General features: G+C 63.9%; 166 protein-coding genes and 1 tRNA gene. 90 read left to right on the plus strand and 77 right to left on the minus strand.

Annotated features, from left to right (window positions below):
- Positions 1-279: 279 nt before the first annotated feature.
- Positions 280-361 (minus strand) — tRNA-Leu (locus KF708_10690).
- A 125-nt stretch (positions 362-486) separates the two neighbouring features.
- On the opposite strand from KF708_10690, the gene KF708_10695 reads away from it, so the two are divergent.
- The 7 genes from KF708_10695 to KF708_10725 all read left to right on the plus strand — a co-directional run bounded on the left by KF708_10695 (position 487) and on the right by KF708_10725 (position 9,709).
- Positions 487-1,440, plus strand: a complete 954-nt coding sequence (locus tag KF708_10695; protein ID MBX3413145.1) for a GGDEF domain-containing protein — start codon at positions 487-489, stop codon at positions 1,438-1,440.
- A gap of 217 nt (positions 1,441-1,657) precedes the next feature.
- Entirely contained in the window at positions 1,658-2,977 is a 1,320-nt protein-coding gene (locus KF708_10700) for a citrate synthase (protein MBX3413146.1), read from the plus strand.
- A gap of 279 nt (positions 2,978-3,256) precedes the next feature.
- Positions 3,257-4,780 carry a hypothetical protein gene (locus KF708_10705; protein MBX3413147.1) on the plus strand — a complete coding sequence of 508 codons (1,524 nt, stop codon included), beginning with the start codon at positions 3,257-3,259 and terminating at the stop codon, positions 4,778-4,780.
- 36 nt (positions 4,781-4,816) lie between these two features.
- Complete coding sequence (locus tag KF708_10710) at positions 4,817-5,380, plus strand: hypothetical protein (protein ID MBX3413148.1); 564 nt, start codon at positions 4,817-4,819, stop codon at positions 5,378-5,380.
- Positions 5,377-6,090, plus strand: coding sequence for a (5-formylfuran-3-yl)methyl phosphate synthase (locus KF708_10715; GenBank protein ID MBX3413149.1), 714 nt, complete (start codon positions 5,377-5,379; stop codon positions 6,088-6,090). Before KF708_10710 ends, KF708_10715 begins: the two co-directional genes overlap by 4 nt.
- 155 nt (positions 6,091-6,245) lie before the next feature.
- On the plus strand, positions 6,246-7,877 hold the full coding sequence (locus tag KF708_10720) for a hypothetical protein (GenBank protein ID MBX3413150.1): 1,632 nt from the start codon (positions 6,246-6,248) through the stop codon (positions 7,875-7,877).
- 38 nt (positions 7,878-7,915) lie between these two features.
- Complete coding sequence (locus KF708_10725) at positions 7,916-9,709, plus strand: hypothetical protein (GenBank protein ID MBX3413151.1); 1,794 nt, start codon at positions 7,916-7,918, stop codon at positions 9,707-9,709.
- A 168-nt stretch (positions 9,710-9,877) separates the two neighbouring features.
- Here KF708_10725 and KF708_10730 read toward each other — a convergent pair whose 3' ends face one another.
- The 3 genes from KF708_10730 to KF708_10740 all read right to left on the minus strand — a co-directional run bounded on the left by KF708_10730 (position 9,878) and on the right by KF708_10740 (position 12,558).
- The gene (locus KF708_10730) at positions 9,878-10,348 is read right to left on the minus strand and encodes a hypothetical protein (GenBank protein MBX3413152.1); all 471 of its coding nucleotides are present in this window, start codon (positions 10,346-10,348) and stop codon (positions 9,878-9,880) included.
- Positions 10,349-10,510: 162 nt separating this feature from the next.
- The gene (locus KF708_10735; protein MBX3413153.1) at positions 10,511-11,773 is read right to left on the minus strand and encodes an aminotransferase class I/II-fold pyridoxal phosphate-dependent enzyme; all 1,263 of its coding nucleotides are present in this window, start codon (positions 11,771-11,773) and stop codon (positions 10,511-10,513) included.
- A gap of 41 nt (positions 11,774-11,814) precedes the next feature.
- Complete coding sequence (locus KF708_10740) at positions 11,815-12,558, minus strand: hypothetical protein (protein MBX3413154.1); 744 nt, start codon at positions 12,556-12,558, stop codon at positions 11,815-11,817.
- A 191-nt stretch (positions 12,559-12,749) separates the two neighbouring features.
- Between KF708_10740 and KF708_10745 the strand changes: the two genes are divergently transcribed.
- The 6 genes from KF708_10745 to KF708_10770 all read left to right on the plus strand — a co-directional run bounded on the left by KF708_10745 (position 12,750) and on the right by KF708_10770 (position 16,439).
- Positions 12,750-13,280 (plus strand): methylated-DNA--[protein]-cysteine S-methyltransferase, encoded by a 531-nt coding sequence (locus KF708_10745; GenBank protein ID MBX3413155.1) that lies wholly within the window; start codon positions 12,750-12,752, stop codon positions 13,278-13,280.
- Positions 13,281-13,500: 220 nt separating this feature from the next.
- Positions 13,501-13,701: a hypothetical protein gene (locus tag KF708_10750; GenBank protein MBX3413156.1), complete on the plus strand. Its 201-nt coding sequence runs from the start codon at positions 13,501-13,503 to the stop codon at positions 13,699-13,701.
- A gap of 207 nt (positions 13,702-13,908) precedes the next feature.
- Entirely contained in the window at positions 13,909-14,232 is a 324-nt protein-coding gene (locus KF708_10755; GenBank protein ID MBX3413157.1) for a hypothetical protein, read from the plus strand.
- 12 nt (positions 14,233-14,244) lie between these two features.
- The gene (locus KF708_10760) at positions 14,245-14,589 is read left to right on the plus strand and encodes a hypothetical protein (GenBank protein MBX3413158.1); all 345 of its coding nucleotides are present in this window, start codon (positions 14,245-14,247) and stop codon (positions 14,587-14,589) included.
- A complete protein-coding gene (locus KF708_10765; GenBank protein ID MBX3413159.1) occupies positions 14,556-15,044 on the plus strand; it encodes a phage holin family protein in 489 nt (162 codons plus the stop codon). The genes KF708_10760 and KF708_10765 overlap by 34 nt, the downstream gene beginning before the upstream one ends.
- 24 nt (positions 15,045-15,068) lie before the next feature.
- The gene (locus KF708_10770; GenBank protein ID MBX3413160.1) at positions 15,069-16,439 is read left to right on the plus strand and encodes an NAD(P)/FAD-dependent oxidoreductase; all 1,371 of its coding nucleotides are present in this window, start codon (positions 15,069-15,071) and stop codon (positions 16,437-16,439) included.
- Positions 16,440-16,445: 6 nt separating this feature from the next.
- Here KF708_10770 and KF708_10775 read toward each other — a convergent pair whose 3' ends face one another.
- Both KF708_10775 and KF708_10780 read right to left on the minus strand, forming a co-directional pair.
- Complete coding sequence (locus tag KF708_10775) at positions 16,446-17,624, minus strand: lactonase family protein (GenBank protein ID MBX3413161.1); 1,179 nt, start codon at positions 17,622-17,624, stop codon at positions 16,446-16,448.
- A 76-nt stretch (positions 17,625-17,700) separates the two neighbouring features.
- Positions 17,701-19,080, minus strand: coding sequence for a DUF1501 domain-containing protein (locus tag KF708_10780; protein MBX3413162.1), 1,380 nt, complete (start codon positions 19,078-19,080; stop codon positions 17,701-17,703).
- Between the two features lie 299 nt (positions 19,081-19,379).
- On the opposite strand from KF708_10780, the gene KF708_10785 reads away from it, so the two are divergent.
- From KF708_10785 to KF708_10795, 3 genes are all read left to right on the plus strand, one after another.
- Positions 19,380-20,129, plus strand: a complete 750-nt coding sequence (locus tag KF708_10785; GenBank protein MBX3413163.1) for a glycosyltransferase family 2 protein — start codon at positions 19,380-19,382, stop codon at positions 20,127-20,129.
- 62 nt (positions 20,130-20,191) lie between these two features.
- Positions 20,192-21,811: a hypothetical protein gene (locus KF708_10790; protein ID MBX3413164.1), complete on the plus strand. Its 1,620-nt coding sequence runs from the start codon at positions 20,192-20,194 to the stop codon at positions 21,809-21,811.
- A 50-nt stretch (positions 21,812-21,861) separates the two neighbouring features.
- Positions 21,862-23,307: a GNAT family N-acetyltransferase gene (locus KF708_10795; protein MBX3413165.1), complete on the plus strand. Its 1,446-nt coding sequence runs from the start codon at positions 21,862-21,864 to the stop codon at positions 23,305-23,307.
- Positions 23,308-23,438: 131 nt separating this feature from the next.
- Here the strand turns inward: KF708_10795 and KF708_10800 are convergent, their stop codons facing one another.
- Complete coding sequence (locus KF708_10800) at positions 23,439-23,927, minus strand: hypothetical protein (GenBank protein MBX3413166.1); 489 nt, start codon at positions 23,925-23,927, stop codon at positions 23,439-23,441.
- Between the two features lie 510 nt (positions 23,928-24,437).
- On the opposite strand from KF708_10800, the gene KF708_10805 reads away from it, so the two are divergent.
- The 3 genes from KF708_10805 (at position 24,438) to KF708_10815 (ending at position 30,865) form a co-directional block, all read left to right on the plus strand.
- The gene (locus KF708_10805; GenBank protein ID MBX3413167.1) at positions 24,438-25,829 is read left to right on the plus strand and encodes a cytochrome c; all 1,392 of its coding nucleotides are present in this window, start codon (positions 24,438-24,440) and stop codon (positions 25,827-25,829) included.
- Positions 25,830-26,276: 447 nt separating this feature from the next.
- Positions 26,277-26,675: a BlaI/MecI/CopY family transcriptional regulator gene (locus KF708_10810; GenBank protein ID MBX3413168.1), complete on the plus strand. Its 399-nt coding sequence runs from the start codon at positions 26,277-26,279 to the stop codon at positions 26,673-26,675.
- An 11-nt stretch (positions 26,676-26,686) separates the two neighbouring features.
- On the plus strand, positions 26,687-30,865 hold the full coding sequence (locus tag KF708_10815; GenBank protein ID MBX3413169.1) for a carboxypeptidase regulatory-like domain-containing protein: 4,179 nt from the start codon (positions 26,687-26,689) through the stop codon (positions 30,863-30,865).
- Positions 30,866-30,898: 33 nt separating this feature from the next.
- On the opposite strand, the gene KF708_10820 is transcribed toward KF708_10815, so the two are convergent.
- Entirely contained in the window at positions 30,899-31,882 is a 984-nt protein-coding gene (locus KF708_10820) for a DUF1186 domain-containing protein (protein MBX3413170.1), read from the minus strand.
- 265 nt (positions 31,883-32,147) lie between these two features.
- On the opposite strand from KF708_10820, the gene KF708_10825 reads away from it, so the two are divergent.
- The gene (locus tag KF708_10825) at positions 32,148-33,131 is read left to right on the plus strand and encodes an SGNH/GDSL hydrolase family protein (protein MBX3413171.1); all 984 of its coding nucleotides are present in this window, start codon (positions 32,148-32,150) and stop codon (positions 33,129-33,131) included.
- Positions 33,132-33,219: 88 nt separating this feature from the next.
- Positions 33,220-34,398 (plus strand): VCBS repeat-containing protein, encoded by a 1,179-nt coding sequence (locus KF708_10830; GenBank protein ID MBX3413172.1) that lies wholly within the window; start codon positions 33,220-33,222, stop codon positions 34,396-34,398.
- A gap of 96 nt (positions 34,399-34,494) precedes the next feature.
- Here KF708_10830 and KF708_10835 read toward each other — a convergent pair whose 3' ends face one another.
- The 3 genes from KF708_10835 to galT form a co-directional block, all read right to left on the minus strand.
- Positions 34,495-34,662: a hypothetical protein gene (locus KF708_10835; protein MBX3413173.1), complete on the minus strand. Its 168-nt coding sequence runs from the start codon at positions 34,660-34,662 to the stop codon at positions 34,495-34,497.
- A gap of 88 nt (positions 34,663-34,750) precedes the next feature.
- Positions 34,751-36,928, minus strand: coding sequence for a DUF1926 domain-containing protein (locus KF708_10840; protein MBX3413174.1), 2,178 nt, complete (start codon positions 36,926-36,928; stop codon positions 34,751-34,753).
- A gap of 99 nt (positions 36,929-37,027) precedes the next feature.
- Positions 37,028-38,065, minus strand: a complete 1,038-nt coding sequence (gene galT / locus KF708_10845; GenBank protein MBX3413175.1) for a galactose-1-phosphate uridylyltransferase — start codon at positions 38,063-38,065, stop codon at positions 37,028-37,030.
- A 294-nt stretch (positions 38,066-38,359) separates the two neighbouring features.
- Between galT and KF708_10850 the strand changes: the two genes are divergently transcribed.
- The 4 genes from KF708_10850 (at position 38,360) to nagB (ending at position 42,806) form a co-directional block, all read left to right on the plus strand.
- Positions 38,360-38,578 (plus strand): hypothetical protein, encoded by a 219-nt coding sequence (locus KF708_10850; protein ID MBX3413176.1) that lies wholly within the window; start codon positions 38,360-38,362, stop codon positions 38,576-38,578.
- Between the two features lie 127 nt (positions 38,579-38,705).
- A complete protein-coding gene (locus tag KF708_10855; GenBank protein ID MBX3413177.1) occupies positions 38,706-40,004 on the plus strand; it encodes a 6-phosphofructokinase in 1,299 nt (432 codons plus the stop codon).
- Positions 40,001-40,264 carry a hypothetical protein gene (locus tag KF708_10860; GenBank protein MBX3413178.1) on the plus strand — a complete coding sequence of 88 codons (264 nt, stop codon included), beginning with the start codon at positions 40,001-40,003 and terminating at the stop codon, positions 40,262-40,264. Before KF708_10855 ends, KF708_10860 begins: the two co-directional genes overlap by 4 nt.
- A 640-nt stretch (positions 40,265-40,904) precedes the next feature.
- A complete protein-coding gene (nagB, locus tag KF708_10865; protein MBX3413179.1) occupies positions 40,905-42,806 on the plus strand; it encodes a glucosamine-6-phosphate deaminase in 1,902 nt (633 codons plus the stop codon).
- Between the two features lie 87 nt (positions 42,807-42,893).
- Here nagB and KF708_10870 read toward each other — a convergent pair whose 3' ends face one another.
- Both KF708_10870 and KF708_10875 read right to left on the minus strand, forming a co-directional pair.
- Complete coding sequence (locus KF708_10870; protein MBX3413180.1) at positions 42,894-45,845, minus strand: LPS-assembly protein LptD; 2,952 nt, start codon at positions 45,843-45,845, stop codon at positions 42,894-42,896.
- 297 nt (positions 45,846-46,142) lie between these two features.
- Positions 46,143-47,411 carry a phospholipid carrier-dependent glycosyltransferase gene (locus tag KF708_10875; protein MBX3413181.1) on the minus strand — a complete coding sequence of 423 codons (1,269 nt, stop codon included), beginning with the start codon at positions 47,409-47,411 and terminating at the stop codon, positions 46,143-46,145.
- 140 nt (positions 47,412-47,551) lie between these two features.
- Here KF708_10875 and KF708_10880 point away from each other — a divergent pair, with 140 nt between their 5' ends.
- Positions 47,552-49,897 carry an MMPL family transporter gene (locus KF708_10880; GenBank protein ID MBX3413182.1) on the plus strand — a complete coding sequence of 782 codons (2,346 nt, stop codon included), beginning with the start codon at positions 47,552-47,554 and terminating at the stop codon, positions 49,895-49,897.
- 122 nt (positions 49,898-50,019) lie between these two features.
- Here the strand turns inward: KF708_10880 and infA are convergent, their stop codons facing one another.
- From infA to KF708_10895, 3 genes are all read right to left on the minus strand, one after another.
- Entirely contained in the window at positions 50,020-50,241 is a 222-nt protein-coding gene (infA, locus tag KF708_10885) for a translation initiation factor IF-1 (protein MBX3413183.1), read from the minus strand.
- Positions 50,242-50,410: 169 nt separating this feature from the next.
- Complete coding sequence (locus tag KF708_10890; GenBank protein MBX3413184.1) at positions 50,411-51,583, minus strand: aminotransferase class I/II-fold pyridoxal phosphate-dependent enzyme; 1,173 nt, start codon at positions 51,581-51,583, stop codon at positions 50,411-50,413.
- Positions 51,584-51,608: 25 nt separating this feature from the next.
- A complete protein-coding gene (locus KF708_10895; GenBank protein ID MBX3413185.1) occupies positions 51,609-53,006 on the minus strand; it encodes a Fic family protein in 1,398 nt (465 codons plus the stop codon).
- 474 nt (positions 53,007-53,480) lie between these two features.
- On the opposite strand from KF708_10895, the gene KF708_10900 reads away from it, so the two are divergent.
- The 3 genes from KF708_10900 to KF708_10910 are packed head-to-tail and all read left to right on the plus strand — an operon-like array spanning position 53,481 to position 56,925.
- Positions 53,481-54,206: a hypothetical protein gene (locus tag KF708_10900; protein ID MBX3413186.1), complete on the plus strand. Its 726-nt coding sequence runs from the start codon at positions 53,481-53,483 to the stop codon at positions 54,204-54,206.
- Positions 54,194-55,663, plus strand: a complete 1,470-nt coding sequence (locus tag KF708_10905) for a RimK family protein (GenBank protein MBX3413187.1) — start codon at positions 54,194-54,196, stop codon at positions 55,661-55,663. Before KF708_10900 ends, KF708_10905 begins: the two co-directional genes overlap by 13 nt.
- Positions 55,660-56,925, plus strand: coding sequence for a glutamate--cysteine ligase (locus KF708_10910; GenBank protein ID MBX3413188.1), 1,266 nt, complete (start codon positions 55,660-55,662; stop codon positions 56,923-56,925). The genes KF708_10905 and KF708_10910 overlap by 4 nt, the downstream gene beginning before the upstream one ends.
- A gap of 70 nt (positions 56,926-56,995) precedes the next feature.
- On the opposite strand, the gene KF708_10915 is transcribed toward KF708_10910, so the two are convergent.
- Positions 56,996-57,625 carry a DUF1080 domain-containing protein gene (locus KF708_10915; protein ID MBX3413189.1) on the minus strand — a complete coding sequence of 210 codons (630 nt, stop codon included), beginning with the start codon at positions 57,623-57,625 and terminating at the stop codon, positions 56,996-56,998.
- A gap of 373 nt (positions 57,626-57,998) precedes the next feature.
- Here KF708_10915 and ilvD point away from each other — a divergent pair, with 373 nt between their 5' ends.
- Complete coding sequence (ilvD, locus tag KF708_10920) at positions 57,999-59,831, plus strand: dihydroxy-acid dehydratase (GenBank protein ID MBX3413190.1); 1,833 nt, start codon at positions 57,999-58,001, stop codon at positions 59,829-59,831.
- A gap of 68 nt (positions 59,832-59,899) precedes the next feature.
- On the opposite strand, the gene KF708_10925 is transcribed toward ilvD, so the two are convergent.
- The 5 genes from KF708_10925 to argB all read right to left on the minus strand — a co-directional run bounded on the left by KF708_10925 (position 59,900) and on the right by argB (position 65,662).
- Positions 59,900-61,186, minus strand: a complete 1,287-nt coding sequence (locus tag KF708_10925; GenBank protein ID MBX3413191.1) for a glucose-1-phosphate adenylyltransferase — start codon at positions 61,184-61,186, stop codon at positions 59,900-59,902.
- Positions 61,187-61,400: 214 nt separating this feature from the next.
- Positions 61,401-62,132: a ribonuclease PH gene (gene rph / locus KF708_10930; protein MBX3413192.1), complete on the minus strand. Its 732-nt coding sequence runs from the start codon at positions 62,130-62,132 to the stop codon at positions 61,401-61,403.
- Positions 62,133-62,466: 334 nt separating this feature from the next.
- Positions 62,467-63,384 carry an ornithine carbamoyltransferase gene (gene argF / locus KF708_10935; protein MBX3413193.1) on the minus strand — a complete coding sequence of 306 codons (918 nt, stop codon included), beginning with the start codon at positions 63,382-63,384 and terminating at the stop codon, positions 62,467-62,469.
- Between the two features lie 32 nt (positions 63,385-63,416).
- Complete coding sequence (locus KF708_10940; protein ID MBX3413194.1) at positions 63,417-64,619, minus strand: aspartate aminotransferase family protein; 1,203 nt, start codon at positions 64,617-64,619, stop codon at positions 63,417-63,419.
- Positions 64,620-64,783: 164 nt separating this feature from the next.
- Positions 64,784-65,662 carry an acetylglutamate kinase gene (gene argB / locus KF708_10945; GenBank protein ID MBX3413195.1) on the minus strand — a complete coding sequence of 293 codons (879 nt, stop codon included), beginning with the start codon at positions 65,660-65,662 and terminating at the stop codon, positions 64,784-64,786.
- A 456-nt stretch (positions 65,663-66,118) separates the two neighbouring features.
- On the opposite strand from argB, the gene KF708_10950 reads away from it, so the two are divergent.
- From KF708_10950 to KF708_10970, 5 genes are all read left to right on the plus strand, one after another.
- Positions 66,119-66,607, plus strand: a complete 489-nt coding sequence (locus tag KF708_10950; GenBank protein MBX3413196.1) for a beta-hydroxyacyl-ACP dehydratase — start codon at positions 66,119-66,121, stop codon at positions 66,605-66,607.
- A 60-nt stretch (positions 66,608-66,667) separates the two neighbouring features.
- Positions 66,668-67,426, plus strand: a complete 759-nt coding sequence (gene fabG, locus KF708_10955; GenBank protein MBX3413197.1) for a 3-oxoacyl-[acyl-carrier-protein] reductase — start codon at positions 66,668-66,670, stop codon at positions 67,424-67,426.
- 152 nt (positions 67,427-67,578) lie between these two features.
- Positions 67,579-67,971, plus strand: a complete 393-nt coding sequence (locus tag KF708_10960) for an acyl carrier protein (protein MBX3413198.1) — start codon at positions 67,579-67,581, stop codon at positions 67,969-67,971.
- Between the two features lie 72 nt (positions 67,972-68,043).
- The gene (locus KF708_10965; GenBank protein ID MBX3413199.1) at positions 68,044-68,574 is read left to right on the plus strand and encodes a beta-hydroxyacyl-ACP dehydratase; all 531 of its coding nucleotides are present in this window, start codon (positions 68,044-68,046) and stop codon (positions 68,572-68,574) included.
- Between the two features lie 206 nt (positions 68,575-68,780).
- Positions 68,781-70,067, plus strand: coding sequence for a beta-ketoacyl-[acyl-carrier-protein] synthase family protein (locus KF708_10970; protein MBX3413200.1), 1,287 nt, complete (start codon positions 68,781-68,783; stop codon positions 70,065-70,067).
- Positions 70,068-70,159: 92 nt separating this feature from the next.
- Here KF708_10970 and KF708_10975 read toward each other — a convergent pair whose 3' ends face one another.
- The 3 genes from KF708_10975 to KF708_10985 all read right to left on the minus strand — a co-directional run bounded on the left by KF708_10975 (position 70,160) and on the right by KF708_10985 (position 75,027).
- Entirely contained in the window at positions 70,160-73,279 is a 3,120-nt protein-coding gene (locus KF708_10975) for a hypothetical protein (GenBank protein ID MBX3413201.1), read from the minus strand.
- A gap of 18 nt (positions 73,280-73,297) precedes the next feature.
- Positions 73,298-74,728 carry a tRNA (N6-isopentenyl adenosine(37)-C2)-methylthiotransferase MiaB gene (gene miaB / locus KF708_10980; GenBank protein ID MBX3413202.1) on the minus strand — a complete coding sequence of 477 codons (1,431 nt, stop codon included), beginning with the start codon at positions 74,726-74,728 and terminating at the stop codon, positions 73,298-73,300.
- Positions 74,729-74,835: 107 nt separating this feature from the next.
- On the minus strand, positions 74,836-75,027 hold the full coding sequence (locus tag KF708_10985; GenBank protein MBX3413203.1) for a hypothetical protein: 192 nt from the start codon (positions 75,025-75,027) through the stop codon (positions 74,836-74,838).
- Positions 75,028-75,515: 488 nt separating this feature from the next.
- On the opposite strand from KF708_10985, the gene KF708_10990 reads away from it, so the two are divergent.
- The 5 genes from KF708_10990 (at position 75,516) to KF708_11010 (ending at position 79,992) form a co-directional block, all read left to right on the plus strand.
- A complete protein-coding gene (locus KF708_10990) occupies positions 75,516-75,962 on the plus strand; it encodes an Hsp20/alpha crystallin family protein (GenBank protein MBX3413204.1) in 447 nt (148 codons plus the stop codon).
- A gap of 61 nt (positions 75,963-76,023) precedes the next feature.
- Positions 76,024-76,422, plus strand: a complete 399-nt coding sequence (locus tag KF708_10995) for an Hsp20/alpha crystallin family protein (GenBank protein MBX3413205.1) — start codon at positions 76,024-76,026, stop codon at positions 76,420-76,422.
- 51 nt (positions 76,423-76,473) lie between these two features.
- Positions 76,474-76,974, plus strand: coding sequence for an Hsp20/alpha crystallin family protein (locus KF708_11000; protein MBX3413206.1), 501 nt, complete (start codon positions 76,474-76,476; stop codon positions 76,972-76,974).
- 392 nt (positions 76,975-77,366) lie between these two features.
- A complete protein-coding gene (locus KF708_11005) occupies positions 77,367-78,875 on the plus strand; it encodes a circularly permuted type 2 ATP-grasp protein (protein MBX3413207.1) in 1,509 nt (502 codons plus the stop codon).
- 157 nt (positions 78,876-79,032) lie between these two features.
- Entirely contained in the window at positions 79,033-79,992 is a 960-nt protein-coding gene (locus tag KF708_11010; protein MBX3413208.1) for an alpha-E domain-containing protein, read from the plus strand.
- Positions 79,993-80,006: 14 nt separating this feature from the next.
- Here KF708_11010 and KF708_11015 read toward each other — a convergent pair whose 3' ends face one another.
- From KF708_11015 to KF708_11030, 4 genes are all read right to left on the minus strand, one after another.
- Entirely contained in the window at positions 80,007-81,530 is a 1,524-nt protein-coding gene (locus tag KF708_11015; protein ID MBX3413209.1) for a hypothetical protein, read from the minus strand.
- Between the two features lie 4 nt (positions 81,531-81,534).
- Positions 81,535-82,182 carry a hypothetical protein gene (locus KF708_11020; protein ID MBX3413210.1) on the minus strand — a complete coding sequence of 216 codons (648 nt, stop codon included), beginning with the start codon at positions 82,180-82,182 and terminating at the stop codon, positions 81,535-81,537.
- 61 nt (positions 82,183-82,243) lie between these two features.
- Positions 82,244-82,936 carry a zinc metallopeptidase gene (locus KF708_11025; protein MBX3413211.1) on the minus strand — a complete coding sequence of 231 codons (693 nt, stop codon included), beginning with the start codon at positions 82,934-82,936 and terminating at the stop codon, positions 82,244-82,246.
- 228 nt (positions 82,937-83,164) lie between these two features.
- Positions 83,165-84,025 (minus strand): HAMP domain-containing histidine kinase, encoded by an 861-nt coding sequence (locus KF708_11030; GenBank protein MBX3413212.1) that lies wholly within the window; start codon positions 84,023-84,025, stop codon positions 83,165-83,167.
- Between the two features lie 434 nt (positions 84,026-84,459).
- On the opposite strand from KF708_11030, the gene KF708_11035 reads away from it, so the two are divergent.
- Entirely contained in the window at positions 84,460-85,638 is a 1,179-nt protein-coding gene (locus tag KF708_11035; GenBank protein MBX3413213.1) for an ADP-ribosylation factor-directed GTPase activating protein isoform b, read from the plus strand.
- 333 nt (positions 85,639-85,971) lie between these two features.
- A complete protein-coding gene (locus KF708_11040) occupies positions 85,972-87,330 on the plus strand; it encodes a hypothetical protein (protein ID MBX3413214.1) in 1,359 nt (452 codons plus the stop codon).
- On the opposite strand, the gene KF708_11045 is transcribed toward KF708_11040, so the two are convergent.
- The gene (locus KF708_11045) at positions 87,327-88,007 is read right to left on the minus strand and encodes a hypothetical protein (protein MBX3413215.1); all 681 of its coding nucleotides are present in this window, start codon (positions 88,005-88,007) and stop codon (positions 87,327-87,329) included. The genes KF708_11040 and KF708_11045 overlap by 4 nt on opposite strands.
- 237 nt (positions 88,008-88,244) lie before the next feature.
- On the opposite strand from KF708_11045, the gene KF708_11050 reads away from it, so the two are divergent.
- The 4 genes from KF708_11050 (at position 88,245) to KF708_11065 (ending at position 92,504) form a co-directional block, all read left to right on the plus strand.
- Positions 88,245-89,297 (plus strand): phosphotransferase, encoded by a 1,053-nt coding sequence (locus KF708_11050; GenBank protein MBX3413216.1) that lies wholly within the window; start codon positions 88,245-88,247, stop codon positions 89,295-89,297.
- Positions 89,294-90,319 carry a nucleoside hydrolase gene (locus KF708_11055; protein MBX3413217.1) on the plus strand — a complete coding sequence of 342 codons (1,026 nt, stop codon included), beginning with the start codon at positions 89,294-89,296 and terminating at the stop codon, positions 90,317-90,319. Before KF708_11050 ends, KF708_11055 begins: the two co-directional genes overlap by 4 nt.
- A gap of 21 nt (positions 90,320-90,340) precedes the next feature.
- Positions 90,341-91,705, plus strand: a complete 1,365-nt coding sequence (locus tag KF708_11060) for a TIGR04283 family arsenosugar biosynthesis glycosyltransferase (GenBank protein MBX3413218.1) — start codon at positions 90,341-90,343, stop codon at positions 91,703-91,705.
- A gap of 343 nt (positions 91,706-92,048) precedes the next feature.
- Positions 92,049-92,504, plus strand: coding sequence for a response regulator (locus KF708_11065; GenBank protein MBX3413219.1), 456 nt, complete (start codon positions 92,049-92,051; stop codon positions 92,502-92,504).
- A gap of 16 nt (positions 92,505-92,520) precedes the next feature.
- Here the strand turns inward: KF708_11065 and KF708_11070 are convergent, their stop codons facing one another.
- Together KF708_11070 and KF708_11075 are read right to left on the minus strand one after the other, a co-directional pair.
- Complete coding sequence (locus KF708_11070; protein ID MBX3413220.1) at positions 92,521-93,390, minus strand: endonuclease/exonuclease/phosphatase family protein; 870 nt, start codon at positions 93,388-93,390, stop codon at positions 92,521-92,523.
- Positions 93,391-93,392: 2 nt separating this feature from the next.
- Positions 93,393-94,391 (minus strand): sugar phosphate isomerase/epimerase, encoded by a 999-nt coding sequence (locus KF708_11075; protein ID MBX3413221.1) that lies wholly within the window; start codon positions 94,389-94,391, stop codon positions 93,393-93,395.
- A 262-nt stretch (positions 94,392-94,653) separates the two neighbouring features.
- Between KF708_11075 and KF708_11080 the strand changes: the two genes are divergently transcribed.
- The 3 genes from KF708_11080 to KF708_11090 all read left to right on the plus strand — a co-directional run bounded on the left by KF708_11080 (position 94,654) and on the right by KF708_11090 (position 96,841).
- Positions 94,654-95,679 (plus strand): hypothetical protein, encoded by a 1,026-nt coding sequence (locus KF708_11080; GenBank protein MBX3413222.1) that lies wholly within the window; start codon positions 94,654-94,656, stop codon positions 95,677-95,679.
- Positions 95,680-95,756: 77 nt separating this feature from the next.
- A complete protein-coding gene (locus KF708_11085; protein ID MBX3413223.1) occupies positions 95,757-96,236 on the plus strand; it encodes a hypothetical protein in 480 nt (159 codons plus the stop codon).
- A complete protein-coding gene (locus tag KF708_11090) occupies positions 96,236-96,841 on the plus strand; it encodes a hypothetical protein (protein ID MBX3413224.1) in 606 nt (201 codons plus the stop codon). Before KF708_11085 ends, KF708_11090 begins: the two co-directional genes overlap by 1 nt.
- A 168-nt stretch (positions 96,842-97,009) precedes the next feature.
- On the opposite strand, the gene KF708_11095 is transcribed toward KF708_11090, so the two are convergent.
- The 5 genes from KF708_11095 to KF708_11115 form a co-directional block, all read right to left on the minus strand.
- Complete coding sequence (locus KF708_11095; protein ID MBX3413225.1) at positions 97,010-97,672, minus strand: hypothetical protein; 663 nt, start codon at positions 97,670-97,672, stop codon at positions 97,010-97,012.
- Between the two features lie 274 nt (positions 97,673-97,946).
- Complete coding sequence (locus tag KF708_11100) at positions 97,947-101,741, minus strand: protein kinase (protein MBX3413226.1); 3,795 nt, start codon at positions 101,739-101,741, stop codon at positions 97,947-97,949.
- 276 nt (positions 101,742-102,017) lie between these two features.
- Positions 102,018-102,278: a hypothetical protein gene (locus KF708_11105; GenBank protein ID MBX3413227.1), complete on the minus strand. Its 261-nt coding sequence runs from the start codon at positions 102,276-102,278 to the stop codon at positions 102,018-102,020.
- A gap of 154 nt (positions 102,279-102,432) precedes the next feature.
- On the minus strand, positions 102,433-103,836 hold the full coding sequence (locus KF708_11110; protein ID MBX3413228.1) for a PEP-CTERM sorting domain-containing protein: 1,404 nt from the start codon (positions 103,834-103,836) through the stop codon (positions 102,433-102,435).
- Between the two features lie 245 nt (positions 103,837-104,081).
- Positions 104,082-105,389 carry a beta-lactamase family protein gene (locus KF708_11115; GenBank protein ID MBX3413229.1) on the minus strand — a complete coding sequence of 436 codons (1,308 nt, stop codon included), beginning with the start codon at positions 105,387-105,389 and terminating at the stop codon, positions 104,082-104,084.
- 436 nt (positions 105,390-105,825) lie between these two features.
- On the opposite strand from KF708_11115, the gene KF708_11120 reads away from it, so the two are divergent.
- The gene (locus KF708_11120; GenBank protein MBX3413230.1) at positions 105,826-106,890 is read left to right on the plus strand and encodes a terpene cyclase/mutase family protein; all 1,065 of its coding nucleotides are present in this window, start codon (positions 105,826-105,828) and stop codon (positions 106,888-106,890) included.
- A 120-nt stretch (positions 106,891-107,010) separates the two neighbouring features.
- On the opposite strand, the gene KF708_11125 is transcribed toward KF708_11120, so the two are convergent.
- Positions 107,011-107,679 (minus strand): nitroreductase family protein, encoded by a 669-nt coding sequence (locus KF708_11125; protein ID MBX3413231.1) that lies wholly within the window; start codon positions 107,677-107,679, stop codon positions 107,011-107,013.
- 211 nt (positions 107,680-107,890) lie between these two features.
- On the opposite strand from KF708_11125, the gene KF708_11130 reads away from it, so the two are divergent.
- Together KF708_11130 and KF708_11135 are read left to right on the plus strand one after the other, a co-directional pair.
- On the plus strand, positions 107,891-110,833 hold the full coding sequence (locus KF708_11130) for a c-type cytochrome (GenBank protein MBX3413232.1): 2,943 nt from the start codon (positions 107,891-107,893) through the stop codon (positions 110,831-110,833).
- An 84-nt stretch (positions 110,834-110,917) separates the two neighbouring features.
- Entirely contained in the window at positions 110,918-112,288 is a 1,371-nt protein-coding gene (locus tag KF708_11135; GenBank protein ID MBX3413233.1) for an MATE family efflux transporter, read from the plus strand.
- Between the two features lie 74 nt (positions 112,289-112,362).
- On the opposite strand, the gene KF708_11140 is transcribed toward KF708_11135, so the two are convergent.
- A complete protein-coding gene (locus KF708_11140) occupies positions 112,363-113,241 on the minus strand; it encodes an EamA family transporter (GenBank protein ID MBX3413234.1) in 879 nt (292 codons plus the stop codon).
- A gap of 260 nt (positions 113,242-113,501) precedes the next feature.
- On the opposite strand from KF708_11140, the gene KF708_11145 reads away from it, so the two are divergent.
- From KF708_11145 to KF708_11160, 4 genes are all read left to right on the plus strand, one after another.
- The gene (locus KF708_11145; GenBank protein ID MBX3413235.1) at positions 113,502-115,121 is read left to right on the plus strand and encodes an NAD(P)/FAD-dependent oxidoreductase; all 1,620 of its coding nucleotides are present in this window, start codon (positions 113,502-113,504) and stop codon (positions 115,119-115,121) included.
- A gap of 49 nt (positions 115,122-115,170) precedes the next feature.
- On the plus strand, positions 115,171-115,494 hold the full coding sequence (locus KF708_11150) for a hypothetical protein (GenBank protein ID MBX3413236.1): 324 nt from the start codon (positions 115,171-115,173) through the stop codon (positions 115,492-115,494).
- On the plus strand, positions 115,466-115,786 hold the full coding sequence (locus KF708_11155; protein MBX3413237.1) for a hypothetical protein: 321 nt from the start codon (positions 115,466-115,468) through the stop codon (positions 115,784-115,786). Before KF708_11150 ends, KF708_11155 begins: the two co-directional genes overlap by 29 nt.
- A gap of 210 nt (positions 115,787-115,996) precedes the next feature.
- Positions 115,997-117,829 carry an acyl-CoA dehydrogenase family protein gene (locus KF708_11160; GenBank protein ID MBX3413238.1) on the plus strand — a complete coding sequence of 611 codons (1,833 nt, stop codon included), beginning with the start codon at positions 115,997-115,999 and terminating at the stop codon, positions 117,827-117,829.
- A 294-nt stretch (positions 117,830-118,123) separates the two neighbouring features.
- On the opposite strand, the gene arfB is transcribed toward KF708_11160, so the two are convergent.
- Positions 118,124-118,549 (minus strand): aminoacyl-tRNA hydrolase, encoded by a 426-nt coding sequence (arfB, locus tag KF708_11165; GenBank protein ID MBX3413239.1) that lies wholly within the window; start codon positions 118,547-118,549, stop codon positions 118,124-118,126.
- A 130-nt stretch (positions 118,550-118,679) separates the two neighbouring features.
- Between arfB and KF708_11170 the strand changes: the two genes are divergently transcribed.
- Complete coding sequence (locus KF708_11170; GenBank protein ID MBX3413240.1) at positions 118,680-120,125, plus strand: PQQ-like beta-propeller repeat protein; 1,446 nt, start codon at positions 118,680-118,682, stop codon at positions 120,123-120,125.
- 1 nt (position 120,126) lies between these two features.
- On the opposite strand, the gene KF708_11175 is transcribed toward KF708_11170, so the two are convergent.
- Positions 120,127-120,942, minus strand: coding sequence for a sugar phosphate isomerase/epimerase (locus KF708_11175; protein MBX3413241.1), 816 nt, complete (start codon positions 120,940-120,942; stop codon positions 120,127-120,129).
- 327 nt (positions 120,943-121,269) lie between these two features.
- Between KF708_11175 and KF708_11180 the strand changes: the two genes are divergently transcribed.
- On the plus strand, positions 121,270-122,448 hold the full coding sequence (locus KF708_11180) for an LptF/LptG family permease (GenBank protein ID MBX3413242.1): 1,179 nt from the start codon (positions 121,270-121,272) through the stop codon (positions 122,446-122,448).
- 62 nt (positions 122,449-122,510) lie between these two features.
- Complete coding sequence (locus KF708_11185; GenBank protein MBX3413243.1) at positions 122,511-122,759, plus strand: hypothetical protein; 249 nt, start codon at positions 122,511-122,513, stop codon at positions 122,757-122,759.
- A gap of 17 nt (positions 122,760-122,776) precedes the next feature.
- Here KF708_11185 and KF708_11190 read toward each other — a convergent pair whose 3' ends face one another.
- Complete coding sequence (locus tag KF708_11190) at positions 122,777-123,433, minus strand: hypothetical protein (protein MBX3413244.1); 657 nt, start codon at positions 123,431-123,433, stop codon at positions 122,777-122,779.
- Positions 123,434-123,446: 13 nt separating this feature from the next.
- Complete coding sequence (gene uvrA / locus KF708_11195) at positions 123,447-130,535, minus strand: excinuclease ABC subunit UvrA (GenBank protein MBX3413245.1); 7,089 nt, start codon at positions 130,533-130,535, stop codon at positions 123,447-123,449.
- Between the two features lie 198 nt (positions 130,536-130,733).
- Between uvrA and KF708_11200 the strand changes: the two genes are divergently transcribed.
- The 6 genes from KF708_11200 to KF708_11225 all read left to right on the plus strand — a co-directional run bounded on the left by KF708_11200 (position 130,734) and on the right by KF708_11225 (position 137,170).
- Entirely contained in the window at positions 130,734-132,584 is a 1,851-nt protein-coding gene (locus tag KF708_11200; GenBank protein ID MBX3413246.1) for a GTPase domain-containing protein, read from the plus strand.
- Between the two features lie 10 nt (positions 132,585-132,594).
- A complete protein-coding gene (locus KF708_11205) occupies positions 132,595-133,086 on the plus strand; it encodes a hypothetical protein (GenBank protein MBX3413247.1) in 492 nt (163 codons plus the stop codon).
- 95 nt (positions 133,087-133,181) lie between these two features.
- Positions 133,182-133,532: a helix-turn-helix domain-containing protein gene (locus tag KF708_11210; protein MBX3413248.1), complete on the plus strand. Its 351-nt coding sequence runs from the start codon at positions 133,182-133,184 to the stop codon at positions 133,530-133,532.
- A gap of 114 nt (positions 133,533-133,646) precedes the next feature.
- Positions 133,647-135,593, plus strand: a complete 1,947-nt coding sequence (gene asnB, locus KF708_11215) for an asparagine synthase (glutamine-hydrolyzing) (GenBank protein MBX3413249.1) — start codon at positions 133,647-133,649, stop codon at positions 135,591-135,593.
- 128 nt (positions 135,594-135,721) lie between these two features.
- A complete protein-coding gene (locus KF708_11220; GenBank protein MBX3413250.1) occupies positions 135,722-136,798 on the plus strand; it encodes an isochorismatase family protein in 1,077 nt (358 codons plus the stop codon).
- Between the two features lie 93 nt (positions 136,799-136,891).
- Positions 136,892-137,170, plus strand: coding sequence for a hypothetical protein (locus KF708_11225; GenBank protein ID MBX3413251.1), 279 nt, complete (start codon positions 136,892-136,894; stop codon positions 137,168-137,170).
- A gap of 68 nt (positions 137,171-137,238) precedes the next feature.
- Here the strand turns inward: KF708_11225 and pckA are convergent, their stop codons facing one another.
- The 7 genes from pckA to KF708_11260 all read right to left on the minus strand — a co-directional run bounded on the left by pckA (position 137,239) and on the right by KF708_11260 (position 145,818).
- Entirely contained in the window at positions 137,239-138,840 is a 1,602-nt protein-coding gene (gene pckA, locus KF708_11230; protein MBX3413252.1) for a phosphoenolpyruvate carboxykinase (ATP), read from the minus strand.
- A gap of 210 nt (positions 138,841-139,050) precedes the next feature.
- Complete coding sequence (locus tag KF708_11235) at positions 139,051-139,869, minus strand: enoyl-CoA hydratase/isomerase family protein (GenBank protein ID MBX3413253.1); 819 nt, start codon at positions 139,867-139,869, stop codon at positions 139,051-139,053.
- Between the two features lie 66 nt (positions 139,870-139,935).
- Positions 139,936-140,262, minus strand: a complete 327-nt coding sequence (locus KF708_11240; protein ID MBX3413254.1) for a hypothetical protein — start codon at positions 140,260-140,262, stop codon at positions 139,936-139,938.
- Positions 140,263-140,320: 58 nt separating this feature from the next.
- Entirely contained in the window at positions 140,321-140,848 is a 528-nt protein-coding gene (locus KF708_11245; protein ID MBX3413255.1) for a hypothetical protein, read from the minus strand.
- Between the two features lie 30 nt (positions 140,849-140,878).
- Entirely contained in the window at positions 140,879-141,370 is a 492-nt protein-coding gene (locus tag KF708_11250) for a molybdopterin-dependent oxidoreductase (protein MBX3413256.1), read from the minus strand.
- Between the two features lie 239 nt (positions 141,371-141,609).
- Positions 141,610-144,642, minus strand: a complete 3,033-nt coding sequence (locus KF708_11255; GenBank protein MBX3413257.1) for a vitamin B12-dependent ribonucleotide reductase — start codon at positions 144,640-144,642, stop codon at positions 141,610-141,612.
- 513 nt (positions 144,643-145,155) lie between these two features.
- Positions 145,156-145,818, minus strand: coding sequence for an intradiol ring-cleavage dioxygenase (locus KF708_11260; GenBank protein ID MBX3413258.1), 663 nt, complete (start codon positions 145,816-145,818; stop codon positions 145,156-145,158).
- A 593-nt stretch (positions 145,819-146,411) separates the two neighbouring features.
- Here KF708_11260 and KF708_11265 point away from each other — a divergent pair.
- The 10 genes from KF708_11265 to KF708_11310 all read left to right on the plus strand — a co-directional run bounded on the left by KF708_11265 (position 146,412) and on the right by KF708_11310 (position 161,859).
- Positions 146,412-147,905 (plus strand): UDP-N-acetylmuramoyl-L-alanyl-D-glutamate--2,6-diaminopimelate ligase, encoded by a 1,494-nt coding sequence (locus KF708_11265; GenBank protein ID MBX3413259.1) that lies wholly within the window; start codon positions 146,412-146,414, stop codon positions 147,903-147,905.
- Between the two features lie 45 nt (positions 147,906-147,950).
- Positions 147,951-149,360, plus strand: a complete 1,410-nt coding sequence (locus KF708_11270; protein ID MBX3413260.1) for a UDP-N-acetylmuramoyl-tripeptide--D-alanyl-D-alanine ligase — start codon at positions 147,951-147,953, stop codon at positions 149,358-149,360.
- A 356-nt stretch (positions 149,361-149,716) separates the two neighbouring features.
- Positions 149,717-150,892, plus strand: coding sequence for a phospho-N-acetylmuramoyl-pentapeptide-transferase (gene mraY, locus KF708_11275; protein MBX3413261.1), 1,176 nt, complete (start codon positions 149,717-149,719; stop codon positions 150,890-150,892).
- A gap of 122 nt (positions 150,893-151,014) precedes the next feature.
- Positions 151,015-152,151 carry a UDP-N-acetylglucosamine--N-acetylmuramyl-(pentapeptide) pyrophosphoryl-undecaprenol N-acetylglucosamine transferase gene (locus KF708_11280; protein ID MBX3413262.1) on the plus strand — a complete coding sequence of 379 codons (1,137 nt, stop codon included), beginning with the start codon at positions 151,015-151,017 and terminating at the stop codon, positions 152,149-152,151.
- A 261-nt stretch (positions 152,152-152,412) separates the two neighbouring features.
- Positions 152,413-153,186 (plus strand): SDR family oxidoreductase, encoded by a 774-nt coding sequence (locus KF708_11285; protein MBX3413263.1) that lies wholly within the window; start codon positions 152,413-152,415, stop codon positions 153,184-153,186.
- 28 nt (positions 153,187-153,214) lie between these two features.
- Positions 153,215-154,627: an amidase gene (locus KF708_11290; GenBank protein ID MBX3413264.1), complete on the plus strand. Its 1,413-nt coding sequence runs from the start codon at positions 153,215-153,217 to the stop codon at positions 154,625-154,627.
- Positions 154,628-154,885: 258 nt separating this feature from the next.
- Positions 154,886-156,175, plus strand: coding sequence for an efflux RND transporter periplasmic adaptor subunit (locus KF708_11295; protein ID MBX3413265.1), 1,290 nt, complete (start codon positions 154,886-154,888; stop codon positions 156,173-156,175).
- Between the two features lie 74 nt (positions 156,176-156,249).
- Complete coding sequence (locus tag KF708_11300) at positions 156,250-159,735, plus strand: efflux RND transporter permease subunit (GenBank protein MBX3413266.1); 3,486 nt, start codon at positions 156,250-156,252, stop codon at positions 159,733-159,735.
- 208 nt (positions 159,736-159,943) lie between these two features.
- Positions 159,944-160,453, plus strand: coding sequence for a hypothetical protein (locus tag KF708_11305; GenBank protein ID MBX3413267.1), 510 nt, complete (start codon positions 159,944-159,946; stop codon positions 160,451-160,453).
- Positions 160,454-160,545: 92 nt separating this feature from the next.
- On the plus strand, positions 160,546-161,859 hold the full coding sequence (locus KF708_11310) for a hypothetical protein (protein ID MBX3413268.1): 1,314 nt from the start codon (positions 160,546-160,548) through the stop codon (positions 161,857-161,859).
- Positions 161,860-162,001: 142 nt separating this feature from the next.
- Here the strand turns inward: KF708_11310 and KF708_11315 are convergent, their stop codons facing one another.
- From KF708_11315 to gap, 5 genes are all read right to left on the minus strand, one after another.
- Positions 162,002-162,319 carry a hypothetical protein gene (locus tag KF708_11315; GenBank protein ID MBX3413269.1) on the minus strand — a complete coding sequence of 106 codons (318 nt, stop codon included), beginning with the start codon at positions 162,317-162,319 and terminating at the stop codon, positions 162,002-162,004.
- Positions 162,320-162,493: 174 nt separating this feature from the next.
- Positions 162,494-163,366 (minus strand): hypothetical protein, encoded by an 873-nt coding sequence (locus tag KF708_11320; protein ID MBX3413270.1) that lies wholly within the window; start codon positions 163,364-163,366, stop codon positions 162,494-162,496.
- A 436-nt stretch (positions 163,367-163,802) separates the two neighbouring features.
- Entirely contained in the window at positions 163,803-165,233 is a 1,431-nt protein-coding gene (locus KF708_11325) for a hypothetical protein (protein ID MBX3413271.1), read from the minus strand.
- Positions 165,234-165,753: 520 nt separating this feature from the next.
- A complete protein-coding gene (locus tag KF708_11330) occupies positions 165,754-165,942 on the minus strand; it encodes a hypothetical protein (protein ID MBX3413272.1) in 189 nt (62 codons plus the stop codon).
- Positions 165,943-166,237: 295 nt separating this feature from the next.
- Positions 166,238-167,257: a type I glyceraldehyde-3-phosphate dehydrogenase gene (gap, locus tag KF708_11335; GenBank protein MBX3413273.1), complete on the minus strand. Its 1,020-nt coding sequence runs from the start codon at positions 167,255-167,257 to the stop codon at positions 166,238-166,240.
- Positions 167,258-167,436: 179 nt separating this feature from the next.
- Here gap and KF708_11340 point away from each other — a divergent pair, with 179 nt between their 5' ends.
- Positions 167,437-168,216, plus strand: coding sequence for a class I SAM-dependent methyltransferase (locus tag KF708_11340; protein MBX3413274.1), 780 nt, complete (start codon positions 167,437-167,439; stop codon positions 168,214-168,216).
- A gap of 34 nt (positions 168,217-168,250) precedes the next feature.
- On the opposite strand, the gene KF708_11345 is transcribed toward KF708_11340, so the two are convergent.
- The 4 genes from KF708_11345 to hisI form a co-directional block, all read right to left on the minus strand.
- Positions 168,251-169,144 (minus strand): alpha/beta hydrolase, encoded by an 894-nt coding sequence (locus tag KF708_11345; protein ID MBX3413275.1) that lies wholly within the window; start codon positions 169,142-169,144, stop codon positions 168,251-168,253.
- 141 nt (positions 169,145-169,285) lie between these two features.
- Complete coding sequence (locus KF708_11350; GenBank protein MBX3413276.1) at positions 169,286-169,885, minus strand: hypothetical protein; 600 nt, start codon at positions 169,883-169,885, stop codon at positions 169,286-169,288.
- A gap of 265 nt (positions 169,886-170,150) precedes the next feature.
- The gene (locus KF708_11355; protein MBX3413277.1) at positions 170,151-171,026 is read right to left on the minus strand and encodes an ATP phosphoribosyltransferase; all 876 of its coding nucleotides are present in this window, start codon (positions 171,024-171,026) and stop codon (positions 170,151-170,153) included.
- A 93-nt stretch (positions 171,027-171,119) separates the two neighbouring features.
- The gene (gene hisI / locus KF708_11360) at positions 171,120-171,512 is read right to left on the minus strand and encodes a phosphoribosyl-AMP cyclohydrolase (GenBank protein MBX3413278.1); all 393 of its coding nucleotides are present in this window, start codon (positions 171,510-171,512) and stop codon (positions 171,120-171,122) included.
- Between the two features lie 522 nt (positions 171,513-172,034).
- Between hisI and KF708_11365 the strand changes: the two genes are divergently transcribed.
- The 4 genes from KF708_11365 to KF708_11380 all read left to right on the plus strand — a co-directional run bounded on the left by KF708_11365 (position 172,035) and on the right by KF708_11380 (position 175,646).
- Positions 172,035-172,730, plus strand: coding sequence for a glycosyltransferase family 2 protein (locus KF708_11365; GenBank protein ID MBX3413279.1), 696 nt, complete (start codon positions 172,035-172,037; stop codon positions 172,728-172,730).
- 406 nt (positions 172,731-173,136) lie between these two features.
- Complete coding sequence (locus KF708_11370; GenBank protein MBX3413280.1) at positions 173,137-173,388, plus strand: hypothetical protein; 252 nt, start codon at positions 173,137-173,139, stop codon at positions 173,386-173,388.
- A gap of 392 nt (positions 173,389-173,780) precedes the next feature.
- The gene (locus KF708_11375) at positions 173,781-174,305 is read left to right on the plus strand and encodes a helix-turn-helix transcriptional regulator (protein MBX3413281.1); all 525 of its coding nucleotides are present in this window, start codon (positions 173,781-173,783) and stop codon (positions 174,303-174,305) included.
- Positions 174,306-174,671: 366 nt separating this feature from the next.
- Complete coding sequence (locus tag KF708_11380) at positions 174,672-175,646, plus strand: hypothetical protein (protein MBX3413282.1); 975 nt, start codon at positions 174,672-174,674, stop codon at positions 175,644-175,646.
- Between the two features lie 42 nt (positions 175,647-175,688).
- Here the strand turns inward: KF708_11380 and KF708_11385 are convergent, their stop codons facing one another.
- The 6 genes from KF708_11385 to rpmI form a co-directional block, all read right to left on the minus strand.
- Positions 175,689-176,558: an SMI1/KNR4 family protein gene (locus KF708_11385; GenBank protein ID MBX3413283.1), complete on the minus strand. Its 870-nt coding sequence runs from the start codon at positions 176,556-176,558 to the stop codon at positions 175,689-175,691.
- Between the two features lie 15 nt (positions 176,559-176,573).
- Positions 176,574-178,238, minus strand: coding sequence for a hypothetical protein (locus KF708_11390; protein MBX3413284.1), 1,665 nt, complete (start codon positions 178,236-178,238; stop codon positions 176,574-176,576).
- Positions 178,239-178,389: 151 nt separating this feature from the next.
- A complete protein-coding gene (gene pheT / locus KF708_11395; GenBank protein ID MBX3413285.1) occupies positions 178,390-180,459 on the minus strand; it encodes a phenylalanine--tRNA ligase subunit beta in 2,070 nt (689 codons plus the stop codon).
- Positions 180,460-180,586: 127 nt separating this feature from the next.
- Positions 180,587-181,678: a phenylalanine--tRNA ligase subunit alpha gene (gene pheS, locus KF708_11400; GenBank protein MBX3413286.1), complete on the minus strand. Its 1,092-nt coding sequence runs from the start codon at positions 181,676-181,678 to the stop codon at positions 180,587-180,589.
- 237 nt (positions 181,679-181,915) lie between these two features.
- Complete coding sequence (rplT, locus tag KF708_11405; GenBank protein MBX3413287.1) at positions 181,916-182,275, minus strand: 50S ribosomal protein L20; 360 nt, start codon at positions 182,273-182,275, stop codon at positions 181,916-181,918.
- Between the two features lie 219 nt (positions 182,276-182,494).
- Positions 182,495-182,698, minus strand: a complete 204-nt coding sequence (gene rpmI, locus KF708_11410; GenBank protein MBX3413288.1) for a 50S ribosomal protein L35 — start codon at positions 182,696-182,698, stop codon at positions 182,495-182,497.
- Between the two features lie 277 nt (positions 182,699-182,975).
- Here rpmI and KF708_11415 point away from each other — a divergent pair, with 277 nt between their 5' ends.
- Together KF708_11415 and KF708_11420 are read left to right on the plus strand one after the other, a co-directional pair.
- Positions 182,976-183,224 (plus strand): hypothetical protein, encoded by a 249-nt coding sequence (locus KF708_11415; protein ID MBX3413289.1) that lies wholly within the window; start codon positions 182,976-182,978, stop codon positions 183,222-183,224.
- Complete coding sequence (locus tag KF708_11420) at positions 183,221-183,553, plus strand: type II toxin-antitoxin system PemK/MazF family toxin (protein ID MBX3413290.1); 333 nt, start codon at positions 183,221-183,223, stop codon at positions 183,551-183,553. The genes KF708_11415 and KF708_11420 overlap by 4 nt, the downstream gene beginning before the upstream one ends.
- Before the next feature lie 265 nt (positions 183,554-183,818).
- On the opposite strand, the gene KF708_11425 is transcribed toward KF708_11420, so the two are convergent.
- Positions 183,819-184,937, minus strand: coding sequence for a citrate synthase (locus KF708_11425; GenBank protein MBX3413291.1), 1,119 nt, complete (start codon positions 184,935-184,937; stop codon positions 183,819-183,821).
- Positions 184,934-185,812 (minus strand): methylisocitrate lyase, encoded by an 879-nt coding sequence (gene prpB / locus KF708_11430; GenBank protein MBX3413292.1) that lies wholly within the window; start codon positions 185,810-185,812, stop codon positions 184,934-184,936. Before prpB ends, KF708_11425 begins: the two co-directional genes overlap by 4 nt.
- Before the next feature lie 483 nt (positions 185,813-186,295).
- On the opposite strand from prpB, the gene KF708_11435 reads away from it, so the two are divergent.
- Genes KF708_11435 through KF708_11450 form a run of 4 tightly spaced genes read left to right on the plus strand, consistent with a single transcriptional unit; the run spans position 186,296 to position 193,411 of the window.
- Positions 186,296-187,594, plus strand: a complete 1,299-nt coding sequence (locus tag KF708_11435) for an efflux RND transporter periplasmic adaptor subunit (protein MBX3413293.1) — start codon at positions 186,296-186,298, stop codon at positions 187,592-187,594.
- The gene (locus KF708_11440) at positions 187,591-190,692 is read left to right on the plus strand and encodes an efflux RND transporter permease subunit (GenBank protein MBX3413294.1); all 3,102 of its coding nucleotides are present in this window, start codon (positions 187,591-187,593) and stop codon (positions 190,690-190,692) included. The genes KF708_11435 and KF708_11440 overlap by 4 nt, the downstream gene beginning before the upstream one ends.
- A gap of 46 nt (positions 190,693-190,738) precedes the next feature.
- Positions 190,739-191,746: a glutaminase A gene (gene glsA / locus KF708_11445; GenBank protein MBX3413295.1), complete on the plus strand. Its 1,008-nt coding sequence runs from the start codon at positions 190,739-190,741 to the stop codon at positions 191,744-191,746.
- Between the two features lie 57 nt (positions 191,747-191,803).
- On the plus strand, positions 191,804-193,411 hold the full coding sequence (locus tag KF708_11450; GenBank protein MBX3413296.1) for an MFS transporter: 1,608 nt from the start codon (positions 191,804-191,806) through the stop codon (positions 193,409-193,411).
- A gap of 2 nt (positions 193,412-193,413) precedes the next feature.
- Here the strand turns inward: KF708_11450 and KF708_11455 are convergent, their stop codons facing one another.
- The 8 genes from KF708_11455 to KF708_11490 all read right to left on the minus strand — a co-directional run bounded on the left by KF708_11455 (position 193,414) and on the right by KF708_11490 (position 205,228).
- Positions 193,414-194,619 carry a M20/M25/M40 family metallo-hydrolase gene (locus KF708_11455; protein MBX3413297.1) on the minus strand — a complete coding sequence of 402 codons (1,206 nt, stop codon included), beginning with the start codon at positions 194,617-194,619 and terminating at the stop codon, positions 193,414-193,416.
- Between the two features lie 74 nt (positions 194,620-194,693).
- Entirely contained in the window at positions 194,694-196,262 is a 1,569-nt protein-coding gene (locus KF708_11460; protein MBX3413298.1) for an AbgT family transporter, read from the minus strand.
- 46 nt (positions 196,263-196,308) lie between these two features.
- The gene (locus KF708_11465; GenBank protein MBX3413299.1) at positions 196,309-198,123 is read right to left on the minus strand and encodes an SLC13 family permease; all 1,815 of its coding nucleotides are present in this window, start codon (positions 198,121-198,123) and stop codon (positions 196,309-196,311) included.
- Positions 198,124-198,322: 199 nt separating this feature from the next.
- Positions 198,323-199,864 carry a porin gene (locus tag KF708_11470; protein MBX3413300.1) on the minus strand — a complete coding sequence of 514 codons (1,542 nt, stop codon included), beginning with the start codon at positions 199,862-199,864 and terminating at the stop codon, positions 198,323-198,325.
- A gap of 380 nt (positions 199,865-200,244) precedes the next feature.
- Positions 200,245-201,510, minus strand: a complete 1,266-nt coding sequence (locus tag KF708_11475) for a glycosyltransferase (GenBank protein ID MBX3413301.1) — start codon at positions 201,508-201,510, stop codon at positions 200,245-200,247.
- 20 nt (positions 201,511-201,530) lie between these two features.
- Positions 201,531-203,171 (minus strand): lipopolysaccharide biosynthesis protein, encoded by a 1,641-nt coding sequence (locus tag KF708_11480; protein ID MBX3413302.1) that lies wholly within the window; start codon positions 203,169-203,171, stop codon positions 201,531-201,533.
- The gene (locus tag KF708_11485; GenBank protein MBX3413303.1) at positions 203,168-204,040 is read right to left on the minus strand and encodes a polysaccharide deacetylase family protein; all 873 of its coding nucleotides are present in this window, start codon (positions 204,038-204,040) and stop codon (positions 203,168-203,170) included. Before KF708_11485 ends, KF708_11480 begins: the two co-directional genes overlap by 4 nt.
- 3 nt (positions 204,041-204,043) lie before the next feature.
- On the minus strand, positions 204,044-205,228 hold the full coding sequence (locus tag KF708_11490; GenBank protein MBX3413304.1) for a GNAT family N-acetyltransferase: 1,185 nt from the start codon (positions 205,226-205,228) through the stop codon (positions 204,044-204,046).
- A 481-nt stretch (positions 205,229-205,709) separates the two neighbouring features.
- Here KF708_11490 and KF708_11495 point away from each other — a divergent pair, with 481 nt between their 5' ends.
- From KF708_11495 to KF708_11505, 3 genes are all read left to right on the plus strand, one after another.
- On the plus strand, positions 205,710-207,236 hold the full coding sequence (locus tag KF708_11495) for a hypothetical protein (GenBank protein MBX3413305.1): 1,527 nt from the start codon (positions 205,710-205,712) through the stop codon (positions 207,234-207,236).
- 64 nt (positions 207,237-207,300) lie between these two features.
- Complete coding sequence (locus KF708_11500) at positions 207,301-208,674, plus strand: O-antigen ligase family protein (protein ID MBX3413306.1); 1,374 nt, start codon at positions 207,301-207,303, stop codon at positions 208,672-208,674.
- A 251-nt stretch (positions 208,675-208,925) separates the two neighbouring features.
- Positions 208,926-209,708: a sugar transferase gene (locus tag KF708_11505; GenBank protein ID MBX3413307.1), complete on the plus strand. Its 783-nt coding sequence runs from the start codon at positions 208,926-208,928 to the stop codon at positions 209,706-209,708.
- A gap of 98 nt (positions 209,709-209,806) precedes the next feature.
- Here KF708_11505 and KF708_11510 read toward each other — a convergent pair whose 3' ends face one another.
- Positions 209,807-211,207, minus strand: coding sequence for a DUF1501 domain-containing protein (locus KF708_11510; protein ID MBX3413308.1), 1,401 nt, complete (start codon positions 211,205-211,207; stop codon positions 209,807-209,809).
- 79 nt (positions 211,208-211,286) lie between these two features.
- Positions 211,287-214,232, minus strand: coding sequence for a PSD1 domain-containing protein (locus KF708_11515; protein MBX3413309.1), 2,946 nt, complete (start codon positions 214,230-214,232; stop codon positions 211,287-211,289).
- A gap of 168 nt (positions 214,233-214,400) precedes the next feature.
- Between KF708_11515 and KF708_11520 the strand changes: the two genes are divergently transcribed.
- Positions 214,401-214,754, plus strand: a complete 354-nt coding sequence (locus KF708_11520) for an addiction module protein (protein ID MBX3413310.1) — start codon at positions 214,401-214,403, stop codon at positions 214,752-214,754.
- Positions 214,755-215,081: the final 327 nt, after the last annotated feature.

The raw sequence follows: 215,081 nt of genomic DNA on the forward strand, positions 1-215,081 counted from the left end.
GAGAATCAGCCATTTCAAGCGGTCGCCAAACTCGGCGTGCCGCAAAACGAACACCGGCCGTGCCGGATCTCTCTGCTCGCTGTTGGGCGACATGATCGTGCTCCCAGGCTGGACCACCTTTGCTTGTCCAACTTTGTGAAAGAGCAACATCAATGCCATGGCAATACAATCCGCAGGGGATGGCCACAATCCGCCAGGCATTGGATGCCCGAATCGCGCGAGGAAATCGCGCGTCTGCTCAAAGAAGAAGAATCGACGAATTGCGTCGATCAGGAAAAATGCGAGAGCCGGGAGTCGAACCCGGACGCCTTGCGGCACTGGATCCTAAGTCCAGCGCGTCTGCCAATTCCGCCACTCTCGCAAGAAACGCACTCGAACGTGCGTCTCGGTAGTTTGGAACGCCCTGCTGGGGGCGTCAAGCCGAACCTCCACGCGCCCGCCACCTGCGGCTGAGCGGCCTCGCGCTCTCCGGTATAATCGTCTCCCATGACCGTCGCCTCGCAGCCTGCCATCCTGCTTCTCTCGGCCGATCGTCGCGAAGTGCGGCGGTGGACCGCCGCGCTCGAGACCGTCGCGGCGCAGCTCTGGCTCTCGGCCGACGACGTGCCCACAGGCGAAGCGCTCGTCGCTCGACCCCTCGTCGTCGTCACCGAGGGCCCCGACGAAGCTCTGCGCCACCCAAGACTCCAACCGCTCGACACGCTCGAGCACGGGCTGGTTCGATTGGGGCGGGGGGATTCGAGCGAAGTGATCTTCGCGCTGGGGCAATTCGCCGAGCCCACCACGCCCGTGGCAGCGGCGATTGAAGTCGATCTGCCGGTCGACGTCTCGGCGCGCGAATTGGCGCTCGTCTGCCGCCTGCTCGGCGAGATCGTCTGGCTGCGTCGCGCCGTGCGCGCCGGCGGACACGAACGAGAGCAACTGCGCGAGCAGGCCCACACCGACGAACTGACCGGGCTGCCCAATCGCCGCGCGTGGGACGATGCGCTGGCTCGTCTGACGGACGACGAGCTGCGGTCGTGCGTCGTGGCGATCTTCGATCTCGATCACTTCAAGCAGGTCAACGACCGCGCCGGGCATCTCGTCGGAGACACCGTGCTGCGTGCCGCGGCCGGGGCGCTCGCCGGCAGTATTCGCCGACATGATTCTGTAGCACGTTTGGGTGGGGACGAGTTCGGGCTGATTCTGACCGAACTCGCGCCCGCTTCGGTCGAAGGCGTGCTCGCGCGGCTGCGCGCCGAGATCGCCCGCTCGACGAGCGAAATCATTACGCCTTCCGTAACCGTCAGCGTCGGCTACGCCGTGGTGGCGCCGTCAGAAGCGGAAAAAGCGCGTGCTGGTGCGGTGTGGGCGTGCTTCGCCGCGGCCGACCGTGCGTTGCGTCAGGCGAAGCTCGCGGGGCGCGATCGCGCCATCGCCGCGCCGGCGGCGGAACCGTAGGCCCGCTGCGGTGTTGGTGTCCCGGCAGCGAGAAGCATCGCGAGACCGCGAATTCGCTGGCCACCGCGTGTGACCAATCGCCATTAGAATCTTGAATACAAGCACTTCTGCCGTCCGAGGGCCCGTTGGTGAATTGTCGAGGCACGATTTCACCGTTACACTGCTAACAGCCGGCGGCACTGTCCGCGCGCGTGTCGCCCTCGGAAGTGGAGACCTCATGAGTCCATCTGTCGCCAAACGCGAAAACTCTGCCACGGAAGTCGCGCGACTTCAACTCGGCGATCGTGACTTCGAACTACCGGTCGTGGTCGGCACCGAGCAGGAACGCGCGATCGATATCTCGAGCCTGCGCGCTGCGACGGGCCACGTCACGCTCGACGAAGGCTACGTCAACACCGGCGCCACGCTCAGCTCGATCACCTATCTCGACGGCGAGAAGGGAATCTTGCGCTACCGCGGGTATCCGATCGAGGTGCTCGCCGAGCGCTGCGACTTCATCGAGGTGGCCTACCTGCTCATGTACGGCGAGTTGCCCAACGTGCAGCAGCTCGAGAAGTTCCGCGCGTCGTTGCGGCGGCACACGATGCTGCACGAGGACATGCGGTCGTTCTACAACGGCTTTCCGCGCGACGCGCACCCGATGGCCATCCTCAGCTCGGTGGTCGGCGCGCTGTCGACGTTCTATCAGGACTATCTGAACCCACGCGATCCGCGGCAGGTCGAGGTCTCGATCTTCCGCCTGCTGGCCAAGCTGCCGACCATCGCGGCCTACAGCTACAAGAAGTCGATCGGCCAGCCCTTCGTCTATCCGCAGAACGATCTGAACTACTGCCAGAACTTCCTGCAGATGATGTTCGCCGTACCGAGCGAGCCCTACGAGCTCGACGCCGATTTCGTCGACGCCTTGAACCTGCTGCTGATCGTGCATGCCGACCACGAGCAGAACTGCAGCACCTCGACGGTGCGCATGGTGGGATCGAGCGACGCGAATCTCTTCGCCTCGATCTCGGCCGGCATCTGCGCGCTGTGGGGGCCGCTGCACGGCGGCGCCAACCAGGCCTGCGTCGAGATGCTCGAAAAGATCCTGGCCGATGGCGGCAACGTGCGCAAGTACGTCAACCTGGCCAAAGAAAAGAACAGCGGCTTCCGCCTGATGGGCTTCGGCCACCGCGTCTACAAGAATTTCGATCCGCGGGCCAAGATCATCAAGCAGACCTGCGATCGCCTGCTGACCAAGCGGAAGATCAAGGACCCCATCTTCGACATCGCGCAAGAGTTGGAAGAAGTGGCCCTGTCGGATCCCTACTTCATCGAGAAGAAGCTCTACCCGAACGTCGATTTCTACTCGGGCGTGATCTACCGCGCGATCGGTATTCCGATACAGATGTTCACGGTGCTGTTTGCGATGGGGCGTCTGCCGGGTTGGATCGCCCACTGGCTCGAAATGCATGCCTCGCCCGGCAAGAAGATCTGCCGGCCACGGCAGATTTACACGGGCGAGACCGAACGCTCGTTCATTCCTTTGGAGCAACGCTAGCGACGAGAAGAGCTGGGGAGCACGCTCCCGCGAACCGCGCCTTGCGAGGGAACAGCGTCGGCGCGTCCTGCCTCATCCGCGGTCCGGCTGAGGTCTCTGATTTCGGGTTGCAGTCATCGTCTTGCGGCGGGCAGCCTGAAATCGGATACCTGGGCATACACTCGGGCCTATCTCCAGCGTTGCCTCGCGCCCTGGGCCGAAGCGCCGTTTCGCGATTCCATACCGCTGCCAGGGTCGCACACGCCCCGGATGCGTTTACCCCAGAGGGAAGTTCCTCCGATGTCGAAAAACGTCGTCATCTTCTGGCCGGGCGATTACCGCGCCGAGCCCAATCAACTGGCCGTGCCGCAGGTTCGCGAAACCACCGAGCAGTTGAGCCGCGCGCTGAAGAAGCTGGGCCGCAAGCCACGTGTGATTCGCTCGTTCCTCCGCAAGCCGCACGAATCGATCGAGCATCTCGGCCCGGTCGACGACCCGATGATCGGCGTCTTCTGCCACTGGACCTACGGCCCCCACACCTGCGACGGCGTGGTCGGCAAGGACAATCCGTTGCTCTTGGCCTCGAATTTCTCGGGCATGTGGCCGGGACTGGTCGCGCTGCTCAATACCAGCGCCTGCCTGACGAGCCTCGACCGGCAGCACTCGCGCATCTGGACCGACGCCGGCGACTGGACCAAGGATCGGCGGTTCATGGAGCAACTCGACGAATGGTGCGCGTCGGGGCAGATCCGCCATCCGGCCGACGAGCTGCACTACTCGGCGCCCGTCTCCGAAGGGGCCGCCGCCACGGCCGAAGAGGTCCACCGCGAGATCAAGCAGCGCCGCATCATGGCGCTGATGCTGGGCGATACGTCGATGGGCATGATCAATGGCTACTTCGGCTCGCGACTGCTGGCGCCGATCGGCTTCACCGAGCATAAGGTCGACCAGGCCTGGCTGATTAGCCGCGGCAAGTTCATTACGGATCGCCGCATCGACGACACCTTCAATTTCGTGGTCGAACATGGCGTGAAGTTCCACTGGCACGAAGAAGGGGCCGAAGACTTCACCCCCGAGGCGACCCGCGAACAGTTGCGCATGTACTTGACCGTGCTCGACCTGGTCGACGAGTTCAAGGCAGACTGCTTGGGCTGGCAGTATCAGTTGGGCCTGCTGCCGCTGTTGCCTCCCTCCGACTTCTGCGAAGGCTTGCTCAACAGCGTTTGCCGCCCCGAGTCGAACGGCGACGTGATCATCACCTCGACCGAGGCCGACCAGGGCAGTCTCGTGCCGATGGAGATGATGAAGCGCCTGTTGAAGAAGAAGGGGCTGCACCAGGGCGTGATGTTCCACGACGTGCGCTGGGGCGCGCGGCACAAGGGACGCTTCCTGTGGGTGCTGTTGAACAGCGGTTCCTGCGGGGCGTATGCCTTCAATCACGATCCCTCGACGCTCGAAGGCGTACACAGCTATCGCCAGCCGAAGGGCTACTTCCCCGTGCCCGGCGGCACCTTCGCCGGCGAGAGCCTGCCCGGCGACATGACCTGGGCCCGCGCCTATCTGAACCGTGGCGAGTTGTGGATGGACATCGGCCGGGGCGAAGTCGTCAAGCTCCCCCCCAAGGTGCGCGACGAATGGTGGAACGGCACGACGCGGCAGTGGCCCTTCATGGCGGCCGACCTGGGCTGCTCGATGGAGACCGTCATGGCCCACTACCAGAGCAATCACGTGGCCGTGGCCTACGGCGATATCTTCGGCGAGATGGTGGCCCTGTCGCAGTCGCTGGGCTTCAAGGTCCGCATCCTCTCGTCGGCCAAGAAGTAACCGACCGCTCGATGATCGCTGTTTAGGGATGGCCCCATGTCGGCCGCACGTACCGAAATCTGGTTGCGCAACAACCGCCGAGCGCTCGCGCTCGGCATGCTGGGACCGCTACTTATCGCGAGCATCGGCGTAGCCCTCGTCCCCCTGTCCTCGGGCGATGGCTTCCTCGGTCGCGGTTCGTTCTACCTGGGCATTCTGCTCGTGGTGTTCGGCACGATCTCGACGTCGCTGTTGCTCGTGGAAATATCTCGTCCCCGTCTGGCCTACCGCGATGGTCACCTGCTCGTGCGTCTGCGGAATGGCCCGCCGGTGCGCGTGCCGATCGAGATCGTCGAATGTTTCCTGCTCGGGCAGGGGCCCAGCATGCTCACGGGGCACTACGATCCGCGCGACACCTCGACCATCGTCGTGCGGCTCGACGAGCGGGCCGAAGATTGGGCACAAGTCGAGGTGAAGCCGGCGCTCGGTAGCTGGTGCGGCGGGCACATCACGATCCGCGGTACCTGGTGCGAGCCGCTCAACGTCGACTTCGTCCGTCGTCTCAACGCCCGACTCGCCGAAGTGCAACGCGCCGCCCAACAAATGCGGGTGGCCGGATGACCAGACTGCTCGTCAGCGTTCGCGATGCGCACGAGGCGCTGGCAGCGCTCGACGGTAATGCCGATCTCATCGACGTGAAAGAGCCGCATCGCGGGGCGCTGGGCGCCGCCGATGCCGACACGATCCAATCGGTCGTGCGCGCGATCGACGGGCGCGTGCCTACCAGTGCCGCGCTCGGCGAGCTGACCGAGTTGGCCAGCGATGAGCTCGGCAGCCAGCGTCCAAGCGCGCTATTCCACACCGCGACGGACTTCGCCAAGGTCGGGCTCGCGGGCTGCGAACGCCATGGCGACTGGCCCCAGCGCTGGCGAGCCTCGCTAGCACAACTTCCACCGGAGACACAGCGTGTCGCTGTCGTCTATGCCGACTGGCAGTCATGCGGCGCCCCAGAGCCCTTCACGGTCTTGCGACACGCCGTAGAGTTGGAATGCCGCGCGATCCTCGTCGATACGTTCGATAAATCTCGCGGCGGGCTGGTCGATCTGTGGACGCCCACGGAGTTGGCTCGCTACCTGGCGGCAATCCGCGCCGAACGGATGCTGGCAGTCATCGGCGGATCGCTCACGGCGAGCACGATCCCCTCGGTCGCGGCGCTCCGTCCCGACTACATCGCCCTCCGCGGAGCCGCCTGCCGCGGCGACCGCACGGGCACGATCGACGCCACGCTCGTCCGCCAACTGGCCAATCTGGTAACCACCTGCACGGCGTGAGTCCTCCGAATCGTCCCAGCCGATTGACTTGCCCCTCCGGCATGCGGGACAATTGAACTGCCCGCAGTTCCCGGCCGTGCGGCAACTCCTTCTTCCCCACGGCTCTTTCCCCTGAGAACAGGCATCCTCCGGAACGAGAAAGTTCGAGGCGTTCGATGACCGCTCTGCTGACCACCCTCTGCATCGTGATGGCGACCCCATCGGCCACTCCGCCGGACACCGTCGTCGTCTGCCCGCCGGTCTTTCGCCAGACCCTCGCGCCCTGGGTCAAGTATCGCGAGCAGCAGGGGCACAAGCTGCGCATCGTCTCGAGCGAAGGCACGGCCGAAGACGTTCGCGATCGCATTCGCAAGGTCGCCAAAGAAGGAAATCTAAAGAACATACTCATCGTCGGCGACGCCGATCCCGCGATGGAGACCGATCCCCAGGTGCGTGCCCGCAGCGTGCCGATCCACTTTGCCGAGGCGAAGGTGAATATCCACTGGGGCAAAGAGAAAGACATCCCGACCGACAACTGGTACGCCGATCTCGACGACGACCATCTGCCCGACGTCGCCATCGGCCGTCTGCCGGTCGATTCGCCCGAGGAGTTGAAGCTCGTGCTGGGCAAGATCTTCGCCCACGAGCAGGACGCCGATCAGGGCGGCTGGCGCCGGCGCGTGAACTTCGTGGCGGGCATGGGGGGCTTCAGCCCGCTGGCCGACTCGGTGCTCGAGTCCTCGGCCAAGCAGATGATCACCGAAGGCATTCCCGCCGGCTACGATGTCTCGATGACGTACGGCAGTTGGCGCAGCGCCTACTGCCCCGATCCGCGCCTGTTCCACGACGCGGCATTCGCGCGATTCAACGAAGGCTCGCTCTTCTGGGTCTATATCGGGCACGGTCAGCGGCACGAGCTCGACCGCGTGAAGGTGCCCGGCAACCAGTTTCACATCTTCGCGAACGAAGACGTCCCCAAGCTCAACTGCGAGCACGGTCCGCCGATTGCCATCTTCCTGGCGTGCTATACCTGTGCCCTGGATCACCCGCGCGATTCGCTGGGCGAGGAACTGCTGCGCCGGCAGGGAGGGCCCGTCGCCGTGATGGGGGGGACGCGCGTCACGATGCCTTACGCGATGAGCGTCATGGCGACGGAACTTCTGTCCGAGTGTTTCGGCAAGCGGTGCGAAACGCTGGGCGAAATCATTCTCCATGCCAAGCGCGCGATGGTCGAGTCGCCCCGTAGCGATCCGCAAAGCCGCGCCATCGACCAGATGGCCCGCACGCTCAACAGCAAATCGACCGATCTCAAGGCCGAACGGGCCGAGAACGTGCTCGTCTTCAACCTGCTGGGCGATCCGCTGCTGCGGCTGCAATATCCGCAGGACGCCACCGTCTCGACGCTGAGCGCGGCGGACGCCGGCTCGGTCATCGAGGTGACGGGCACCAGCCCCATCGACGGCCCCTGCGAAGTGGATCTCTGCGTGCGGCGCGACCGCCTGCGAATGCGGCCCCCCGTGCGTGCCCGCTATCAGGAAGCGGATTCAGCCCTGGCGGCCTATCAACCAATCTACGAGCGGGCCAACGATCGCCGCTGGGTCACCGTGACCACCGAAGTACGCGACGGCAAGTATACCGCCAGGCTCGCAGTCCCCCGCGAGGCCCACGGCGCCTGCTGCGTGCGGGCATTCGTTTCCGGGAAAGAAGGGGTGGCGTTGGGAGCCCAGGAAATCGAGATCCGCCGTGCCGCGGCGCCCGAACCTGATCCGGCCACCGGCGCCGCGACGACGGGCGGCAGCGCGAGCTGAACGTTCCGCACCGAACGACCACGGATGCGAGATCGGTCATGAACCAACCTGCGCCGCCCACCGCCGCCGGCACGCCCGGCGGAACAACGCCCCCGCGCAAGCGCCCCATCCTGCGCATCGTTTTGGCACTGGTGTCAGCCGCCGTGCTCATGGTGCTGGCAGCGCCCTACTTGTTCAATCTGAGCCCCGTGCGGAGTGCCGTGTTGAGCGCGGCCACGTTCGGGCTGCACGGCGACATCTCGATCGGTCGCACGTCGTTGGGCTGGTTTTCGCCCGTGGCGATTTACGATCTCTCGATCACGCCCGACGACGGCGGCGAGCCTCTCGCGCAAGTGCCGGTCATCGAGGGAGACCGCCCACTCTGGAAGCTGATCGTCGATCGAAGCGAGCTGGGACAATTTCGCATCGAGCGGCCGAAACTCCGCATCGAAGCGACCGACCGCGGCAGCAACTTTACCGAGGTCTTCGGCGAGCCGCCGAAGAGCGAGCCTGCCGAGGAAGCGCTTCCCGCGACACCGCCCAATCTCGGCGTGATCCTGGCCATTCACGATGCCACCGTCGTCGTGCGCGCGAAACGCGCCGAACGCGATCTGGAGATTCCTCGCATCAATGTCACGGCGGGGCTGGCTCGTTCGGCCGAGCCGGGGCGTGCGGCCGAATTCGTCATGTCGCGCGGCAAGCCGATCGATCGACTAGCGATCACCCCCGAGCTGTGCAACGACCTGCTCAAATTCATCGCGCCCGTGCTCGCGAACGCCACCCTGGCCAGCGGCGAGTTCTCGATCGAGGTCGAAGACGTGCGCATTCCGCTCGACGATCCCCAGGCCGGTCAGCTCGCCGGCCGGTTCTCGATCCATGCGGTGCGCGTGGGCCCGGGCCCCTTGGTCGAGGAATTGGCCAGCTCGCTCGGAGTACCCCCCGAGATGAATCTGGCCAACGAGTCGGTGGTCGAGTTCGAGATGATCGACGGCCGCGTCTATCACCAGGGCCTCCAGTTCGGCTTCACCCGCTTGAACGTGCGTACGCACGGTTCCGTCGGCATCGTCGATCAATCGCTCGACGTCGTGGCCGAGGTGCCGCTCGCCGGGCTGGCCAAGGAAGATGCCCCGCTTCGCGAGGCGCTCAGCCAACACACGCTGGTGATTCCGATCAAAGGCACGCTCGAAAAGCCCGAGGTCGACGCCTCGTCCCTCACGCAGAACAGCCTCGACATCGGTCTGGCCACGTTGCAAGAGTTGCTCGGCAACGAGAACATCTCCCTCGATGCGCTCCTGGAACGTTTGCGCAATCGGGGCGCCGTGGACGGCGCTGCCGATGGAACGCGCATCTTTGGACCGGGTGGCATCCTCTCGCGTGGTCGCACGGCGCCACCTCCGCCACCAGCCGATCCGAATGCGCCAACCACGCCCGATCCCGCCGATGACGCAGCGCCGGCCGATGAGGCCACGGCAACCGAGGAAAGCAGCGGCGGAATTCTGGGGGGGCTGCTACGTCGCCGTCGGGGCACACCGACCCCCGCCACTCCACCGCCGGCGTCCCCGCAAGATCCGTCGAACCTGTCGAGCCCGCCCCCGACAGGTACGGCGCCGCCATCAACATCGGCCATACCTGGCGGTCCGGCGGCCGCCACGCAACGGCCTGCCCGGCGGCTGTTGCGACGCGCCCTCGACGTGGCAGGCGAAGCCGCGCTGGACGCCGCGCAACAGGCGCTCGAGAATCCTCAACTGGCTCCGACGCCTGCGAACGCTGCGCCCAGTGGCGGCGCGGCGGCGGACGAAACATCAGACGAACCGGCAGAGGAGTTGCCTCCTCCACCGGCTCCCTCTCCCTAAGCAACAACCTCTCGCGGCCATTCCCATGTGCCGTGCTGCTGATGCATGCGGGCAACGAAACGGTTGCCGAACATTTGCTTGCGCGCCGAGAGGGCACGAGCGAACGTATGCGAAGAAGCGGTGCGGAGGATCGCCACACCTTGCCCACGACGAAATGAATCACGGGGCCTATTTTTCGGCCCCGGCCACCGTGACGACTTCCTCGACGTCGCACTGCTGGGCTTCGAGCTGCTCGACCCGAGCCACGACCGCATTGAACTCTTCGGCCATCTCGTGCCAGAAGTCGTTGTCGCGGAAGTGGACCGGCAGCACTTTTTCGCCCCGCGACAGCCGTCGCATCTCGTTTCGCAACCGGAACAGGGGTCCCGCGAACCGATTCGTCTGCCGGGCCATGTCGTACAGGAGGATCGGCAGCATGAACGCCGAGCCCAGGATCATGGGGGACATCTCGTCGAGGATGTCGGCGATGTGGTTGTTGAACGGATGGGCCACTCCATGCACCAGGATCCGCCACGAGACCAGTGAAGCCACGATCGTGAGCATGGCGTAGCACCAGTAGAGCGCGACACGCCACAGCAACGCTCCCTGGACCTTGCGATCGACGAACAACTGCGAGCGCTGGAAACTCTTTCTGCTCATCGTCTGAATCCCCCGCCAAGCCTTGCCCGGATGGCGATGCGCGCCTGGCGGCGCGCGTTCGCCGGTCATTTCAGCCGCATGTAAATGCTAGCTCGAAATGATTCCGGGGGCGGGCGTTTCGACCGCCGAGACAGGAGATTCTGCCCGTGCCGATCGTGCGGCTCACACCGCGTAGGGCTGCTTCAGCCGATACGCCGGGTGCTTTTCGAGATAGGCCGCCACGCGGTCGGTGCGCGAGAAGGCCAGGGGGAGGAAATCAACCGCCTGCTGCAAGCGCTCGTTCGGCTCGGCACAACTGAAACGCAGGAAGCCCCCCCCCGCCTCGCCGAAGCACTCGCCCCCCAGGCAAGCCACGCCCAACTGGTCGTCCGCTCCCTCGAGCAGGTACATTGCCAGTCCGTGCGAGGTGATGCCCAAGCGGTTCGCGATCGGCGCCACGCGCGGGAAGACATAGAACGTGCCCCCCGGATCGAGGCACTTGATCCCCTCGATCGAGTTCAGGCCGCGCACCAGGATCTCGACCTTCTCGCGGAAGAGCTGCATCGTGCGATCGCGTTCTTCGTGGTCGTGCTCGAGCGCCGCCACGCCCGCCAGTTGCACCAGCGGCGGCACGCACGACAGCGACGAGTTGATGAGCTTCGCCAGCATGTCGGCCAGCGGAGCGGCCGTCACGGCGAACCCCAAACGCCAACCGCTCATGCTATACGACTTGCTGAACGTGTATGCCGCCACGCACTGTTCGAGCATGCCAGGCTGCGAGAGGATCGTGTGATGCCGGCCCCGCCAGACCATGCGATCGTACGGCTCGTCGCTCAACACGACCACGTCGCGTCCGCGCACCAGGTCGGCGATGTCGCGCAGATCCTCTTCGGTGGCGATGCCGCCGGTCGGATTATGAGGACTATTGAGGAAGATCGCCTTGGGCCGCGCGTCTTCTTTTAAAAAGCGCTCGACGGCCGCCGGCTCGGGACGGAAGTCGTTCTCTTGCCGCAGCGGCGCGAGCACGGCACGCGCGCCGCGCCGCGCGATGTTCGGCAGGTAGGTCGGAAAGTAGGGGCTGAAGACGAGCACGCCATCGCCCGGATCGAGGAACGCCTCGCAGAACAACAGCTCGAAGACCTTCGCGCCTGGTCCCACGACGACGTTGGCGGCCTGGGTCGCCAGCCCGTAGTGCGAGTTCACGTATTCCGCGGCCGCCGCGCGCAGCTCGGGCAGCCCCGCCGAGGGGCAATAGTGCGTCTGTCCCGACTCGATCGCGGCGAGCCCCGCGCGCAGGGCCGAGGCGGTCGAAGGAAACGGGCTATCGCCGATTTCCAGCTCGATCACTTCCTTGCCTGCCGCCCGCAATTGCTTGGCGGCGGCCAGAACATTGAAGGCGGTTTCGACGGTAACGGTACGCGCGAATTCGCTGAAAGAAACAGACATGGTGTTCTCGACCTGCGTTGCTGGTGGCAAGAGCCAACAGGCTACCGCATGGCGATGGCGCGTGCCAGCGGCTGCAGCACGTGCTCGATGACGTGATTGTCCACCATCTCGCGGCAGACCTGCGTCAACTGGTCGAGGGTCTTGTTGAAGGTCGAGTTCGTGCCGAGGCTGCCATACTGGCGAGCGGTCACGTAGACGCTCAACTGCTCCTCGGGAAACTCGCCCGTGCGAATCTGATAGGCGTTCGTCCGCGACTCGATGCTGATCCGGCACTGAATGCGGCACTCGTCGTCGAGCGCCAACGTCAGCGACGGCTCGTAGTTGACAACGCAGACGCCGGGCATGTCGAGAATCCGCTCGAGCGCCGGGCTCACTCCCAGCGCCTCGGCCACCAGTTGGTTGTGGTTGCCGCGGAAGGTGAAATCGAAGCCGAACAGGATATCGAGCGCCTCGCAATCGAGCGGCGTAACCGACAGACAGTAGGGGGCCAGCTCGAGCACGTGGTGATGCTGTTCGAGGGCCGCTTCGACCGTCTCGGGATTCACTTGGCCCGAGCAGATGCGCCGGTTCTCGATCGTGGCCCAGCGATACTGTCCGCGATCCTTATCCTCTTCGAGAACGAAGTCTCCCTTGTCGCGGGCGTAGAAGTTCCGCATCGTGGGATACTTCTTCTGAATCTGCTCGAAGAAGTGCAGCACGGTCTCGCGATTCTGCGGCAACTCCATCTCGGTTCCGAGATTGAGGTTGATGTAGAAGTCGTCGCAGTGCGAGGCGTAACAATTCATCCGCGGCATTCCCGGGTCAAAGCAACGTGGGGGCACCGTAACGCCAGCGCCCCTCTGCTTGCTCCATTCAGGGTGCAGTATAGAATGCCCCGGACGCGACTGTCAAAGCCGCGAAAACTGCGACAACCACGGCAATTTCTCCCCCACGTTCTCTTCCGCGGCCGCGCATTTTTTTCGTGCCGAGGACCGCCATGCCACGCGACCCTGTCACGCTCGAAGTCAGTGTCTTCAAGACCGAACTTGGTTGGATCGCCATGGCCGGTCACGGGCGCACGCTCGCGCGGCTCACGTTTGGTCATGCCTCGCCGCAAGCCGCCCTCGCGGCGCTCGAGACAGCGGATGACGTGCGGATCAAGTCGCGCGACTGGAACCCGGCGCTCGTCAAGCAACTCACGCGCTTCGCCGCCGGGCAGAAGGTCGATTTCGCGCGCGTGACGCTCGATCTCGACGATGAGACCCCCTTCGTGCGCAAGGTGATCGAACGTTGCCGCGCGATCCCTTACGGCGAGCGCCTGACCTATGGCGAGTTGGCCGCCGCCATCGGGGCGCCGCGAGCGGCCCGCGCCGTGGGCAACGCCATGCGTTCGAATCGCACGCCCCTGGTGGTCCCCTGCCATCGCGTGGTGGCGGCGGGGGCCAGGCTCGGGGGGTACTCCGGGGCCGCCGGAGTCCGCACGAAACTACGTCTTCTCGAGGCGGAAAGCCGCACGGCGCCGGCGTAACCGGGCCTCACGTCTCGGCTTCGGACCGGGGCCGCCAGCTCCCCCTTTCGGCCTAGAATTGATCGGAGAATTCCGATCTAATAATAAGAGCAGCGATGAGGGCGTTCGGGATTCGGACGCCCGGTTGTTCGACCCGCCAGCGGCGTTCGGAACGATGCCGCTCGATTGCCCACCTGTACTTCGCCCGGTCAAACGCTTGTCTACCACGTCAGAACGATCGATGAGCGATCATGCGCCCACGGCGTCCCGCGCCGATTGGAAGATCGAAAGCCGCGCCGATGGCTCGGTAATCGTGCGCGTGCCTTCCTGCGATCGACATGGCGTCCCTTTGCCCGAGGCCGTCTTCGCCTTCCAGCCTGGCAATCCCCAGTATCAATACTGGCGCGATCAGGCGGACCGCCGCCATCCTGGCGTCGGTTAAGCTCCTCAGGCGAGTGCGCTCGATCGCGTGCGATCTGCACGGCGCTTTTTTCTCTCTCGCTCGAATTCGCGGCGCGGGGGTACCGATCGTGCCGAGTTTACCGCCGCGCGGTCGACGGGCACGCGCGTTGCTTTTTCGCCACGCGTGCGAGCCGCATAACGTACCCTAGTAGTGGTTTCCGCAAAGTCGCCCCAGCGAGGTGGGTCCATGACCGACGAATCTCCCTCTCCCGAACAAGCGGCGCGCCCCGAGGCCGACCTGTTCGAGAACCTTGGCCGCAAGCTCGACGAGATGCCCGCCGTGCAAGCGGCCGAGCAGGCGCTGCGTCGCGCGACGATCGAATTGCATCGCGCGCAAGAGCGCTATGAGCAGGCGCGGGCCCAGGCCGCTGAAGAGTTCAGCAAACCGCGCGAGAAGACACCAGGCGAGATCGTCGAGACGACGCTCGAGTGCGTCCGCAAGTATCCGGGAGCGGGCGTTCTGATCGCCGCCTTCGTGGGCTTCTTTCTCGGCAGCTTGTTTCGTCGATAAGGAAGGGGCACGATGCTGCTGGGTAGGGCGCACGAACCGTTGGCACTCGAGGCGCGGCGGCGCGAGCTTCGCGCCCGGATCGCGCGCCATCGACTGCGCATCGAGCGCGACGCGCAAGCGGTGCGTCGCGAAGCGGCCGAGCTGCGCTCGTGGCGCACCTACGTGCGGCGATATCCCGGCGCGTCGTTGCTGGGGGCCATGACGGCGGGTTTTTTCTTTTCGGCTGGAGTGCCGCGGCCTGCCCTGAGTGGTTGGTTCGTGCGCTTCGCCGCCGGGCGAATCGTGAATTACCTGAGCCACGGCGGAGCCGATGAACTTCGTGAATGGCTGAGCGGACTGTGGTCCGACCGATCATGAGCCAACCGAGCGACAGCCTGTTCTCTGGAGTGGCGGCCCAAGCCGACCGCCTGCGCCACGATTTCAGCGAGATGCTCGCCGCGCGTCTCGAGCTCGCCCGGCTCGAAGCCACCGCTGCGGCTCGACAAACGGCGCGCTGCGCCGTGGCCCTCGCCGTGGCGACACTGTTGCTGGTCAGTATCCTGCCGATCGCCGTGGCGACGCTGGCCCTGGCCGGCGCCAACTATTTCGCACAATCTCCCATCGCCTGGCTGGCCGGTAGCGTGCCGATACTGGGGGCCCTGGCGGCCTTCATCGCCTGGCTGTCCTTGCGGCACTACCGCCGACATTTCACCGGAATGCGCGATACGCTGGCCGAGCTGCGTGAAGATCTTGTATGGTTGCAGGAATGGAGCGGTCAGGCGGATCGAGCGGATGCGGCAGCGCCGGACGCAGACGCTGGCCCCTCCGCATAGCCGAAAGCGCCGAGGAATCTGCCCGTGACGCACCCGCCCCCTCACGGCCCGCGCGTGATCATTGTCGGGGGGGGCTTCGGTGGCATCTCGGCCGCCAAAGCTCTCGCGCGCGCTCCGGTCGACGTGCTCTTGGTCGACCGGCGCAATCATCATCTCTTTCAGCCGCTACTGTACCAGGTGGCGACCGCGGCCCTCTCGCCGGCGAACATCGCCTCGCCGATCCGCCACGTGCTGAACAAGGTGCGCAACTGTCGCGTCGTGTTGGCCGAAGTTATCGGAGTCGACCTTGCCCGCCAGCGGTTGCTCGTCGAAGGAGCCGCCGCCGAGTACGACTGGCTGATCCTGGCTGCCGGCGCCACGCATTCCTATTTCGGTCGCGACGAATGGGAAGCCGTGGCTCCTGGTCTGAAGACTCTCGAAGATGCCACCGAGATCCGGCGGCGCATCCTGCTCGCCTTTGAAACGGCCGAATACGAGGGGAACGCGGCCGTACGCGAGGCGCTGCTCACCTTCGTCGTCATCGGCGGAGGACCCACGGGGGTCGAACTGGCCGGCGCGATCAAGGAGATCGCTACCCGCACGATCGCCGAAGACTTCCGCAACATCGATACGAAAACGACGCGTGTGATCCTGCTCGAGGGGGGCGACCGCCTGCTGCCGCAGTTTCCTCCCGATCTGAGCAAGCGTGCCCGGCGCGACCTCGAGTCGCTCGGCGTCGAGGTGCGCTTGAAGAGCCTGGCGACCGACGTCACGCGCGAGGGAGTGCGCACGGCCAGCGAGTTCATCGCCGCGCGCACGATCTTCTGGGGCGCGGGCGTGGCGGCCAGTCCGATGGGGCGCACGCTCGGCGTGCCGTTGGATCGCGCGGGGCGCGTTCTCGTCGAGCCCGACCTGACCGTGCCCGGTTATCCGAACGTCTTCGTCATCGGCGACATGGCGGCGGCGAAATCGGCCGACAACGACAAGCCGGTGCCGGGCGTGGCCCAGGGGGCCTTGCAGATGGGGCGCTATGCCGCCGAGATCATCGCCGCCGAGGTGGCCCATCCCGGCGGCAAGTCGCCCCGCAAGCCGTTCGTTTATTCCGATCACGGCTCGATGGCCACGATCGGCCGCGCCAAGGCGGTCGTGCAGATGGGGCGCTGGCACATCGGCGGACTGTTCGCCTGGCTGATGTGGGGAGCGATCCACATCGCCTTCTTGATCGGCTTTCGCAATCGGCTGGCGGTGCTGGCGAGCTGGTTGTGGAACTGGATCATCTTCGCGCGCGACGCGCGGCTCATCACCGGCGACGCGCGGATCTATCTCGACGAGCCACGCCCCGGCGAACTCCTGCTGGCCGAAGAGGCGCAGGCCGACGCGCAAAACGAAGCCAGCCCCCCCTCGTCGTCGCCGTAGCGCGCCTTACGGCAACTCGACGAAGCGGACGCAGACGGGCGCCGTTACCTCGATCTCCGCACCCGTCGGCGTGAGTTGGCCCGTCTCGGCATCGACGCGGTAAACCACGACGTTGTCGCTGTCTTGATTGGCGGCCAAGAGGAACTTACCCGACGGATCGAGATTGAAGTTGCGCGGAATCTTCCCTCCACTCGAGGCATGCCCCCGGGGCGAAAGCCGACCGCTCGAGGCATCGACCTCGAAGATCGCCAGGCTGTTGTGGCCGCGGTTCGAGACGTACACAAAGCGGCCATTCGGATGCACGCGAATCTCGGCCGTGCTGTTGCCTTCGGCACTCGCGCCGGCCGGCAGGGTGGTGACCGTGTTCAGTTCCTGCAGGGTGCCGCTGGCGGCATCGTAGCTGTAGGCCGTGACGCTCGAGCCCATCTCATTGTTGGCGAAGGCGAATTTGCCACTGGGATGAAACGCGAAGTGCCGCGGCCCGCCCCCTGGCGGCGTGGCGACGGACGGGGGATCGTTCGGCGCGAGCAGGCCCTGTTCGGCGTCGAGGCGATAGACAAGCAGCTTATCGAGCCCCAGATCGGCCGCCACCGCGAAGCGATTATTCGCATCGAGATTGATCGAGTGAGCGTGAGGCCCCTGCTGCCGCGCGGGATCGACGCTCGAACCTTGATGCTGAATAAACGAGCTCGCCTCGCGCAGGCTGCCATCGTCGTTGATCGGCAGACAGGCGACGCTGCCGCCGCCGTAGTTCGCCACGAGGACATTCTTGCCGGAGGCGTCGACCACCAGGTGGCAGGGCCCCGCGCCCCCGGAAGAATGCTGGTTGATCCGCTCGAGCAGGCCCGTCTTGGGATCGATCGAGAAGGCGCTGACGCCGCCGGTCTTCTTGCCGTCGAAGTTGTCGATCTCGCCCACAGCATAGAGGAACTTCTTCGAGGGATGAATGGCCAGGAACGAAGGATTGACCGCCTCGCCGGCGAGTTGCGGCGGGCTGAGCTTGCCGGACGCCAGATCGAGCTCGCTCGTGTAGATACCTTTGCCCTCGCCGCGATTGTAGGCGCCGAAGTAGACGCGCAACTTTCCGGCAGGCTCGTCCTCGGCCGTCACCCGGTTCGCCAGCAAAGATCCCAACATCAGCGAGACCACACACATCCCCCACAGCCGCGCAGCGTGATATTTCATGGAACGATTTCCTGAAGCAGTCGGTCGAAAAGCCAAACGTGCCCGACATCATAGCTGCTGTCGCAGCGCGATGCACTCAACCGAACAGCGACGCCAGGGGTTGCCCCTCGGCGACGTGGAAGGGACGATTCGACAGATCGTGAACCAGGGTGCGCGGGTCGAAGCCGAAGCGCCAGAACAGCGTGGCGGCGAGATCCCCCGGCGTCACCGGGTCGAGATCCGGATACGCGCCGATCTTGTCGCTCGTGCCGTAGGTCTGGCCACCCCGCACGCCGCCGCCAGCCAGGAGGGCCGTGAAGCAGTCGGGCCAGTGGTCGCGGCCACCACTGGTGTTGATCTTGGGCGTGCGGCCGAACTCCCCCAAAGCCAGCACGAGGGTCGAATCCAACAATCCGCGCTGCGAGAGATCTTCGAGCAGCGCCGAGAGTCCTTCGTCCGCGGGGGGCAGCAGGTGCTCGCGATGCCGTTCGAAGTTCTTGGCGTGACTGTCCCAGTTCACGTCCTGGCCGTTGCGCACCTTGTCGTACACGGTGACGAAGGGGACGCCCGACTCCACGAGTCGTCGTGCCAACAGCAGGCTCTGCCCCAGGACGTGGCGACCATATCGGTCGCGCGTCTGTTCGCTCTCCTGCGACAGATCGAACCCCTGGCGCACGCGTGGCGATTCGAGCAGCGCCAGGGCGCGCTCGTAGTAGGTCGAAAGCGACGCGGTCTCTCGTCCCGCGCGGTGCGCGTCCAGTTGGCGATCGACCACGTCGAGTAGCGACTTGCGATCGGCCAGGCGCGCGGCGTTCATGCTGGCCGGCAGCGACAACTCGCTCACGCGGAAGTTCGCCGCGGTGGGATCCGCCTCGATATGAAACGGGTTGTACTTGGGTCCCAGGAACCCGGCGATCTGACCTGGCAGCTTCACCACGTTGTACATCACGTGCGGCAGCGCCACATGATGCAAGTCGCGCGGCGTGGCGCGGTCGAGATAGTGCCAGACCGAACCGTAGCAGGGAAAGGCCTGTGCGTCGTCGGCCAACAGCTCTTGATCGCCCCCGGCGGGCGTGCGGCCGCAAAGCGCTTCGACCGCGGCGGCGTTGTGGTTGCGCATCGGGTGGTGCAGCGAACGGACGAGCGCCACCTTGTCCATCACGCCTGCCATCCGCGGCAGGTGCTCGCAGACCGAGATGCCCGGCACGACCGTGTCGATCGAGCGAAACTCTCCGCGCACCTCGGCAGGAGCGTCGGGCTTCATGTCCCAGGTATCGAGATGGCTCGGCCCGCCGTAGAAGAAGACGACGATGCAGGCCTTGATCGGCGGCCGACCGGTCGCGAGCGCTAGCGAAGGGTTCGACTCGGCAGCACGGAGCCATGCGGGCAGATTCAACCCCCAGAGACCCAACCCGCCAATCTGCATCAGCCGCCGGCGCGAAAAGGCGTGCTGGCTAGGCAGGGGCGAAGGTCTCATGACAGGGTCTCCTTAGCCTCGGATCATAGCGCTCCGTCGAGAGTGGGTCAATCAAACGGGCCACTGCTTCTACTTCTACCCGTCTCGGGAAAGTGTCCTGCGAAACCCTCGCGGACAGGCTGGGCGGAAGTCCCCCGCTGATGTGGATTCGTGCCCTCTGCGCAAGGCCTTCCGGCGTGGCGGCGCGGGCTTCCCCGTTCGTTGACTTGACCCTGGCCCCACCTAGAATGAACTCGCTTCGCCAGTCACACCTTGGGCCGCTTCTCCGGCCCGTAACATCCTCGGGAGGGAACGACACTATGGAGCCCCGTTTCCTCACCGCCTTGCCGGTCTACAACGAGGCGAACCACGTCTCGGGCGTGCTGGCCGAGGTGCGGCAATACAGCCCGCACGTGCTGGTGGTCGACGACGGCTCGAGCGACGGAACTTCCGAGATTCTCGACCGGGAGCCGGGCATCCACCTCGTGCGGCATGCCGAGAACCAGGGCTACGGCGCCGCGCTCATCAGCGCCTTCCGCTACGCCATCGAGGAAGGCTACGACACGCTCGTCACCATCGACTGCGACGGCCAGCACGAACCGAAGCGGATTCCCCGCTTTGTCGAGGCCGCCCGCACGGCCGAGATCGTCTCGGGCAGCCGCTACCTCAAGCATTACTCGGGCGATAGCGAACCGCCGGCCGAGCGCCGGCGCATCAATGGCCTCATCACGGCCGAGTTGAATCGCCGCCTGGGGCTCGAGCTCACCGATGGCTTTTGCGGATTCAAGGCCTACCGCGTCGAGGCATTGAAGAAGTTCGAGCTGTCCGAAGTGGGCTACGCCATGCCGCTCGAGGTGTGGGTCCAAGCCGCGCATCTCGGTCTGCGAATCGTGGAGCTGCCGGTGCCGCTGATCTATCTCGACGAGGCCCGCTCCTTCGGCGGCGCGCTCGACGATGGCTCGACCCGCATGCAGTATTACCATCTCGTGCTCGATCGCAGCCTGGCGCGCGTCCAGACACCCGACGGCGGACTCTGGCAAGGTACCCTGCGTGGGGAAATGGCTGGATGAACGCCGCGGGCATCTCCCTCACACGTCGGCGTCTGCGAGCACCTTTGCACGATGGCGCCAAGGTGATTGAACCCTCTCTCGAGACGGCTGGCGATCTGCTCGCTGCCAACATCGCGGCTTCCGCCACGCGCACGTACGATCTGCACGGCCGCACGCTCGGCGAGGTGTCGGCACAGGCGAGGCAGGAACTGCTCGTCGCCGCTCATCGCTATACGTCGGCCTATCGCGATGCCCCCGCCATGACGGATCCCAGCCGCATGGTGCTCGCCGGTCACCAACCGACGCTCTTCCATCCGGGCGTCTGGCTCAAGAACTTCGCCCTGGGCCGCCTCGGCGCGGAGTATCACGCCGCGGCGGTCAACTTGCTCGTCGATAGCGATACGCTACGACACGCGACTCTGCGCGTTCCGGGGGGCACGCCCACGGCGCCGTTTGCGAGCGAGATCGCCTACGATCGGCCGACAGCGGAGATTCCCTACGAAGAGCGCGCCATCGGCGATCGCGCGCTGTTGAGTAGCTTTCCGCGACGCGTGGCAGAACAGTTCGAGTCGCTCGTGGCCGATCCCTTTCTGCACGAGTTCTGGCCACGCGTGCTGGCCGCCTCGAAGGCCGAGCCATTACTGGGCGCGTGCCTTGCCCGAGCGCGGCACGCGTATGAGGGAGAGTTGGGTCTGAACACGCTCGAGCTGCCCCAGAGCGAGGTCTGTGGCTTCGAGTCGTTTCACTGGTTCACGGCACATTTGCTCGCCGAGCTACCACGGTTTCAAGAGGTCTACAACACCGCACTGTGGGAATACCGGCGTGTGAACCGCATTCGCAGCACAAGCCACCCGGTTCCCGAACTGGAGAGGTTGGGAGACCTGATCGAAGCGCCGTTCTGGATCTGGGAACACGACGCCCCGCGCCGCAAACGGCTGTTCGTCAGTCTCCGGCAAGATGGTCTTCTGCTGACCGATCGCGGTGAGATCTGGGTCCACCTGCCGCTCGGGCCCGATGGCGACCTTTCGCGTGCGGTCGAGCGTCTGGCCGGCCTCGCCCAGCAGGGGATCAAGCTGCGCGGCCGAGCCCTGCTCACCACGCTCTTTGCCCGCTTGTTCCTGAGCGACCTGTTCCTGCACGGGATCGGCGGCGCAAAGTACGACGAGCTGACCGACCTGATCGTGCAAAGATTTTTCGGTTTTGAACCGCCCCGATTCATGATCGTGTCGGGCACGCTCAAGCTACCGATCCCGCGGCCGCACGTCACCGAAAATGACCTCCGCCGCGTCGATCACGAGCTGCGCGACCTCACGTATCATCCGGAACAGTACCTGGTTGCGCACGAATCAGCGGGCGTTTCCGGCGCCGCGCAGGAAGGGCCCGTCTGTACGAAATGTGCGACGGGGACGCATGTTGCGCTCACGCCGGAGTTGGCGAGCCTGACCCGCGAAAAGCACGCCTGGCTGGCGATCGAACCCACGCTCGACAACGCGCGGCAGCGCTGCCGCGAGATCCGCCGCCTCAACGAAACGATGCAGCCGTGGGTCGACGAGAGGCGTCGCGAGCTGCTCGCCCAGCGCGAACAGTTGGTCGAGGCGCTGCGGATCGAATCGATCCTGGGGTCGCGCGAATTCGCGTTTTGTCTTTACCCTGCCAAGACTTTGTGGAATTTTCTGCTGGAATTCGGCGGAGGGAGACCCTAATCTATTGGGCATGACGGATCATCCATGCCACCTCGAAGGGATTCGAACCGATGAGCGCCACGGTACCATCGCCGTCCGCGTTGCGCGCGGCGCGTGTCGTAACTAAGGCCCCTCTCCGCCGCAGTCGTCAGCCCAAGGCTGTTGCTGGCACGAAGCCAGACACCTTCTCGCGTCAGCCTCTCGAAGAAGTCACGCTGCACGACCCCTTCACGGTACCCGCCGTCGATAGCGACGAGCCGTACTACGTGGTGGCCAATGCCGGCGATCACGCGGCGGTACACCAGTTCTTGCAGAACGTGTTTCAAAGCCCGCCGGCCGACGCGTTCCTGGCCACGCTCGACGATCCCTTCTACGAACCGAGCGACCGTGTGCTCGTGCGGCGCGGCCATCGCGTATTGTCGCACATCCACACGACGAAGCGTTCGCTCCACTTCGGCGACCTGCGCTTCCCGATCGCCGGCGTGTGGGGGCTGGGCACGCTACCCGAGTTCCGCGGTCGCGCCTACGCCACGAACCTGCTCCGCTTTGCCGAACGGCACATGATCGAGGACGGCTCGCTCCTGGGCATGCTGCGCACGCGCGATCCCCATTTCTTCCGCCCCTGGGGTTGGGCCGTCTGTGGGCGCCACGTCCGCTCGAAGGCGGGCACCCGGCCCCTCATGGTCGAGCTGACCGTCGCCGCCGAGCGTTTTGCCGACCAGGAGCCTCTCACGATTCGCCCCTGGCGACAGGTCGAGCTGCCCGGCCTGATGCGCCTCTACCGCGACCACACGGCCAACGCCTTCGGCTGCGTGGAGCGCACCGAGAATTACTGGCGCTGGCTCATCAGTCGCAAGCATTTCGATCACCTCTATGTGGCGATCGAAGGCCCCGACAATTTCGAGCTCGATCCGACGAACGCCTCGATCGTCGGATACTGCGTCGTGCGCGACGACGAGATTCTCGAACTGGTCGCGTCGCCGCAACATCCGCGGGCGGCGTTCGATCTGCTCGCCCGCGCCTGTGGCGAAGCGATCGAGCGCGATCAGCACACCATCGAGCTGCACGCCCCGCACGACGACCGCATGCACGAGTTGTTCCGCGCGGCCAGCGGCGCCTGCCTGCACCACGAGGTACACCAGGGCGAAGTCTTCATGGTCAAGCTGCTCGACCCGCTCGAAGTGCTGCGGCGGCTCTGCCCGGTGCTGCACGCGCGGGCCGATCGCGCCAAGCTCCCCCGTCCCGCCGAGCTGAGCCTCGCGGTCGAAGACGCCCGCTACCGCCTCGTGCTCACGCGGCGCAGCGTCAAGGTTTCGTGTCAGCCACGGCTCACACGCAGCCATTTGAGTTGCAATGGCGCCGAGTTCACCCGGCTCCTGCTCGGTCACCTCGACGTCCACGAATCGGTCGCCGCGGGCAGGCTCGAGGCCTCGACCCGCGTCGCCCTCGATACGGCGCGCGTCCTCTTCCCGCGGGTTCCGTTCTGGCGGCCGCCGCTCGACGATCTATACGTCTAGCGCGCGGCCATCCCCCGGCGGCAGCCCGTCTCGCTGCGTGCGCGTGGCAGCCCTGCGAGCGTGGCGACTGACCTGGCCTCTGCCTGACGGCGCAGAGACCCGGCGGCGCTTGCGCCCCCTTGGCACGGGGATTACTTCTGCACCGTCTCGCTCGACTGCTTCGCCGCGATGCGTGCGCCGATTTCGCGGCTCAGCTCCGGCGACATCACGGAAGCCAGCGTCTGCGTGCCGGCACTGCGCGAAACGCTAGCCGAGCTGATCTTGCGCGAGGCCTGGTCTTTTTCCGTGTTGTCGAAGAAGGCACTCCCCGCCGAGAACGACAACGCGCGGCCGTTGGAGTCGTACTCGCCGTAGCCACCGATGCCGTTGAAGTTGCCCGCCGCGTAGGCCAGGCCGTTGCGGCCCAGGTTGTCGCGGCCTTCGACGATGCCGACGACGCTGAAGCTCTGATCCAACGAGCTGACCGACGACGACAGGTCGGACATCTCGCCCACGAGCGAATCGCGCATCGTGGTCATGCCGCCGATAATGCCCACCACGAGCAGGCTGCCCACCAACACCAACTCAGTCGAAAGGATGTAGCCGTCTTCTTCGATCCAGAGGCGACGGATGATCTGCATGACGAATCTCCTTCGAGCGCGTGCGGTCGATATCGATGAGAAGTGCGGGGGATTATTCCCGGGTGGCGCACACGCCGCGGCCGCCAATCGACGTGGCCCAGACAGTCGGCGCGCACTATCGAGCGGCGCCTCTACACGCTGTTTCGGTCGCACGAGCGGCGCGGCTTGGAGAATGCGTACGGCGGCGTTAAAGGTCGCGGCGCTTACGCAGCTTGTGCGAGGCGTAACAAGGCCCTGGGCCCGTCGGGAGGACTTGCTAGCACTGCCTGCCGCAGGCAGGAGACGCTCTGCCACGCCGAGAAGGGGAAGCCACGGTCGAACGGTCGCGAATCGACCAGATTTTGCTTGCGAACTGCCCAACAAATCGCATAGACTCGGACGAAGACAAGTTAGGCAACTAAGTATTAGCCACTGGGGCAATCGATTTTGGCGGAGTTCCGCCTGGGCCGCGCCGGCCTGATGCAGACCACCATTCAAGGACTAGCTGATTCACGAGGAAGGGCTGCTCTCATGTCCACCACACGCTGGTGCCTTCGCGCAAGCGCTTGTATCGCCGTACTCGGGTTTTCGATCGCCGACGTTCAAGCCAACGAGATCCCCAGCCGTGTTGAACGGCCCGCCGGGATGCACCAGGGCTACTGGAACCTGATCTACAACGACTTCGTGCCGGGCCAGCTCGATCAGGAGGTGTGGGACAATCTCTGGCGCTCGTGGGAGCCCGAGCTCAAGGCGCAGGCCGAGAAGGCCTCGGCCGAAGAGCGCCGCCAGATGGCCTTCTCGCGCTATGGCCTGACCGAAGCCCCCGGCCGCGAAGGGGGCGCACCACTGCAATACGCCGTCGACGAACAGGGCAACTGGAGCGTCAACTGCTTCATGTGCCACGGCGGCAAAGTGAACGGCGAGGTCATGCCAGGTCTGCCCAACTCGCACGTCGCCATGGAGACGCTGTTCCAGGAGATCGTGAAGACCAAGCAAATCATCGGTCGCAAAGTTCACGCAGGTGAAGCGGCGGGCTCGCTCTTCGTCCCGCTGGGCAAGTCGAACGGCACGACGAACGCCATCATCTTCGGGGTTGTGCTGGCGGCCTATCGCGATCCGGACCTGACGGTCCACGTCGATCGCCCGCTGCCGAAGCTCATCCACAACGACCACGACGCCCCGCCGTGGTGGGTCATGAAGTACAAGACGCACCTCTACTCCGACGGCTTCGCCGGCAAGGGTCACCGCGCCTTGATGCAGTTCATGATGACGCCGTCGAACGGACCGGAGAAGTTCGCCGAGTGCGAGGACGAGTTCGTCGACATCTACGACTGGATCGAGAAGCTCGAAGCGCCGAAGTACCCCTTCCCGATCGATCACGATCTGGCCAAGAAGGGAGAGGCCCTGTTCAATCAGACCTGTGCCGATTGCCACGGCACGTACGGCGAGAACGCCGAATTCCCGAACAAGATTGTTCCCATCGACGTGGTGGGAACCGATCGTGCGCGTCTCGACTCCCTCACTCCCCAGATGCGAGCCGGTTACGAGATCAGTTGGTTCTCGAACTTCGGCGAAAAGCATTCTGTACACGATCCGGGGGGTTATCTCGCCCAGCCGCTCAATGGTATCTGGGCCAGTGCCCCCTACCTGCACAATGGCTCGGTGCCGACGCTGTGGCACCTGTTCCATCCCAGCGAGCGTCCCGTCGTCTGGAAGCGCACCGAGAACGGCTACGACCAGGAAAAGGTCGGCCTCGAGGTCGCCGTTTACGACGAACTCCCCAAGAACGTGAAGGGGGCCAAGGAGAAGCGTACCTACTTCGATACGCGACTCTTCGCCAAGGATCCCCAGGGACACGAATTCCCCGACCAGTTGAGCGAGGAAGAAAAGGTCGCCGTCATGGAATACCTGAAGACGCTGTAACGCGTCTATTCGCTCTCGCGTCGCTGGTTTGATCGCTGATCGCCGTCCGGCGCGCACGTTGTCAGTCGAAAACGCCACCGCGACCCGCTCTTCTGTCAGGCCGCAGACAGGGAGCGGGTCCATTTTTTGCGCGAGCAGGTGGGGAAAACTCGCTGCAGACGCCGCTGCTTTAGGTAAAGCCTGAATCAAGGCGGTGGCACCGGCGGCCAGCCTGTGAAGAGTAAGGCCAAGCCCGAAACCTGGCGCCGGATTCATCCATCCTTGTTGGTGGCCATGCCGCTGGCATCTGGTGGCTAATCTGGTAATCCGCGCAGGCTGGCAACCTCTGCCACTCGAGCCTCTGGGAATCTTCCCACAATTTCCATTGACGACACTTGTCGTCTCGCTATACTCCACAATGACGACACGTGTCGTCTATTATGCCGTCCTCGCGCAGGAGTCGATTCCGTGTCCCCTCAGCCTGACAATGCCCTGACTGCCGTGCAGTTCGAGATCATGCAGATCGTCTGGGACGCTCCCGGCGGCGCCACGGTCGCCGAGATCTGGGAGGCCATCTCCCGCAGCCGCGAGGTGACGCGCACCACGGTGCTCAACCTGGTGGGGCGGCTCGACAAGCGGGGCTGGCTCAGCCGGCGCAAGCGCGAGGGGGTCTACCGCTATTTCGCCGCCGTCGATCGCCAGACCGCCACCGGTCGCGTGGCCGAGAAATTCGTCGACGAGTTCTTCGGCGGTTCGGCCACCGAGCTCGTGATGAGCCTGCTGGGATCGAAACGCATCACCGCCGCGCAGGTCGAAGAACTGCGCAAGCTGCTCAAGAGCGCCGGTTCACAACCACCCAAAGCCTAGAAGAGGTCACGATGTTCGCGCCACACGTGTTCTCGCCGTTCGGACTTCCGCTGTTGGTGTACCTGGTCAACGTCGGCGCGGCCTCGCTCGCCATCGGCGCCATCACACTGGCCGCTCTACGGGTCGTTCGTAGCACGACACCGCCGCTACGGCATGCGCTCGGCCTGGTGGGATTGTTCGTCATGCTGGCGGCTCCCCTGCTCGTGGCCCTGATCGAGCGGAGTGGCCTCTCGCTCATCGTGATCGCTCCTTCGGTCAAGGCTCCGAACGCTGGCACCAGCTCGGCAGACGCCCGAGGCACATTGCCGGGCGTGCCTCGCAGCACGGCACCTTCAACGAACAATGCTTCGCATGAAGGGTCGTCGACTCGCAGGTCTGAAAAGGCTTTCTCGCCCCCCATGCCCATCGATCCTTCGCCCGCGGCGCCGCAGGCAACGCGCGAGGCCCCCGAGGACGCGGCGGCGTTCGCCTGGCCCCCGTTCTCCGCGGCGTCCGCGATGCGTTGGACGGCGCTAGTGCTGGCCTTGATCTGGATCCTGGGCAGTTTGCGACAAGCGTTCGGTTTGTGGCGGGGAGTGCGGCATGTTCGACTGCTGCTCCGAAATGCACGCCTCGTCGAAGACGAACGAATCCTCGACGCCGCCCGTGCGGCAGCGGCCGCCGTGGGGCTCGGCCGCTGTCCACGACTGCTCGCCTCAGCGCAGGTCGAAGTACCGATTTCTTTGGGAGTCTGGCGCCCTTGTGTCGTGTTGTGCGATCCACCGAGCGAAGCCTGGTCGGCCGAAACCTGGCGCGCGCTACTCGTCCACGAGATGGCCCATCTTGCGCGGCGCGATCTGTTCGTCGGCTGGCTCCAGCGCTGGACCGTGGTCCTCTACTGGTGGAACCCTCTCCTGCGCCGCGTCTCGGCCCAGATCTCCTTTCTGCGCGAGCAGATCTGCGACGACCTGGTCGCACGACATGCCGGCGCGGCCGACCGCTATGCCGAGTTGATCGTCGAGCTGGCGGCGCGCATCGCCGATCGACGCTCGCTCGCCCCGGCGCTCGGCGCAAGCGAAGGGTCGCCTCACGAACTTGCCCTCCGTCTGCGACGCATCCTCAACCCGGGCAGGGCGCTCGTCACCGAGCTCGATGCACGCGGCCGACTCGTGGCCGCCACGCTTGGTATCGTGCTGGCGATGAGCATCTCGGGCACGAGCGTTCACCTGGCCGCGGCCCAAGCCGCCGACGAAGACCAAGAAAAGTCGTCCCGCATCGCCACGACTCCACCGGCCGAAGCGTCCTCGGCCGCGGCCGTCCTTGCCGACACCGAGAAGAATCCCCTGTTGCAGAAACGCATGCGCGTGCTCGACCAGGCGGGCCAGCCCCTTGCCGGTGCCGCCGTCAAGCCGTGGGCCATGCGGTGCTCGCAAGGACACGGGCCGTGGATGAAGAACGGATTCGGCGACAGCGATCCGCCGGTGCTCGCGACCGACGAACAAGGTTTCGCCACGATCTCCTTCCCCAAATACGCCCTCGCTGCCGATCTGGTGCCGGCACAGGAACTGACGTGCGAAGTGTCGCACCCCGATTTCGCGGCCAACCAGTACGTCAACGTGCCGGTCGAGGGAGCTACGGCGAATCAACCCTTCACGATCCGCTTGAACCCGGGCGCCGTCATCACGGCCGTGGCGGTCGAGGGTGATCGCCGTCTGCCGATGGAACTGGTGCGGGCGCAATGGAGCGGCCAAGGCCAGCAAACGGCGAAGCTCGACGCCGAAGGCCGGCTCGTCCTGCCGCGAGTTCCGGCCGGCACGACGTTGCTACGACTCGCCTATTTCCCAGCCGATGGCAGCGTGTGGTTCAGTCCGGTCGAAAGAATCACGGTGCAGGATGGCGAACACCGCGACCTGAGCCTGACGATGGAGCCGGCGCTCCGCGTCGCCGGACGACTCGACGAGAGCGTGCCGCGGCCGGTGAAAAACGGCCGCATCGTATCGCAGATCATTCTACGCGATGACGATAACTTCGGAGATCGACTGATCTGGCGCGGATGCGCCACCGTTGAAGCCGATGGCAGCTTTGTGCTCGAGCGGATGCCACGCGGCGACGTGCAGGTGATCGCCATCTGTGATGGCTTCATGGCCCGCTCGGGCGATGCTCCTGAATTCGCCGCCGAGCACGAGAAGCAGCACCCGGGTCAGAATCGGCCCCAGGTGTTTTTGCTGGGGGATCAGCCTGAGCCCATCACGATCGCCATGACGCCAACCGCGGAGTGTCGCGTGCATGTCGTCGATGATTCGGGCGAGTCGGTCGAGAATGCCAAGGTCGCTTTCTGGCCCAACGTCTTCTGGTGGGGAGGCGGAAGCCAGATCTACTGCGAGCCCTTCGTCGACTCGCGCCAGATGCTCGAAGATCCGGACCGCATCAAAAACTTCCTCGCGCCGAAAGATGGCTTGTACCAGGCGCAGACCGACGCCGAGGGCAACGCGGTCGTGCGCAATCTTCCTCCGACAGAAAGCCTATTCGCCGTCACGCACGACGAACTGGAAATGCCCGTCAGCCCGGAAGGGAATCGCTACTCCCGCGTCGAGTTGGAGGCCGGCCGCATCAATGAAGCGGATGTGTCGTTGCAGCCGAAAGGGACCGATATACTCGGAGACAGCGTGGAACTGCGCGCTGCGACTCCCACGACACGAATCGCCAAACCACGGCCCAAGCGCATCGTGCCTACCGCTGCCGCTGCCGATGAGATCGCCGGCGTGGTAATCGACGAGCAGGGGCAACCGCTGGCCGGCGTGACGGTCGATGCCTTCACCTGGTTTCCTGGCCACGAAACCACGACCGACGCCGAGGGGCGCTTCCGCATCGCGGAGATCACCTCCGACACAGACGTCGAGATCGAGTTCACGAAAGAGGGCTATTCCCCCTCGCTCTTCATCAATCGCAAGCCGGGCATGGACGACTGGACGATCGTGCTGACGCAAGGCACGTGGGTCGAGGGGCAAGTACAAGACCAGCAGGGCGCGCCGGTGCCGGGCGCCCTCGTGCGCGCCGTACGCGGTCCCTTTGAAAGCGAAGGCAGCATCATCGACGAAGTCTGGACTGAAACCACGGCCGACCAGGCGGGGCGCTATCGCCTGCATCTGGAACCGTATGAGTACGCCGTGCAGTGCCGCATGCCGAACGCCGGCACATTACGGACGGACAAGTTCAACCTCAAGGCAAAAGAAAAGAAGCAGCTCGATCTCGCCTTGGAAGAGGGAACTACTTTCGTGGCGACGGTTCGCGACAGCGTGACCGGCCGACCGGTCGAGGGGATCACGCTCTGGTACTGGCTGCAACCGGGCATCGAAGGAACGTCCGATGCCGAGGGCAAGCTGACGATCGACCACCTGCCGCGTGGCGAGTTCGAATTCATGGTCACCTCGGTCGATTCCGACCGCTTCAAATCGGAAGTCGCCGGCAAGTACGTCCGCTGGTGGAGCGACCAGGCCGCCCATGAATGGGAACGCCCGGAGAAGGTGGACGCCGAGACGTTTCAGCGCAACTTCGATCACCTCACGTTCGACATGCAGGGAGAGCGCGTCGAGGTCGAGATCCTGGTCGAGCCTGGCGTCACGATCAAGGGTCGCATCGTCGATCCCGACGGGAAACCTGTCGTGGGCGCCACCGTCGGCACCGCCAAGACGGGAAGCGGCAACTCGTTGACCGGCGATACTCGCTTCAGCCGCCGCACCGACGAACAGGGCAATTTCCTGCTCACGTTGCCGGCCAGCAAGCAACATGAATACAACCTCGTGGCGCACGATGGCGACTACCAGGAGTGGCGTCACTGGGCGAACGGCTCGGGGCCGAACCTGGGTACGACGCCGGGGCAGGCGATCGAAGGCGTGGAGTTGCAACTTCAACGCCCGGGCAGCGTGCGAGGGCGCGTGGTCGATTCCTTCGGTGAACCCGCCAGCGGCGTCGAAGTTCGCGCCGCGGCGATCGATAAGCGCGACCATCGCTATTATCTACCCACGACGAAGACCGACCAGCAGGGAAGCTACGAGCTGCGCTTCATCGCGCCAGGCGAACAGTGGATTCAGGTCGAGCCGTTTTATCTGGACGCCAGCGAGGCGCCGCAAACGCGCACGCGCAAGGTCATGGTCGCTTCCGATCGCACGGTAGATGGCATCGACTTCACGCTGGATGCGGCGAGCAAGTAAGTCGCTCGACACCGCACTCGTGCCAGCGCGTCTTCAGCGCCCGCCGCAGCACTTCTTGAACTTCTTGCCGCTGCCGCAAGGGCAGCGATCGTTGCGGCCGACGCGCGGCGTATCGTGGACGATGGTGCCGGAATGGGGAAGAGCCAGGTCCAGGTCATCTTCGTCTTCGAGATCGGGATCGAAGTTGACCTCGAAGGGCTTCCGCTCGGCGGCGCTTTCCCGGTCTTGCTCCCCTTTCTCGGAAAAACAATACCAGCGGCGAAGATGCTCGATCACGTCATCGATGCCGCTCGGCCAGCATCGTTCGAGAGATTCTTGGTAATGCGCGTCTCCCTTGGCTATTTCGCGCTCGATGTCGGCCAGACGGCCGATCATAAACGGGTCGACGATTTTCAGACGATACGCCTCTCGGATCTCGTCCATGGCCTCCTGGGCGGCGAAGTTGTCGAGCGCGAAGACAAGCGCGTCGCCGACATCCTCATCGCGGTGCTGGATGGCCTCGCGCAAGTGAAATCGCAGGCGCTCGATCGCATCGTCGCGCGTCATGCGACCGTCGCGGACAAATCGCAAGAATGTATCGATGGCGGCACTGCGTACAAATTCGTTTAGCTCGCGGTTTGCCATCAGGCCTTCGAGCAACTCCGGCCCATCGCCCACCAGTGTCACCAACATGGCGGGCAGATCCTGGGTGATCGCGTCGCCGTAAAGATCGAAAGGCAGCTCGCCCGGCAACGAGATCGACTCGATCAAGACCGGGAATGCCTCTTGAGCGCGAAACTCCGTCAGCAGATAGGCGGCGAAGAAGTGCAGATTCCGGTCGGGCACGCGGCCGGCAGCCGACTCGACCGTCGCCGTGCGAATGGCCTCGATCAACCGAGGCGTGATCTCCTGGCGGTAACGCCGCGCCTCGCGCAGTGCCTCTTCCGGAAAAACGCCGAAGGCGACGTCGAGGTCGTGTACGATTCGATCGAGCGTGGCTTGCAAATCCTGCTCGGGATTCACTTCCGTGTTCATCATGTTGCTCCGCGGAAATCGTGGCACACCTATCGGATCGGTAGCCATCTCAAAAAAGAGCCTACTCTGATGATCCGGCATCCCCGCACAAATTGCAATCTCCATCGGCGATGGTGGGGAATCGCGTCAAGCGTGACCCTGCCAGCACCGCAGGATATGCTGACGCAAGGCTCGTCGTTGTCAGGCGTAGGAGATAGGCGATGTACACGACACATTCCCTGCCTGCCTTCGCGACGACGAGTTATCCTCTCGTCCCGTAAAGCCAATCATGCAGATCCTCGGACGACATCGGCGGCTGGCGGTTGTCCTCGCCTTGGGTAGTCTCTTGGTGCTGGCCGCGCTGAGCTATATCGAGTTGGTGCTGCGCCGGCCGATTGGCGAGGGCCCGGCCGGACCGAGGATCGAGGCGCACAGCTTCGCCACGCCGTGGACAGCGCGGCACGTACACGTGGTGGGGCTAGGCGACAGCATCACGGCGGGCATGGGGGCCAGGCATCCCGGACGCAGCTTTTTTCAACGGCTGCTGCAAACTCCGCCCGACGACTTCGCCGAGATGCAGGCTATTGACCTGACATCGGTGCTCCCCAACCTCACCGCAGGGAATCTGGCCGTCTCGGGGAGTACCTCGCTGCAACACGCCGACCACATTGCGCAACGCTTGAACCCACCGACGGCCGATGCGTTCGGCCTCGTGGTGTTTACCACGGGTGGCAACGACTTGATCCACAGCTATGGCCAGCGCCCCCCTCAGGAGGGCGCCATGTATGGCGCTTCGCTCGAGCAAGCCGAGCCATGGATTGCCAACTTCGCAGACCGTCTCGATCAAATGATCGACGCGATTGAAGCACGCTTCCCCGCCGGGTGCGAGATCTTTCTCGCCGACATCTACGATCCCACCGACGGCGTCGGTGACGCACCCAGCGTCTACCTGCCCGACTGGCCCGATGGGCTGGCGATTCATGCCGCCTACAATCGCGCCATCGAAGGCGTAGCAGCGCAACGCCCGAATGTCTTTGTGGTTCCTCTTCGCCAGATCTTTCTGGGACACGGCGCCCATTGTCGACAATTCTGGCGCGAGCACTTCGACGCGAGCGATCCGCATTACTGGTACTTCAAAAACATAGAAGATCCGAACGATCGGGGGCACGATGCCGTGCGCCGCGTCTTCCTTCGGACGATCGTCGAAAACTCCTCACTCGTGCCACGCCCCCCCAACCAGCAGAGCTCGGCACCCGTTCCCGAGCCTCGTTGATTACCATCTGCCCTGATACGTGACCGACCTACCCGGTCACGCTATGCTGACGCCGGTTTCGCTTCATGACCACGGGCGGAGTTTCGATATGCGTCTGTTTGGCGGTGTCACGTCGTATTCGTTGGTTTGTGCATTGGTTCTCGCCCAGGCCAATGTCGGCCCGGCTGCCGAGACGTTCCCCACCTTCACATCACACGTGATCGATCCCGAGATCGGCAAGGTCTGCTACGCCGTCACGCTGGCCGATGTCGATGGCGACGGGCAGGATGATATCGTGGCCGTGGGGGACGTGCGCGTGCGGTGGTATCGGGCGCCCGACTGGCGGCCGCGCACGATCATCGAAGGCCAGACGCCGAAGGATAACGTCTGCCTCGCGCCGGCCGATATCGACGGCGACGGCCAGGTCGACTTCGCGCTCGGCGCCGGCTGGACCACGATCGGCTCGCTACATTGGCTCCGCCGCGGGGCGTCGCTCGACGAGCCCTGGGAGGTGCGCTCGATCGGCGAGGAACGCTGGCTGCATCGGACCCGCTTCGCCGACGTGCTCGGCAAGGGGAAGCCGCAACTGGTCATCTCGCCCCTGAACGCCACGCAAGGCTCGGGCGTGCGTCTGACGGCGTTCGAGATTCTGGCCGATCCGACCAGAGATCGCTGGCCGGCGACCGTCATGGACAGCGACCTGAACGCGATGCACAACCATTGGCACACCGACTTCGACAGCGACGGCACGATCGACACCCTCACCGCCAGCCGCGAAGGCATCCACCTCATCCGCCGTTCGGGCGATGGCTGGTCGCGCACGAAGCTCGGCACGGGCGCCGTGGCCGCCGACCCGGCCAAAAGCGGCGCGGGCGAGATAAAAACAGGCCGCTTCAAGGATGGCAGCACCTTCATCACCGCGGTCGAACCGATGCACGGCGACACGCTTTCCGTCTACACCGCCCCGGCGGCGAACGGCGAGCTGTGGACGCGCCACGTGATCGACCGCGGCTTCGTGCGCGGGCACGCGCTCTGGACGGCCGACCTCGACGGCGACGGCGGGGATGAGATCATCTTCGGCCACAGCGACACGCCCAACGTGCCGGGCGTGCAGGTCTACCGTGCCACTGACAAGAGCGGCGCGAACTGGCAACAACATGTCATCGACGCCGGCGGCATGGCCACCGAGGATCTTATCGTGGGAGACGTCACCGGAGACGGCCGCCCCGACATCATCGCCGGCGGCCGAGCGACACGGAATGTGAAGCTGTATGTCAACGGCGAGTAGGTGGCGCCAGAGACGCTTGCGCGTAGGTCACGTACCCCGTGCGTGACACCACTATCTGCCGGTTGCGGAAGTGTGACGCATGGCGACGTCATCGCGTCAGACGGTGATCGTCCAGAAAACCAGGCACACGTCGCGCGTCAGCGCCGTGCTGAGGTTCCCCTCGGCACGCTTCGATTGCACGAGTGATCGCACCGTGAAATAGAAGAACACCGGCAGGGAACGCCAACTTCGGATCCGCAGCCGCGTGACCGAGACAAAGTACATCGGTGCGACCCTCGCTCGCGGCACAGGCTGGCAGCCTGTGCCACTTTACGCTTGGGGCTGGATGACCTTTCGGCGACCGCCGCCCAGACTACGACGCGGCGGCGACCTCGGGTGCCTGTCGGCGGCTCTCGGCTCGGGCGGTATCGAGCGAGAGGTTCATCGTCACCGACCAGCGGCCTTCGCCATCCGGCGTGACGATCCAGTGGGGCACGACCACCACCGACTGGTGGACCAGCTCGAAGCCCCCTTCCGACTGGCTGACGGTTTCGATCGGGTAGGTCCAGATGCCGCTCGAGCGCGACAGGGTGAGGCCCACGCCGATGCCGAGCCATTCGTCGGCCAGGCCGATGCCGGTGCGGTCGGCCAGATCGAGCTGACGGCCGAGCTGACCCAGGCGGTTGCCGTCCCGATCGTAGAAGTAGCGATCGTCGGCGCCCGAGGGGAGGCCCGAGAAGTTGAACTCGACGCCGAAGTGGAGCCGAGCGTCCTGTGGCAGGCCGGTGATCTCGTACTCGATCTCGAGCGTGGGGCTGCCCGCCTCAAGCGTGAGGCTCTTGGTGATCGACAGCGGGATGCCCCAGGCGTTGCCCTGGCGCGACATCTGCAACTGCACGCGCGAGGCGCTGCGGCGGACGCGGGCTTCGTAGACGCCGCCGAGGAAGTCGCCTCGTTCGAGCGCGTCGCCGGCCGTGATCGAGCCGAGCGTCACGTCGTTGTCGTAGAAGTGGTCGAGCAGGCTCTTGCGCTGGTAGGTGTCGTACTGCAGGCGCTGGTCGAGCCCCTCTTGCTTGCAGACGACGCGGTCGTGAATGCTGGCGGCCGAGCCGTTGCTCTCGGCATGTTGCGCGGCGCTCAGCACCTTGCGATGATAGGCCTCGGGACGGCGGGTCATCGTGGCCAGCAGGTTGTGCGCGATCGAGCGGACGTCGAGCTCGTACATCTGTCCGCCGCGGCTGGGAGCGACCAGCGCGAGCAACTTATCGCTCGAAAGCTGCACTTCCTGGCGGGCGTCGAGATTGAAGTCCCCCGTGGTGGCTTCGACCCAGGCACCCTGGCGACCGGTGGCCTGGTGCAACAGGTTCTCGGCCGCGATCAGGTGCGAGTAGACGGCGTTGCGCAGGTGGGGCAGATAGATGCCGCCGAACGCGCCGTGCCAGTAGCTGCAGTTGCACTGGCCGCGGTAGAGCTCGGTACGGGCCTGCGTGATGAGATCTCCCCGCGCGCCGTTCTCCTCGGCCGCGGCCAGACGCCGACTGACCGAGAGCATGCGGGTATACATCTCGTCCGCTTCGGTGTAGCGAATCTTGTAGTTGCGCCACAGGCCGCCGCGCACGAAGTTCTTGAGCACCGGCCAGCGGGGGTCCTCCTCCATCTCGTGACGCACGTGCTCGTACTCGACGAGTTGATCGGGGGGGAGCACCCATTCGGTCATCTCGCGATAGCTGGCGTCGGGCACATAGACCTTGCCCAACGGCGCGACGCGATCGACCGCTTCGGAGGGGGTGGTGACGCGGATCCAATCCTGGTTCGCGACCAGCGCGTCGAAGAACTGCCGCAGCCAGCCGTTGTCGTAGACGTGGCGGCGCGTCTCGGGCCAGGTGCCGAACTTCTCGCCATCGTCGCCAAAAAGGACAACCGCATCGGGATGCGCCTCGGCGATGCTGGCCAGGTAGTCGATCGTCTCGTGCGGCGGCGCAAAGGGGATCGTGTAGCGCAGGCGCTCGCTGCCCGGGAAAACCTTCAACAGACGACCGTCATCTTCCGTCAGGTAGTAGCCATGCAGTTGGTCGTCGAGCAGGCCGGCGTTGCGGAAGTGAAAGTCGTCGAGAATCGTATACTCGATGCCGGCATCGGCCAGATCGCGCGCGAGCGAAGGTTCCCAAACCCGTTCGGGAATCCACATGCCGCGGACGCGGGCGCCCAGGCGGTTTTCGAGCCACGACGTGTATTGTTCGATCTGCCCGATCCGATCGCGCGAGGGGAGCATGGTGAGGATCGGCTCGAAGAACGCGCCGCCGATGATCTCGACGCGACCTTGCGCGACGAGCGCCGCGAGGCGATCCATGTACTCGGGCTTTCGCGCGTCGAGCCACTCCATCAGCGAGCCGCTCGTGTGCAGCGCGATCTTCAACGACGGGTAGTTCTCGAAGACGTCGAGAAAGCGGCGATAGCTGTCGTCGTACGCCTGCTCGAAGACGCCGTCGAAGTTGCCGATGGGTTGGTGATTGTGCAGCGCGAGGACGAGGCGGATGGGGTGGGGCATGATCCGTGTGTCGAAAGCCGCGGGCGTGAATCGGGAGGGTGACTGCCGACGGGGAGTCGGCGACGAGGTGCAATAGTTATCGGCCGATAGAGTCGACGCAGTTTACCGAGTTTTCGCAGATGAAAGAGCTCGCCTCGCCTGCAAGCTGCCCCTCGTGTCACGCAACCGCGCGGCGGCGACCTCGGGGGCCAACGGGTTGACGTAACAACCGCTACCCCATTCAAAGCCCGCCGTTTTCGTTACACGCGGAATAATCTCTATATGCCAGTGATAGTGCTCCGCGCAGGAAGTGTCAAAGGGCGCGGTATGAAGCACGAGGTTGTAGGCCACCGGCTCGAGCACGGCTTCTAGCGCGGCCAGCGTGTCGTGCAGGGCCACTGCCAGACGCGCGAGCTCATCATCGCTTAGCCGATCGAAATCTCCGGCATGACGGCGCGGAAGGACCCAGGTTTCCCAGGGGAGCCGACTGGCGAAGGCCGCAATGGCGGTGAAACCGTCATGATCGGCCACGATCCGCGCCCCAGCGGCCAGCTCGCGCTCGGCGAGGTCGCAGAAAATGCAGCGGCCCTGTGCTCGATGAAAGAGCGCCGCGGCGGCAAGCTCCTCGGCCACGAGCGTCGGCACGATCGGCGTCACCATCACCTGGCTGTGGGCGTGCTCGATCGAGGCACCCCCCGCCGCCCCGACATTCTTGAAGATCGTCGCGTGGCGGAAACGGGCCTGGCGGCGATGATAGTGCAACCGCTCGCGATAGACGCCCAGCACCTCGGTCAGCTCGACGAGCGAGAGCTCGCCGACGCGCGAGACATGGCGAGGGGTCTCGATGATGACTTCATGGGCGCCGCTAGCGGGCACTCGTACGTAAAATTCCCCTTCAGCAGAGACCCTCGAGGAAAGTTCGCCCTGGCCCTCGAGGGCCGGATAGCGGTTCGGCACTACGCGCACCCGCCAGGGGGCATCGGGCGATTCGCGCAGGGCGAATAGCTCGCCGGGGGTCTCGTGCTCGTGGCCGGCGCAGAAGGGGCAGGACGTGCCGGCGCTGCGGACGGCGTTCTCGTGAAAGTCGTGCGGGCGGGCGGCACGGTCACCGACGATGATGACCCATCGCTCAACAATCGGGTCTTTACGCAGTTCCGGCATGTTGGGAGGGCCGTGGTTATAAGGGGTCAGTGGCCAGGGGGTAGAGGCCCAGTGGTTCGTGGCTAGAAGTCAGAGGTCCGTGGTTATAGGTCTCTAACAACCCCTGCCCACTGACCCCTGACCACTAGCCACTGTTTTGCCCCCTGGGGCCGCTTGAGCCTGTCTGCCGCGCCAGAGTATAGTCACCAGACGCGGATTGGCGGACGCGAACCCAGCTCGGCACCCCGGGCTCGGCTGTCGGCCGGTCTGCTTGATTGGACAGAAAGACTTACCGAAGACGGGAGAGCGTGCGACATGGACACGCCAGGACCTGGTGAGACTGTGGTCACGACCGCTGAAGTCGATAGCGCCTATCCGGTGTTGTCGAAGCATTTCACGGGCGAGGAACGCCAGGAGATGAAGGTCGAGGACTCCCTCACGTGGAAGCACGTTGTCACCTTGCTGGTGGCGGTGGTTTCGATGGGCGTGCTGCTGATGATCTTCACCGTCTTGTGGGTAAGCTTGATCGCATAACGGCTACCCCGCTCCGCGCTGCCCTGGCGCCTTGGCGCCCTGAGAGGGAATCCTGGCGGCTGCGACAGCACCGCGCGCCTCGGTCGTTTTGGCTGCGCGCGGACCTCTAGAACCACATCGGCAGAAGATGAGCAGCACAGCTAGTTCGCCTCCCCCCGCTTCGAGCAACATCCGCCGCGTCGCGATTCTCTTTGCGGGGGGACCTGCCCCGGCGGCCAACGCGGTCATTTCCACGGCCGCTGCCTCGTGCCTGCGCAACGGCATCAGTGTCGTGGGCGTCTTGCACGGCTACTCGCACCTGGTCGAGTATTCGGCCGAACACCCGTTGGAAGAAGGTCGCGATTACATCACGCTCGACTCGAAGGTGCTCAAGCGCACCCGCAACACGCAAGGCGTGCTGTTGGGCACGGCGCGGACGAATCCCGGCCGCGGCGTCTCGCAGCCGATGCACCTGGCCGATTCCTCGCGCAACGCGCCGCTCCGCACGGTACACGAAGCGCTCTGCTCGCTGGGGGTCGATGCGTTGATCTCGATCGGCGGCGACGACACGCTCAAGACCGCCAACAAGTTCAAGCTCTTCCAGCAGCACATGCCCGCGGGAAGCAAGCGGATTCCGGTCGTGCATATTCCGAAGACGATCGACAACGACTACCTGGGCATCGACTTCACGTTCGGGTACTTCACGGCGGTCGAGACGCTGGCCGCCGAGATTCGCAACCTGCTGGCCGATGCCGAGGCGACGCGCGGCTACTTCCTGGTCGAGACCATGGGACGCAGCGCCGGCTGGTTGGCCTACGGCGCCGCGATCGCCGGCGAGGCGAGCCTGGTGATCAGCGTCGAGGATATCACGGGCAAGTACCTGGAGCAGATTCCCACGCCCGACGGCGAGACGCGCCCGGCCATGAACATGGACGAGGTCGTGCGGCACATCGTCTCGATGATGCGCGTCCGCGAAGAGCGCGAGCGCAAGGAGTTCGGCGTGATCGTGCTGGCCGAAGGTTTGGCCGAGTACCTGCCCGACAAGTATCTCGCAGGGGTCAATCGGGACGATCACGGACACATCTCGATCGCCAAGGTACGCTTGGGCTCGATCTTCTCGAAGCTCGTGGCCGAGGAGTTCGAGAAACAGATGGGGCACAAGCGCCGCGTGACGGGCGTGCAACTCGGCTACGAGACGCGCTGCGCCAAGCCGCACGCCTTCGACGTGATGCTCGGCAGCCAGCTTGGCGTGGGGGCGTACCGGGCGCTCGTCGAGCGGCAACTGGACGGCGTGATGGTCTCGGTCTCGGGACAGCTCGAGTTGCAGTACGTGCCGTTCGAGCGGCTGGTCGATCCGGAGACGCTGGTAACGGTGGTGCGCTACGTACAGCCCGGCTCCGACTTCCACCGGTTGGCAAGGTTCCTCGAGACGAACATCAACGAGTGACAGTGCCTGCAATGCATAACTCGCGGCGATCCTCCTACAACAACCCATACCAATCGCCGAATGAGTCGAGCGATCCCACCCCGCGCGTGCCGGGCAAGCTCCTCTCGCTCGAACGCATGCTGGTGCTCGCGACCTTCGCCAGTCTGTTGATACTCAACGTCGCTTTCGATGATCGAACCACCGCCGCCGTGCTGACGGGCGTCGTGCTGTTCGGAAGCGTGGTGGCGATGACGATCGTCGTCTTGTTCCGACGAGGATAGTTATCGCCAAAAGTGCGATTGCCATGTCATCGGAGCCAGAGAATCCTTACGAAGCGCCCACGACAAGGGAGGACGCACCGCGGAAACCATGGTTGTCCGAGCATGCGGCGATGTGGTTCGCTGGTACGGTAGGCTTGGTCGTCGCGGCGTGGGCGGTTTTCTTCTGCGCTTCGATACTCTCCGCCATGTTCGGCATGAAAGGGTGGCGCAATTGAGCGAGAATCCCTACGAAGCACCGGAAAGCCCATCTAAGCTCTCTGTCCGGCCGCGATTTTGGATCGCCCCGTTATTCGGTTGGCTGGGCCTGGTGGGTTGTGTCTCACTGGCGTTGTGCTCGTTTTATCCTTCATTTTCTTTGCCTGGGCCACGGCGACACCCGGGTCAGAAACGGAACGGACGCATTATCGGCTTTACGCGAACGTGTGGCTGGCGATATTTCTTTTCTCCCTCCTTGCATTCGCAGTAGTTGCGATTTGGATGGTCTGGCGGCGAAATAAAACTCGCACGCGGGTCAGTTGACGCACCTGCAGCCCGATAGCTTTTTCCCCCCCGCTCTGCGATACTGTTTGATTCGGTCACCGACTAGTTTTCTTCTAGTGGGGAATATTAAGCACCTGCCTCGGACCGCACTCTTTTTCGCATGGCAACTACCACGGCTTCGCTTGCTACGCCCGCGGCGCGTTTGGCCGCCGGCACGTCGATTCCCACCTTTCTGTTCGCCACGTCGACCGATCTTGCCCGGCACGTGGCCAGCTCGATTGCCCACCTGATTCGCGAACGCAACTCGGTCGGTCAGAAGGCCGTGCTGGGGCTCCCCACCGGCTCGACACCCGTCGGCGTCTACCGCGAACTGGTGCGTCTGCACCGTGAAGAGGGGCTCGATTTCTCGGGCGTCGTCACCTTCAATCTCGACGAGTACTTCGGCCTCGACCCGAACCAACTGCAAAGCTACCACCGCTGGATGCGCGAGCACCTGTTCGATCACGTGAACATCGCGCCGGAGAATATCCATATCCCGGACGGCATGGTCCCCCTCGAAGCGGTCGACGAGCATTGCCGGCGTTACGAAGAGGCCATCCGCCGCGCGGGGGGCATCGACATTCAATTGCTCGGCATCGGCCGCAACGGGCACGTCGGTTTCAACGAGCCGTTCAGCGTGCGGCACGGACGCACGCGACTCGTTACGCTTGATCCCGTCACGCGACGCGACGCCTCGAGCGATTTCTTCAGCGAAGAAGCGGTGCCGATGATGGCCCTGACGATGGGGCTCGGCACGATTCTCGATGCGCGGAAGATCATCCTCATCGCGCTCGGCGAGCACAAATCGAAGATCATTCGCGAGACGGTCGAAGGGCCCCAGACCGATCGCGTGCCCGCCAGCCTGCTGCGCGATCATCCCGACGCGATGGTGCTGGTCGATAGCGCGGCCGGCTCGAAGCTGACCGACGTGGCGACGCCGTGGATGCGGGGCAACGTCGCCTGGACCGACGCCTTGATCAAGCGGGCCGTCCTGTGGCTGGCCGACCAGACCGGCCAGGCGCTGCTCAAGCTCGACGACAACGATTTCCGCGCCCACAACCTGCACCAATTGCTGCGCCATCATGGGCCGGCGCAGAATCTGGCGCATCGTGTGTTTCGCTGGATGATGGAGACGATCGACTATCATCCGGCCGGCCGCGAGAAGCAGCGTGTGATCTGCTTCAGCCCCCACCCGGACGACGACGTCATCAGCATGGGGGGCACGCTGATTCGCCTGGTCGAAGATGGCCACGACGTCCACGTGGCCTACATGACAAGCGGCAACATCGCGGTCTTCGATCACGATGCGCAGCTCGTGGCCGACCTGGTAACCGAATACAACCGCATTTTCGGCATCGACGAGAAGCGTTCGGTCGAGCTCGAAGCCGAGGTGGCCCATTCGCTCAAGACGAAGGCCCCCGGCCAGCCCGACACGCCGGCCGTGCTCAAGATCAAAGCCCTGATTCGCGAAATCGAGGCCAAGGCCGGCGCGCTGGTCTGCGGCTGCCGCGAAGAGTTTCTGCACTTTCTCGATCTGCCTTTTTACCGCACCGGCACGATCGCCAAGAACCCGATCGGCGAAGAAGACGTGCGGATCATTCGCGAGCTGATCGAGCGCGTCGATCCTGGCCAGGTCTACGTGGCGGGCGACCTCTCCGATCCGCACGGCACGCACCGCGTCTGCGCCGAGGCGATCTTCCGGGCCATCGGCGAGATCGAACAAGCCGGTGGCCGCCGGCCCGACGTGCTGCTCTATCGAGGCGCGTGGCAGGAATATGCCCCGCACGAAATCGAAATCGCCGTGCCGCTGAGCCCACGCGATCTGGAGTTGAAGAAGCAGGCGATCTTCCGGCACGAATCGCAGAAAGACTCGGCCCTGTTCCCCGGCGCCGACGACCCGCGAGAGTTCTGGCAGCGTGCCGAGGACCGCAATCGCAACACGGCCGACCAATACAACAAGCTCGGCCTGCCCGAGTATTATGCGCTCGAAGGCTTCGTCCGCTGGAAGGGCGGGCCCATCTGAGTTGCAAAGCAAACTCGCAGCCGCAGAGCATGGAGGAGACACTGAGGGGGGCATTCCACCCCTGCGGGCTATCTCGCTCCCCTGTGGCTACTCGAGGTGGGTGAACCCGGCCGGTGGGATGCGGGCGCCGCCGATGTTGTTGAGGCGTCCCTTGGGCAAGAATCGCGGCTCGATCGCCAGGTTCACGCCCGTGTTGTTCTTTAGTGCGTCGATGTTGAAGCCAACGCTGACCAGGAACGACTCGCCGACGCGGGTAATGGTCATGTACTGGCCGATATTGCCCGTGCTCGCCAGGTCGACCGAGCTGCCGAAGGTCGAGATCCACTTCGGGCTCATCAGGTAGCTGTACGAGGCGTTGATCACCTGGCTCTTGAACGGCCCGTCGATCTGGCGGTAGCCGATATACAGACTGCCGCGCGGCGGTCGCGTGATGAAGCCGCCGATCGAGATCATCTTCTGACCTTCGTCGAAGAAGTCGTACGCGCCGTCGGAGAGGATCGTCACGCGATCTCCCACGTGCCAGCGGAAGTCGTAGTTCAACAGACCGAAGGGCTCGCCGAAGTTGTCGCGAGTGTCGTCGGGGTACCACGTGGCGCCGGTGTCGAGCACGATCCAGTCGACGATGCGGCGCTGTCCGGGCATGCCCCGTTTGGTCTGCCAGCGCTGGCGCAGGTTCAAGCGCATCGCCATCAGGTCGTCGACGATTTCGGTCGAGGGAGAGGTGACCCAGCTTCCGGCCCCGCTACGGATGGCGTAGAAACGTTCGTCGAACTGCGCCGGGGTATTGCCCGTGCCGTAGGTGAGCGTGGGAATCTGTCGGCGGAAGTAGAGAATCGAGTTGTCGTCGGGCGCGTCATACAGGGGCAGGTCGGTTACGTCCTGGTTGGCATCGGCCACCAGGAATTCGGTGTCGAAGACCACCTTGTGCGCGAGTCCGTGGACGTTCCACAGCCCGCTTTCGACGGCCGGATTGGTAGCCCAGAAGGGAATGCTCGCGCGGATGCCGGCCTGGCCGTAGAGGCGTTGCAGATCGTTGCCGGTGAGATCCTGCCCCCAGTGGGCGGCTTCGCCCAGCACGTAGGGAGCGAGCTTAACGGGGCCGAGCAGCAACGGCAGATCGATTTCCTGCCGCGTGGCGATCCGTTCGCCGCTGGCCGCTTGTTCCCAGGGCAGCAGCGTGAAGTTGGCCAACTGCACGGGATTGGTCGGCGCGTCGGCAATGCGGTACTTGGCGTAGCCGACGTTCGTGTGCTCGTACCAGGTGAGATAGTCGTTGAGCAGCGATTTGCCTAGCCAGAAGTGATCGCCGCGCGGGTACCACTCGGTGGTGGTGAAGAAGTTGTTCAGTTGCGTGCCGGCGGTGATGCTCCACGAGGCGTTCTCGTCGAGCTTCTTCAATTCGAGGCGCGTGTCCTGGTCCTTCAGTTCGTCCCATTCCACTTCGTAGAACGATTCGAGAAAGTTGTAGTCGCTGATCCACCCCACCTCGGCCGAGAGGGTGAAGTTGTTCGGCAGTTCGTGCCGGTGCCGGCCCAGGACGCGGTAGCGGAGAGTTTTGTCGTGCTGCAGGTTATTGAAGATGCCGCCCAGGTTATCGAGACCTTCGTCGTGGATGGCCCAGCCGTCGACGAAGCCTGCGTGCGAGCCGGGCAGGCCGAAGAAGTTGTCGCGGCGGTTCCAGCGATAGGTCGCGCCGCCGGCCGGACCGCGCAGCGAGAGGTAGTCGGCACTGAGGTTGAAGTCGGTGCCGTCGGGCGGGTTCTCCCAGCCGAGCAGCTCGTAGCCGTCCCAGTCGGTGAGCACCTGCGTGCCGAAGATCTGGTCGTTCTTCACGCGTAAGTTGCGCAGATAGAACGTGGGCTGTTCGAGGTTCGTGGCGAACACCGGCCAGTAGAAGACCGGCACGGGCCCCAGGAAGAGCTTGTTGTTGTAGGCGGTGGCCAGGCGGTCGTGTTCGATCAACTGCTCGCCCGTCTGCGAATCGACGATCGGTTCGCCCGTGGCGGGGTCGATGAGGGGCCGCTGGTTGTCTTCGAAGTAGACGTCGCTCGACTGGATGCGGTAGCCCGGTTCGGCAAAGCGGCTGGGGGTGAGATAACCGTTGCGGGCAAAGAAGCGGTCGCGGCCCAGTTGCTGGACGACGTCGGCGCGGAGCCGCATCAGTCCCTGGAACTTGGGCACGGGCGTGAGGACCTCGGCCTGCAAGACCATGCCCACCTGGTTGCGCACGTCGTAGTACATGCGCTCGGCGTAAATCTCGCGCTGGCCTTCGCGGAAGATAATGTTGCCTTCCATGTAGATCTCGAGCGGCGTATCGGCTGACTGCAGCGTGCTGCCGGTGAGATCGGGTTCGCGCGAGCCGGAGGTCCAGATGACCATGCGGTCGGTCTGGATGTCGATCGTGCCGAGGCTGCCGACGCCGTTGATGATGAGGTTCACGCCCGAGTCGATCACGGCAATCCACTCGGTGCCGTTCGGACTGGGGAACCAACTGGCACGCACGGGCGAGCCGGTCAGCGGAAAGGCCTGCATGCTGCGCGTGCCCGGTGGGGGAACTCCCGGCACGGCTTCTTCGACGAGGGGCGCTGCATATTGCGCCTGTCGTACCGCGGTGCGCGGGCTGGCATCGCGACGGGCGAGCGCTCGCTGGTAGATTGCCGGACGTACCGGAGGCTCGGGGCGCGGGCGCGGCATGCGCAGTTCGGGAGGGGCCGTCGAGGTGAAGTCCCCCAGCCAGACGTCGTCCTGCATGCGAGCGCTGCCCGAGCCGCGCTCGTAGTTGATGACGACTTCCTTCTTTTTTGCGTCCCCTTCGAGATAAACGATGACGCGATGATCGTGTGGATGCTGCTCGTTGCTGCGCCGAATCCAACACACCGCGCGCGGAGCACGCGCGACGGTCGCACCCTGCGCGACGGAGACCTCACCTTCAAGAACCCACACCTCGTGCTGGCCTTGTTGCCAGCGCGTCGAGCTGTGCGCGGCGAGCTTGATCGTCTCGCGCTGATCCGATTCGGGGAGCGCCACCTGCGCGAGCACGGGCGCAGCGCCGAGCGCGACCACCGCCAGGTGGACTAGCGCGCAAACGCTCCACGCGCCAAGCAGCGCGCGGAACGCGCGGAACGCGTTCGCGACCGGTTTCGGTTTCAGTTGCGTGACATCCTTGTCGGCGCGGATGTGAAGGGCGCCGGCGAAACGTAAGACGAGTCGCCGCGAACGCTTAGGGGCGCGCGCAGCGGGCGTGAAAAGGTCGCGGATTATAGAGATGCCACTCTCTCAGGGTCAAGGCAACTTGACGTCCGATCCGGGACTACTAAGTCCTTGCACAACGGCCCCTTACGAGCCTGCCCGGCAAGCAGCCACGCGACCCGCTCCCACGGCCGCTAACAGAGCCACTACAGGTACCAGCGGTGCGCGCATCCGCATATCGGTCCAGTAAAACAGGTGAACCGCGGCAAACGAGGCGAGCAGCATCACGCCCCAAAGCCACGGCGCACGCAGCAAGCTTCCCCGCAGACCGGCCATGCCCACGAGCACGAGCGAGAACTCGGCAAGATAGAAAACGCCAATGCTCCAGCGAATCCACGTCTCGGCGGCGCTGTGGACCGTCCCCACATGATGGGGCAACGGAGAAAAGAGATAGCCGAGGCGGAGAACTGCGGATCGCAGGAAGTCGCCCGGTGCCTCCCCGATGTGACTCCACGCCTGGTCGTATTCGAACTGATTGCGGGCGAGCTCATCGGACGCCGGCATGCTGGCAAGGTCTCGCGCTAGCCCGGCTTGGAATGGTCGGGCGTCCCAGGCGTCGCCCCATGCGCCGTGCCGCGCGTACTCGTAGAAGGAAGGATTGTTTCCCAGCAGCAAGGTATAGCCGCCGTGCGTGGTACCGAGGATCGGCTGCCCGAACGCGCGGTAATTGCGCACTACCCAAGGCAAGAGCAAGGCCCCGGCGGCCAGTGTCAAACAGGTGGCAGAGCGCAGCGCGGTTTTGCGATCGGCGCCGAGCGTCCAGGGAGTCGACAGGGCGACGAGGGCCAGCCACGGTAGAAACGTCGGTCGACAGAGGCAGCAGAGGCCCAACGCGACCCCCGCCGCGATGGCGCGCCACGCCGTTGGCCGTTGCGCGTGCCAGGTGAGCGCCGCCAGCGCGAGCGCGGCGAGCGCCGCCGCCAGCGTTTCGGTCATGACCAGCGTCGACTGACGCAACAGGATCGGGTCGATCGCCACGAGCAGCGGCGCCAAGTGGCCGAGACGGCCGGTCCGCCAGGCATCGGCCAGCCAGGCGGCCAGGAGTACGGTGGCCACACCGAGCGCGAGCTGCAGCAGGGCGACGCGCAGCTCGACCGCTTCATGCCCCGCCACGCAAGAGACCAGCAGCAGCGGCCAGAGCGGAGGACGATAGGCCGAAGGGTGATCGCCGGCGCCATAGACCCCCCGCTCGACCAGATTCTCGGCCAGCAGGCGATAGCGGTCGGGGTCCCCCGAGAGGGACGAGAAGCCCGCTACCAGGACACTGGCCCGCACGATCACGGCCAGCAACAAGACTATCCAGCAGGCGCGCCGCCACGGAATCAGGGCTCGTGCGCTTGCGGGTTCGTCGATCACGCGTACTTCCGGCTGTCGGTCGTCGAAGGCCGGGGTACAATGCCAGCGAGCTTCCGGCCAGGGAGCATAGTTCGATTATCCTCGCACGATGACGGGCGGACAACGCCGCCCACCCCACCTTCTCGCAATCTCAGGCCGACGTGCTGAAACGCCCCGACGATTCTGCTGCGGACGATGCGTCGCCACCCGACGGGCCGAAGCCCGGCGGTACGCGCGAGCCCTTCGATGCGCGGGTAACGCGGCTGTTGATTCATTCGCGGTGGCCGCTATTGGGGATCGGGCTGTTGCTGGCGATCCTGAGTTATGGACCATCGCAACAGATCTCCTTCGACCGTTCGGTCGAGAACATGTTCGCCCCGAGCGATCCGCTGCTGGTGCCCTATCGCCAGTTGAAGCGGACGTTTGTCGGGAACGAGATCGCCCTGGCGGCCTATGTCGATCCCAACCTGCTGACGGCCGAAGGACTGGCCCGCGTCGAAGAGTTGACGCAGGCGATCGAGGCCGTGCCGGGCGTTCACTCGGTGTTGAGCCTGACGACGACCCCCCTGGGCACGGAGCTGTACGATTCGCCGATGCGCGACGGGTTTCTCGACTTGTTCGAGGGATACACGATCGGGGCCGATCGCCAGACGACCGCCGTCGTGAGCACCCTCGAGCCCGAAGAACAGTCCAGCGTGTCGCGCGAAGAGACGGTGGGCCAACTGCGGAAACTGATCGAGGCGCACGATCCGACCGGCGTGCTGACGGGAGAGCCGGTGATGGTGGTCGATGGGTTCCGTTTTCTCGAAGAAGACGGCACGCTGCTGGGGGGTACCGCCACCATCCTCTTGATGCTGACGATCATCTTCTGCTTTCGCAGCTTGCGCTGGGTGATCGTGCCGCTGTTCATCGTCACGCTGACGCTGTGGGCCACCAAGGCGCTGATCGTGGCCAGCCACATGCAACTGAGCATGGTCAGCGCCATGCTCTGGGCGATCGTCATGTCGACCGGCATCGCCATGGTGACGCACATCATCGTGCGTTTTCGCGAACACCGCGAGCAGGGGCTTTCGCCGCGCGACGCTCTGTGGGCCTGCGGCGCGGCGTTCGCTACGCCGATCTTCTGGACCGTGCTGACCGATGCCTGTGGCTTTGCCTCGTTGCTCGGCGCCCATGTCGGGCCCGTACACGATTTCGGCGTCATGATGACGATCAGCTCGTTCCTGCTGCTGGCCAGCATCATCCTGCTGCTACCGGGCCTGGCGCTGGCCGGTACGTTCGACAGCAGTCCCAAGCAAACCTGGGGGCAGCAGCAGCTCGACGCCAGTCTGCACCAGGTGTCGTATTCGCTGGAGAAATGGCCCAAGTCGATTGCCCTGTTCACGGCGATCTTCGTGAGCATTTGTGGGGTGGGCATCGCCTGGCTCGACGTCGAGACCGACTTCACGAAGAACTTTCGTGCCTCGAGCCCGGTGGTCAAGTCGTACGCCTTCGTGGAGACGAACCTGGGGGGGGCGGGGGTGTGGGATATTTTTCTGCCCGCTCCGGAAAAGCCCGACAAGGAGTTCTTCGCGCACGTGCGCCGCTTTGAAAAACGCCTCCGCACCGAGGTTGTGATCGAGAATGAGGCGGGCGAGGTACAGCCGGGGCTCACCAAGGTCATGAGCCTGGTCGACGCGATCGATGCCCTGCCGCTGGGAGATTTCAAGGAGCTGATTCCCCCGGCGACGTTGCTCAAGCAGTTTCAAGCGCAGATGCCCGCCGTGATGGAGGCCCTGCTCGGCGATGATCCCGATACGCCGGGACGGAAGATCTATCGCATCATGCTGCGGGCGCGCGAACGCCAACCTTCGGCGCAGAAGAACGCGCTCATCGCGCAGGTGAAGCAGATCAGCCGCGAGGAGTTTCCCGAATCGCAGGTGACGGGCTTCTTCATCCTGCTGACGAATCTCATCGACAGCATGCTCAGCGATCAATGGCGAACGTTCTGGATCGCCACGATCGCGGTCGGCGGCGTGATGTTGCTGGCGTTTCGCAGCATCCCGCTGGCGCTCGTGGCGCTCGTGCCGAACATGTTGCCGATCCTGGTGGTGACCGGCCTGATGGGGTGGCTCGGCTTCCGCATCAACATGGGAGCCGCGATGATCGCCGCCGTGTCGATGGGGCTGACGGTCGATCCATCGACGCACTACATCATTTCGTATCTCGAGCAGCGCAAGCGCGGAGTGCCGGCGCTCGAGGCCATCGCCCAATCGCACGAGACCGTGGGGCGCGCCATGTTCTTCTCGACGCTCGCCCTGATCGTCGGCTTCAGCGCGCTGTGCCTGAGCCAGTTCGTACCGCTGATCTACTTCGGCGTGCTGATGTGTCTGGCGATGATCGGCGGCATGGTGGGCAACCTGGTGGTGCTGCCGCTGCTGTTGCGCTTCGTGGCCTGGTTCGAGCGCGATCCCCAATCGAGCGAAGCTCCGACAACACCCCCGGCGATGACACCAAGCGGATCGTAGAGCAGCGGCCTGCCGAGCATAGAGGGCTGCCCTATTGCCGGGACTTGCCTGACCGAGCGTCGATCGGGCAAGCGGCGCGACCCACGACGCCGAAAGGTTCCGCCGCGCGCGGCGGACAAACTTTAGCGTTCGCGGAACGTGATACGTCCCTTCGTCAGGTCGTACGGAGAAAGTTCGACCTTGACCTTGTCCCCAGGGACGATGCGGATGAAGTGCTTTCGCATCTTGCCCGCCACGTGGGCAATCACCTCGTGACCGCCATCCAGGGTCACGCGAAAGCGCGTGTTGGCCAGTGCCTGAGTGACGACTCCCTCGACTTCTAAGGCTTCTTCTTTTTCCGCCATATCCGCTCCGATGGTACAAGGCCGCGCAGCACAGGCACGGCCACCTCGCCAAGAATAAAGAGCATCCATCTTACCCGGTCGGCCGCCAGAGTGAATAGTGGGCGGAATCAGTGGTCAGTGGACAGTGATCGGGGGGCGGTCTTTCCCAGTTACTGCCCACTGACCCCCACTACACGCCAGCCAGTCCCTGGTCGAGGGCGGCGAGGATCGCTTCAATCGGTTCGATGCCGACCGACAGGCGAATCGTGCCGCCGGTGATGCCGAGGGACTGCCGAGCCGCCGCCGAAAGGGTGCGGTGGCTCGTCGATTCGGGATGGCTGAGCGTGGTGTTCAGTTCTCCCAGCGACGGGGCGAAGGGAATCTGCTCGGCGGCACGAATGAACTGCCGAGCCGCCGCACTATCCCCCGCCAGATGAAACGTGACCAGCGAGCCGAAGCGCTCGCCAAACTGCCGCCGCGCAAGTGCGTGATCGACGTGCGAGGCCAGGCCGGGGTATTCGACCCCCGCAATCTTGTCAGTCCGCGCGGCGAGGTATTCCGCCATCTGCAGCGCGTTCTGCCCGGCCCGCTCCGCCCGCAGGGCAAAAGTCTCCATGCCGCGCGCCGCCAGCCAGCAGTCGAACGGCGCGGCGTTCAGCCCCCACGCCGAAAGAACGGTGGGCAGCCGTTCCCAGGCCGGACCCTCGTTGCCGCACAGCAGACCGAGCAGCACGTCGCTATGGCCGTTCATGATCTTCGTGAGGCTCTCGAGCGCCAGGTCGACTCCCTGCTCGAGCGGGCGGCAAACGAAGGGGCTCGCCAGCGAATTATCGGCCAGCAATTGCGCTTCCACACTATGGGCAATCTCAGCGAGCGCGGCCAAGTCCGAGACCCGGAGCGTGGGATTGGTGATCGTTTCGACCACGATGAGCTTCGTGCGCGACGTCACGGCGGAGCGCGTTGCTGCCAGGTCGCAGGTGTCGACAGTCGTGCAAGTGATGCCGAGCCGTGCCGCTTCGCTCGAGAGCAACTGCAACGTGCGGCCGTAGAGACGGCTGCTGGCGACAACGTGATCGCCTTGGGCGCAGGTAGCGAGCAACGCGGCGACCATGGCGGACATGCCCGACCCGCAGATCGCGGCCTGCTCGGCCCCGTGCAGCAGCCGGCACCGCTCGGCCAATTGATCGGCGTTCGGATGCCCATCGCGGCGATAGATGTACCCCTCGCGCTCGCCGGCCAGCAGTGCCGCGGCCTCGTCGGGATCGTGGCAACGGTAGACGCTCGCCAGATAGATGGGAGGTGCCAGCGGTTCGATCGGCCGCGATTCGCCACGGGTAGCAGGTTTTGATTTTGAGTCGGTCATAAAATCTCGAGCGAGGATCCGACGCTCAAAGTGAGCCTCGATTGAAGGCACTTTTGCGAGTCGAGGGCGCCTTGATCACTCGGTTGAATCCATCCATGGGAACGAATATCCAGTGTCGTCCTTCTTTGGTGTTTCGTAGGAGCCCCAGTTCAACCAGCCCAAAAAGATCCGCCCTCGCCGTCGCGCCAGACACTTTGTGTTTTCCAGCGTGCTCGCTAATGGTGAATTTGGCCGATCGATCCCGCAAGGCATCCTTCATAATTTCTGTTTGACGATGATTCAGGCTGCGATGCGAGTCCAATAGACGAGCAACTTCTTTCCACTCTCGCTGCTGTTGGCTCAAGTACTCATGAAGTTCCGTGATGGCGCGGCAAATGACATCAAGATGATAGTGGATGAAGTACGTCAGGTCTCCATGGTCCGCCTCGGTATTGAGGTACGCCCGCCCGTATCGGCCAGGTCCACGCAGGAAGATTCTCGAAATCGGAAGATACTCAAACATCCAATAACCGCTTTTTAGCATGTACCAATAGAAAACTGCTCGGGCAGTCCTTCCATTGCCGTCCACGAAGGGATGGATAAATCCAAGGGAAAAGTGAAGGGCGATTGCCTTGATGACAGGGTGCAGGAACTCTTCTTGGCGAGCGTTCGCAAACTGACAAAGTTCGTCGATTCGAAATTGCAGGGATATCGGTCTAGGGGGCTTGTGCAGGATTTCGTTCGTCATGACATCCGCTACGACGACATCGTGATCGTCATCCGTCCTGAACCTTCCTGACGCTGAAGGGTCTTCCAGAGTGCCGTCGGTAATCACTTCCTGAATATGAGCAATCAATTCCGGTGTCAGATCGTCGTTCAGAAGGTCGCGAATCTCCAAGATGGCGCGGTAATTATTGACAATCATTCGTTCCGCGCGGTCGCGTGGTCTGCGGCTTGATCGAAGTAGCCGCTTGGCGACATCTCGAGTGGTTGCGGCACCTTCCAGTTGGCTTGATGCGATCGCTTCCTCCATGAGAGAATTGAACAGATATCGTTCTTGGTCGTCGGCAACCATTCCAGTGCGCCCACCGATGTAGCCACCCGCCTCTTGATCGATCTTGTGCAACAGTTCTTGATGCCTGGGCGGACTCCAAAACTTGAGACGAGCGTCCAGATCGTGGAATGAGATCGGGAGCGATCTGAACGATGGGCTGCGAGACATTTGCACCGCCGCCCAGGCATCGTCGACGGAAGCACCTGCGGGAATGCTGTAGTATCTGAGTTTGTGCCACGGAAGGTATTTGGTATTTGCCATCCGTACGAACTCCGCCATCTCCGGGCTTTGCAAATGACCAAGTACTCGTCCCACTTCTGCGGGATTGAGTGTGCCAATGCGGGCAAATAGTTGCGACAAGCCGTTTGGGGGAGTTGGGGGGATTCTCACGATCCGCTCCGTCCAGAAACCGTCAATGAACTGTCATTTCATATAGCAATTGATAGTTCAACGACATCAAACTGTCAATTGATGATATAATTGTCAGTTCAATGACAGTTAAAGTTGCACAATTCTCGCTTATCTCGCCTTCCCTATCAAACGAGACGCAGAGGGGGGACTTACTGCCTCGCAGTCTTCTAGTTTCGGGCTCCCAACCCCCCGCCAGCACACCACTTCCGTCCCGGGTTCCCCAGTCGCACTGCACTTCTCAATTTTCCACCCCGGCACTAGAATCACGCTCATACAAAAGGTGCCCGTTGGCCAGCAGGAGGCGCACAACGGGGAAGACGCTCGTGTCGCGACGCGGCGACCTCCTAAGGTCGCGCTCGACGAGGCGCTGCCACGAGAACATGCCACCCGGCACGTTCGCTCTGGCCGCCTCACCGCCGCGTTCCGCACAGCCCGGTCACGGAGTTTCTCCCGGTGGAGACGAGACTGCGCGTCGAGATCCAGCCGCAACCCGACGACACGACATGCGGCCCTACGTGTCTCGACGCGATCTATCGCTACTACGGCGATCCGCTGCCGCTCGAGCAGGTGATCGCCGAAGTTCCCAACTTCGAGGAAGGGGGCACGCTTGCCGTCTGGCTCGGGGCGCACGCCTTGCGCCGCGGCTACTCGGCCAAAATCTTCACCTACAACCTGCAGATGTTCGACCCGACGTGGTTTGCTGCCGGGGCGCTGGACATCGCCGGACGGCTGCGGGCACAGGCCGCCGCCAAGTCGTCGGCCAAGCTGCAACTGGCTACGCAGGGCTATCTCGAGTTCCTCGAACTCGGAGGCGAAATCCGCTTTCAAGATCTCACCAAGGCGCTGATTCGCAAGTATCTCGACCGCTCGATCCCGATACTCACCGGGCTCACCTCGACCTACTTGTACTCCTCGGCGCGCGAAATCGGCGAGACGAATGTTCCCGACGATGTGCGCGGTGAGCCCGCGGGCCACTTCGTGGTGCTGTGCGGCTACGAGCGCGACTCGCGGCAGGTGATGGTGGCCGACCCCTACTCGTCGAACCCTCATTCCGAGCTGCATCTGTACGAGATCAACATCGATCGGGTGATCTGCGCCATCCTGCTCGGAATCGTCACCTACGACGCCAACCTCTTGATTATCGAACCCAAACAGGCACGGCCGCCATGCCCACGCTGATCGTCGTCAACAACGCCAAGGAATGGCCCTTCGACATCCCTGGGGTCCAGGTGGTCGAAGCCCGCGCGTATCTCACGCAACCGCAATTCGGCGAGATGCGCAGCGTCAAGCTGTTCAACCTTTGCCGCTCGTACCGTTACCAGAGCACGGGCTACTACGTCACGCTGCTGGCCACGGCGCGCGGTCACAAGCCGCTCCCCAACATCCAAACGATCCAGGACATGAAGTCGCAGACGGTCGTGCGCTTCGTCTCCGAGGATCTCGAAGAGCTGATCCAGTCGAGCTTGCAGCCGATCCACTCCGATCAGTTCACGCTGTCGATCTACTTCGGCCGCAACCTGGCGCGCCGCTACGATCGACTGTGCCTGCACTTGTTCAACCTGTTTCAGGCGCCGCTCCTGCGGGCGCACTTCGTTCGCAATGGCAAATGGCATCTGCGCACCGTGCGGACGATTTCGCTGGGCGATATTCCCGAAGCGCACGGGCCTTTCGTGCTCGACGTGGCGACGCAGTATTTTGCCGGCCGCCGCGGCGCTGTGCGCAAGCGCGTGACCCCCAAGTACGACATGGCCATCCTCTTCAACCACGAGGAGGAGCTGGCGCCGTCCGACGAGAAGGCCATCGAGCGGTTCGAGCGGGCGGGAGAGCAGTTGGGCATCCGCACCGAATTGATCGGTCGCGACGATTTCGCCCGGCTCGCCGAGTTCGACGCCCTATTCATCCGCGAGACGACCAACGTCAACCACTACACCTATCGCTTCTCGCGCCGCGCGGCGATCGAAGGATTGGTCACGGTCGACGATCCCGAGTCGATCATCCGCTGCTCGAACAAGGTCTACCTGGCCGAGCTTTTGAACCGCTACAAGGTGCCCATCCCACGCACGATGCTGGTGCATCGCGATAACGTCGAGCAGGTGGCTCGCGAGTTGGGCTTCCCCTGTATTCTCAAGCAGCCCGACTCCGCCTTCTCGCAAGGGGTGGTCAAGGTCGAAGATGCCACCGAGCTGGCCACGACCGTCGAGCAGATGCTGGCCAAGAGCGACATGCTCATCGCGCAAGAGTTTCTGCCCACCGCCTTCGACTGGCGAATCGGCATCTTCGATCGCCAACCCCTCTTCGCCTGCAAGTACCACATGGTCCCCAAGCATTGGCAAATCGCGCAAAAAGACGGCACGGGCAAGCGGCGTTACGGCCGGGCCGAGACGCTGCCCGTCGAGCTCGCCCCGCGCCACGTGGTGCGCACGGCGCTCCGCGCGGCGAACCTCATCGGCGACAGCCTGTATGGCGTCGACGTGAAGCAGCTCGACCGCAAGTGCTATGTGATCGAAGTCAACGACAATCCCAATATCGACGCTGGCGTCGAAGACCGCATCCTGCGCGAGGAACTGTATCGCCGCATCATGTCGGTCTTTCTCGACCGGCTCGACCGCCGCAAAGCAGGCATTGAGGCCGCATGACCATCGCCGCTCCCCTCTCCCTCTTCACCGCCTTCGGCATCGAGCTCGAGTACATGATCGTCGACGCGCGCACGCTCGACGTGCGCCCCATCGCCGACGAGTTGATCCGCGCCGCCACGGGGGAGATCACCTCCGAGACCGATCAAGGGGGAATCTCCTGGTCGAACGAGCTGGTGCTGCACGTTGTCGAGCTGAAGACGACCGACCCCGCCACGTCGCTCGACGGCTGGGGGGATCAGTTCGCCCGCCACGTCACGCGCATGAACGGGCTGCTCGCGCCGCTGGGCGCCCGGCTGATGCCGACGGCGATGCACCCCTGGATGGATCCCGCGCGCGAGATGCGGCTCTGGCCGCACGACTACGGCGATGTCTACGCCGCGTTCGATCGCATCTTCGGTTGCCAGGGACACGGCTGGGCCAACCTGCAGAGCATGCACATCAACCTGCCGTTCAGCGGCGACGAGGAGTTCGGTAAGCTGCACGCGGCGATCCGCCTGCTGCTGCCGATTTTGCCGGCACTGGCGGCCAGCAGCCCCCTCGTCGAACGCCGCGCGACGGGCAAGCTCGACACGCGGCTGGACGTCTACCGCACGAACTCGCGGCGGATCCCGTCGATCACCGGCCACGTGGTGCCCGAGGCGGTCTTCACGCAGCGCGACTACGAAGAAAAGATCCTCGAGCGCATCTACCGCGATATCGCCCCTCTCGATCCGGACGAAACGCTGCAAGACGAGTGGCTGAACGCCCGGGGCGCGATCGCAAGATTCTGCCGCGGCACGATCGAGATCCGCGTCTTGGACGTGCAGGAATGCCCGAAAGCGGATCTGGCAATTGCCACGGCCACCGTCGCAGTGCTCAAAGCCCTCGTCGAGGAACGCTGGAGCGATTTAGCCAGCCAACAAAAGGCCCCGACCGAACCGCTGGCCGAGATCTTGCAGGCCACGACCATCGCCGCCGATCAGGCCGTGATCGAGAACGAAGAGTATCTGCAACTCTTCAGCTACCCGGGCAAGCGCGCCACCGCCAGGGAGTTGTGGGCGCACCTGATCGAATCGCTGCCGGAACTCTCCGGCAGCAATGCACGGCCAGAGACGCGCAAGGCGCTGGAGGTGATTCAGAAAGAAGGGCCGCTGGCGCGGCGGATCTTGCGCGCGCTAGGCGTCAGCAACTTGCACCAGTCGAGTGAGTTTTCAACCCACCAACTCGCCGAAGTCTACGCCCGCTTGTGCGACTCGCTCACCAGGAACGAACTGCTGAGCTAGCAGGCCGGAGTAGTCTTCCTTGGCCTGCGCGGATCGCAGGCTACGATTCCGAAGCTTTGAAGCCAAACGCCTACAGTTCCTGGATCGTGATGTCCTTGTAGTGCGCCTCGCTGGGAGGGCCGCCGTGGATCTGCACCGCGATCTTGCCGCGCGGCACGATCTTCTCGTCCTCCTCCGTGTAGTCGACGGTCTGCACGCCGTTGATCCAGAGCTGCACGCGCGGACCTTCGCAACGGATCGTGTACTCGTTCCAGTCGTCGCGCCGGAGGGCCTTGTCGATCACTTCTTTTTCCGGGCGAGCGAGCACTTTATTGCGGCGCGATTCATCGTACAGGCAACCCCACCAGCCATCTCCCATATCGGCCTGGTAACCGATCACTTCGTGATGGTCGGGAATTCGCTCGCTACGGATCTGCACGCCGGCGTTCGCACCGCGCCCGACGAGCTTGAACTTGAGCTTCAGCTCGAAGTCGCCGTAGTCGCGCTCCGTGCAGAGGAACTCGTTGCGCTTGACCGGACCATCCAGTGAGCCGGCCACGATGGCGCCATTCTCGATGCGAAAGACGTCGTGGTTCCCTTCCCAGCCGTCGAAAGTCTCACCGTCGAAAAGGGGCACGGGTTTGGCCGGCTCATCGGCGCCGAGCGGAAGAGAACAAACCGCTACCAGCGCGGCGGCAAGCAGGGCGAAAGCAGCTTTCATGGCGCGGCTCCGAAAGTGAGGCAGACAAGGCTCGTTTCAGCCTCAAGAATAGCGGCCCGAACTGGTGATGCCAAACCAACCAGGTCGACAGCCGCCAGCCACTTCGATTACTGAATTCTTGTAGGTCAGGTACCCTGTACCTGACACTCTTTCGAGTTGCCACGTCGAACATTGTCAGGTACGGGGTACCTGACCTGCAAGTTGGCACTCGCTTGTGGCAACGGGTTGTTTTCCGACCATTTTCCAGCTTTTCAGGACGCTAGATTAGATCGACAAAACGACCTAGAATTGCAGGTGCGGGGATCATTTCACTTCCAGCTCGCCCGAGCGAGCGCCCCCCTGCCAGCCCTCTATTCCTGCGAGCACACTGCCGATGCGTTCCGACACGATCAAGCTGGGCGACGCCCGAGCCGCGCACCGTAGCCTCCTGCGCGCCACCGGCGTCACGACCGAGGACTTCCGCAAGCCCTTCATTGCGATCTGCAACAGCTACATCGACATCATTCCCGGGCACGTCCACTTGAATAAGGTGGGCGAGTTCGTCAAGGAATGCGTTCGCGCGGCGGGCGGGGTCCCCTTCGTCTTCAACACGATCGGCGTCGACGACGGCATCGCCATGGGGCATGCCGGCATGAAGTATTCGCTCCCCAGCCGCGAGGTCATCGCCGACGCGGTCGAGACGGTGGCCAATGCCCACTGCTTTGATGGCATGATCTGCATCCCCAACTGCGACAAGATCGTGCCGGGCATGTTCATGGGGGCCATGCGGGTCAATATTCCCACGATCTTCGTCAGCGGCGGACCGATGGAGGCCGGCAAGACGGCCAGCGGCAAGAGCGTCGACCTGATCGATGTCTTCGTCGGTTCGGTCGCCAAGCAGAATGGCAAGATGTCGGCCGAGGAACTGCTCGAGCTCGAAGAAGCGGGCTGCCCGACTTGCGGCTCGTGCAGCGGCATGTTCACCGCCAACAGCATGAACTGCCTGGCCGAGGCGCTCGGCATGGCGCTGCCCCTCAATGGCAGCCTGCTGGCCACGAGCGTCGAACGCCAGCATCTCTATCGCCGCGCGGCGGAACGCATCGTCCAGATGGTGCGCCAGTTCGACAAGGTGGGTCCGGGGCACGGCATCCTGCCGCGCGAGATCGTCACGCCCGCCTCGATCGACAATGCCATGATCCTCGACATGGCCATGGGAGGTAGCACGAACACGGTGCTGCACATCCTGGCCATCGCGCACGAGGCCGAGGTCCCCTACACGATGCAGCGCATCAACGAGCTCAGTCAGCGCACGCCGAACATCTGCAAAGTCGCGCCTTCGAGCAACTACCACGTCGAGGACGTGCATAACTCGGGGGGCATCCATACGATCCTCGGCGCCGTCGAACGCGGTTGTTCGGGGCTGCTCACGCTCGAATGCCCCACGGTCACGGGCAAGACGCTGGGCGAGAACATCGCCGAATACGATATTCGCGGCGGCGCCGTGGTCGAAGAGGCGCTCGAGCTGGCCGCGGTATCGGCCGGTGGCGAACGTACGAACAAGGGCATGGTGGTCGAGCGCCGCGCGAACAGCATTCGCGAGTTGTCGGAGAAGGATCTCGGCTTCGATCCCTACGATTGCATCCGCGAAGTCGAGCACGCCTACAGCCAGCAAGGTGGCCTTTCGATCCTCTATGGCAATCTCGCTCCCGATGGCGCGGTCGTGAAGACGGCCGGCGTGCGCCCCGAGATGCTGGTCCACAGCGGCCCGGCCGTGATCTTCGAATCGGAAATCGACGCGTACGCCGGCATCGTCAACGGCATTGTGAAATCGGGAGACGTGATCGTCATTCGCTACGAAGGCCCCAAGGGGGGACCGGGCATGCAGGAAATGCTCGCCCCGACGACGGCCATCAAGGGCATGGGCCTCGATGCGAGCGTGGCCCTGGTGACCGATGGACGTTTCTCCGGTGGCACGGCCGGTGCCTGCATCGGGCACGTCAGTCCCGAAGCGGCCGCCTGCGGACCGATCGCGCTCGTCGAGCCGGGAGACATCATCGAGATCGACATCCCCAACCACAAACTGGCTATCCGCCTGACCGAAGACGAACTGGCCGAGCGCCGCGCCAAATGGAAGGCCCCCGCCCCGAAGTACACCAAGGGCTACCTGGCCAAGTACGCCGCAATGGCCACCAGCGCCGATACCGGCGCCGTGCTGAAATGGGATTGAGTCTCTCAGTTCAGTCCTGCAACTGACAAAGTGGCACAGGTCGCCGGCCTGTGCCACTTATTGCCCTTCTACAGCGCCCAGCCGTCGGGCACGGTGGCGTCCTTGGGCACCACGGCGAGGCCGTCGCAGATGACGGCTTCGGGGGTCTCGGCCCCTTCGCGGCAGCGGTCCGAGTTGCACAGCTTGACGTGGCGTCCGACGCGGACGTTCTTGTCGACGATGACGCCGTCGATGAGCGAACCGGTGCCGATGCCGATCGGGGGGCGGCCTGCCGCGCGATCCGCGGCCATGTCTTCGGCCGTCTGGTAGAAGTCGGCACCCATGACGACCGAGTTGCGGATCGTCACGCCGCGCTCGATGCGGCAGCGCAGTCCGATCACGCTGTTCTCGATCACGCAATCCGTGGCGATCTCGCATCCGTCGGCGATCAGGCTACGCGTGATCTTCGCCCCCTCCAAGCGAGCGGGCGGCAGGAAGCGGGCGCGCGAATAGATCGGCGTATCGGCCGAGGCAAACTCGAACGGCGCGTCGGGGGCCGCGAGCGCCAGGTTCGCCTCGTAGAACGAGCGGATCGTGCCAATGTCTTCCCAGTAGCCGTCGAACAGGTGCAGTTGCACGTGCCGCGTGCGGATCGAGGCGGGAAAGATCTCCTTGCCGAAGTCCTGATAGTCGGTCTTCGTCAGCACCTCGACGAGCGTCTGGCGATTGAAGAGGTAGATACCCATGTTCGCCAGACAATCGCGCCCCTGGCTGGCAATGCCGCGCGCGTCGATCCACTTGGGATCGGTACGCACGAGCGCGAGATCCGCCTCCTGCTTGGGCTTTTCGAGAAAGCCTTGCACGCGGCCTGTATCGTCGACGCGCATGATGCCCAATTGCGAGGCCTGGCTGCTGGCCACCGGTAGTCCCGCGATGGTGACGTCGGCGCCACTTTCCTGGTGCGTCTTCAGCATGTCCGCATAGTCCATGCGGTAGAGCTGATCGCCCGAGAGAATGAGCACGTAATCGATGTCGGGTTGATCGACGTAGCGCAACTGCTGCCGGACGGCGTCGGCGGTACCCTGGTACCAGTCCATCGAGTCGAGCGTCTGCTGCGCGGCGAGGATCTCGACGAAGCCGCCGCCGAAGATGTCGAACGTATACGTGCGACGTATATGACGGTGCAGGCTGACCGAGTTGAACTGCGTGAGAACGTAGATCCGATTCAGTCCGCTATGGATGCAGTTCGAGAGTGGAATGTCGATGATGCGATACTTGCCCGCCAGGGGAACCGCCGGCTTCGAACGATACTTGGTCAGCGGATAAAGTCGCGTCCCGCGACCGCCACCCAATACCAGCGTCAACACATTTCGCATCAATTGCTTCCCCATGCCGTGCGCCATGCCAGGGGCGCACGTCTCGCGGTTTCGTGATTCGGGAGGTGAATGCCAAGACGGGCGACTCCGGCCGAGACTCGCGCGAAGGACCGCGCCGGCCAAAGTAGAACGGCATTTTAATAGACGCGGCGCGGCTTGTCGCCCAGCCCGCACCACCCGCGCCGATGCGCTGGTCTGCCGGCGACCGGCTTGGTCACGCAAAGGGCCAGTCGCGGCCCAGCGCCTCGCGCTGCAGTTCGGTCAGGCGGGCAATGCCGGCGCGGGCAAGTTTGAGGAAGGCGGCGAGTTGCCGGTCCGTAAAGGTGGCCTCTTCGCCGGTCCCCTGCAGTTCGACAAAGCGTCCATCGCCCGTCATCACCACGTTCATATCGACCTGAGCCACAAGATCTTCCGAATAGTCGAGATCCAAGAGAGGTCGATTTTCGACCAGGCCCACGCTCACCGCCGCGACGCTGTTGCGCAAGGGATAACGCCCCGGGTCGGGGAGCGCCGGAAGCGAGCGAATCGCGTCGACCAGGGCAATCAGGGCGCCGGTGATGCTCAACGTGCGCGTGCCGCCGTCCGCCTCCATGACGTCGCAATCGATGGTGATCGTGCGCGGACCAAGCGCCGGCAGGTCGGCCACCGCGCGCAGGCTGCGGCCGATAAGGCGCTGGATCTCCGTCGTCCGGCCGTCGATCTTGCCGCCCCGATCGCGCTGCTTGCGCGGGCTGGTGCTGCCGGGGAGCATCGAGTACTCGGCGGTGATCCAGCCGCGCCCCTCGTCCTTCATCCAGCGGGGCACCTCCTCGTCGACGCTGGCCGTGCAGAGGATCGTCGTCCGGCCGGCCTGAATCAGCACGCTGCCCGGGGTGGCGCGGGTGTAACGGCGTTTGATCTTGATGGACCGCAGTTCGTCGGGCGCTCGTTCGTCGTGTCGCGTCATGATTTCTTTCGAGCTACATCGAAGGGTGAGAATCGAGCGGCACGCCCTCCCGACTTCGTCGCAAGGGCATGGCACCCACCGTTACCAATGTTCTGCCACACTTTTAGTTCTCGAGCGCCTTCAAATCACAACCCTAAGCGTGCTTTGAAGTTGCGCCTTGGGAGGTTCGTTGGCGTCTGTATTCGGCAAATCAGTCACCATAACCCGAAGCGTGAGCGAGGGAATTCCTGCAAAGAACGTCGAGCAATGGGCTCCCTCGCTGACGCTTTGGGTTGTGGTGTAGGCGGCCGATCGTCTGATGACAAGACTCTCGACGAACACGATTCGTACGACGCTACGGCTGCGGGCCGAGCAGCCAGGCGAGAATGCCCTTTTGCACGTGCAGGCGATTGCCGGCTTCGGCCAGCACGATGCTGCGCGGGCCATCGATGACTTCGCCGGTGACCTCATCGCCGCGATGGGCAGGCAGGCAGTGCATGAAGTAGGCCTCGGCGGGGGCGTGGCTCATCAGCGTGCCATTGACCTGATAATCGGCGAAGTCGCGCTTGCGGCGCTGCGCTTCGTGCTCTTGTCCCATGCTGGCCCAGACGTCGGTATAGACAGCCAGCGCCCCCTTCACCGCCTCGCGCGGATCGCGCGTGACGAGCAGCTCGAGATTCGGTACTTCCTGCTTGAGGAAGTCGAGAAACGCGGTGTCGAACTCGTATCCCTGGGGCGAGGCGATCTGGAAACGCATGCCGACGCGGCCGCAGCCGATGGCTAGGCTGCGCGCCACGTTGTTGGCATCGCCCACGTAGGCCAGCGTGTGGCCGTGCAGGCGACCGACCATCTCGCGCAGCGTGTAGAGATCGGCCAGCACCTGGCAGGGATGCGCCTCGTCGGTCAGCCCATTGATGACCGAGCAGGCGCAATAGTTGGCCAGCTCCTCGACCATCTGGTGATGGTTGGCCCGCACGACGATGACGTCGACGTACTGGCTCAAGACGCGGCCGAAATCGTCGAGGCTTTCGCGCGAGCCGAAGCCGACGTCGTCGCGCAGAAAGACGCTGCCTCCGCCGAGATTGATCATGGCGGTTTCGAAGCTGACGCGCGTGCGCAGCGAGGGCTTCTCGAACAAGAGCGCCATCACGCGCCCCGGCAGGATCACCTCGCGCAGGCCCTGTTCGTACTTGGTCTTCAGATCTTCGGTGATGGCGAAGATGCGTTCGATCTCGGCCGAGGTGATCTCGGCTAGCGTCAACAAATGTCGCATCGGCACACTTCCCGGCTCTTGCGTCCCGTGCCTCACGGGCTCTGTTGCTTGAGGACGTCGGCCAGAATATCGATACCGGCCAGGGCCTGTTCTTCGGTCAGATTCATCGCCGGCAGCAGACGAATCACGGTTGAGTGGGTGCAATTGACGAGCAGCTTCCGCTCGAGGCATTGTTTCACCACGGCGGTCCCGTCGATGGCCAGCTCGAGGCCGATCATGACGCCGCTCACGCGCACCTCGCGAATCAGCTCGCACTCTTGCTGCAGTTCGGTGAAGCGCGCGCGGAAGATCTCGCCGAGCTTCTGGGCGTGCTCGAGCAGATTCTCCTGCTCGATCATCTCGATCGTGGCGATGCCCGCTCGAGCGGCGATCGGGTTGCCGCCGAAGGTAGCCGCGTGCATGCCGGGCCGCAGGTCGGGGGCCAGCTCGCGCGTCGTCAGCAGCGCGCCGCCCGCGATGCCGCCGCAGACCGCCTTGGCCAGCGTCATGATGTCGGGCGTGACGCCGACCTGCTGGTAGGCAAACCAGTGTCCCGTGCGTCCGCAGCCCGTCTGCACCTCGTCGAAGATCAAAAGCAGGTCGTGCTCGTCGCACAGCTTGCGCAGCCCGGCGAGGAAACCGGGGGGCGGAATCCGCACGCCCCCTTCGCCTTGGATCGGCTCGATCATGATCGCGCCGGTGTCGGCGTCGATCAATTGGGCCACGGCCTCGAGATCGCCGAACGGGGCGTAGCTGAAGCCGGCCATCAGGGGGCCCAGGCCCTCGTGATACTTGGGCTGCGCCGTGGCCGTGGTCGCGCCCAAAGTTCGACCATGAAAACCGCCTTCGAAGGTGATGATCTTGTAGCGCTTGCCCCGGGTGTGGAGCCGCGCGAGCTTGATGGCCGCCTCGTTGGCCTCGGTGCCCGAGTTGCAGAAGAACGCCTGACCGCCGAAGCTCCGTTCGCTGAGCAGCTTGGCCCACTGCCCTTGGGTCTCGATGTGCCAGGTGTTGGGCACGTGGATCAGCGTGGCGACTTGCTCCTGCACGGCCCGCACGACCGGTTCCGGGCAATGCCCCACCAGGTTGCAACCCCAGCCGGGGAAGAAGTCGAGATAGCGGTTCCCCTCGGCATCCCAAACGTAAGAGCCTTCGCCGCGCACCAGACAGACCGGATAGCGGACGTAGTTGGGCACGACGTACTGCTCGAAGAGCGCGATCGTCTCGGCCGAACTGAGCGTGTCGGTGGCACTCACGGCGGTTCTCCTGGTTCGTTGTCAGCTAGTGGGGAGGACGGATGGCCTGGCGAAGGGCTCTCTGGATGTCATCCAACGCGACGGCCTAAAACTCCCCAGACGCCTTTTCTTCTCTCTCGGTTCGCGTTCCCCGCCACCCTGGCCGGCCGACGCGGAGGGGGCCATCACTCGTCCATGACGATTTCCGTCCCTACGCCGCTACTCGTATAGATCTCCAACAGCAGCGAGTGGCGGAGCCGCCCATCGATGATGTGTACCTTGTGGACGCCGCGATTGAGCGTGTCGAGGCAGGCTTCGACCTTGGGAATCATGCCCGCCTCGATCGCCCCGCTGGCGATGAGTTGCTGCGCCTCGCTCGCCGTGAGCGAGTGGATCAGCGAGTCGGCGTTGTGCTTGTCGCGACGGACGCCGTTGACGTCGCTTAAGAAAATCAGCTTCTCGGCGCCCAGCGCCTGGGCCACGGCCGTGGCGGCGGTGTCGGCATTGACGTTGAGCTTCTGGCCGGCACTGTCGACGCACATCGAGGGGATGACCGGCACGATGCCCGCGTAGCACAGGTTCTCGATCGTGCTGCGATCCACGCGCGTCACGGCGCCGACATACCCCAGATCGATCGGACCAGCTTCGCTGGGAAGCTGCAGCTTCTCGCCGAACAGGACGTTGGTGAAGCGGAAATTGAGGGGTGCGGCACGCCCCCCCATTTGTTCGATGCTGTCGACCAGTTGCTCGTTGGTCTCGTAGGCCAGCACCTGCTCGACGATGTCGCGGGTGGCGGCATCGGTGTAGCGGCGGCCTTGAATGAAGTGGGCTTCGAGTCCCGCGGCCGACATGGCGCGGCTGATGGCGGCGCCGCCCCCATGCACGACGACCGGCCGCATGCCAACCGTTTCCATGAAGACGATGTCGATGAGCAGGTGCCGCAGGGCCGTGTCATCTTCCATGACACTGCCGCCGAGCTTGATCACGACGACCTTATCGCGGAACTTGCGTATCCAACCCAGCGCCTCGATCAAGACGTCGGCCTTTTGGATCGCTGTTTTCACCGCGTTACTCCGCGCCGGAACTGCAAACTTGCCGCGACAGGAAAACCGGCCTCGACCGGCAAGGGCAATGTCCGCAAACCCCTGGCAGGCAAGGGGAAAACAACCCATTGTAGGGTCGCGCTAGGGGGTGTCAACGAGCTAGCTTGCCAGCGCCAAGGGGGCGATCCGGACCGGTTTACCCAGGTTGTCGCTTTGCTGGAAGGCCGATATATTCAACGACTTAATAATGGCGGCGCGGCACTCATTTCGGCGGCGTTGCCACCTGGACTGGATTCGCCAAGGCGGGCTGGACCTTCGCAGGTCGGAGAGATCGTCTTGCGGCGAGCCGCGCGGCCCACGGCGCCGCGCCGGCCGGCTCAAGGGCGACAGTCTCTCGAACGTCACCCCTGCGCCGCCCGCACACGACGCCCGCTCCCCCCGTTTTTGCCCACAGCTCGTTTTTCGTGTAGCAACTCGATGCGCTTCTCGCTAATTGATCGTGTGGACATGTTTGAACCGGGTCGGCAAATCGCCGCACGGAAGAACCTGACCATGGCCGAGGAGTACCTGGCCGACCACTTTCCGGGCTTTCCAGTGATGCCAGGCGTGTTGATGCTCGAGGCGATGACCCAGGCCAGCGCCTGGCTGATTCGCGCCAGCGAGGACTTCGCCCACAGCATCGTCACCCTGAAAGAAGCCCGCAACGTGAAGTATGGCAACTTCGTCGAGCCGGGGCAGACGCTGCTGGTGACCGCCGAGATCATCAAACAGGACGAACAAACGACCACGCTCAAGGCCCAGGGAACCGTCGACGGCAACATGACCGTTTCGGCGCGTCTGGTCCTCGAGCGTTACAACCTGGCGGCCGTCGAGCCGAATCGGGCCGAGGCGGACGCCGTGGTCCGCCACCAACTGCGCGAGCAGTGGGCCCAATTGTGCCGTCACCTGGCGCCGGCCTCGACGTAACCGCTCACCACCCCCACCAGACAGCCAAGCGCCCGACTACGGGCCGAGACAGAACGAAACATGGCGAACCGACTCAAAGGCAAGATGGCGATCGTGACCGGCGGCAGCCGCGGCATTGGCCGCGCGTGCGTCCGCGACCTGTGTGCCGAGGGCGCCACGGTGGCCTTCGTCTACAGCAGCAGCACGCAGGCCGCCGAAGAACTGGTCGCCGAAATCACCGCCGCCGGCGGCAAGGTCAAGGCGATCAAGGCCGACGTCCGCGACGCCGCCAAGGTGACCGAACTCGTCGAGCAACTGGCCGAAGAATGGGGCCGTATTGACATCCTCGTCAATTCGGCCGGCATCATTCGCGATGGGCTCTTCGCCACGATGGACGCCGCGCAGTGGGGGGACGTGATCGAGACGAACCTCACCGGCACCTACAACTTCTGCCGAGCCGTGACGCGGCCGATGATGTCGCAGCGCGCCGGCAGCATCGTGAATCTATCGAGCGTGGCCGCCGAATACGGCGCCCGCGGACAAGTGAATTACGCGGCGAGCAAGGGGGGCATCGACGGCCTGACGCGCTGTCTGGCCAAGGAGCTCTCGGCACGCAAGATTCGTGTCAACAGCGTGGCCCCGGGCATGATCGAAACCGACATGAGCCAGGCGGTGCGCAACCTGATCGGCGATGATATCAAGAAGGTGATCCCCTTGCGGCGCGTGGGTCAGCCCGAGGAGATCGCTCGCGTGGTGACGTTTCTGGCCAGCGACGAGGCGAGCTACCTGACGGGTCAGGTGCTTCGCGTCGACGGCGGCCTGAGCCTGGGTAGTTACTAGATCGAAACCGAGAACCACGAACACGCGCCTGCCCGTCGACACGCCATCCGCTCGCGCCGGCGAAGCCCTTTGCGGTGCGCGCGGTAGATGACCCTGGTGTCGCGCGGCAGCGCGAAGAGCATTCACGAACCAAAGATTGGGAGAATTGAGCCATGCCCTCGAAAGATGAAGTATTCGACAAGATCCGTGCCGCCCTGGTCGACGCGCTGGGGGTCGATGAAGACGAAGTCACGCCGAACGCCACGTTGACGGGCGACCTGGGAGCCGAATCGATCGACTTCCTCGACATCGTCTTCCGCCTGGAGAAGGCCTTCGACATCAAGATCCCGCGCGGCGAGCTCTTTCCCGAGAGCATCCTGACCGATCCGCAGTACGTGGCCGACGGCAAGTTCACCCCGGCCGGCATCGAAGAGCTGCGCAAGCGCATGCCGTTCGCCAATCTCGACGAGTTCGCCAAGAACCCGGTCGCCCAAGAGTTCGGCAACCTGTTCACCGTGCAGATGATCGCCAACTACGTCGAGAGCAAGGTCAACGTCGAGGCCTGACGTCTCGACGGCGGCGCGACGAGGGCGCGGCGCCCCGTCGCGACAGCGGCACCCCGCGGAGTTGCGTGACGTATGCGCTGGATCTGGATCGATCGATTTCTCGAGTTCGAGAGTGGCCGGCGCGCGCGGGCGGTGAAGAACCTCACCCTCGCCGAAGAGCACCTCCACGATCACTTCTTCGGCTACCCGATCATGCCGAACTCGCTGATCACCGAGGGGCTCGCGCAGACCGGCGGCATCCTCGTCGGCGAGATGCGGAACTTCGAAGAGAAAGTGATCCTGGCGAAGATTCCCAAGATCACGTTTCACTTCGCCGCCAAGCCGGGAGACACGCTCGTCTACTCGGCCGAGATGCTCAGCATCGAGGACAACGGCGCGCTGGTCAAGGCGACCAGCCACGTCGGCGAGCGCTTGCAGGCCGAGGGGGAACTGATGTTCGCCCACCTCGACGAGAGCCGCCGCGTAAAGACGCTGTTCGAGCCGAAGAACTTCGTGTTCACCTTGAAGCTGCTGGGAGTGTTCGACGTGGGGCGAGGTTCCGAGGCGGGCGCGATCGCCGAGCCGCCGGGACTGGCCCACCTGCGGGCCGCGTCGCCCGAGTGATGGCGCATGGTTGAGAACCGCCCTTACCAGCATCCCAACCCGAAGCGTAAGCGAGGGGGAGCCGCGAGGAAACGTCGAACGAGGTTCCCCCTCGCTCACGCTTCGGGTTGGAATTGTCGGCACTGTTGAATCGCACACGCCTGACAGCCTGTGCTGCTTTGTTCGCGGTATTTGCAGGCATTGCACATTGGTGAGGAGATTCTGCCATGAGACGTCGTGTGGTCGTTACCGGTTGCGGTTGCATCACTCCCCTCGGCACCGAGGTCGAGCAGGTTTGGCAGGCCTTGTTGCGCGGCGACTCGGGCATTGGCCCCACCACGCTGTTCGATGCCAGTAACTTTCCGACGAAGATCTCGGCCGAAGTCCGCGGCTGGGACCTCTCGGACGTGGGAGAGAACCCCGAGGACTGGAAGTACCACGGCCGGCACACGAAGTTCGCCATCGGCGCGGCGAAGAAGGCCTACGCCGACGCGGGCCTCGGCGACAACGGGCTCGATCCCACGCGCTTCGGCGTTTATCTGGGCAGTGGCGAAGGGCAGCAGGACTTCGACCGTTTTACCGAGATGATGGTCGCCTCGCTCGGCGAGAGTGGCGAGCTCGACGTGGCCACGTTCACGAAGAAGGGGCTCGAGATTCTCCACCCGCTGTCCGAGCTGGAGCAAGAGCCGAACATGCCGGCCAGCCATCTGGCCGGGCTCTTCAATGCCCAGGGCCCCAACGTCAACTGCCTGACGGCCTGCGCCGCGAGCAGCCAGGCGATCGGCGAGGCGGTCGAGATGATTCGCCGCGGCGATGCCGACGTGATGCTCTCCGGCGGCACGCACAGCATGATCCATCCCTTTGGCGTGACGGGCTTCAACCTGCTCGGCGCGCTGAGCACGCGGAACGACGAGCCCCACAAGGCATCGCGCCCCTTCGACCGCGGGCGCGATGGCTTCGTGCTGGGTGAAGGAGCGGCCATGCTCATCCTCGAAGATCTCGAGCACGCCAAGGCCCGCGGCGCCAAAATCTACGGCGAGATCACCGGCTACGGTTCGACCGCCGACGCCTTCCGCATTACCGACACGCATCCCGAGGGACGTGGCGCGGCGACGTGCCTCAAGCTGGCCCTGGAAGATGCCGGCAAGAATCCGGCAGACATCCACTACATCAACGCGCACGGCACGAGCACGAGCGTAAACGACAAGGTCGAATCGCTGGCGATCAAGCGGGCCTTTGGCGACGTGGCCTACAAGGTGCCCGTCTCGAGCACGAAGAGCATGATGGGGCATCTGATCGCGGCGGCCGGCGCCACGGAGCTCATCATCTGCCTGCTGGCAATCCGCGATAACGTGCTGCCGCCGACGACGAACTACGACACGCCCGATCCGGACTGCGATCTCGACTACATTCCGAACGTCGCGCGCGAGGCCCGCTGCGACACGGCCGCGTCGAACAGCTTCGGCTTCGGCGGCCAGAACATCACGCTGGTCGTGTCGCGCTTCGAAGGCTGACCTGCGTATCGGGCAGACGATTCTTTAATCGTCACCTCGTGGTTGACCTCGATCGCGATGCCGCTCCTCGAGCGGCACGTTGATCGGACGTGCTATTTCTTTTCGGCCGCGTCGAACAACTGGTCGAAGCGCTGCCGGTTGGCCGACGTATAGCGCTCGATCTCGGCACGCAGGGCCTCGGGGCTCGTGAAGCCCGTCATGCGGGCCAGCTTTTCCATTTCGGCCGGCTCGTCGGGCAGATCGTCGCGGGCCTGGGTGTTCATCAGGCGCAAGCGACTCTCGACCGTGCGCAGGAAACGGTAACTCTCCTGGAAGAAGCTCGCATCGTCCGCCGAGAGCTGTCCGGCCTGCTCGAGCGCCTTGAGGGCGGCGAGCGTATTGGGTTGGCGAATCTCGGTGCGTCGCGCGCCGTGCCGCAATTGCAGCATCTGGACGAGAAACTCGATATCGACCATTCCGCCGCGGCCCCGTTTCAGGTTGCCTCGCGCTGCCGTGTCTTCCAGACGCTTGCGCATCTGGCGAATGGCGTTCGCGTCGGCGGGCTGCCAAGTGTGGCCGTAGGTGGCGGTACCGATCACCTCGGCGGCGCGCGTCGCGGCGCCCTCGGCGCCGAAGACGATGCGGGCCTTGGTCAGGGCCTGGCGTTCCCAGAGCTGGCCGCTGCCGTCAGCGAAGTAGCGCGCGAGCTCGTCGAACGACGTGACCAGCGCGCCGCTGCGCCCCGTGGGACGCAGCCGCGGATCGACTTCATAGAGCCGGCCATAGGGGCCAAGCTGGCTGGCCGCCTTGATGATGCGCTGCCCCACCTCGCTGAAGAAGTGCTGGTTCGTGGTGACCTGCGTCCGGCGCGAGCGCGGGCCGGCGGCCGTGTTGCCGTCTCCCTCGAAGAGAAAGATGAGATCGAGATCGCTGTGGTAATTCAGCTCGCGCCCGCCGAATTTGCCCATCGCGACGATGACCAGCTCGCAGGGACGCGGCTCGACTCCCTCGGCCTCGACCATCGGCTCGCCCAGCTTCTGCACCAACCGCTCGAACTCGAGATGGGCGATCTCTTCGAGGCAGGTGCAGGCAATGTCGGTCAGCGCGTCGGTCGTGGCCTGAATGTCTTCCTTGCCGAGCAGATCGCGCACCCCCACGCGCAGCGTCTGCGCGTGCTTGAAGCTGTGCAAGATGGGATCGAGATCCTCGGCGCCATGCACCAGGTCGGCCAGCGTCTGACGCAGCACGTCGAGCGTGGGCAGGCGATCGAGCACCAGGCTGTCCATCAACTCGTCGATCATGCCGGGATTGCTCGTCAGGATGCCCGATAGCAACGGGCTATACGCGCACAAATCGACGTAGAGCCGCAGTGTCGGCGGATTGAAGCTGAACAGCTCCCACAGCACCCCCTTGCCGCCGAGCGAGTCGCTCACCTTCTCGAGGTTGACTAGCGTCGCGTCGGGATCGGGCGTGGCGGCAATCGCGGCGAGCAGACGCGGCGCGATCGAGGCCAGAAAGTGCCGGCAGCGGCGCGTCGAGAGGAAGCGGATCCGCTCGTTCGAGAGGGCCATCAGGTTCGAGTAGGCCAGTTCGACGTCGCGGAATCCGTGCCGAGAGAGCACCTCGTCGATGCACTCGGGGGTGGGCTCCGGATCGAGCACGAGATCCACCTCGGGCTCCATGCCCGACTCGTCCGGAAAGGCGTCGTTGAGCAGGTGGTCGAGAATCTTGCGATTCAGCTCGGTCTTCTGTCGGTAGTCGTTCTCGAAGTCGTCGAGTGCCGAGCGGCCGGGCGCATCGGCGTACCCCATGCGAATAGCCAACTTGCGCAGCTCGGCGCGCTCCTTGGGCAGGACGTGCGTCTGCAAGTCGAGCATGATCTGCAGACGGTGCTCGATCTTGCGGAGAAAGCCGTAGTTTTCTTCGAGGATGGCCCGCTCTTGCGAGGTGAGGCAACCGACCCCTTCGAGCCGCGCGAGCCCCTCGAGCGTGTTGCCGGTGCGGACCTCCGGCAAGTCGCCGCCGTTCAAAAGTTGCAGGAATTGGATCACGAACTCGATGTCGCGAATGCCGCCGTGGCCGGTCTTCACGTCGCGGCTGTCGGCGCCGTTGCTCGACGTGCGATGCTCGATGCGGCGTTTGAGGGCCTTGATGCCGGTGATGTCGGCCAGGCTCAAGTAGCGGCGGTAGATCCAGGGTTCGAGCTGCGCGAGAAACTCGCGCCCCAGGTCGAGATCGCCCGCCACCGGTCGTGCCTTGACGTAGGCCTGGCGTTCCCAGGTGCGTCCCAGCACGTCGTAGTAGTGCAGGGCGCGCTCGAGGTTCGTCACCATGGGGCCCTGGCGCCCCTCGGGGCGTAGACGCAGGTCGACGCGGTAAGCCACCCCCTGCTCGGTCGGTTCGACCAGCAGCTTGACGATCTCGCGCGCCAAACGATCGAAGAACTCGTCGTTCGTGCAGGGACGATCGCCGTCGGTCTCGCCGTCGTGGTCGTAGAGCAAGATCAGATCGATGTCGCTCGAATAGTTCAGCTCGTTGCCGCCGAGCTTGCCCATGCCCAGCACGACGAAACGAGCCGGTTTGCCGCTGGGCGTGCGCGGCACGCCGCGCTTTTCTTCGAGCGTGGCGCGGGCCGAGCGGACGGCCGCCTCGAGCACGGCCTCGGACACGGCCGAAATTTGCTTGGTCACGATGTCGAGCGATTGTCCGCGCACGATGTCGCCGAAGGCGATGCGCAAGGTTTCGCGATGGCGAAACCTTCGCAAGGCGGCCAGCACCGACTTCTGGCTCGCCGCGTTCAACACCTCGCTCGTCAGCTCGTGCGCGAGCACGTCGCGCGCCACGGGCTGGCCTTCCGTCAGACGCAGCAGGTCGTAACTTTCGCTATCCGTGACGAGCAGATCGCTCAGGTACTGGCTCGTCGAAAAGATCTGCACCAGGTAGGGGAGCGCATCGCGATCGCGCTCGAAGAGCGAACCCAGCGCCAGCGGATTGCGCGCCGCAGCCACGAAGCGATCGAGATTGTTCAGCGCCATGTCCGGGTCGGGGCAGCCGGGCAGCAACTGGCGAAGCTGCTCGCCGATGTCGGCCAGCAGGTCGAGCGTCACCCCGGCCGCCGCCATATGCACGAAGTTCGCGTGCGCACGCTCGAGATTCGACAGTCCGCAGCCGCGCAGCCAGTCGACCGCCTCGGCCGGGTGATCCAGAAACCCGCTGAGCTCTTCGATTCGCATATTCCGGGAAGCGCGGCGTCAGGGGGGCGAGAGCGACAAGCGATAGACTTCGGGACCGACGTGCTCGGTCACGACGGCGCCGAACAGCGTGAAGGCATTGGCATCGTAAACGGTCAGATTCAACAGTCTACCAATTTGGCGGCGATTTCCAGCAAAGACCGTGATGCGATCGTCGGGCGTGCGGCCGGTGAGCTGCAGAATCTCGCCATCCGTTTCGTTGCGATGGGCCATCTTGCTCGGCCCTTCGACCAGCACTTCGACCTGCCGGCCGATCCACTGCTGGTTGTCCTCTTCGCTGATCTGGTTCTGGATGGCCAGCAACTCGTTGTTGCGGCGGCGTTTGGTCTCTTCCGGCACGTCGTCGGCAAACAGGTCGGGGGCCTTCGTGCCGGGGCGCGGACTGTACTTGAAGATAAAGCTGTTCTTGAAGCGGCTCTCGCGGACCAGGTCGACCGTGAGCTGAAAGTCCTCCTCGGTCTCGCCGCAGAAGCCCACGATGAAGTCGCTCGTCACGGCGGCGTGCGGCACAATCTCAAGAATCCGCGCCTGCATCTCGCGGTATTCCTCGATCGTGTAGCCGCGCTTCATGCGGCGCAAGATCTCGTTCGATCCGCTTTGGGCCGGCACGTGCAGATAGGGGGAGCACTTCGGCAGATCGCGGACCGCCGTGAGCAATTCGGTCGACATGTCGCGCGGATAGTTCGTCACGAACTTGATCCGCGCCAGCCCCTCGATGTCGTGCAGGCGGTAGATCAGGTCGGCCAGGCGCCACAGGCGGCCGTCGAGCTCGTAGTGATAGCTGTTCACGGTCTGGCCGAGCAGCGTGATCTCGCGGCAACCCTCGTCGGCCAGCCGCCGCACCTCGGCCTCGATTTCCAGGGGCGAGCGGCTCTGCTCCGGTCCCCGCACCTTGGGCACGATGCAGTAGGTGCAGAACTTGTCGCAGCCGATCATCACGCGGACGTACGCCTGGTAGGGCGTGGGCCGCAGCGCCGCCTCGCGGAGCGGGTCGTAGCTTTCGAAGCTCTCTTCGACCTCGCTGCGGCTGGCGGCCTTGCGGTCGAGGCTCACCTCGAGCCGGGGGCCGCTCCCGGCGGCGATCTCTTCGATCAGCTTGGGCACCTGGTGCAACTGCCCCGGCCCGACCACCAGATCGACGAACGGCGCGCGGCGGAAGATCTCTTGCTGGTCTTTTTGCGCCATGCAACCGAGCACCCCGATGATCTTGTCGGGATGGTGCGTCTTGGCATGCTTCAGACGGCCCAGCGCGCTGTAGATCTTGTCTTCGGCGTGCTGCCGGACGCTGCAGGTGTTGAAGAGGATCGTGTCCGCTTCGCGCGCGGTCGAGACCAGCTCGTAGCCTTGTTTGCGCAGGCTCGCCACGACCAGCTCGCTGTCGAGCATGTTCATCTGGCAGCCGACGGTCTCGATGTACAACCGCTTGGGCATGGGGGTCGTCGCGTCTCGCAGGGGAAGCCCTCACACGGAGCAGGCCGGCAGGCGGCGCACCCGCGAGCGTGGGGCACGGCCCGACGCGAGGGGACAGTCGTGGGCGATCAGGCGGCTTTCTTGGCCGCAGAGGCGGCCTTGGCTTCGAGGGCCTGCTGACGACGCTGGCGTTCCAGCTCGATCCGCATCCGCGCGGCGGTCTGCTCGCGATGCGCGAGGGTCATCCGCACGAGCGCCACGACCGCCACATAGCCCGCCAGCACCAACAAGGCCACATCCCAGCCATCCATGCTCTGCATTGCTGAATCCTTCAGCGTTGGCTTAGAAAACCGAGTTCCCCATCCTAACGCACGCAAGCGGGCTTCGCCCAGCGGGAAAATCTCCTGGCGCGGCCAACACTTGCGCGCCGAGTGCCCCGCCTACCTGCCAGGCGTGGGGTCACTGTAAAAACTTCGACCGAAACGACGAGCGACCGCCAACCTTCTTGTAACGCCGGCGGCGTATCCCCCTCTCCCGAGCCCTACTCGGCGGCCAGAAATGCGAGACTGCCAAACTGGCAGTTGGCCCGGACACGCCTATTCGCTTCGGTAGGCGTTGCAAATGCTTGTCCGACAGAGACTAAGGGGCAACTTGTCGCGGCGGTCCGATTGGCACACCTTTTGCTTTTTCTTTCGTTCCAGAGGCAAGTTCCTGCACGGGCTTGCCACCCCTCGCGCGTCGCGGCATTCACCCAGCGGCGTTTTGCCGCCGTCGCGCGGCCATTCTCTAAATCGAGGAGCCTACGTCCATGCCATTGCGCCTACACACCTTGCCGCTCCATCAGGTCCGTCACGAAATGGATCGCTTCTTTTCCGACCTCACGCGCGGACTGCCGAACTGGCCGCACGTGGCCCCCGCCGCCGTACGCAGCTTTCCGGCGGTGAACGTCTGGGAGAACGATCAAGAGCTCTTCGCCGAGGCCGAGGTGCCGGGGCTCAAGGAGTCGGATATCGACATCTTCGTGGTCGGCAACGAGCTCACCATCAAGGGAGAGCGCAAGCCGAGCGAAGCACAAGAAGTCACCTACCATCGCCGGGAACGGGGCGCGGGAACCTTCACCCGGGTCGTACATCTGCCGGTCGACGTCGATAGCTCGCGCGTGTCGGCCACGCTGCGCGACGGCGTATTGACCGTGACGCTGCCCAAGGCCGAGACCGCCCGTCCGCGCAAGATCCAGGTCGTCGGCTCGAACTAAACGCGACGTCTCGCACGCAAGAAAGACACAAGCACGAACAGATTTGCAGGAGCCAATTCTCATGAGTACCGAAACGATTGCCGATCCCCGCTCGAGTGAGGTCGCCAAGACCGAGCATACCCGCAGCGGTCAGTATTACCGTCCGCACGTGGACATCGTCGAACAGGCCGAGGAATTGCTAGTCCGGGCCGACATGCCGGGTCTGCGGGCCGAGGATATCGACGTCCAATTCGAGGAAGGAACCCTGGCGATTCACGGCCGCGTGGCGCCGCGTCAGCCGGCGGGCACCAATTACCTCCAGCGGGAATATGGCGTAGGCGATTACTACCGCAGCTTCCAGGTGAGCGAGCACATCGACGTCTCGCGCATTCATGCCGAGTACACCGACGGCGTGCTGACGCTGCACCTGCCGAAGACCGAGGCCGTCAAGCCGCGCAAAATCGCCGTCACCGCGAAGTAAGCGGTGCGTCGACGTCGGGCGGGTTCGTATTCGAAACGAGGAGTAGTCGACATGAAACCACTACCTTGGATGAATAAGCGCCAGGCGGAAGAAGGAACCCATGAGGTGGCCTCCTGGTCCGACCTGCGACAAGAGATGGAACGGATGTACGAGACGTACCTCCGCGAGCCGGTCGAGCGGATCGGGCGGGGATTCGAGTCGCTGGCCCCCTGGGGACCGGCGCTGGATATCGCCGAAAGCGATCAGGCCGTTACCGTGCGGGTCGAGATCCCCGGCGTCGAGCCGTCGGAGATCGATCTGCAGGTCACCGGCAATCAACTGACGATTGCGGGCGAGAAGAAGGAGCACTCGCAGCACGCAGGGGAAGATTTCTTCCACAGCGAGCGGCGTTTCGGCAAGTTCCGCCGGAGCGTGCAATTGCCGGTGGGCATCGACGCCGAGCAGGTCACGGCCGAGTACGACCACGGCGTGCTGACCGTGCGGCTGCCGAAATCGCAGGGGGTCAAGCCCAAGCGGGTCGAAGTGCGGTCCCCGGCCTCGAACGCCATGTAACGTGACTTCCGGGCTCAAGGCCGCCATCAAGATTCGTCAAAAGGTGCGCTCGACGAACCGGTACAGAATGCCATAATGTGAGCGCATTGAGAGGGAAACGGAGACTCCGATTATTCGGGGGACGACTGCCCGAGCGCTGCGCAAGGCCGGCCCACGATGCGGGCAGCATCGCAATGCGGCGAGCTTGGCGATTCGTCGCTGTCGTCGCAAGCCGAACGCTCTCAATGCGTTGCCACTGCCAGCATGGACTGAAGCGCAAGCATGCTTCAGCGGCATTAGATTTGCTTCCCGACAAAAGCGGCTTCACCAGGCGGCCTGTCACGGATCGATACCTAGTTGCTAGGCAATGGGACGAGTGGCCCTGGATGTCATCCGGCAAGAAGCACGGCTCGATGCAATTTTCAAGCTATCTGCACAACGGCGCGTACGATGAGTTGTTCGCGCCCGACGGGCTCCCACGCGATCGTTCGGAGCCTCTCTTCCAGCGGCTGCAAAATCTCACTCCTGAGGAGTTGCAGCGTCACCAGAAGGCGGCCGACGTGGCCCTCTGGAACATGGGCATCACGTTCAATGTCTACGGCCACGAGGCGGGCGTGGAGAAGGTGTGGCCCTTCGACATCCTGCCCCGCATCGTCACCGACAGCGAATGGGGGCGCATCGAACGTGGCTTGCAGCAACGCATCCGCGCGCTGAACCTGTTCATCGACGACATCTACCACGATCGCAAGATCTGTCGCGACGGGATCGTTCCCGAGGAGCTGGTCGCCTCGGCCAAGACCCTACGCATGGCCTGCGCCGGGCTCGAGCCGCCCCAGGGCGTCTGGTGTCACGTGACGGGCACCGATTTGGTGCGCGATCGCGATGGCGAGTTCTACGTGCTCGAGGATAATCTGCGCTGCCCGTCGGGCGTCTCGTACGTGCTCGAAAACCGCGAGGTGATGAAGCGCACCTTCCCGCAGGTCTTCGAGGGGCTGCGCGTCACGCCGGTCGAGGACTATCCCGAGCGCCTGCTCGACACGCTGCTGCACACGGCGCCGCGCGGCGTCGATGCTCCGACCGTGGCGCTGCTCACGCCGGGCATCTACAACTCGGCCTACTTCGAACACTCCTTCCTCGCCCAGCAGATGGGCATCGAGCTGGTCGAGGGACGCGATCTCGTCGTCCACGACGGCTACGTCCACATGCTCACCACCAAGGGCATGCGCCGCGTCGACGTGCTCTACCGGCGCATCGACGACGATTTCCTCGACCCGAAGTGCTTCCGCGAAGACTCCATGCTGGGCGTGCCCGGGCTGATGGACGTCTACCGCGCGGGGCGCATCACGCTGGCCAACGCGCCGGGGACCGGCGTGGCCGACGACAAGGCCGTGTACGCCTATGTGCCGCAGATCATTCGCTACTACCTGGGCGAGGACGCCATCCTGCCCAACGTGCCGACGTATGTCTGTTCGGACCCGAAACAGTGCGCGCACGTGCTGGCGAATCTCGACCAGCTCGTCGTCAAGCCGACGAACGAGTCGGGTGGTTATGGCATCTTGATGGGACCTCAGGCCTCGAGCGAGGAGCGTGCCCGTTATGCCGACGTGTTGCGCGCCAATCCGCGGAACTATATCGCTCAGCCGATGCTGACGCTGTCGACCGTGCCGACGATCGTCGAAGATCGTCTCGAGCCGCGGCACGTCGATCTGCGCCCCTTCGTGCTCTACGGCAAGGACATCTACGTCCTGCCGGGGGGGCTGACCCGCGTCGCCTTGCGCAAGGGTTCGATGATCGTGAACTCGTCGCAAGGGGGGGGGAGCAAAGACACCTGGGTGTTGGCCGATCCGAATCGTCCTCGTCAGGCGGAGCAATCTCAGTCACAATCTCAATCCAGTTCTTCGCCGGCGCTGGCCGGCGCCTAACCTACGAGCGACAGGCGGAGCGATGCATGACGACGCGCGAAACGACTTGGCCGTACGACGCCGGCCGGAATTTCTCTTCCTGCGCCCCGGCAGTTGCGCGACTCGCCCCCCTCTTTGCTCGACCGGCCGCGCGGTGCGCGGCGGAGGACGCAACGAAGTGCTAAGTCGAGTCGCCGAGGCCGTTTTTTGGATGAGCCGCTATCTCGAGCGGGCCGATAACGTCGCGCGCTTCATCGACGTCAACGAACACCTGACGCTCGATCTGCAAGGCGCCGTGGCCGAGCAATGGGCGCCGCTGGTCTACACGACCGGCGATCACGAGCCCTACTTTCAGCATTACGGCGAGCTGACCCGTTCGAACGTGCTGCAGTTTCTCACGTTCGATGCCCGCAACGCGAACTCGATTCTCGGTTGCGTGCAGCGGGCCCGCGAAAACGCCCGGGCGATCCGCGAGATCATCTCCTCCGAAATGTGGGAGCAGATCAACCGCTTCTACCTGTTGATGCGCGATGCGTCGCGGGCGCCGGCCTGCGATCACGTGCGGCGGATCGTCGAAGATGTGAAGCTGCACAGCCATCTGATTCAGGGCGTGCTCGACACCACCATGTCGCACGGCGAGGCGTGGCACTTCGCCAACATCGGCCGCCTGGTCGAACGGGCCGACAAGACCTCGCGCATCCTCGACGTGAAATACTACATTCTGCTTCCCCACACGCGCGACGTGGGGACGCCGCTCGATATCGTGCAGTGGTCGGCCCTGCTCAAGTCGGCCAGCGCGCTCGAGATGTATCGCAAGAGCAAGGGACGTATTCTGCCGGCCAAGGTGGCGGAGTTCCTGATCCTCGACCGCGACTTTCCCCGCTCGATGCGCTACTGCCTGGTGCATGCCGAGGAATCGTTGCACGAGATCACCGGCACGCCCGCCGGTTCGTTCGGCAACCGAGCCGAGCAGCAGCTAGGCCGCATGCGCGCGGCGATGGACTTCACCAGCATCGACGACGTCGTGCAGCAGGGATTGCACGAGTTCATCGACCGCTTTCAGACGGAACTGAACGCCGCGGGCGAAGCGGTCCACGACGTCTTCTTCGCCCGCCCCGAGCTGCCGCTGGCCTCGTGACGCGCCGCGACGATTTACCGCACGATGGCTTCCGCTGCGTCAAAGAGCGTTCGTTGCGCGGAGAAGTTGGCAGAGAATCTGTCCTGCAATCCCAACTCCCCTGCCAAAGCGTACAGGTCGAGCTTGCGTAGCGTCTCGATGGTAATGGTGCGCTTGGCGTCTTCGCTGGCGAAGGCGGATAGAAACTCTAACGACACATCGGAATTGAGCATCTCGGCGATCAACGCCGCTTGATCCAAGTGGTCGAACGACAGGAAATAGCAAGTGTCGTCCAAGACGCAAGGCTTTCCGTTCTGGCAACCAACCACTACAAACCGCGGTCTCTTGTAAAAGGCGGAAACCGCCACTTTCCACGGCGCGAAAGAATACGGTCCTACTCCAAAGACGGCAAAACGTGAGCGCTTCTTATAAACCGAACTCGCCCGGCGATCGAGCTGCTCCGCATGCGAGGTGAGGTAGTCCCACGTTCTCGGCGCGGCGTCTTGCAGGAGAGAGGTGTCCTCGTTCGCAGCGCACTGAGTGACGAGCATCCAGCGATTCGTCTTCTGTACTTTACCATTGGCCAGGTCGGAGCTCTTGAACATCGGGTACAGATAGTCGGTTTCGAGATCGACGGACTCTCCCATCCCATTTCGATACTGTACTTCGTCGTAAGTCAGTTCCATGACCTTGCTGCAATCGTGTTTGATACCGGATCGCCATTGAAACGGACTGTCGCCCAACAAATGGCCCCAGCGCTCGAAGGCAGCCACGTTGGTGACCATCTGTGCGTCGCGCCACCCCATCTTGCGAAGTGGCTGAGCGGCGTCCAATCCGGCGTAGAGATCGCAATCCTGCGATGTGCCGCGGGTGGACAAATGGCAAGTGAATAAGCAAGCATTCACGGACACATCAAACTCTGCATTGGCATCGATGGAATAGATTGCAGTCCGCTCGAACGACAGCTTGCGTTTCCAAGCATAGGCCAGCACGCGTCGGGCCACCGTCGTCTTGCACAACATCGCCAGGGAGGAATCCGTTCCGTCCAGGGCTTCGAGCAGACGCATCAACATCCATTCCGAGATGTCGAAGTTGCTCTTGCCGGTCAGCGCGTCGATTCCATTGAGCTTCTGGAAGTTTGCCTTCTCGGGCAGATTGCCGCTCTGCAAAACGCTCAAGTCCGAGTTCGTCACCCAGGGAGGGTTACCTAGTACGAGCAAGGGTTGCGCGACCGAGCGGAGCGTTTCGTGCCAGTCGTAGAGAAAGAAATCCGCCCGGCAAAGCTCGACTTTGCCTTTGCCGGCGTGCGAATCGAGCCGAACTCGCAGCGCATCGAGTGCCTGCGCGTTGATCTCGACCCCGACTGCCCGCTGCAGGGACGGAAACTCGTCAAGGGCCGCCAGGATGAAGCTTCCAATCCCACAATTCGGTTCGACCACCGTGGCGGGGTGAATGCCAAGTTGGGACAAGACTCGACACACGCGCCGCGCGAGATCGTCCGGCGTTTGAAAGTCGCCGAATTCCTTCCGTCGGCGCTGCGCTTCGTTGATCTGCTTCATCGAATCACCGAATCCTTCGCACACCCAGCGCTTGTCCCGCCGATGTGACGGCACGCCCGTACTGGAGCCTCCATTGCAATGCATTGGAGATGGTCAAGTAGCCTTGCTCGGGAGGATGGTCGAGCAGTTCCCTGGCTAACTTGAACGCTTCGATCTCTTGATAACGATCTTGCATGAAAGCGACGAGATCCTCTTCGGTGGCGCCGTTTTCCAGCAGTCGGCGGATCTCCTTCGTCGTCTGAAAATCCCCTGTACGCTCCTTCTCAATGAATAGGGTATGCAGAACATTGAGCGTACCGGTCTTGGTGCGAGCCAGGTCTTTCTTGTCGTACACGAAAACGAGCAGAGAATAGCCGAGTCCGTAAACCTTCTGCCGCGCCGATTTGAAGGGACACGAAGATTGTGGCTGTTTGATGCTGGTAGCCTTCATGTCGACTTCCAACGAGGGAAAGTCGATCCCCTTGGCAGAATTGCCCCGACTGGTGGTGTACTTCGTCTCGATCAGGGCGCGAAACTTGTGCTCGAAATAGGTCCCGATCGCCTTCCCGTCGGTCACACCATAGAGACTTGGTTCCGGGTGACTTGACTCCACGGCGGCAAAGTCATGGGCCTCGTGGCAGAGCAATTCAACGGTAAGGGCGCGCTTGGGCATGGCGGACGCAGTGTCCCATATTGACTGGCAGGGGACAAGCGTTCACCAGCGCGAGGCGAGATTACCGTCGATCGCCCGAGAGGCGGATGACGAAGTAGAGCAGCGTCAGAATCGTTTGTAGCGTGCCGGCCACGTAGGTCAGCGCGGCCGCGTTGAGCACGCGCGTCACCTCGACCAGACCTTGCTGATCGATGATGCCCAACTGCACGAGCTGCGCCTTCGCGCGATTGCTGGCGTTGAACTCGACCGGCAAGTTCACCACCTGAAAGAAGACCACCAGGCTGAACAACGCCACGCCGGCCCAGGCCACCATCTGTCCGGCAGTGCTGGCCATCATCAGGCCGACGAAGAACAGCAAACCGCCCAGGCTGCTGCCGATGTTCGCCATCGGCACGGCGGCGTTGCGGATGACCAGGGGCGCGTACTGGTGGGCATCTTGCAACGCGTGCCCCGCCTCGTGCGCGGCAATGCCCACGGCCGCCAGCGAGCGTGACTGGTAATTCTCGGGGCTCAAGCGCAACACGCGGTGGCGCGGATCGTAATGGTCGGTGAGAAAGCCCCCGACTTGCTCGATCTGCACGTCGCGCAGGCCGGCCGAGTCGAGGATATGGCGCGCGGCCGCGGCGCCACTGAGGGGCGCGGGCATACGCTGCGCCGCGTGGTAGGTCGACTTCACGCGATACTGCGCCCACAGCGCCAAGAGGAACGCCGGGCCCACGAACAGCAGGTAGTTGATATCGAAAACAAAGGGCATCGGTTCGGTCCGTCGTGAAAGAGAATCCGTCTTGGAAAGAACGCTCGTCCGGAGCGACGCCGGCGTGCAACCAGACCGGGGTTATTTCACCGCACCGGCGGGCACCGCGCGTCGTCGTCCGGGATTGAACGTTTTACTGCCATTCTACGCGGGCAAACAGGGGTTAGTTCGCGCAGAAACCGCCCCAAGATCGCCCCGTTTCGAGCGAATACCATTGAACGCCGCGCGCTAGCGCACGCTGCCGCGCCGATGGTGGGGGCGGTGAAGCTGGTGCGCGGGGGGCGGTACCTGCTCGCCGCTCGGCGGCGATACAGCCTCCGCGCTCTTCGGCAGCGAAAGCAGGAAGGCGGTTCCCTGGTCGAGCGACGGATCGATGCCAATCGTGCCGCCATAGTGCTCGATCGCCTTGCGCACGATGGCCAGCCCCATGCCGGTTCCATCCGGATGTGCCGCGGCGAGCCGCTTGCCCGGCAAGAAAATCTCGTCGCGGGCGGCCGCGGCAATGCCACGGCCATTGTCGTGGACACGCAGCCAGACGTAGCGAGAATCCCCCTTCGCCGGAGCCGCGACCTGGCCGATCTCGATTTTCGGTTCACGCGCGTCGCAGCCGTGTCGCGCGGCATTGCGCACCAGATTGGTGAAGATCTGTCGCAGTCGGACTTCGTTGCACCAGACAGTCGGCAAGTGGACCGCCACGGTCACTTCGATCCCGCGCTCGTCGAGCAGCGGGCGTTGCTCGAAGATCACCTCGCGGACGAGGGGGCCCAAGGCGACGAACTCGGCCTGCATGTCGACGCTGCCGGTCTTGGCCAAGAGCACGAGGTCGTCGAGAAAGCGTTTCGATTCGCGGAGACAGGCCTCGACATGGGCGAAGTTCTCCGACAACTCGCCCAGCGGATTCCGCCCGTGATTCCGCTTCAGCTTGCGCAGCGAGGCCTCGAGCACCATGAAGTTAGCCGACATGTCGTGCGAAAGCGCGCGGACGAAGTGATCCATCTGCTCCGACTCGCGGGCAGGCGCAGAAGATATCGATTCGCGAGCGTGCTTCGACTCGGTCAAGTTCGCGGGCAGGTGCGGTTTTGTCGTCATGGTGGAAGTGGCAATTCGTGCGGTTCGTTGGTTCGCAGTACGGTGGGCGCCTGCTAGCAGTATCGGCTCCGCAATCGTCAAAGCTTACGCACTCTCACGCATCTGCTTGCATTTGCTAAAGTTCCGTCCCGGGGCACGCGAAAGAACCTTGGAAGCCGATCGCGGAGCGTACGATGAGTCGTCCAGGGCATGAAAGAACGCCCGCGAACCGCTACGACCGGCAAGGTTTTCGCGGTCGATGCAATCCACCCGATCGGCTAGATTTGCCAGCCCTCGGGTGGTATGGTCACGGGACGTGACTCGCGTGCGTCGCTTGCAGGAGACATCGCCGACGTTATCCACGCGGGGTCAAGGAGGCCTCCGCTGACCTGATCCTGGTGATCGCCTGGTGGAGGAGACCACGGGCACCGCCAAACGGTCGAGGCCTCCCCGTCATGTTTTCCGCCCGTACGCTCCTGCCGCCTCTCGTCGTCCTGGCCGCTTTAGGCCTTTCTGGCTGCTCGCAGGAGGTCGCTCTCGACGAGATGCCGACGGCCCCCTTGGCCGTTCAGGAATCGGATCTCCCCAGCGACGAGGAGATTCGGACTCATATCGATCAGGTGCTGGCCTACACCGGGGCGCGCCATCTCAACGCCCAGGAACATGCGGCCTGGCAAGTCGTGCATGGCATCGTGGGCTTTGGCCGCGGCCTGCAGATGTACAACCAGGGAGAGCTTGTCTCGGCGCTCGACTACCTGTTGGCGGGTGGCACGTTGCGCGGCTGGAACCTATTTCCGGGCGATCATGGACTCGAAACCCTACTCGAGCAAGGCTCGAAAAGCGGCCAGGGGCATCCCGACCAGTGGCTCGGCTATCTCTCGCTGTGCGGGCTCGAAGCGGATCAGACGATCGTCGTGCAGGGCAAGACCTTCACCGTCAACGATCTCGTGACCCAGGCTCAGTGGGATATCTACGACGGCATGGAGGCGAGCTGGACCCTGATGGGGCTGAGCACGTACCTGCCGCTCGACGCGAAGTGGACCGCCCGTGACGGCTCGGAGTGGACGCTCGATCGCATCTGCGAGATGGAAGCCGCCCAAAACCTGGGCGAAAGCGCCTGCGGCGGATCGCACCGCATGTGCGCCCTGACCGTGGCCGTGAATCGTTATCTGGCCGAAGGGGGCGAGTTGAATGGTGGCTGGCTGTCCGCCGACCAAAAGATTCGCCAAACCGTCGACATTTGCCGCCGCTTTCAGCAAGCAGACGGTTGCTTCTCGACGAGCTACTTCGAGCGACCAGGCAATTCGCCCGACCTGTCGCTGCGCATGAGCACCACGGGGCACACGCTCGAGTTTCTCACGTACGCCTTGAATGACGAGGAGCTCAAGGAGCCGTGGGTGACGGCGGCCGTGGTGCGGTTGTGCAAGATCTTCGACCAGACGCGAGACCTGCCGATGGAGTGTGGCGGTCTGTACCACTCGGCGCGTGCCTTGCAGAACTACCGCTTGCGTCGTTTCGGTGCGCCGGCGTTCGTCGGTGAGGAGGTGGCCGACGGCAGCGCGACGTCCGTCGATCAGGGGGGCGAAGCCGCTGCTGCCATTGAACCCGCCGGGGCCGTGCCCGTCGCACGCTAGCCCTCCCCGTTCGCTGCGGTGCGACGCCTTCACAATGATCTCTTGGCCTGCGGGCTCGGTCCTTCATCAGGCCAGGCGCCGCAGGTCGGTGTTTTTCGGATTGACGTCTTTCGCGACGCCAGAGGGTCATTTAAGCTGGCTCTACTGGGCCGAAAAGGCTTGTCGCATGGACCCCTTCAGGCTGCCGGGCACAGTCCCTTCTGGCGGCACTGGCGAATTGACTCTCGTCTCAGTGTATGCTGGAGTAGAGGTTTACGACCGGAATCGGGGATTCTCCGCCCATACCGTGGCAAACGGATGTGGCTCTGTCTTGTCGTGCGTTTCGAGGGATGTATGCAGCCGTATCTGCGCGCCACCGTGATCCCCTCTGTTCCTTCGCCATGCGCGATTACGGCCAGTGGTACCCGGCATCGAGCGGCGCTGCGCCGTCGGCGCGAGCGACGTGGGGTCTCGGGCATGGTGGTGACGGGCATCCTCGTCGGCGTGCTCGTGCTGCTCTGCCTGGTAGTGGCGTGGTCGGTGGTGAGCAATTCGGTCGAACCCTATCGTCCGACCGAGCACCAATTCCCTCCCTTCACGCAATACGCCAGCCAGTATGAGAACCTGGCGCGCGAGATCGAGCGCGACTTCAAGGAAGGAAACTCCAAGCTGCTCGACGAGCGCATGGACTGGAACGCCATGTTCGCCGAGGCCACGCAGGGGTTCAATGATGCCCCCGAGCTGCGGCGCGGATTCGTGACCAATCTCTTTACGCCGGATCGTTGGGGGACTGATATCGTCGGACAGATGGGCGAATCGGGCAGCTATCGATTCCTGCGCGTGCGCGAGGTGGATGGCGAGCCCCGGATTGTCTTTCGCCTGGTTTCGGCGAGCGGCGAGCCCGACTACCACGAGTACGTGCCGCTGGTCGATGCCGAAGGGAAGGTGAAATTCGTCGACGTCTATGTCCACTCGTTCGGCGAAAAGCTCAGCCGCACGCTGCGCCGCGCGGTGCTACCGATTCTGACTCTGACGCATCGCAGCATTCTGGCGAGCCTGTTCGGCCGACCCGACGAGTATATCGACAACAGCGATAAGATCGTCGAAATCAGCAAGCTGGCCGACACGGGCGACCCGAGCCAATTGGCGACCGCGGTCGATATCTACAACCGCTTGCCCCCTTCGGTCCAGAAGGACAAGAACCTGCTAATGACGCGGTTGCAGATCGCCGAGTCACAAGGGGGACCGAATTACCGCCGCACGATGAACCGCATCGAAACCGACCTGGCCGAAGATCCCGCCACGGATCTGCTGTTCTTGCGGCATCGCATCATCGGCCGCGAGACGACCAAGATTCAGCCCTCTCTGTTGCGGCTCGACGAGCGCGTGGGTGGAGACCCTTACATCAAGGTGATCCAGGGCAACCTGCAACTCGAAGCAGATAACATCCTGGTGGCCAAGCTGCTGTATCGCGAGGCGCTGGCTCAAGACCCCGCCCTCAGTTACGCCTACGAGGCGCTGATCATCGTCTCGCTGCGCGAACGAGAATTCGGCGAGACGGCCCGTCTGCTCCGTGAGTACGAATTGAAGACGGGCGTTCGCCTGGGCGATCTGAAGTCCGCCCCGCAATACTCCGATTTCGTCAAGACACGCGAGTATCGTGAGTGGCTCGAGTCGCGACCGCGCCGTACCCAGACGACGAGCACTCCCTAATTGCTGTCGGTTTCGGCGGGCGTGTCGCTTTCGACGGGCGCTGCGGATGCAGGTTCGTCCTCTGCGGGGGCCTGCTCTTCAGCAGGAGGCGGGGACTGGGTTTCCGGTGTCTCTGCCTCACCACTTCCGGGTGGCGGCTGCCGCAGGGTTGCCGTCAGGTAAAAGTGCGGCTTGCCCTCGGCGTCGAAGCTCACCATGGTGCCCGCGCCGTTGTTGTGGGTAAAGAACATCAGTCGCTGGCCGGCGGCGTTCTGCGTCGAGATCATACCGCCGCCGTTTTCGGCCGAGATCAACGTCAGCGGTAATTCGGGCTGTACCCCGAAGACGGCAATCTCGCCGACGTGATTGTTGTCGTCGCTGCCAAGCGCCACGCGGCGGTTGCCATCGGCGCCGAGTAGTTGAAACTGCCCGGCACTGGTATTGCCGGTGTCGAGAATAAGGCGATCTTCGCCCCCCAGCGCCGTGATGCGGGCACTGTGCGCGACCAGGCCGCGCTCGCTGAGCGAGGCCTGCTCCTGACCGCTGGCTCCCAGCACGCGTAGTCGGCGGCACTCGACCACGTCGCATTGGACGACGTCGGTATCGACGATGGTCGCCGAGACCACGCGATCGTACATGGCCAGCCCGATCGAAAAGAACAACAGCGGATAAATCGTCCAGCGCTCGCGGCTCGACATGGAAGAACCTCGGCAGGAGTGTTGTGAAGGCGTGGCGATGGCGCGCCGATCTTCGTCATGGCGCGGTCGATCCAACGCAAGGTCTCGAAGAGGGGCGGACAGGGCTGATTGTGACAACCCGGCTTCGCACTGAGAAGGGCGTCGCCGCGCGGCTTCCGCACGATTTTGGCGCATATCGTGCCCGGCGCCGGGGGGCTAGAATCGGGGCGACTGCCCCACCGATCTGGATGCCGATGTATGAACAAGCGCGAGATGCAGGCCGCTTATCCGGACTTTCCCTGGCTGGCGGCCGATGACGAGTCGACTGTCGAGCGCGTGCTGCGCGAGCGTTCGTGGCTGGCCCGGGACGAGCGCGTGGTCGGCCTGCGCCCGGCGGGCGAAGGCAATATGAATCTGACGCTGCGCGTGGAAACCGACCGCCGCACGCTGATCGTCAAGCAAGCCCGCCCCTGGGTCGAGAAATACGACCACCTCGCCGCGCCCTGGGAACGTGCTGAAATCGAGGCTCGCTTCTACCTGCGCGTGGCCGGCATGGCCGGCGTGGCGAGCCGTATGCCGCGGTTGTTGGGCGCTCAGGCCGGGATCCGCACCCTGTTGCTCGAGGATCTCGGTCCCGCAGCCGATTTCACCTCGCTCTACTCGGGTGGAACGATTCGCGCCGCCGAGATCGACGAGTTGGCGGCGTACGCGGCGGCCTTGCACACGGCGACGCGCGGCGTGGATCTGGCCGGGTTTGAAAATCGCGCCATGCGCGCGTTGAACCATCAGCACATCTACGAATTGCCCCTCGACTCGCAGAATGGCCTCGAGCTCGATCGTTTTGAACCAGGGCTAGCGCGATGCGCGGAGTTCTTACGCGCCGACGATGATTATCGCGAGGCGGTGGCCGAGACCGCCGCGCGCTACCTGGCCGATGGCGATACGCTGCTGCACGGCGATTACTTTCCGGGAAGCTGGCTGCGCGCAGATGATAGTCTGCGCGTGATCGATCCGGAATTCTGCTTTGCGGGGGATCCGGAGTTTGATCTCGGCGTGGCGCTGGCGCATTTTGCCTTGGCCGGCGTGCCGGTCGAGGCCGCCTCGCAGCTTCTGGCGGCGTACATGGGTTTGGCCGATCGTGTCCTGATCGATGCCGAATGGATCGCGCGCTACGCGGCGTGTGAAGTCATGCGGCGCTTGATCGGCGTGGCGCAGCTCCCCCTGCCACCGTCGACCGGTCGCCGTGCCGAGCTGCTCTTGCGTTCGAGAACCGCGATCCTGGAAGGGCGCTGGAGCATGTTATGGCCATGAGCTTTGTTCGCCGCCAACCTGGCTGGATCACACTCGCGCTAGTGGCGGCTTGGTGCGTCGTGGTGCATCCCGGCAAAGCCGACGATGCGCCCGCCGCGCCAAAGCCACGCGACGTGTGGCTCGACGTCGATACGGCGACCGGTTTCGGCGACGTCGACGATGGGCTCATGGTGATCCAGGCGTTTCACTCCCCCGAGGTGCGCATCCGCGGCATCAGCGTCGTGTTTGGCAACACGACGCTCGAACGGGCCGTGCCGATCGCGCGCGAGATCGTCGAACGCTTCGGGCCCGAGGGCTTGAGCGTGCAGGCGGGCGCTGCCTCGGCCGAAGAACTCGGCCAGGAAACGGATGCAACTCGTGCGCTGGCCGGGGCGCTCGAGGAGCGCCCTCTGACCGTGCTGGCCGTGGGGCCGGTGACGAACATCGGGACGCTGCTCAAACGACATCCCGAGCTGGCCTCGCGCATCGAGCGGCTCATCATGGTGGCCGCCCGACGACCGGGGCAGCGCTTCAAAAGCAGCGACACGCAGCAGGTGCCCCATCGCGATTTCAACTTCGAGCTCGATCCCGCCGCCATGCAGATCATTCTCGATACCCAGATTCCCCTGGTGTTTGCCCCCTGGGAGGTGTCGTCGCACGTCTGGCTGGGCCGAGATGAACTGGCACGATTGCGTGGCGCCAGCAAAGCCGGCGCCTGGATCGCCGAGACCTCGGAATACTGGATCGCTCTGTGGGAGCGCGACATCACGCCGCGCGGATTCAATCCGTTCGACACGTTGGCGCTCGGTTGGGTGACGCATCCGCAGTTGATCGAGTCGATGCCCGTGACGGTACAGATCGAACAGGCAGCCGACGATCGCGCGACGGCCGAAGAGCGCGCGGCGGGGAAGATGAAACCCTACCTGCACGTGCGTCCCTTGGCCGAGGGAGAAACGCCCGCGCGTTCGGTGATCTATTGTCACACGCCCCAGCCCGGCTTCACTCCGCTCTTGCTCGAGCGGTTGTCGGGCAAGTCTCTCTGACTTGTGGTCGAGGTGAGCACGATGCCGCGTTGGCTTCGCCTGGGCACCGGTCGATCTGCCGAGCGGTTGTTGATTTTTGCCCGCTATCCGGAGGTGGGCACGACGAAGACGCGGCTCATCCCCGCACTGGGCGCGAGCGGGGCCGCGCGACTGCACGCCGACATGGTGCGGCATACCCTTGCTTGGGCCGATGATCTTGCCCGCGTGCGCGACGTCGCGGTCGAGATTCATTTCGCTGGCGGAGATGAGGCCGGCATGCGCCGCGAGTTCGGCGCCGGTCGACGCTATCGTATCCAAGCGGGAGCGGACCTCGGCGCGCGCATGGCGCAAGCGAGCGCGGCCGCGTTTGCCGAAGGGGCCACACGGATTGTGATCGTCGGGACCGATTGCCCGGAGCTATCCGCCGAGCGAGTAGCCGAGGCGTTCCGAGCGCTCGATACGCAAGAAGTGGCGCTCGGCCCGGCGGTGGATGGGGGCTATTACCTGATTGGGCTCGCGCGCCCGCGGCCGGCGCTCTTCGCCGGCATCGATTGGGGAACCGAGCGCGTGCTGGAGCAGACACTGGCGGTGGCACGGCGGCATGTCCTGTCGGTGGCGAGCTTGGGCCCGCTCGCCGACGTCGATGAGCCGGGAGATCTCCCCCGCTGGCAGCGCGTGCAGGCTGGGCGATCGTCCGCACGATCGATGGCGAGTCTTTCAATCATCATTCCCACGCTCGATGAAGCAGGCGGGCTCGCCGCGTCGCTCGGGGCGGTTCGGGCCGGGATCGGTGAGCAGGACGAGAGCGAGGTGATCGTCGTCGACGGTGGCAGTCGCGACGATACGGTGGCGATCGCCCGAGAGCACGGGGCGACCGTCATCGCCGCCGAGCAGGGTCGTGCCTACCAGATGAACGCGGGGGGCCAGGCCGCCCGTGGTGATACCCTGCTGTTTCTACATGCCGACACGTTGCTGCCGCAGCGCTTCGCGAGTGTGGTGAACGAGACGCTCGGCGACCGCGACGTGCTCTTGGGCGCCTTTCGCCTGCGCATCGAGGCGCCGGGAATCGGCTTTCGCGCGGTCGAGCAATGGGTCAACTGGCGTGCGACCTGGCGCGGACTTCCCTACGGCGACCAGGCGCTCTTCATGCCAGCCTGGGTCTTTCGCACCTTGGGAGGCTTTCCGACATTGCCGATCATGGAAGACTTTGTCCTGGTCGACACGTTACGCCGGCGCGGTCGCGTGGCCATTGCGCCAGATGTCGTGTGTACGTCAGCACGTCGCTGGCAGCGGCTCGGCGTCGTGCGCACCACGCTCGTCAATCAGGCGATCATCGCGGGCTACCGGTTGGGTATCTCACCGCAGCGCCTGGCCGCTTGGTATCGAGCGGGCACGAAACGCGACTAGCGCCGTGTCGAACCCTGATTTTCGGGTGCCATCGAATCTCACCCCGCGGGTTGCTCATTCCTCGGGTCGCTGCGCGACACCGACCATCTTGCTTGGACAGAGCACTGAGGGGTTCCCTGTAGAAACCGCCTTGCCGCGCGGCATTCGCCCCCTACGACTCGCATCATCCTATCCCAGGGATTGCCGACACGTGCAATCGGCACTCGGCGGAAAACGTGAACTATTCTTCACTGTAGTGGGGAAACAATCGGCGCTACTCGTATACCCCGAGAAATTGCACCTCGCAGGTAGACGATTGCCGCGCGACTCAGCGATTTCCCTCCCGATACGCCAAAGGGCACCCATGCACGACGAACCTTTGCTCGATTGTCGCGTTCTCATTGCCGACGACATGGGCGACACGCAACGACTCTTTGCCTGCATTCTGCGCACTGCCGGGGCAATGGTGACCATCTCGCGCGACGGGGTCGAGGCGGTCGAATTGGCCCTGGCCCTGCCCGTCGAATTTGGCGACGGCCGCCGCATCCTCAGCGAACCGTACGACGTGATCCTCATGGACATGAACATGCCGATCATGAACGGCTACGAGGCCACGCGCCGTCTGCGCGCGGCGGGCTATAACGGCCCGATCATCGCGCTCACGGCCTACACCGAGGAGCACGATCAGAAAAGCTGCCTCGAGGCGGGCTGCGACGAGTACGTCGCCAAACCGGTCGAGCGCCACGAGCTGATCGAGCTCGTCCGCCGGCACGCGATTCGCGCCGCGACGAACGAACCCGCGATGGGCAAAATCGGCTGAGCGCCCGCTGCTACTTCTACTTCACGCGGAACGTCGCTTGCACCGGATAATGGTCCGACAGGGGGCGCGCCGGATCGGGCGATTCGAGCCGCTGCCAGGTGAGGGGCTCGATCCCCTCGCCGTGATAGAAGATGTGATCGATGCGGATGTTGCCATCGAACATCGTGGTGATGTTGTCGTCGCGACCGTCGTCCGAGGCGATGTCCGATACCAGGTACGAATCGCGCCAGCCGTTCGAGGTCAGGCGCGGATAATCGCCCCGCTTCTGGCTGGTGTTGAAATCGCCGAAGAAGAACATGGGCAGGTTCTGTTCGAGGAAAGGCACGAACTGCTTCTCGCACAACTCGGCCATCCGCTCCTGGCAAGGGGATGAATTGTCGAAGTGCGTGTTGAACGCGTACAACTCGCGCCCCGTGGGAAGATGTTTCAACCGGGCCCAAACCAGGATCCTCGGCAACGCGTTGCCGAAACCGACCGAGACGCGATCGGGCGTGGGGGATAGCCACCAGTGACCGCGGTCGACGACCTCGAACAGGTCCCGCTTGTAGAAGAGGGTCGCATCGGTATAGCCGGGCTTCTTCGCGTCGTAGAAGACCGCGCCGTACTCCGGCAGCGCTGCTTGTAGATCTTTCACCTGCCGGGGGGTCGGTTCCTGGAAGCCGATCAGATCGGGATTCTTCTCGCGCAGCAGATCGACGCAGAGATCCTTGCGGTCTTTCCAAGGCCCGACGCCGTCGGGCGTCGAGAGTTCGACCAGGATATTGAACGTGACAATGTTCAGATCGAACGGCTTGCCGTCCTCGGCCGCGAGCGAGACCCGCGAACCGACTGCCAGCGACACGAGCACGAGCCAAACGACGAGCCAGCGAGCGAACGAACCAGACACGCTTACTTCTCCGCAAACGCGGCGTCGAACGCCACGCGACTAGGGGTGAAATCGATCCGGCGGACAAACTCGCACGCTTCGCGTGCGCCCGCCTCGCGGTCCATGCCACTGTCTTCCCATTCGACCGACAGGGGTCCATCGTACCCGAAGACATTGAGCGCGCGGATAATCTCTTCGAAATTCACACCGCCCCGCCCCGGCGAACGGAAGTCCCAGCCCCGTCGCGGATCGCCGAAGTTCAAGTGGCTCGACAAGATACCGCTACGGCCGTTGAGCGTGACAATCGCATCCTTCACGTGTACATGATAGATGCGGTCGGGGAAGGCCCGGAGGAATTCGACCGGATCGATCCCCTGCCAGAGCAGGTGGCTGGGGTCGAAATTGAAGCCGAACTCCTCGCGCCGGTCGATCGCGGACAGCGTCCGTTCGGCGGTGACGATGTCGAAGGCGATCTCGGTCGGGTGTACCTCGAGCGCGAAACGCACGCCGCACTCGCCGAAGACGTCGAGAATCGGGGTGAACCGCTCGGCGAAGAGCGCGAAGCCCGCCCCGATCATCTCTTCACTCACTGGAGGAAACGAATACAGGAGCGGCCAGATGCTCGATCCCGTAAAGCCGTTCACCACGCCCACGCCCAGCTTCTGCGCGGCCTTGGCCGTCCGCTTCAGTTCTTCGGCGGCGCGGGCATTCACCCCCTCGGGCTTGCCGTCGCCCCACACGTAGGGGGGCAAGATCGCCTTGTGGCGCGCGTCGATCGTATCGAGCACCGCCTGACCGACCAGGTGCGTGCTGATGGCGAAGACGTCGAGATCGTAGCGTTCGAGCAGGTCGCGCTTGGCGGCACAGTAACCATCGTCGGCCAGCGCCTTGTCCACCTCGAAGTGATCGCCCCAGCAGGCCAACTCGAGCCCCTGATAGCCGAATTCATTCGCGCGGCGAGCCAGATCCTCGAGCTTCATGTCGGCCCATTGGCCGGTAAAGAGCGTGACGGGACGCGGCATGTTGTTCCTTCCTGGATGGGCCGGGGGCCGTGCGGGGCGCCGTCGCGGAATACGGCGCGAATCGCCCGTCATTCTGCCAGATCCCGCCGCGCCTGCAACCGAGAGACGCGGTGCTATACTTGCAAGTGCGGTTCGTTCGATCGCGATTCTTTTCCAGGCACAGCACGTGCTAGCAGATTTTCACGACCCACGTAAAGTTTCTGGGGGGCACTGGTGGCCGGGCCCCAACGGAAAAAGCCGTTGGTCGCAGCCGTGGAAGTGCGTGCGGATCGCGTGCCGAGCTCTGTTGCTGGTCTGCATTCTGCCGTTGGCGGCGCGGGGAGCGAACCGCGTCGAGTTCGTCATCGGCACCGAGCCTGGCGTGCAAAGCGTGTCGCTCCAGCAGTGGTATCGCCTGGTGACCGAGGCGGGCGCCGCCCGGCTCGATATCCGCGCCGTACGTGCCGGCGAGCAGATCGAGATCATCACGCGCGAATCGAGCGCGGGCACGACCTACGAAGTCCACGGACGTCTTTCGTCGCGGGGCGAGTTGGTAGTGCCGGGGGCGCGGTTCCGCGCCAACGATCGCTCGAAGCTGGCCGCCTGGATCAAGGAGATCGCCGGATCGGGACCCCCCGCCGCGCCGGGCGAAGTTCGTCCGTTCGGGCTTTCGCCCGCCGATTTCATCAAGGTGCGCGATGACCTCTCGCGTCCGACGGCGGTCACGACCTCGGGCGTGGAACGGCGCACGGCGATCGAGCGATTGCGCAAGGGACTCGCCTTCAAGCTCGTCGATCGCGGGCTGCTCGATGCCGCCATCGTGCCGCACGAAATGGTGAAGGAAGAGCTGCGCGATCTTTCGCGCGGCACGGCGCTGGCCTGTCTGTTGCGACCCGCGGGATTGGTCGTGCAGCCGAAGCGCCAGCCGACGGGCGATCTCGAATACCTGGTGCTGAGCGCCGAGCGGGCCGAGGAAGGCTGGCCGGTCGGGCTGCCGGCCGAGGAAAACCCGCGCGAGACGCTCCCCGCGCTCTTCGATTTTCTCACGGCCGAGGTGAGTGGCCGACCGGCGAGCGACGTGGTGGCTGCCGTGCAGGCGCACATCCAGGCGCCGATTCTGTACGATCACTATGCCCTGCGGGCCCATGAGATCGATCCGGCGAAGTCGCTCGTCTCGCACCCGGAGAAACGCACGTATTATCTCAATCTCTTGCGGACGGCGCTCTTTCAAGCCAAGCTGACGAGCCAGTTGCGCGTCGATGAAACGGGGAAGCCGTTCGTGTGGATTACGACGATCCAGACGCCGTAGTCGGCATTGGAAAGCACAGGCTGGCAGCCTGTGCCACTTTTGTCGTCGAGCAACGCCAGCACGCGGGAGCAACGCCGATGTTCACGGGCGAAAAGGTCGTCGCGACGCTCGAATCGCTCGGCGTGACGCACGTCGTGTGGCTGCCCGACTCCGTCCTCGGGCCCTGGGAACGCGCCATCGAGCAATCGTCGATTCGACTCGTGCGCGTCTGCCGCGAAGGAGAGGCCTGGGTCATCGCCGCGGGTTTGCACCTGGGGGGCGTACGGCCGGTGGTGATGATCCAATGCACGGGACTCTTCGAGTCGGGCGACGCCCTGCGGAACGTGCTGTTCGACCTGGGGCTGCCGATCTTCTCCATCATTGGCTATCGCAGCTCGCTCGTGCCGAATTCGCCCGACACGGCGCGGCGCTTTACCGAACCGATCCTGCAGACCTGGGGCATCGACTATCGACTGCTGGCCTCGGACGACGATCTGCCGCAACTGGCCGAGCATTTCCGACGCACGCAAGGCGCGGCGAAGCCGGGCGCGGTGCTTATTGCGGAAGGACGGATGTGATGCACGCCGCCACGAGGCTACCGCACGAAACGTCCCCGCGCACGATGCCCCTCGTGCCGGCGCTCGAGATCTTTCGCGACTGGCGGCGCGACGAGATCGTCGTGACCACGATGGGCACGGCCCGCGAGTGGCCGAAGCTCTCGCAGCACCCGCTCGATTTTCATTACATCCCGTCGGCCATGGGGCATGCACCGGTGCTCGGCCTGGGGCTGGCGCTTGCGCAGCCCCAGCGCGAGGTGATCGCCTTCAACGGCGATGGCGGCACGCTGATGAGCCTGGGCTGCCTGGTGACCATTGCCGCCGCCGGCGCGGCCAATCTCACCCTCATCGTGCTCGACAATGGCATTTATGAAGTCACAGGAGGGCAGCGCACCGCGGCGCCGCAAGTCGATTTCGCCAGCCTGGCCCGGGCGGCCGGATTCCAGAGCGTGGCCACGTTCGACTCGCTCGAGGCGTGGCGCGGCGGCATTGCCAGCGCGCTGACCGCGCCCGGGCCGCGGTTTGTCGTGCTGCGGGTCGCGCCGGTGGGAGACGATTACCTGCTAGAATCCCCCGGCCCCATCACCGAGCGCCTGGCCCGTTTTCGAGCGGCGCTCGCTACGTAGCTCCAACGCATAGCACCGACGAGCTTGCGGAAGTTGGCCCAACTCAGTCGCAAGCTCGTCGGTGTTGCGCAGCAACACGAGGTGCTGTGAACGCGCGTGATTCAGCGAGTCGAAGGCAAAGGCAAAGAATCGCTGATCGTCTCCGGCTCTGCATGGCGAGCGGGAGACTTATTTCTTGGCCCCCGCCGATTTGAACGACTCGGAGAAACGCTTGAGCGTTTCCACGGCCTCGGCCGACGGCTGGCCATTCTCGTTCGGAGTGTCCTGGAAGATGACCAGTCGCGACACGCCGTCTCCGCCGGGCAGGCCGTAGACCTGGTCGATCAGCTTGTTGCCGACCAGCGTCAGGTCGAGCTGCGTGCCCGCGATCGCTTTGCCCTCGAGCGTGAGCTTGCAGGGCTTCTTCGCCACTTCGGCCCCTTGCCCCGTGAAGTTCTCTTCGAGCGATTCGACCACGCTCTCGGCGGACGTGTCTCCCTGGAAGGCGAAGAACATGATCTTGAACGTCGTGCCCGAGAGGGTCCAGACGGCGACGTTGGGATCGGTGAGATCGGCCTCCCAGGTGAAGTGGCGCGGATAGTCGAAGCGCGCGCCGCGCAGGTCGAAGACGCGGTGGGGGTCGATGTTCAGCGTGACCTTCGGGTCGGAAAATTTGCCGGAAACCTGGACCGGCTTGCCTTCGACGATCGGAACAGTCTTGTCGCCGAGGGTGAGCGAGAAGGTCAATCCCGGTTCAATCGTTTCATCTTGCGCGGCTTGCTCGGCCAGTGCCGCAGCGCCAGACAGACAGGCGAGGGCCGAAACAATCAACGCGACGTAGATAATCCGCATGGCAGGTACCTCGGGGTGCGGGGAGAGATCGTCGTTTGCTACGAGAGCATACCACGCGCACTACCGCCGGGACGGCCTGAACGCAAACCAAGCAAGAGGCAGCAAGAGCCTGAGGCCGGCGGTGCGATTGTTTGGCGCGGAATGAGATGTTTCCCGGGTGAGGGGTTACACATGATCTGCGCCTGTATGTTGCCGTTGTGCTTGCAACAGCCACTACTTTTGGCTGTGCTGCGACGATGATTGGCGAACGCGGACAGGCAAAGTCCATTCGTCTTCAGTTTTCATCTGACTGATGGCCTCCACGCACAATTCGGATTGTGCCATCACCTCCCGCCGATGCTAACTGCTTGCCATCTGGACTGAATGCGACCGCCGTAACTTCACCGTCGTGGCCTCTCAGTACGAGGGTCTCACGCCCGGTTTCCACATCCCACAACCGTACCGTACCGTCGAAGTTCGCCGTAGCGACTCGTCTACCATCTGGACTGAAACAAACGTCTCTGAGCGAGCCTTGATGTTCGAGCCGATGCAATTCTGTACCGGTAAGCGTATTCCAGATTCGAGCGACGCTATCGTCGCCTACGGACGCCAATTGTGTCCCACTAGGGTTGAACGACACAGAGAGCAATCTGCCTTTGTGGCCAGTCAATGCAAACAAGGCCGTTCTAGTCTCAACATCCCACAGCGTGCCGGTTGACAAAATACTAGCGTTTCCATTGACATTCTCCTTCACCTGGTAACCTGCAGATGCCAAAAGCTTTCCATCTCGCGAGAATGCAACCGCCTCGACTTGTCCCAGTTGATCATCGATTGTTGACTGTGCCCGTCCCGTCTCTGCGTCCCAGAAGCGAATGGTCTGGTCGTCGCCTCCTGTCGCGATGTATCGCCCATCCGGGCTAAAAATGCCGCAGTTCACGCTTGATTCATGACCCTTGAGAGTGAGGATTTCGTCGCGCGTACTGGTGTCCCAGACGCGCGCAACGCCGTCCCACCCACGCGATACTAAGCGTTTTCCATTTGGACTGAAGGAAACACTACCAGACCAGTCGGGATCTTTGTCCTTCCAGAGAATGGACCGCTGTTCACCAGTTGCGGTATTCCACAAGCGAACGGTTGCGTCCCACCCGGCTGATGCAAGCGTCTTACCGTCTGGGCTGAAGGCAATCGAAACAACACGTCCTTCATGGCCGCGAAGCATGCCAACATTGGGGTCAGCGTTTGCGTCCCAAATACGGACGGTCTTGTCTTGGCCCATCGACACCAATTGGCTTCCGTCTGGCGTGAACCCAAGAAACAACACGGTGTTGCTATGGCCTCTAAGACAACATTCCTCTCGCCCGCTCCTCACATCCCACAACCTGATTGTGCAATCATCACCACCGGTAGCAATTCGTCTACCGTCTGGGCTGAACGCGACCGACGACACTTGCCCCCTATGGCCCCAATACGTGCAGAGCGACGCCTGCGTGGTCATATCCCACACATGCACGTGATCCGAGACCAAGGCGAGGAACTTGCCATCGTGGTTGTAGAACGCATGGAATAGTCCTTTGGACTTTTCACTGGCTAACGTTCGAATCTTTAAGCCGTTTGCGACATTGTATAATTGCACCTCGGAGCCGGGAAAAACAAGTTGTGTGCCGTCCGGACTAAAAGTGGGAATACTGGACTCGCGTTCGTCGTGCTGTATCTCCAGGCTAAGATTACCAGTGACAGGGTCCCAAAGTCGCGCTGCGAATCCATCATCAGTCAGCAGCCTTGAGTTACATTCGCTGAAAGCTAAAAGACCTGCGCTTGAATTATGCTCTGGCAGAGATTGTAACAGTACTCCCGTGTTGGCATTCCAAACTCGCACGGTATTGTCACTCAGTCCGCTGAAATCGAGATTCATTTCTTCAGTGATGGGCCCTCCTGAAGTCGCCAAGTATGCTCCATCCTTACTGAACGCGATCGAATAGACTGAAGAACTATGTCCGCGAAGCGTGATCAACTCTTGTCTCGTCGCCACGTCCCACACTCGCGCCAACTTGTCAGCTCCACCCGATGCGATGCGATTACCATCCTCGCTATAGTCAACGCATAAAACAGCACCTTGATGCGCGGAAATGGAAGAGAGTTCTCCTGTGTCCAAACTGATAGTTTGGATCGTTCCATCGAGCCTCCCTACAGTCAGGAATCTGAAATCCGGACTGATGTCTGCATTGAGAAAAGCTGCATCCAAATCATCGCGGTACACGATCCGAGATTGATCGCACTGATTTAGCAAGTGCCCCCATTCAAATCCTCGGCGATCAGTTCTAGAATCATCGGGAAATAGCGTACTCAGCACCTCGCGTGCCTGACGAACCGAGTTGTTTTCGATCAATAGTGCAGCGCGGTTTAATTGTGCCACATAAAAACTCGCGTGCGATTCATTGAGCAGTGATTCCGCACGCGTGCGCTCTTCCGCTTCCCGCTCAAGAGCTTCTTCTGCTTTCTCGCGTGCCAATTGTTCGTCGGTCGTTTTTTGCTGCGCCAACATGCGGGCCGATCGCTCACTGTCGCGTGAATTGCGAATACCGATCACAGATATAGTCGAGCCTGTTGCCAACGCGAGCAGAAGTAAGAGAATTGCTACTGTAAGTCCTGCCACTGTGCGATTTCGATTCGCCCATCTCCAACTTCGTTCAATCCGCCCAATCGGCCGCGCGAAAATCGGCTCTCGCTTGAGGAATCGTCGCAAATCAGCGGCGAAGTGCTCGGCCAACACGTACCGCTTGTCCGGCTCCTTCTGTAGCGCCTTGAGGCATATCGTTTCCAAATCCTTTGGAATTTGATCGTTCAATGTTCGCGGGGCACGCGGATCGTCGTTCAAGACCTGATGCAGCAGCATCCGCGCATTGCCCCGGAAGGGACGCTCGCCGGTCAGTAACTCGTAGAGAATTACTCCCAAACTGTAGACGTCGCTGCGGCCATCGACCTTGTGTGACTCGCCTCGCGCTTGCTCGGGACTCATATAGGCCGGCGTGCCCAGGATCTGCCCTTCGACAGTAACGGTCACCTCGCCGGCATCGCGCCGCGCCAGCCCAAAGTCCATCAAGTGGGGTTTGCCCGACTCGTCGAGCATCACGTTTGACGGCTTCACGTCGCGATGGATGATCCCACGAGCGTGCGCGTAAGCCAGAGACTCAGCGACGGCTGCCACCAGTTCTGCCGCCTCTCGCGAATCGAAACGCCGCGCGGTTAAAAGATCGGCCAGCGTGACTCCCTGGACAAACTCGGTGACGATGTAGGGAAATGACTCGCTGCGACCGGTCTCGTAAACCGGCACGATCCCCGGATGGCGCAATTGTGCCACGCTGCGCGCTTCGCGGAGAAAGCGATCTTCGTCCTCGTCGCTCGACAGTTGCCCACTGCGCGGAATCTTCACCGCCACAATGCGATCGAGTTCGGTATCCTTCGCTCGGTAAACCGTGCCAAAGGCGCCTCGTCCAACCGCTTGGAGAAGTTCGAACTTGCCCAGGCGCGGCAACTTCTCCGGCTTCCAGGTTTGCGTGCGATCGTGATCGATCCGGAAGCTGCTGCCGCACGAGGGGCAGACCACTTCTTCTTCAGAGTCGTCATCGACGATTTGAATGGCGTTTTCGCAGTGGGGGCAATTGAGCCGTACAAGTAGTCGTCCGCGCGGAGGCAGAGGACCGGCCGTGATATTGTCTGCCAGTGCCCTGGCCAACTGCGGAAAACGCCGTTGATACTCGTCGAGCGCAAGCCCTGGTTCGCTGCGACGGCGCAGTTCGTACTCGAACCGCAGGAGATCGACGACGAGCCGATCGTCGGAGGCTAATTCCGCAAAGCGAGCCAGGTACTCTTCGACACGCGGCGCTTCGCCCGCTTTGAGTCGATACTCGATATCGACGTGGATCAGCTCGGTAAGCCAGCGGCGGCGCTCCTCCGCTTCAGCCTCGGCCAGGAACGCGTCGATCGCCGGCCGATCGCCTGACTGCCAGGCTTTCTCGAAGCGTTCGACAGCGTCGTCAAGACGCAAATCCGCCGCCGTCCGATCGAAAGGACCTGTCCGGTCGCTGGACATATCTGGCGCCCACTTGAAGGTTACGGTCACCCGCCAGCGAGCCCACGCTCGCTCAACGTATGGCTTCTAGTCTGACAATTCTGGGCAGACACAAGGCCGTCTTGCAAGCAGTGGCATCCGCCAAAACTCGTCGTAGACAAGCGGCTTGTGCGGGCTAAAGCAGCCTAGGATTCAGGCGCGACAAAAGCACTGCGGACGGATCGTCCGAAATAGAAGGTCGAAGAGGATGTCTTCGAGGTCGGACTCGGCAATGGACGTCCAGAGGACTCGCGGCATTTAACCGAGGATTCCTTCCTGGGCCAGACGCTTTCGCAGGCGTACTAGAACCTTTTCGTCGTCGAGCGGTTTAGAAAGTGCCTGCTCGCTCTGCTCGACTGCCAGTCGATTGCGTTCCTGCCAGCGCGTGAGCTTGTCTTGTTCGAGCTGATCGAGCGCGTCCATAGCGTCGCGCAGGACATCGTCCTCGCTCTGATAGGTACCCTGGGTCAACCGGGCCTGCAGCCGTCCGCGGATATCGGATGGAATGTCGTATGCCATAAACAAAGCTTACCGCGCCGCATGTCGCAGAACCAAGCTGTTTTTCATCCCCGACGACCGCAAGACAGAAAGACTTAACGCAAAGACGCGAAGGCGCAAAGCATTGATGCACAAGTCAACCACCACCAAGAGCCTCTCGTTGCGTCCTGGTGTCTTACCGTTTCTGATTCTGAGGTGAACGCCTCCGTAGCGAGCGCTCCGCCAGTAGTGCCGTGCCCCCAATGAAAAGCATCGCCCACGTCGCCGGCTCCGGCACCAGTACGTGGGTGTCTCCCAGCAAGACGATTTCCAGCGTATCGACGCGCGCCGGATCGAGCGGCGTCACGACATGCGCAAAGCGGTCGGTGTAGGCGAAGTTGTAGGCCTGCGTCACTTCGCTCAGCCTGGCGGCCCATTGGTTGTAGAAGCGCTGATCGCTTTGCAACGCTGAAAACAGATCCATCATGGCGAACCACTGCTGGCTGTCGAGCGTGCCGACCGGCTGGCCGCCGACGAGCGCGGTACTGCCGATCGCGCCGATGTTGAAGCCGGCCAGCAGGTCGCCGATCATCCAGCCATAGACGTCGTTCAGCGGGTTGAGCGCCGTAGTCAGATTGCCGTCGAGGTAATAGAACGGGTTCGCGCCATACACGCCCGCCGGGTTGGCCAGATCGCCATACTTGAAGAGCAGCGTGCGCGTCCCGATCTCCGTGCCGCTGCCAGTGAGCGTGATATTCTTCTCGCTATCGATCGTGGCGGTGAAGCGATAGTCCTGCGGCTTCGTCTCGGGGGTGAGCGGGGCGGGGCCCACGCCGTGAAAGCGCCCCGCGATCGTCGCCAGCACGCCGCCATGCGCGGGAGCGTACGTATCGCGCGCATAGGTGAGATACGCATCAAAGTTGTCGTAGTGCGAGCTGGGCAGGCCCGGCGGCGGCGGATAGGAACTCGGCCCGATCACGCGGACGAAGTTGCCACCGGCATCGCGCACCACGGCGGCATCGCCCGGCGAGGTCAAGCCGCGCAAGGCCGCGAGCGTGACGTCCGTGGGCGAGGCGGCGAGCGAGTTGACCAGCGTGCCCGTGGTGCCGCCGCGATAGACATTCAGCTCGATGGGGATGCTGAAGTAGTCGATCGACGTCGTGTTCGCCACGTCGGGCGCATTGCCGTGATAGGTCAGCTCGACCTTGTCGTAGCGCTTGAAGTAGTTGGGGTCGTTGGGCGACACGGCCGAAGGTTCGTAGCCCGCGTGCGTAAAGTTCCACGGGCTGCCGTACGCCACGTATATCCGCCCGCTGAAACCGGCCAGATCGATTCCCCGTGGCAACGTGTCGAGCGTGTACCAATGCTCGCTGCCGAACTGGCTCGCTGCCATGGCCACGCCGGTAGCGACGTTCGTGGCGTAGAGGGTCTCGGGTCCGACGAAGCCGATGTAGACTTGCGAATCGTCGTAGGGAGACTCGTTGCGAAACTGCACGGACAATGGTCCGGCCAGCGACGTGCGAATGCCGCACGACAGGGGAGCCACGAGAAAGCAGACCGTGAGCAAGGCGGCCGCGCCGGGCCGCAAGAAGCATCGCATCAGCGCCTACCCCAGGGGGTGAGAGGGTAACACGTCCCCGCCGTGGCCTGCGCGAGGAAAAGTGCGCCTTGCGCAGCCAACTCGTCTTCGAGTGGCGCGCGGCGGCAGGCCAGGGGCAACGTGCGGGCCCATCCACCCCGTGGGGCAACTATGAGCCGAACCAAATACACCCGCGTCTTGCGATCGGTGCCATTATGCTTCGACAAATCAGGCCGGGAAGAGCGGGCCCCGGCATTTTGCCGGTCTCACGGGGCGGCCACCGGTTCGAGCAACGACTGGAACACCAGTTTTTGCAGTTCCTGAACATAAAGCTGCGTGGCGGGCATGAACTGCGTCATCGCCACGCAGACGAGATTCTCGCGCGGGGCGATGAAGAACTGCGTACTGGCGGCTCCACCCCAGCCATAGGCCCCGACCGAGCCGGCGGGTTCGTTCTTCCCCTGGGCCACGCGCACGGAAAAGCCCAGCCCGAAGCCCATGTTCGGCATCGGCAGCGGCCCCAGCGCAATCGGCACCAGCTCGTCGGGCAGTTGATTCTCGGTCATCATGGCCACGGTTTCCGGCTTCAAGATGCGCGCGCCGTCGAGCTCGCCGCCATTCAGCATCATCTGGCAAAAGCGCAGATAATCATCGGCGGTCGAGACCAGCCCCCCGCCCCCCGAGAGGAACGCCGGCTTCGTGGCAAACTGGCTGGTGGCGGCCGGATCGATCGGCTTCAACTTCGTCTCGCCCCCCGGCCCGTAGTTCACCGTCATGCGAGCGAGCTTTTCGGACGGAACATAAAACGCCGTGTCGGTCATCTTGAGCGGCGTGAAGATACGTTCCTGCAAATATTCATCGAGCGGCTTGCCCGACAGCTTCTCGATCAGCTTGCCCTGCACGTCGACCGAGATGCTGTACATCCACTTGTCGCCGGGCTGCGCGGCCAGCGGCAGCTTCGAGAGCTTCTCGAGCATCTCGTCGAGCGTCTGGTCGCGATCCAGAACTTTCGCGTCGCGATACAGGGCATCGACCGGCGAAGCGGGAAAGATCCCATACGCCAGGCCCGACGTGTGCCGCATCAGGTCGCGAATCGTGATCGGCCGCTCGAGCGCCGCGAGTTGTACCGCCCCCTCCTTCTTGCCCGCGTAGACCTTCAGATCGCCTAGCTCGGGCAGATACTTCGACACGGGATCGTCGAGCTGGAAGCGTCCCTCGTCGTACAACGTCATCAGCGCGGCGCTGGTGATCGGCTTGCTCATCGAGTAGATGCGGAAGAGCGCGTCGCGCGTCATGGGTTTGTCCGCCTCGCGATCCAGCTTGCCGTAGACGCCGGCGTGCGCGACTTTCCCTTCGCGAGCAATCAGCACGACGATGCCGGCCAGCTTCTGTTTATCGACGTACGACTGCATGGCCTCGTCGATCGCGGCGAGCTTTTCCTCCGAGAGACCCACTTCCGACGGCGGCGCGGCGGGCAGGGCATCTTCCGCCTGCGCGGCGCCCGCCCCCAGGCAACACGTTAAAACGAACGCACCCACGTAGAACCAACGAACGCGAACCGAGGTGACGAACATCGCGAGATACTCCGCTAACCGGGCCGCCTGGGCGGGGAATTGGGTAAAAAACGAGCAAACCGGTGGCCTATCGTATCAGCCCCCCCCGCGGTCCGCACGCCTGCGGGCTGGGTGGTGTCGAAAACATCGTCAGGTGGTCGGTTGCAGCGCCAAAAAGTGGCGCGCCGGCGTCGGATTCCTGTCCGCCCCCCCGCCCGAGAGGAGGGGATCGGTCGGGGGCAAAGATTGACGTTCCGACGCGCGTCTGTTCCGCTAGAGAATGTATTCCCAGCCAATCGATCAGCTACGGAACGAATCAGAGCTCAGAGGATTCGCGATCATGTCCACGGTTACTCCTCCGTCTTCGTCCCAGGTCGCGGCACGTCGCTCCGTGCGAGTCGCGCGGCGCCTGACTTATCTGACGCTGGCCCTGGTGTGCAGTTGCAGCCTCTCTCCTTTGCGCGAGTCGCAGGGAGCCGATCAGGGAGTCGATGCGAAGCAATTCGCCGAAACCGTGGAGCGCGGCATCCAGTTCCTGTCGAAGACGCAGGGGGCGGATGGTTCGTTCAGCCGCCAGGCGGGCATTGGTCCCACGGCGCTGGCCGTGCTGGCGCTGTTGCGCAACGGCCGCACGCCGGACGATCCCCGCGTGGCGAAGGGACTCGAGTATCTGGCCAGCATGGTGCAGGAAGATGGCTCGATTCATCCGCGGGGGAGCCGTCTGGCCAACTACGAGACGTGCATCGCGGCGACCGCGTTCCAGGCCGCGAATGCCGACGGCCGCTACGACCAGGTTCTCGACGGCGCGGTGACGTTCTTGCGCGGCGTCCCCTGGGACGAAAAGAAGGGCCGCGACAAGTCCGACGTCTACTACGGCGGCGCCGGCTACGGCGGCGATTCGCGTCCCGACTTGTCGAACACGGCCTTCCTGGTCGACACGCTGCGCGAGTGTGGCGCCGACAGCGACGACGAAGCCATACAACGGGCGCTGGTCTTCATCTCGCGCTGCCAGAACCTCGAGAGCGAGCACAACACGACGCAGTTCGCGGCGAAGACGAACGACGGCGGATTCTACTACACCTGCGCCCTCGACGAGCAAGACCTGCAGCGCGAGGGAGCCGCCGGTGGGTTGCGCAGCTATGGCGGCATGACCTACTCGGGGCTGAAGAGCATGCTCTACGCCGGTCTCGCGGCCGACGATCCCCGCGTCAAGGCCGCCGTGGGTTGGATCAGCCAGAACTACGACGTCACGAGCAATCCCGGCATGGGGGACGCCGGTCTCTTCTACTACTACCACACGTTCGCCAAGGCACTGGCCGCGCTGGGCGAAAGCGAAATCACCGATGCCGCGGGCAAGAAGCACGACTGGCGCGCGGAACTCGTCGCCGAGCTGGCCAACCGGCAGAACGAGAATGGCTCGTGGGTCAACGAGAATAGCCGCTGGCTCGAAGGGGACCCGAACCTGGTGACATCCTTCTCGCTCATCGCACTCTCCTACTGCCGACCAGAAGCCGGGAAGTAGCCGAGCGGTTTCGCTCGAAAGGGGACCGCTCATCACGCGCGGCTATCCACAATCGCAATATCTCCGCGCGGGCAAAATGCGTTTGCCTGCGCGACTCTGCCATGTCCCTGCTTGTGCGGCTCACTCCTCCAGCAACACCACGTTGGTTTCCAGCGGCTCGCGAGTTTGCCTTGTACGGTTGGCCGGCACGCTCGCGTCTTCATAGCCGAACGACACGCCACACAAGATCCGCAAGTCGTCGCGAATGCCCAGCTCGCGGCGAATGATGTGGTGGTATTGGCGCAAGCTGGCCTGGGGGCAGCTCGACACGCCGCGCGCCCATAGCGCCAGCATCAGCGTCTGCACGTACATGCCCACGTCGAGGGCCACGCCCAGGCCATAGTGCTGTTCCATCGTGACGATGGCCACGTGCGGGGCGTCGAAGAACTCGAAGTTGCGCAGCATCGCCTTTGCCCGTCCCGGCTGGTCCCCTCGCTCGATCCCCATCTCGCGGAACATCGTCACGGCGCACTCGACCTGCAACCGGCGGTAATCGCCAGGAAATGTATCGACCGGATCCTGCGGATCCCCCATGTCCCCCGACTCGATCGCCGAGACCAGTGCGCGGCGCAAGCGTTCGCAGCGGGGCCCCGAGGCGACGAACACCCGCCACGGTTGCACATTGCAATTCGACGGAGCCCGCTGCGCCAGCTCGAGCGCCTCGGTCAACAACGGCTTCGGCACCAGGCGGTCGGGATAAAAGCCGCGCACGCTGCGCCGCTCGCGGATCGTAAGGTCAAGGTCGTACATGCGTCTGGATCCAGATTCTAAGGAAGGGCCGCCAACCCTCGCGCGGTTGGACCACGCCCGATGGCACGACTATGCTAACCAAGTCGTTTCGCACGAACCACCAGCCAAACATATGCCAACGCTCCTCGCTCGCCATGAATCGTCTCTGGATGGCACTACTGGCTCGTCCAGCAGTGGCTGCTCGACCTTTACACGGCTGAGCAAGCCAGCAGTGCCACACGTCCTGCTTGCTCTTTTGATCCTGCTATTGCTCACGACGAGCGCCCACGCCCAGGGCTATCCCCCCGAGGAGGCCGCACGCCGCATGACGCTGCCCGCGGGAGTCGTGGCCGAACCCTTTGCCGCCGAGCCGATGGTGCGACAGCCGGTGGCCATCGAGTTCGACGAGCGCGGCCGGTTGTGGGTCATCCAGTATTTGCAGTATCCGAATCCGGCCGGCCTCGAGCGCGTCAGCGTCGACCGCTACTCGCGCACGGTCTACGACCGCGTGCCCGAGCCTCCGCCGCGGGGTCCGCAAGGGGCCGATCGCATCACGATCCTCGCAGACACCGACGGCGACGGCCGCGCCGATTGCGAGAAAGATTTTGTCGCGGGACTGAATCTCGCCAGCGGTCTGGCCTTCGGTCACGGCGGCGTCTATGTGCTGCAGGTGCCCTATCTGCTCTATTACGCCGACAAGAATCGCGACGACGTCCCCGACGGCGATCCGCAGGTGTTGCTCACCGGCTTCGGCATGGAAGACGCCCACTCGGTGGCGAACTCGCTCCTCTTCGGTCCCGACGGCTGGCTCTACGGGGCGCAAGGCAGCACGGTCACGGCCAACATCCGCGGCATCGAGTTTCAACAAGGGGTCTGGCGGTACCATCCGCCGACCGATCGCTTCGAGCTCTTCTACGAAGGAGGCGGCAACACCTGGGGAGTCGATTTCGACGCCGAGGGAAACCTTTTCGCCAGTACGAATCTCGGCGGCTACATCGGCGTCCACGGCATGCAGGGGGCCTATTACTGGAAGAGCTTCGGCAAGCATGGCGCACTGCACAATCCGCACGCGTATGGCTTCTTCGACCACATGCCGCACGAAAACTTTGTCGGCGGCCATGTGACTGTCGGCGGCATCGTCTACCAGGGAAATACACTCCCCTGGCTGCGTGGCAAGTACGTCAACGGCGATCTGCTGGGGCATGCCGCCTACTGGAACAATCTCGAACGCGCGGGCTCCACCTTTCGCTCGCAACACGGCGGCAAGCTGCTGCTGGCCGGCGACACCTGGTTCGCCAACAGCGACGTGACGAGCGGCCCCGACGGCTCGATCTATCTCACCGACTGGCACGACGCCCGCACCGCCCACCCCGACCCCGACGCCGAGTGGGATCGGCGCAACGGCCGCATCTATGCCCTGCGCGCGAAGGACGCGCCGCGCGTGCCGGCCTTCGATCTGGGGGAGCTATCGAGCCTGGAGCTGGTCGATCATCTCGCGCACGAGAACAACTGGTACGTCCGCGCCGCGCGACGGCTTCTGGCCGCACGGCAAGACAAGTCGGTCCTGTCCGCCTTGCTCGAAAAGTTCCGCGCCGCGGACACGGCGCCTCAGGCCCTCGAATATGCCTGGACCATTCAGGCCTGTGGTGGCCTGGATGAATCGCTGCTTGTGGAACTACTCGTACACGGGGAGCCGATGGTGAGATACTGGGGCGTGCGCTTCATCGGCGACGACCATGCGAAGAATGCCGAACTGACGGGAAAGCTCGCTGAACTGGCGGCGCGCGAGCCCGACGTGCGCGTCCGCGCGCAACTCGCCTGCACCGCGCGACGCTTGCCGCTTGAAGCCTCGCTGCCCCTGCTCGAGTCTCTCGCCGCGCATGCCGAAGACGCCAGCGATCCTTTCGTGCCGCTGCTGCTCTGGTGGGCCCTCGAAACGCAATTTTCTCGCGAGCCTGTTATCGTCGTCGAACGCTTCGCACAACCGGCGATCTGGAGCTCGGCCCTCGCGCGTCGCGAGCTATTGCCGCGGCTCGTGCGCCGCTGTGCCGCCGAGGGGGAGACCGGGCTCCTTCTCGCCACGCATTTGATCACCTCGGCCCCCGATGACGAGGTTCGACTCGCGCTCTTCGAGTCTCTCGGCGATGCGCTCGCCGGTCCCCCCCTCACGCGCGTTCCCGTCGCGCTGGCCGAACAAATCGAACGACTTTGGAACAAGGACGCCAATCGCGTGCGTCTGGCAACAGCCGCCGCGCGACTGGGCTATCCGCCTGTATTCGACTGGCTCCGCGATCAGACCCTCGACGTCTCCGCAGCCGAAGCAGCACGCACCAATGCTATCGAATTACTCGCGGCACTCGGCGCGCAGCAAAAAGTCGTCCACGTGCTCCTGGCGATCGCCCTCAACGACGAGACGGGCAACGTCCGGCTCGCCGCCACACGAGGTCTAGCCCGCTTCGACGACGGACAGGTCCGTGACGCACTCATCGCACAGTACTCTGACTTCGACCCCACTCAACAGGCGGCCGCGCGCGAGGTCCTCTTCGGCCGCGCCGATTGGGCTCTCGCTTTTCTCGCCGGGGTGACCGCTGGCCGCCTCTCCGCCGCCGACGTGCCGACCGACGAGCTCTCGCGACTGGCCCTCCATCAGCGTGCCGACCTCGACGAGCTCGTCGAGAAGCATTGGGGCCGCATCGGCGCCGCCGCGCCCGAGGAACGCCTGGCCGATGTTCGCCGCCTGAACAACGATCTCCGCGCCGCCGCCGGCGACGCTTCGAACGGCCGCCTCCTGTTCCGCGAACATTGCGGCAAGTGTCACACGCTCTTTGGTGAAGGAACGAAGCTGGGCCCCGACCTCACGACCGCCAACCGCCAGGATCGACAGTATCTGCTCACAAGCATCGTCGATCCCAGCACGGTCGTGCGTAAGGAATACCTCGGCTCGATCGTCGCCACTACCGATGGCCGCATTCTGACCGGTCTCGTCGCCGAGGAGACGCCCGTCGCGCTGACCCTCATCGATGGAGAAAACCGCCGACACACGATCGGCCGTGCCGAGATCGACTCGGTCGAGCCCTCGACGACGTCTCTCATGCCCGAGCGCCTGCTCGAGAAGCTCACCCCACAGCAATTGCGCGATCTGTTTGCCTACTTGCAGGCGACCGAGCCACCCTAGCGGCGAACCTTCGTCCGTTGGTGTTGTCTCTTCTCCATGCTCCGCACACGCGCGCAGACCGTCTCGCAGGAACCGCCTTGTCCCGTGTCCACCTCGCGCGCACCAGTCTCCTTAGCCGACAGCCAGGGCACGCTCCGCCCCATGCTGCGGCTGGCGCTCCCCGTGCTGGCCGAGCAATCGCTCGTGATGCTCGTGGGACTCTCCGACCAGATGCTCACGGGCCGCTATTTCGGCGAGGCGCATCTGGCGGCCATCAACCTGATGGTCTACTTGCTCTGGATGCTCGCCAGTCTGTCGGTGGTGATCGGCATCGGCGCCACGGCGATGACGGCGCGCTTTGTGGGGGCGAAGGAGTTCGCCTCGGCACGGCATCTCACCAATCAGGCGATCTTGCTCGGCGCGTGCCTGTCGATCGTCGTCACCATCGCCGGATTGTGTGGCAAAGACGCGCTCATCTCCGTCATGCAGTTGCGCGGGGAAGCGGCGGCGCTGGCGTCGCATTTCCTCGGCTTCATCTTTCCGGTGCTGCCGTTCCTGATGCTCACCTCGGTGGGTACCGCCTGTCTGCGCGGCGCGGGAGACATGACGGCCGGCCTGCTCACGATGGCCCTGGTGAACGTCGTCAACATCGCCGTGAGCTGGTCGCTCGTGTTGGGTTTGGGCCCGCTTCCCAAGCTGGGTTGGACGGGACTCGCCGTCGGCACCGCCACCGGCTACGTGGTGGGAGGCCTCGTGATGATCGGACTCCTCGTCGCGGGACGCAGCGGCCTGCGCCTCTCACCCCGCTTGCTGAAACCCGACCTGCCGCTGGTCCGCCGGCTGCTGCGCGTCGGCATTCCCGGCGGCATGGACAGCCTGTCGGTCATCGCCTGCCAGCTCTGGTTCGTGGCGATCATCAACCGCCTGGGAGACGAGGCGGCCGCCGCGCATGGCGTGGCCATCCGCATCGAGTCGCTGGCCTACCTGCCGGGCCTGGCGTTTCACGTGGCGGCCGGCACGCTCGCCGGGCAGTTTCTCGGCGCGCACGATTTCCGCCGCGCGCGCCGCAGCGTGCTCATGGCCTGTCTCGTCGGCGGAGGAATCGTCGCCTCGGCCGGCGCGCTCATGTTCGTCGAGGCCTATCCGCTGGCTCGATTCTTCTTGAGCGCCAAACAATCCGAAGTCGCCACGACCGCCGCCGGCCTGCTGCGGATCGTCTCGGTCATCATGCCGGCCTTCGCCCTGGTGATGATCTTGAGCGGCGCCCTGCGCGGAGCGGGCGATACGCGTTGGCCGCTGTTCATCACCTGGATCGGCTATCTCGGCGTGCGCATGCCGCTCGCGTATCTGTTCACCGGCTACCTGCTCTGGGGCGTGCGCGGCGCCTGGTACGCCATGGTCGCCGACATCAGCCTACGCTGCCTGCTCGTCTCGTACCGCTTCTGGCACGGCGGCTGGCAACGCGTGCAGGTTTAAACTTTGCCGAGTCTTGGGACGGATTTTGAACCAGTCGTAGTTAAATACTTTGTATCACGCACGGGTTGCGTAACCTACGCGCGTTCAGCTCGCAGATAGCGCCACGCCAACCCGGCAAAGATCATCCCTCCGCCGACCATCGTCCACCAGGCGGGCGCCTCGCCACTGGCGAGAAACACCCACACCGGCATCACGATCGGCTCGATCAAACCGATGCCCGACGCCTCTTGTCCCGAGATCCCGCGCAGCCCGCGCGCGAAGCAGAGATACGGGATCGCCATCTGCACAATGCCGAACGCCGCCAGCACGAAGAACTGCCAAGTGCTCGGCACGATACCGAGCGATAAGACATACGGCGCGAGCACTGCCGCCGACACCAGCAGATTGAGCGCCACGAGCCAAGCGCCATTCTCGTGCCGCAATCCGCGCAAAGAGATAATCACCCCCGAGTAAAAAATGCCGGCCGCCAGCCCGAACGCCACTCCCATTCGCGCGCCGCCGCCAAGCTCGTGGTAAAGTATCAACCCAACTCCGCACGCCGCGGCGACGATCGGCACCGTATTCCGCCGATCCAGCGGATCGATCCGCAACACCAGCCCGATCAAGAAGACCCACAAGGGCGCGGTGCATTGCAGCCAGATGGCGTTGGCCGCGGTGGTCAGGGTCATCGCCGTGAGAAACGACGCGTTCATGCCCGCGAACGACAGCGTCATCGGCACGAGCCACGGCGTCCAGCGCGGTCGCCGTACGAAGGGAAGTAGAAACAACCCCGCGAACAGCGCGCGCCAGAACCCCAGCAAGGGACCGCGCGCGTCGAGCGGCCAATCGTCGAACACGCCCGACTTGGCGAACACGCCGCTCATGCTCCACAACAGCGCCGCGGCAACGATCCACCACCGCGCGGGACGCGGGCTCACCTCGCCGGTCGGTTCCGATGCTTTACGTTCGCTCATGGCACGCTATCATCGCCGGCCGCCGCCGGCTGTCCAGCCGCACGGTCGTACGCCCGGCGCACCACACCGGGCAGGGTCGAATAACTCCGGTCGCGACGATTGTGTCGGCTTGCCTTCCGCGCCAGGCCGCGCGACATCCAGGCAGCGGCAGTTCCACTGATCTCCTGCCCGGTGCTTGAGCGATGCTTCGAGAAGAGATCCGCCGCCGTCCCCCCACGACGCGACCTCGCCTGCAATCGAATCCCAGGTCAGACCGACACATGGCAGAAGCAACTCGTTCCGATTGCATCATCATCGGCGGCGGGCACAACGGCCTCGTGGCCGCCGCCTATCTGGCTCGCGCCGGCAAACGCGTCACCGTGCTCGAACGCCGCCACGTGCTCGGGGGCGCCGCCACGACCGAAGAGTTGTGGCCCGGCTTCAAGGTCTCGCCCGCCGCCTACGTCATCAGCCTTTTCCCGCCGAAGATCATCGAAGAGCTGCGCCTGCGACAGTACGGCCTGGCGATCCTGCCGCGCAATCCCTCGTCGTTCACGCCGCTGGAAGATGGGCGCAGCCTGCTGATGGGCCCCGACGCCGAGTTGAATCGCCGCGAAATCGCCAAGTTCAGCCAGCACGACGCCGAGGCTTATCCCCGCTACGAGGCGCTGTTGGATCGCGTCTCGCGGGCGATCGATCCGGTACTCGCTGAGACCGCCCCCGACCTGTTGCCACTCGGACGCGACTGGCGCAAGATCGGCACGCGCAAACGACTGGCCGACGCGAAGAAATTATGGCAGCTCTATCGCGTGGCCGGCACGCTCGGCGCCGACATGCCCGAGGCGATCGAGATCCTCACCGGCGCCGCCAGACCGATTCTCGACCGCTGGTTCGAGTCCGACGTGCTCAAGGCCACGCTGGCCACCGACGCCATCATCGGCGCGTTCGCCTCGATCTCCACCCCGGGCAGCGCCTATGTCCTCTTGCACCACGTGATGGGCGAGGCCGGCGGCGCGCGAGGCGTGTGGGGCTACGTCCAGGGAGGCATGGGCGCCTTGTCGACCGCCATCGAAGGGGCCTGCCGCGATCTCGGCGTGGCGATTCGCCGCGAGGCCGAGGTAACCCGCATTGTCACAAGCGACGGGCGCGTGCGCGGCGTGCTGCTGGCCGATGGCACTCAGCTTGAAGCCAACGTCGTCGCCTCGAGCGTCGATCCCCACTGGACCTTCGAGCGTTTCCTCGCCCCCGACGATCTACCTGCCGATTTTCGCGCCGCGGTCTCGCGCATCGATTACTCCTCCGCCTCGGCCAAGATCAACCTGGCGCTCGCCGAGCCCCCTGACTTCCTCGCCCAGCCGGGCAACACGATCGGTCCGCACCATCACGGCACGATGCACATCGGGCCGAGCCTCGACTACCTCGAACGCGCCTTCGACGATGCCAAGTACGGCCGGCCGAGCCACGAGCCAATCCTCGAGATGACCCTGCCCACGAGCGTCGATCGCACGATCGCCCCCGAGGGGCGGCACATCCTGTCGATCTTCGTGCAGTACGCCCCCTACAAGCTGGCCGAAGGAACCTGGGACGAGCGCAAAGAGGCCTTTGCCGATCGCTGCATCGAGGTCCTCGCCCGTTACGCCCCCAACGTCCCGGGCGCGATCCTGCACCGGCAGATCCTCTCGCCGCTCGATCTGGAGCGCACGTTCCGCCTCACCGGCGGCAACATCTTCCAAGGGGCCATGACGTTGAATCAGCTCTTCGCCCTCCGCCCCGTCGCCGGCTGGGCCGATCATCGCACACCGGTCGAGGGCCTCTACCTGTGCGGCGCGGCCAGCCACCCCGGCGGCGGTGTGATGGGCATCTGCGGCCGAAACGCGGCGAACGTCATCCTGGCCGACTGATTCTCGATTCTTGCTCCGGCCATCGAACAAGACATAGAATGAAGACATCATGGCTAATTCGCACGCACCGGATAGCTCCGCCGATGGCTTGATCGTCTGCAAGGCTAAGGATCTCAATCCTGATGCCCGCGCATGGATTGCATCGATGGTCGGGCGTGAGTTGCGGGACGAAGACGAAGTCACCGTGACGGTTCCCAATCCTTCGCACCATCAGCTAGGTGATGAGCGTGCGCAAGCTCGCCGGCGGCTCCTTGCTTCGATGGAGCAACTGAGCGAGCGATTCAAGGACGTGCCTGACGACGAGATGGATGCCGTCCTGGATGAGGCGATGATTGACGCGTGTCTTGGGCTATACCCGGCTCCGACTGCGTAGCATCGCGAGCGCGGAGGAGATTGCCCGATTTCTCGACGACCTGGAACGTGCCGCCGAAATCGTCGAGCCGGCCAGCGTTGAATCCCTGGTCCCGCGGGATTCAGACGACGACCCAGTGATTGCAGGAGCCATTGCCGGACGTGCGGATGTGCTCTGTACGCGCGATCAGCACCTGTACGATACGACTGTATTGGAGTATTGCCAGACCTACGCGATTGAGGTCCTCGACGACGTCACACTCCTGGGACGCCTTCGCGACGACGAGGCCGCAGGAACGGCAGATCGGCCGTAGGTCGTGGATCTGCAAACCTTGGCGGCTTTGTGTCGAGATCCCCGCCTTGTGCCCCCCACCGCTGGTGGCGATAATCGGCCTTTCCCACGGATGGCCGCGACGCGGGGGTGCGGTCGCCGTCCGAATTCGTCTCTGTCCTGCCCGATTTCCGCCAGCGCTGGCCAGTTCGCCGCGCCAGCCCTCTTTTTTCGCTCGAGGAATTGAAAAACCATGAGTGCCACCGACCGTGAGAAGCAGATGGCCGAGGCCGAAGAGATCCTCGGCTCCGTCCCGCAGGAAATCGGGTTTGCCAAAGGGCTCTACTTTGGCCGCTACCTGAACCATCGCCTGCCGGCCTATCCCGATCTCACGGCCGACTCGGCGGTGAACGCCAAGGTCGACGAGCTACGTCGCTTCTGCGCCGAGAAGATCGACCCGGTGAAGATCGATCGCGAGTCGAAGATCCCCGATGACGTCGTGCGCGGCCTCGGTCAGCTCGGCGTGCTCGGCGCGTGCCTGCCGCTCGATGCCGGCGGACACGGCATGTCGCAGACTGCCTACTGCCGGCTGGTCGAAGTCCTGGGGGGCCACTGTGGCGGCACGGCGCTCTTCGTCAACGCGCACCATTCGATCGGCCCGCGGGCCATCGTCCTCTTCGGCACGCCCGAGCAACAGAAGAAGTACCTGCCCAAGCTCGCCACGGGCGAATGGCTGAGCGCCTTCGCGCTCACCGAGCCCGAGGCCGGCAGCGACGCGGCGAACGTGCAAACGCAGGCGGTTCCCTCTCCCGACGGCAAGGGCTATATCCTCAACGGCGGCAAGCGCTGGATCACCAACGGCGGCATCGCGCAGGTCTTGAGCGTGATGGCCCGCACGCCCGTTCCCGGCAGCAAAGACACGAAGATCACCTCCTTCCTCGTCACGCCCGACATGCCCGGCTTCGAGGTGCTCGAGGCCCGCATGGACAAGTGCGGCGTCCGCGGCAGCGCCACGGCGCGGTTGGCCTTCAAGGACATGTACGTGCCGAAGGAAAACATCCTCGGTGAGCTGGGCAAGGGGCTGCGAGTCGCGCTCACCGTGCTCGACTTCGGCCGCACCACGTTCGGCGCTAGTTGCACCGGCGCCGCCAAGTTCTGCGTGGCCAGGGCGGTCGAGCACGCCAATCGCCGCGTGCAGTTCGGCGAGACGCTCGGCTCCTTCGAGCTGGTCAAGGATAAAATCGCCTACATGGCCGCCGGCGCCTATGCCATGGAGTCGTGTACCTACGAAACGGCCGCCATGATCGACTCGGGCGAAGAAGACTTCATGCTCGAGACCGCCATGCTCAAGGTCTTTGCCACCGACACGCTGTGGCGGATCATCAACGACACGATCCAGATCTACGGCGGCAAGGCCTACTTCACCGACGAGCCCTTCGAACGCATGATGCGCGACGGCCGCATCAACATGATCGGCGAAGGGGCGAACGACGTCCTCCGCGTCTTCATCGCCCTGGTCGGCATGCGCGACGTGGGCATGGAGCTCAAGGGCATCCTCGACGCCCTCCTCAGCCCGATCGGCAACCTCGGCAAGCTCAGCGGCTTCGCCGGACGACGCCTCGCCACGATGCTCACTTCGCCCGAAGTCCGCGTACGAAACAGCGCCCTCGACGAAGACGCCCATCGCCTGGGGACCCTCACGGGCCTCTTGGGCTCGAATGTCGAACGGCTCTTGCGCCGCTATCAGGAATCAGTCCTCGATCGACAGTACCTGCTCGGGCGGATCGCCGATTCGGCCACCGAGATCTACGTCTCGGCCTGCGTGCTCGCGCGGCTCGATCGCCTGATGGGAGATCACCATATCCCCGAGGGGGAACGTCGCCACGAACTCGAAACGGCCCGCTATTATCTCAAGACCGCCGAGCGCCGTATCCGCAAGAACTTTGCCGACCTGTGGGACAACGACGACGAAGCGACGACCGACATCGCCAACCGCTGGCTGAAGGGGGTCGAACCAACGCCCGAGGCCGAGGCGGTCACGGCGACCACTACAAACGGGCACGGCAACAACCACGGCCACCACTAGATCACGTAGGCATCACGTCGGGTAGCACAGACGATTTTCCGCACAACGTTTGCTCAAGTCGGAAAATCGTCCGTGTCGCGCAGCGACAAGAGGTGTGGTTGGCGGCCAAGAATTCCGCTGAACACAAGAGAGTCGCGGGTAGAAGTGGCACAGGCTGCTAGCCTGTGCCGATCACCAATTGATCCGCGCTGAGCTCAACTCTCCGCCCACCGGCTGACAGCCGGTGCCACCGTCGATGAAGTCGCTAACCGACATTTTTTTCAGGCAACTAAGCTCGGGCGAATCGCTCGGCAGCTACTCCTCCGAACCCGGCCGATCACGGCGCGTCTGCTTCTTGCGCGACTGAGCCTGTTTAGAATCGAGCCGTCGAGCCACGGCCGCGCGCGACGGTTTTGTCGGCCGCCGTTTGCGCGGCGGCACCGCCACGCTAGCGAGCATCTCGCGCAGCTTGTACAGACAATCGTCCACATTGCGTCCTTGGTCGCGATAGCGTTGGCTGCTGATCACCAGGTGCCCCTCGGTCGTCAGACGCGAGCCAAACTTCGTCTCGAAGCGCTCGCGCACGTCGGGGGGCAAGGCCGCGCTGCGGCGCGCGTCCCAGCGCAGCACCGCCTTCGAGTTCACTTTGTTCACGTTCTGCCCGCCCGGGCCCGAGCTACGCGCGTAGGTGAACTCCAGTTCCTCGGTCGGAATCGTGATGCGGGGTGAGACGCGTAGCATGGCAACGGAACAACTGGCCGGTCGGTGCGCAACTCCAGTATAGTGTAATCGAATCGTGTCCGATCGCGGGCACGCGCGTCACCTACCTGTGGATCGCGGTCCTGTGAAAGACGGCCCCGCGCAACAATCGATGCCAGCAACGCTCGTATTCGCCCTGATTCTGGCGGGCTGTGGTGCTCCGCCCGGCAACACCGCTCCCCCCAGCGATGCCACGCAAACCAAGACCAGCTCCGCGCCGGCGAGCGCCACAATCGCATTGCCCGAGGATCTCGGCACGCGCAAAGCAGGCGAGGATTGGCCCTGTTTTCTCGGCCCCACGCACGACAGCCGCTCGAGCGAGACGGGGCTCGTCACCCCCTGGCCGCGCACCGGTCCTCCCGTCCTCTGGCACCGCCGGCTCGGCACCGGCTACGGCGCGCCCACCATCAGCCGCGGACGGCTCTTTGTCTTCGATCGCGTGGGAGACTTCGCGCGGCTCGCCTGCTGCGAGAGCGAGACGGGCAAGGAACTCTGGAAGTTCGAATACCCGACCGCCTACGAAGATCTGTATGGCTACAACAACGGTCCGCGCTGTTCGCCGGTGGTCGATGGCGACCGCGTCTATCTCTACGGCGCCGAGGGGATGCTCCACTGCCTGAACATCGTCGATGGTTCGCTGCGTTGGAAGGTCGACACCACGCGCGACTACAACGTCGTGCAAAATTTCTTCGGCGTCGGCAGCACCCCCCTCCTCGAAGGCGACCTGCTGCTCGTGCAGGTGGGGGGCTCCGTGCCGGGCCGCGGCGACATCATGAGTGGCAACCTGCTGCCCAACGGCACCGCGCTCGTCGCCTTCGACAAGTTCACCGGCAAGGAGAAATACCGCACCGGCGACGAGCTGGCCAGCTACTCGAGCCCCATCGCCACGACTCTCGACGGCCGACGCTGGGGTTTTCTATTTGCCCGAGGCGGATTGCTCGGCTTCGATCCGGCCAGTGGTAAAGTCGACTTCCACTACCCATGGCGCGCCAAGATTGCCGAAAGCGTCAATGCCAGCACACCGGTCCTCGTCGGGAACCGCGCCTTCATTTCCGAATGCTACGGCCCCGGCAGCTCGCTGCTGCAATACAGCCCCGGAAAGTACGAACTGCTCTGGGCCGACGATCCCCGCCGCCGCGACAAAGCCATGCAAACGCACTGGAACACCTGCGTCTATCACGAAGGCGTGCTGTACGGTTCCAGCGGCCGGCACGCCGAAAACGCCGAACTCCGCGCCATCGATCTCGACACGGGCCAGGTACGCTGGAGCGAGCCCAACCTCTCGCGCTCGTCCCTGCTCTACGTCGACCGTCACTTCGTCTGCCTGACCGAATATGGCGAGTTGATCTTGCTGCGGGCCACACCTGAGAAGTTCGACGTCGTCTCGCACTCCCCCATTCTCGATCTGAAGGCAGGCGCCGGCGAGCTCGCCGAGCCGAGCCCGCAGCAACTGATCCGCTACCCCGCCTGGGCCGCGCCGATCCTCTCGCACGGGCTGATGTACATCCGAGACGAGAACCGGCTCGTCTGCTTGGAGCTGATTCCGGAGAAGAATTAGCTCAAGCCACTTGGCACGCCGAGAGATGGTGAAACGCGCGTTGCGTGTCGCGCAAGAGCAACGCATAGTCGGCGTTCTCGACCGCCTCGCCGAACAGCTCGACGTCGCAGTAGCCGTCGTAGCCCGCGGCGGCAAAGCCCGACAGGATTTCTTTCAGCGGTAACGCGCCCGTCCCCAGCGGGCAACGATTCTGCTCCGCGCCGGGTGTCTTGTGACTGTCGGCCAAATGCACGATCGACACGCGCGCGGCCAACTCGGGAATCCGCGCCAAAAGCTGTGGATGGTCGCCAAAGTGGTACGTGTCGAACGCCAGACGCACATAGTTCGCATCGAACGGCACCATCAACTCGAGCGTGTCGTCGAGACACGTGAGGAAGGTCCAGTCAGCGGCGTAGTTCACATGCATCGGCTCGATCGCCAACGGCACGTTCAATTCACCCGCCAGCGGCACCAGTTGAGCCAACGCGTCGCGAAACAATCGCCGGGCGTGGCCATGCGTATGGCCGCCGCGGCCACCAGTGTAGAGCACCAGGCAACCGGCCTTCATCGCGCCGGCCAGCCGGATCGCGTCGCGGGCATCGTCGACGCTGTCGCGAAACGAACGGCCGTCGCTCCCCGTGAAACCGCCCCCCCACAGCAGGTTCGAGACCGCCAAACCACTCTCTTCGAGCAGCTCGATCCCTTTTTCCTCGCCGAAGTCGGAAAGCTTCTGCCGCCACACGCCGATCGCGGGTATACCTGCCCGCGCGTAGTGCGCGACATCTTCTTCAAAGGACCACCGGTAGGTGGTCACTTCGTTCATCGACAGCCTGGCCATCCGTGTATGCTCCCTCGCTCCGTCCGGCACACGGCCGAACGAGCCGAGGGCGTAGTATGAAAAAAGAGTACGGCGCTGTAAAGCGACCCGCTAGCACGCCCCCCTCCCGAGCCTGCACCGCCGCGGAATTTTCCGGTGTTCTGGGGCACTTTCGCGCACCCACAAAAAAAGTTCGCCTCGCGCCACCCAGTTTGCCGGGCACGTCCCGATCACCCAGCTTATCAGTGGCGATTCTCTGGCTTGCCTTCCCCCCTCGTGCTGGCATTGGGCAGCCTGGACCGAAGTGATGTTGACCGTCGCAGGTCGCGCCGGGAGACTGTGCCCCCGATGCGACTACTCTCGCGCTATGTCCTGATCGAGGTCTCGAAGGTCTTCTTCGTTGCGCTGGCCTCGCTCACGTTGCTGCTGTTGATCGTGGGGGTGGTCCGCGAGGCGACCGATCAAGGGCTGGGCATCGGCCAGATTGTGCTGCTGCTCCCCTACATCCTGCCCGACGCCCTGCGCTTCACCGTGCCGGCGACGGTCCTCTTTGCCGTTTCGACCGTCTACGGCCGCATGGCCGGCTCGAACGAGATCGTGGCCATCAAGTCGCTCGGCATCAGTCCGATGACGGTCGTCTGGCCGACGCTCGTCCTGACGTTCCTGCTGAGCCTGTGTACCGTCTGGCTCAACGACCTGGCGGTCTCCTGGGGGCGCAACGGCATCCGCCGCGTGGCGATCGAGGCGGTCGAAGACATCGCCTACGGCATGCTGCGCACGCAGCGTTCCTACAGCTCGGAACGCTTCTCGATCAACGTGAAACGGGTCGAGGGGCGCAAGCTGCTGATGCCGACCCTCTCGTTTCACGGCAAGAAGCCGATGACGGTCATCGCCGAGGACGCCGAGCTCCGCTCCGACCCATCGCAGGGCCTTCTGAAGATCATCTGCCACAACTACACCGTCGAAGGGGGAGAGGAACTCCGTTTGCGCGATCCCGATGTCTTCGAGATCGAATTCCCGCTGCTCGACGCCAGCCGCGTCGATCGCAACGAAGAGGTCCCCTCGAAGCTCCCCATGTGGGTCTTTCGCGAGAAGATCGACAAGCAGATCGTGCGCGTCGAGGACCAGAAGCGCAAGATGGCCGCCCTGGCCGGCCTGCAATTGATGACGGGAGACTTCCCCGGCCTGGCCGGAAACGAATGGGCCGTGCAGAACGAGACCCTCAAGGCCTACAACGAGCAACTCCACCGCCTCTACACCGAACCGCAACGCCGCTGGGCCAACGGCTTCAGTTGCCTCTGCTTTGCCATGGTCGGCATTCCGCTGGCCGTCCGCCAGCGCAACGCCGACCTGCTCACCAGCTTCTTTCTCTGCTTCCTGCCCATCTTGATCGTCTACTACCCGTTCCTGGCGTTCAGCGTCGACGCCTCGAAACAAGGCGATTTGCCCCCGATCTCGATCTGGAGCGGCAACGTCGTGCTCGCCGCCGCCGGCGTCTACCTGTTCCGCTATGTCGTCCGGTACTGAGGCCCATCACTTACCCGGCGGGGCCAAACGGTTATCGCACACGACCTCGACAAGCTCGTTTCATGCCCCGACACGAACTCACGCTGCCCGAATTGGGACTGCCGCACATCACACCAACCGCCAGCGTATGGTTGGTCGAGAAAGGGAGCGAGGTGACGGTCGGCGACCGCTTGCTCGAGGTCCTCTGCGGTAGCGTAACGGTCGATTTATCCGCTCCGGCAAGCGGCGTGCTCGCCGAGATATGCGTGGAAGAAGACGAACCGCTCACAGTCGGGCAGGTGCTAGCCGTAATCGAGAGCGACGAGGAATAGACGAACCGCTCCTCGCTCTAACTTTTCACCAATTCCAGCGTCCCCCAAAGGCTCGGATCCGTATCGAACGGAAATCCATCGGGGCAACTGAAGATCTGCCGCCCCAGGGCATGATCGCGCACCAGATAGGTGAACCCCAACCGCGGATGTTCTACCGCCCCGAAGCCCGTCAGGGCGGCTGCTGGAATCAACACGTCCATCACGTAGCCGTCGACGCGGCGCTCGCTGCGCACCTGTAGCGAACGACTGGGCGCCTGGCGTGCATCTTCCTTCGCGCGATGGATGATGAGCTGCTCGACGTGCGGGTCCTCGCGACGCCCGCCGGCGCCGAACGGGATCGCCACGAAGCGATGGCAGAAACGGCTGGCGCGGTGGACGTTGTGCGTATCGCGGGTGTCGAGAAACAGTTCGACCCCGTCACATTCCGTCGGCCGGCCAAGATCGCACCGCGTGGGCAAGCGCTTGCCCGAAACGCGAATGTTGAACGCCAGGCCGGCATCGCTCCAGCCGGCGCGAACATCGGCAAAGGGCTCCTGCCCGTCCAGCTCGCAGAAGGCGGGCAGACGATGCTCGTCCCCCAACTGCGGACCCGCGTCGCTCCACAAACGGGGAGTGGGACGGCAGGGCGCCGACAGGCGGAACAGGAATCGGGATGGCAGCAGTTGTTCGCTCATGGTCTCGTCGCCACTAAACCTTCGCGCCTAGCTCATCGAGATGCTCGCGGAGGAAATCGGCCAGATCGCCCCGCGCCAGATCCTCGACCTCGCGGAAGCGGATCTTGATCACGTCCTTATCGGGTCGTTCCGAGCTGAACTCGCGCTCGCAACCCATCTCGGCCACGCGCCCCAGCGCAAAGCGATCCTTCGGCCCCGTCAGCACCAGCTCGACCGCCGCGCGGCGCTTCGTATAGATGCTGGCCCACGGTTCGTCCTGGCCGGGCACGCGCAGATGGACCACCTGCTGGTTGTTCCACAGGAACTGCCCCTCGGAAGCCGCCTCGCTCAGCATCTCGCAGAGATCCTCGAGTACTTCCAGTTCCCATTGCACCTGCTTGCCCGGCGGGAAGCCCTTGCGCGAGAAGTGCCACTTCTGCCCCAGCACCTTCCAGGGCATTACATCCTCGGGATTCTGCTGCGCCTTGGTGGCCAGCTTGGCAAACGAGGCGACCGCCTCTTCGACGAACGTCCAGAACGCCGGCCGGTCGATCTCGTCGAGCGTGTGGACCCGCATGCGGATCTCCTGCCACGGTCCGCGCAGATTCTTGCACTTCACCCGCGGCTCGTGGCCGTAGACGGGGAGGTCGGGCAGCTCGTTGAGCGGCTTCAGCTCCAACCGCGCCACGAGATCCTCACGGCGGAAGGCGTTCTTCGCCACGCGGAACTTCAGTTCCAACAGCCAGGGATCTCCCGTGAGCGCGTGCAAGAACCAGCCATCGTTCTTTTGCTCGCCGGCAACTTCGACCACCGTGCGGCTGTTCCAATCGGTCGGGCTGAAATCGGAGATCTCGTGGACGCGGTCGACCAGGCGCGCCAGGATGCGGCCATCCCACTTGCACGGGGCGCCATTGCGCGCCACCCGGTCTACCGTGTGCCAGCGCCGACCATCGGCCTCCCACGGCATCTTCACGTCGCGGCCAACGTGATTGATGTCCACGTCCCCCTGGCGTTGGGCCTCCGCGGCGGCAAAATCGTACTGCTGTCGCGGCCGGTGAGGGCCGGCCTCGAGAACGGGCGCGAGGGCGAGCCCCGTGTGACTCGTCAGCAGCAATTCCTTCCCGGCACCAGCTCGAGACTTGGACGCTTTCGATTTCGACGCCCGTTTACCGCTGCTCGCGGCGGCCTGCTTCGCGTGCTCGGCCACCCTCTCGGGCGTGCCGGCCACGACGATCTGCCCGCCCCCTTCGCCCGCCTCCGGGCCGACGTCGATGATCCAGTCGGCTGTCTTGATGACGTCCAAGTTGTGCTCCACGGCGACCACGGTGTTCCCCAATTCGACCAGCCGATTGAGCACGTCGAGCAGCTTGACCAGATCGTCGAAGTGCAGCCCCGTGGTCGGTTCGTCGAGCAGGTAGAGCGTGCGTCCCGTGTCGGGCCGGGCCAGCTCGGCGGCCAGCTTCACGCGTTGCGACTCCCCCCCCGATAGAGTCGGCGCGGCCTGGCCGAGTTGCAAGTAGTCGAGCCCCACGTCGCACAGCGTTTCGAGCACGCGGCGAATCTTGGGAATGTTCTCGAACAGTTCCGCCGCCTCGCGGCAGGTGAGCGACAGCACGTCCGCGATGCTCTGACCGCGATAGCGAATCGCCAGCGTCTCGGGATTGTAGCGCTGGCCACGGCACGTATCGCACTCGATCCAGATGTCGGGCAGAAAGTGCATCTCGACGCGAAGCTGACCGTTCCCCTCGCACGTCTCGCAGCGCCCCCCCGGCACGTTGAAGCTGAAACGCCGCGACGTGTAGCCACGCAGCTTGGCATCGGGCAACTGCGCAAAGAGATTGCGAATCAGATCGAACACCCCCGTGTACGTGGCAGGGTTCGACGTGGGCGTGTTCCCCAACGGCTGCTGATCGACGCGGATCACCTTGTTGATATGCTCGAGGCCGCGTATCCCCTCGTGCGCGCCGGGAGTCGTGATCGAACGGTGCAGCACGCGGGCCAGCGCCTGGTAGAGCACATCATCGACCAGCGAGCTCTTACCCGAGCCACTCACGCCGGTCACCGCTGTGAGCGTACCGAGCGGAATCCGCAAATCGACATTCTTTAAGTTGTGATGCCGCGCGCCGAGTACTTCGAGCCAGGCGCCTCCCGGCGGAATGAATTCGCCCTCGGCCGCGATGAGGGGCGGGGCCGTGGCGCTCTTGCGCGTCCGCTGGGCGGCTGCCGTGGCCTTGGTCCCCTTCTTCGCCGGCTTTCCGTTGGTGGGTGCAGGGGGCGCCATGCGACGATCCGTCGGCACCGGCACCGCCTTCGTTCCCGAAAGGTACGGCCCCGTCACCGAACCCTTGCGCTTCGCCACTTCCTCGGGCGTGCCACGCGCTACGATCTCGCCGCCGAGATAGCCCGCGCCAGGACCAAAATCGAGCAGGTGATCGGCGCCCGCCACGACCTCGCGATCGTGCTCGACCAAGAGCAACGTATTGCCGAGATCGCGCAGCTTGTACAGCGCGTTCAACAACCGTTGATTGTCGCGCGGGTGCAGGCCAATCGTCGGCTCGTCGAGCACATAGAGCACGCCCGTCAGGCCGCTGCCGACCTGGCTGGCCAGACGAATGCGCTGCGCTTCGCCCCCCGATAGTGTCGGCGCGGGCCGCGCCACGGTGAGATACTCGAGCCCCACATCGACGAGGAAGCGTAGCCGGTTCAAGATCTCTCGCGTCAGCTCGCCGGCGATTTTGCGCTCGGTGGCCGACAACTTCAACGTATCGAAGAAGTGCAGCAACCGGCCCAGCGGCAAGCGGCACAGATCGTCGATCGTGCGATCGCGGAAGCGCACGGCGCCCGCATCGTCGCGCAAGCGGCTCCCCTCGCACGTCGTACACTCGACCTCGTCCACCAGGTTCTCGAGCGTGTAGCGCAGCGACGGCGACAGGCGCGATGCCTCTTCGAGCGCCGGAAACAAGCCTTTGAATTGGAAGCGGAACACCGGCGACTTGCCTGCCGCCGGCTTGCCATTCGGCCACACGGCGAACCATTCCTCCCCCGTGCCATGCAGCAACAAGCGGCGCTGCCGCGCGGGCAACTCACCAAAGGGGACGTCGAGCGGAATGCCCGTTTGCGCGGAGAGCGCTGCCAGCATGGCTTGCGACATGTCGCGAGAGAGATTGGGCCAGAGATCGATCGCCCCCTCGGCCAGCGTGCGCTGCGCGGAGACCAGCGCCGCGACGTTCGTGCCCATCTGCACGCCCAACCCCTGGCACGACGGGCACCAGCCCAGCGAGCTATTGAACGAGAAGGCGTGCGGCGTCAGCGGCTCGAAGCTGCGTCCGCACGAATCGCACGCAAAGTGCTGACTGTGAATCTCCTGCCGCCACTTCGCCTCGGGCAATTGATCGTCGGGATAGGCCACGTTCATCACGCCGCGCCCTACCGCCAACGCGTTCTCGACACTTTCCGCAATGCGGCGGCGCGACTCCGGCTTCACCACGATGCGATCGACCACCACCTCGACCTTGTGCTTGCGCCGGCGATCGATCGTCGGCGGACTGTCGAGCGAGTGGGTCTCGCTGTCGATGCGCACGCGGGCATAGCCCTTGCCGCGCAGCTCTTCCCACAGCGGTTCGTACTTTTCGCCGACGGCAATCTCGATCGGCGCGAGCAGAAACAGCTTCGTGCCGGGTTCGTGCGCAAGAATCTTGTCGGTAATCTCGTCCGACGTCTGCGTCCCGATCGGCAAATCGCAGTCGGGGCAGCGTGGCTCGCCCAAACGCGCGAAGAGCACGCGCAGGTAGTCGTAGATCTCCGTCACCGTGCCGACCGTCGAACGGGGCGTGTTGCCCATGTTCTTCTGCTCGATCGCGATCGCCGGCGACAGGCCGCTGATGTGATCGAGTTGCGGCTTCTGCATCTGGCTGACGAACTGCCGCGCGTACGAGCTGAGACTCTCGACGTAGCGGCGCTGACCTTCGGCATAGACGGTGTCCATCGCCAGCGAACTCTTGCCCGAACCGGAAAGGCCGCAGCAAACCGTCATCTGGTCGCGCGGAATGCTGACGTCCACGCCTTTCAGATTGTGCTGCCGGGCGCCCTGGACTTCGATCGAACGCGCCAGCAGATTCTCGCGCCGCTTGCTGCCGTTCTTCGTCTTTTGAGTCGACTTGGCGACCGGCGCGCGCGGCTTGAGCAGCGGCGCCAGGGCCCGGCCCGTGTGCGACTCTTTCACCGCGGCGACTTCCTCGGGCGTGCCGGTGGCGATGATGCGTCCGCCGCCGGCGCCACCTTCGGGGCCGAGATCGACGATCCAGTCGGCCGTCTTGATGACGTCGAGATTGTGTTCCACCACCAGCACCGTATTGCCCGCGGCGACAAAGCCTTGCAACACTTCGAGCAGCAGGCGGATATCGGCAAAGTGCAGCCCGGTCGTCGGCTCGTCGAGCAAATAAAGCGTCTTGCCGGTGCTCTTCTTCACCAGCTCGCGCGCGAGCTTGACGCGCTGCGCCTCGCCCCCCGAGAGCGTCGGCGACGGCTGCCCCAGCTTAAGGTAGTCGAGCCCCACGTCGTGCAGCGTTTGCAGCTTGCGCCGCACGTCGGGGATGTTCTCGAAATGCGCGAGTGCTTGCTGGATGTCCATGTCCAGCACGTCGGCAATCGACTTGCCCTTGTACAACACCTGCAGCGTCTCGCGATTGAAGCGTTTTCCCTCGCACACGGGGCAGGTGACCCAGATGTCGGCCAGGAAATCCATCTCCAGCTTGTTCGCGCCGTTCCCCTCGCACGCCTCGCAGCGCCCGCCGGCCACATTGAAGCTGAAACGCCCCGGCTTGTAGCCGCGCGTCTTCGAGTCGGGGAGCTTGGTGTACAGATCGCGAATGTCGTCGAGCAGCTTGATGTACGTGGCCGGATTCGAGCGCGGCGTGCGGCCGATCGGCGATTGATCGATCGCAATCAGCTTGTCGAGATGCTCGATTCCCTCGATCGCGCGAAACTTGCCCGGCTCCCCTTCGCCGCCGTTGAGATCGCGGCGCAGCACCTCGGAGAGGACGTCGTTCACCAGCGAGCTCTTGCCCGAGCCCGAGACCCCCGTCACGCAGACAAACGTGCCGAGCGGGATCTCGGCATCGACGTTCTTCAGGTTGTTGTGTTCGGCGCCGAGGATGCGCAGCCGCTTCTCGCCGGGCTGCCGCCGCTCGGTGGGAATGGCAATCTCGAGATTCCCCGCCAGATACTGGCCCGTCAGGCTGCGGTCGTTGGCGGCGACCTCCTCGGGCGATCCCTTGGCCACGACTTCACCCCCGCGCACGCCCGGCCCGGGACCAAAGTCGATCACGTGGTCGGCGGCACGCATCGTGTCTTCGTCGTGCTCGACGACGACCACGGTGTTCCCCATGTCGCGCAGGCGGGTCAGCGTGTCGATCAGGCGCTGATTATCGCGGGGATGCAGCCCGATCGAAGGCTCGTCGAGAATGTAGAGCACGCCCACCAGGCCGCTGCCGATCTGGCCCGCCAGCCGGATGCGTTGCGATTCTCCCCCCGAGAGAGTCGGCGCCGCGCGGTGCAGCGTCAGGTAATCCAATCCCACGTCGAGCAAAAAGCCGAGCCGGCCCCGAATCTCCTTCAACACCTCGCCGGCGATGATCTGCCCCGTCTTGTCGAGCTCGAGCGCGCTGAAAAACGCCACCGCGTCCGACACCGCGAGCGCGCATACCTCGGGCAAGGTTCGCGAGCGGCGCTCACCGAAGCTCTCGTGCGATGTCGTCACCCTTACGGCTCGTGCCTGCGGGTTCAGACGCGCCCCCTCGCAATCGACGCAGCCGACGACGCTCATGTACTTCTCGAGCGCGCGACGCTGCATGCCGCTTTTCGTACTGCGATGCTTCGACAGCAGCTCGGGGATGACCCCCTCGTACTTGCCGCCATACTTGTGGCCGTTCGCGCCGTTGCGCCAGGTGTAGGTGATGTGCAGGTCGCCCGTGCCCCACAGCAAGGCGTGCTGCAGCTTGGGGTCGAGCTCGTTCCAGGGGGTCTCGAGAATCGAGCCAGGCTCGAGATCGCCGACGCGCTCGAGCGTCTCGGCCACCCCCTGGTAGATGTGCCGCCGCCAGCGCCCCATGTCGCGCCAGGGACCGATCAGCTCGATCGCCCCTTGTTTGAAGCTCTGCTCCGCGTCCGTCACCAACAGTTCAGGATCGAAACTGTAGACCTCTCCCAATCCGTCGCAACGGGGGCACATGCCCTGTGGGCTGTTGAAACTGAACAACTGCGGGCTGGGCGCTTCAAAGCTTTTGTCGCAGTGCGTACACGCATAGTGGGCCGAAAGATGCAGATCTTCGCTGGCCTCGGCCGGCAGGCGCACGTCGTCCCCCTCGGCCTCCTCGCTCGTCGGACGGCGCCCGCCACCGCCATCCGGCTCGAGCGAGACGATCAGGTTGCCACCCCCCAGCTTGAGCGCCAGCTCGACCGCCTCGGCCAGCCGGTTGCGCGTCGTGCTGCCGGCAGCGAGCCGGTCGACGACCACCTCGATCGTGTGCCGCATCTGGCGGTCGAGATTCAAATCGTCGGAAAGCGATACCACGTCGCCATCGACCCGGGCCCGCACGAAACCCTGCTTCAACAGATCCGTGAAGAGGTCGCGATGCTCACCCTTCTGCGCCTTGATGAGCGGAGCGAGAATCGCGTACTTGCGCCCCTTGGGCAACGACTCGATGCGGGCCAAAATCTGCTCGCGGCTCTGCGCCGTGATCGGCCGGCCGCAGCTTGGGCAATGCCCCTGGCCCACCCGCGCAAACAGCACCCGCAGGTAGTCGTAGATCTCGGTAATCGTGCCCACCGTCGAGCGAGGATTCTGGCCGCTCGACTTCTGCGCGATCGAGATCGACGGGCTCAACCCCGAGATGTGGTCCACGTCGGGCTTGGGCATTTGCCCCAAGAACTGCCGGGCAAAGCTCGAAAGACTCTCCACGTAGCGGCGCTGACCCTCGGCGTAGAGGGTATCGAACGCCAGCGAGCTCTTGCCCGAGCCACTCACCCCCGTCAGGCAGATGAGCTGGTTGCGTGGCAGAACGAGATCGACGTCCCGCAAGTTGTGCTCGCGGGCGCCGCGTATTTCGATATCGGAAGCGGCCATCGGCGCAGGCGAGGGGGTCGAGGGGGAGAACCAGGTCCGTCCGGAACAAAGGCGGGTAACGGATTGTAGGAGGCCGGGTACACCTTGGGCAAGGAAGCCCCCGGCGTGCTCGTTCCGCTGACGCCGAACCGCCCGTGGCTGCTATACTTAAAACAAAGCGGAATTCGAGTTTTACGACCGCGAGAGTGTCGACAGGCGATGCCGTTGGATTTTCATTCCTGGGCCGAGCGCGTGAGGCGTCTCGACCGTGCGCTCGTGGCGCTCGAGCCCGAGGCGGCTCGCGTTGGCGTGTCCCCACCCGCGGGGGAGCCCTGGTACGAGCTGCTGGCCCACAAACTGCGGCCCCAGCTCGAAGCCGAGCCACTTCTAGTCGTGGCGGTCGTCGGCGGAACGAACATCGGCAAGTCGCTCATCTTCAACCATCTGGCCGGCGAAATGGCCAGTGGCGTCAGCCCGCTGGCGGCCGGCACCAAGCACCCCGTCTGCCTCGTTCCCCCCGGCTTTGCCGACACCGAGCTGCTCGCGCGCATGTTCGAGGGCTTCGAGCTCGACCCATGGCATTCGGCCGAGGATCCGCTCGAAGCGAGCGATACGCACCGGCTGTTCTGGCGCACCGGGCAGCACGTGCCCGACCGGCTGCTCCTCCTCGATACGCCCGACATCGACTCCGACGCCGTGGTCAATTGGCAGCGTGCCGCGTACATCCGTCAGGCCTCGGACGTGCTGGTCGTGATTCTCACGCAGCAGAAATACAACGACGCTGCGGTAAAGCAGTTCCTGCGCGAGGCCGTCCGAGCCGACAAGGCGATCGTGCTGGTCTTCAACCAGGTCGATCTCGCCGGCGATCAAGATGTTTGGCCCCACTGGCTGGGCACCGTCCGCGAGGCCACCGGTGGCTCGGCCGAGCACGTCTACGTCGCGCCCTACGATCGCGAAGCGGCCCGCCAACTTGCCTTGCCCTTCTACGAGGTTGGCGCCGATGGTCGCGGCGCCGTGGGGGCGCCCAGCTCCTTGCGCAGCGATCTGGCCTCGCTCCACTTCGATGCCATCAAGATCCGCACCTTTCGTGGCGCCCTGGCCGAGGTACTCGATCCCGCGCATGGGGCCCCCGCGTATCTCGCGCGGATCCGACAGGGCGCCGGTGAGTTTTCGGCCGCGGCGACCGCACTCTCGGCCGCCGAGATGGCCCGCGTGCAATGGCCCTCGCTGCCGATCGGCATCTTCGTCGACGAGATTCGCACCTGGTGGGACAGCCACCGCAGCGGCTGGTCGCGTGCCGTGCATGGCGTCTATCACACCATCGGCGAGGGATTGAGCTGGCCGGTGCGTGTCGCCTGGCGGCAATTGGCCTCGGACACGACCGATCCGCTCGAAACCTTTCGTCACAACGAGCGCGATGCCGTCGTGCTGGCGGTCGAGAAGTTGATTGGCGAGTTGGAACGCCTGGCCGAAGTGGGCAACGACACGCTTCGTCCGCGCTTGAAGCCGCTCTTGCGCGGCGAGGCCCGTAGCGAACTACTCGCGCGCGTTGAAGCCGCGCACGCCGCATTACCGCCGATCGACGACGACTATCGTGCGTTTCTGCGCGCGGAGCTGGATCAGTGGTCGCTCGATAATCCCCGCGCGGTGAGCTTTCTGCGATCGTTCGATCACGTGATGGCCGTGGCGCGGCCGGCTATCACCGTTTCGCTCGCCGTGAGTGGCTGGATCGTCGCCGGGGGGATCGTCCACGACGCCGCCGTGCAGGCCGCCGGCCATACCGCCTCGCAATTGGCGACCGAAGCCGCCATCACCGGAGGCATCACCGGCGGAGGCGAACTGCTCGTCAACACCACGGGCGAAGGGGTCCGCCGCACCGCCGCCCGCCTGTTCCGCCGCCTGCAAACCGGCTACGCCCAGCGCCGCGCCGCCTGGCTCGCCGGCTGGCTCGAACGCGAGCTATTGGGCGACCTGCTCGCCGATCTCCGTCGCGGAGCCGAGACCCCGCAGTCGGCCGCGTACCAGGAAGCCACGGCGGCTGTGGCGGGACTACAAAGCTTAAGTGCATAGAGAGTCACTAATGAAGGTGACAACCGCATACATCCTCGCTGATAAAGCATTGAATCAGCCCTGCGGCCAGATGTGTGTCGATTGGGCGATCTCGATGCTGGAGACTGGGCGCGACGGCCAATTCCTGACGAGACTCGCGGGAATGCAACCACCGTTCAACCACTTCGAGTTGGCTGACTTGCGAGATCGGGTACTGCAGGAGCAAGGAATACGAGAATTAAACGGCCCGATGGCGGTACATGCATTCGCCGCTGAGCGGCTGCGACTTGCATTAGCCGGCGATATTGAGCTAATTGCTGCGGTCGAAACCATCAAGGAATTGTGCATTGCGCTGGATTACATCAAGGAACTCTACGACTTTTATCTCTTATTCTGGGCTTATGAAGACCTGCGTAACTCGGATGTCCAGTATTACTGGCCAGACGCCACGCGCGAGAATATCGATGAAATCATCCGTCAACGCGCTGCGCAATTCTTGGAAAACTCTCAGGAGCTATGTTGATTGAACAACTGCTCCGCCGTGATGACGGGAAGTTCGGCGTCGAGCATTACCTGAAGAGTTCGTCAGGAACTGTGACGAAGTGGAGATGAATCCCCATGGCGCAAAGCATCGGCAAACGCATCCTGCGAGGTTTGCAGGAATTCAATGAGGCGCTCGAGAATGACGATCAACTGGCCAAGAAGCTGACCGGCCGCGAGGTCGTGCTCGATCTCAAGCCCACGCGTTATACGGCAAAACGCGTCAAGGAAACGCGTCAACTGCTCGAGGTAAGTCAGTTGGTGTTCGCCCAATTCCTAGGCGTCAAGGTCTCGACGCTGCAGAAGTGGGAACAGGGCCGCCAACAGCCTGAGGCGATCGCCGGCCGGTTTCTCGACGAAATCCGATTGAACCCGGATTACTGGCGAGACCGCCTGAGAAAGTCTCTTCGTATCAAAGCCGCCAGCTAGTCGCCGCGCCCGTTGACTCGCCCCTCGCGCCCGATTCAACTCAGGGGTCGCTCGCCGCCACTCGGCGGCACATTCGTGGCGCTCGACTTCGTTGGGGCACGGCAGGGGAAATCCATGTGCGGCATTGTGGCCATGTTCTCGCGCGGAGAGCCCGTCTCGCGCGATGATCTCACCCGGGCAGTCAGGATCCTGCACCATCGCGGGCCCGACGGTCAGCGGCTGTGGATCTCCTCCGACGGTCGCGTCGGCCTCGGGCACGCCCGGCTCAGCATCATCGATCTCGAAACCGGCGATCAGCCCATCTCGAGCGAGGACGAGCGGCTCCACATCGTCGTCAACGGCGAGTTCTACGACTACGTCGCCTTGCAGCAGGAACTCGAAACGCGCGGACACAAGCTCCGCACGCGCTCCGACAGCGAAGTGGCACTGCACCTCTACGAAGAGGCAGGCACGAAGTGCCTTTCGCGCCTGCGCGGCGAGTTCGCGATGGTCCTCTGGGACTCGGCCAATCAAATGCTCTTCGCCGCGCGCGATCGCTACGGCGTGAAGCCACTCTACTATGCCTGGCGCGGCGACACGCTCATCTTCGCCTCGGAGATCAAGGCCTTGCTCGCGGCCGGCGTGCCGGCGCGCTGGGACCGCGAATCGTTCTATCAATACAACCACGTGCAGTTCGACCAGGACCGCACCCTTTTTGCCGGCGTCTATCAGGTTCCGCCGGGCTGCTATCTGCTCGCCACACGCGGTCAGACGCAGATCGTGCGCTACTGGGATATCGACTACCCGCGCGAAGCGGCGGAGCCGAAACTGCTCCACCCGCGCGAACATATCGAACGCATGCGCGCGGCGCTCGAGGAGTCGGTCCGCACCCGGCTTCGCGCCGATGTGCCCGTCGGCTGCTACCTGAGCGGCGGACTCGACTCGTGCGCGCTGCTGGGGCTCGCCTCGCTTCACCATCCCGAGCCGATCAAGGCTTTCACTCTCTGCTTCGATGCCGAGGAATACAACGAAGAGCACGTCGCGAGAGAGATGGCCCAGCATGCCGGCGCCGATTTCCACGAGCTCCCCATCACGCAGACGCAACTCGCCGACCACTTCAGCGATGCCGTCTGGCACGCCGAGACCCTCACCGCCAACGGGCACGGCACGGCCAAGTACCTGCTCAGCGAGATGGTGCGCGACCGGGGCTACAAGGTCGTGCTCACGGGCGAAGGCTCCGACGAGATCCTCGGCGGTTACGCCCACTTCCGCCGCGATCTGTTGCTCTACGATCCCGCGATGGGACTCGAGCCCGCGCAGATCGACCAGATGCTCGAGCAGTTGACCGAGGCGAACGAAGTGTCGCGGGGCGTGCTCTTGCCAGGTCGCGGGTCGGAGCCCCTCGACAGCGTGCGACGCACATTGGGTTTTGTCCCTTCCTGGCTCGAAACCCGCGCCAGCAATGCCGAACGCTATCGCCGCATGTTCCGCGCCGAATTCGCCACCGAGTTCGCGGCCTGCGATCCGTTCCGCGTCTTCTTGAATCGCTTCGATGTCGAGGGACAGCTCAGCGGCCGTCCGGCGGTCCACCAGTCGTTGTACCTGTGGACGCGCTCGATGCTGCCCAACTACCTGCTCAACTTCCTGGGCGACCGGATGGAGATGGCCCATTCGATCGAAGGGCGCGTGCCGTTCCTCGATCACCACGTCACCGAACTGGTACGCGACATGCCCGTCTCGATGAAGATCCATTTCGATCACGAGAATGGCAGCCTCACCGAAAAGTATGTCCTGCGCGAAGCCTGCCGCGACGTGTTGACCAACACGGTCTACCGCCGGCAGAAGCACCCCTTCCTGGCGCCCCCCTCGGGCCTGGAGCCAGAGGGCCGTTTCAGCCAACTCATGCAAGACACCCTGCGCAGCCGCGCGCTCGACGATCTTCCCTTCTACGAACCGACCCTCGTCCGAGCGCTGCTCGACGCCTTGCCGACCCTCGAACCCCGCCGGCGTGGCGGTGCGAGCTACCTGCTTACCCTCATCCTGAGCGCCTGCGTGCTGCAGCAGCGGTACGCCTTGGGATGATGCTCGCACTAGGTCAGGTATGATTGCTGTTCACGCGGCCAATGAGCCACTTTGAAGAACGGTGCTGTCACACATACTGGGCTTCCGTTGCCCGGTGTCAGTCCTTTGCTGGTGGAGCTGCCCAAGTCATGAACCATTTCACGCGGATTGCCGGACGTAGGATTTGTGCTGGCGTTGTCTTGCTCGCGGCTCTGAGCAGCTTGGAGCGCATCGTGGCCGAGGAGGCGCGCTCGACCGTCACGTACGACAACCGCCTCACGCGCATCGGCAATCCGCGTCCCATCCTGGCCGACTATCCGCAGTTCGTCGCGCCGGTTGAGGAGGATTTCCGCTACGAGGCCCCGACGCTGGTCGATGACGAGGGGGCCGATCTTTCGGTCCGCGCCTGGCGCTTTTCGTACAACGCGCGCGGCATCATCGAAATTCCCAACCGACTCTGTGCGCGCGACACGGCGGTGATCGTCGTCCATCCGTGGGGGATCGACGACGAGTGGGGCTGGCAGACACCAGAACCGGCGGGCGTGGCGTTCGCCTGCACACCCGAGCGCAACAAGCTCTGCCACGATCATGCGCGGCAGGTGCTGAACCCGCTGCTCGAGCGCCTGCGCGGCTGCGTCGGATTGGTGGCGTACAGCCTGCCCGGCAACGAGGATCCCACGCGAGCGAAGCTCTATCGCTCGATTCGCCGCACCCCCTCGGCGGCCGAACGCGCGGCCGGTGCGCAGGAGATCGCTGCCAAGATGCGGGCCTTCCGCTACGAAGGAGAGCCCGTCGATACGACGCTGCAACTCGATTCGTCACGCCTCGTGGCGTCCTACTTCGCGGCCTTCCCGGGACTCGACGCCAGCGCGAAGTTCGATGGCGACGGATTTTGGGAGCTGCCGATTCCCGTGATGAAGGCGATCGACGTGGCCCCCGACGACGTGGTGATCTACGACGCCGAAGGCTACGCGCCGCTGCGCGACTTCCTCAAGTCGCAAGGCATTCGCCACGTGCTGCTGGCGGGCTATCACGCCGACATGTGCGTCTGCCGCACGACGGCCGGTTATGAAAACCTTTCGCGCGATTTCAATTCATTCCTCGTGGGAGATGCGGTGCTGGCCACTTTCCCAGCCAATGCCTCGCCGCGGCACGCGACGAATCAAACGGTGTCGTTTGCTTCGCTCAATCAGTTGATTACGCAGGCGTCGTGGATTGAACAATGAGATGCTGCTTTCACGGGAATATGGCAAAACGATTCAATCTGGTCTCATTCGAATCACTGGCCAACTGCGGCAATCTCGACGAAGTCTTGCGCAATGGATTCAAATCCTTACTCGCCGCCCCAAAGTGACCTGGAAACGAAAAACAGGGGGCCGAAATGGATCGAGCTTTATCGTGCGGCATGGTTGGTGCTGGTGACGTGTTGGTGGATTTCGCTCGCTTACGACTGGTGGATGATAGAACTGGATAGCTACAGGTTCGTGCTTCTTTCAGCTCTCGCGGCAATCGCTGCGATGCCGATCATATTCGGCTGGTTCGGCAAATGGCCCCCCGACAAGCCCGCAGAAAATCCTCTTCAATTCGAAGATCCTTAGAAGGCGCTCAATGCACAGGCTGACAGCCTGTGCTACTTGCGCGCTTTTACGAAAAAACTCTTTGCCAGCTACGCCTTCACCGCGGCGCCCACGCGTGGGCCGGCGTCGACGATTGCCTGATCCGCTACGTCGGCGTAGTCGGCAAAATGCTTTTGGAACAAGGCTGCCAGCTCTTGTGCCTGACGATCGTAGGCGGCAGGGTCTTGCCAGACATTGCGCGGCGTGAGGATTTCGCTCGGCACGCCGTGGCACGTGGTGGGGACGTCGAAGCCGAAGATCGGATCCTCGACCATCTTCGCCTTGGCGAGAGAGCCGTCGTGGATGGCGTCGATGATGGCGCGGGTATAGGCGAGCTTGATCCGCTTGCCCGTGCCGTAGGCTCCCCCCGACCAACCGGTGTTCACGAGCCAGGCACACGCGCCATGCTGACGCATCTTTTCGGCGAGCATGGTCGCGTACTTCGTGGGATGCCAGACAAGAAACGCCGCGCCGAAGCAGGCCGAGAAGGTCGCGCTCGGCTCGGTCACCCCCACCTCCGTGCCCGCCACCTTGGCGGTGTAGCCGCTGAGGAAGTGATACATCGCCTGCTCCGGCGAAAGGCGGCTCACCGGCGGCAGCACACCGAAGGCGTCGCACGTGAGCAGGATGACGTTCTTCGGGTGCCCGCCCACGCAGGGCACCTTGGCATTGCTGATGAACTCGATCGGATAGCTGGCGCGCGTGTTTTCGGTGACCGAGATGTCGGCAAAGTCGACTTCGCGCGTGACCGGATCGTAGACGACATTCTCGAGCACCGTGCCGAGTCGAATGGCCTGATAGATCTCTGGCTCTTTCTGCGGATCGAGATCGACGCACTTCGCATAGCAGCCCCCTTCGATGTTGAACACGCCGTCGTCACTCCAGCAGTGTTCGTCATCGCCGATGAGCTGACGGCGGGGATCGGCCGAGAGCGTGGTCTTGCCCGTGCCCGAGAGGCCGAAGAAGAGGCTCACGTCGCCACGTTCGCCTTCATTTGCCGAGCAGTGCATGGAGAGCACGTTGCGCTTGGGCATCAGGTAGTGCATCACGGTGAAGATACCCTTCTTCATCTCGCCGGCGTACTGCGTGCCGAGGATCACCAGCTCGCCATGCTCGAAGCTGACGTCGACGCTGGTGGGGCCGTTCACCTGGTGCGTGTAGCGATTCGCCGGAAACTGTCCCGCGTTCATCACCACGAAGTCGGGCTCGCCGAAGTTCCGCAGCTCTTCCGCCGAGGGACGAATGAGCATGTTGTGCATGAACAAGGCGTGGTAGGGGCGCGCGCAGATCACGCGCACCTTGAGCCGATACTTGGGGTCCCAGCCGGCAAAGCCATCCACGACGTACAGCCACGGGCAGAAGTTGAAAAAGTCGATGGCCCGCTGGCGGTTCACCAGGAACTGATGCTCGTCGAGCTCCATGTTCACGCTGCCCCACCAGACGTTGCTTTCGCTGGCCGAGTGGCGGACGACGCGTTTGTCCTTGGGGCTGCGGCCGGTCTTGTCACCCGAACGTGTCGCGAGCGCCCCGCTCGACATGATCGCCGCGTCTTCGTGGGCGATCGCCTCTTCGTAAAGCCTGACCGGCACCAGATTGCGGCGCACCGCTTGGACGTGAATGCCGTACTGCTCGAGACTGAAGAACTCGGACATCGGAACCTCGCGCGGGGAGAACAGACTGAACCTTCAACGATGCGCGGCGTGGAAGCTGCCCGATTATAGCGCGGCGCGTCCAATCTGTAAGGGCGAATTCGCGCAGCTTTCGTACGTCGGACGGGGGCGCGGACGATCACCGCAGCACGGCCACCCCGCGTGTACGGTGGAGCATGGCACTTCGCACATGACTTCCACATCAACACTTCATCACGTGAACCAGAAGCGCTTTCCGCCGAGAAAATCGGCCACGCCCCGGCGCATGCTTTCGCTGCGAACCACCGGATCGAGGTTTTCTGCCTCGCGGCGGAGGGCCTCTTCGAGCGAGAGATGCGCCCCCTCGATAGCCGAGGCCAGATCGGCCCGCATCGCATCGCACGGTTGGGCACAAACCTGGCGCGCCACGTCGAAGGCCCGGGCCAGCCCCTGCCCCTGTTCGGTTAGCTCCCAGACAAGGCCGAGCTGATAGGCGCGTTCGGCGGTGATGCGCTGCCCGGTGATGATCAGCGGCAACGCCTGCCCCCAGCCGAGCAGTCGAGGTAGATAGACCGTGCCTCCGTCGACCAGCGGAACCCCCCAACGTCGGCAGGCGACCGAGAACGTCGCCTGGGGCTCGGCGATGCGGAGATGGCCGTGACAGTAAAGCTCCAACCCGCCGGCGTACGTGTAGCCCTGCGTGACGGTGATCACGGGCTTGCGCTGCACGATGCGCGAGCCCCCCATGGGACCAGTGCCTTCTTCCACAACGCGCCGCGCTTCGTCGGACGATTCGGCCAGCCGCGACAGCCCCTCGAGCGCCGAGAGATCCGCCCCCGAGCAGAACGCATGCTCTCCCGCGCCATGCAGGATGGCAATCGAGAGCCGATCGTCATCGCGAAAGCGGATCCAGGCCTCGAGCAAGAGCGCGGCCGTCTCGCCATTGACGCAGTTGTGAACCTCGGGGCGATTGAGGCAAATCTCGAAGATCGCGCCCCCTTCGACGTCATGTACCGCCGTCAGAACCGGGGGAGCACTCTCGCTGGCGTCCATGATCGTGGACCTCGTCTTGTCGGAATTGGTTGAACGCAAAGAGGCTAAGACGTGAAGGAACGAGAATCACTTTCGGACTGCCCAAACGAATTGGGCCAACATCACGACCAAGGCCAACGGCATCGTGCGGAGCATACCCTGTTCGTCGGCCGACGAGTGAAGCGAAAGCGTGCGGTCGTTGATCTTCAGTTCCTCGTCCCAGCGCTCCTTGTGCAGGCGGTCGCCGATCGCGACGGCGTGGAACAGCTCGGGCTCGACCTGAATCGTGCGACCATCGTCGAGCGTCAGCAGGCAGGCGTCGTCGAAGCCGGGATGCTTCTCGCGTCCCGACGTTCGCGCCACGACGATGGCATCGAGCCGCCGCGGAATCGTCGTGCGAATGGCCGTGGTCACGAGGTTCCCGGCAACGAATGACGTGCCTATAGCAAAGACAAGTACCACTGCCAGGCGATTAGAGAAACGCATAATGGTATCCCGACTTCAGGAAGTAGAGACCAAAAAGCGCGGCCCCTACCAGGGCGGCAACCGGCTTCGAGGGGGGCGCGGACGCGAGCTCTGCCGCCAGGTCGCCGAGACCCGAATTACCTGTCGCGCCCCGGCGCTCGCCAGATCGCACGAGCGCCATCATGCCCAGTCCGGCCATGACGGCTCCCAGGCTTTGATTGCAGAAATCGACCTCGTCGAACTTGGCCAGGCGATAGATGGTCGCCTCGAGCACGCCGCCGCCGGCAATCGCCAAGAGCGTCAGGGCCAGGATCATCCACACGGCCACGCGCGGAAAATGAATCGCGGGAATGGCGCCCAGCGCCAAGGCAAGCACGAAGAGCGTGGCTCCCGCCCCGGCGAGAAAGTGCCCGACGTAATCGCTGCGATGACCGAGCCATTCGTGGTAGCCCTGCGAGACGACGATCACCGGCAGGCAAGTGCCGACGAACATCACCAGGCAATCGACGAGCGAACGTTTGATCATCGCGGCCATGCCGTTCCCGTGTTGTCAGGGGGTCGGATTCTACTTGCCGTCGGACTCGCGGCGGTGCAGCTCGGCATGTTCCTCTTCATCGGTCGGGCGGTTGTCGAACCCTCGACCGGCGGTGATCTCCAGGCGGTCGACGAATTTGACATTGGCACATTCATCGATCTCATCCGTCCGGCAGGCGGCAGCATCGCGGACGAGAAACCGCACGGGCCCCCCCTTGGACAGCGGCAACGGCTGTCCCTCGAGCCGATAGATGAACACGCCTTGATCGCGGACCGCCGCCAGCGGCACGCTGGCATGAAAGTCGTCGGTCGACGCGTGCAGCGTAAGGTACGTGCCAGACTCCTTCACGCCGGCCAGGGAGAGGACACCCGCCAGCGTCACGGCATCTCCCCGCCGCGCGGGATCGAAGCGGTTCACGTCGCCGACCTGATGCTCGGCGGGCAGTCGGTCCAGCTCGTTGTAGCTCAACTCGACGGGACGCTCTACCTCGCCGTCGATGCGCAGGATCTTTTCGTCGCTCATAGCGAATCCTCCCAACTCGTAGCCGGCCTTATTCTATCGCGATACAAAAAAAGCCGGAGGCGGCACTCTGGCGACAGAGTACGGCCTCCGGCATGTGGCGAACAATATCGATACCTGCGCAGCCGATGTTCCGAGGACGACCGGCGGGAGCCCGACCATTGCATGTCGGACGCCCCACTCATTTACCGCGCGGGGATGAATGAAAAGGGTTGCTCGCCGGGTATCCTTCCCACATTCCTTTACGAGCAACCCATACTGTTTCCACAGTTGTGGCAAAGATAGCAGTTGCCGTTGCGGACCGTAATGGCGCCGCAATTATCGCAGGCCGGAGCGTCGAGCTGGAAGCTGGCGAACTGCTCGCTGCGATTGGCGAACGACTCGCCCTGCTTGAGCTTGGGCGCGACGCCGGCTCGTTCGAGCAACGAGGCCGAAACCTCGGGCGTCGTGTGCGATCCGTTCAGCTTGACCGTACCGTTGGCGACCGGCGTTCCTGCCTCGACCGTCGGCCCGCCAGCCTTCTTGGCGGCGGGCTTGGTATCACCTTCCTTGTCTCCCGAGCCGTCCCCCGAGGAACTGCCCTCCTCGATCGCCGGATTGTGCGCCTCGCGGAAGCCCGGGATGAAGGTCATGCCCAGCCAGCGGAAGATGTAATCGACGATACTCTTGGCGATGCGAATATCGGGGTTCTTCGTATGACCCATCGGCTCGAAGCGGGTGTGCGAGAACTTGCTCACGTACACCTCGAGCGGCACGCCGTATTGCAGGCTCATCGAGACGGCCGTGCCGAAGCAGTCCATCAAGCCGCCGATGGTGCTCCCTTCTTTGGCCATGGTGATGAAGAGCTCCCCCGGGCGGCCGTCGTCGTACAGGCCGACCGTGATGTACCCTTCGTGTCCCGCCACGTTGAACTTGTGCGTAATCGAGCGACGGGTATCGGCCAACCGTTCGCGACGCGGCGTGGCGGCCACCTTGTCGGCGGCCTTCGACGATTCGGTCTGCGTCGACAGGGGCTGGCTCTCCTTCGAGCCGTCGCGATAGACGGCCAGGGCCTTGAGCCCCAACTGCCAACCTTCGAGATAGGCCTGGGCAATATCGGCGGGAGTCGTCTCGCGCGGCATGTTCACCGTCTTCGAGATCGCCCCCGAGAGGAACGGCTGAGCCGCCGCCATCATTCGCACGTGGGCCTGCCAGGCGATCGAACGCTTGCCATTACGCGGCTGGAAGGCACAGTCGAACACATGGAGGTGTTCTTCCTTCAACACCGGCGCCCCTTCGATCGTGTCTTCGCGATCGATGTAGGCCAGAATGCCTTCGATCGAGGGCTGATCGTAGCCCAGCGTCTTGAGCGCCAAGGGGACCGTCTGGTTGACGATCTTCAACATGCCGCCGCCGGCAAGCTGCTTGTACTTCACCAGCGCGATTTCCGGCTCGATGCCGGTCGTGTCGCAGTCCATCAGGAAGCTGATCGTGCCGGTCGGAGCAAGCACCGTGGCCTGCGCGTTGCGGAAGCCATGGTGGCGACCTTCGGCCAGCACGTTGTCCCACAGACGGCGAGCGGCCTGACGCAGGTAGGCCGGGCAGGCCTCGTCGATCGCCTCGACCGCATCGCGGTGCATCTGCATGACGCGGAGCATCGGCTCGCGATTCTCGGCAAAACCATCGAACGGACCAACCGCGGCCGCCATCTCGGCGCTGCACAGGTTGGCCGCACCGTGCAACAGAGAAGTGATCGCCCCGCACAAACCGCGGGCCGCGGCAGAATCGTAAGCCAGACCGCTCGACATGATGAGCGAGCCAAGATTCGAGTACCCCAACCCCAGCGGACGGAAACGATGACTGTTCGCGGCGATGCGCTGCGTCGGGTAACTGGCGTGATCGACCAGAATCTCCTGCGCGATGAAGTACGTCCGGCAGGCGGTCTGGAAACCGGCGGCATCGAACGAGCCATCCTCCTGACGGAACTTCATCAGGTTGATGCTCGCCAGGTTGCAGGCCGTATCGTCGAGGAACATGTACTCCGAGCACGGATTCGAGGCATTGATCCGGCCCGAGTTAGGGCACGTGTGCCAGCGGTTGATCGTCGTGTCGTACTGCACGCCCGGATCGCCGCAATACCAGGCCCCCTCGGCCATCTTGGCCATCATGTCGCGGGCCGGGAAGCTCGCGCCGGCACGCGAGGGATCGGTCACCCAGTGGGTCGTCCAATCGCGATCCTCGACCACCGCCCGCATGAACTCGTCGCTGACGCGCACCGACAAGTTGGCGTTCTGGAAGAGGATCGAGCTATAGGCCTCGCCGTTGAAGTTCGACTCGTAGCCCCCCTTCTCGATGAGGCAGCGGGCCTTCTTCTCTTCCTTGGCCTTGCATTCGATGAAGCCCACGATGTCGGGGTGCCAGTCCTTGAGCGACTGCATCTTGGCCGCGCGGCGCGTCTTGCCGCCGCTCTTCACCACGGCCGCGATCTGGTCGTAAACCCGCATGAACGAAAGCGGACCCGAAGGCTTGCCCCCGCCGCTGAGCTTCTCTTCCTGCGAACGCAGCGTGGAGAGGTCCGTGCCCGTGCCGGAACCGAACTTGAACAACATGGCCTCGCTCCGGGCGAGTTCCATGATGTCTTCCATATTGTCTTGCACGCTCTGGATGAAGCAGGCCGAGCCTTGCGGATACTCGTACGGATTCTCGGGCTGCTTGACCACGGTCGTTTCCGGATCCCAATGCCAGTTGCACTGGGCGCCGCGCACGCCGTACTGGTGGTAGAGGCCCACGTTGAACCAGACCGGCGAATTGAACGCCCCGTACTGGTGCAGGCAGAGAAAGGTCAGCTCGCGATAGAAACGCTCGCCATCTTCGGGGCTGGCGAAGTAGCCGTCGCGAATGCCCCAGTCGGCAATCGTCCGCGTCACGCGATTGATCAACTGGCGGACGCTCGACTCGCGTTCGGGAGTGCCATTCTCGCCGTAGAAATACTTGCTGACGACGACATTCGTGGCCAACTGGCTCCAGTGGGCCGGCACCTCGCAGTTGGGCTGCTCAAACAGCACCTCGCCGTTCTCTCCCTTGATCGCCGCCACGCGACGGTCCCAGGCCACCGTTTCGAACGGGTCGCGACCATCGTCGGGGCAGAAAACCGCGCGGACCGACAATCCGCGCATCGAAGCGCGCTGCGGCACGCCATGATTGCCATTTTCGGTAGTAGCGGACATACGGGTACGTTCGATCAAAGTAGCGTCGGTCATCGTCGACCTCCGTGTCTTCCAGGCGATCAGGGGCATCCATTCCAGGTAGTATACATCAGTATACAGCCATGTGACGATATCGGCATTCCGGCGGCTGTTTTTGACCACGCCGGGGATCGTAGAGTGATTTGACCCTAGAGATCGGCTATTTGCCTCTAACACACCAATATATTGTAGTAGACGCCCTAGGTACCACAATAGGATGGAGTGCGGAAGGCGAGTTTACCGCGATTCGAGTTCAAGTCAATCAAATTCAAGAAGATTCCAAGAATCGACGTAAGTCTTTAATTCACAATACGTTCATGGAATTCATGGGCCGCCATCGTCATTGCTAGCAGATGGCGCTAGCTGACGTCAAGCGCTGCCCCTATTCAGCGCGGTTTCTCCCCCTTGTGGAAGCCGCACGAACGCCACCCCTTCATGGCTTCAAAACGGCGGCTTCACCGGAAACTCACGCTGCCAGAGAGGGCATAAATCTTTGCCCAACGCAGCAAAGTGCCCCCAGAACCGCTGCCAGTGAGCCCCTGACCACTACGCCCTGACCCCTGCTCAGGCCTCGGGCGTGTAACCCAGGACGATATCGAACTTGGCTGCCAACTCCCCCACGCGTGAGTTGGGGAGCGGCGCGAAGTCGACGACGAGCAGCTTGCGCAATTCCGGATCGCGCACCGAGCGGAAGACACCGTCGCGCTCGTTGGCCGTCTCGCCGGCGATGTAGCACTGCGTGGTGTACTTGTCGCGTCCCTTCAGCTTGACGGCGAAGTGGATGTGGGGCGTACGGCCGGGATACGCCACCGGCTTGATCGTGCGGAAGTAATAGTCGCCGGTCGAACCGGTCAGGAACCGGCCAAAGCCCTGGAAATTGCCGTCGCGGCGGTCGTAATTACTGCTGCCGGTGTGCAGGTAGGCGCCGTTGCTGTCGCACTGCCAGATCTCGACCAGGGCGTTGCGAATCGGTTCGCCTTGCTTGTCGAGAATACGCCCACCCAAGTGCGTGATCTCGCCCACGGCGGGGGTGATACCGTCGTTGACGATGATCAAATCGTTATCGGTATCGAGCGGCAACTGCGTGGGGTAGAAGGGCCCTTCCATCTGCTTCGGCGTAGGCGTGAGCTCCTCGGCAAAGGCACCCCGCACGGTGAAAAGTGCCGCCCCAAACGCCGCGCTCGATTGCAGAAACCGACGACGTGACTGAGTGCCGATCGAGAACATGCCTGTGCTCCTCGCCTGATGCAAACTTCCAGTTTCCCTATTTTACTCGTTCGCCAGTTGCCGGTCTGCCACACTTTTTGACTACGGAACGCGACAGAGAATCGACCGGCCGCAAGAAGTTCTATCTGCGTGTATCTGCGTCCGTCTGTGGATTAAACCCTTGCTCAGCCAACGAGTATCGATCCGCAGATGCACGCCGATGAACGCAGATTGTGTCGAGCAATTCAGCCCTTCACGTGCGCCATCCTTCGCAGCGTCGGGCGACTTTGCTGCTTGCCATTTCCGCGCGCAAGGCATTGCTGGCACACGCCTTAAATCCGCCTTGACACCGCTCGTGAAATCGCGACAATCCCGGCCCTCATGCGACTACGTTCGCGAGAGCAAGTGCATGCGTTGCCGCACGTCGTATCCCAGCGACGCGCGAGTAGGCACTTCACCTGGACCGCTCGTTGCGGGCTTGCCAGAGGAGTGATCGTCGCGGCCGACATGGCAGTCGAGCCTGACGAGCACAAAGGCGGCCTTCGTCTCGGCTCATCTCGCTAGCACAGACATTTCCAAAAGCGTGCATCCGCAAGGCAAGGAGGCCTTCGGCGATGCTTGAGCGCACCGACGCAGTACGCCTGCGCGATCTTCTACCGCGCGCCACCTTCCAGGGCGCCCAGGATATCGTCGTGCGCGGTTGCACCGCCGATTCACGCTGCTGCCGCCCGGGCGATCTGTTCGCCGCCCTGGCGGGTACTCGCACCGATGGCCACCGCTTCGTGGCCGAGGCCGAACGACGTGGCGCCACCGCCATCCTGGCCGAGCGCCCCCTGCCCGACTGCTCGCTACCGGTCTGTCTCGTCGACGATTCACGCGAGGCCTTCGGACGGATCTGCCAGGCGCTGGTCGGCGATCCCAGTTCGCGAATGCGGGTCATCGGCATCACCGGCACGAACGGCAAGACGACCACCAGCCTGTTGACGGCCAGCATCCTGGCGGCGGCCGGCTACCAGACGGGCATCATCGGCACGCTCGGTTCCTTCGACGGATTCGATTGGGAACCTACCACGCACACTACGCCCACCGCGCCGCAACTGGCGGCGCGGCTGGCTCATCTCGAGTCGACCGGCTGCACCCACGCGGTGATCGAGGTATCGAGCCACGCGCTCGATCAGCGCCGCTTGGCCGGCGTGCTGCTCGACGCCGTCGCGGTGACGAACGTGCGGCACGATCATCTCGACTATCACGAAACACTCGACGCCTACCGAGCCGCCAAGACACGCATCTTCGACCACATGCGCGGCGAGGGGGTGGCCATCTTCAATGCCGACGATCCGGTCACCGCCGAGATGCTGGCCGTCTTTCATGGACCGGCGCTCTCGGTCGCGATGCACGGCTGCGGCGAGTGGACCGCCCTGCCGCTCGAAGAGTTCTCGAGCGAGCAGACCTTCCTGCTCAGCAGCGACGACACCTCGGTGCCGGTGCGGACGCACCTCATCGGACAACACAACATCTACAACTGCCTGGTCGCCGCGGCGATCGCCGGTTGCTACGGCATCGAGCTACCGACGATCGTGCGTGGACTCGAGGCGGTGACCAGCGTGCCCGGCCGCTTGGAACGCATCGAATGCGGCCAACCGTTCGGCGTGTATGTCGACTATGCCCATACGCCCGATGCGCTCGCCGGCAGTCTCGAGACGTTGCGTCGCGTGGCGCGTGGCCGCGTGATCTGCGTGTTTGGCGCCGGTGGCGATCGAGACCGCGAGAAGCGTCCCCTGATGGGGCGGGCCGCGGAGTTGGGCGCCGACCTGGTGTTCCTGACCAGCGACAACCCGCGCTCGGAGAAGCCGGGCGACATTGCCAGCGAGATTTTGACCGGCTTTCGACGGCCCTTCGATGCTCAGGTCGAGCTCGATCGTGCCACCGCCATCGCCACGGCGCTTCATACGGCGCGCGAAGGCGATTGCGTCCTGATTGCCGGCAAGGGACATGAGACGGGACAGGAGATCGGTGGCAGGACGCTGCCGATCGACGATCGAGAGTTTGCTCGCGCCTGGCTGTACCAGCACTGGACCCCGCAATTCCAGCAGCGTGCCGCGGCCTAGGACGCACCACGACCCCGACGTAGATCGAACGCAAGGATGCGAACGATGGACATGATCACGCTACAGACACTCGGCGAACTCGTCGGCGGCGTCCGGCGCCAGCGCGACGACGCGGCGCCGGCGTCGCCCGATGCACCGCTCGAACGCCTGGTGACCGACAGCTCGCAAATCGACAAAGGTGACATCTACTGGGCTTTGGGCGATCGCCCCTCCAGCGATCCGGCCCGCGCCTGGGAAGCCTATGCCCGCGGCGCGGTGGGTGTCGTGGCGGCCACCGGGGCGACCGATCCCTGCGGCGATGGTTGGCTGCTCGAGGTCGAGGAGCCACGCCGGGCACTGGTCGAGTTCGCCCGCTGGCAGCGGAGCGGCTTTACCGGCACTGTCGTGGCGGTGGCGGGAAGCGTCGGCAAGACGACCACTCGTGACATGATCGACTGCGTGCTCTCGCACCGGCAGCGCGGCCTTGTCGGCGCGGCCGACGCCGCCGATCCCACGTCGCTCGCGCTCGATCTGCTCGCGCTCGACGAGCGTCACGAACATGCGGTGTTTGAACTCAGCGCGGACGAAGGGGGCCACGTCGGCGGGCTTGCCACGTTGTGCGCCCCGCACATCGGCGTGATTACCTCGCTCGATTATCTCGAAGCCACCGAAACGAACGGCGGTCGCCAGGCCCTCGAAGCACAGGTCGAACTGCTGGCGCGCTTGTCGCCCGACGGACTGGCCGTGCTCAATGGCGACGATCCCGGTCTGCGGCGGCTTGCCGCGCGGTCGCGAGCCAAGATCCTGTGGGTCGGGCGCCGGGCCGATGGCGATCTCGTGGCGACGCGTGTCCGCGCGCGGCGCGGCATGCTCTCGTTCGAGGTCGAAGGTTGCGAGATTTCGATTCCCGTCTGGGGGCGCCATCACCTGACGGCCGCCCTGCTGGCGATCGGCGTTGGCCGGGCCATGGGCCTGGCCATGAACGAGATTGCCTCGGCCCTGGCCGAATTCGATCCACCGCCGATGCGTTGCCAGATGCTCGATCGAGCCGGCGTGCGCATCGTGAGCGATGCCTACAACGACAACCCCGTCGCCATGCAGGCGGCACTCGAGTTGCTGCGCGATTGCGATGCCCGCGGACGCCGATTTGTCGTCTGCGGCGATTTGCCCGAGTTGGGCGACAACTCGCCGAAGCAACATCGCCGCCTGGGGGACCAGGTCGTGACGCTGTGCGGCGCGGATGTGCTGGTGGCCTGTGGCCCGCACGCCGCCGAGATCGTGAGCGGAGCGCGTGAGGCGGGCATGCCGTCGACTCGCACCCTCGAGTTCCACGCCGCCGAGGATGCGCTGCCCACGCTGAACGCGAGTCTGCGGCCCGGCGACGTGCTGCTCTGGAAGGGCTCGCGTCGCGAGGCACTAGACCAACTGATCGCGGGATTGGCCCCGGCGCGCAACACGTGGCGACTGGTCGCGTGAGCGCACGGAGAACCCTTCCGAGACGGCACACTGGAAATAACGCACCCACAACGAAACATTGGAGAGCTCCATCGACGGTGCCGCATTTGCGGGAATACGGCACCACCCACCCTCCTGGGTCGAGGCACAAAACTTGTCGACACCAGCGGCTTCTGGGTCAGCCGCGTTGGCAAGCGCTTCTCGATGGAGCTTTTTACTGAGCACCGCGCGTGGCGCAATGCCACGCGCGGTGCCTCAGGGAACACGAAGGCTCGCCCGCTCGGCAACGAGCGCATGAGCCGGGAATACGAAAGCGCACGAACGACGCGTCCCCCCGCGACGCGCCGCGCTTCGCTGAAGAAAGAGACAGACCCAGCATGCTGGCTTGGTTGTACGATGCCTTGCTCGGCGCCGATCACGCGCTGTCTGGTTCGACCCTGCTCGTGTGGCGGGCAGCGGCAGCTTTCCTACTGGCGCTCGTCGTCGTGTTGCTGGCCGGACCACGCACGATCGTCTGGCTGCGAGCGCGCGTGCTCGATCAGAACAACTCTCCCTCCGCGCGCTTGCGCGAGCTGCACGCCGCCAAGAGTCTTACGCCCACCATGGGCGGTCTGCTCGTGCTCGTCGCCATTGCTCTGGCGATGCTGCTGCTCGGCGATCTCACGAACCACTACGTGCAGATTGGCCTGTTGCTGCTGATCGGGATGGGCATCGTCGGCGTGCTCGACGATCTGAAGAAGGTCGTCACCGGGCGGGGCGAATCGCCCCGCGCCAAGTTGATCGGCCAGACGCTGGTCGCGATTCCCGTGGCACTGGCGGTCTATGCCCAGCAAGCGCACGCGGGCGGAAGTCTCGCATGCTTCGTGCCGCTGGTCGGGTCGGTGGGGACGCTGGGCGTCTGGTTCGTGCCGCTGGCCGTGCTGGTGCTCGTCGGCAGTTGCAACTCGGTCAATCTGACCGATGGGCTCGATGGCCTCGCCGCCGGTTGCTTGCTTGCGGCCCTGGCCGTGCTGGCGATCGTGGTAGGCATTTGTGGCGATGTGGAGTGGGCCGCGCACTGGGGCATTCCCGCGATCGCCGGCGCCGGTGAAACGCTCGTCCTCACGGCCGCCGCGATCGGCGGTGTGTTGGGCTTCCTCTGGTTCAATCGTCATCCGGCGCGGATCTTTCTCGGCGATACGGGGTCGTTATCGCTGGGCGCGCTCCTCGGTTATCTGGCCATCGTGTCGAGGCAGGAAGTGTTGGTCGCGATCGTCTGCGGCGTGTTCGTCGTCGAGACGTTGAGCGTGGCGGTGCAGTTGGCCAGTCTCCGCTGGCGAGGCCGGCGAGTGTTCCTGTGCGCCCCGCTGCACCATCATTTTCAGTTTCGCGGCTGGTCGGAGACGCGTGTCGTAGGGCATTTCTGGCTTGCCGCGCTGACCTGCGCGGCGCTGGGGGGAATCGTGTTTTTCGTGTCGGGTATCGCGATCGGTCGTCACGATGAACTACGGACCGCCGCAAAGCTTGCCGAACGCGCGGAGTCGACCTCTCCTTCCTCTTCGATTCGTCAATAACGCCTGCACTTGCGCACGTCTCATGCCCGACGTGCGAACCACGCCGATTCGCCTCGTGTCCTTCCTCGATATCAAGCATCCATTTGACCGGGCGGCAAAGGATCGGGAGTAAGTGAAGTCACATGCCGCAGGATGCGACTCGACATCTCGTTTTCGCGGGGGGGGCCACGGGGGGCCACCTGTTTCCCGGTTTGGCCGTGGCCGAGCAATTGCGCGAGCTGGATGGCCGGCTGCGCATCACGTTTGCCGGCAGCGGCCACGAGTTCGAACGGCGCCACGTCGGGCAGGCCGGATTCGATTATCTGGCGCTCCCCTGCCGCGCGTTGCCGCGCTCGCCGTGGGACGCCGTGCGCTTTCTGGCCGCCAACATGGCGGGCTATCGCGGCGCCGTGCGCTTTCTCCGGCAAGAGCGGGTTGACCTGGTGGTGGGACTCGGAGGCTACGTGAGCGTGCCGATGGGGCGCGCCGCCGCGGCGCGCGACGTCCCGCTCGTGCTGCTCGAACAGAACGTCATTCCAGGACGCGCCACGCGCTATCTTGCCTCGCGGGCAACGCTCATCTGCTCGGCCTTCGAAGAAGCGCGGAACATGCTCCGCGCCTCGTGTCCGGTGCGCGTCACCGGCAATCCCATTCGCCTGGCCATGGGTGCTTCGGCCGCTGCGGCACGCGATCCCCAACGCGCGGCGTCCAGCCGGCGACTGTTGATCCTCGGTGGCAGTCGCGGGGCAAGCCAGCTCAATAAGTTGCTGCCGCCGACGCTCTACAAGCTGGGTCTTGCGCGGCGCGGTTGGAAGATCATTCATCAGTCGGGCGAGGCCGAATGTGCCGCCACGCGCGAGCTGTACGGCAAGTTCGCCATCGAGGCGCGCGTGATCCCCTTCTTGCACGACGTGCGACGTCAACTCGCGCGGACGACTCTCGCCGTGTGCCGCTCGGGCGGAACCACCTTGGCCGAGTTGGCCGTGGCGGGTACGCCGGCCGTGTTCGTGCCCTATCCGGCGGCACGCGATAATCACCAGCGCTCGAACGCCGATCACTTTGCAGCCGTGGGCGCCGGCGAGGTGTTCGATACCCGCGATGTACAGGGCCGCGCCGACGATCAGTTCGCCGCGCTGCTGACGCAACTCGTCGACGATCAAGAACGGCTCAGCGCCATGTCGGCCAACATGCGCTCGCTCGGTCGACCCGATGCCGCCTGGCACGTGGCCAATATGATCCGCGGCATGTTGCGCTCGAAGGTGGCACTGCGAGCGGGCTGAGCAGCCGTCTTACCATCTCTGTCTTCAGCGCAGCACTTCATCGACAAGTGGCACCGGTGGGTGAGCGGTTCAGCTCAACACTGACTGTCCAGTGATCCACACAGGCCGACGGCCTGTGCCATTTTGACATTCAGTGACTTGACGCTCACTGGCCAACATCACTACCGCTGATCCAAAGCTCACCCTTGAGCTGCCATTCGACTTGCACCGGCGAACAGCCTGTGCCACCTTGTTGGTTTCTCAGATGGGGGGAGTTGCACCATGAGCGCTCGTTTTTCCGGCAAGGTGGCGATTGTGACCGGCGGTGGTCAGGGGATCGGTCGCGCGACGTGTCTGCTACTCGCGGAACAAGGAGCGGATGTCGTCGTTGCCGAGCGCGACGAACCGACCGGCAACGACACCGCCGAGACGATTCGCGCCACAGGCGGCCGGGCACTCTTCGTGCGCACCGACGTGGCCGACGAGGCGAGCGTCAAGGCGATGGTCGCTCAGGCGGTCGAGCAGTTCGGGCGCATCGATATTCTGGTGAACAACGCCGCCATCTTCGTCTTGCGCGGCATCGATGCCACACCCGAGGAGTGGCGGCAGATTCTCGACGTCAACGTGATGGGCCCGGCCCTGGTGGCCAAGCACGTCGTGCCAGAGATGCGCAAGCAAGGTGGCGGCGCGATCGTGAATCTTGGCTCGATCAGCAGCTTCATCGCGCAGCCGGAGTTCGTCACCTACAACGCCACGAAGGCCGCCGTGGCCAACATGACGCGCTGCATGGCCATGGACCTGGCACCAGATAACATCCGCGTGAACGCCGCCTGCCCCGGCACCGTGTGGACGCAGATCGTCGAGAGTCGGGCCCGCGAGCAGGGTCTCGATCGCGCGGCGGCCGACAAGCATCCCGACTTCGGCGCGGCCGCGATGATCGAGCGCTGCGCCGAACCGCGCGAGATCGCGCAGGCCATCGCTTTTCTCGCCTCGGACGAGGCCTCGTTCATCACCGGCACCAACCTGATGGTCGACGCCGGCTACACGGCAAAGTGATTTCGCTCGCGGAGATGGAGATATCGTCATGTCGAGCGAATTGTTGTGGATGTCCGCCAGTGAATTAGCCGCACGGATTCGCGCACGACAGGTTTCGCCGGTCGAAGTGGTCGAGGCCGTGCTCGCGCAGTTGGACCGCGTGAATCCGCAGCTCAACGCGGTCGTCACGCGCGTCGATGAAGCGGCGCGGGGCGCGGCGCGCGAGGCGGAAGCCGCCGTCATGCGCGGCGATACGCTCGGTCCACTGCACGGCGTGCCGATCACGGTCAAGGATTTGCACCTGACGGCCGGCATCCGCACGACGTTCGGCTCGCGCTTGTTTGCCGATTTTGTCCCGGCGACCGATACGCCCGCGGTAGCGGGACTCAAGGCGGCCGGCGCCATCGTGCTGGGCAAGACGAACACGTCCGAGTTCGGGCTGACCCCGCTGACGATGAACGCCCTGTTCGGCGATGCCTACAACCCGTGGGATCTCTCGCGCAACACGGGGGGCTCGAGCGGGGGCTCGGCCGCGGCGGTGGCGTGCGGCGTGGGGCCCCTGGCGACGGGGAGCGACGGCGGCGGATCGATTCGCATCCCGGCCAGCTTCTGCGGCGTGTATGGCATCAAGCCGCAGTTGGGGCGAGTGCCCGACCTGCGCCATTTGCGCGGCTGGGAAAGCCTCGCCCATCATGGGCCGATCACGCGCACGGTGCGCGATGCGGCCCTGGCGCTCGACGTCATGGCGGGACAAGACCTGTGCGATCGCTGGTCGTTGCCGAAACCGTCGCGATCGTTTCTCGCCGCCTGCACGGGCGAGGCACGTGGCTTGCGCCTGGCCTGGTGTCCGACGCTCGGCGGCCTGCCGCTCGACGACGAGGTGCGCTCTGCCTGCGACGCGGCGGCGCGGCGCTTCGCGCAGCTCGGCTGCGAGGTGGTGGAACTCGAGCTCGATCTGCCCGACCTGGGGCCCGCCCAGCAGACGATCGTGTTGTGCGAGACGATCGTCGCTTTTTCCGAACGGCTGGCCGAGTGGGAGCAGTTGATCGACCCGCGCTTGCAAAAGATGCCCGCCAAGGCCGCGCGACTGACGGCCGAGGATCTGGTGCGGGCGCAATTTGCGCGCGAGGATTATTGGGAACGGCTGGCCCCCCTCTTTACCCGCTACGATGCGCTGCTCACGCCGACCGCGTCGTTGACGGCGACGGAGAACAATTCGCTGGGTCCCACCGAGATCGACGGCGCGCGCGTGCGGGCACTCTACTGGCTGGGCTTCTGTGTCCCCTTCAATATGACGGGTCAGCCTGCCGCCAGCCTGCCCGTGGGCTTCGATCGCCAGAGCCTGCCGATCGGCCTGCAGGTGGTCGGTCGGCCGCACGATGAATTCACCGTGCTGCGACTCTCGTCGGCCTTTGAAGAGGCTTCTCCCTGGCATGGTCGGCGTCCTCCCCTGGCGGAGTAGCGGACGGTTCTCTCTCTGCCGAACCACTGCTGAGCGAGACGCTCGTGCGCCGCGCGGGGCGTGCCTGCGCCGCGATTGCGCGTTATGCCGATTGTAGCGGACGCAGCGAGCGGACGCGTTCGCCTCGCCGTAGCACCTGTTTCGCGACCTAGATTTGCCCGTGGGCTTTTGGCAACGGTGGCGAAAAAACGTCAACGCCCGTCGTGTTGCCGAGCGCGCCAGGTTCGCGCGCCCCCGCCCAGGTGAGTGAGGAACGAGATGAAACGCCGCTGGTGTGAAGTTGCCTCTGCCGATCGATTTGTGGCGCGCCGCGGGCGCATGGCCTGGGCCGCCGCTGGTGCGTGCCTGCTGCTGTTGCTGGCGGGCTGTCACGAGACCGCCAGCGAACAGGCGAACGATGCGCCGCTGGTCCGCGTGACCACGCCGGTCGAGCGCGATGTGATCGACTACGTCTTCTTTACCGGCCGCACCGAGGCGGTCAGCACGATCGAGATTCGTGCCCGGGTGACGGGTTACCTCGTCTCGGTCGATTTCGTCTCCGGCGGCGAGGTGAAGGCCAAGCAACGGCTGTTCAAGATCGATCCGCGTCCTTACCAGGCGGCGCTCGACCAGGCGAACGGTCAGATCAAGCTCAACGAGGCGCAACTGAAGCTCGCGCAGGCCGACTATGCCCGCGCCTTGGAGATCGCCAAGACTCCCGGAGCCATCAGCCAGCAAGATATCGACACCTATGCGGCCAAAGAGGCGGAAGCCGCCGCGGCGCTCGAGGCCGCCAAGGCGAATGCGGAAGCCGCCGCGCTCAACGTCGAGTTCACCGACGTGATCACCGAGATCGATGGCATCGTCGGTCGCAACCTGCTGACCGACGGCAATCTCGTGTCGCAGGACAACACGTTGCTCACGACGGTCGTCTCGCAGGATCCGATCTACACCTACTTCGACGTCGACGAGAACACGATGTTGCGGATCCGACGCCTGATCGAAGTGGGCGAGCTGAAAGGGGTCGAGCAAGGGGCGCGCGTGCCGGTGCAGATGGCCCTGGCCGACGAAAAAGATCGCTATCCGCACGAAGGCTACATCGACTTCGTGAACAACATGGTGGACGCGAATACGGGCACGTTGCAGGTGCGGGGCGTGTTCCCGAATCCAAAGCCCGCCGAAAACGTGCAGCCCTTCCTGCGGCCGGGCATGTTCGTGCGCGTCCGCGTGCCGCTGGGCGATGCACATCCGGCGCTCCTGCTGCCGCAGATGGCCGTGGCGAGCGATCAGGGGAAGCCCTACCTGCTCGTGGTGAATCAAGAGAACGTCGTCGAGTATCGCCCGATCGAACTCGGCGCCGAAGAACCGGGAGGCTGGCAGGTGGTCATTCCGGTCAAGGTCGTCAAAGAGCCGCAGGGCTTCCGCATGGCGCGCGAAGACGAAACGGGCGAAGACAGCATCAAGGCGGGCGATTCCGTCATCGTCAGCGGCCTGCAACGCGCGCGACCCAACTCCGTCGTCCGCACGAAACCGTATGAGCTCACGCCCGGCGAGATCGCCGAGCGGTAATCGATGGTCCGACGCCGGAGAGACGCCCTGCCGCCGGCGTGACCCTGGGAAACATGAGGTAACCGCGTTCGACCATGACCGAGTTCTTCATCGATCGTCCGATCTTCGCCTGGGTGGTATCGATCGTCATCGTGCTGATCGGCACGGTGTCGGTCTTCACGCTGCCCATCGCGCAGTACCCGAACATCACGCCGCCGACCGTGCAGGTGACGGCCAGCTACCCCGGCGCGAGCGCGCAGGTGGTGGCCGATTCGGTCGCGGCCCCGATCGAGCAGCAGGTCAACGGCGTCGAAGGCATGTTGTACATGTCGTCGCAGTGTACGAACGACGGCGCCTATAACCTGACGGTCACGTTCGATCTCGACACGGATCTCGACATGGCGCAGGTGCTCGTGCAGAACCGCGTCTCGCTGGCGATGCCGCAGTTGCCCGCGCAGGTGCAGATTCAGGGCGTGAGCACGATGAAGAAGTCGCCGAGCATTTTGCTGGCGGTGAACCTCATCTCGCCCGACGGCCGGTACGACGACATCTATCTTAGCAACTACGCCACGATCCAGATCAAGGACGAATTGCTGCGTATCGACGGGGTGGGCGATATCAACTACCTGGGCGAGCGCGATTACAGCATGCGCATCTGGCTCGATCCCGATGCGATGGCCTCGCGCGATATTGCCACGAGCGACATCGTCACGGCGGTGCAGAATCAGAACGTGCAGGTGGCGGCGGGTCAGATCGGCCAGCAGCCCGTGCCCGAGGGACAGGTCTTCCAGTTGCCCATGAATACGCTGGGCCGGCTGGAAACCGAAGAAGAGTTTCGCAACATCATCATCAAGTCGAGCGAAGGGCAGCCCGCGGAAGGATACACCTCGAGCTCGATCGTGCGCGTCGGAGACGTGGGGCGCGTCGAGCTGGGCGCGCAGCAATACGACCAGATCTGCCGGCTCGACGGCCAGCCTTCGGTCGGTCTGGCGATTTTCCAGTTGCCCGGCTCGAACGCCTTGCAGACGGCCGAGGCCATCAAGGCCAAGATGAAGGAGCTGTCGAAGAAGTTCCCGGCGGGTCTCGAGTACAAGATCGTCTACGACACGACGCCGTTCATCCAGGAATCGGTGATGGAGGTGTTCAAGACCCTCCGCGATGCCATCGTCCTGGTGGCGATCGTGGTGCTGCTCTTCTTGCAAGACTGGAAGGCGATGATCCTGCCGATGATCGACGTGCCGGTCTCCTTGATCGGCACGTTCGGCGTGATGGCCCTGATCGGATTCTCGCTCAACAACCTCACGTTGTTCGGCCTGGTGCTGGCGATCGGCATCGTGGTCGACGACGCGATCGTCGTGCTCGAAAACGTCGAACGGCAGATTGCCAACGGGCTCGAACCGCGCGCCGCCACGATCAAGGCGATGAGCGAGATTACCGGCCCGATCATTGCCATCACCCTCGTGCTCAGCTCGGTGTTCATTCCCAGCGCCTTCCTGCCGGGAGTGGTGGGGCAATTCTATCGGCAGTTCGCGCTCACCATCTCGGTGGCGATGATCATTTCGGCCGTGAACGCGATGACGCTGACGCCGTCGCGGGCGGTGTCGATCTTCAAGACCGAGTCGCATGCCGCGGGCGGAAAGGAGATCGAACGCGAGGCGCTCCCCTGGTGGCTCTTCATCCTGCTGGGGGCGATCGCCTCCGTAATGCTCGGACACCGCTTCTTCGACGTGCGGATGGGGTTGATGCAGCCCGACGGCGAGCCGGTGGCCGACGTCACGAAAACCTATGCCTGGGGCGTGCTGGGATTGTACGCCTTGCCCGGGGTCATCGTGGGGGGGCTGTTCGGCTGGTTTTTCATTCATCCGATCAATCGCGTGCTGGGACGTTTCTTCCGCGCGTTCAATCGGGTGTTCGATCGCTTGACCGAGGGTTACAGTCGCACGGTGCGGCGGTTGATTCGCGCCAGCGCGATCGCGCTGGTCGTCTACGGCGGGCTGCTCGGCCTGACGATCTGGGAGATGGGCGCGGCGCCCAAGGGCTTCATTCCCATTCAGGATCAGGGCTACCTGCTCGTCAACGTGCAGTTGCCCGACTCGGCCTCGGTGCAGCGCACGCTCGAGATTATGAACCGCGTGACGAAGATCGCCCTGGGCGATCCAGACGACAAGGAGAACTATCCCGGTCTTCCGGGCGTGGCGCACACGATGGCGGTGTCGGGCCAGTCGATCCTGCTCTCGGCGAACGCCTCGAACTTCGGCTCGGCGTTCATCATTCTGAAGGACTTTCCCGAGCGCACGAACCACGACGAATACGACGCGGTCATCGCGGAGAAGCTGCGCAAGCTCTATGCCGAACAGATCGACGGCGCCGAGATCGACGTGTTCCGCGCGCCGCCGATTCAAGGCCTCGGCACGGCCGGAGGCTTCAAGCTCATGCTCGAGCAGCGGGGCTATGTCGACTTGATGGGACTCGGTCAGGAGGCCGACGAGATCGTCGCCGACGCTTCGACCGATCACCGGCTCGTGGGCACGTTCTCGATGTACCGTGCCGACACGCCGCAACTGTGGATCGACATCGATCGCACGAAGTGCGAGTCGCTCAACGTGGCCACGAACGACGTGTTCAACACGTTCCAGGTCTTCATGGGGGGATACTTCGTCAACTTGTTCAACCGCTTCGGCCGCACGTGGCAGGTGAACTTGATGGCCGATCCCACCTACCGCACCAAGCCCGAGTTCGTCTCGCAGCTCAAGGTGCGCAACAAGTTCCGAGAAATGGTCCCGCTCGGCACGCTCTCGACGATCGATGGCTACGGCGGCCCGGTGATGGTCTGCCGGTACAACATGTATACGGCGGCGCCGATCGTGGGGAACCCCGCCCCGGGCACGAGCTCGGGAGACGTGATGGGCATTTTTGCCAACCTGTCGCAGCGCTTGGGATTCACCTACGAGTGGACCGAAATCATGTTTTTGCAGCAGCAGGCTGGCAACGTCGGTTTCCTCGTCTTCGGCTTGGGCGCGCTGCTCGTGTTCCTCGTGCTCGCCGCCAAGTACGAAAGCTGGAAGCTCCCCCTGTCGGTGATTCTCGTCGTGCCGATGTGCTTGCTCTGCTCGGTGACGGGCATGCTCATCGCCCGGATGCCGGTCGATATCTTCGTGCAGATCGGCTTCCTCGTGCTCGTCGGCATGGCGGCCAAGAACGCCGTGCTCATCGTCGAGTTCGCCAAGCAGTTGATCGACGAAGGGCAAACGCTCGCCGAGGCGACCGTCGAGGCGTGCAAGCTCCGACTGCGGCCGATCATCATGACGTCGTTCGCGTTCATCCTGGGCGTGGTGCCGCTGGTGGTGGGACATGGCGCCGGCGCCGAAATGCGCAACTCGCTCGGTACGGCGGTCTTCTCGGGCATGATCGGCGTGACCTTCTTCGGCATCTTCCTGACGCCGATCTTCTTCTACTCGATCTTGTGGCTCGACCGGCACAAGAAGCAGCCGGCCGAACTGCCGCACACGTTGCCAGCGAACGCCGACCTACTGCCCCCGAGCAGTGACGAAACAGGACCGACCGAGTCTCCCACGGGTTAGCGTAAGTTCACTCGCGTCGAGCCCAGACTTGCAGGGCCTCGAGACGCACGCACCTAGTGTCAAGCCTTCTTCTGCACGGTGGTTTCAGGGTTGACTGCGCGGAGATGACGCTGCCACCCGTGAACGAACCTTTCTCACTCGCTACTCCAATCGTGTCTCCGCGTTTCTACGCGAGCCGAGGCAACTTAGAGCTCAAGGCAGGTGGTTGATGTTTGGAACGCGACCTCACGAATCCGTGCCGAATTACTTTCGTCTGGTGGTCCACGGTAAAGAGTTCGACGTCGATAAGTTTGTCGAGCGGTATCCCCTGCCCAACGTGCAGGTTTGGCACCGTGGCGACAAGACCGATCGTGAGCAACGCGAGACCAGCAACGGATTCGCAATCCCGCTCGGCAGCGGTCCTGAACTACACGTCGACGAACAACAACAAATCGCGATCGATTTCCTTGCTGCTTATACCGCTACGCTAAAGAAAGCGGCGCGCGCTCGAGGGGTTACCCACTGCTATCTGGGGTTGCAGGAAATTGTCTATCCCAATACGGCCGGTTCGATCTTCGACTTGTCTCCGACGCTGCTAAAGCATTCTTTAAACATAGGGCTGCAAGTGACGGTCTGGTCGTGTCTCAGTCCACGACCATTTCGATCTCGTGTCAAGTCAACACCTCGAGTGCGCAAAACCACTCGCGCGAAACCTTCGCCCAAACCCGGCACCCCCTGACAGCCTACGCCACTTTCGAGGATGCGGTACGTCCCGCTACACTCACCGGCAGCTCGGCGACATCCCATTCTTACGTCGACACTTGCCCCCTGATGGCCAAATCGAAGAAATCGCAACTCCGCGTCACCACCGAAGGCAACGAGCTATGCCTGCGCGCGGGACGGGGAAGTTGGGGCGTCGCGGCCTTCATGACGATTTGGATGGCGGGCTGGTCCGCCGGCTGCGTCATGCTGCTCTTCAAGTTCCGCTGGGACATGCCGCTCGAAGATCTGATCTTTCCCATTCCCTTCTTCGTGGGCTGGCTCTTCGGCGCGCTCGTCTGGGCCTCGATGATCTTCGGCAATGAGGTGCTGTGGCTGGGACCCGAGGGCGTGCGCCATCGCTATCGCTGGTGGTTTCTGCCCGTGCAATGGCGCGATCTCCCGCTGCATGAACTGAAAAGCGTCGATTCCTTCTCCGAAGTCGAGGGGTCGGGCAAGAACCGTTCGGTCACGTCGGGCTTGCAGTTCCGCACCTACGGTGCCCCGCTGCGCTTTGGCCAGTCGCTCGATCATGCCGCGCGTGTCGAAGCATCACGCGTCGTCGGGCAACATCTCCGCATGTTGCAGTCGAAGTCCGCCGGCTCGTCGGCACGACGACAAGGGACCTTGCCGCCGGCGGCGGCCGACGGGCTGTTCGCCGCCTCGAGCACGGGTCCGCAAGCGCGGAGCGGCGGGCTGCTCCTGACGGATGAGCCCGGCTCGTTCCAGCGACCCGTCGAGTGTTGCTATCGCCTCGATCGCACGTTCGAGGGAGTCGATTTCGTTTGGCGTGGCAAGTCGATGTTGATCGGCTCCTGCGCCATCCTGGCGCTGAACCTCTTCTGGAACACCATCGTCATCGTCTTCGCGCTGCAGCTCGTGAAGGACTTTCGTCTCGACCACTTCTTTTTCCTGGTACCGTTCGCCGTCATCGGCCTGGCCATGTTCGTCGGCTGGCTGGCCGCGTTGCTGCAGCCCTTCTTCAAGGAACGCTGGCGCTTTACCCGGGCCGAGATCGAGCACCGCTTTACGGTCTGCTGGATCGGCCCGCGCTGGCGCTACAACGTGATTCCCCTCTCGCATCTCGAGCTGCGGCGCGATGAGGACAGCAAGAAGCCCTTTTGGGAGCGAGGCAAGGCGCCGCCCGATGAAAGCGGCGCCTCCGAAGGAGTGGTCGCCCGACGGAGCGCACGCCGGGCGGGCATGACCGGCAAGATGCGCCGGCCGATCAACTTGCAGCCGTCGCAGTTCGGCCGCGACTTCATGCTGGTGCTCGTCGCCGCCGATGGCGAGCCCCTCTGTACGATCAAGCATTTGCATGAAGGCGAAGCGCGGTGGATCGCCGACGTCCTTCGCGGTGAATTCGCCGGCTGGTTCGCACGCTAGGTGCAGCAGGGTCTATTGCTTCGTCAGCCGAACTGTGCGGGCGCAAAGCGTGCCTCCACACCTGCATTGGTGGGCTTTGCCCTATAACGACCACAATAGGTAGACTTTATGGGCTCCATGAAAGGGCGGGCGTTGACTGCGGCTAATTTCGTCGCGACTCATTGGCGATGGCAACTGAGATCCACCGACCCAGCCAGCCAATGCCAGCGGCGATCACGCCGCCGATGCCAACGCGAATTGCCGTGAGGCCGATAAATCTTTCGACATGTGGGCTGAGAACGCCACCAATGAAGTCGTCGTAGGCCCTTTCAGCGGGCTGGAAGACGGTCATGAACATTAGCGACAGGCTCGCCGCGATGACTCCTGCCGAAAGAATAAACTTAAAGCCCCGAGCGGCTATCAGGGACAATCGCCGTCGACGATCTGCGTTCTCCGGCGCCTGATACGGATTCTCGCTCATGCCGGTATACTAGCGGTGTAGCGCGGGGCGGATAAGTGAGGCGTCTCGGAGCCTCGTTTATCGACTGTCAGCCCAAGGCAACTCAGGCGAAATCGGCACCCTTCGGCCAACATTATTCCCGACTTTTCGGGCAGGAAGAGGGGTTTTGGACAAAGCCGTCCCCCGTGCGTCTGCTCAGTACCGCCGGCGCCGGAGAAAGGCTTCCTGAGATTCGACCATGGCCGCGGCGTGTTTCGCCGCACCGTTCGATTCCGCGGCGAAGAGCTCGTCGATCATGCCTTGCGCGTCGCCGGCAAACGATGCCAGACGCATGAGCCACAGAGACCGGAACATGCCGGTCGACTCGAAAAGCGATGGCTCGAAACAGCTCACGACACTCCGCGCGATCTCGGCATTGAGATCGGCATTCGGCGAACTGCGCGAGAGGGATGTCGCAAACGCGGAACGCAGAGCCGCCAGCGTGACGTTCCAGGCCTCGCTGGCCGTCTTGCTTTGTTGGCCGCGCAGCTCCTCGGCGAACTCGCTGGCCCGCGCTGGATGGAAGGCAAACTCCGAGGCATCGGCCGTCACCGAAAGATGCCCGACCAGGAGATCGGTCCAACGTTCGGCCCGGCGCCGCAGCCGGTCGAGCGCGAAGGCTTCCTTCGTGCTGAGTCGATTTTGGTCCACCAGCAGCGACAGCGCCCGAATCCGCACCTCGGTGTGTCCCAGCAGCACGCTCCGGGCGATCGGTTCGGCATCTTGTTGACCGTGCCGACGATCGAACAGCGTGAGCACACCGGCCCACACTCGCGTCAGGACTTCGCCGGCAAGGACCTCCTCGAGCAGGGGCCGCAACGGCGACCTGTCTCCCTGGCGGCGGTGTCCGAGGATCGGTTTCCCACCGGCAACGTCCTTCAGCTCGCGCGACCAACGATCGAGGCGGCATTTCGAGGCGGTCCAGTAACGCTCGATTCCTTCGTCCGGCAGTCGCTCGACATGTTCGATCATCAACGGACCGTGGGCACTAGCCAATGCGGCCAGCTCGACCATCTCGCGTGAGTGCATACTGTTCGCCTGGTTGAAGGAAGCCGAAAACGACAAGCCGGCAGAACGAGCTCCGCCGAACATGGCAAGCGGGGGCAATGCCCTGCGATGGCCCGATCCGCCACCGGCCAGAGAGCAGGGGAAAGAGACCACCCACGAGCAATCGGAGAGCCTGAGGGGACCAAGGCTCTCCGATTGCCGCGGCGATATGCCAGCGTAGGGAAAGCAAACAGGATGCCAGTGGATCGAAGCGGGAGAATCGTTCCCCGTCGCCCCCCACTAAGTCTCAATGGCGGCAAGAGTTGCGAAACCTGTCCCAGGCGACGCGAGTATGCCACGCGCACGCGCTCATGTTGCCGTTTGGCATCGTGCTCGATTGCCAGGCGGTGAAGTCGCCTCACCGCAACACATGCGGCTGGGATTCAATTGCACCCGAAAATCAAGATTGGACACAGCCCTAGGCCGAGCGGCGCCGCGCTGTTTCGTGTGGGGCGGTTCCGTGGCGAGCGGGCTGATGCGGGCCACGCAGCGGATGGGCCTCGTCGCGACCCGGCACGACCATCGGCAGGATCGTCGTCGGTGCTTCCGCGCGGCGGCGGAACAGCCGTGCGAGGGCCGGGGCTACCGCGAGCGATGTCCAGACCAAGGTCATCGGCTCCAGCGGAATGCGAAACCGGGCCGAGGCGATCGTCAGCGTATGAAAGCCCATCACCAGGCCGAAGATGGCCACCGTCGGCCACAGGGTGCGCCACTGCGCGCGAGACGACAGCAAACCCACGAAGGCCAGTACCAGCCACACGATGCTCGACACGCGATACACCACGTGCGAGGCCTTGGGGTTCGTCTCATCGAACAGCAACATGTACCGCAGACGATTCACACAGAGCGCGAGATAGCGCGCGGGCTCGCGCGCGATGAATTCCATGGCTCGCGCCTGGAGCACGCGCGAGCGTTCGGGCTCGCTCAACCCGGCAAATTCGGCGTAGCCCCGCGGCTTGAGCAGCACGTCGTCGATGTAGAGCGTTTCGTGCCGCGCTTCCCAGAGCGCCCGATCGGCGCCGGCAAGCGTGCCGTCATGTTCCTGGCTTATGGCGGCAGCCGACGGCTTGGGAATCTTGTCCGTCCCCCAACTCTGGGCGTTGTTCCCCTGCCAGAAGGCATAGCCGAACGTCGATTTCACAAACACTGGCTCGCCATGCACGAGGTAGTTCCGCACGATCCAGGGCGCGATCACGATGCCCGCGATGGCCGGTATCGCCAGCGCCTGGCAGAAACGGCGGCGGCGGGCATCGCGCGGACGATCGCTCGTCGGCTGTTGCAGGTAGTAAGCCACCATCGCCACCGGAATCGCCAGCACGAGAATCGGCTCGACCAACAGCATCAAGCCCGCCAGCACACCGGCCGTCAACGGAACCCGCCACGCTTCCGCGGCAGGACGCTGCAACGTCATCAACAATAGTCCAGTGAGCAGCAGTGCTCCCCACAGCGCCACCTGCACGTGCGTCACCATGTAGACATGCGGCGGATAAAGGGCGGCGCTCCAGCCGGCGCACCAACCGACCGCGCGCGGCGCGGGCACCAGGCGCCACGCTAGCAGCATCACCAGGTAGACAAGCCACGTGCCGGCCGCACACTGCAAAAGTTGAATCGCCAGAATGGCGGCCTGCGAACCCGCGCCAAAGCAGGCGTACGCGGCGGTGACCAACAGGGGATAGAGGGGCGCCTGTTGCGACGTCGGCCCCGTCTGGCCCAGATAGGTGATCGAGAATCCTCGTCCGGCCAGCAGGTTTTCGGCAATCGCCCCATGTTCGTAGGCCAGCGGGCGCTGGTGCTCGGTGCGAAGGGCGAGGACCAGCCCAAGACGCACCGCCAGTGCCAGCAAAAGCAAAAGGGACAGCCCGAGCTGACTTCGATGGTCTATCAGCCACGTCACAAGCAGACGTGAACGTACGGGAGTGCGCGAACGAACGCTGGTCATTCCCTGACCTCGAACAAGTAGCCTGAATCGCTAGACAACCTCCAAGTCGCTAGCTGGGAGGGGCGGATTCTACCGACTCGCTTTCTCCGCGTCTCCGCCAACTCCGCGCCTCCGCGTGAGCTGCAACGCTTTTCTGAGCGGCGCGCAAAAAACCGGGTGACGCCAGCTCGGCACTCCAAACCCACAGGCCGTGTTGCGTGGCAGGTGGTGGTAATTGGAGTCTGGAGTACCGAACTCGCGTCACCCGGCAAAAAGGCTAGCACCGCTAGCAAGAAATTTTCGTCTCGTCTCCGCAATCGTGCGAGTGAGCGTCGGCAGGGGGTCCGGCGTTCACTCAATTCTTGGCCCGTCGGGCGGTGCGATCGCTCTTGGGGCCAATCTCTTCTCCGCAAGAACCGTCGTTTCAGCTTTGGGACGCCTCACTTTCCCATTACCAGCTCGACAAGATTCTCTCGCGGGTCAGCGGGGCGAAATTCTTCTGCTGGCCTAGCCGCGTCATCATCAGATCGATGTAGCGCTCGACAGACATGGGCTGAGCCGCGTTCTGGCTGGCGCCGTCACGGGTCTCATGGCCGTTTGCGGAAAGTTCGCAGGAGCGTGTCGATCGGATGGGACTCATCGTTGTTTCCTTTCCTTCGCTGGACGCCTCATTCGCGAGAATCATTAAGCAGGGCTCGTGCCAAACGGCACCGTAGGCACCAGAAAAACAAACGCCATACGGCCCGTCACGTATCGCAAGATCTTGCCAATTAGCGATTTAAATAAAGGAGGGGATTTCTCTCCTAGATCGCGCAAGGCCAATAAAAAACGCCGCAGGGCCTTTCATGAGACCCTACGGCGTATCAATTTGAGATGACGTTCCCGGCCTGAGACGTTCGCACGTCCAGTTTGGACGGCTACCGACTCAGCCGGGCTTACAGCTTCGCCACGCGGGCGATCAGATCGACGCTGCGGCAGCTATAGCCCCACTCGTTGTCGTACCAGCTCACCACCTTCACTAGGTTGCCTTCCATCACCTGGGTCCAGTCGGCGGCAAAAATCGAGCTGTGCGAGTTGCCGACGATGTCGCTCGAGACGATCGGGTCGGTGGTGTATTCGAGGATGCCCTTGAGCGCTCCCTCGGCCGCGTCCTTCATGGCCGCGTTGATTTCCTCGGGCGTGACCTTCTTGTTCAGCACGGCGGTCAAGTCGACCACGCTGCCCGTCCCCACCGGGACCCGCATGGCAATGCCGGTGAGCTTCCCCTTCAACTCCGGAATCGCCAGCGCCACGGCCTTGGCGGCGCCGGTCGAGGTGGGAATGATGTTCAGCGCGGCGGCCCGGGCACGATAGAGATCCTTGTGCGGCAGGTCCTGCACGTTTTGATCGTTCGTGTAGGCGTGGACCGTGGTCATCAGGCCCCGTTCGATGCCGAAACTATCGTGCAGCACCTTGGCGATGGGCGCGAGACAGTTCGTCGTGCAACTCGCGTTGCTGATGCACTTCATTTCCTTGGTGAGCTTATCGTCGTTCACGCCCAGCACGCAGGTCAGATCGGCGCCGTCCTTGGCCGGGGCGCTCAACACGACCTTCTTAGCGCCGGCGGCCAGATGGGTGTCGTAGCCCGGCTTGCCCCCTTCGGCGCGGCCGGTGAAGATGCCCGTGCTTTCGAGCACGACGTCGACCTTCAAATCGCCCCAGGGCAACTTGGCCGGATCGCGCTCTTCAAAAACCGCGATCTTCTTGTCGTCGACCGTCAGTCCCTTTTCGTCGTACGACACCGTGCCCTTGTAGCGGCCGTGGTTGCTGTCGTACTTCAGCAACGTGGCGAGGACCTTGTTGTCGGTCAGGTCATTGATGGCGACCACCTCGAACTCATTCGGGCGGGCCATCAGATTGCGGAACACGAGTCTACCGATTCGGCCGAAGCCGTTGATCGCGACGCGAATGGCCATCACAAATCTCCTTCAGACGCGGGGTGTAGCGACACTTTGGCCGGACGCGTGACGTCGCGGCGCCGCAACGAAGGCGCGCCCCCCTCGGGGGTCACGCAGCGGCGACAGTAAGGTGTGGCAGGAAACGGGATTATACTGGTGCCCTCCACACCCAGCAACTGCCCCGCAGAGACGCTTGCATGCCCCCCGCACGCCCCGATTGGAACCTGCCGCAAGGCGTCACGCACTCCCTTTGGGAATACGCCACGGCCGACCATATCGCCACCGAGTACGACGACTACTTCGCTTACAACAAACTCTTCCAGTTCGACGAAGCGGTCCTGCTGCGGCACTTCACCCGTCCCGGCCGGCTCGTCGATCTCGGCTGCGGCACCGGCCGACTCCTCATGCCCTTCGCGCGGCGTGGGTTCCACTGCGTGGCGGTCGACCTCTCGCGCCCCATGCTGACCGTCGTCGGCGAAAAAGCCGAACGCGCCCAGCTTGCCGTCGATCGCGTGCAGGCGAACTTCGTCGAGCTCGACTGCTTTGCCGACGCCTCGGTCGACTATTGCATCATCATGTTCAGCACGCTGGGCATGATCCGCGGAGCAGAGAACCGCGCCCGCGTGCTGGCCCACGCGCGACGCATCGTGCGGCCGGGCGGGCTCTTCGTGGCGCACGTCCACAACCGCTGGTTCCATCTCTACGATCCGCAGGGGCGCCGCTGGCTGCTCCGTGGCCTGCTCGGCAGGCTGCGCGGGAACACACTGGAACCGGGCGACAAAGTGTTCGAGTATCGCCGCATCCCCAACATGCTGCTGCACAGCTTCACGCGGCGCGAGTTCCGCGCGCTGCTCGGCGGGGCCGGCTTTCAGATCCGAGAGTTCATCTCGCTCGACGCCGACCGCCAGCGGCCCCTCGCGCACCCGTGGCTCTTGGGAGGTTTTCGCGCGAACGGCTGGATCGCCCTTTGCGAGTGAAATCGAACAGGCCTCCGCGGCTCCGCGCCAGTTCTTAATCGCTCTGCTTGCGAAGATATTCGTCGAAGAAGTCGAACGTTTCGGCTTCGGTGCGTTTGCGTTCGTCTCCCCGCCAGCCGTGCGCGGCGCCGAGCATGATCTCGACGCGCCCCGGCACGTCGACCTTGGTAAAGGCATCGATCATCTCGAAGGCCTGCTGGTAGGGAACCAGGATATCCTTCGTGCCGTGGAAGATCAGGGTCGGCGCATCGTCCTTGCTGACGTATGTGAGAGGCGAGGCACGGCGATACTCTTCGCGACGCTCGTCGAGCTTGCCCCCGAGAAAACTCTCGATGATGGGCTGCGTGATCGTGGGATACTCGGCCAGAAAGTTGGTCGGTCCGTAATAGGCCACCACGGCCTGCACCTTGCTCGACCGATCGTTCCAGCCACCGTTGCCTTCGAGGCCGTCGCTCGGTTCGGTGGTGCCGAGCATCAGCGACAGATGACCTCCGGCCGAATCGCCCGTCGCGCCGATACGAGCGGGGTCGACGTTCAATTCATCCGCATGGGCACGCAGCCAACGGACGGCGCATTTCACGTCTTCGACCTGCGCCGGAAAAAGATGTGCCGGGGCGAAACGGTAGCCCACCGAGATGGCGACGTAACCGCGCCGTGCGGCTTCGCGAATCATGTCGTGGTAGGCGTCTTTGTTCCCCTGCCGCCAGCCGCCGCCGTGGATGAAGACAATCGCCGGCGCGGGCTCGGACAGGTTCTTCGGCTTGGCCAGGTGCAGCGTGAGCTTCTCGCCACCTCCCGTGCCGTATTCGACGTTGTCGCGCACCTCGATCTCGTGCTGGTCCGCCGGCTCGTCGGCCCGCGCTGAAGCGATTGGCCAGACCGCAAACAAACACAGAAAGACAGATCGAATGAGTCGCGAGCAGGTCATGAGTGCGATCCTCGGCGAGCCTCGTGGAAGGGAAGGTTCGGACGGCGACATTCTACACCGCTCGAAATGCCCCTGCACGGCGCGGGAGGACCGCGGTGGGCATGGCGCCACGAATCGCCGCGATGCTCGCGGCAGGCCGTATTACCTGGTCGGGGGGTCGACGACTTCGCCACGCAGACGGATGTCGTCCCAGTCGGTGGTGTCGTCGAAGGAACCGATCCCCACTTGTCCCCAGGTGAAATGTTTGTCGGTGGCGGTCATCACCGGGTGTTCGAGGTCGTCGAAGTAGACCTTGATCGAGCCATCCTTCACGGTGCGCTCGATGCGCACCGCGTGCCATTCATCGTCCCAGGGGGTGCCCTCGGTACTGGTGGTCGAGATCTTCACGCGCGGGGCATCATTCACCAGAAAGATCTGGTTGGCGTGGTCGTCGGCCTGCTTCCCCAGGTGAACGTAATAGAAGTGGGCGGGATCCTGGTAGCCGAAGAAGAGGCACGCGTCGCGATGACCGTAGTCGCGCACGGTGCTGCGCACCTTGGCGTCGAGCGTGAAATCGCCCACGACGGCCTCCTTGAAGAGCGCGATGTTGAGCGGGCTGCGGTGGGGCGGCTGGTACTTGCTCGCCCGCCCCTGGCGATAGACTTTGCTCGAACCGCTATCAAAAACCTCCCAGGCCGCCGGATCGGTTGGCTGCCAGCGATCGGCCCCCTGCTCAAAGTTCTCTTCAAAGACGAGCGGCAGCTCGGTAGCGCTGGCACGAGCAGGCGTTAACGGTAGCGAGGCGGTCGCCACGAGCATCCCAGCAATCGCGATACGGAGGCCTCGAAGATTCAACCTGAGTGGCCCTGCTGGCTTGCCCAGCACGGTTGGCTCGACTCTCCCACGGCTGGGCGTGCCAGCAGTGCCGCACGAGATGACGTTCCAAGATGAAATCGAGCGCGAAGCCAAGCTCCAGGGTCGAATCACTTGCATGCTCCACTCCTCTGGTTGCGAGATGGACTGGGCGCTACTCGATCACCTTAGTGAGGGGATACTCGACGATTCCGCCGGCGCCGGCCGCTTTCAGCTTGGGAATGATGTGACGCACGACCGACTCGTCGAGCACGGTGATCACGTCGACCCAATTATCGTCGGCCAGGCTCGACACAGTGGGCCGCTGCAGGGCGGGCAGCAGCGAGAGGACGCGCGACAGCGAGGCGCGCGGCACGTTCATCATCAACCCCACCTTGCCGTCGGCGGCCATGGCCCCGCGAAGCATGAGGACGACGTCGTCGATCTTCTGCTTCTTCCAGGGATCGGCGTATGCCTCTTTGTTGGCGATGAAACGCGTCGTGCTCTGCAGTACTTCGGCCACGATGCGCAGTTGGTTCGCCCGTAGCGAGCTGCCGGTCTCGGTGACTTCCACGATCGCATCGGCCAGCTTCGGCGGTTTGACCTCGGTGGCGCCCCAACTGAATTCGATGCGCGCCTCGACGCCGTGCCGGGCGAGAAAGCTCTTGGTTAGGCCGACGGCTTCCGTGGCGATGCGCTTGCCGGCCAGGTCCTCGACCTTTTGCACCGGAGAGCTTTCGGGGACGCACAACACCCAGCGGACCGGACGACGGCTGACTTTCGAAAAAACCAACTCCGCCACCTCGTGGACGTCGGCGCCGGTCTCGACGATCCAGTCGTGGCCGGTCAGGCCCGCGTCGAGCACGCCGTCTTGCACGTAGCGGGCCATTTCCTGGGCACGGATCAGCATGCACTCGATCTCATCGTCGTCGATGCCCGGGTAGTAGCTGCGCGAACTGAAAGAGATCTTGTAACCGGCGCGGCGAAACAACTCGGCGGTCGCTTCTTGCAGGCTACCGGAGGGAATACCCAAGCGAAGGATCTGGCTCATGGGAGTGGTCAGTGGTTAGGGGTCAGTGGGCAGTGGTTAGTGGACAGGGGATTCGATGCCACTCGCTGACCCCTGGCCAGTAGCCCCTGATCACTACTTCTTGTAGACGGTGGCGGGGTCGAAGACGCGCTGGCCTACTTCCCGCAGGCCGTCGGGCGTGACTTGCCGGTAGAAGCAACTGCGGAAGCCGGTGTGGCAGGCGGCGTCGCCGATCTGGTGGACTTTGAGCAGGATGGTATCGGCGTCGCAATCGAGATAGATGCCGCGCACCTCCTGCACGTTGCCGCTTTCTTCTCCCTTGCGCCAGAGCTTGTTGCGGCTGCGGCTGAAGTAAACGGCGCGGCCGGTGGCGAGGGTCTCGGCGTAGCTCTCGGCGTTCATGTACGCCATCATCAGCACGTCGCCCGTGGCGGCATCCTGTGCAATCGCGGGGAGCAGGCCGTCTCCTTTGGCAAAGTCGGGGGCATTGGTCGGTTGGTCGCTCAAGGAAGGAGATCTCCGGCGCGGGTCTGGGGGCAATGGCCGAGGGGGGTACGAAGAACGCGGCGAACGCGGCCGCCCCTCGGACGATGGTCCGGCGCGCCGGCGAGGGGTTCACCAGCACGCTCGAAACGATCAGCATAATCGGCGCACCGGCGCCGTGCCAGGGTCAGGCCGGCGGCGACAAATGCCCGAATAACGGGCCAGGATGCCTTGCGCCGGGGGGTGGTGTGGCAGCCGGCAGGTCGTATCGATGGTGCGCGTTGCCGGGACCGAGGGGCCGGCCTTTGCCGGCGAGCGTTTCATCTCCAACCCAGCCGGAATGACCGTCCGGTTTGGCACTCTACGCGCAACAGGCGTCTGGGGGGCAATTCTTGAGTGCGCACGCTGTCCGGTCGATCAATTAGGGCAAGGGTTGCCTTCCCATCCCGTTGGTGAGCCCTGGTACGACTCTGCCGAACGCCCCCCGTTCTGGCCTGCCCCAGACAAGAAAACCTCCCGCCCGCGGAATAAAAGGAACTGGTCCCCGTGCAACGCTCGATCACGTTTTGCCTGCCCGTCTACAACGAGCAGACCACCCTGGCGACGACCGTCGCCGAAATCCTGGAAGTCCTCCCCGAGATCGCCAGCCGCTTCGAGCTATTGATCGTGGACGACGGCTCGACCGACGCCACGCCCGAGCTGGCCAGCGACCTGGCCGAGCACTACCCGCAGTTGCGGTTGCTGCATCACGGCCGACGCCAAGGCACGCGTGCAGCGCTGGCGCGCGGCGTGCGCGAGGCGCGGGGCGAGATCGTGCTCGTCCGCGAACAAGACTGCGCGCCCGGCATCGACGACGTGATGCGGGCATGGCAGCGCATCGACAGCTCGACGCACCGCATTCCCACGCTGCCGATCCTCGAAGACTCGAGCGTCCAGACCTGGGTGCAGAAGGCGATTGCCTGGGGTCAGCGCCGCGAGCGCCGCTCCGGGCAGCGCGAGAACGAGATGCTGGCCGCGGCCTTCCAGCAATCGGCCGGCAGCGACTGGCGCTGGGCCGATCGCGAGACGCTCGCCGCGCGTTTGACCGGCGAGGTGGTGGACCTGTGGAACGATCACGCCCTCGAGCTCGCGCCCGGACTGCGCCGCGACCTCCCCTCGCGCGCCGCGCAAGGTCGTGTGGCGCCCCAGCCTCGTCGTCCGGCGTTCCTCGACAAGGTGCGCGACTTCGCCACGGGCGAGTAAGTCTCGCCGCGCGAAGACTGCACCTGCTGTCATACGCGGGCTAAGCAATCACTCAACGGCCATCGTGCGAATATGCACGATGGCCGTTTCGCTTCACGCATACTTTTTTTGCGAACCCACAAGGGTGTAAACCCTTCTGAGCGCTTTTGCCGAGGCGCGCCAGCAACGTCCTAGAGCTGGGGGGAAAACCCCAAGTGTCCAGTGCCGCGGCAAGCGTGGAGTCGCGAGTTTTTTTCGAGCGGCAGGCCAGGGCGCTCGACGTGCGCGGCCACCTCGATTTGCCGGCCGACGCTGCGCGGCGTGCCCCTCGCATCGTTCTTGGTTGATGTGAAGCGGGCAAACGCACCCGGCTGGGACCTCGCTCGGCGCGGTAGAGCGGCGAACTGAAAAGAGGTCTTGACAGGGGATGCGTATTCCGTGGAACAAGCCACTTGTCTCGCCCATTTTCGCTGCCTATGATGAGGCTGTTCCAAAGCTGGCGAACGATTTTTGTTCTTATCAGCGTAAAGCGGGTGTCGCTTTAAGCCAGCGGGTCAGACGAAAGATGAATCTCGCGATCGAGGCAAGCGATCGAGAGATGCGGTTCACGCGTGATAACGGTTCGCGCGAGGATGTAGAACGCGGTCTGACAGTGGGGGAAAACTCCGCCATTCGTTGAATGGGTTGTGCGCTTTCGCAGGGGCGAAAGTGCGCGAACTACCGTGCCGGCGGAAGCCTGGCACGCGGCCTGTTCAGCGAGCCCGCGCCCATCTTCCTGGCACTTGCCGTTCTGACGCGTTGTTCCGTGACGACGATCGATGTTTGACGACGGTGGCGTACGTCCGTCTCACATCTCTTGACGGATAAGCAGGAACAACAACCCAAACCAGACGACAGCCGGCGTCGCCCTTTTTCACGCGATGCTCGTGCTCCGTGCCCTGTTGCGCACGTGGCGCGAGCCGATCGCGGGCCGCGATGCTGGTTCGACAAACCAGTGCATTCTCATCGCTACGTCATCTCATCATTTATTGGAGGGGCCACGTCGTGACGCGGCCCGGGAGGGAACGGAACATGAGCTCGGCTGCCTATCACCCGGTTCCGATCAGGGACGTTGACGAGGTGGTGCCCACCGACAGCCCCCAAGGTCGTCGGCTGCACCGCATTCGTGAGGTCCGTCGTCAGCAGGGCGTGAGCCTGCGACGAGTCGCCCGCGCGCTGAAGGTCGACTACGACACCGTCCGCGATCAGGAAGAGGAAACGACCGATCTGCCGTTGAGCCTCGTGTATCAATGGCAGAAGGTGCTCGACGTGCCGGTGGGCGATTTGCTCATCGACAGCGAAGCACCCCTTTCGACGCCGGTCATGCAGCGTGCGCGGCTGGTGAAGTTGATGAAGACGGCCCAGGCGATCATGGAGAAGGCTGAAACGCCCCCCATTCGTCGCATGGCCGAAACGCTGATCACGCAGCTCTGCGAGATCATGCCCGAGTTGAAGGACGTCAGCCCCTGGCACGCCGTGGGGCAGCGTCGCACGTTGAACGAATATGGCCGCGTCGTCGAGCGCCGTCTGACCGACGGCGTGTGGCGCGACCTGTAAACGTCGTTGCTCGAGGTACGAGAGTCCCCCGCGGGCCATAGCACCCTGACGGACATCTCCTGAAGGTGCGAGGGACGCGCGAGCGCCGTGGGCTGTGTCTTCGCGAACTACGCGAGGCGCGGCCCGCGGCGCTACGCGAGCCCCATCTCTTCGCCGATCGCTCAGCGGGGCTTTTCAAGCACCGCCGATCGCACGTTCGTGCGTAATTCTTTTTGTTATCCGCGCCGTCGTTGTAATCGCTAAAGTCTCGCCGGGCGGTCCGTCGAATCATTCTTGAAACGGGGGCAGCTTTTTCTCGCGACGCCGCACCAACGACGCCCTACCTCGTCCGGTTTTCAACCCGATTCTCGTGGGAGCGATCTTTCTATGACCGGCTTACGCTCTTGCCTCGTGCTGGGATTGCTATCGCTGGCCCTGCCAGCACGGGCTCAGGACGAGGTGATCGACCTGTCGCAACCGTTGTCGGTCCGCTCGCCCGACAAGGTCTTCAGCCACGGCGTGGTGGCAACGGGAAAATGCTGCGCCGAGGAGTGTTGCTGCCGCGACTGCTGGTTCCAGCCCGGCTGGTTCGTTGGCCTGGGGGGGAGCTTCAACTCGGTGCGCGTGGATCAGACGTTCTCGGGGACGGGCACGACGCACATCTACCAGGGCTCGCAACTGGTCGCCGTGGGAGCCGCCGGCGGTCCCGCACCCACGTTCCGCGATACCGAGACGACCTTCGCCCCGGCGGTGCAGTTCGGCTACCTCAGCCAGGCCACCGACAGCGGATGGATGTGGGGGACGAAGTTCCTCTACAAGTATCTGGGCGTGAGCTTCTCGGACAACAACGTCGATGCCCCGCAGGTGGGCGTCTTCACGGAGCTGTCCGACCCGACGAATCCGAGCACGTTCACCGGCAACGCCATCTCCGACTCGATTCAAACGTCGGTGAACCACCAGTTGGCGCTGGTACCCCTCATCGGGCGCACGGTGGGCCAGGGGCATCTTTATCTCGGCGGCGGACCGGTCGTCTTCCAGACCGACTCGCGGATGTACGGGCTGTACTCCTTTGCCGACATCAACGGCCAGCACACGGACATCGGCGGTCCGGCCGTGAATCTCTCGAGCTCGGATTGGATGTGGGGAGGCTTGTGGCAACTCGGCTACGCGTACTACTTGCGGCCGAGCTGCTTCATCGACTTCAGCTACGACTTTGCCGTGACGGGCAAGTACACGACGATCTACCCCATGCCGATCGCGAACACGCAGGGGGCCAACACCTACGAGACAATGATCGAGTATAAGAACGTGCAGCGCGTCTGGGCACAGTCGTTGACGATCACGTTCAACCTGACGTTCTAAGCGGCGCGCGCCTGGGAAAGGTTTCGCCGTTGGTCAACGTCGCTATTCTATTGCTCCGTGGGCGCGCAGGTACTGGTCCGCGCGAAAGTACCAGTTTCCGATAACGCCCTTGCCGGCGAGATCGCGAGCTTGAAGGTCGGCGCCTGCGGAAACTAGCAGCTTCACGCAATCCAGGGAGCATTGGGCCGCATGGTGCAGGGGGGTCTTGCCCTCGTGATCTTTCGAGTTCGGATCGGCGCCGGCGATGAGCAATTGATTCACGATCTTCGGCCAGGTGTAATGCACCGCCGCTGCGAGCAGGGTCAGGCCCTTCGCATTGCGCGTCTCGATGTCATTGCCCGCGGCCAGGTAGCGTTCCACCTCGGGGGCTCGACCGCGTTCGATCGCCAGGAAGATGGGAAGGGTTTCTTGCTCGTCGCGCAGGTCGTCGAAGTAGGTATCGTACATGAGCATCGACAGAAACTCGGTGAACGACTCGGCGACCCAATGGATGTTGTCTCCCTCGGCCTCTTCCGTGCCATCCCAGAAATAGACGTGGCCGAAGTTGGCTGTTCCGTCATCGACGTACAGCAAGATGGAATCCAGCCCACCGCAATTGGCGATCGTCAGATAACCGGCGGGGATCCGTCCCTCATAAAGGTTCGCATTCAGGGAGAGCGAGCCGCTCCCAAGTTCCTCGCCTGACTCACCCAGGAATTCAGAAACGCAAACGCCGTCCGACCAGCGATCGGTATCCGGAACGTAGAACATCACAGGCTTTTGAAACCAGCCGCCGTTGAAATGTAGCAAGAACTCCACATAGTCCGCCGGTAGTGAGAGTCCAAGCTTTGATTGTAACGTCTTCAGAGTCGCGCGCGTGAGCGGCGGATCGAGCGAGTCCTGCAATAGTTCAATAATAGCAAGTTGTTGCATCGGAACTCGCCGTTTTCAGAGAATTGGCGTTTGTCGCGACCGATTCTTTTGGCAGGCGTTCGTCAAACGTGCTCGCAGCGCCTTCTTCGCCTGTGACGCGGCGTTGTCAAAGTCTTGCTGACTGCCTCCCTGAGACTGTGAGTAGTTCGCGCCCTGCATGTCTTGTCTGAATTTATTTAATGCATCGGCGATTTCTTGCGCGTCCACGCGGCCATTTGTTTCAACCTCGTTGGTGACTTCGATTTGTGCTGCTAGTTCCTTGAAGGCCTCGACCGTCTGTTCGCTGGCCTTCTGCCAGGCATCGGCAACAGGTTCGTTGGCATCTCGATACGCTTTCTCCACCTTGGCATTTGCCTCGTCCGTGATTTGCTTTGCTAATTCGGTACCCAGATCATGGGCCGCGATGAGATCGCCCAGCAGTGGCGTCGCCCTGGCAATTGCTCCCGCCACTCCATGTGCCTCGGCATTCTCAGCGAAATCTAGGATTGCCAGTCCGGGGCCAATTAGTGGTATCACGCGACGCACGTTTCGTCCAATGAATGGCGTTAGACTTTTAGGTACAATCCCTGGTCTCATCTTCCTGGCAGCGCGAGCAAGTAAGGAGTTTCTTAACTTTATCCGCGAGAGTTCCTCTTTTGCAAACTTCTTGACTGAGTCGACGTCGATATTCAGGCTGCGATAGATCTTGGCCGCTGCACTGGCGGAGCCTTCGTGAAACACCGTCCGATGAATCTCCGTAGGGACCAATTGCATTTTTCCGATCAAGACCTTGGTTTTCTTTCCATCGAGCTCTACCGTTTCTTCAATCACGTTTCGCAAATCATGGTGAAACGTTGCGCCGGGTGGCAGCACCTTGCCAGGGTTGTTCTTATACCAAGCTTCTGTTGCATTCCTGATGTCAGCAATACGATCGCCTGTCAGCACAACGTGAGTTGGCTTTCCCGGTAGTTCGAAAGCATCCAGTATGGGCAGACCGTTCGAATACTTGATCTCACGAACGGTCTTGTTGCCGGCCTTGATTGGCGTCTTCAATTTGAACGTGCTCTTGCCCTTCTCCCCCGTCCAGGTTCCTTTCTCGTCCGATGGCAGGTACCAGCGCGAAGGGTCTGATTGCTCCGCAGACAGTCCGGGCGATGGCCGAGTGGCCTTTTCTGTTGCACGGGGTTTGGTCGAGCGGTTGCCTCGTCCTCGACCATTCGGCATGGCCATCGCCAACTCGACGGGTATTGCGCGATGACGGCCCGCGATAAAGGGGCCTTTCTCAATCGGATTGGGAAGCGGCGTCTTCCCGATAATCAGAGGCAAGGTTTTAAAGCCTGCGTTGGAGTCGGACGGATCGTCTGGATTCTCATCACGATCTCTGCCAAACCGCTTGCCAAGGGTAATACCCGCGGTGGAACCCTGGCCGTTCACCGCGGCAAACCAACCTGGATTCGGCGGTGTGCCCCGCCGTGGGTGCTTGCTGGGGTCCCAACGGACCTCGGTCAGTTCGACGACCTCCGCGAGCCAATGCTGAAGTGGCAGATTCGACTCAGCAGCGCAGGTAGCGACGTCCGCAGAGATCGCAGGCGCGTTTCCCAACATCGCCCGCGCGAACGCAGATGCTCCGGCGCGATCGTTCAAAGTGATTTGGTCGACGAAAGTAAGCGGCGAAGCCAGCAGCTCCCTGCGCGATTTCATGACAGCCTTTCCTGGATGGTGCCGCACGATCGAAATGAACGTGCCACCAGGAGGCTACGCAGAAGCGTGGCTCAATTACGAGATGAACTTACGCGCGATGTTGGATGAATCGTGCGTCAAGAGAAAGAACCAGGCCAACGCGAGAAGGGCGCTACGCCCGCAGCTCGGCTCCGCACGCCTGGCGGCAGGCGGCGACGATCTGGTCGCGCAGCGTGTCGGCCGCTTCGCCCGTCATCGTGGCGGAGGGATCGCGGAAGGTGGTGGCCAGCACGAAGCTCTTCTTGCCCGGGCCGAGGCGCTCGGCATGGCGATAGACGGGGGGCTTCCATTCGAGCGATTCGAGCAGATCGCCCGCCGCCCGGCGCACCGCCTGTTCGATCTGCTCCCAACGCACACTTTCGTCCACGACGAGATTCAGATCGCGCGAGATGGCCGGGTAAGTAACCGGCGGCGTGTACTGCGGCACCAGACGTGCCACCGACAAGAGCGCCGAGAGACGCACCTCCGCCACCGCCGTCGGTCCGCGCAGATCGAACCGCTTGAGCCCTTCGGCCGAGACGCACCCGACGATTGCCCAGGGGGCCGACGTATCGCCGGCCAAAACCAATTCGCAACTGCTGCCGCGATCGAACAGACCGTGCGGATCCCGTGACACGGGGCGCACTTCGAGACGAGCCTGGGCGTGGAGCGCTGCCACCAGCGCTTCGACGGTCCCTTTCACACGGAGGAAGGAGCGATTCTCCTTCTCTTCTTCGGCCGTGGCATCACCGGCGCTGGTCAGGGTGAGCATCAGCTCTTCGCGCGGCAGCCCCGTCGCCTGCGGCAGATAAACCTTGGCGATCTCGAACAGCTCAATCACGGGATTGGCCAGCGCCTCGTTCGTGCGCCGCGCGCCGAGCAGGCTCGGGATCAAACTGCGGCGCAGGATGTCGGCACGGCGCAGCACGGGCACGTGTGCTTCGAGTGGCGCCTGATCGGTCCAGGGGCTGAACGCCTCAGACCACTCGGCGTCGACCGTGCTGAGGGTCATGGCCTCGTCGAAGCCGGTGGCGGTCATCACCTGCCGCACGCGAGAGAGCACACGATCCGCATCGGTCCGGGCCGAGGCGGCCATCGGCACCTGGGCGTCTTCGGAGATCTCCTCGTAACCGTGGATGCGGGCTACTTCCTCGACGAGATCGATCTCGCGCGAGAGGTCGGCCCGCCACGTGGGAGGAATCACCTCGACGTCGCGCTCGCTGGCGCGCACCTGTCGATTGCCGAGCGCCTCGAGAATGCGCAGCACCTCGGCGCGCTCGATATCGATGCCCAGGATGCGCTGGAGCTGCGAGAAGCGCAGCAGGATCGGAGTTCGCGGCGCGACGGGCGTGCCGACGTCGATCACCCCCGCGGCCAGGTCACCCCCCCCCATCTCGATAATCAGCTCGCAACAGCGGCGGCTGGCCCAATCGACGCGCGCGGGATCGAGCGCCCGTTCGAAGCGGTAGCTCGAGTCGCTGTGCAGGTTCAATTTGCGGGCCGTGTTGCGAACGGAGACCGCATCGAAACGGGCCGCCTCGATCAACAGGTTCTTCGTCGATGCGCCCACCTCGCTGCTGGCTCCCCCCATAATGCCGCCGATCGCCACGGGCTTTTCCGCGTCGCAGATGGCGCACATGCCGAGGGCCAGCTCGTAGGTCTTGTGGTCGATCGCCTCGAGCTTCTCGCCCGGCTTCGGCTCGCGCACGACGATCCGCTCGCCACTCAGACGGTCGAAGTCGAAGGCGTGCAGCGGCTGACCGCACTCGAAGAGGACGTAGTTCGTCGCGTCGACCACGTTGTTGATCGAGGCCACCCCCAGCGTGGCCAGCCGACGCTTCATCCAGGTGGGGCTGGCCCCCACGCGCACGTTGCGCAGCACGCGGGCAGTGTACTGCCGGCACAACTCGGGGCATTCGATCTTCACGCTCGTGAGCGACTCGACGGGGGTCTTGCCTGCGCGCGGATGGGCCGGCGACTCGCCCAGCTCCTTGCGGAAGAGGACCGCCACTTCGCGAGCGATGCCCAGGTGCCCGAGACAGTCGGCGCGGTTGCTCGTCACCTCGAGATCGATCGCCAGATCGCCGTCGACCTCGTGCGTTTCCTCGTGGTTGAGGCCCGCGAACATGAGCCGACGCTCGAGCTCCTCGACCGGCATGTCGAGCGGCACGTACTGTTTCAGCCAGTCCCAGGAAACGATCATGGCGGTGAGGTGGCCCTGTTGGCACAGGCCGGCGGCCTGTGCCACATTTGAAAATCAAAACCGATAAAACAACGCAGGGGTTATGTTCGCTACGGACTACGGTTGACAGCCTGCGCCACTGGGATGATTAGAACTGATGCAAGAAACGGACGTCGTTCTTGTAGAACTCGCGGATGTCGGTGATGCCGTGGCGGCGCATACAGACGCGTTCGACGCCGAGCCCGAAGGCGAAGCCAGAGACCTCTTCGGGATCGTAGCCGACGGCGGCGAGCACGTGCGGATCGACCATGCCGGCGCCTCCCATCTCGATCCAGCGGTCGTGCCACTGCATGTCGACTTCGACGCTCGGTTCCGTAAAGGGGAAGAACGAGGGGCGGAAGCGAATGTGGACGTCGCCGCCGAAGTAGCTCTTGGCGAACAGGCGCAGCACGCTCTTCAGATCGGCCATCGTCACGTGGCGATCGACCAGCAGCCCTTCGATCTGATGGAACATCGGGTAGTGTGTCGCGTCGGCCGTGTCGGGCCGATAGACGCGCCCCAGCGAGATGATACGCACCGGCGGCTTCGTGTTTTCCATGACGCGGATCTGCACCGTGCTCGTCTGGCTGCGCAGCAGCATCGGCGGGTCACCAGTTGGCTTTGCGACCTCGTCCACACGGACCGGTTCGTCGGATGACATTCCTGTCATCGCGCTTTTCACGACACTTTCCGCAGTCGCTAAATAAAAGTTTTCCAGCGGATCGCGGGCCGGGTGGGAGGCGGGAATATTGAGCGCCTCGAAGTTGTGCCACTCGTCTTCGATCTCGGGTCCCTCGGCCACGCTGAAGCCGAGGCGGCCCATGATGTCTTTCAGCTCTTCGATCGTCTGCGTGATGGGATGCAGATGACCGATACGCGGTCGCGTGCCGGGCAGCGTCGTATCTTCGAGTGATTGGGGCGGCCTGGCGGCACCGGCAGATCCACCTGGGGCGGACTTAGCCGTCTCGAATGCCGCTTCAATGGCCTGCTTCGCCTCGTTGAAGCGTTTGCCGGCAGCCGGCTTGTCGGCGGGGGGAATGCCACCGAGTCCCTTCTGGGCCGACTTGAGTCGTCCGGCTTTCGCGCCCAGGAACTCGATGCGTGCCGCTTCGAGGGCCTCGGGGGTCGCGGCCGAGGCGAACGTCGCGCGCGCGGCGGCCTCGAGCGCGTCGAGCTCGGCGATGAATTCGGCAAGGCCCACGGTCGATCACCTCCGACCAGTTCAGACACACGCCCTTGGCGTGGCGTTCGGACGAGCGGCTGATAACTCCGGCGCTATCAGTCAGGCTAGACTCGGCCAAATTGTAGCAACCTTGAGCGCGGCGACGATAACAACTCGGTTGTTGTTAGATTGGCGGATCGTTCGCCACCAACGAAACAGGAGAGGCGAATCGTACCGCCTCTCCTGAAACGTTTTGATCGCGCCTTGGCCCGAGGACTACTTGTTGGGCAGGGCCTGCTTGGCTTCCTCGACCACCAGATCGAAGGCGGCCGGATCGTTCACGGCCATATCGGCCAGGATCTTGCGGTCCAGGCCGATCTGCGAGAGGGTGAGGCCGTGGATGAAGTCGCTGTACTTCATGCCACGCTCGCGGACCGCCGCGTTGATGCGGATGATCCAGAGTTGGCGGAAGTTGCGCTTCTTCGTGCGGCGGTCGCGGGTGGCGAAGGCGCCGCTCCGGGCGAGCGTTTCCTTGACGGTCCGCAACAGCGTGCCACGTCCGCCGACAAACCCCTTGGCCTTTTTGAACAGGCGACGCTTGGCCTTCGCTCGCGCCGCGCCTTTGGTCGTTCTCATCGTTCTCTCCCGCGGGAATCGAGGCCCGCCCCGGTCGTTCGGAGCGCGTTGGACAGCCCGTCCCGTGCTTGGACGCCGCGAATTCGGGCGTCGGTCGTTGCCACCCTAGGGCGGACAACGTGTGGCCCTGCTGGCCGGACACCGACGGCGTGAGCCGTTGATCGCAGCAGTGGCGTTCGAGCCGGCAAACAAATATCGCCGGCTCGCCATCAGATAACTCTAGTAGCTCCCGCCGGCCAAGGCGCGTAGGACGCGTTTGGCCTCGACCTCGCACAGGCAGCGCGTGCCACGCAGCTTGCGTTTCTGAGAGTGCTTCATCCAGGCCAGGCGGTGACTGGTGCCGGCGCCGCGGTGCTTCACCTTACCGGTGGCCGTCACGCGGAAACGCTTTTTTGAACTCTTGTGCGTCTTGAGCTTGGGCATCGTTCACCAAATTCCTGTCGCGGGCGGCAGCCCCGCGGACGTAGCACGACCAGAAGGAGGCCCCGGCGGCCAACCGCCAGTAGCGAGAACCCGTCATTATACGCATCCCCGGAACCGCGCGAAGGGGGACTTTTCGGGGGAGCATGGCATCATGGCATGGAGACTGCCATCCTGTGATCGACCGGAAATCCACGCGAGAAGCCGATTTTCCGTGGCATTTCCGCTTGCTGTACCCTCGTGCGCGGGCACGATAGTATAGTTATTATGGGGATCAAAAATGACTGAACTCACGCCAGAACTGCGACAGGCTATCGCGGCTGCGTCCGGACCGGTCGAACTGGTCGATCCGCTCAGCCAAGAGCACTATTTCGTCGTGAGCGAGGCCATCTATCGGCGTTTAATCGCCACGCTTGAATTGGGTGAACCCTCAGATGAGGAACGGAAGGCCCAGTTGCAGGCCTTCGGCCGTGCCGCAGGCTGGGAAGACCCCGAGTCAGCCATCTTCGACGATCTCAAACCGCAATGAAACGCGGCGAGATCATCATCGTCGAGTACCCTTTTACCGATTTGTCGGGCAGCAAACGCCGCCCCGCATTCGTCGTGCAGTCCGATACCATCAAATCGCCCGACATTGTCATTGCGGCGATTTCCGCCAGCGCACCATTGATACCCACACGCGTGCTTATCGAACCGGCTCGAGAGCCAGCTTCGCGTCTCACGGCCGTTTGCGTGGTGCGCTGCGAGAATCTATCAACCATTCAGCCGACCCTTGTTCTGGGCGCAATCGGCAATCTGTCGAAAACCGCGATGCGCGAGGTCGACAAGTGTCTAAAACTGGCGTTGGGTCTGACGTAGGCTGCCCCCTGCTAAGGGTCATAGTCTGCCCAGGACCTGTCGTTCAACCAATCCTGCGAAGGTTCTGTCGCGAGTGCATCGAGCTCTTCCAGGGACGGCAACACGGGACTCGCTTTTTGCACGGCGTAGAGTGGCAATCGCTTCCACTCTGCTCCATCGATCATCAGGCGGACCAGATAGTCACCGGGATTGGATGCACCGCAAGTTATCCTAGGCTGCGCAAAACCTGTGGGCAAAATCAAGCCGTACCTGCCCGATCGGCGATCTACCGCTCGGCAATCGGCACGTATTTGGCCCCCAGGGCCCCCGTGTAGCGGGCCCGTGGCCGGATCAGGCGGTTGTTGTCCAACTGCTCGATGACGTGGGCGCTCCAGCCGGCCACGCGGCTCACCACGAACAGCGGCGTGTAGAGGTCGATCGGCAGGCCCATGTAGTAGTAGAGCCGGGCGCTGGGCCAGTCGAGGTTCGGCGGCAGCTTTTTCTCCGTGCGGACGATCGATTCGATCACGTCGGCCATCTGTTCCATGTCTTCGTGGCCGGTTTCCTTGGCCAGCGCGGCGCAGAGGGGCTTGAGATAGGCCGCGCGCGGGTCGCCATCCTTATAGACGCGGTGGCCGAAGCCCATGATGCGCTGCTTCTTGGCCAGCGCGTCGCGGACCCACTTCTCGGCGTTGGCTGCGGTGCCGACTTCCTGCAGAACTTCCATCACGCGTTCGTTGGCCCCGCCGTGCAGCGGACCCTTGAGCGCGCCGATCGCTCCGGCCACGGCCGAGTGCAGGTCGGCCAGCGTCGAGCAGATCACGCGGGCGGCGAAGGTCGACGCGTTGTACTCGTGCTCGGCGTAGAGAATCAGCGAGACGTCCATCGCCTTGGTCGAGCGCTCGCTGGGGGTCTCGCCCGAGAGCATCCAGACGAGATTGGCCGCCAGGCTATACTTGGCGTCGGGCGCGACGGCCTCCTTCCCTTCGAGAAAGCGGAAGCGGGCCGCCAGCACCACCGGCAACTGCGCCAGCAAACGCTCCGCCTTGCGCAGGTTGGCGTCATGGTCCATCTTTTGGGCTTCGGGATCCCAGTGCGCCAGGGCGCTCGCCCCGGTGCGCAGCACGTCCATCGTCGGCACGCCGCGGGGAATCTGGCGGACGAAGTCGAGGATCTCGGGCGCGACGCCCGCCTGCGAGCGGACGCGCTCTTGGAAGGACGCCAGTTCCGGGGCCTTGGGCAGGTGGCCGTGGAGCAGCAGGAAGGCCGTCTCCTCGAAGTTCGACTTGTCGGCCAATTCTTCGATCGAGTAGCCGCGATACTGCAGGCCGCCGACGATCGTGCTGACGGCGGTCTCGCCGGCGATGACCCCTTCGAGGCCCGGGCTGTAAATCTCTTCGCTCATGGCGTCTTCTCTCCACGGAAATGAGCGCGGTCGCGCTCTTCGTAATCGGTGTAGCGAATCAGGTCGTAAAGTTCCTGCCGGGTTTGCATCCGCCCGACGAGCGAGCGTTGCGTCCCTTCACTCTTCAGCGTGCCGAGCGCCTCTTCGACCGATTTCATGGCCACGCGCAGCAGCGTCACTGGGTAGAGGACGCCGGCATAGCCGAGTTGCCGCAGCTCTTCGAGCGTGAGCAGCTCGCTCTTGCCGAATTCGGTCATGTTGGCAATCAACGGGGCCTCGACCGCGCGGGCGAAGCGCTCGAACTCGTCGCGATCGGCCAGCGCCTCGGGAAAGATCCAGTCGGCGCCGGCATCGAGATAGCGCTTGGCGCGCTCGACGGCGGCATCGAAACCGAGCACGCCCCGGGCGTCGGTGCGGCCGAGGATGACGAGGTCGGGATCGCGCCGCGCGGCGGCGGCGGCGCGGAGCTTGGCGCACATTTCCTCGCGCTCGACGAGGGCCTTGCCCGAGAGGTGGCCGCAACGCTTCGGCAAGCGTTGATCTTCGAGCTGCAACGCTGCGGCGCCAGCCGCTTCGAGCTCAATGACCGTGCGTTCGACGTTGACGGCCTCGCCGAAGCCGGTGTCAGCGTCGACAACCAGTGGGATCCGCGCCTGCCGCGTGAAGAGCGTCACTTGCGCGGTGAGTTCATTGAGGGTGAAGAGCCCGATGTCGGGAATGGCCATCACGCCGGCTGAAAAGGCCGCGCCCGAGAGGTACGCGGCCGGAAAGCCCAACTCTTCGATCATGCGTCCGACGAGCGCGTTGAAGGCGCCGGGGATCGGAATCGTTCCGCCGACGATCGCCTGGCGCAGTCGTTTTCCGGGTGAGTCCATGTTTCCACGCACCCGATGGGGCGCGCACTCTTCAACAGAATGGGACAGACCCCTGCAAGGTCGAGAGGTGGGAAGGCACTGCGGGGGGAAGCCCAGAATATAGGTGCCCGACGAGGCCGCTGGCAAGAGTCGAAGAGGGGGTGGCATCGGAGTCGCGAGGTGTGGCCGATCTCCGAGTTACCGGGGGGATGGCGATTGTTAGCCGTGCCGTTGATTGACAATCTGGGGGGCTGTTCGTAGCCTACGAGTGCTCTTGGACGGCACAAGGTACCGAACGGGCCGAATGGCAGATCACGTCACCAGCGGCGATATTCTGTGCTGCCGGATCGCAGCACGCCGCGGCCAGCATCGGTGTCTTGCGCTTGCCGCATGGTTCCGTCTTGTCCGACATACGTTCAGCGCCAAAGGCAGTCGCATGAATTCTGCGCTGCATCGTTCGTTTCGCGGCGCGATTCTCTCGCAGTGTGGAGCATCGTGCGCATCATGAAGGCATTTTCTCGCGGGCTCGCCCGTCGCGCTAGCCGATGGCAAGCGGCGGGGTTGGCCCTGGCGTTGATCGTGTGGAGTGGCTGTTCGTCGGGCGACAAAGACCGAGTTGTACCCGTCCGCCCGGTCCGGACCGTGGTGGTGACGCCGGGGGGGGACACCCGCACGCGGCTTTTCCCCGGCAAGGCCGAAGCGGCCCAGCGCGTGGAACTGGGGTTTCAAGTTCCCGGCGTGCTCATCGAGCTGCCCGTTCGCGAAGGCCAGGCGGTGAAGAAGGGAGATGTCATCGGCCGCTTGCGCCCCGATGAATTCCAGGCTCGTCTGACCGCCTTGCAAGGCGAACTCGATCGGGCGCGGGCGGCGTTGCGCGCCCTGCAAACCGGCGAACGTACCGAGCAGCGGCTGCGGCTCGAATCGCAGGTCCGCGCGGCCGAGGCACAACTCGTCAATGCCCGGGCGCAGTTCGATCGTTCGTCGCGGCTGGTCGAATCGCGCACGATCTCGCGCGAGGTGTTCGACCGCGATAAGGCCGCTTATCGCGTGGCGCAGGAAGAACACAACGCGGCCGTGCAAATGCTCGAAATGGGCATGATCGCACGCGAAGAGGACATCGAGGCGCAGGAGGCCGCCATTCGGGGGCTCGAGGGCCGCGTGGTGGAGGCGAATCTCCAACTGGAAGATGCCACGCTCCGCGCCCCCTACGACGGGGTCATCGCGCAGCGGTTTGTCGAGGTGAACCAAAACGTCACCGCCGGACAGCCGATCGTCAAGTTTCAGGACGTCGACGAGATCGAGGTGGTGGTCGACGTGCCCGAGTCGATCATGGCCGCCGATCTGAGCCGGGCCGATATCGTCTCGATCCTGGTCGAATTCAGTGGGGCGCCGGGCTTGCAGTTTCCGGCGCACATCGAGGAGATCGCCCAGCGGGCCGATCCCGTCACGCAAACGTTCCAAGTCCGCGTCGCGCTACAGGCTACCGAAGGAGTGAATGTGCTGCCAGGCATGACCTCGACGGTCAACTTCACCTATCGCCGGGCGCGAGTGCTGCAAAACCATCTCGAGGCCCCCATCACCGCCCTGGCCAAGAATGCCGAGGGACAGCAAGGCGTGTGGCTCGTGGGCGAGGACGAGGTCGTCGCGTGGCGCCCCGTGAAGCTCGGCGCCGCCAGCGGGAGTCTGATCGAAATCGTCGAAGGGCTTTCGCCGGGGGACCGCATTGCCGTCGCGGGCGTAAACTTTCTCCGCGAGGGAATGAAGGTGCGCGAGCTGGGTGACGCACTCGGGGGGCAGCTATGAACCCTGGGGTCCTCTCGGTTCGCAACAATCGCGTGGTCTTCGTGGCCATGATCTTTATCGTCTTGGGGGGCTTCGTCGCCTATCGGCAGATGGGGCGGCTCGAAGACCCCGAGTTCACGATCAAAGAGGCCTTGATCATCACGCCCTATCCCGGCGCGAGCGCCGAAGAGGTCGCGCTCGAGGTGACCAATCCCCTCGAGATCGCCTGCCAGCAATTGGGGCAGCTCGATCGAGTCGAGTCGGAGTCGACGCGTGGCATGTCGGTGGTCACCGCGGTGATCCAGGCTCGCTACCACCGCGACGCCATTCCCCAGGTGTGGGACGAACTGCGCCGCAAGATCAACGACGCGCAGCCCCAGCTTCCACCGGCCGTGCGGGGGCGCTCGATCGTGATCGACAACTTCGGCGACGTGTATGGCATCTTCCTGGCCATCACGGGGGATGGCTATACCTTTCCCGAGCTGCGCCGTTACACAGAGTTCCTGCGGCGCGAGCTGTTGCAAGCGCCGGGCGTGAAAAGCGTCGAGCTGTTCGGCGAGCAGCAGGAAGTCGTGTATCTCGAGATCTCGCGGCAGCGGCTCGCGCAGCTCGGCATCCACGAAGAGCAGATCTATCGCTTGTTGCAGGCGAAGAACATCGCCGTCGACGGCGGTCGCGTGCGCGTGGGCGAAGAGCACATCGCGCTCGACCCCCAGGGAGAATTCCGTTCGGTCAACGACCTGCTGGAAATGGTGATCGGTTCGGATCGCAGCGGCCGGCAATTGCAGCTCAAGGACGTGGCCATGCTCGAACGGGCCGATCAGGATCCGCCGCGCCGCATGCTGCGCTACGACGGCCGGCCGGCGATCGGGCTCGGCATCTCGACCGTGCAAGGGGGCAACGTCGTCACGATGGGCGCGGCGGTTCGTAAGAAGCTCAACGAGCTCGAGGCGAACCAGCCGCTGGGCATCGAGATCGGCGAGATCAACTTCCAGCCCGAGGCGGTCTCTGCCGCCACGAACGACTTCATGTTCAACCTGGCCAAGGCCGTGACGATCGTCTTCGTCGTGCTGCTCTTCGCCATGGGACGCAAGACCGGCATCATCATCGGCATGGTCTTGTTCCTCACGATCATGGCCACGTTCCTCGTGATGTTCATGAAGGGAGATCTGCTCATGGAGCGGATCTCGCTCGGCGCGCTGATCATCGCGCTCTGCATGCTGACCGACAACGCGATCATCGTGGTCGAGGGGATCAAGGTCGGCATCGAAGCCGGCCGCGACAAACTCCAAACGGTACGCGACGTGGTCGCGCAAAACCAGTGGCCGCTGTTCGGCGCCACGGCCATCGGTGTGATCGCCTTCGCGGCCATCGGCCTGTCGGAAGACAGCACGGGCGAGTACACCAACTCGCTCTTCTGGGTGATTTTCATCTCGCTCAGTCTCAGTTGGCTGTCGTCGATCACGGTGACGCCGCTCTTGGGTTACTTGTTCTTCAAGCCGATCGAGCGCGACGACGAGGATGGCGACGCCTACGACGGCTTCTTCTTTCAGGGGTACAAACGGCTGCTGACGCTGGCCTTGCGTTACCGCTGGATGGTGATCGGGATGTCGCTGGTGGCGTTCGTGCTGTGCGCCTTCGGGTTCACGAAGGTGACGCAGAGCTTTTTCCCGCCGGCGACGCGTCCGCAGTTCATGGTCGACGCGTTTCTGCCGTCGGGCACGCACATCGGACAGTCGGAGGTTTTTGCCGACGAGGTGCAGCAGTTCATCCAGACACTACCCGGCGTGACGCACGTGACGTCGTTCATCGGTGGCGGCGGCCTGCGTTTTCTGCTGGTCTATTCGCCCGAGAAGGAGAACCGCGCCTTCGTGCAGTTCCTGGTCGACGTGGACGACGCGACGAAGATCGACGGTCTGATCGTCGAGATTCAGCGTTATTTGGAAGAGCAGCAGCCCAACGCCAACACGATCGCCAAGAAGTTTCTGCTGGGTCCCGGCCAGGGGGGGCGCATTCAGGCCCGCTTCAGCGGGCCCGACCCTGCGGTGCTGCGCCGCCTGGGTGATGAAGCACTGGCGACTATCGAGGAAGACGGCGGAGCGCTCTGCATTCGCAACGACTGGCGCGAACGCGAGAAGGTGGTTCGGCCCGAGCTGCTCGAATTGCAGGCGCGGCGCAACGGCATCACGCGCGTCGAGGTGGCCCAGGCGCTCGAGACGAGCTTCGAGGGGCGCGCCGTCGGATTCTACCGCGAGCCCGGGGGCGTCGGCACGGGGCTCTTTCCGCAGGAGTCGCGCCTGCTGCCCATCGTCGCGCGGCCCCCCCTTTCCGAGCGCGAGGATGTCGGCTTCATCGACAGCCTACAGATCTGGAGCCCCATCGCCGGGCGGATGATCCCACTCAGCCAGGTCACCTCGGGCGCCGAAGTAGTTTGGGAAGACCCGATCGTCCACCGCCGGAATCGCTTTCCCACGCTCACGGTGCATGCCGATCCACGCACGGGGCTGCCGAGCCAGTTATTCGGCCGCGTGCGCCAGGCGATCGAGCAGATCGAGTTGCCCCCGGGCTACACGCTCGAGTGGGGTGGCGAGCACGAAAACTCGCGCGATGCACGAGCCGCGCTCGCACAGCCGATTCCCTTCGTGGTGGCGCTGATGGTCTTTATCGTGGTGTGCCTCTTCAATTCGTTCCGCGCGACGATCTTGATCTGGCTCGTGATGCCGCTGGCGATCGTCGGCGTGACGACCGGTCTGTTGGTGACCGGGCAGCCCTTTGGCTTCATGGCCTTGTTGGGCGTGTTGGCGCTGGCCGGCGAGCAGATCAAGAACCAGATCGTCGTCTTGAGCAAGATTCTCTACGAGCGCGAGCAGGGGAAGTCGGCCTACCAGGCGATCCTCGACGGCGGCGTAAGCAAGATGCGCCCCGTCTGCATGGTGGCATTGACCACGGTGCTGGGCATGATTCCACTCTTGAAAGATCCGTTCTTCGGCACGATGGCCGTCTGCATCATGTTCGGGCTATCGTTCGCGTGCGTCTTTTCGCTGATCGTCATGCCGGTGGTGTACGCCATTTTCTACGACATTCACGAACCCACGACCGAGCGGGAGCGCGCGTCGTAGTACGGCGTGACGCATTCCGAATCTCTTTTTCCGCCGTCAGCGGAACATGATGAACAAGACCATTGCGAGCGCGTCGGGAAGTCGTCCCCCGTATATTTCGACCGGTCACTTGCCCCCTGCCGAACTTTCGGCTGCTTTGGTGGCCGAGGCCTACGAGCTGTTCAAGTCGAACGCAGAGGGCAAGAACTCCGAGGTTTATCCGGCGCTCGCCCGCGTGCCGAAGGATCTCTTCGGCCTCTGCGTCGTCGAGTCGAATGGCAACGTCTATAGTGCCGGAGACGCGCAGTACGAGTTCACGATCATGAGCGTGTCGAAGCCCTTCGTCTTCGCGCTCGTCTGCGAAGTGCTGGGGCACGAAGCGCTGCGCGACAAGGTGGGGGTGAATGCGACCGGACTGGCATTCAATTCGCTGGCCGCCATCGAGCAAGGCGACCTGGGCCGCACGAACCCCATGGTCAACGCCGGTGCCATCGCCACGACCAGTCTGGTGCCGGGCGACAGCCTGGCCGACAAGTGGAAGTTCATCCACGAAGGACTCTCGCGTTTTGCCGGACGCACGCTTCCCTTGAACGACGAGGTGTACGCCTCGGCCTCGGAGACGAACTTTCGCAATCAGAGCATCGCGCGACTGCTGCAAAGCTTTGGCCGCATCTATCTGGAGCCGGCCGAGGCGACCGATCTCTATACGAAACAGTGCTCGCTCAATGTCAGCGCCCGCGATCTCGCCGTCATGGGGGCCACGCTGGCCGACGGCGGCGTCAATCCGGTGACCAAGGAGCGGGTCGTCGATGCGACGGTTTGCCATTATGCCCTGGCCGTCATGGCCACGGCGGGACTCTACGAGACGTCGGGCAACTGGCTCTACGACATCGGCCTACCGGGCAAGAGTGGCATCGGCGGTGGCATTGTCACCGTTTCGCCGGGCAAAGGCGGATTGGGCACCTTCGCCCCCCCGCTCGACGCGGCGGGCAATAGCGTGAAGGGGCAACTCGTCGCCAGGTTCCTTTCGCAACAGATGGGCATGGACCTGTTCGTCTCGAAGCCCGAGGTATGAGCGGCGCTTCGCCGACTTCACACGATCCTTTCAACCAAGAGGCAGGGAGTGAACAACATGGCCGCTTCGCAGACGAACGTTGACGAGGTGCGCGATTCCTGGTTGCCGATGATCGTCATCGCCATGGGGCAGATGTTGATGTCGTTCAACGTGGCAGCGCTGCCCGTGTCGATGGGAGGCATGGTCTCCAGCTTCAATACCCCTCCCACGACCGTCGGCACGGCGATCGTGCTCTATTCGCTCGGCGTGTCGGGCTTCATCTTGTTGGGGGCGAAGCTGAGCCAGCGCTTTGGCGCCAAGCTCTTCTTTCAGATCGCCGTGGCGATGCTCGCCGTGGCGATGGTGCTGATGGTGGCGAGTCCCACGGCCGAGGTGATGCTCGCGGCGCAGGCGCTGGCGGGCCTGGGGGCCTCGGGGCTCGTGCCGACACTCGTCGTGCTGATCGCCAACCACTACCAGGGCAAGCAGCAGGCGCAGGCCGTGGGCTGGCTCGGTTCTGCCCGCGCGATCGCTGGTGTGCTGGCCTTCGTAATTGTCGGCTTCGTCGCGTCGATCAACTGGCGGCTGGGCTTTGGCCTGCTGATCGTCCACTCGGCGGCGATCTTGCTCTTGAGCTTCAAGCTCAAGCCGTCGCAGGGGAAGGCCGAGGTAAAGATCGATGCCCTGGGCGTGGTCCTCTCTGCGGTAGGCATCATTCTGATCACGTTCGGCTTTAACAACATCCGCAATTGGGGCGTGCTGCTCGCACGGCCGACGGCGCCGTTCGATATCGTCGGCGCATCGCCGGCGCCGTTCATGATCGTGGTGGGCGTCATCGTCTTTTCGCTCTTCATCCTGTGGACGCATCGCCACGCTCGCTCGGGGGGCACGCCGCTCTTGGCGCTCGAGGTGGTCGATTCGCCGATGGAATGGGCCACCATGATCGCGCTCTTCGTGATCGTGGGCATGGAAGCGGCGATCAACTTCTCCGTGCCGCTCTACATCCAGATCGTGCAGGGTAACACGAGCATGGCCACGTCGATGGCCATGATGCCCTTCATGTTGACCGTGTTCTTCACGGCGATCTTGATCGTGCGCCTGTACGAGCGCTTCACGCCGCGGCAGATTGCCACGGTGGCATTCCTGCTGGTGACCGTGGGCACGGCCTGGTTGGCCTTCGTCGTGCGAAACGACTGGAGCGTGCCGGCGGTGATCGCGGGACTGATCGCCGTGGGGTTGGGGCAAGGCGCCCTGGTGACGCTCCTCTTCAACGTGCTGGTGACGGCGGCGCCGCAGTCGCTCGCCGGAGACGTCGGCTCGTTGCGCGGGGTGACGCAGAACCTGGCGGCGGCCGTGGGCACCGCCACGATGGGGGCGTTGCTCGTCGGACTGCTCGGCGGCCTCGTGATGACCGAACTGGTCGAGAACCCCGTGATCCCCAGCGAGTTCAAGACGAACGAGCTACGCGCCGAGTTCGATCTCGAGAACATCAACTTCATTCGCAACGATCAGCTCAAGGAGCGCTTGGCGCAGACGAGCGCTACGTCCGAAAAAGTGGACGAAGCCGTGCGGATCAATACCGAGTCGCGCTTGCGGGCCTTGAAGATCGGCTTTCTCACGCTGTCGGGGCTGGCCCTGTTGGCGCTCATCCCCTGCCGCTGGCTGCCGACCTACAAAGGACGCTGAGCCTACTTCGCTTCGATGGTGGCCAGTGCCACGGCCAGTCGACATCCGTCGGCGAACTGCGACAGCTCGACGAATTCCTTGACGGTGTGAATCTCGTGCTGGCCGGCGCCGATGGTGACGGTCGGCACGCCATGCTTGACGAACCAGTTTGCGTCGAGCCCGCCGTTCGAGAAGAGGGTCGTGGGCTGCAGACCGATCGATTCGGCGGCGCGCTTCGCATGGACCACCACGGGGGAGTCTTCAGCAATGCGAAACGGCGGGTAAGCCGCGTGTCCGTCGAATTCCACACGGGCGGTCTTGCCGTCGACGTCCTTCACCTCGGAGCCGGCCTTCGTAAACGCGGCGCGGAAGGCCTCGGTAATCTTCGAGGCAAAGGGGGCATCGGAGCTGCGCGCCTCGCCGCGGACGTAGACGTAATCGGTCACGACGTTCGTCGCATCGCCGGCGGCCTTGCCATGCTTGCCGCCGAAGATGCCGGCGTTGCTCGTGCCGGTTCCCTCCGGCTTGACGACCTTGCCCCACCACCCCTGGCGATACGCCTCGGCCAGAGCGAGCGAGGCCACCAGCGTCGAGGAGACGCCCTTCTCCGGCGCGACACCGGCGTGGGCCGCCTGGCCCTTGATCTCGACTTCCCAAGTCTCTTGTCCCACGGCGCCGATGATCAAATCGGCGGGCACCTTGCTATCGACGTTGAAGCACATCGTGGCCCCGCGGAGATCGGCCGGATCGATGTGCTTCGCCCCCTGCAGACCACTTTCTTCGCGCACGGTGAAGAGCAGCGTGATCGGCGGATGGGGCAGCTTGTGCTTGAGCAGCGTTTCGGCCAATACCACGAGCACCGCACAACCGGTGCGATTGTCGCCCCCCAGGCCGGTTGTGCCATCGGTGACGATGCGTCCCCCGTCGCGCTTCGGCTTCGCGCCGGCGCAGATGGGCACGGTGTCGAGATGCGTGGCGAAGAGCAGACGGGCTCCTTCGCGCGTGCCGGGTAGATCGGCGTAGAGATTGCCGGTCTGCGTCGGCAGCGAGATGCGCTCGTTCGCCTTGTCGTAACGAATGGCCGACTCGGGCACTCCAACCTTCTTCAATTCGTCAGAGACGGCGACCGCGATGGCGGCTTCTTCGCCGCTCAGGCCTTCAATGGCCAGGAAGCGCAGCAGATGCTCTTCGGCGGACTTCACGTCGAGGGGAATCGAGTTGGCAGACATGGTAGGTGTCCTTTTGCAGCGCTAAGAACGACGCGGAGTTGTCGCGCCGCTCGCGTTTCTTGTTGAGCGAACGATTATAGACCCCAGGGGAGTCCCAACAGGTACCAGGCGGCGAAGAGCACCGTCCACAGTACGAGCATGATGACCACGTAGGGGAGCATCAAGGAGACGACGGTGCCGACGCCCGCGTCCTTGTCGTATTTCTGCGTGAAGCCGACGACGAGTGCGAAGTAGGCATTCAGCGGTGTGATGGAATTGATGGGCGAGTCGCCAATGCGATAGGCGGCGAGCGCGGCCTCGGGATCGACTCCCAGCTTGAGCAACAGGGGCACGAAGATCGGCGCGAAGATGGCCCACTTGGCGATGGCGCCGGTAATCAGCAGATCGAGCAGCGCGACGACGAAGATCAAGCTGATCAAGAGCCAGAATGGGCCGATGTTCGCCTCTTTGAGCACGTCGGAGAGCTTGAGTGCGAGAATCGTGCCCATGTTCGTGTAGTTGAAGTAGGCCACGAACTGGGCCAGCACGAGAAACAACAAGATCAGCCCCCCAAGCCCGCTCATGGCTTTTTCCATGGCCTTGATGATGTCGGTGATGTTGCTCATCGTCCTGGCGCCAAAGCCATACGCGGCGCCCGTGACGAGAAACAGCACCATGATGAGGGCGATCAGGCCATTCATGAAGGGGGAGTTGCCGATCAACTCTCCCGTGTCGGGATTGCGCAGCGGGGCCCAACTGGGGATCGTCAGCAAGGCAAAGGCGAGGAGCACGGCCACCAGCCCGAGCGCGGCGAACTTGAGGCCACGCGATTCGTCGGCCGAGAGTTCGGCGCCTTGCTCCGGGCCCGTCTCGTCGGCGTCTCCGTCCGCCTGGTATTTGCCCAACCGCGGCTCGATCATTCGTTCGGTGACGAAGGCTACGATCACCGTCAGAAAGATCACCGAGACGATCGAGAACCACAGGTTCGAGGCCAGCCCGATCGATTGATTGGGATCGACCAGATGGATGGCATCGTTCGTGAACTCGACGAGCACGGCATCGAGCGGCTTGATGAGCATATTGACGGTGAAGGCGCTGGCGACGGCGGCAAAGCCCAGGGCCAGTCCCGCGAGCGGATGACGGCCGATGCTGAGGTAGGCCGTGCCGGCGAGCGGAATCAGCACGAGATAGCCCGCGTCGGAAGCGATGCTCGAGATGATGCCGACGAACGAAAGAATGTAGGCCAGCGCCCAGCCGGGCGAGACGAGGACGAGCTTGCGAATCAGCGCTTTGACGAGTCCTGCTTCTTCGGCGACGCCGGCGCCCGTCATGGCGGCGATCATCAGTCCCACGGCCGTAAAACCCATGAAGTTGGGAATCAGCGACGAGTAGATGAAGCGCATGCCGTCGAGCGTGAGCAGGCTGCGCGGCGCGGTGGTGGCGGGCTCCAGCTTGTGGGTCTCGGGGTTGATCGTCTCGTACGAGACGCTGACCCCCGTCAAATGCAGGATGTGCGAGAGCACGATCACCAGCGCAATCAAGATCAGGAAGATGAGCACCGGGTGGGGCACCATATTGCCCACCCGCTCGACGATGTCGAGAAAGCGCTGCATGAACGATTTCTGGGCGGCGTTTGCCGCCGCGGCGGAGCTGGCTTTGGTCATAGAGAGGCTTTTGCCGGGGCGCTCGAGGAAAGCAACGCGAAAACGCTCAGAACGGTAGCACGATGGGCACCAGCAGCACGCTGACGATCAAGACGATGAAGCTGAACGGTACCCCCAGTTTCACGAAGTCGGCGAAGTTGTAATTGCCCGGCGTCACGACGAGCGTGTTGACCGGCGAGGAGACGGGCGTCATGAACGCAGTCGAGGCGGCCAGCGCCACGATCATTGCAAAGGGATAAGGAGAGAGCTCGAGTTCCTGCGCCACGGCAATGGCGACCGGCGCCATCAAGACCGCGGTGGCCGTGTTCGAGATGAACATGCCCAACAGCGCCGTAATTGCGAACAGGGCCGCCAGCACGCCCTGCGGACCGACGCCGCTGGTGACGGCCATCAATCCTTCGGATGCCAGCTCGACTCCGCCCGTCCGCTGCAGCGCCGTGGAGAAAGGAAGCATACCCACGATGAGCACGATGGTCTTCCAATCGATCGAGCGGTAGGAGCTTTCGAGCGTGACGCAACCCAGCACCCCCATCAGCAGGCAGCCCAGCAAGGCCGCCTGCACGTTGGGGACGACACCACTCACCATCAGTCCGACGACCAGGACCAGGCTGACCAGGGCTTGCGGTACTTTGCCGACGACCGGCAAGACATCTTGATACTCGGCGGGGAGGCTGAGCATGACGAGATCCTTGCCCCCGGCCTGGATATTGCGGATGGCGCGCCACGGGCCGATCAAGAGCAACGTGTCGCCGATCTTCAGCACTTCGTCGCGCAGCCCACGTTCGTGGGCGACGGCGCCGCGACGCAAGCCGATCACGGTCAGCCCGTAGCGCGAGCGAATCTCGGCCTGCACCGCACTGCTGCCGACGAACGACGAGTCGGCCGGGACAATCGCCTCGGCCATGCCGATGTCTTGGGCGCGATCGTTGAAAAAGGCTCCCCCGAGGGGTAAGGCCTCGAGCGCGTATTGCTGGCGCAAAGCCTCGGCATCGGCGTCGGGCGCGAAGAGATCGACCAGCAGCACGTCGCCGGCGCGAATCACGGTCTTGGCCGTGGGTTGAATCAAACGTCCCATCCGCTCGATGGCCACCAGGCTGGCGCCGGGATTGTCGCGCAGGCGGATCTCGGCCAGCGTTCGTCCGATGAGGGGCGAACTGGACATCACGCGCACGCGCTGCTCGCGGTCGGCCAGTCGATACTCGTCGACCCAGTCGGCCAGCGAAGGACCGTTCGTGCCCTGCGACTCGGGCTTGTTCTCGGGCAGCCAACGCCGCGCGAAGAGCATGTATCCGACACCCAGTGCCAGGACCGGCAATCCGAATGGAGTGAAACTGAAGAACGAAAAGCCGGGGATGCCGTGCCGGGCCAGCTCGCTGTTGACGACGAGGTTGGGGGCCGTGGCCACGAGCGTCATCATGCCGCTGACGAGGGCGGCAAAGCTTAAAGGCATCATCAGCCGGCTGGCCGAGGTGCCGGTGCTCTGCGCGATGCGCAGTGCCACCGGGATGAAGATCGCCGTGACCGCGGTCGAGCTCATCGTCGCGCCGAGTCCACACACGACGAGCATCAACAGCGCGATCAGGCGCGGCTCGCTGCTGCCGGCCCTGCCGGTGAGCCAGTCTCCCAGACGCCGGGCCACACCCGTGCGCACGAGCCCGTCGCCGATGACGAACAGAGTCGCGATCAGCACGATGTTCGCATCGCTGAAACCGGCGAGGGCCTCGCTCATCGTGATGACGCCCGTCAAGGGCAACACGGTGAGCACGAGCAGGGCCACGGCATCCATGCGCGGCTTGTTGATCGCAAACATGACGATCGCCGCGGCCAGCAGGCCCAAGACCAAGGCCAGTTCGATGCTCATCGAGGTTCTGCCGGGAGTGATCGCACGACGCTCAGAGAAGTCGCTTTCAGAAAAAGATCTTGCGCGGAGAAGATGGGGATTTTATCCCCCTGGGCAGGCGATTTCCAGGGCGCCGCGCATCGCCAAAAGCAGGCGTAAGGCGAAGCGCCGTACTCCTGGCATGGTGACGGAATTCCTGAAGTCGTACGCGCGGTCGTACTTAGAAGTTGTACTGAAAGGCCGTCTGCAACCGTTGCGCGCGGCCGCTCTCGTCGTCGATGTCCTCGCGCTGCCCCCACAGATACTCGAGGCCGATCGAGAGATTCGTGACCGGGATCCACCAGAGCGTCGTCGCGAGATACTGCGAATTGGCGTAGGTACTGCCGGGCATCAGGTCGGTATTGCCTACGCGCAGCTTCGAGTAGGTGAAGTTCAACATCCAGTTTTCGTTGATCCAGTGCTCGTAGGCGGTGGTCCAACCGTTCGTGTAGAGCGTCTCGAAGGCGCCCGCGGCGGTGACGGCGCCGTCGAATCCCTGGCCGACCGTGTCTTGAAAATAGCGCGCGATGCCGTAGCCGACGCCGTATTGCAGCAGCACGCGACTGCGCGTGAGTCCATCGGGACAAGGGTCGCGGATGGGATCGGTTCCCAGCAGGATGGCCCAAGGGTGGAAGTTGCTGGTCAGATTCATGCCGTAGCCGGCATCGCGCTCGACCGAACCTCCGGTCGGGCGATAGCCGATCGTGCGCACGATGGCCGCCGCTTGCAGATGGAACAGGTCGGCCTCGTAGCGCAGGTGGGTGGTGAAGTCGGGTACCTCCTGCACGTTGTCGCCGAGACCAAACGTCGTGATATCGGAGAAAGGTTGCTCGGCGGCCGCCGCCCAATAGACCCGTTCGCCGATGGGCAGCGTCATGCGCACCAGGCCCTGCCGCGCGTTCACGATGCCGTTTGGTCCCTGGAAGTCGGCCGTGCGCGGAAAGGAACTCGGATCCATGAATACGGTCGTCGCCTGACCAATGCGGAAGTAACCCACGTCGAGGTAGGCGAAGCGCAGACGAGGAACGTTCGAAGCCCCCACCCCCGGCGGATTGCCACTGAGGAAATCCATTTGTATGAAGGTGTGGATCGTGGTGTCGAGCTCGGGCACCGGCGTCCAACTGTCGAGACTCAGCCGCGTCGGACGCGCACTGAAATTCATATCCTGGCCCGGACCGTTCGGCACGGGAATCGTCCGCGTGACGAACAGGTCGGGGGTGCCGATCGGATCGAAGCTGAAGTTCGCTCCCATCCGCACGAAGCCGCTCAGGCGTAACGACGTGCCCGTGCTCGGCAACATGAACGAATCGTTGAGCGGACCGCGCACGACCGACTCTTCGAGCTGCTCGGGGGTGACGCGCTCGGGTACCGGGATGCGCTCGTAGAGTGGCGCACCGGGCGCCTCCTGATAGTCGAGCGGATAGTAGCCGCGCGGCGCGTAATCGGCGTAGGGGCGCGGGCCGATGCCGGGTTCATCGTAGTAGCGCGAGAAGTACTGATAGGCACGAGAGGCGCGCGTCGGCGATTGTTCTTCCGGCATGCCGCTTGGCGCGCTTTGATAGTTGGGATCGGTGTACTCCAGGGGAGGTTGATATCCCGAGGCGGGGACAACCGAAGAAGCAGTCGCGCCCGGTGACGTCGTGGGCACGTCGAGAAAGTTCGCGCTGGTAAGGAACGAGAAGTCGGACGATGCGAACAGTACGGCCGGGGTCTCGCGCGACAACGGCGCGGCGCCCGTCGCGGAAGGCAGGGGTCGGGGAGGCAGAGTCGTATGCATCTGAGCGCGCGAAACTTGCGCAGGACCCAGCACGAGTAAGGCCATCGCTACGAGACAGGAACTCTGCCGGACGATCGATGGGTACTGGTCGAGGAACATCTTTGCCTGCCTCTGGCTGGCTCGCGCATGCTAGCAACGATGCCCGCTCTAGCGGGATCTTGGACGCACGGCGGCGCGGCATTACAAGCCCCATAATCGGCAAGCTCGTGCAAGAAATGCACGTTTTCGCCAACCTGGCGGTTTTTCCTAACCGTCAGACTGCCGTGCTAGCGATGTTGCGCGAGCTGCTTCCTTGAAGCGCTGAATTCTGGCAAGGCCGAAGAGGATTAGCGTTCGTCGGCGGCCACCACCTCGGCTGCTGCTCTGGTGAGCGGTGCGACTTCATGAACGGTTGGGGGCGAAGCAGAGGAATCCCGCTCGTTTGTCCAACGGCGGCCGGTTGTTTTCGCAGAGTAGATCTCCGCGATCAGCCGCTCGTAGCCCCCGACCATGCTTTCGAGCGAAGCGTGCCGCACGATCCGTTCGCGAGCCGCGCGGCCAAGGTACTCGCGCGTCTGCGGATTCGTCAGCAAGGTGGTGAGCCGCGCGGCGAGCGTTTGTTCGTCTCCCGGGGGGACGAGAAACCCCGTTTCGCCATCGATCACATTCTCGGGAATCGAGCCCACGCGCGTCGAAACGACCGGACGTCCGCTCGAGAGCGCCTCGAGCACGGAGACGGGGTTCGCTTCCATCTTGGACGTCAGCGCGACGACGTCGATCACGTGCAGCAGCTCGGGGATATCGCGGCGCATGCCCAGCATGTGGACAATGCCTGCAAGACCCAGATTGTGAATCTGTGCTTCAATCTCGGGACGCAACGGGCCATCGCCGACGATCAGAAAGCGTGCCTCGGGCACCGTGCGATGGACGATCGCCGCGGCGCGCAAGAACAGGTCGTGATTCTTCTCGGGACGCAGCACCGCGACGATGCCAACCGTGGGGGCGCCCACGGGCAACCCCAACTCCGCGCGCAGGGCATCATTGCCGGGGCGATCGCAGAAGCGCGATGTATCGACGCCGTTCGGGATGACGCGAATCTTGCGCGGGGCACAACCTTCGTCGCTGGCGAGAAAGCAACCGTGCGCCTCGGCCACCGCGATGAAGGCGTCGGTCAGGGGCGCGAGCAGGCGATTCGAGAACTCGACGCGATTCGGCAAGCCGGTCGAATGCAGGGCCGAGGCGATCACCGGCACGCCCGCCCGCCACGCGGCGAGACGCCCCCAGAACATCTTGTCGCCGCCGGTGCCGACCGTGACGACGGCATCGGTCTGCCGCTCGCGAAACAATTGGGTGAGCCGCGCGAGCACGCGCAGGTCGAACTTGTTTTGCAGCAGGCCGTTGAAGGCGGGCACCTCGACGACGAGTTGATCCCCCAGCACGCCCAATTGCTTGAGGCAGACCAGCTCGGGCGCGAAGCGGCGACGATCCATGCGCCGAATGATGTTCGCCAGTAGGGTCTCTTCGCCCCCCACGTTGAGCGCCGTGGTGACGAAAGCGACCCGCAGCGGACCACGTTGTTCGATCGGCAACAGTTCGCGGTGGCGGTATTTCATCGGGGAACTCGCAACGCCATTCAACTTGGATTCGTGAGCGAGCGACGCAGGTAGGGGACGCGGTCGAGATACTGCCGTGCGAAGGCAATCAACTGGGCCTGCTCGTCTCGTCGCACGAGCTTGCCGCAGGCGATGGCGATCGCCAGTCCCAGCAGCACGGCCAGCGTGGGCCAGACACCCAAGGCGAAGACGCCCGGCGCGGCGAGCAATATGGCCGTGCCGGGATCGAACGAGAGCCGGTGCAGCAAGGCAAAGCTGTAGACCAGGCTCAGCGTGATGAAGTTCCCGATGAAGGTGGCCAGCACGGCCCCCCACAACCCGTACACCGGCAGCCAGGCGAAGTTCAACACCACGTTCACGACCAGGCCGGCCAACAGGGCGAGACTTCCCTGGCGGGCGCGCTCCGCGCACCACAAATACGACTGCACGATTGTCGTCAGGCCGAACCAGCAGCAATAGGCCAGCGTCATCGGCAAGATCGCCTTGCCGAGCGCGTACTTGTTCTCGAAGGCGATCTCGAACAACGGTCCCGACATCAGCAGAATGCCCAGGCCGCCGACCATCAGGCCCAGCGAGCTGAGCTTGATCGACAGGTTCGAGCGGGCGGATACCTCGCGGAACCGCCCGGCTTCCCAGTCGTGACTCAGATAGGGAGTCAGAATGCCGCTGAGCATGAAGGCAATCGTCTCGAGCAACAGCGGCACGATGCGCGAGGCGTGGTACTCGCCCACTTGTTGCAGCGCGATCTCGCTGGGCATGCCGCTGAAATGGATGATCATGTAACGGGCGGCCAGACCGAACAGGTTGGTGAGCCAATTGCTGACCCATACCCAGATGACGAAGGGGAGAATCTTGCCCCACAGGCCCGCGGCCGAGAGGGGGGCTTCGCGGGCGGGCAAGGCGCGCCAGGTCGCGCGCAGCCACAGCAGGCCCACCCCGACCGAGACCACGCAGGCCGTGGCAAACCCTATGAGCACCACGGTGGCCGAGGGTTTCCAGAGGATCACGAGCAAGAGGCTCACCGTGGCGAACGTCAATCCATTGACGAATTGCATCATCGCCGTGAGGCGCGATTGCCGCAGGGCCATGAACAGCTCGGTGAAGAAGTTGTACACGACGGCGATGCCAAGCGTGCCAGCCCACACGAGCGTCAGCGTCACGAACTGCTCGTTGCCGAAGAACAAGCGGGCAAACCACGGGGCGGCCAGCATCACCGTGGCGACAGCGGCCGCGGCCAACAAGCCGCACACGAGTGCCAGGCGGCAAAGAAACGTCCGCAACTGATCACGCTGGCGGTAGTATTCGACGTAACGACCAAAGCAGCCGGGCAGCGCCAAAACGGCAATCGGCCCCGCCATCAGCAGAAAGTCGTAGGCCAGGTCCCACTGCCCCAGTTCTTCGACCGGCAGCCAGCGGCAGAAGAGGATGCCGCGAATGAAGCCGATGCCGCGCTGCACGACCATCAACGCGAGCATGATCAACATGCTCTCGGCCAGGCCATGCACGCGAATCTCGGGCGAGGCAGGCTCAACGGCGGACGCCGTCGATTCGTGCTCGGCGACGGCGCAGGAGACCGTCGCCGGCGCTTCGACGATCGTACCGGTCGCAAAACTTTCAGCGTCGAGACCGCTGGTGAGAGAATCGCCGGCGTAGGAGCTCAAGACTGCGCCACTCCTGTCGGCAGTCGGCGCGAGGCGTCGACGCCATAGAAGAAGCGCCGCGTGCGACGTTCTTTGACCGGGTCCCCCGCGATCCAGTTGCGCAGGCGGATCGTGGGACCGTCGACGCCGATGCGTTGAATGTGGAAGGCATCGTCGCCGGGATAGTTGTAGCCGCCGTAGGCCGAACAGGCCGCTTCGTAGCCCGCCTCGTAAGCGATATGGAAGGCGGCGGCGTTCAGGTTGCGATGCTGACCGTAGGGGAAGGCGAAGTAGCGCACGGGCTTGCCGAGCGCCGCTTGCAGTTCTTCACCCGCCGTGACGACCTCGTCCTGCAGCACGGCCGAATCGGAGGTGCCCCCCAAGTCGGCGTGGGTGCGGGTATGGGCACCGATTTCGATCCCCGCCGCTGCCAGTGCCCGCAGTTCCTCGATGGTGTTCGGCGCCAGGTTATTGCCCATGCGCAGATCGTGCTCGAAGGGGACCCCTTCGAGCACCTGCTTCGTGGTGACGAAGTAGGTGCAGGGGACGCGCTCGGCGACGAGCAGGGGGAGCGCGTGGCGGCAATTGTCGGCATAGCCGTCGTCGAAGGTGATGCTCACGCAAGGCTCGTGATTCATCCGCAAGCGGATGCGGCGCTGTGCCTCTTCGAGCGAGACAAGCTCGCAGTGGCGCTTCAGCCAGCGAATCTCCTGCTCGAAGAGACGATTCGGGCGCGTCCACAGGTTCGCGGCGTCATCGGCCACGCGGTGGTAGACGAGCACGACGACCGGCGCGCGACCCGTCTCGGCCAGGCGGCGATTGCGCCGGCGGCGATAGGGCATCGAGCCGTGGTAATAGAGCTCCAGCAGCAGCCGCTTCCAGATGGGCATACGTCACACTCCGCTCTCGATCGCCAATCGCCCGGTGAATTTCAGACCGTTCTTGATCCACTGCTTCATGCTTTCGCCCGCGACGCGGGCGCCGTGTCGCATCTGCGCGGTCATGTTCCGCGGCACGATGCGAATGTCGACAGTCTCGCGCGGCATGGCGCGCCAGTGCAGCTTGTAGGGTTCGTCGCCGCGCAGAAAATCGAAGGCGCGGTAGCCATCGGCGATCGCCTGCCGGAGCGTGGCGATGGTGATCAATCGGCCGGGCTCGGCGTCGAGCGCGTCGGGGTCGATGGCTCCCTGGTAGGCGTACAGCACTCGGTTGCCCACCAGGTGCAATTCGACGGCGATCGGCCGCCCTTCCATTTCGAGCCAATGCAGGCGGAGCTTGCCCAGCGCGAGCATGCGGTGCGAGACGTCGCGCAAGAAGCCGACGAAGCGCGGATCGGCGAAGGGGGTCGACTCGCCCCGGGCAGCCCGGCGGCGGGTTTGCATGTCGATCAGCGCGTCGAGGGCGAACGTGACGTCGTCGTCCGTGGCGGCAAGATGGATCTTGGCGCGACCCGAGTCGAGCGCCGTGCGCTGGAGCCGGCGCACCTGCTTGCGGTGCGACTTGGAGAGCAGGGCGAGGTACTCGTCCCAGGTGGCGGGCAGGTCGAGCCGCCAGCACGGTTCGCCCGCGCGGTGATACACCGACGCTCCACGATCGGAGAGATAAGTGAGCAACTGCTGCACGCGGGGATCGTGTGGGCTGACGCCCGTCAGTTCGACCAGGTCCCAGCTTTCCGAGCCTTCGTCCGAGAGCCAGTCGGCGAGCGACAGTTCTTCGCCGCTGAGGCATTCGGCCAGCGTCCGCGCGACGACACCTTCGTATCCGCCGGCGGCCATCACGGTGAGATACTCGGAGCAGACCGGGCCGGTGCCCAGGAAGCGCACGACCCGGCCCTGCGTCGTGCTGCGTTCGACATGCCAGGGGGCGATGCCGACCAGCGAACCATCGCGATCGAGCGCGTAGACGAAGATGGTCCAAAGATCGGGCACGCCGCGGCGTTGCGCGTTCGGCTCGAAGTGACGCCACCACGTGACGAGCCAATCCCAGCTACGAAAGGGCACATCGTCCGCCAGCGCGTTCCAATCGCTGGCAAGGGCCTCGAGATCGGCGGTATTTGTGATGCGTTGCAGTCGATACATGGCGTCTTCGGTCGGGGTAGATCGTGCGTGGGCGCAGAATCGAAGGGAGCCCGCCAAGCGACCGCCCTACGGGATACACCTCAAACTTCGGTCACTCCTAGACAGAAGCAAGCCGAATGCCACACGTAGAATCCGCGCGAATAGGGGCTCGAAAGGAGGCGTTTTTCGATGGGTTCTGGTGCCGTGGCGCGATCGACGGCCGGTCCGGAAACTGATTGTGACGATTGCACCGTCGTCAGACCTGGCGCCACGTCGCAGGGCCGCTACGCGCGTGGGGCCTTTCGTCAACATGCGCGGCGGCGGGCAAAAAAAGCCGCCCGGGATTGCCCCGCGCAGCGTCCGTCGAAACCTAGAGTTTCCCGAGCTTTGCACGCTGCGCGCGGATGGTGCGCCGCCGGTTGGCATTGGCTTTGCTACGGAGAGCTTTCGCCCAGCTACCAGGTCCACCGCAGCAACGATTCGCACTAAGGGAAATCCAACGATGCCGAACGTCACCCTGTCCGAGGTGTATCGACTCCTCCGCGAGCACCCCCGCCGCTGGCTCGTGCCGACGGTGGCCGTGTTTACGGTGGCCTTGGTGTATGCCTTCACCCACCCGGGCGATTGGGAGGCCTCGCAGGCGTTGATCGTACGTAACGAGGCGAGCAACACGGCGGGCGAGGCGCCGGGCAAGTTTCGTTCGGTCGAGGATATGAAAGCCACGCAAGAGACCATTCTCGAGATCGTGCGCAGCCGGCAGGTGCTGACGGCGGCGCTCGATTCGGTCGGTGCGCCGGCCAAGCACGATACGAACAAGCCCTGGCCCACGGCCGAGGACGTCGAGACGTTGCGCAGCGCGGTGAAGATCGCCCCACCCCACGGGGCCGAATTCGGCAAGACCGAGATCTTCTATCTCAAGGTGAAAGACGCCAGCCGCGAGCGTGCGGTGGCCTTGGCGACGGCACTATGCGATCAGACGCAATCGGCCTATCGCAAGCTCCGCGAAGATAAGGCGCAGGGCATGCTCGCCGAACTGGCCCGCACGGTCGACATCTCGCGCAAGGACCTCAACGACGCCACGTCGAAGCTCTCGAATCTCGAGCGGCAGGTCGGGGGCGATCTGGCCGAGTTGCGCAACCTGCACGGTTCGCCTTCGGCCGAGAGCGATCTGCGCCGCAACGTGACGAGCCTCGAAACCGACCTGCGCGCCGCGGAAACGTCGCGCCGCGCGAACGAAGAGCTGCTCGCGCTGCTCGAATCGGCCCAGCACGATCCGACGCGCCTGGTCGCCACGCCGAATCGCTTGCTCGATGCTCAGCCCGGGCTCAAACGCTTGAAGGATGGGCTCATCGACGCGCAGTTGAAGCTGGCCCAATTACAGGGCGACATGTCGGACGATCACCCCAAAGTCCGCACCGCGCGGAACTCGGTGCAGGAAATCGTCGAGCACATCAACGCCGAGCTCTCGGTGGCCGTCCGTGGCGTGCAGGCCGAGATCGACCTGGGCGACAAGCAGATCGCCTCGCTCCAATCGCAGTTGAACGAGGGGCGCGATCGTTTGGCTCGCCTCGCCGGCCTGCGTGCCGAGTATTCGAATCTGGTGGCCGAGGTAGACCGCCGCACGAAGCAACTCGAGTTGGCCGAACGCAATCAGGCCGACGCCCGCGCCAGCCAATCGGCCGCCGTGGCAACGAGCCTCATCACGCGGGTCGACACGCCCGACACCGGCGCCCGCACGATCGGTCCGCGGCGTAGCGTCATCGCCCTGGCGGGACTGCTGGGGGGATTTGCCTCGGGTTTGGGCCTGCTGTTGTTGACGGTGCCCCTCGATCCGGGACCGGGCCCGATCGGACTGGGCGTGTCGAACAACGAACCGGCGTCGAGCACGAGCGAAACGGTCCCCTTCCCCACGCAAGTAGCGGCCTGCGAGTCGCGCCCGGCGGCAGGAGTGGTCGCCGCGGCTTCCCCCGCGCTGTCTTTCAAGCACTCGCTGGCCAAGCTCTCGCGCACGTATTCCGAAGTTCGCTAACAACGCACGATGTGGCCGTACCGTGGCGAACGTGATTCGCTGACCCCATTCACGATAGAAACCCATGGACGTGGCGCTTCTGGCAATCGGCGGACTGGTCGCCACGGTGTGGGGCGCGGTCTATGCCCTGCGCGGATCGCTGGTCGCCGGCTGCCTGGTATTGATCATCGTGATGTCCGCCCTGGGGCATCCTTTCTTCCATACCGACATCGGTCCGATCACCGTCTCGCTCGATCGGCTGCTGTTGCCCTTTCTGCTCGTGGCCTACGTCGTGCAACGGCAACTGGGCAAGACCGACCCCAAGCCGCTGGTCGCGGCCGATTATCTGCTCTTCTCGCTCGTCGGCGTGCTTACGGTCAGCACCTTCACGCACGATTGGCGCGTCGATGGGCCGACGGGCGTGCCCCCCATGTGGCGCTTGATCGCCGGCTACGCCACGCCCGCCGCCATCTACTGGATCGTACGGCAATCGCCCCTCACGCAGAGCCGCGTCGAGATGTGCTACAAGGTGTTGGCCGTCTATGGGCTGTATCTCGGTTTCACGGGCATTGCCGAAGTCACCGGCCAGTGGTGGGCGGTGTTTCCCAAGCACATCGCCGATCCGACGATCGGTTTGCACTACGGCCGCGCGCGTGGACCCATGGTGCAATTGCCGACGTACGGCATTTATCTGTCGATCTGTTTGATGTCGGCCTGGCTCGTGCGACCGCGGCTGTCGCAGCGCGGACAAGTGCTGCTGCTGGCGACGATTCCGATCATGCTGGGAGGCATCGCCTTCAGCTACACGCGCAGCGTGTGGATGGGCACCGGCCTGGGCGCGCTGATTCTGCTGGGTCTGACCCTGCAAGGACGCACGCGCACTCTGGTACTCGGCAGCATGGTGGCCGGGGCGCTCGTGGTCGGCATCGCCAAGGCCGACAGCATCATCGGCATTCAACGCGAAGGTTCCTTCGGCGAGGGACGCCAGTCGGCGTTCGCGCGGGCATCGTTCACCTACGTGTCGTGGCAGATGTTCCTCGATCGGCCGGTGTGGGGTTGCGGCTTCGGGCAGTTTCCCATCGAGAAATATCCTTACTTGGCAGACCGCTCGACCGATCTCGACCTGGAAGGCATTCGCACGCTGTCGCACCACAACACCCTGCTGAGCCTGTTGACCGAGACCGGCCTCGTCGGGTTGGGGTTGTTCCTAGCCGTGCTCGCCTGCTGGGCGATCGACGCCTGGAAGATGTGGCACAGCTCCGTCACGCCCGAGTGGGCCAAGCGACAAGCGGTCCTCTTTCTGGCCGCGTTGGGGATGTACTCCGTGCAGTTGTTGTTCCACGAGCTGACGTATTCGCCGATGGAGAATTCGATCATGTTCTTCGTGGCGGGCATCACCGCGGGATTGCGTCCCTTGTCGCTGGCGCCGGAAAAAACGGTTGTAGCGAAGATCGCCTGACGCACGGCCCGATGTTGCCCGGCGGCAACATCGGCCGTGCCGAGTGCGGCGTGCGTGTTGCCCCCCGACGTCATCCCCAACGCGATTCGGCCCGAGAGCATTTACCTTCGCACCGCCGAACGAGCCGGCCGACAACGACTTACGACATTCGATCAAGACTCGCGCGACGACCGACGGATTCTGGCATTCACTTTGCTCTGGAGTAGTTCGACGCATGCAGCGTCCGACCAACGACAGCAAGGAACGACAACATGCCCGCCAACGTCACTGCCACGCCAACCGAACTGCTCGAAGCGCCGGAAGTGCCCCGGGTCGCCAGCGTCGCGCGGAACGAAGTGCCCGTCGCACCGCCAGCGGTCGAGCCCGTTCGGCAGCGGATCGTGGCGAAGCACCAAGTCTTGCCGGCGGGAACGGTACGAGCGCGAGGGAACCTGTCGACGGGTTACCGGGTCTTGAAGCGCGCGGCCGACATCGTCGGGGCGCTCTTCTTTCTGGTGTTGTTCTCGCCGTTGATGCTGGCGGTGCTGTTGGTGCTGACCGTGACGACGAAGGGGCGTCCTCTCTTTCGCCAGACGCGCGTGGGCCTGTGCGGACGCACGTTCGGCATGTACAAGTTCCGCACAATGCGTCTCGACGCCGATAAGTTGCAGCACCTGGTGAAGAACGAGAAGGACGGCCCGGTGTTCAAGAATCGCCACGACCCGCGCATCACGCGGATCGGCCGCTTCCTCCGTTCGACGAGCATCGACGAGATGCCGCAGTTCGTGAACGTGCTGCTGGGAGACATGTCACTCGTCGGCCCTCGCCCGCCGGTGCCGGCCGAAGTGGCGAAGTACGAGCCGTGGCAGTTGGGGCGCCTGTCGGTGAAGCCGGGCCTGACCTGCCTGTGGCAAGTGAGCGGCCGTTGCGAGATCGGCTTCGAGGATTGGGTCCGCATGGACCTCTGGTACCTGCGTCACCAGAACGTGAAGACCGACGTGAAGCTGCTGGTGAAGACGCCGATGAGCGTGTTGAGCCGCCGCGGAGCCTATTAGCAGATCGCGCACCCGTGCGTGACAGACACCCCGTTCGACCATCCACGCAAGGCCCGATGCCAAAAGCACCGGGCCTTTCTCGTGCGAGCCCTTCGACCTTAGGCGATCAATTCGCGGACGACGCGGCCTTCGACGTCGGTCAGGCGGAAGTCGCGGCCGGCGTGGCGGTAGGTGAGTCGCGTGTGATCGAAGCCCAGCAGGTGCAAGAGCGTGGCGTGGATGTCGTGGACGTGGACGCGATTCTCGACGGCCTGGAAGCCGAACTCGTCGGTCGCGCCGTAGACCTGGCCCCCCTTCACGCCGCCGCCGGCCATCCAGACGGTGAAGCCATAGTTGTTATGGTCGCGGCCGTTGATCTTGCCGGCGTTCGCCCCCTTCTGCGGTAGCTCGACGGTGGGGGTGCGGCCGAACTCGCCTCCCCACAGCACGACCGTTTCGTCGAGCAGTCCGCGTTGCTTGAGATCGGCCAGCAGCGCGCCGATCGCCTGATCGCACTGTTGGGCGAGCGTGCGATGGTTGACCTCGATATCGTCGTGGTTGTCCCACGGCTGGCCGGCGCCGTGCCAGATCTGGACGAAGCGCACGCCGCGCTCGACGAGCCGCCGCGCGATCAGAATCTGCCGCGCCTGCACCCCTTCGCCATACATGTCGAGCACGTGCTGCGGCTCGCGGCTGATATCGAACGCCTCGGCGGCCTCGATCTGCATGCGATAGGCGAGCTCGAAACTGTGAATGCGGGCTTCGAGCGCGGCATCTTCCGGCCGGGCGGCGAAGTGCTTCTCGTTGAGCGCCGCCAGCAGGTCGAGTTGGGCACGCTGGTCGTCGCGCGTCACGGAATGATTCCGCACGTGCTCGACCAGCTTCTCGATCTCTTGGTGCTGCGTGTCGACGTACGTGCCCTGGAACACCCCGGGCAGGAAGGCCGACTGCCAGTTCTGCGCCCCCTTGATCGGCAGGCCGCCCGGGCACATGGCGATGAAGCCCGGCAGATTTTGATTCTCGGTCCCCATGCCGAAGGTGACCCACGATCCGACGCTGGGGCGGACGACGCGGGTCGTGCCGCAGTTCATCAGCATGAGCGAGGGTTCGTGGTTGGGGATGTCGGCGTAGGCCGAGCGCACGACGGCGATCTCGTCGATCATGCGCGCCGTGTGCGGAAAGATCTCGCTCACCTCGATGCCACTCTGGCCATGCTTCGCGAACTTGTAGGGGGAAGGAAACGCGGCGCCGGTCTTGCGTTCGGTGCGGAGGTTCTCGACCGGCAACATCTGCCCGGCGTATTTGGCCAGCGACGGTTTGGGGTCGAACGTGTCGACGTGCGAGGGCCCGCCATTCATGAAGAGGTGGATGACGTGCTTGGCCCGGGCCGGAAAATGCGCGACGCGCGGCGCCAGCGGGCTGGTGGCGAGCGAGCGATCGGCCGTGGCGGCGGGCGTTTCGCCGGCAACGAGGCCGGCCAGGCCCAACATGGCCAGCCCGGTGCCGCTCTGGGCGAGCATCTCGCGCCGCGTGAGGGGCGTCGCTTCGTGGCGACTGCAGCCGGTGGGTCGAAATCGGTCGTTCATCGTGGGGGCCTCGTCAGTCGACAAACGTGAATTCGTTGGTCAGCAAGAGCACCTGCGCCAGGCGTTGCCAGGGATTCAACTGCGTGTCGGCCTGGGGATGCGACTCGGCGTGCGAGACATACTGCAGCGCCAGTTCGAGTTCGTCGGGTTCGGCCCCGCGCGCGAGTATCTGCCGATAAAGTGCCTGCGCGCGCGACGCGGGGTCGGCGGCGCTGGCGATTTCTGGCAACGCAGCTACATGTTGCGCCTGTTCGATCACGAACGGTGCGTTCATCAGGTAGAGCGCCTGCTGCGGTACGGTGGTGTTGGGTCGAGCTTCGCTCGAGGCATCGGGATTCGCGAAATCGAACACGCGCAACACGCCCGGCACGCTCTGCCGATCGAGAAAGCCATAGACGCTGCGCCGCGTCGAAAACGGCGTGGCGAACAGATCGATCGGTCGCCCGGCAAGCGTCGTGTCGAGCCGCCCCGCCACGGCCAGCAGCGAATCGCGCAGCGGTTCGAACTCGAGCCGGCGGCGATTCATGCGCCAGACGAGGCGGTTCTCGGGATCGACTGTGGCCGCCTCGGGACGATCGGCGCTCGCTTGCTGATAGGCGTTCGACAGCAGGATCGCGCGGTGCAAACGCTTGAGCGACCAGCCTTCGTCGCGGAACGTGGCAGCCAGGAAGTCGAGCAACTCGGGATGGCTGGGGGGATCGCTGCGCGTGCCGAAGTCGCTCGGCGTGGTGACCAGGCCCACGCCAAAATGATGCGCCCAGACACGATTCACGATCACGCGCGCCGTGAGCGGGTTGGCCGGATCGACGATTGCCTGTGCTAGCTCGAGCCGACCGCTCCCCTGCTGGAACGGAGTCGGTTCGCCGGAAGAAAGGACTTCGAGAAAGCGCCGCGGCACTTCCGGGCCCGGACGGCCGGGATTGCCGCGCTGAAAGATACGCGGCGTCATGGGCTGCTTCGCGTCGACGAGCACCATGGCGCGGGCCAGCGCCTCGGGGGACTTGCCGGCCAGCGTATCGAGCTCGCCACGCAGCTTCGAGTGGGCGGCAAAGACCGTCCGCTCGAGCAGCCAGGGGAGATCCTCCTGCGAGAAGATCGTCGGCGTTCCTTCGGCCACGAGCACCTGCAGCACTTCGTTGGCCGCGGCGTCGGGCAGCGCCGTCGGCGCAGGGGGCTGTTCCGCTGTGCCGCCGGAATTCTCAGCAGCGGCCTGGGCTACCTGCTCGGCGTGCAACTCTTTCCACTGCTGGTGGACGCCCGAGAGGATCTCGCCATAGCGCTTGGCGACGTCCATCATCGTCATGACCGAGCCACGGGCGAACGCCTCGCGCACGACCGGGTTCACATTGCGGCCGATCTCGCTTTCGGACCGGCCGATCTCGGCGACGAGCGATTGCGCCGAGGTGGCGAAATCGCCCGCGGGCAACGCCGCTAGCCGATGCCAGGCGCCGAAGACGGGATGATCGACATTCGTCTTTTCGGCGATCCAGGTCCGCCAGCGCTCGCGAATCTGGGGGCGAACTTCGCCCGGACTGAGCGAGATGTTGGCGTCTTTCTCGACCACCTCTTCGCGCGGCGTGGTGACGACTTCGAGCAAGTACGCGCCAACGTTCGAGCGCAGCTCGTCGGTCATCGCCTGACGCTGCTCGGCCAGGAACTTGTCGTACTCCGCCTGCTTGGCGGCAAGCTCGTCCTGGTAGGCCTGGTGCATGGCCATCTCGTCGGGCATGGCGATGACCGGCAGCTCCCCCGGTTCTTCGCTACTGGCGAAGACGCCGTAGAGCGAATAATAGTCGGCCGTCGGGATGGGATCGTACTTGTGATCGTGGCAGCGGGCGCAGGTCACGGTCAGCCCGAGAAAGCCGCGCGTCACGACGTCGATGCGATCGTCGATGATGTCGTGGATGTTGTTGTCGAAGGTGCGGCCGAGCGTGAGGAAGCCGAGTGCCGCCAGCGAACGTTTGTCGTCTCCCAAGGGCAACTGATCGGCGGCGAGCTGCTCGCGCACGAACTGGTTGAAGGGGAGATCCTCGTTGAACGAGCGCACCACGTAATCGCGGTAGGTGTAGCTGAACGGAAAGCGCGGCTCGGAGGTGAACGCATAGCCGCGCGTATCGGCATAGCGGGCCACGTCGAGCCAATGCCGCGCCCAGCGCTGGCCATACTCGGGCGAGGCGAGCAGTCGATCGACGACGCGCGCCCAGGCATCGGGCGACTCGTCGTGGACGAAGTCTTCGATCTCGGCCACGGTCGGCGGCAGACCCACGAGATCGAACTTCACGCGGCGCAAGAGCGTGCGGCGATCGGCTGCGGGGGAAGGCGCCAGGCCGGCCCCTTCGAGCCGCGCGAGGATGAAGCGATCGATCGGCGATGAGGCCCAATCTTCGTTCTGCACCGGGGGTATCGCGGGCTGCACGATCGGCTGCAGAGACCAGTGCGACGTCTTGGCCGCGGCGATGCGGCCTGCCAGGGGATGGTTAGCGTCTGCCGACGGCGTGGCGTCGCCCGTGGAGACGGCATCGCTGCCCGGCCAGGGCGCGCCGAGCTTGACCCAGGTCTTCAGGATCTCGATCTCCGCGTCGGCCAGCTTGGCGGCGGGGGGCATCTGGATCTCGCCGCGATAGTCGATGGCCGCCACGAGGGGGCTGGCGGCCGGGTCGCCCGGCACGACGACCGCGCCACTTTCGGCGCCGCGCATGATGGCGCTGCGGCTGTCGAGGCGCAGTCCGGCTTCTTGCGTGTCGGCGCCGTGGCATTCCTGACAGCGTTCGACCAGGAGCGGGCGGACCTTCGCTTCGAAGAACTCGGCCTGTTCGGCTTCCGTCGGCGCGGCGGCCGGCGGAGCGGCGGCGGGCTCTTCGGCCTGCGCCGCGCGGGGCGATACGCCAGTGAACATCGCCAACACGAGCAGCAGGCAGGCGAGATTCGTCAGTCGCATGAGCATGGGGCGGATTCTCATACGCCATTCGGGCAGGCGACGCGAGACCGGCTCGCGGGCGCCCGATCGGGGTTCAGCATCTTGTCGATCTTTGTCGGCGACACGGGCAGGAACAAAGGTCGCCAGGCGGGCCACGATGCGCAGGCATCGGGGACACTGTTACCATAACCAATCAGGCCGGGGAGGGCTATGTTTTCTAAGGCTCGCCGACCAATTCTCGACGCTGCCGATTGTCGCGGCTATGCTGACGTTATTCCCGGCTGCGACAGGAGATACTCACGAATGCTCCCACGCGACGAAATCCTCCAACAGGCCCTAGCGCTGCCACTGGCCGACCGACTTTACGTCGCCGATGCATTGGAACAGAGTCTGGCGGATTTGCCTCCGCCGGAGGGCGAAGGCCGGCTTCTCTCGGAGGCAGAGTTCATCGCCGAATTGGAACGCCGATCTGCAGCGTATCGCGATGGCACCATGGGATCGCAGTCCGCGGATGAAGTTCTAGCCGAGTTGAGACGCCGCCAGGCGCGCGAGTTTGGGCAGTGAACCTCCGTGTTCTCTCAGCCGCGACGTCCGAAATTGAAGGCGCATGGGAATTCCTTTGCCAGCGCTCCCCCTCATTGGGCACTCGTTTTCTCGATGAGCTTGAACGCACCTTAGGGCGTATCGTTGCTCAACCACTCGCATTTGGCGTCGTAGAGTAGAAACGTTGCCATCCGGTCGGATGTACCGGCGCGCTTTGCTGTCGAAGTTTCAGTACATCGTTGTATTCGAGTGTACTGCGGAGGAAGTCGTCATCGTGGCCGTGGCTCATACGGGGCGTAAACCCAACTATTGGTTTGGGCGAGGTTAAGTGTGGCAGGACGGATCCAA

This window comes from Pirellulales bacterium (assembly GCA_019636335.1).
Lineage (GTDB): Bacteria > Planctomycetota > Planctomycetia > Pirellulales > JAEUIK01 > JAHBXR01.

Coding starts and splice junctions, on each gene's coding strand:
- KF708_10695 (MBX3413145.1), top strand. CDS start 487: ATGACCGTCGCCTCGCAGCCTGCCATCCTGCTTCTCTCGGCCGATCGT.
- KF708_10700 (MBX3413146.1), top strand. CDS start 1,658: ATGAGTCCATCTGTCGCCAAACGCGAAAACTCTGCCACGGAAGTCGCG.
- KF708_10705 (MBX3413147.1), top strand. CDS start 3,257: ATGTCGAAAAACGTCGTCATCTTCTGGCCGGGCGATTACCGCGCCGAG.
- KF708_10710 (MBX3413148.1), top strand. CDS start 4,817: ATGTCGGCCGCACGTACCGAAATCTGGTTGCGCAACAACCGCCGAGCG.
- KF708_10715 (MBX3413149.1), top strand. CDS start 5,377: ATGACCAGACTGCTCGTCAGCGTTCGCGATGCGCACGAGGCGCTGGCA.
- KF708_10720 (MBX3413150.1), top strand. CDS start 6,246: ATGACCGCTCTGCTGACCACCCTCTGCATCGTGATGGCGACCCCATCG.
- KF708_10725 (MBX3413151.1), top strand. CDS start 7,916: ATGAACCAACCTGCGCCGCCCACCGCCGCCGGCACGCCCGGCGGAACA.
- KF708_10730 (MBX3413152.1), bottom strand. CDS start 10,348: ATGAGCAGAAAGAGTTTCCAGCGCTCGCAGTTGTTCGTCGATCGCAAG.
- KF708_10735 (MBX3413153.1), bottom strand. CDS start 11,773: ATGTCTGTTTCTTTCAGCGAATTCGCGCGTACCGTTACCGTCGAAACC.
- KF708_10740 (MBX3413154.1), bottom strand. CDS start 12,558: ATGAATTGTTACGCCTCGCACTGCGACGACTTCTACATCAACCTCAAT.
- KF708_10745 (MBX3413155.1), top strand. CDS start 12,750: ATGCCACGCGACCCTGTCACGCTCGAAGTCAGTGTCTTCAAGACCGAA.
- KF708_10750 (MBX3413156.1), top strand. CDS start 13,501: ATGAGCGATCATGCGCCCACGGCGTCCCGCGCCGATTGGAAGATCGAA.
- KF708_10755 (MBX3413157.1), top strand. CDS start 13,909: ATGACCGACGAATCTCCCTCTCCCGAACAAGCGGCGCGCCCCGAGGCC.
- KF708_10760 (MBX3413158.1), top strand. CDS start 14,245: ATGCTGCTGGGTAGGGCGCACGAACCGTTGGCACTCGAGGCGCGGCGG.
- KF708_10765 (MBX3413159.1), top strand. CDS start 14,556: ATGGCTGAGCGGACTGTGGTCCGACCGATCATGAGCCAACCGAGCGAC.
- KF708_10775 (MBX3413161.1), bottom strand. CDS start 17,624: ATGAAATATCACGCTGCGCGGCTGTGGGGGATGTGTGTGGTCTCGCTG.
- KF708_10780 (MBX3413162.1), bottom strand. CDS start 19,080: ATGAGACCTTCGCCCCTGCCTAGCCAGCACGCCTTTTCGCGCCGGCGG.
- KF708_10785 (MBX3413163.1), top strand. CDS start 19,380: ATGGAGCCCCGTTTCCTCACCGCCTTGCCGGTCTACAACGAGGCGAAC.
- KF708_10795 (MBX3413165.1), top strand. CDS start 21,862: ATGAGCGCCACGGTACCATCGCCGTCCGCGTTGCGCGCGGCGCGTGTC.
- KF708_10800 (MBX3413166.1), bottom strand. CDS start 23,927: ATGCAGATCATCCGTCGCCTCTGGATCGAAGAAGACGGCTACATCCTT.
- KF708_10805 (MBX3413167.1), top strand. CDS start 24,438: ATGTCCACCACACGCTGGTGCCTTCGCGCAAGCGCTTGTATCGCCGTA.
- KF708_10815 (MBX3413169.1), top strand. CDS start 26,687: ATGTTCGCGCCACACGTGTTCTCGCCGTTCGGACTTCCGCTGTTGGTG.
- KF708_10820 (MBX3413170.1), bottom strand. CDS start 31,882: ATGATGAACACGGAAGTGAATCCCGAGCAGGATTTGCAAGCCACGCTC.
- KF708_10825 (MBX3413171.1), top strand. CDS start 32,148: ATGCAGATCCTCGGACGACATCGGCGGCTGGCGGTTGTCCTCGCCTTG.
- KF708_10830 (MBX3413172.1), top strand. CDS start 33,220: ATGCGTCTGTTTGGCGGTGTCACGTCGTATTCGTTGGTTTGTGCATTG.
- KF708_10835 (MBX3413173.1), bottom strand. CDS start 34,662: ATGTACTTTGTCTCGGTCACGCGGCTGCGGATCCGAAGTTGGCGTTCC.
- galT (MBX3413175.1), bottom strand. CDS start 38,065: ATGCCGGAACTGCGTAAAGACCCGATTGTTGAGCGATGGGTCATCATC.
- KF708_10850 (MBX3413176.1), top strand. CDS start 38,360: ATGGACACGCCAGGACCTGGTGAGACTGTGGTCACGACCGCTGAAGTC.
- KF708_10855 (MBX3413177.1), top strand. CDS start 38,706: ATGAGCAGCACAGCTAGTTCGCCTCCCCCCGCTTCGAGCAACATCCGC.
- nagB (MBX3413179.1), top strand. CDS start 40,905: ATGGCAACTACCACGGCTTCGCTTGCTACGCCCGCGGCGCGTTTGGCC.
- infA (MBX3413183.1), bottom strand. CDS start 50,241: ATGGCGGAAAAAGAAGAAGCCTTAGAAGTCGAGGGAGTCGTCACTCAG.
- KF708_10890 (MBX3413184.1), bottom strand. CDS start 51,583: ATGACCGACTCAAAATCAAAACCTGCTACCCGTGGCGAATCGCGGCCG.
- KF708_10905 (MBX3413187.1), top strand. CDS start 54,194: ATGCCCACGCTGATCGTCGTCAACAACGCCAAGGAATGGCCCTTCGAC.
- KF708_10910 (MBX3413188.1), top strand. CDS start 55,660: ATGACCATCGCCGCTCCCCTCTCCCTCTTCACCGCCTTCGGCATCGAG.
- KF708_10915 (MBX3413189.1), bottom strand. CDS start 57,625: ATGAAAGCTGCTTTCGCCCTGCTTGCCGCCGCGCTGGTAGCGGTTTGT.
- ilvD (MBX3413190.1), top strand. CDS start 57,999: ATGCGTTCCGACACGATCAAGCTGGGCGACGCCCGAGCCGCGCACCGT.
- KF708_10925 (MBX3413191.1), bottom strand. CDS start 61,186: ATGCGAAATGTGTTGACGCTGGTATTGGGTGGCGGTCGCGGGACGCGA.
- rph (MBX3413192.1), bottom strand. CDS start 62,132: ATGACGCGACACGACGAACGAGCGCCCGACGAACTGCGGTCCATCAAG.
- argF (MBX3413193.1), bottom strand. CDS start 63,384: ATGCGACATTTGTTGACGCTAGCCGAGATCACCTCGGCCGAGATCGAA.
- KF708_10950 (MBX3413196.1), top strand. CDS start 66,119: ATGCGCTTCTCGCTAATTGATCGTGTGGACATGTTTGAACCGGGTCGG.
- fabG (MBX3413197.1), top strand. CDS start 66,668: ATGGCGAACCGACTCAAAGGCAAGATGGCGATCGTGACCGGCGGCAGC.
- KF708_10960 (MBX3413198.1), top strand. CDS start 67,579: ATGCCCTCGAAAGATGAAGTATTCGACAAGATCCGTGCCGCCCTGGTC.
- KF708_10965 (MBX3413199.1), top strand. CDS start 68,044: ATGCGCTGGATCTGGATCGATCGATTTCTCGAGTTCGAGAGTGGCCGG.
- KF708_10970 (MBX3413200.1), top strand. CDS start 68,781: ATGAGACGTCGTGTGGTCGTTACCGGTTGCGGTTGCATCACTCCCCTC.
- KF708_10975 (MBX3413201.1), bottom strand. CDS start 73,279: ATGCGAATCGAAGAGCTCAGCGGGTTTCTGGATCACCCGGCCGAGGCG.
- miaB (MBX3413202.1), bottom strand. CDS start 74,728: ATGCCCAAGCGGTTGTACATCGAGACCGTCGGCTGCCAGATGAACATG.
- KF708_10985 (MBX3413203.1), bottom strand. CDS start 75,027: ATGCAGAGCATGGATGGCTGGGATGTGGCCTTGTTGGTGCTGGCGGGC.
- KF708_10990 (MBX3413204.1), top strand. CDS start 75,516: ATGCCATTGCGCCTACACACCTTGCCGCTCCATCAGGTCCGTCACGAA.
- KF708_10995 (MBX3413205.1), top strand. CDS start 76,024: ATGAGTACCGAAACGATTGCCGATCCCCGCTCGAGTGAGGTCGCCAAG.
- KF708_11000 (MBX3413206.1), top strand. CDS start 76,474: ATGAAACCACTACCTTGGATGAATAAGCGCCAGGCGGAAGAAGGAACC.
- KF708_11005 (MBX3413207.1), top strand. CDS start 77,367: ATGCAATTTTCAAGCTATCTGCACAACGGCGCGTACGATGAGTTGTTC.
- KF708_11015 (MBX3413209.1), bottom strand. CDS start 81,530: ATGAAGCAGATCAACGAAGCGCAGCGCCGACGGAAGGAATTCGGCGAC.
- KF708_11020 (MBX3413210.1), bottom strand. CDS start 82,182: ATGCCCAAGCGCGCCCTTACCGTTGAATTGCTCTGCCACGAGGCCCAT.
- KF708_11025 (MBX3413211.1), bottom strand. CDS start 82,936: ATGCCCTTTGTTTTCGATATCAACTACCTGCTGTTCGTGGGCCCGGCG.
- KF708_11030 (MBX3413212.1), bottom strand. CDS start 84,025: ATGACGACAAAACCGCACCTGCCCGCGAACTTGACCGAGTCGAAGCAC.
- KF708_11035 (MBX3413213.1), top strand. CDS start 84,460: ATGTTTTCCGCCCGTACGCTCCTGCCGCCTCTCGTCGTCCTGGCCGCT.
- KF708_11040 (MBX3413214.1), top strand. CDS start 85,972: ATGCAGCCGTATCTGCGCGCCACCGTGATCCCCTCTGTTCCTTCGCCA.
- KF708_11045 (MBX3413215.1), bottom strand. CDS start 88,007: ATGTCGAGCCGCGAGCGCTGGACGATTTATCCGCTGTTGTTCTTTTCG.
- KF708_11050 (MBX3413216.1), top strand. CDS start 88,245: ATGAACAAGCGCGAGATGCAGGCCGCTTATCCGGACTTTCCCTGGCTG.
- KF708_11055 (MBX3413217.1), top strand. CDS start 89,294: ATGAGCTTTGTTCGCCGCCAACCTGGCTGGATCACACTCGCGCTAGTG.
- KF708_11060 (MBX3413218.1), top strand. CDS start 90,341: ATGCCGCGTTGGCTTCGCCTGGGCACCGGTCGATCTGCCGAGCGGTTG.
- KF708_11065 (MBX3413219.1), top strand. CDS start 92,049: ATGCACGACGAACCTTTGCTCGATTGTCGCGTTCTCATTGCCGACGAC.
- KF708_11075 (MBX3413221.1), bottom strand. CDS start 94,391: ATGCCGCGTCCCGTCACGCTCTTTACCGGCCAATGGGCCGACATGAAG.
- KF708_11085 (MBX3413223.1), top strand. CDS start 95,757: ATGTTCACGGGCGAAAAGGTCGTCGCGACGCTCGAATCGCTCGGCGTG.
- KF708_11090 (MBX3413224.1), top strand. CDS start 96,236: ATGCACGCCGCCACGAGGCTACCGCACGAAACGTCCCCGCGCACGATG.
- KF708_11095 (MBX3413225.1), bottom strand. CDS start 97,672: ATGCGGATTATCTACGTCGCGTTGATTGTTTCGGCCCTCGCCTGTCTG.
- KF708_11100 (MBX3413226.1), bottom strand. CDS start 101,741: ATGTCCAGCGACCGGACAGGTCCTTTCGATCGGACGGCGGCGGATTTG.
- KF708_11105 (MBX3413227.1), bottom strand. CDS start 102,278: ATGGCATACGACATTCCATCCGATATCCGCGGACGGCTGCAGGCCCGG.
- KF708_11110 (MBX3413228.1), bottom strand. CDS start 103,836: ATGCGATGCTTCTTGCGGCCCGGCGCGGCCGCCTTGCTCACGGTCTGC.
- KF708_11115 (MBX3413229.1), bottom strand. CDS start 105,389: ATGTTCGTCACCTCGGTTCGCGTTCGTTGGTTCTACGTGGGTGCGTTC.
- KF708_11125 (MBX3413231.1), bottom strand. CDS start 107,679: ATGTACGACCTTGACCTTACGATCCGCGAGCGGCGCAGCGTGCGCGGC.
- KF708_11140 (MBX3413234.1), bottom strand. CDS start 113,241: ATGAGCGAACGTAAAGCATCGGAACCGACCGGCGAGGTGAGCCCGCGT.
- KF708_11145 (MBX3413235.1), top strand. CDS start 113,502: ATGGCAGAAGCAACTCGTTCCGATTGCATCATCATCGGCGGCGGGCAC.
- KF708_11150 (MBX3413236.1), top strand. CDS start 115,171: ATGGCTAATTCGCACGCACCGGATAGCTCCGCCGATGGCTTGATCGTC.
- KF708_11160 (MBX3413238.1), top strand. CDS start 115,997: ATGAGTGCCACCGACCGTGAGAAGCAGATGGCCGAGGCCGAAGAGATC.
- arfB (MBX3413239.1), bottom strand. CDS start 118,549: ATGCTACGCGTCTCACCCCGCATCACGATTCCGACCGAGGAACTGGAG.
- KF708_11170 (MBX3413240.1), top strand. CDS start 118,680: ATGCCAGCAACGCTCGTATTCGCCCTGATTCTGGCGGGCTGTGGTGCT.
- KF708_11175 (MBX3413241.1), bottom strand. CDS start 120,942: ATGGCCAGGCTGTCGATGAACGAAGTGACCACCTACCGGTGGTCCTTT.
- KF708_11180 (MBX3413242.1), top strand. CDS start 121,270: ATGCGACTACTCTCGCGCTATGTCCTGATCGAGGTCTCGAAGGTCTTC.
- KF708_11185 (MBX3413243.1), top strand. CDS start 122,511: ATGCCCCGACACGAACTCACGCTGCCCGAATTGGGACTGCCGCACATC.
- KF708_11190 (MBX3413244.1), bottom strand. CDS start 123,433: ATGAGCGAACAACTGCTGCCATCCCGATTCCTGTTCCGCCTGTCGGCG.
- uvrA (MBX3413245.1), bottom strand. CDS start 130,535: ATGGCCGCTTCCGATATCGAAATACGCGGCGCCCGCGAGCACAACTTG.
- KF708_11200 (MBX3413246.1), top strand. CDS start 130,734: ATGCCGTTGGATTTTCATTCCTGGGCCGAGCGCGTGAGGCGTCTCGAC.
- KF708_11205 (MBX3413247.1), top strand. CDS start 132,595: ATGAAGGTGACAACCGCATACATCCTCGCTGATAAAGCATTGAATCAG.
- KF708_11210 (MBX3413248.1), top strand. CDS start 133,182: ATGGCGCAAAGCATCGGCAAACGCATCCTGCGAGGTTTGCAGGAATTC.
- asnB (MBX3413249.1), top strand. CDS start 133,647: ATGTGCGGCATTGTGGCCATGTTCTCGCGCGGAGAGCCCGTCTCGCGC.
- KF708_11220 (MBX3413250.1), top strand. CDS start 135,722: ATGAACCATTTCACGCGGATTGCCGGACGTAGGATTTGTGCTGGCGTT.
- KF708_11225 (MBX3413251.1), top strand. CDS start 136,892: ATGGATTCAAATCCTTACTCGCCGCCCCAAAGTGACCTGGAAACGAAA.
- pckA (MBX3413252.1), bottom strand. CDS start 138,840: ATGTCCGAGTTCTTCAGTCTCGAGCAGTACGGCATTCACGTCCAAGCG.
- KF708_11235 (MBX3413253.1), bottom strand. CDS start 139,869: ATGGACGCCAGCGAGAGTGCTCCCCCGGTTCTGACGGCGGTACATGAC.
- KF708_11245 (MBX3413255.1), bottom strand. CDS start 140,848: ATGGCCGCGATGATCAAACGTTCGCTCGTCGATTGCCTGGTGATGTTC.
- KF708_11250 (MBX3413256.1), bottom strand. CDS start 141,370: ATGAGCGACGAAAAGATCCTGCGCATCGACGGCGAGGTAGAGCGTCCC.
- KF708_11255 (MBX3413257.1), bottom strand. CDS start 144,642: ATGCCCCTGATCGCCTGGAAGACACGGAGGTCGACGATGACCGACGCT.
- KF708_11260 (MBX3413258.1), bottom strand. CDS start 145,818: ATGTTCTCGATCGGCACTCAGTCACGTCGTCGGTTTCTGCAATCGAGC.
- KF708_11265 (MBX3413259.1), top strand. CDS start 146,412: ATGCTTGAGCGCACCGACGCAGTACGCCTGCGCGATCTTCTACCGCGC.
- KF708_11270 (MBX3413260.1), top strand. CDS start 147,951: ATGGACATGATCACGCTACAGACACTCGGCGAACTCGTCGGCGGCGTC.
- mraY (MBX3413261.1), top strand. CDS start 149,717: ATGCTGGCTTGGTTGTACGATGCCTTGCTCGGCGCCGATCACGCGCTG.
- KF708_11280 (MBX3413262.1), top strand. CDS start 151,015: ATGCCGCAGGATGCGACTCGACATCTCGTTTTCGCGGGGGGGGCCACG.
- KF708_11285 (MBX3413263.1), top strand. CDS start 152,413: ATGAGCGCTCGTTTTTCCGGCAAGGTGGCGATTGTGACCGGCGGTGGT.
- KF708_11290 (MBX3413264.1), top strand. CDS start 153,215: ATGTCGAGCGAATTGTTGTGGATGTCCGCCAGTGAATTAGCCGCACGG.
- KF708_11295 (MBX3413265.1), top strand. CDS start 154,886: ATGAAACGCCGCTGGTGTGAAGTTGCCTCTGCCGATCGATTTGTGGCG.
- KF708_11300 (MBX3413266.1), top strand. CDS start 156,250: ATGACCGAGTTCTTCATCGATCGTCCGATCTTCGCCTGGGTGGTATCG.
- KF708_11305 (MBX3413267.1), top strand. CDS start 159,944: ATGTTTGGAACGCGACCTCACGAATCCGTGCCGAATTACTTTCGTCTG.
- KF708_11310 (MBX3413268.1), top strand. CDS start 160,546: ATGGCCAAATCGAAGAAATCGCAACTCCGCGTCACCACCGAAGGCAAC.
- KF708_11315 (MBX3413269.1), bottom strand. CDS start 162,319: ATGAGCGAGAATCCGTATCAGGCGCCGGAGAACGCAGATCGTCGACGG.
- KF708_11320 (MBX3413270.1), bottom strand. CDS start 163,366: ATGCACTCACGCGAGATGGTCGAGCTGGCCGCATTGGCTAGTGCCCAC.
- KF708_11330 (MBX3413272.1), bottom strand. CDS start 165,942: ATGAGTCCCATCCGATCGACACGCTCCTGCGAACTTTCCGCAAACGGC.
- gap (MBX3413273.1), bottom strand. CDS start 167,257: ATGGCCATTCGCGTCGCGATCAACGGCTTCGGCCGAATCGGTAGACTC.
- KF708_11340 (MBX3413274.1), top strand. CDS start 167,437: ATGCCCCCCGCACGCCCCGATTGGAACCTGCCGCAAGGCGTCACGCAC.
- KF708_11345 (MBX3413275.1), bottom strand. CDS start 169,144: ATGACCTGCTCGCGACTCATTCGATCTGTCTTTCTGTGTTTGTTTGCG.
- KF708_11355 (MBX3413277.1), bottom strand. CDS start 171,026: ATGAGCCAGATCCTTCGCTTGGGTATTCCCTCCGGTAGCCTGCAAGAA.
- KF708_11370 (MBX3413280.1), top strand. CDS start 173,137: ATGCGTATTCCGTGGAACAAGCCACTTGTCTCGCCCATTTTCGCTGCC.
- KF708_11375 (MBX3413281.1), top strand. CDS start 173,781: ATGAGCTCGGCTGCCTATCACCCGGTTCCGATCAGGGACGTTGACGAG.
- KF708_11380 (MBX3413282.1), top strand. CDS start 174,672: ATGACCGGCTTACGCTCTTGCCTCGTGCTGGGATTGCTATCGCTGGCC.
- KF708_11385 (MBX3413283.1), bottom strand. CDS start 176,558: ATGCAACAACTTGCTATTATTGAACTATTGCAGGACTCGCTCGATCCG.
- KF708_11390 (MBX3413284.1), bottom strand. CDS start 178,238: ATGAAATCGCGCAGGGAGCTGCTGGCTTCGCCGCTTACTTTCGTCGAC.
- pheT (MBX3413285.1), bottom strand. CDS start 180,459: ATGATCGTTTCCTGGGACTGGCTGAAACAGTACGTGCCGCTCGACATG.
- rplT (MBX3413287.1), bottom strand. CDS start 182,275: ATGAGAACGACCAAAGGCGCGGCGCGAGCGAAGGCCAAGCGTCGCCTG.
- rpmI (MBX3413288.1), bottom strand. CDS start 182,698: ATGCCCAAGCTCAAGACGCACAAGAGTTCAAAAAAGCGTTTCCGCGTG.
- KF708_11415 (MBX3413289.1), top strand. CDS start 182,976: ATGACTGAACTCACGCCAGAACTGCGACAGGCTATCGCGGCTGCGTCC.
- KF708_11420 (MBX3413290.1), top strand. CDS start 183,221: ATGAAACGCGGCGAGATCATCATCGTCGAGTACCCTTTTACCGATTTG.
- KF708_11425 (MBX3413291.1), bottom strand. CDS start 184,937: ATGAGCGAAGAGATTTACAGCCCGGGCCTCGAAGGGGTCATCGCCGGC.
- prpB (MBX3413292.1), bottom strand. CDS start 185,812: ATGGACTCACCCGGAAAACGACTGCGCCAGGCGATCGTCGGCGGAACG.
- KF708_11435 (MBX3413293.1), top strand. CDS start 186,296: ATGAAGGCATTTTCTCGCGGGCTCGCCCGTCGCGCTAGCCGATGGCAA.
- KF708_11440 (MBX3413294.1), top strand. CDS start 187,591: ATGAACCCTGGGGTCCTCTCGGTTCGCAACAATCGCGTGGTCTTCGTG.
- glsA (MBX3413295.1), top strand. CDS start 190,739: ATGATGAACAAGACCATTGCGAGCGCGTCGGGAAGTCGTCCCCCGTAT.
- KF708_11450 (MBX3413296.1), top strand. CDS start 191,804: ATGGCCGCTTCGCAGACGAACGTTGACGAGGTGCGCGATTCCTGGTTG.
- KF708_11455 (MBX3413297.1), bottom strand. CDS start 194,619: ATGTCTGCCAACTCGATTCCCCTCGACGTGAAGTCCGCCGAAGAGCAT.
- KF708_11460 (MBX3413298.1), bottom strand. CDS start 196,262: ATGACCAAAGCCAGCTCCGCCGCGGCGGCAAACGCCGCCCAGAAATCG.
- KF708_11465 (MBX3413299.1), bottom strand. CDS start 198,123: ATGAGCATCGAACTGGCCTTGGTCTTGGGCCTGCTGGCCGCGGCGATC.
- KF708_11475 (MBX3413301.1), bottom strand. CDS start 201,510: ATGAAATACCGCCACCGCGAACTGTTGCCGATCGAACAACGTGGTCCG.
- KF708_11485 (MBX3413303.1), bottom strand. CDS start 204,040: ATGCCCATCTGGAAGCGGCTGCTGCTGGAGCTCTATTACCACGGCTCG.
- KF708_11490 (MBX3413304.1), bottom strand. CDS start 205,228: ATGTATCGACTGCAACGCATCACAAATACCGCCGATCTCGAGGCCCTT.
- KF708_11495 (MBX3413305.1), top strand. CDS start 205,710: ATGCCGAACGTCACCCTGTCCGAGGTGTATCGACTCCTCCGCGAGCAC.
- KF708_11500 (MBX3413306.1), top strand. CDS start 207,301: ATGGACGTGGCGCTTCTGGCAATCGGCGGACTGGTCGCCACGGTGTGG.
- KF708_11505 (MBX3413307.1), top strand. CDS start 208,926: ATGCCCGCCAACGTCACTGCCACGCCAACCGAACTGCTCGAAGCGCCG.
- KF708_11510 (MBX3413308.1), bottom strand. CDS start 211,207: ATGCTCGCCCAGAGCGGCACCGGGCTGGCCATGTTGGGCCTGGCCGGC.
- KF708_11515 (MBX3413309.1), bottom strand. CDS start 214,232: ATGAGAATCCGCCCCATGCTCATGCGACTGACGAATCTCGCCTGCCTG.
- KF708_11520 (MBX3413310.1), top strand. CDS start 214,401: ATGTTTTCTAAGGCTCGCCGACCAATTCTCGACGCTGCCGATTGTCGC.